Source organism: Alcanivorax sp. S6407 (assembly GCF_023016115.1).
Classification (GTDB): domain Bacteria; phylum Pseudomonadota; class Gammaproteobacteria; order Pseudomonadales; family Alcanivoracaceae; genus Alcanivorax.
Genome location: NZ_JALKBH010000001.1, coordinates 57,672 through 288,357, shown reverse-complemented (window position 1 = coordinate 288,357; position 230,686 = coordinate 57,672). Strand labels below are relative to the sequence as shown.

At 58.3% G+C, this 230,686-nt stretch carries 203 protein-coding genes and 4 tRNA genes (2 of these 207 only partly in view); 78 read left to right on the top strand and 129 right to left on the bottom strand.

Annotation, left to right across the window (positions count from 1 at the left end; translation table 11 throughout):
* The 21 genes from MWU49_RS01280 to leuC form a co-directional block, all read right to left on the bottom strand.
* Positions 1–55: the beginning of an iron-containing redox enzyme family protein gene (locus MWU49_RS01280; RefSeq protein ID WP_246967101.1), read on the bottom strand. Its footprint begins 680 nt before the window's first position; the window shows 55 of its 735 coding nt (coding positions 1–55); the start codon lies at positions 53–55; its stop codon lies beyond the left edge, outside the window.
* A gap of 42 nt (positions 56–97) precedes the next feature.
* The gene (locus MWU49_RS01275; protein ID WP_246967100.1) at positions 98–2,131 is read right to left on the bottom strand and encodes a DUF3488 and transglutaminase-like domain-containing protein; all 2,034 of its coding nucleotides are present in this window, start codon (positions 2,129–2,131) and stop codon (positions 98–100) included.
* Complete coding sequence (locus tag MWU49_RS01270) at positions 2,131–3,090, bottom strand: DUF58 domain-containing protein (protein WP_246967099.1); 960 nt, start codon at positions 3,088–3,090, stop codon at positions 2,131–2,133. The genes MWU49_RS01275 and MWU49_RS01270 overlap by 1 nt, the downstream gene beginning before the upstream one ends.
* A gap of 3 nt (positions 3,091–3,093) precedes the next feature.
* A complete protein-coding gene (locus MWU49_RS01265; protein ID WP_246967097.1) occupies positions 3,094–4,005 on the bottom strand; it encodes a MoxR family ATPase in 912 nt (303 codons plus the stop codon).
* Between the two features lie 60 nt (positions 4,006–4,065).
* A complete protein-coding gene (locus MWU49_RS01260; protein WP_246967095.1) occupies positions 4,066–5,277 on the bottom strand; it encodes an O-succinylhomoserine sulfhydrylase in 1,212 nt (403 codons plus the stop codon).
* 165 nt (positions 5,278–5,442) lie between these two features.
* Positions 5,443–6,966 carry an amidophosphoribosyltransferase gene (gene purF, locus MWU49_RS01255; RefSeq protein ID WP_246967093.1) on the bottom strand — a complete coding sequence of 508 codons (1,524 nt, stop codon included), beginning with the start codon at positions 6,964–6,966 and terminating at the stop codon, positions 5,443–5,445.
* Positions 6,967–6,977: 11 nt separating this feature from the next.
* Positions 6,978–7,472 carry a CvpA family protein gene (locus MWU49_RS01250; protein ID WP_246967092.1) on the bottom strand — a complete coding sequence of 165 codons (495 nt, stop codon included), beginning with the start codon at positions 7,470–7,472 and terminating at the stop codon, positions 6,978–6,980.
* Positions 7,473–7,609: 137 nt separating this feature from the next.
* Positions 7,610–8,203: an SPOR domain-containing protein gene (locus tag MWU49_RS01245; RefSeq protein ID WP_246967089.1), complete on the bottom strand. Its 594-nt coding sequence runs from the start codon at positions 8,201–8,203 to the stop codon at positions 7,610–7,612.
* On the bottom strand, positions 8,196–9,449 hold the full coding sequence (locus MWU49_RS01240; protein ID WP_246967087.1) for a folylpolyglutamate synthase/dihydrofolate synthase family protein: 1,254 nt from the start codon (positions 9,447–9,449) through the stop codon (positions 8,196–8,198). Before MWU49_RS01240 ends, MWU49_RS01245 begins: the two co-directional genes overlap by 8 nt.
* Positions 9,436–10,320: an acetyl-CoA carboxylase, carboxyltransferase subunit beta gene (gene accD / locus MWU49_RS01235; RefSeq protein WP_246967086.1), complete on the bottom strand. Its 885-nt coding sequence runs from the start codon at positions 10,318–10,320 to the stop codon at positions 9,436–9,438. The genes MWU49_RS01240 and accD overlap by 14 nt, the downstream gene beginning before the upstream one ends.
* 10 nt (positions 10,321–10,330) lie before the next feature.
* Positions 10,331–11,134: a tryptophan synthase subunit alpha gene (gene trpA / locus MWU49_RS01230; RefSeq protein ID WP_246967084.1), complete on the bottom strand. Its 804-nt coding sequence runs from the start codon at positions 11,132–11,134 to the stop codon at positions 10,331–10,333.
* A 13-nt stretch (positions 11,135–11,147) separates the two neighbouring features.
* Positions 11,148–12,359: a tryptophan synthase subunit beta gene (trpB, locus tag MWU49_RS01225; RefSeq protein WP_246967083.1), complete on the bottom strand. Its 1,212-nt coding sequence runs from the start codon at positions 12,357–12,359 to the stop codon at positions 11,148–11,150.
* Positions 12,352–13,026 (bottom strand): phosphoribosylanthranilate isomerase, encoded by a 675-nt coding sequence (locus MWU49_RS01220; protein WP_246967082.1) that lies wholly within the window; start codon positions 13,024–13,026, stop codon positions 12,352–12,354. The genes trpB and MWU49_RS01220 overlap by 8 nt, the downstream gene beginning before the upstream one ends.
* Positions 13,027–13,193: 167 nt before the next feature.
* Entirely contained in the window at positions 13,194–14,009 is an 816-nt protein-coding gene (gene truA, locus MWU49_RS01215; RefSeq protein ID WP_246967081.1) for a tRNA pseudouridine(38-40) synthase TruA, read from the bottom strand.
* Positions 14,010–14,351: 342 nt separating this feature from the next.
* Complete coding sequence (locus tag MWU49_RS01210) at positions 14,352–17,528, bottom strand: FimV/HubP family polar landmark protein (protein WP_246967080.1); 3,177 nt, start codon at positions 17,526–17,528, stop codon at positions 14,352–14,354.
* A gap of 164 nt (positions 17,529–17,692) precedes the next feature.
* On the bottom strand, positions 17,693–18,706 hold the full coding sequence (locus tag MWU49_RS01205; RefSeq protein WP_246967079.1) for an aspartate-semialdehyde dehydrogenase: 1,014 nt from the start codon (positions 18,704–18,706) through the stop codon (positions 17,693–17,695).
* Positions 18,707–18,871: 165 nt separating this feature from the next.
* Positions 18,872–19,984: an aspartate-semialdehyde dehydrogenase gene (gene asd / locus MWU49_RS01200; RefSeq protein WP_246967078.1), complete on the bottom strand. Its 1,113-nt coding sequence runs from the start codon at positions 19,982–19,984 to the stop codon at positions 18,872–18,874.
* Between the two features lie 71 nt (positions 19,985–20,055).
* Positions 20,056–21,132, bottom strand: coding sequence for a 3-isopropylmalate dehydrogenase (gene leuB, locus MWU49_RS01195; RefSeq protein ID WP_246967077.1), 1,077 nt, complete (start codon positions 21,130–21,132; stop codon positions 20,056–20,058).
* 37 nt (positions 21,133–21,169) lie between these two features.
* Complete coding sequence (locus tag MWU49_RS01190; RefSeq protein WP_246967076.1) at positions 21,170–21,610, bottom strand: hypothetical protein; 441 nt, start codon at positions 21,608–21,610, stop codon at positions 21,170–21,172.
* Positions 21,611–21,656: 46 nt separating this feature from the next.
* Complete coding sequence (leuD, locus tag MWU49_RS01185) at positions 21,657–22,295, bottom strand: 3-isopropylmalate dehydratase small subunit (protein WP_246967075.1); 639 nt, start codon at positions 22,293–22,295, stop codon at positions 21,657–21,659.
* 21 nt (positions 22,296–22,316) lie between these two features.
* Positions 22,317–23,735 carry a 3-isopropylmalate dehydratase large subunit gene (leuC, locus tag MWU49_RS01180; protein ID WP_246967074.1) on the bottom strand — a complete coding sequence of 473 codons (1,419 nt, stop codon included), beginning with the start codon at positions 23,733–23,735 and terminating at the stop codon, positions 22,317–22,319.
* 171 nt (positions 23,736–23,906) lie between these two features.
* On the opposite strand from leuC, the gene MWU49_RS01175 reads away from it, so the two are divergent.
* Positions 23,907–24,776, top strand: coding sequence for a LysR family transcriptional regulator (locus MWU49_RS01175; protein ID WP_246967073.1), 870 nt, complete (start codon positions 23,907–23,909; stop codon positions 24,774–24,776).
* A gap of 140 nt (positions 24,777–24,916) precedes the next feature.
* On the opposite strand, the gene MWU49_RS01170 is transcribed toward MWU49_RS01175, so the two are convergent.
* The 4 genes from MWU49_RS01170 to prmB all read right to left on the bottom strand — a co-directional run bounded on the left by MWU49_RS01170 (position 24,917) and on the right by prmB (position 29,593).
* A complete protein-coding gene (locus tag MWU49_RS01170; RefSeq protein ID WP_246967071.1) occupies positions 24,917–26,179 on the bottom strand; it encodes an MHYT domain-containing protein in 1,263 nt (420 codons plus the stop codon).
* 174 nt (positions 26,180–26,353) lie between these two features.
* Positions 26,354–27,532, bottom strand: a complete 1,179-nt coding sequence (locus tag MWU49_RS01165) for an MFS transporter (protein ID WP_246967069.1) — start codon at positions 27,530–27,532, stop codon at positions 26,354–26,356.
* On the bottom strand, positions 27,529–28,626 hold the full coding sequence (aroC, locus tag MWU49_RS01160; RefSeq protein WP_246967068.1) for a chorismate synthase: 1,098 nt from the start codon (positions 28,624–28,626) through the stop codon (positions 27,529–27,531). The genes MWU49_RS01165 and aroC overlap by 4 nt, the downstream gene beginning before the upstream one ends.
* A 40-nt stretch (positions 28,627–28,666) precedes the next feature.
* A complete protein-coding gene (gene prmB / locus MWU49_RS01155; protein ID WP_246967067.1) occupies positions 28,667–29,593 on the bottom strand; it encodes a 50S ribosomal protein L3 N(5)-glutamine methyltransferase in 927 nt (308 codons plus the stop codon).
* 81 nt (positions 29,594–29,674) lie between these two features.
* Here prmB and MWU49_RS01150 point away from each other — a divergent pair, with 81 nt between their 5' ends.
* The 5 genes from MWU49_RS01150 (at position 29,675) to MWU49_RS01130 (ending at position 34,094) form a co-directional block, all read left to right on the top strand.
* Positions 29,675–30,058, top strand: a complete 384-nt coding sequence (locus MWU49_RS01150) for a hypothetical protein (RefSeq protein ID WP_246967066.1) — start codon at positions 29,675–29,677, stop codon at positions 30,056–30,058.
* The gene (locus MWU49_RS01145; protein WP_246967064.1) at positions 30,055–30,537 is read left to right on the top strand and encodes an EVE domain-containing protein; all 483 of its coding nucleotides are present in this window, start codon (positions 30,055–30,057) and stop codon (positions 30,535–30,537) included. Before MWU49_RS01150 ends, MWU49_RS01145 begins: the two co-directional genes overlap by 4 nt.
* 154 nt (positions 30,538–30,691) lie before the next feature.
* On the top strand, positions 30,692–31,987 hold the full coding sequence (locus tag MWU49_RS01140) for an ammonium transporter (protein ID WP_246967062.1): 1,296 nt from the start codon (positions 30,692–30,694) through the stop codon (positions 31,985–31,987).
* Positions 31,984–32,601, top strand: coding sequence for a hypothetical protein (locus MWU49_RS01135; protein ID WP_246967060.1), 618 nt, complete (start codon positions 31,984–31,986; stop codon positions 32,599–32,601). The genes MWU49_RS01140 and MWU49_RS01135 overlap by 4 nt, the downstream gene beginning before the upstream one ends.
* Before the next feature lie 170 nt (positions 32,602–32,771).
* Positions 32,772–34,094 (top strand): dicarboxylate/amino acid:cation symporter, encoded by a 1,323-nt coding sequence (locus MWU49_RS01130; protein WP_246967058.1) that lies wholly within the window; start codon positions 32,772–32,774, stop codon positions 34,092–34,094.
* On the opposite strand, the gene MWU49_RS01125 is transcribed toward MWU49_RS01130, so the two are convergent.
* Entirely contained in the window at positions 34,079–34,279 is a 201-nt protein-coding gene (locus tag MWU49_RS01125; protein WP_246967056.1) for a hypothetical protein, read from the bottom strand. The genes MWU49_RS01130 and MWU49_RS01125 overlap by 16 nt on opposite strands.
* Before the next feature lie 112 nt (positions 34,280–34,391).
* Here MWU49_RS01125 and MWU49_RS01120 point away from each other — a divergent pair, with 112 nt between their 5' ends.
* Positions 34,392–35,192, top strand: a complete 801-nt coding sequence (locus MWU49_RS01120; protein WP_246967054.1) for an SDR family NAD(P)-dependent oxidoreductase — start codon at positions 34,392–34,394, stop codon at positions 35,190–35,192.
* Here the strand turns inward: MWU49_RS01120 and MWU49_RS01115 are convergent.
* From MWU49_RS01115 to MWU49_RS01090, 6 genes are all read right to left on the bottom strand, one after another.
* Positions 35,189–35,698 carry a DUF2505 domain-containing protein gene (locus MWU49_RS01115; protein ID WP_246967052.1) on the bottom strand — a complete coding sequence of 170 codons (510 nt, stop codon included), beginning with the start codon at positions 35,696–35,698 and terminating at the stop codon, positions 35,189–35,191. The genes MWU49_RS01120 and MWU49_RS01115 overlap by 4 nt on opposite strands.
* The gene (locus MWU49_RS01110) at positions 35,695–36,777 is read right to left on the bottom strand and encodes a diguanylate cyclase (RefSeq protein ID WP_246967049.1); all 1,083 of its coding nucleotides are present in this window, start codon (positions 36,775–36,777) and stop codon (positions 35,695–35,697) included. Before MWU49_RS01110 ends, MWU49_RS01115 begins: the two co-directional genes overlap by 4 nt.
* Positions 36,770–37,723: a hypothetical protein gene (locus tag MWU49_RS01105; RefSeq protein ID WP_246967047.1), complete on the bottom strand. Its 954-nt coding sequence runs from the start codon at positions 37,721–37,723 to the stop codon at positions 36,770–36,772. The genes MWU49_RS01110 and MWU49_RS01105 overlap by 8 nt, the downstream gene beginning before the upstream one ends.
* A 334-nt stretch (positions 37,724–38,057) precedes the next feature.
* Positions 38,058–38,519 (bottom strand): MaoC family dehydratase, encoded by a 462-nt coding sequence (locus tag MWU49_RS01100; protein WP_246967045.1) that lies wholly within the window; start codon positions 38,517–38,519, stop codon positions 38,058–38,060.
* 136 nt (positions 38,520–38,655) lie between these two features.
* A complete protein-coding gene (locus MWU49_RS01095; protein WP_246968046.1) occupies positions 38,656–39,507 on the bottom strand; it encodes an alpha/beta hydrolase in 852 nt (283 codons plus the stop codon).
* Positions 39,507–40,319, bottom strand: coding sequence for an alpha/beta hydrolase (locus MWU49_RS01090; RefSeq protein ID WP_246967043.1), 813 nt, complete (start codon positions 40,317–40,319; stop codon positions 39,507–39,509). The genes MWU49_RS01095 and MWU49_RS01090 overlap by 1 nt, the downstream gene beginning before the upstream one ends.
* 159 nt (positions 40,320–40,478) lie before the next feature.
* On the opposite strand from MWU49_RS01090, the gene xthA reads away from it, so the two are divergent.
* The 4 genes from xthA to MWU49_RS01070 all read left to right on the top strand — a co-directional run bounded on the left by xthA (position 40,479) and on the right by MWU49_RS01070 (position 44,168).
* A complete protein-coding gene (gene xthA / locus MWU49_RS01085) occupies positions 40,479–41,294 on the top strand; it encodes an exodeoxyribonuclease III (protein ID WP_246967041.1) in 816 nt (271 codons plus the stop codon).
* The gene (locus MWU49_RS01080; protein WP_246967039.1) at positions 41,291–42,322 is read left to right on the top strand and encodes an ion transporter; all 1,032 of its coding nucleotides are present in this window, start codon (positions 41,291–41,293) and stop codon (positions 42,320–42,322) included. Before xthA ends, MWU49_RS01080 begins: the two co-directional genes overlap by 4 nt.
* 75 nt (positions 42,323–42,397) lie before the next feature.
* Positions 42,398–42,892, top strand: a complete 495-nt coding sequence (locus tag MWU49_RS01075; RefSeq protein WP_246967038.1) for a response regulator — start codon at positions 42,398–42,400, stop codon at positions 42,890–42,892.
* Positions 42,893–42,938: 46 nt separating this feature from the next.
* Positions 42,939–44,168 carry a serine/threonine-protein kinase gene (locus tag MWU49_RS01070; protein ID WP_281501986.1) on the top strand — a complete coding sequence of 410 codons (1,230 nt, stop codon included), beginning with the start codon at positions 42,939–42,941 and terminating at the stop codon, positions 44,166–44,168.
* Between the two features lie 268 nt (positions 44,169–44,436).
* Here MWU49_RS01070 and sixA read toward each other — a convergent pair whose 3' ends face one another.
* The 5 genes from sixA to MWU49_RS01045 form a co-directional block, all read right to left on the bottom strand.
* Complete coding sequence (gene sixA / locus MWU49_RS01065; protein WP_246967036.1) at positions 44,437–44,913, bottom strand: phosphohistidine phosphatase SixA; 477 nt, start codon at positions 44,911–44,913, stop codon at positions 44,437–44,439.
* Positions 44,910–45,938, bottom strand: coding sequence for an NAD(P)H-dependent glycerol-3-phosphate dehydrogenase (locus MWU49_RS01060; protein ID WP_246967035.1), 1,029 nt, complete (start codon positions 45,936–45,938; stop codon positions 44,910–44,912). Before MWU49_RS01060 ends, sixA begins: the two co-directional genes overlap by 4 nt.
* Before the next feature lie 182 nt (positions 45,939–46,120).
* Positions 46,121–47,968, bottom strand: a complete 1,848-nt coding sequence (gene htpG, locus MWU49_RS01055; RefSeq protein ID WP_246967034.1) for a molecular chaperone HtpG — start codon at positions 47,966–47,968, stop codon at positions 46,121–46,123.
* A 106-nt stretch (positions 47,969–48,074) separates the two neighbouring features.
* Entirely contained in the window at positions 48,075–48,974 is a 900-nt protein-coding gene (locus tag MWU49_RS01050; RefSeq protein WP_246967033.1) for a TIGR01777 family oxidoreductase, read from the bottom strand.
* Positions 48,971–50,596 carry a hypothetical protein gene (locus MWU49_RS01045; RefSeq protein WP_246967031.1) on the bottom strand — a complete coding sequence of 542 codons (1,626 nt, stop codon included), beginning with the start codon at positions 50,594–50,596 and terminating at the stop codon, positions 48,971–48,973. The genes MWU49_RS01050 and MWU49_RS01045 overlap by 4 nt, the downstream gene beginning before the upstream one ends.
* A gap of 497 nt (positions 50,597–51,093) precedes the next feature.
* Between MWU49_RS01045 and MWU49_RS01040 the strand changes: the two genes are divergently transcribed.
* Positions 51,094–51,330, top strand: coding sequence for a hypothetical protein (locus MWU49_RS01040; protein ID WP_246967029.1), 237 nt, complete (start codon positions 51,094–51,096; stop codon positions 51,328–51,330).
* A gap of 151 nt (positions 51,331–51,481) precedes the next feature.
* Here the strand turns inward: MWU49_RS01040 and sucD are convergent, their stop codons facing one another.
* The 9 genes from sucD to sdhC form a co-directional block, all read right to left on the bottom strand.
* Positions 51,482–52,357, bottom strand: coding sequence for a succinate--CoA ligase subunit alpha (sucD, locus tag MWU49_RS01035; protein ID WP_035229130.1), 876 nt, complete (start codon positions 52,355–52,357; stop codon positions 51,482–51,484).
* Positions 52,354–53,523: an ADP-forming succinate--CoA ligase subunit beta gene (gene sucC / locus MWU49_RS01030; protein ID WP_246967027.1), complete on the bottom strand. Its 1,170-nt coding sequence runs from the start codon at positions 53,521–53,523 to the stop codon at positions 52,354–52,356. The genes sucD and sucC overlap by 4 nt, the downstream gene beginning before the upstream one ends.
* A 69-nt stretch (positions 53,524–53,592) precedes the next feature.
* Complete coding sequence (gene lpdA / locus MWU49_RS01025; protein ID WP_246967025.1) at positions 53,593–55,035, bottom strand: dihydrolipoyl dehydrogenase; 1,443 nt, start codon at positions 55,033–55,035, stop codon at positions 53,593–53,595.
* A gap of 66 nt (positions 55,036–55,101) precedes the next feature.
* A complete protein-coding gene (gene odhB, locus MWU49_RS01020; RefSeq protein WP_246967023.1) occupies positions 55,102–56,340 on the bottom strand; it encodes a 2-oxoglutarate dehydrogenase complex dihydrolipoyllysine-residue succinyltransferase in 1,239 nt (412 codons plus the stop codon).
* 13 nt (positions 56,341–56,353) lie between these two features.
* A complete protein-coding gene (locus MWU49_RS01015) occupies positions 56,354–59,188 on the bottom strand; it encodes a 2-oxoglutarate dehydrogenase E1 component (protein ID WP_246967021.1) in 2,835 nt (944 codons plus the stop codon).
* 386 nt (positions 59,189–59,574) lie between these two features.
* The gene (locus MWU49_RS01010; protein ID WP_022986642.1) at positions 59,575–60,291 is read right to left on the bottom strand and encodes a succinate dehydrogenase iron-sulfur subunit; all 717 of its coding nucleotides are present in this window, start codon (positions 60,289–60,291) and stop codon (positions 59,575–59,577) included.
* Positions 60,292–60,305: 14 nt separating this feature from the next.
* A complete protein-coding gene (gene sdhA / locus MWU49_RS01005; RefSeq protein WP_102791017.1) occupies positions 60,306–62,081 on the bottom strand; it encodes a succinate dehydrogenase flavoprotein subunit in 1,776 nt (591 codons plus the stop codon).
* Positions 62,082–62,084: 3 nt separating this feature from the next.
* Positions 62,085–62,456 carry a succinate dehydrogenase, hydrophobic membrane anchor protein gene (gene sdhD, locus MWU49_RS01000; protein WP_246967019.1) on the bottom strand — a complete coding sequence of 124 codons (372 nt, stop codon included), beginning with the start codon at positions 62,454–62,456 and terminating at the stop codon, positions 62,085–62,087.
* Positions 62,450–62,824, bottom strand: a complete 375-nt coding sequence (gene sdhC, locus MWU49_RS00995) for a succinate dehydrogenase, cytochrome b556 subunit (protein ID WP_035229153.1) — start codon at positions 62,822–62,824, stop codon at positions 62,450–62,452. The genes sdhD and sdhC overlap by 7 nt, the downstream gene beginning before the upstream one ends.
* A gap of 477 nt (positions 62,825–63,301) precedes the next feature.
* Between sdhC and gltA the strand changes: the two genes are divergently transcribed.
* From gltA to MWU49_RS00965, 6 genes are all read left to right on the top strand, one after another.
* Positions 63,302–64,585 (top strand): citrate synthase, encoded by a 1,284-nt coding sequence (gene gltA / locus MWU49_RS00990; RefSeq protein ID WP_246967017.1) that lies wholly within the window; start codon positions 63,302–63,304, stop codon positions 64,583–64,585.
* A gap of 526 nt (positions 64,586–65,111) precedes the next feature.
* Positions 65,112–66,200 (top strand): SMP-30/gluconolactonase/LRE family protein, encoded by a 1,089-nt coding sequence (locus MWU49_RS00985; RefSeq protein WP_246967015.1) that lies wholly within the window; start codon positions 65,112–65,114, stop codon positions 66,198–66,200.
* Complete coding sequence (locus MWU49_RS00980; protein WP_246967013.1) at positions 66,197–67,078, top strand: NAD(P)-dependent oxidoreductase; 882 nt, start codon at positions 66,197–66,199, stop codon at positions 67,076–67,078. Before MWU49_RS00985 ends, MWU49_RS00980 begins: the two co-directional genes overlap by 4 nt.
* A 266-nt stretch (positions 67,079–67,344) precedes the next feature.
* Complete coding sequence (locus MWU49_RS00975) at positions 67,345–67,752, top strand: MbcA/ParS/Xre antitoxin family protein (protein ID WP_246967011.1); 408 nt, start codon at positions 67,345–67,347, stop codon at positions 67,750–67,752.
* Positions 67,743–68,447, top strand: coding sequence for an RES family NAD+ phosphorylase (locus MWU49_RS00970; protein ID WP_246967009.1), 705 nt, complete (start codon positions 67,743–67,745; stop codon positions 68,445–68,447). Before MWU49_RS00975 ends, MWU49_RS00970 begins: the two co-directional genes overlap by 10 nt.
* A 43-nt stretch (positions 68,448–68,490) precedes the next feature.
* Positions 68,491–69,264 (top strand): TIGR01458 family HAD-type hydrolase, encoded by a 774-nt coding sequence (locus tag MWU49_RS00965; protein ID WP_246967007.1) that lies wholly within the window; start codon positions 68,491–68,493, stop codon positions 69,262–69,264.
* Between the two features lie 408 nt (positions 69,265–69,672).
* Here MWU49_RS00965 and MWU49_RS00960 read toward each other — a convergent pair.
* From MWU49_RS00960 to gltX, 3 genes are all read right to left on the bottom strand, one after another.
* Positions 69,673–69,748, bottom strand: a tRNA-Glu gene (locus MWU49_RS00960).
* 5 nt (positions 69,749–69,753) lie between these two features.
* A tRNA-Ala gene (locus MWU49_RS00955) sits at positions 69,754–69,829 on the bottom strand.
* 263 nt (positions 69,830–70,092) lie between these two features.
* The gene (gltX, locus tag MWU49_RS00950; protein WP_246967006.1) at positions 70,093–71,577 is read right to left on the bottom strand and encodes a glutamate--tRNA ligase; all 1,485 of its coding nucleotides are present in this window, start codon (positions 71,575–71,577) and stop codon (positions 70,093–70,095) included.
* 169 nt (positions 71,578–71,746) lie between these two features.
* Here gltX and MWU49_RS00945 point away from each other — a divergent pair, with 169 nt between their 5' ends.
* Positions 71,747–72,295, top strand: a complete 549-nt coding sequence (locus MWU49_RS00945) for a DUF4399 domain-containing protein (RefSeq protein ID WP_246967005.1) — start codon at positions 71,747–71,749, stop codon at positions 72,293–72,295.
* Positions 72,296–72,402: 107 nt separating this feature from the next.
* On the opposite strand, the gene MWU49_RS00940 is transcribed toward MWU49_RS00945, so the two are convergent.
* The 3 genes from MWU49_RS00940 to MWU49_RS00930 form a co-directional block, all read right to left on the bottom strand.
* Positions 72,403–73,788 (bottom strand): GGDEF domain-containing protein, encoded by a 1,386-nt coding sequence (locus MWU49_RS00940; protein WP_246967004.1) that lies wholly within the window; start codon positions 73,786–73,788, stop codon positions 72,403–72,405.
* A 257-nt stretch (positions 73,789–74,045) separates the two neighbouring features.
* Positions 74,046–74,885, bottom strand: coding sequence for a universal stress protein (locus MWU49_RS00935; protein ID WP_246967003.1), 840 nt, complete (start codon positions 74,883–74,885; stop codon positions 74,046–74,048).
* Positions 74,886–74,901: 16 nt separating this feature from the next.
* Positions 74,902–76,383: a SulP family inorganic anion transporter gene (locus MWU49_RS00930; protein ID WP_246967002.1), complete on the bottom strand. Its 1,482-nt coding sequence runs from the start codon at positions 76,381–76,383 to the stop codon at positions 74,902–74,904.
* 164 nt (positions 76,384–76,547) lie between these two features.
* Between MWU49_RS00930 and dusA the strand changes: the two genes are divergently transcribed.
* The 3 genes from dusA (at position 76,548) to MWU49_RS00915 (ending at position 79,227) form a co-directional block, all read left to right on the top strand.
* Positions 76,548–77,540, top strand: coding sequence for a tRNA dihydrouridine(20/20a) synthase DusA (gene dusA, locus MWU49_RS00925; RefSeq protein WP_246967001.1), 993 nt, complete (start codon positions 76,548–76,550; stop codon positions 77,538–77,540).
* 274 nt (positions 77,541–77,814) lie between these two features.
* A complete protein-coding gene (locus tag MWU49_RS00920; protein ID WP_246967000.1) occupies positions 77,815–78,774 on the top strand; it encodes a transaldolase in 960 nt (319 codons plus the stop codon).
* A gap of 9 nt (positions 78,775–78,783) precedes the next feature.
* Complete coding sequence (locus MWU49_RS00915) at positions 78,784–79,227, top strand: TerB family tellurite resistance protein (protein WP_246966998.1); 444 nt, start codon at positions 78,784–78,786, stop codon at positions 79,225–79,227.
* Positions 79,228–79,372: 145 nt separating this feature from the next.
* On the opposite strand, the gene MWU49_RS00910 is transcribed toward MWU49_RS00915, so the two are convergent.
* The 8 genes from MWU49_RS00910 to MWU49_RS00875 form a co-directional block, all read right to left on the bottom strand.
* A complete protein-coding gene (locus MWU49_RS00910) occupies positions 79,373–80,146 on the bottom strand; it encodes a VacJ family lipoprotein (protein ID WP_246966996.1) in 774 nt (257 codons plus the stop codon).
* Positions 80,147–80,293: 147 nt separating this feature from the next.
* Entirely contained in the window at positions 80,294–81,061 is a 768-nt protein-coding gene (locus MWU49_RS00905; RefSeq protein WP_246966993.1) for a putative DNA-binding domain-containing protein, read from the bottom strand.
* On the bottom strand, positions 81,058–81,903 hold the full coding sequence (locus MWU49_RS00900; RefSeq protein WP_246966991.1) for a DUF692 domain-containing protein: 846 nt from the start codon (positions 81,901–81,903) through the stop codon (positions 81,058–81,060). Before MWU49_RS00900 ends, MWU49_RS00905 begins: the two co-directional genes overlap by 4 nt.
* Positions 81,904–81,915: 12 nt before the next feature.
* The gene (locus MWU49_RS00895; RefSeq protein WP_246966989.1) at positions 81,916–82,203 is read right to left on the bottom strand and encodes a hypothetical protein; all 288 of its coding nucleotides are present in this window, start codon (positions 82,201–82,203) and stop codon (positions 81,916–81,918) included.
* 229 nt (positions 82,204–82,432) lie between these two features.
* The gene (locus tag MWU49_RS00890) at positions 82,433–83,563 is read right to left on the bottom strand and encodes a beta-ketoacyl-ACP synthase III (protein ID WP_246966987.1); all 1,131 of its coding nucleotides are present in this window, start codon (positions 83,561–83,563) and stop codon (positions 82,433–82,435) included.
* 123 nt (positions 83,564–83,686) lie between these two features.
* Positions 83,687–87,571, bottom strand: coding sequence for an ATP-dependent RNA helicase HrpA (hrpA, locus tag MWU49_RS00885; RefSeq protein WP_246966985.1), 3,885 nt, complete (start codon positions 87,569–87,571; stop codon positions 83,687–83,689).
* Positions 87,572–87,691: 120 nt separating this feature from the next.
* On the bottom strand, positions 87,692–89,488 hold the full coding sequence (locus MWU49_RS00880) for a PDZ domain-containing protein (RefSeq protein WP_246966983.1): 1,797 nt from the start codon (positions 89,486–89,488) through the stop codon (positions 87,692–87,694).
* 81 nt (positions 89,489–89,569) lie between these two features.
* The gene (locus MWU49_RS00875; protein ID WP_246966981.1) at positions 89,570–90,208 is read right to left on the bottom strand and encodes a hypothetical protein; all 639 of its coding nucleotides are present in this window, start codon (positions 90,206–90,208) and stop codon (positions 89,570–89,572) included.
* Positions 90,209–90,273: 65 nt separating this feature from the next.
* Here MWU49_RS00875 and MWU49_RS00870 point away from each other — a divergent pair, with 65 nt between their 5' ends.
* Entirely contained in the window at positions 90,274–91,200 is a 927-nt protein-coding gene (locus MWU49_RS00870; protein ID WP_246966979.1) for an alpha/beta fold hydrolase, read from the top strand.
* A 74-nt stretch (positions 91,201–91,274) separates the two neighbouring features.
* On the opposite strand, the gene MWU49_RS00865 is transcribed toward MWU49_RS00870, so the two are convergent.
* The 5 genes from MWU49_RS00865 to MWU49_RS00845 all read right to left on the bottom strand — a co-directional run bounded on the left by MWU49_RS00865 (position 91,275) and on the right by MWU49_RS00845 (position 100,359).
* Positions 91,275–91,562: a hypothetical protein gene (locus MWU49_RS00865; RefSeq protein ID WP_246966977.1), complete on the bottom strand. Its 288-nt coding sequence runs from the start codon at positions 91,560–91,562 to the stop codon at positions 91,275–91,277.
* A gap of 458 nt (positions 91,563–92,020) precedes the next feature.
* Positions 92,021–95,383 (bottom strand): thrombospondin type 3 repeat-containing protein, encoded by a 3,363-nt coding sequence (locus MWU49_RS00860; RefSeq protein ID WP_246966976.1) that lies wholly within the window; start codon positions 95,381–95,383, stop codon positions 92,021–92,023.
* A gap of 142 nt (positions 95,384–95,525) precedes the next feature.
* On the bottom strand, positions 95,526–97,619 hold the full coding sequence (locus tag MWU49_RS00855; protein WP_246966973.1) for a transporter substrate-binding domain-containing protein: 2,094 nt from the start codon (positions 97,617–97,619) through the stop codon (positions 95,526–95,528).
* 185 nt (positions 97,620–97,804) lie between these two features.
* On the bottom strand, positions 97,805–99,253 hold the full coding sequence (locus MWU49_RS00850) for a thrombospondin type 3 repeat-containing protein (protein ID WP_246966971.1): 1,449 nt from the start codon (positions 99,251–99,253) through the stop codon (positions 97,805–97,807).
* An 11-nt stretch (positions 99,254–99,264) separates the two neighbouring features.
* On the bottom strand, positions 99,265–100,359 hold the full coding sequence (locus tag MWU49_RS00845) for an OmpA family protein (RefSeq protein WP_246966969.1): 1,095 nt from the start codon (positions 100,357–100,359) through the stop codon (positions 99,265–99,267).
* Between the two features lie 335 nt (positions 100,360–100,694).
* Here MWU49_RS00845 and MWU49_RS00840 point away from each other — a divergent pair, with 335 nt between their 5' ends.
* The 6 genes from MWU49_RS00840 (at position 100,695) to MWU49_RS00815 (ending at position 106,065) form a co-directional block, all read left to right on the top strand.
* On the top strand, positions 100,695–101,300 hold the full coding sequence (locus tag MWU49_RS00840) for a hypothetical protein (protein ID WP_246966967.1): 606 nt from the start codon (positions 100,695–100,697) through the stop codon (positions 101,298–101,300).
* Between the two features lie 80 nt (positions 101,301–101,380).
* Positions 101,381–102,523: a CaiB/BaiF CoA-transferase family protein gene (locus MWU49_RS00835; protein WP_246966965.1), complete on the top strand. Its 1,143-nt coding sequence runs from the start codon at positions 101,381–101,383 to the stop codon at positions 102,521–102,523.
* 75 nt (positions 102,524–102,598) lie between these two features.
* On the top strand, positions 102,599–103,225 hold the full coding sequence (gene msrA, locus MWU49_RS00830) for a peptide-methionine (S)-S-oxide reductase MsrA (protein ID WP_246966963.1): 627 nt from the start codon (positions 102,599–102,601) through the stop codon (positions 103,223–103,225).
* Entirely contained in the window at positions 103,222–103,647 is a 426-nt protein-coding gene (gene msrB / locus MWU49_RS00825) for a peptide-methionine (R)-S-oxide reductase MsrB (protein ID WP_246966961.1), read from the top strand. Before msrA ends, msrB begins: the two co-directional genes overlap by 4 nt.
* Before the next feature lie 776 nt (positions 103,648–104,423).
* Positions 104,424–105,935, top strand: coding sequence for a 4-hydroxyphenylacetate 3-hydroxylase N-terminal domain-containing protein (locus tag MWU49_RS00820; protein ID WP_246966959.1), 1,512 nt, complete (start codon positions 104,424–104,426; stop codon positions 105,933–105,935).
* A 54-nt stretch (positions 105,936–105,989) separates the two neighbouring features.
* Positions 105,990–106,065, top strand: a tRNA-Thr gene (locus MWU49_RS00815).
* Between the two features lie 201 nt (positions 106,066–106,266).
* Here the strand turns inward: MWU49_RS00815 and MWU49_RS00810 are convergent.
* Both MWU49_RS00810 and MWU49_RS00805 read right to left on the bottom strand, forming a co-directional pair.
* On the bottom strand, positions 106,267–107,325 hold the full coding sequence (locus MWU49_RS00810) for a transporter (RefSeq protein WP_246966957.1): 1,059 nt from the start codon (positions 107,323–107,325) through the stop codon (positions 106,267–106,269).
* 338 nt (positions 107,326–107,663) lie between these two features.
* The gene (locus MWU49_RS00805) at positions 107,664–108,689 is read right to left on the bottom strand and encodes an AraC family transcriptional regulator (protein ID WP_246966955.1); all 1,026 of its coding nucleotides are present in this window, start codon (positions 108,687–108,689) and stop codon (positions 107,664–107,666) included.
* A gap of 138 nt (positions 108,690–108,827) precedes the next feature.
* On the opposite strand from MWU49_RS00805, the gene MWU49_RS00800 reads away from it, so the two are divergent.
* Complete coding sequence (locus tag MWU49_RS00800; RefSeq protein WP_246966953.1) at positions 108,828–109,262, top strand: SRPBCC domain-containing protein; 435 nt, start codon at positions 108,828–108,830, stop codon at positions 109,260–109,262.
* Positions 109,263–109,291: 29 nt separating this feature from the next.
* The gene (locus tag MWU49_RS00795; RefSeq protein ID WP_246966951.1) at positions 109,292–111,982 is read left to right on the top strand and encodes an MMPL family transporter; all 2,691 of its coding nucleotides are present in this window, start codon (positions 109,292–109,294) and stop codon (positions 111,980–111,982) included.
* 530 nt (positions 111,983–112,512) lie between these two features.
* On the opposite strand, the gene MWU49_RS00790 is transcribed toward MWU49_RS00795, so the two are convergent.
* From MWU49_RS00790 to MWU49_RS00735, 12 genes are all read right to left on the bottom strand, one after another.
* Positions 112,513–112,806, bottom strand: a complete 294-nt coding sequence (locus tag MWU49_RS00790; RefSeq protein WP_246966949.1) for a hypothetical protein — start codon at positions 112,804–112,806, stop codon at positions 112,513–112,515.
* A gap of 358 nt (positions 112,807–113,164) precedes the next feature.
* Entirely contained in the window at positions 113,165–113,644 is a 480-nt protein-coding gene (locus MWU49_RS00785) for a hypothetical protein (protein WP_246966947.1), read from the bottom strand.
* A 37-nt stretch (positions 113,645–113,681) separates the two neighbouring features.
* The gene (locus MWU49_RS00780; protein WP_246966945.1) at positions 113,682–113,927 is read right to left on the bottom strand and encodes a DUF2164 domain-containing protein; all 246 of its coding nucleotides are present in this window, start codon (positions 113,925–113,927) and stop codon (positions 113,682–113,684) included.
* Between the two features lie 84 nt (positions 113,928–114,011).
* Positions 114,012–114,413: a DUF6713 family protein gene (locus MWU49_RS00775; protein ID WP_246966944.1), complete on the bottom strand. Its 402-nt coding sequence runs from the start codon at positions 114,411–114,413 to the stop codon at positions 114,012–114,014.
* Between the two features lie 128 nt (positions 114,414–114,541).
* Positions 114,542–114,805 carry a hypothetical protein gene (locus MWU49_RS00770; protein WP_246966942.1) on the bottom strand — a complete coding sequence of 88 codons (264 nt, stop codon included), beginning with the start codon at positions 114,803–114,805 and terminating at the stop codon, positions 114,542–114,544.
* A 90-nt stretch (positions 114,806–114,895) separates the two neighbouring features.
* The gene (locus MWU49_RS00765; RefSeq protein WP_246966940.1) at positions 114,896–115,597 is read right to left on the bottom strand and encodes a hypothetical protein; all 702 of its coding nucleotides are present in this window, start codon (positions 115,595–115,597) and stop codon (positions 114,896–114,898) included.
* 60 nt (positions 115,598–115,657) lie between these two features.
* On the bottom strand, positions 115,658–115,882 hold the full coding sequence (locus MWU49_RS00760; RefSeq protein WP_246966939.1) for a hypothetical protein: 225 nt from the start codon (positions 115,880–115,882) through the stop codon (positions 115,658–115,660).
* 450 nt (positions 115,883–116,332) lie between these two features.
* Complete coding sequence (locus MWU49_RS00755; RefSeq protein ID WP_246966938.1) at positions 116,333–116,587, bottom strand: hypothetical protein; 255 nt, start codon at positions 116,585–116,587, stop codon at positions 116,333–116,335.
* A 757-nt stretch (positions 116,588–117,344) separates the two neighbouring features.
* A complete protein-coding gene (locus MWU49_RS00750; RefSeq protein ID WP_246966937.1) occupies positions 117,345–118,868 on the bottom strand; it encodes a fumarate hydratase in 1,524 nt (507 codons plus the stop codon).
* A gap of 283 nt (positions 118,869–119,151) precedes the next feature.
* Positions 119,152–120,036, bottom strand: a complete 885-nt coding sequence (locus tag MWU49_RS00745; protein ID WP_246966936.1) for an alpha/beta hydrolase — start codon at positions 120,034–120,036, stop codon at positions 119,152–119,154.
* Positions 120,033–120,302 carry an acylphosphatase gene (locus tag MWU49_RS00740; RefSeq protein WP_246966935.1) on the bottom strand — a complete coding sequence of 90 codons (270 nt, stop codon included), beginning with the start codon at positions 120,300–120,302 and terminating at the stop codon, positions 120,033–120,035. The genes MWU49_RS00745 and MWU49_RS00740 overlap by 4 nt, the downstream gene beginning before the upstream one ends.
* A complete protein-coding gene (locus tag MWU49_RS00735) occupies positions 120,292–121,587 on the bottom strand; it encodes a YihY family inner membrane protein (protein WP_246966934.1) in 1,296 nt (431 codons plus the stop codon). Before MWU49_RS00735 ends, MWU49_RS00740 begins: the two co-directional genes overlap by 11 nt.
* Positions 121,588–121,662: 75 nt before the next feature.
* Here MWU49_RS00735 and arsC point away from each other — a divergent pair, with 75 nt between their 5' ends.
* The 10 genes from arsC (at position 121,663) to betT (ending at position 132,398) form a co-directional block, all read left to right on the top strand.
* Positions 121,663–122,019, top strand: a complete 357-nt coding sequence (gene arsC, locus MWU49_RS00730; protein WP_246966932.1) for an arsenate reductase (glutaredoxin) — start codon at positions 121,663–121,665, stop codon at positions 122,017–122,019.
* Between the two features lie 52 nt (positions 122,020–122,071).
* On the top strand, positions 122,072–122,665 hold the full coding sequence (wrbA, locus tag MWU49_RS00725; RefSeq protein ID WP_246966930.1) for an NAD(P)H:quinone oxidoreductase: 594 nt from the start codon (positions 122,072–122,074) through the stop codon (positions 122,663–122,665).
* Positions 122,666–122,667: 2 nt separating this feature from the next.
* The gene (locus MWU49_RS00720) at positions 122,668–123,009 is read left to right on the top strand and encodes a DUF2069 domain-containing protein (RefSeq protein WP_246966928.1); all 342 of its coding nucleotides are present in this window, start codon (positions 122,668–122,670) and stop codon (positions 123,007–123,009) included.
* On the top strand, positions 122,999–123,679 hold the full coding sequence (locus tag MWU49_RS00715; RefSeq protein WP_246966926.1) for an RDD family protein: 681 nt from the start codon (positions 122,999–123,001) through the stop codon (positions 123,677–123,679). The genes MWU49_RS00720 and MWU49_RS00715 overlap by 11 nt, the downstream gene beginning before the upstream one ends.
* Entirely contained in the window at positions 123,676–124,665 is a 990-nt protein-coding gene (locus MWU49_RS00710) for a stage II sporulation protein M (protein ID WP_246966924.1), read from the top strand. Before MWU49_RS00715 ends, MWU49_RS00710 begins: the two co-directional genes overlap by 4 nt.
* Positions 124,646–126,157 (top strand): DUF4129 domain-containing protein, encoded by a 1,512-nt coding sequence (locus MWU49_RS00705; protein ID WP_246966922.1) that lies wholly within the window; start codon positions 124,646–124,648, stop codon positions 126,155–126,157. The genes MWU49_RS00710 and MWU49_RS00705 overlap by 20 nt, the downstream gene beginning before the upstream one ends.
* A complete protein-coding gene (locus MWU49_RS00700) occupies positions 126,150–127,469 on the top strand; it encodes a DUF4350 domain-containing protein (RefSeq protein ID WP_246966920.1) in 1,320 nt (439 codons plus the stop codon). The genes MWU49_RS00705 and MWU49_RS00700 overlap by 8 nt, the downstream gene beginning before the upstream one ends.
* Entirely contained in the window at positions 127,466–128,437 is a 972-nt protein-coding gene (locus MWU49_RS00695) for a MoxR family ATPase (RefSeq protein ID WP_246966918.1), read from the top strand. The genes MWU49_RS00700 and MWU49_RS00695 overlap by 4 nt, the downstream gene beginning before the upstream one ends.
* Positions 128,434–129,741 (top strand): DUF58 domain-containing protein, encoded by a 1,308-nt coding sequence (locus MWU49_RS00690; protein WP_246966916.1) that lies wholly within the window; start codon positions 128,434–128,436, stop codon positions 129,739–129,741. Before MWU49_RS00695 ends, MWU49_RS00690 begins: the two co-directional genes overlap by 4 nt.
* Before the next feature lie 617 nt (positions 129,742–130,358).
* Positions 130,359–132,398: a choline BCCT transporter BetT gene (gene betT, locus MWU49_RS00685; protein ID WP_246966914.1), complete on the top strand. Its 2,040-nt coding sequence runs from the start codon at positions 130,359–130,361 to the stop codon at positions 132,396–132,398.
* 686 nt (positions 132,399–133,084) lie between these two features.
* On the opposite strand, the gene MWU49_RS00680 is transcribed toward betT, so the two are convergent.
* Positions 133,085–133,615: an elongation factor P hydroxylase gene (locus MWU49_RS00680; protein WP_246966912.1), complete on the bottom strand. Its 531-nt coding sequence runs from the start codon at positions 133,613–133,615 to the stop codon at positions 133,085–133,087.
* Positions 133,616–133,688: 73 nt separating this feature from the next.
* On the opposite strand from MWU49_RS00680, the gene MWU49_RS00675 reads away from it, so the two are divergent.
* From MWU49_RS00675 to MWU49_RS00665, 3 genes are all read left to right on the top strand, one after another.
* Positions 133,689–135,077 carry an MATE family efflux transporter gene (locus MWU49_RS00675; protein WP_246966910.1) on the top strand — a complete coding sequence of 463 codons (1,389 nt, stop codon included), beginning with the start codon at positions 133,689–133,691 and terminating at the stop codon, positions 135,075–135,077.
* Between the two features lie 299 nt (positions 135,078–135,376).
* On the top strand, positions 135,377–136,069 hold the full coding sequence (locus MWU49_RS00670) for a hypothetical protein (RefSeq protein ID WP_246966908.1): 693 nt from the start codon (positions 135,377–135,379) through the stop codon (positions 136,067–136,069).
* Between the two features lie 260 nt (positions 136,070–136,329).
* Entirely contained in the window at positions 136,330–137,787 is a 1,458-nt protein-coding gene (locus MWU49_RS00665) for an NAD(P)/FAD-dependent oxidoreductase (protein WP_246966906.1), read from the top strand.
* Between the two features lie 168 nt (positions 137,788–137,955).
* On the opposite strand, the gene tusA is transcribed toward MWU49_RS00665, so the two are convergent.
* From tusA to rlmM, 3 genes are all read right to left on the bottom strand, one after another.
* Positions 137,956–138,186: a sulfurtransferase TusA gene (gene tusA, locus MWU49_RS00660; RefSeq protein WP_246966904.1), complete on the bottom strand. Its 231-nt coding sequence runs from the start codon at positions 138,184–138,186 to the stop codon at positions 137,956–137,958.
* 63 nt (positions 138,187–138,249) lie between these two features.
* Positions 138,250–139,476 carry an MFS transporter gene (locus MWU49_RS00655; protein WP_246966902.1) on the bottom strand — a complete coding sequence of 409 codons (1,227 nt, stop codon included), beginning with the start codon at positions 139,474–139,476 and terminating at the stop codon, positions 138,250–138,252.
* 2 nt (positions 139,477–139,478) lie between these two features.
* Positions 139,479–140,540 (bottom strand): 23S rRNA (cytidine(2498)-2'-O)-methyltransferase RlmM, encoded by a 1,062-nt coding sequence (gene rlmM / locus MWU49_RS00650; protein WP_246966900.1) that lies wholly within the window; start codon positions 140,538–140,540, stop codon positions 139,479–139,481.
* A gap of 66 nt (positions 140,541–140,606) precedes the next feature.
* On the opposite strand from rlmM, the gene MWU49_RS00645 reads away from it, so the two are divergent.
* A complete protein-coding gene (locus MWU49_RS00645; RefSeq protein WP_246966898.1) occupies positions 140,607–141,266 on the top strand; it encodes an outer membrane beta-barrel protein in 660 nt (219 codons plus the stop codon).
* Between the two features lie 81 nt (positions 141,267–141,347).
* Here the strand turns inward: MWU49_RS00645 and purU are convergent, their stop codons facing one another.
* Together purU and MWU49_RS00635 are read right to left on the bottom strand one after the other, a co-directional pair.
* Positions 141,348–142,220 (bottom strand): formyltetrahydrofolate deformylase, encoded by an 873-nt coding sequence (gene purU, locus MWU49_RS00640; RefSeq protein ID WP_246966896.1) that lies wholly within the window; start codon positions 142,218–142,220, stop codon positions 141,348–141,350.
* Between the two features lie 33 nt (positions 142,221–142,253).
* Complete coding sequence (locus tag MWU49_RS00635) at positions 142,254–143,270, bottom strand: AraC family transcriptional regulator (RefSeq protein WP_246966895.1); 1,017 nt, start codon at positions 143,268–143,270, stop codon at positions 142,254–142,256.
* A 265-nt stretch (positions 143,271–143,535) separates the two neighbouring features.
* Here MWU49_RS00635 and MWU49_RS00630 point away from each other — a divergent pair, with 265 nt between their 5' ends.
* Positions 143,536–143,904 carry a response regulator gene (locus tag MWU49_RS00630; RefSeq protein WP_246966894.1) on the top strand — a complete coding sequence of 123 codons (369 nt, stop codon included), beginning with the start codon at positions 143,536–143,538 and terminating at the stop codon, positions 143,902–143,904.
* A 45-nt stretch (positions 143,905–143,949) separates the two neighbouring features.
* Here the strand turns inward: MWU49_RS00630 and MWU49_RS00625 are convergent, their stop codons facing one another.
* Positions 143,950–144,768: a PPK2 family polyphosphate kinase gene (locus tag MWU49_RS00625; protein WP_246966893.1), complete on the bottom strand. Its 819-nt coding sequence runs from the start codon at positions 144,766–144,768 to the stop codon at positions 143,950–143,952.
* 68 nt (positions 144,769–144,836) lie between these two features.
* Between MWU49_RS00625 and MWU49_RS00620 the strand changes: the two genes are divergently transcribed.
* Positions 144,837–145,247 (top strand): VOC family protein, encoded by a 411-nt coding sequence (locus MWU49_RS00620; protein WP_246966892.1) that lies wholly within the window; start codon positions 144,837–144,839, stop codon positions 145,245–145,247.
* 284 nt (positions 145,248–145,531) lie between these two features.
* On the opposite strand, the gene MWU49_RS00615 is transcribed toward MWU49_RS00620, so the two are convergent.
* Both MWU49_RS00615 and MWU49_RS00610 read right to left on the bottom strand, forming a co-directional pair.
* Positions 145,532–147,694: a 3-hydroxyacyl-CoA dehydrogenase NAD-binding domain-containing protein gene (locus MWU49_RS00615; RefSeq protein ID WP_246966891.1), complete on the bottom strand. Its 2,163-nt coding sequence runs from the start codon at positions 147,692–147,694 to the stop codon at positions 145,532–145,534.
* Between the two features lie 27 nt (positions 147,695–147,721).
* Positions 147,722–148,933, bottom strand: coding sequence for an acetyl-CoA C-acetyltransferase (locus tag MWU49_RS00610; RefSeq protein ID WP_246966890.1), 1,212 nt, complete (start codon positions 148,931–148,933; stop codon positions 147,722–147,724).
* Between the two features lie 258 nt (positions 148,934–149,191).
* Here MWU49_RS00610 and MWU49_RS00605 point away from each other — a divergent pair, with 258 nt between their 5' ends.
* The gene (locus tag MWU49_RS00605) at positions 149,192–149,950 is read left to right on the top strand and encodes a glutathione S-transferase N-terminal domain-containing protein (RefSeq protein ID WP_246966887.1); all 759 of its coding nucleotides are present in this window, start codon (positions 149,192–149,194) and stop codon (positions 149,948–149,950) included.
* A 159-nt stretch (positions 149,951–150,109) separates the two neighbouring features.
* The gene (locus MWU49_RS00600) at positions 150,110–150,268 is read left to right on the top strand and encodes a hypothetical protein (protein ID WP_246966885.1); all 159 of its coding nucleotides are present in this window, start codon (positions 150,110–150,112) and stop codon (positions 150,266–150,268) included.
* An 86-nt stretch (positions 150,269–150,354) separates the two neighbouring features.
* On the opposite strand, the gene MWU49_RS00595 is transcribed toward MWU49_RS00600, so the two are convergent.
* Positions 150,355–150,678 carry a hypothetical protein gene (locus MWU49_RS00595; RefSeq protein ID WP_246966883.1) on the bottom strand — a complete coding sequence of 108 codons (324 nt, stop codon included), beginning with the start codon at positions 150,676–150,678 and terminating at the stop codon, positions 150,355–150,357.
* Positions 150,679–150,779: 101 nt separating this feature from the next.
* Here MWU49_RS00595 and smrA point away from each other — a divergent pair, with 101 nt between their 5' ends.
* Complete coding sequence (smrA, locus tag MWU49_RS00590; protein WP_246966881.1) at positions 150,780–151,376, top strand: DNA endonuclease SmrA; 597 nt, start codon at positions 150,780–150,782, stop codon at positions 151,374–151,376.
* A gap of 139 nt (positions 151,377–151,515) precedes the next feature.
* Here the strand turns inward: smrA and sthA are convergent, their stop codons facing one another.
* Positions 151,516–152,913, bottom strand: coding sequence for a Si-specific NAD(P)(+) transhydrogenase (gene sthA / locus MWU49_RS00585; protein WP_246966879.1), 1,398 nt, complete (start codon positions 152,911–152,913; stop codon positions 151,516–151,518).
* Positions 152,914–153,015: 102 nt separating this feature from the next.
* On the opposite strand from sthA, the gene MWU49_RS00580 reads away from it, so the two are divergent.
* On the top strand, positions 153,016–153,300 hold the full coding sequence (locus tag MWU49_RS00580; RefSeq protein WP_246966877.1) for a hypothetical protein: 285 nt from the start codon (positions 153,016–153,018) through the stop codon (positions 153,298–153,300).
* Here the strand turns inward: MWU49_RS00580 and MWU49_RS00575 are convergent.
* The 3 genes from MWU49_RS00575 to MWU49_RS00565 form a co-directional block, all read right to left on the bottom strand.
* Complete coding sequence (locus tag MWU49_RS00575; protein ID WP_246966875.1) at positions 153,277–157,779, bottom strand: choice-of-anchor Q domain-containing protein; 4,503 nt, start codon at positions 157,777–157,779, stop codon at positions 153,277–153,279. The genes MWU49_RS00580 and MWU49_RS00575 overlap by 24 nt on opposite strands.
* 153 nt (positions 157,780–157,932) lie before the next feature.
* Positions 157,933–158,622 (bottom strand): DnaA regulatory inactivator Hda, encoded by a 690-nt coding sequence (hda, locus tag MWU49_RS00570; protein ID WP_246966873.1) that lies wholly within the window; start codon positions 158,620–158,622, stop codon positions 157,933–157,935.
* A 3-nt stretch (positions 158,623–158,625) separates the two neighbouring features.
* Complete coding sequence (locus MWU49_RS00565; RefSeq protein ID WP_246966871.1) at positions 158,626–159,648, bottom strand: DUF2066 domain-containing protein; 1,023 nt, start codon at positions 159,646–159,648, stop codon at positions 158,626–158,628.
* Between the two features lie 178 nt (positions 159,649–159,826).
* Between MWU49_RS00565 and purM the strand changes: the two genes are divergently transcribed.
* The 4 genes from purM to MWU49_RS00545 all read left to right on the top strand — a co-directional run bounded on the left by purM (position 159,827) and on the right by MWU49_RS00545 (position 163,085).
* A complete protein-coding gene (gene purM, locus MWU49_RS00560; RefSeq protein WP_246966869.1) occupies positions 159,827–160,870 on the top strand; it encodes a phosphoribosylformylglycinamidine cyclo-ligase in 1,044 nt (347 codons plus the stop codon).
* A 64-nt stretch (positions 160,871–160,934) separates the two neighbouring features.
* Entirely contained in the window at positions 160,935–161,597 is a 663-nt protein-coding gene (gene purN, locus MWU49_RS00555) for a phosphoribosylglycinamide formyltransferase (RefSeq protein ID WP_246966867.1), read from the top strand.
* A 31-nt stretch (positions 161,598–161,628) separates the two neighbouring features.
* Positions 161,629–162,285 (top strand): DUF3108 domain-containing protein, encoded by a 657-nt coding sequence (locus tag MWU49_RS00550; protein WP_246966866.1) that lies wholly within the window; start codon positions 161,629–161,631, stop codon positions 162,283–162,285.
* A 2-nt stretch (positions 162,286–162,287) separates the two neighbouring features.
* A complete protein-coding gene (locus MWU49_RS00545) occupies positions 162,288–163,085 on the top strand; it encodes a DUF3108 domain-containing protein (RefSeq protein WP_246966865.1) in 798 nt (265 codons plus the stop codon).
* Here the strand turns inward: MWU49_RS00545 and dcd are convergent.
* Together dcd and apbC are read right to left on the bottom strand one after the other, a co-directional pair.
* On the bottom strand, positions 163,066–163,635 hold the full coding sequence (gene dcd / locus MWU49_RS00540; protein WP_246966864.1) for a dCTP deaminase: 570 nt from the start codon (positions 163,633–163,635) through the stop codon (positions 163,066–163,068). The two genes, MWU49_RS00545 and dcd, sit on opposite strands and share 20 nt — an antisense overlap.
* A gap of 236 nt (positions 163,636–163,871) precedes the next feature.
* Complete coding sequence (gene apbC, locus MWU49_RS00535; RefSeq protein WP_246966863.1) at positions 163,872–164,957, bottom strand: iron-sulfur cluster carrier protein ApbC; 1,086 nt, start codon at positions 164,955–164,957, stop codon at positions 163,872–163,874.
* Positions 164,958–165,158: 201 nt separating this feature from the next.
* On the opposite strand from apbC, the gene MWU49_RS00530 reads away from it, so the two are divergent.
* The 7 genes from MWU49_RS00530 to MWU49_RS00500 all read left to right on the top strand — a co-directional run bounded on the left by MWU49_RS00530 (position 165,159) and on the right by MWU49_RS00500 (position 171,181).
* Positions 165,159–165,851, top strand: a complete 693-nt coding sequence (locus MWU49_RS00530) for an SIMPL domain-containing protein (protein WP_246966862.1) — start codon at positions 165,159–165,161, stop codon at positions 165,849–165,851.
* Positions 165,852–165,858: 7 nt separating this feature from the next.
* Positions 165,859–166,884: an AraC family transcriptional regulator gene (locus MWU49_RS00525; protein ID WP_246966861.1), complete on the top strand. Its 1,026-nt coding sequence runs from the start codon at positions 165,859–165,861 to the stop codon at positions 166,882–166,884.
* 271 nt (positions 166,885–167,155) lie between these two features.
* Positions 167,156–168,124, top strand: a complete 969-nt coding sequence (locus tag MWU49_RS00520) for a hypothetical protein (RefSeq protein ID WP_246966860.1) — start codon at positions 167,156–167,158, stop codon at positions 168,122–168,124.
* 2 nt (positions 168,125–168,126) lie between these two features.
* Positions 168,127–168,684, top strand: coding sequence for an ATP-binding protein (locus MWU49_RS00515; protein ID WP_246966858.1), 558 nt, complete (start codon positions 168,127–168,129; stop codon positions 168,682–168,684).
* Positions 168,681–169,088, top strand: a complete 408-nt coding sequence (locus MWU49_RS00510; protein ID WP_246966856.1) for a roadblock/LC7 domain-containing protein — start codon at positions 168,681–168,683, stop codon at positions 169,086–169,088. Before MWU49_RS00515 ends, MWU49_RS00510 begins: the two co-directional genes overlap by 4 nt.
* A 54-nt stretch (positions 169,089–169,142) precedes the next feature.
* Complete coding sequence (locus MWU49_RS00505) at positions 169,143–169,502, top strand: hypothetical protein (protein WP_246966854.1); 360 nt, start codon at positions 169,143–169,145, stop codon at positions 169,500–169,502.
* A 221-nt stretch (positions 169,503–169,723) separates the two neighbouring features.
* Entirely contained in the window at positions 169,724–171,181 is a 1,458-nt protein-coding gene (locus MWU49_RS00500) for a DUF3336 domain-containing protein (protein WP_246966852.1), read from the top strand.
* A 516-nt stretch (positions 171,182–171,697) separates the two neighbouring features.
* Here MWU49_RS00500 and MWU49_RS00495 read toward each other — a convergent pair.
* Positions 171,698–172,960 carry a Y-family DNA polymerase gene (locus MWU49_RS00495; protein ID WP_246966851.1) on the bottom strand — a complete coding sequence of 421 codons (1,263 nt, stop codon included), beginning with the start codon at positions 172,958–172,960 and terminating at the stop codon, positions 171,698–171,700.
* A 1-nt stretch (position 172,961) separates the two neighbouring features.
* A complete protein-coding gene (gene umuD / locus MWU49_RS00490) occupies positions 172,962–173,360 on the bottom strand; it encodes a translesion error-prone DNA polymerase V autoproteolytic subunit (protein ID WP_246966850.1) in 399 nt (132 codons plus the stop codon).
* A gap of 219 nt (positions 173,361–173,579) precedes the next feature.
* Here umuD and MWU49_RS00485 point away from each other — a divergent pair, with 219 nt between their 5' ends.
* Positions 173,580–173,870, top strand: a complete 291-nt coding sequence (locus MWU49_RS00485; protein WP_246966849.1) for a hypothetical protein — start codon at positions 173,580–173,582, stop codon at positions 173,868–173,870.
* An 11-nt stretch (positions 173,871–173,881) separates the two neighbouring features.
* Here MWU49_RS00485 and MWU49_RS00480 read toward each other — a convergent pair whose 3' ends face one another.
* From MWU49_RS00480 to MWU49_RS00435, 10 genes are all read right to left on the bottom strand, one after another.
* Positions 173,882–174,490, bottom strand: coding sequence for a DNA-3-methyladenine glycosylase I (locus tag MWU49_RS00480; protein WP_246966848.1), 609 nt, complete (start codon positions 174,488–174,490; stop codon positions 173,882–173,884).
* Between the two features lie 17 nt (positions 174,491–174,507).
* Positions 174,508–175,698, bottom strand: a complete 1,191-nt coding sequence (locus tag MWU49_RS00475; RefSeq protein ID WP_246966847.1) for an NAD(P)/FAD-dependent oxidoreductase — start codon at positions 175,696–175,698, stop codon at positions 174,508–174,510.
* 323 nt (positions 175,699–176,021) lie between these two features.
* Positions 176,022–176,990 (bottom strand): cysteine synthase A, encoded by a 969-nt coding sequence (cysK, locus tag MWU49_RS00470; protein ID WP_246966846.1) that lies wholly within the window; start codon positions 176,988–176,990, stop codon positions 176,022–176,024.
* Between the two features lie 30 nt (positions 176,991–177,020).
* The gene (locus MWU49_RS00465) at positions 177,021–178,055 is read right to left on the bottom strand and encodes a CNNM domain-containing protein (protein ID WP_246966844.1); all 1,035 of its coding nucleotides are present in this window, start codon (positions 178,053–178,055) and stop codon (positions 177,021–177,023) included.
* Positions 178,056–178,106: 51 nt separating this feature from the next.
* Entirely contained in the window at positions 178,107–178,847 is a 741-nt protein-coding gene (locus MWU49_RS00460; protein ID WP_246966842.1) for an S-methyl-5'-thioinosine phosphorylase, read from the bottom strand.
* A gap of 1 nt (position 178,848) precedes the next feature.
* On the bottom strand, positions 178,849–179,436 hold the full coding sequence (locus MWU49_RS00455; protein ID WP_246966840.1) for a hypoxanthine-guanine phosphoribosyltransferase: 588 nt from the start codon (positions 179,434–179,436) through the stop codon (positions 178,849–178,851).
* Positions 179,423–180,580, bottom strand: coding sequence for a mechanosensitive ion channel family protein (locus MWU49_RS00450; RefSeq protein ID WP_246966838.1), 1,158 nt, complete (start codon positions 180,578–180,580; stop codon positions 179,423–179,425). Before MWU49_RS00450 ends, MWU49_RS00455 begins: the two co-directional genes overlap by 14 nt.
* A complete protein-coding gene (nagZ, locus tag MWU49_RS00445) occupies positions 180,577–181,596 on the bottom strand; it encodes a beta-N-acetylhexosaminidase (RefSeq protein ID WP_246966836.1) in 1,020 nt (339 codons plus the stop codon). The genes MWU49_RS00450 and nagZ overlap by 4 nt, the downstream gene beginning before the upstream one ends.
* A 19-nt stretch (positions 181,597–181,615) precedes the next feature.
* Positions 181,616–182,086, bottom strand: coding sequence for a L,D-transpeptidase (locus tag MWU49_RS00440; protein ID WP_246966834.1), 471 nt, complete (start codon positions 182,084–182,086; stop codon positions 181,616–181,618).
* Positions 182,087–182,192: 106 nt separating this feature from the next.
* Positions 182,193–182,266 (bottom strand) — tRNA-Gly (locus tag MWU49_RS00435).
* A gap of 128 nt (positions 182,267–182,394) precedes the next feature.
* On the opposite strand from MWU49_RS00435, the gene MWU49_RS00430 reads away from it, so the two are divergent.
* Positions 182,395–183,375, top strand: a complete 981-nt coding sequence (locus tag MWU49_RS00430) for an NAD-dependent epimerase/dehydratase family protein (protein ID WP_246966833.1) — start codon at positions 182,395–182,397, stop codon at positions 183,373–183,375.
* 76 nt (positions 183,376–183,451) lie between these two features.
* On the opposite strand, the gene MWU49_RS00425 is transcribed toward MWU49_RS00430, so the two are convergent.
* On the bottom strand, positions 183,452–184,426 hold the full coding sequence (locus MWU49_RS00425) for a class I SAM-dependent methyltransferase (RefSeq protein ID WP_246966832.1): 975 nt from the start codon (positions 184,424–184,426) through the stop codon (positions 183,452–183,454).
* Between the two features lie 208 nt (positions 184,427–184,634).
* Here MWU49_RS00425 and MWU49_RS00420 point away from each other — a divergent pair, with 208 nt between their 5' ends.
* The gene (locus tag MWU49_RS00420) at positions 184,635–186,554 is read left to right on the top strand and encodes a transglycosylase SLT domain-containing protein (protein WP_246966830.1); all 1,920 of its coding nucleotides are present in this window, start codon (positions 184,635–184,637) and stop codon (positions 186,552–186,554) included.
* 103 nt (positions 186,555–186,657) lie between these two features.
* On the opposite strand, the gene MWU49_RS00415 is transcribed toward MWU49_RS00420, so the two are convergent.
* The gene (locus MWU49_RS00415; protein ID WP_246966828.1) at positions 186,658–187,404 is read right to left on the bottom strand and encodes a hypothetical protein; all 747 of its coding nucleotides are present in this window, start codon (positions 187,402–187,404) and stop codon (positions 186,658–186,660) included.
* Position 187,405: 1 nt separating this feature from the next.
* Entirely contained in the window at positions 187,406–190,339 is a 2,934-nt protein-coding gene (locus MWU49_RS00410; RefSeq protein WP_246966826.1) for a DUF748 domain-containing protein, read from the bottom strand.
* A gap of 142 nt (positions 190,340–190,481) precedes the next feature.
* Between MWU49_RS00410 and MWU49_RS00405 the strand changes: the two genes are divergently transcribed.
* Entirely contained in the window at positions 190,482–190,949 is a 468-nt protein-coding gene (locus tag MWU49_RS00405; RefSeq protein WP_246966825.1) for a hotdog fold domain-containing protein, read from the top strand.
* An 86-nt stretch (positions 190,950–191,035) separates the two neighbouring features.
* On the opposite strand, the gene MWU49_RS00400 is transcribed toward MWU49_RS00405, so the two are convergent.
* The 7 genes from MWU49_RS00400 to MWU49_RS00370 all read right to left on the bottom strand — a co-directional run bounded on the left by MWU49_RS00400 (position 191,036) and on the right by MWU49_RS00370 (position 201,592).
* Entirely contained in the window at positions 191,036–191,683 is a 648-nt protein-coding gene (locus tag MWU49_RS00400; protein ID WP_246966824.1) for an alpha/beta family hydrolase, read from the bottom strand.
* Positions 191,683–192,297 carry a TetR family transcriptional regulator gene (locus MWU49_RS00395; RefSeq protein WP_246966822.1) on the bottom strand — a complete coding sequence of 205 codons (615 nt, stop codon included), beginning with the start codon at positions 192,295–192,297 and terminating at the stop codon, positions 191,683–191,685. Before MWU49_RS00395 ends, MWU49_RS00400 begins: the two co-directional genes overlap by 1 nt.
* The gene (locus tag MWU49_RS00390) at positions 192,294–193,067 is read right to left on the bottom strand and encodes an SDR family oxidoreductase (RefSeq protein WP_246966820.1); all 774 of its coding nucleotides are present in this window, start codon (positions 193,065–193,067) and stop codon (positions 192,294–192,296) included. The genes MWU49_RS00395 and MWU49_RS00390 overlap by 4 nt, the downstream gene beginning before the upstream one ends.
* Before the next feature lie 129 nt (positions 193,068–193,196).
* Entirely contained in the window at positions 193,197–194,237 is a 1,041-nt protein-coding gene (locus tag MWU49_RS00385) for a PA0069 family radical SAM protein (RefSeq protein ID WP_246966818.1), read from the bottom strand.
* A gap of 206 nt (positions 194,238–194,443) precedes the next feature.
* A complete protein-coding gene (locus tag MWU49_RS00380) occupies positions 194,444–199,243 on the bottom strand; it encodes an NAD-glutamate dehydrogenase (RefSeq protein ID WP_246966816.1) in 4,800 nt (1,599 codons plus the stop codon).
* Positions 199,244–199,542: 299 nt separating this feature from the next.
* Positions 199,543–199,857, bottom strand: a complete 315-nt coding sequence (locus MWU49_RS00375; RefSeq protein ID WP_246966814.1) for a DUF2288 domain-containing protein — start codon at positions 199,855–199,857, stop codon at positions 199,543–199,545.
* A 325-nt stretch (positions 199,858–200,182) separates the two neighbouring features.
* Positions 200,183–201,592 carry an alkaline phosphatase D family protein gene (locus MWU49_RS00370; protein WP_246966812.1) on the bottom strand — a complete coding sequence of 470 codons (1,410 nt, stop codon included), beginning with the start codon at positions 201,590–201,592 and terminating at the stop codon, positions 200,183–200,185.
* 102 nt (positions 201,593–201,694) lie between these two features.
* Between MWU49_RS00370 and MWU49_RS00365 the strand changes: the two genes are divergently transcribed.
* Positions 201,695–204,493: a hybrid sensor histidine kinase/response regulator gene (locus MWU49_RS00365; protein WP_246966810.1), complete on the top strand. Its 2,799-nt coding sequence runs from the start codon at positions 201,695–201,697 to the stop codon at positions 204,491–204,493.
* Here the strand turns inward: MWU49_RS00365 and MWU49_RS00360 are convergent.
* A complete protein-coding gene (locus MWU49_RS00360; RefSeq protein ID WP_246966808.1) occupies positions 204,460–206,544 on the bottom strand; it encodes an ATP-binding protein in 2,085 nt (694 codons plus the stop codon). The two genes, MWU49_RS00365 and MWU49_RS00360, sit on opposite strands and share 34 nt — an antisense overlap.
* A gap of 221 nt (positions 206,545–206,765) precedes the next feature.
* Here MWU49_RS00360 and metG point away from each other — a divergent pair, with 221 nt between their 5' ends.
* Positions 206,766–208,799, top strand: coding sequence for a methionine--tRNA ligase (metG, locus tag MWU49_RS00355; protein ID WP_246966805.1), 2,034 nt, complete (start codon positions 206,766–206,768; stop codon positions 208,797–208,799).
* Positions 208,800–209,044: 245 nt separating this feature from the next.
* Here the strand turns inward: metG and MWU49_RS00350 are convergent, their stop codons facing one another.
* From MWU49_RS00350 to MWU49_RS00340, 3 genes are all read right to left on the bottom strand, one after another.
* Positions 209,045–209,746, bottom strand: a complete 702-nt coding sequence (locus tag MWU49_RS00350; RefSeq protein ID WP_246966803.1) for a polysaccharide lyase family 7 protein — start codon at positions 209,744–209,746, stop codon at positions 209,045–209,047.
* A gap of 354 nt (positions 209,747–210,100) precedes the next feature.
* Complete coding sequence (locus MWU49_RS00345) at positions 210,101–210,979, bottom strand: polysaccharide lyase family 7 protein (protein WP_246966801.1); 879 nt, start codon at positions 210,977–210,979, stop codon at positions 210,101–210,103.
* A gap of 484 nt (positions 210,980–211,463) precedes the next feature.
* Positions 211,464–212,150, bottom strand: a complete 687-nt coding sequence (locus tag MWU49_RS00340) for a Crp/Fnr family transcriptional regulator (RefSeq protein ID WP_246966799.1) — start codon at positions 212,148–212,150, stop codon at positions 211,464–211,466.
* 116 nt (positions 212,151–212,266) lie between these two features.
* On the opposite strand from MWU49_RS00340, the gene MWU49_RS00335 reads away from it, so the two are divergent.
* The 4 genes from MWU49_RS00335 to MWU49_RS00320 all read left to right on the top strand — a co-directional run bounded on the left by MWU49_RS00335 (position 212,267) and on the right by MWU49_RS00320 (position 217,934).
* Positions 212,267–213,052 (top strand): class II aldolase/adducin family protein, encoded by a 786-nt coding sequence (locus MWU49_RS00335; protein ID WP_246966798.1) that lies wholly within the window; start codon positions 212,267–212,269, stop codon positions 213,050–213,052.
* Between the two features lie 34 nt (positions 213,053–213,086).
* On the top strand, positions 213,087–213,683 hold the full coding sequence (locus MWU49_RS00330) for an HD domain-containing protein (RefSeq protein WP_246966797.1): 597 nt from the start codon (positions 213,087–213,089) through the stop codon (positions 213,681–213,683).
* Between the two features lie 620 nt (positions 213,684–214,303).
* A complete protein-coding gene (locus MWU49_RS00325; protein WP_246966796.1) occupies positions 214,304–215,662 on the top strand; it encodes an oxygenase MpaB family protein in 1,359 nt (452 codons plus the stop codon).
* A gap of 544 nt (positions 215,663–216,206) precedes the next feature.
* Complete coding sequence (locus tag MWU49_RS00320; protein WP_246966795.1) at positions 216,207–217,934, top strand: GAF domain-containing protein; 1,728 nt, start codon at positions 216,207–216,209, stop codon at positions 217,932–217,934.
* A 33-nt stretch (positions 217,935–217,967) separates the two neighbouring features.
* Here the strand turns inward: MWU49_RS00320 and MWU49_RS00315 are convergent, their stop codons facing one another.
* The 3 genes from MWU49_RS00315 to MWU49_RS00305 all read right to left on the bottom strand — a co-directional run bounded on the left by MWU49_RS00315 (position 217,968) and on the right by MWU49_RS00305 (position 220,197).
* Positions 217,968–218,765, bottom strand: a complete 798-nt coding sequence (locus MWU49_RS00315) for a class III extradiol ring-cleavage dioxygenase (protein ID WP_246966794.1) — start codon at positions 218,763–218,765, stop codon at positions 217,968–217,970.
* A 93-nt stretch (positions 218,766–218,858) separates the two neighbouring features.
* Positions 218,859–219,083: a hypothetical protein gene (locus tag MWU49_RS00310; RefSeq protein ID WP_246966793.1), complete on the bottom strand. Its 225-nt coding sequence runs from the start codon at positions 219,081–219,083 to the stop codon at positions 218,859–218,861.
* A gap of 358 nt (positions 219,084–219,441) precedes the next feature.
* The gene (locus tag MWU49_RS00305; protein ID WP_246966792.1) at positions 219,442–220,197 is read right to left on the bottom strand and encodes an enhanced serine sensitivity protein SseB C-terminal domain-containing protein; all 756 of its coding nucleotides are present in this window, start codon (positions 220,195–220,197) and stop codon (positions 219,442–219,444) included.
* Positions 220,198–220,467: 270 nt separating this feature from the next.
* Between MWU49_RS00305 and MWU49_RS00300 the strand changes: the two genes are divergently transcribed.
* Entirely contained in the window at positions 220,468–221,226 is a 759-nt protein-coding gene (locus MWU49_RS00300) for a glucose 1-dehydrogenase (protein ID WP_246966791.1), read from the top strand.
* Between the two features lie 41 nt (positions 221,227–221,267).
* Here the strand turns inward: MWU49_RS00300 and MWU49_RS00295 are convergent, their stop codons facing one another.
* From MWU49_RS00295 to MWU49_RS00275, 5 genes are all read right to left on the bottom strand, one after another.
* Complete coding sequence (locus MWU49_RS00295) at positions 221,268–221,621, bottom strand: DUF2834 domain-containing protein (protein ID WP_246966789.1); 354 nt, start codon at positions 221,619–221,621, stop codon at positions 221,268–221,270.
* A 142-nt stretch (positions 221,622–221,763) separates the two neighbouring features.
* Entirely contained in the window at positions 221,764–222,129 is a 366-nt protein-coding gene (locus tag MWU49_RS00290) for a hypothetical protein (RefSeq protein ID WP_246966787.1), read from the bottom strand.
* 164 nt (positions 222,130–222,293) lie between these two features.
* Complete coding sequence (locus MWU49_RS00285; protein ID WP_246966786.1) at positions 222,294–222,881, bottom strand: hypothetical protein; 588 nt, start codon at positions 222,879–222,881, stop codon at positions 222,294–222,296.
* 68 nt (positions 222,882–222,949) lie between these two features.
* Positions 222,950–223,567: an alpha/beta hydrolase gene (locus MWU49_RS00280; protein ID WP_281501978.1), complete on the bottom strand. Its 618-nt coding sequence runs from the start codon at positions 223,565–223,567 to the stop codon at positions 222,950–222,952.
* A 74-nt stretch (positions 223,568–223,641) separates the two neighbouring features.
* Positions 223,642–224,766 (bottom strand): aminotransferase class V-fold PLP-dependent enzyme, encoded by a 1,125-nt coding sequence (locus MWU49_RS00275; RefSeq protein ID WP_246966782.1) that lies wholly within the window; start codon positions 224,764–224,766, stop codon positions 223,642–223,644.
* Between the two features lie 328 nt (positions 224,767–225,094).
* Here MWU49_RS00275 and rsxA point away from each other — a divergent pair, with 328 nt between their 5' ends.
* From rsxA to rsxG, 5 genes are all read left to right on the top strand, one after another.
* Positions 225,095–225,679 carry an electron transport complex subunit RsxA gene (gene rsxA, locus MWU49_RS00270; protein WP_246966780.1) on the top strand — a complete coding sequence of 195 codons (585 nt, stop codon included), beginning with the start codon at positions 225,095–225,097 and terminating at the stop codon, positions 225,677–225,679.
* Positions 225,680–225,821: 142 nt separating this feature from the next.
* Complete coding sequence (gene rsxB, locus MWU49_RS00265; protein WP_246966778.1) at positions 225,822–226,406, top strand: electron transport complex subunit RsxB; 585 nt, start codon at positions 225,822–225,824, stop codon at positions 226,404–226,406.
* A 163-nt stretch (positions 226,407–226,569) separates the two neighbouring features.
* On the top strand, positions 226,570–229,419 hold the full coding sequence (gene rsxC, locus MWU49_RS00260; protein WP_246966776.1) for an electron transport complex subunit RsxC: 2,850 nt from the start codon (positions 226,570–226,572) through the stop codon (positions 229,417–229,419).
* Positions 229,420–229,498: 79 nt separating this feature from the next.
* Positions 229,499–230,524, top strand: a complete 1,026-nt coding sequence (gene rsxD, locus MWU49_RS00255) for an electron transport complex subunit RsxD (RefSeq protein WP_246966774.1) — start codon at positions 229,499–229,501, stop codon at positions 230,522–230,524.
* Positions 230,521–230,686, top strand: partial view of an electron transport complex subunit RsxG gene (gene rsxG, locus MWU49_RS00250; protein ID WP_348646681.1) — the 5' portion only. Its footprint extends 485 nt past the window's final position; 166 of the gene's 651 nt are visible here — the first part of the coding sequence; its start codon is at positions 230,521–230,523; its stop codon lies beyond the right edge, outside the window. Before rsxD ends, rsxG begins: the two co-directional genes overlap by 4 nt.

Sequence of the window (230,686 nt, the reverse complement as noted above, 5' to 3'; positions counted from 1 at the left end):
CCCAAGGGGAATGTTCCGTTATTTCCAGCGCTTTCTTGTAGTTAGCGGCGCGCATCGTTGTTCTCCATCACAACAAAAACAAACAGCGCCATCGGCGCTAGTCCAATAATTTGTATAATCGATTTCTCAGGCGACGTAAATGGCGCAGCCTGACACGATCCGTGGTCACCGACGGGTTATACAGCGCCTGCTGATACTGCAACGCCCACTGGCTGGCCGCCTGCGAGGCCCTGGGCCAGCGCTCGCTGATCCGCTCAGCCAGTTGTCCGGGGGTAACCCCGGCATCCAGCGGCTGGCCCTGCAAGCGGCTAACACGCTGATGAAGCCGCCAGAACTCACGTTCCATGGGATTCTGCCGGTAACCACGATCCTGCCGAAGCAGCACCAGCATATAGAGCCCCAATAACAGGGTAATCCCTGCCAGCAGGGCCAGCGCAATGCGTAAGGGACTGGCGGAGCCCAGCATCTGACGAAGCAACTGCATCTGCGACTGACTGTTGTAGCCCAGCACCCAGTTTTGCCACTGAAAATCCACGTAATCGCCCCATTGGCGCAGGCGGCCCATCAACCCCGAATTGGCGAAGCTCTGCAGGGCGGCCAGGCTCTCCAGGTCGTACTCACTGCCCGACAGCGCTGCTCGCAGGCCATCCTCGATACGGTCAGGGGCCACTGCGGCAGTGGGATCCACTCGTACCCAGCCCTGCCCGTCCAGCCACACCTCGCTCCAGGCATGGGCATCGTACTGGCGAATCAGCAAATGCGAACCCAGCGCATTGGGCTCCCCGCCCTGGTAGCCCACCACCACACGGGCGGGAATCCCCGCCGCACGCATCATGAAGGTAAAGCTGGAGGCATAGTGCTCGCAGAAACCCCGTCGGCTGACAAACAGAAACTCATCGATGGGATCCACTGGCAACGGCGGCGGCCGCAGAGTGTAATAAAACGGTTGTTGGCGGAAATAACGCAGTGCCTGATTGACCACCTGCCCCGGGTTATCCGCATCCAGACGCCACTGCTGGGCCAGCCCCCTGGCGCGCCGCCCCACATCCCTGTCTGGCAAAGACAACATCAGGGATCTTTCTTCCTCGCTGAGCGGCACGGCTCTGACCAGATCCGGATAGCTGGTTACTGTGTAACCGATGCTGTCAGCCACCGGGTCATTTGCCACTAAACGCATATCCCTGGCCAATCCCGCGTCGCCCTGCTCCAGTACCGGAACTTTCATGGCAAATAGCCATTGCCGCTGGGTGGGCTCCATGATCACCTGATAGCGGTAGCCCTCCCCCCGCTCGGCCGTCATCAATGCCCGGTACCAGTCAGGCTCTTTATCGCCGGCCTGGTAAAGGTAATCCTTCCTGTCCATACCGCGCGGCATGGCCTGTTGCCAGGTGCGGCCATCAAAGTGACTGAGCGTCAGGCCGCGCCAGTAACGCTCCGCTCCAGGCGGCGCAGGACCATCAAACGACACCCGGAAAGCCAGCTCGGAGGAACGTGACAATTCGCTGATCTCCCCGGGCGCCATGCTGTCAGACATGCCGGTACGCGCCTGACCGGAATCAATGCGCATATTCCATAGCGGTGCCACCCGGGGCACCAGTACAAACAGCACCAGCATCACCGGAATCGCCTGCAACGACATCACCGCTCCGCGGCGCAAATGCCCCCAGGAGCGTGCGCCGGTATCACTATGATTAATCCCCACCAGACAGGTGGTGAGCAGCATCATGCAGAGCAGTACATAGGCAAACAGGCCTGGCCCGCGGTCAAACAGCAAGGCGGTTGCACAGACGAAATAACCCAGCACGATGACCACATAGGCATCACGCTGGCGAACCACTTCCAGATACTTGAGCGAAAACAGGCTGACCAGCAGGGCGACACCCGCTTCCGGCCCGTAGATGCGGCCAAAGGAAAACCATGTCAGCGCCACCACACTGACCATCATCAGGCCACGCAGCCAACGCCCCGGCATCCGCATGCGCTGTCGGTCGCCCAGCGCCCGAATCAGCAACACCAGCCCCAGCAATCCGGCCTGCCATGCCGGGCCACGGACAAGCTGGGGAAGCGAGCAGGCAATGATGGTAATCACCAGCCACAAACGGGTATGGGTAGGCACCTGATAGACGCGCATCAGCCAAACTCCGGATAAGCCGCCAGGGCATCAAGGGCACGCAGGCGGTGGCTGTCACCTGTATCCGGTGCCAGGGTCATACCCGGCAATTTCAGGCCGTAGGGTTGCTGCTGCTGATCCAGCATCAGCACCCAGTAGCAGAGTATCGACAGGCGCTGCTCGGTACCCACCCCTTCCAGGGCGTCCCAGTTGAGCCAAAGGCGGCCACCGGCTGGCTCTTCGAACAGCTTGGTATTCAGCCCGATACCACGGGCATAGCCTTTCCAATCGATCCGGCGCAGTGAGTCCCCGGCCACATAGGCACGCAATCCCCGAAACTCCTCATTCCCGGGCTTGCCACTGGACACCAGCTGGACCGTTTCGGCACCGCCCTCTGCTGGGCAATCACGGCTTGCCTGGGGTGAAGGCCAGGCGAGACAGAAATGCTCCAGGCTGACATAAGACCAGGTCCTGAGCAGCCCCAGCGGAAACATGCTCTCCACCTTAAGCCGCGGCGCCAGCACACGCCCCCTTCGGGGCAACGCCAGATTCAGCCAGAGCGTGCTTTCCGTTCCTGTCAGAACACTGATCTGCTGACCCGACTGGCCTTCCCACTTCAGCCAGATACAGTGGTGGTCTCGGTGTTCGCTGAACAGGGTGACCCCCAGCGAACCGCTTTCTCCAGCATAACCGGATTCGCTGTCACCGTTACGCAATCCCAACCCGGACAGGTTGCGATAGGTATGCAGGATGGCAACCAGGAACAGGCTGGCGAGGAGAAAACTCAGGGACAGGATCAGGTTGTTTTCGTAGTTGATGCCTCCCACGAAAAGCAGGCAAGCCACGCCAAGATAGAAGAAACCGTAGCCGGTAGGGAAGATGAAGATACGGCGCTGGTTGAGCACCACTACGGGCGCACGGGGAAGGCGTCGCGCCAGCCAGCGCTGATAACGCTTCTGGATGGGGGCCGGCAGGCGCATGCCCTAGCGCCGTACCACCGCTACGGATTGCAGCAGCGACTGGGTCATAGCCGATACACTGCCGCCCTGGCGGGCACTCAGGCGATGTTCGGCCACCGCTGCCCATACCGCCTGGATATCCTCCGGTACCACATAATCGCGGCCACTGATCAGGGCCCAGGCACGAGCCGCCTTGAGAAGCCCCAGCCCAGCCCGGGGTGACAGGCCAGCCACGAAGCGATCATCAGTCCGGGTTGCCTCCAGCAAGCGCTGCACATAGTCGAGCAGCTCATGACTGGCTCTCACCTTGTCCACCATGGCGCTGAGCTTGACCAGGCCTTCACTGCTGATCACAGGTTTAAGCTGACGGGCCTGTTCGCGCAGATCGCCTCCGGCGAGCAGAGCCAGCTCCACTTCCGGGGCCGGATAGCCCAGGGAAATGCGCATCAGGAAACGATCAAGCTGAGACTCCGGCAACACGAAAGTGCCAGCCTGATCCGAAGGGTTCTGGGTGGCGACTACGAAGAACGGTTTCGGCAGTGGCCGGGTTACCCCATCAAGGGTGACTTGACGTTCTTCCATGGCCTCCAGCAGTGCGCCCTGGGTCTTGGGAGTCGCACGGTTGATCTCGTCGGCCAGCAGTAGCTGGGTGAACACCGGCCCCTCGCGGAGGGTGAAATCCTGGCTGTTGGGGTCAAAAACCGACACCCCGAGAATATCCGCCGGCAGCATGTCACTGGTGAACTGCACACGGCGGTATTCGAGCTGGAAGACACGGGCCAATGCATGCGCCAGAGTGGTCTTGCCCATCCCCGGCAGATCTTCAATCAGCAGGTGGCCGTTGGCCATCAGACAGGTCAGGGCCAGTTTTAGCTGGTCTTCCTTGCCCAGTACCACCTTGGCGACTTCGCCAAGCGCTTTAGTCAGTGCCTGCATGGGATCCCTTCAAGGTTCTTGTTATATGTGAAGCGTAGCAGCACGTCAGTGAAGACGCGGTCAGGCGCTGGCTAACGCCTTCAGTCCCCGCTCCAGATCCGCCTTGAGATCCTTCACGGACTCCAGACCGATGGCCAGACGAATCAGGTTTTCGGTGACCCCGGCACGACGCTTCTCTTCCTCGGCCACACGGCCGTGGGTAGTCGATGCCGGATGAGTCACCGTGGTCTTCACATCTCCCAGATTCGCGGTGATGGAAATCAGGCGGGTGGCGTCAATAAAGCGCCATGCAGCCTGACGATCACGGTTACCCGCCGCGTCTTCCACTTCGATTGACATGACCGCACCGTAGGCAGACTGTTGCTTACCGGCCAGCTCGTGCTGCGGATGAGAGCTGAGCCCTGCGTAGTGCACCTTGACGATACCCGGCTGGGATTCCAGCCACTGGGCCAGCTCCAGGGTCCGGGCACTTTGTGCCTCCATACGCAGGCTCAGTGTCTCCAGCCCTTTCAGGAAAACCCAGGCATTGAAGGGGCTCATGCAGGCACCCGCAGAGCGGACAAAGCCGAGCACATCATCCATCTGCGGTTTGGGACCAACCACCGCGCCGCCCAGACAGCGGCCCTGCCCGTCCAGGTACTTGGTGGCACTGTGAATGATGATGTCCGCCCCCATCTCGATGGGCTTTTGCAATGCCGGCGTACAGAAACAGTTATCCACCACCAACAAGGCGTCATTGTCATGGGCCAGCTTGGCCAATGCAGCAATGTCACCAATTTCGGAAAGCGGATTGGAAGGTGTTTCCAGGAAAAGGATCTTTGTCTCCGGACGAATCGCCGCTTCCCACGCAGACAGATCCTTGAGATCCACCATGGTGGTTTCGATGCCGAATTTCTTCAGGTAACGGTCAAAGATCACGTTGGTGGTACCAAACACACTGCGAGAGCTGACCACGTGATCACCGGGGGCCAACAGTGAAAAGAAAGTACCACTGATGGCGGCCATGCCGGAGGCAAACGCCACGCAGGCTTCACCACCCTCCAGTGCCGCCAGACGCTGCTCAAAGGCCCGTACGGTGGGGTTGGTAAAACGGGAGTAGATATTCCCTGGCTCTTCCCCCCCGAAGCGGGCTGCCGCCTGGGCGGCACTTTCATAAACGAAACTGGATGTCAGGAAAATTGGATCCGAATGGGCCATCTCATCCGTACGCAATTGCGCAGTACGAATGGCCAGGGTTTCCACATCAAACTCGTTCGGATCCAGTTCCGTCATTAGTACGCCTCATGCTTCACGCAACACGCCACAACGCGTCAAAACGCCTGTAATGGTAGCACCGCACTGCCCGCTAACCTCACCTCTCCGCTGAATCGCGGCGAGAACACAACAACCAGATTAAAGCCCTGTCGCGTTGTTGCGTGAAGCGTGGTGCCTGTTGCGTTAGTTAGTATTATGCAGATCAATAATTTCGTTATCGGCCAGGGCCTGCTTTTTCTCGCTGGATCCCTTGGCGTCATCGTTGCGACGGGCTTCCAGTTCGGCCAGATAATCCACCGTGATATTGCCTGCCAGATACTCCCCATTGAACACGGAACAATCGAAAGACTCCACCTCCGGGTTTCCTTCACGGCAGGTGTCCACCAGATCTTCAAGATCCTGGTAGATCAGGCGATCGGCGCCAATCAACTGACAGATTTCATCGGTAGTGCGATCGTGGGCGATCAGCTCCTTGGCCGCCGGCATATCGATGCCGTAGACGTTGGGGTATTTCACCGCCGGTGCGGCAGAAGCAAAGTACACGTTACGTGCCCCGGCTTCGCGGGCCATCTGGATAATCTCGTTACAGGTGGTACCACGGACGATGGAATCATCCACCAGCAGCACATTCTTGCCCTGGAATTCCAGCTCAATGGGGTTCAGTTTCTGGCGCACGGATTTCTTGCGCTGCTGCTGGCCCGGCATGATAAAGGTCCGGCCGATATAGCGGTTCTTGATGAAACCCTCGCGGAATTTAACACCCAGATGATTGGCCATCTGCAGTGCAGAGGTGCGGCTGGTGTCCGGGATCGGGATGACCACATCAATATCGTGATCTGGCCACTCACGCTCCACTTTTTCCGCCAGCTTTTCACCCATGCGCAGGCGAGCCTTGTAAACGGAAATGCCATCGATGATGGAGTCCGGACGAGCCAGATAAACCTGCTCGAAAATACATGGATGCAGGCTTGGGGTTTCCGCACACTGTCGAGTGCACATTTCCCCTTCGGCAGTGATATAGATGGCCTCCCCCGGTTCCAGATCACGAACCAGATGAAAACCCAGCGAAGACAGTGCAACGGACTCCGAGGACACCATGTACTCAGGACCCTGCGGGGTATCCTTGCGGCCGAAACAGATCGGACGAATGCCATGGGGATCGCGGAAAGCCAGGATCCCATAACCGGTAATCATGGCGACCACTGCATAAGCCCCTTCCACACGTTTGTGGACGGCCGCTACCGCGTCAAAAATATCCGCAGGCTCCGGTTGCAGCTTGCCACGGCGCTGCAGTTCATGGGCAAACACGTTCAACAGCACTTCGGAATCGGAATTGGTATTGATGTGGCGCAGGTCAGCCCGGAAGATGTGCTCGGCCAGCTCCTCAGCGTTGGTCAGATTACCGTTGTGGGCAAGGGTAATCCCGTACGGGGAGTTCACGTAAAATGGCTGGGCTTCCGCGGAGCTTGAGCTGCCTGCGGTGGGATAACGCACATGGCCAATACCCATGTTCCCTACCAGGCGGCGCATATGACGAGTGCGGAAAACATCACGCACCATGCCATTGTCCTTGCGCAGATACAGTCGGTCTCCATCACAGGTCACGATACCTGCTGCGTCCTGTCCGCGATGCTGCAGAACGGTCAGTGCATCGTAGATGCCCTGATTCACATAGCTATGGCCGACAATGCCCACAATGCCGCACATGGTTTTTTCCTCTAGCTGCCGCTTACATTCATAACGAGGGCGAGAAGACTCTCGCCCATTTCCCGGGTCCAGGTTTCCAGCATCACCAGATGTGGAACCAGGGTGGATTCCTGCCACCACTGGTCGTCAGCAAAGACCTGACGACCAAGGGCAACCAGCACTACCATAAGCAAGATACCGCGCAGGGCACCAAACACCATTCCCAACAGACGATCGGTACTGCTGAGTCCCGTCACCCGGATCAGTTCACCCAACAAATGACTGATCAGCGCCCCTACTACCAGGGTCAGGGCAAACAGGGAACCAAAGGCAACAATAAAGCGCAGACTCGGGGTGGATATCTGGTTTTCCAGCAGCAACTCAAAGGCCGGACTGAACAGGCGCGCGATGATAAAGGCCGCCACCCAGGTGAGCAATGAAAAGGCTTCGCGGGTGAAGCCCCGGCGCACGCTCAACAGTGCTGAAATTGCAATTACGACCAGAATGATGCCGTCAGCCAGATTCATCAAAAACGTGCTCTTGCGGGCAAAGTGCGCTTGAGTGGATGGCAACGGCCTGGTGTGATGCCCACATCAGGACCGTGTGAATTCAGAACGGCGGAGTTTAACAGAGGCGGACCGGCTATGCATGCCGAAACCGCCATTCAGGGTGCGTAGATTCGGACCAGGCCATCCAGATTGAAACGGGAATCGTTCGCGAGCCGCTGGCGGGTCTGCTCGGCATCTTCCTTGCGGATTTCCGGGCCTACCATGACCCGGTGGTAGAGGTTGCCGTCACGGGAATCCGTCTCCATATAGGCCCGGAACCCCGCCTCCTTGAGGCGAACAAGCAACGCGTTGGCACTGTCCTGCTGAGTGAAGCTGCCAACCTGTACCACAAAACCGGCCAGCACCGGATCATCCCCGGCCGACAACGCCGGAGGGGGCGGCGTGGTGAGGGTTTCCAGCACCTGCTCCTTGCCATCGGCAGGAGGAGCTGCGGGGGGATTACCGGGTTGCCCGGCAGCAGCCACGATCTCGTTACGGTCGCTCTGCATGCGCTCTGCAGCAGCCGCTTCCACCTCTTCAGAGACCACCGGCTCCACCACCACCGGCTGGTAGTCCGGCGCCGGAGGAATCTCCATATTGAGGGCGGTACGAATCTGCGCCGGGGTACGGAACACCAATGGCGATAGAATCGCTGCCAGTATCAGCAACAGAACGGCGCCAATCAGGCGCTGTCGAATCTGCTTATTCACTCTGCCCTTCCTTCGTCACCTGCCAGGCTTCAGCAACCGTATAGAACGACCCGAAGACTACCACCTGATCGCCGGGATTGGCAGCGGCCAGTGCACAGGACAAGGCTTCAGCCACAGAGTCACAAACCTGTTGTGACTCACCTGCCGGCAACACGGCTGTCAGTTGTGCCACCGTAGCCGCACGAGGCATGGCCGGCGCGCACAGGAACCACCGGCTTTGCTCCCCGCAAAAACAGGCTGCCACCTCCGCCAGAGGCTTGTCAGCCATCATCCCGAACACCAGATGGCGCTGCCCCCGACATTCAGGCAACAAGGTGCGAAACCGGGACACCGCCGGCAGGTTGTGGCCCACATCAAACCAGCAATCCACTCCCTGCAGGAGACGGTACTCACAGCGCCCCATCAGAGACAATGAGCCGGCCGCGTCAACGGCCGCCTGGGTCACACTCACACCGGCCAGTTTCAACGCCTGACAGGCGGTGGCAAGGTTATCCGCGCCCAGCACCACGTGTTCGGGGCAGCGCAGTTGCTCACCGTCGGCAAATGCCAGTACCCCCTCCCCGGCCTGCACCGCGAATTCCCGCCCGGCAAGGAAGCCGTTTGCCTGATAGTCCCTGACCAGCTCACTCAGGTTTTCCGGCCAATCCTGCTCTCCGTAGACCAGAGGACGCCCGGGGCGGGCAATACCGCACTTTTCAGCACAGATGGCTTCCCGGGTATCCCCCAGCCAGTCCTGATGATCCAGCCCTACGGACGTCACCACCGCCACATCCGGATCCACCACATTGACCGCATCAAGACGCCCTCCCAGTCCGACTTCCAGTAGTACCAGGTCGGCATCACTGCCAGCAAACAACCACAGCGCCGCCAGAGTGGTGAACTCGAAATAGGTCAGCGCCACCTCACCGCGGGCCTGTTCTACCTGCTCGAAGGCGGCACAAAGCTGTGCATCGCTGGCCAGGCCGTCCGGCAGCATCACGCGCTCATTGAAATCAATCAGATGGGGAGAGGTATACAGACAGACCCGGTGGCCCGCGTCACGAGCCAGGGCTGTCATCAGGCGAAGGGTAGAACCTTTACCATTGGTGCCAGCCACAGTAATGACCGGCACTGACAGCGTTTCCACGGCGAGACGCCCGGCAACGGCACGCAGACGGTCGAGACCCAATTCGATCTCGGCCGGATGCATGCCTTCAATGCGGGCGAGCCAGTCGGCAAGAGATGCCGGTGTATCAGTCGGCCTCATTCACTTCCAGTGGCCAGGCCAGCATGTTGGCGAGCACCCGGTGCAGGGTATCGCGCATGTCATGGCGGCTGACGATCATATCGATGGCACCGTGCTCCAGCAGGAACTCACTGCGCTGGAAACCTTCCGGCAGCTTCTGACGCACGGTCTGCTCAATCACACGCGGACCGGCAAAGCCGATCAGGGCATTGGGCTCAGCCACGTTCACATCACCCAGCATGGCCAGGGAGGCAGAAACACCACCATAGACCGGATCGGTGAGCACAGAAATGAACGGCAGCCCCGCCTGGCGCATCTTTTCCAGCGCTGCGGAGGTTTTGGCCATCTGCATCAGGGAGAACAGGGCTTCCTGCATCCGCGCACCACCACTGGCAGCGAAACAGATCAGTGGCAGCTTGTGCTCCAGACAGACGTTGACGGCACGCACGAAACGCTCGCCCACCACGGAGCCCATGGAGCCACCCATGAAGTTGAATTCAAAGGCAACAGCGACAACGCCCTCGCCCTTGAGCTTGCCCTTCATGGCGATCAGCGCATCGCTTTCCTCGGTGCTCTTCTGGGCCGCCACAAGGCGATCCTTGTACTTCTTGGAATCCTTGAACTTGAGACGATCCACTGGTGCCAGCTGGCTGCCGATCTCGGTCAGGGAGCCTTCATCAAGGAACATCTTGAGGCGCTTGCGCGCGCCGATGCGCATGTGATGATCGCATTTCGGACAGACGTCCAGGTTGCGATCCAGCTCCGGCTTGTACATGACCCCGTCGCAACGCGGACACTTGCGCCACAGACCCTCAGGAATATTGGTCTTGCGGGTTTCCTGGGGGCGCCTTACGGCGGGTAGGATTTTCTCCAGCCAGTTGCTGCTGCTCATGCAAAGGTCCTTACGTGTCCATGGCGTTGCGCATGGCGGACAGAATGTCGCTGATGGCCTGATTGATGGCGGCAGGGTCGTCCTGATGCTCCTTTACCTGGTTCACCAGAGCACTACCAACCACGACGCCATCTGCCACTCGACTGACCGCCTGTGCAGATTCAGCGTCTTTGATACCAAAGCCAACGCCAATGGGCAATTTGGCAAGTTTGCGAATTGTTTCAACGCGCCCTGCCACCTCGTCCACATTGAGGGTCGCCGAGCCGGTTACCCCCTTCAGGGAAACGTAGTAGAGGTACCCGGAACCGGCTTCACCAATCAGCTTGATACGCTCATCGGAGGTGGTCGGAGCAACGAGGAAGATCAGATCCAGACCAGCCTCATCCATCACCGGTTTCACCTCCAGCGCTTCTTCCGGGGGTAGATCCACCAGCAGCACCCCGTCCACGCCCGCCTCGGCAGCCGACTTGGCAAAGGTCTCGTAGCCCATCACCTCAACCGGGTTGAGGTAACCCATCAAAACCACCGGCGTGTCGTTGTTGGTTGTGCGGAACTCGCGGACCATGGCCAGCACATCCCGGGTGGACGTGCCGTGGGCCAGGGCACGCTCGCAAGCCAGCTGGATCACCGGGCCATCGGCCATGGGATCGGAAAACGGCACCCCCAGCTCGATAATATCAGCCCCGGCCTCAACCATGGCGTGCATCAGCGGCACGGTGACTTCCTTGCTGGAATCCCCGGCCGTGACATAGGGAATCAGCGCCTTGCGATTTTTTTCTGACAGGCTGGCAAAACAGCTTTCGATACGGCTCATTAACGATAACTCCTTAAAACTCGATACCGTCAATGGCGGCAACAGTCAGAATGTCCTTGTCACCACGACCGGACAGGTTCACCACGATGTTCTGTTCCGGGCTCATGGTCTGCGCCAGCTTGCGGGCGTAGGCCAGCGCATGGGAAGACTCCAGTGCAGGCATGATCCCTTCTACCTGGGTCAGTTCCCGGAAGGCCGCCAGGGCTTCGGTGTCATCCGCAGCTACGTACTGCACGCGACCCACATCCTTCAACCAGGCATGTTCAGGGCCAACACCCGGGTAATCCAGACCCGCTGACACCGAATGGGTCTCGATGATCTGGCCATTGTCATCTTCCATCAGGTAGGTGCGGTTACCGTGCAGCACACCCGGGCGCCCGGCAGAGAGCGGCGCCGCGTGTCGACCGGTCTCAATGCCATCGCCCGCCGCTTCCACACCGTACATGGCCACGGACTCGTCGTTCAGGAACGGGTGGAACAGGCCGATGGCGTTGGAACCGCCGCCGACACAGGCCACCAGCGCATCCGGCAACTGGCCGGCCTGCTTGAGGCTCTGTTCGCGGGCTTCACGGCCAATGATGCACTGGAAGTCGCGCACAAGCAGCGGATAAGGATGCGGCCCTGCCACGGTACCAATGATGTAGAAGGTATCATCCACGTTGGTCACCCAATCGCGCATGGCTTCGTTCATGGCATCTTTCAGGGTTTTTGACCCGGAGGTGACCGGAATCACTTCGGCACCCAGCAGCTTCATGCGATACACGTTGAGCTTCTGGCGCTCCACATCCTCCGCACCCATGTAGACCTGGCACTTCAGGCCAAGACGTGCAGCCACCGTGGCGGTAGCCACACCGTGCTGTCCTGCCCCGGTTTCTGCAATTACTCGAGGCTTGCCCATGTGCTTGGCCAGCAACGCCTGACCAATGGTGTTGTTCACCTTGTGGGCACCGGTATGGTTGAGATCTTCTCGCTTGAGCCAGATCTTTGCGCCGCCGAGCTGCTTCGACCATCGTTCCGCCAGATACAGGGGGGACGGGCGACCCACATAATGCGCCAGGTCGTAATCGAAATCCGCACGAAACTGCGGATCATCCTTGAGACGCTCATACATGGCCTTGAGATCGTCCAGAGCCCCCATCAGGGTCTCCGAAACAAAACAGCCACCGAACTGGCCAAAATGGCCGCGTGCGTCAGGAAAAGCAGAAAAATCAGGGCGTTCAGACACCAGCTACTCCTCGTTTTTTGACACTGTTGATAAAGGCGCGGACTTTGGAGGCATCCTTGATCCCCCCCTGGCGACCCTGAACCGTATCCAGTTCAACACCACCACTCACATCCACTGCCCAGGGCCGCACCTGTGTCACGGCATCGGCCACATTGCCCGGGTGCAGGCCACCTGCCAGCACCAGCGGCAAGGACAGGTCATCAGGCAACCTGTCCCAGTTAAAGGTTTCCCCGGTACCACCAGGAACACCGGGAACATAGCTATCCACCAGCAACCCGGCGGCTTCATGGTAGTCACGGGCACATTGATGCAGATCCACATCTGCCTTCATGCGCACCGCCTTCATCCAGGGGCGGCCGTGCCCCATACACTGCTCCGGGGTCTCGTCACCATGGAACTGGAGAAGATCCAGCGGCACGCTGTCCAGCACGCCGGCGATCTCATTGCGATCTGCATTGACGAACAATCCCACCGTGGTCACGAAAGGCGGCAGACTGCGACAGATTTCAGCAGCCTGTCGAACGCTGACCGCGCGCGGGCTGGGAGGATAAAAGACAAGTCCGATAGCGTCGGCGCCGGCTCGTGCAGCAGCAAGCGCATCCTCAACCCGGGTAATACCACAAATTTTGACCCGAGGAATCGTCTTGAGGGTCTGCTGACGGTGCATTGTTGCCTCTGAAACTGTCGATAAGATACTGACTGAAAGCGGTTTACGGTATGGGGTCGTGCCAGTTACCTGCTTCGCCTCAAGCCGCTACCCATCGGGCACCTTGAAACCCGCAGGCTCCGAAACAGGCGCTGTAGTGTAGCAAATCCCAGCCGCTAGCGGGCTAATTATGCTGAACCGAATGTATCCAGTTGATCCGGGAGCCACAATGGGCCCAGCGGCTCTTTCGGCAAGGCGAATTCTTCCGGGTATTCAATCTCTACCAGATAGAGACCGTAGGGATGCGCCGTCGCCGCGGCTTGACGGCGATCTCTTGCCGCAAGCACCTCACCCGCCCACTGCGGCGGTTTCTTGCCAGCCCCCACCGCCATCAGCACACCAGCCATATTACGCACCATATGCATCAAGAAGGCGTTAGCATGGGCCTCGAGCACAATGACCTTGCCATGTTCGTACAGCCTGAGACTGTGCAGGGTCTTGTGAGGCGACTTCGCCTGACAATGCACACTGCGGTAAGAGGTAAAGTCATGGCTGCCCTCCAGATACGTCGCGGCAGCACGCATGGCCTCGATGTCGAGAGGGCGATGATTCCAGGTCACCTGGTTTCGATACAGGGCCGGTGGCCGGGAATGGTTATAAATCACGTAACGGTATCGTCGGCTGACCGCCGAAAAGCGGGCGTGAAAATCCTCACTCACCGGGGTCGCCCAGCGAATGGTGATGTCATAGGGAAGATTGGTATTGCCTCCCATGATCCAGCTCTTCATCTCCCGTGGAGCATCGGAATCAAAATGCACCACCTGACCGGTACCATGGACTCCCGCATCCGTGCGCCCGGCACAGACAACCGCAACCGGATGATTGGCCACTTTGGAGAGAGCCTCTTCCAGGCATTCCTGCACCGTTCGAACCCCGGGCTGCTGGGTCTGCCAGCCGCGAAAATCCGTGCCATCGTACTCGATACCCAGCGCAATTCTTGCCATCTCAACCTCATCGCTACAGACAGTTGCCAGCCCTGTTGACCCCGGCAGCGGTGTCTTCAGCCGCGCAATGTAGCCTTGTCAGAATAAAAACGAAAGGTCACAGCGCCCGGGTACCCTGCCCCGCTAAGGCCAATGCCCTGTGAAAACATCCTCGCCAGCGAGTTCAGCCGGCAACCGCCGCCTCTCGCTTGCAGGCAAGCTCCCACAGTTCGCTCCCGGTTTTGCCTTTCGCGTGTTGCATGCTGCGTGAAGCCTGTTGCCGCCAGGCGGTGGCCACAAAAAAAAGGGCGTTACCGAGGTAACGCCCTTTTTTGTGGCCACTCTGCGGCCGGGAAGGCGGTGTTAGCCCACCTGCCCCATCAGCTCGCGGGCTTCTGCCTGCTGCTGGTCGTTACCTTCGGAGATCACTTCGTTGAGGATATCCTTGGCGCCCTCTGCGTCACCCATGTCGATGTAGGCCTTGGCCAGATCGAGCTTGGTGGCGTTTTCATCGGTCTCGCCCAGGAAATCGAAGTCGTCTTCGTCGGACAGCAGGTCGGCGCCGGCCGATGCAGGAGCTGCAGCGGTTTCCGGTTCAGCCGGCACTTCCGCTGCTTGCGCTGGCGCAGCATCAAGATCCAGTGAGAGACCGTCATCAGTGGCGGCATCGTCACCCATCAGAGAATCCAGATCCAGGGTGTCGTCGTTGCTCTCTTCCAGATCTGCAGTCTCGGCAGTGGCAGTACCGGCATCGTCAAGCTCAAGCTCGAGATCCAGGTCGTCATCTCCTACCAGATCTTCAAGCGAAGCTTCTTCGCTGGCCGGGGCTGCCTTTTCTTCTTCCGGTTCTTCCAGATTGAACGAGGTAATGTCATCGAGAGAATCACTGGTTGAAGAGGCTTCCAGGGACTTCTCTGCTTCGTCCAGCTCAAGATCCAGATCAGTAAAGGTGTCGTCACTGGCAGACTCTGCAGGGGCGGCAGCGTCACTGTCGGTATCCAGATCCAGATCATCCAGGGACAAATCCAGCTCATCATCGGAAGCGGCAGCGCTGCTGCTGTCCTCACCCACGCCACTGAACTCATCGCTCATGTCACTGAGGTCAAGATCACCGTAGCTGGTGTCGCTGTCATCCAGGGTGGCACTGCTCACATCGTCCAGATTGAGAACCGGAGAGGCCCCCAGGGACTGGCGATCAGCATCAGACATTTCATTGTCTTCTGCCGGCGTGTCATCCAGGGAAAGATCGGCACTGCCATCCTCTTCGTCTTCGTCCAGGATCAGGGTCTCATCCCCGCTCAGCTCATCGCTGCCATCCAGATCAAAGTCGAAGTCACCCAATTCATCAGCCACAGAACCGCGGCTTTCTTCCTGTGCAGACTCTTCATCTGCACCGCTATCCAGTTCCATGGTCGGAACTTCAGGCTCTTCCATTTCAGAAGACAGACCCATTTCCAGATCATCCAGGGACAGCTCGTCGTCATCGGATGAAGCAGCCACCTCCGGCACATCCCCACCCAGGCGGGCAATCGCTTCATCAACTGCCGGAGACACGCCGGCAAAGGCCGTTACCTGCTGATCGAAACCATCTTCATCGTTGGTTTCCTTGAGCAGTTCAAGCAGACGAACCTTCAGGTCATCACGCTCGGGATGCTTGTTGATTTCATTACGGAGAAAGTCTACCGCCTGCGGATAACGACCATAGGCCACATAGACTTCCACATCTTCCATGGGATCCAGGTTGCTGTCCTGTGGAGTATGACCGTCATCATCACTCTCCCCAGCTTCAGCCGCTACCGCACCGGCATCATCGTCTTCCAGATGCAGGCCGAAGTCGTCCTGATTCTCTTCATCGAATTCGTCGAACAGGGAACCATCATCCTCGGGCTCCTCATCCTGCTTCTTGCGTCGCAGCAGCAGGAATACCAGCAACAGGATCGCCAGTGCACCCAAAGCGATGTAAAGCAGGTTTTCCATCAACAGCTCGACAATGCCGGCCTGAGGCTGAGGAGCAGGCTGGGCCGGAGCCGGCTGGGGCTTGGCCACTTCCGGCGCCTTGGTCACGGCAGCCGCTTCCGGCTTGGCAGCCACAGGCTCTTCCGCGTCGGCAACAACGTCGTCACCGGTCACTTCACCGGCACCATCCACAATAGCGTCTTCAGCAACAGGCTCATCGCCTTCTACGGCAGCCTCTTCCGCCGGTTGCTCGCCATCGACAACCTCTTCCGCTGCACTGTCGGCAACATCCCCTGCTGCGTCTTCCGCCGGCGCCTCAGTGGCAGCCACTTCTTCCACCGGCTGGGTCAGCGGATCATCCGCCGGGGCCTCAACGCCCTGGGCTTCACGCAGCTTGCGCAGCTCTTCCTGCAGTTGGCTGATCTGGTCGTTACGCAGCTGCAGCAGCTGTTCGCTGGTCTCGCTCTGGGATTCCAGGTCCTGCAGGCGAGATTTCAGTTCCGCATTCTCGCGATCAAGCCGATCGAGATTTTCATCACGAATGGCCAGCTCGTTTTCCAGTACTGCAGTATTGGCTGAACCCTGCTCTGCAGAGCCGGTGCTATCGCCATCAGCAACACTGTCAGTGGATTCTGGTGAAACCAGTTTCACCTGACCGGTTTCCGGCCCCATATCCTCGTCACCGGCATCAGCTACTTCACGGGAACCGTCCAGCTGGGCACGCTGCTGAGGCGCAATCTGAATGCCACGCTCTTCGAGCATGTCACGCCACTTGCGATTCTGGTCCGCCACTTCTACCAGGGCGTTACGGGTGGAAACGGAGCGCACTTCCTGCTCGTTGGGAATGCGCAACACCGTACCTTCACGCACCAGATTCACGTTGTTGTCGATGAAGGCATCCGGGTTCATGTCCTGAATCGCCACCAGCATCTGCTGGACAGACACACTGTCAGCGGGGCGGGTATTCAGGGCAACACGCCACATGGTGTCGGAAGCCTTGACGGTGTAAGTCTCGCGGGCACCGCCAGTGCTCATGGGTGAGCTGGTTGCGACGCTCTCAGCCGGGGCAGCTTCCACCGGAGCCGGGGCGGGAGCCGGGGCCGGTTCGGGAGCGACAGAGGGCTGAGTGCGGGTTACCGGCGCTGGGGCACGGGTAATGGCAGGCACAGAGGTGGTTGCGCTGTCGGAGAAGCTGGGCGGGTCCAGCAGTACCGTGTACTCGCGCATCAGGCGGCCGGTGGGCCACAGAAATTCAACCAGAAAGTTCAGGTAGGGTTCGCGAACCGGCTGGTCGGTGGTGACATACAAGACAGCATTGTCACCCCCGGTCAATTCGACGGAGAACTCCAGACGATTGAGAAAATAGCTGCGCTCTACACCCGCAGCATCAAATTCTGACTGCGGAGCCAGATTGACCAGAATTTCCTCGGCAGACAGGTCACCCACTTCGTGCAGGGACACCTCCATCTCCAGAGGCTGGTTCAGGTAGGAGTTAAGTTCGTAATCCCCAACCCCAAGCGCCACCGCCATGGCAGGCGTCATCATCGCCAGTGCGGTAAAGCCAAACCCAAGTTTTCGCAGCATGGTCGAACCCTTTATTTATTATGTTTCCCGCGCTCTGCCCCTTCCTCCGGGAGCTTCCGGACAGCCCCCAGGCGGCAAGCAGTTCCATGACACTATTCCCTAATTCTGCCCCCGGTTGGAAGCAAAACCTAGAAACCGCGTCACATAATGTCAGTAAGTATCCATTACAGATAGTCTTTTAGCAACTTCTCAACAATCATGACCGCGTTCAGGGCAGCTCCCCATCGGACATTGTCAGCGACGCTAAAATAGCTTAATGCGCCAGTGCCTTCCATATCTTCACGGATTCTTGATACCCGGACTGTGGGCTCGCCTTCCACCATCGCTACCGGCGACATGGCCTGGGGGTCTTCATTTTCCTGCATATCCAGGTCTGGCTGCCCCTCCAGCACCGTTATCGCCTGGCCGGCAGACAGGGGCTGAACTGCCCTCACGGTGACACTCTGGCCATGACCGTAGAACACCGGCACCCGCACCATGGTGGCCAGAACCGAGAGGGGCTGGCCGGCCAGAACCCGGCGGGACTCCAGCACCAGCTTGAGCTCTTCACTGGTATAGCCATTTTCCTGAATCTGACCACTGACCGGCAGAGCATTGAAGGCGATCTGGGCGCGAGCATCCTCGCTTGGCGTCATGCCATTGAGCAATCTCACGCTCTGTTGAGCCAACTGGTCTACCCCGCTGCGCCCAGTAGCCGACGCAGCCTGAAGCTGGGTCACCACCACTTCCTGGACCGGCGCCAGATCATTGAGTGGCTTGAGCACCCTTAACAACTGCACGGTGCTGGCATCGGCACAGGCCACCATATTGGTTTCCCGGGCCTGAGCAAGCAGCTCGTCATTTACCCCTGCCACAATCAGCGGTACGGCATCGTCGTACCGGTAGGCCGGTGACAGATCCACCACCAGGGCACCGGCTTCCGCTGCCAGCGGCGCCAACGCCTGACTGGTGGGCGCACCGGCTGCAAATATCGCCACTTCCACACGGGAGAAATCAAACTGATCCGCTTCTCCCACAGTCAGTGAGCGGCCGCCAAAGGTCACCCGGGAACCAGCGCTATTGGCAGACGCCAACACATGGAGCTCTCCCACCGGAACCTCTCGCTCGGCCAGTAGCTTGATAATGGCTTCGCCCACCAGGCCAGTGGCGCCCACGACGGCCAGATTGATTGTACGCATCTCTTACCTCTTCCCGGCCGACACACTCTGCCTGTCACCACTGATACGGGATGACGGGCTGGCGCCCTGCCCCTGATTGTTACTCGTCCAGAAACACAAACGCGGGTAAGGCCGTGCAAAGACAAGGCCAAACCCGCGCTTTCGGCTTCTTTCAACCGCTGAGTGTTAACGCTCCAGCAGGATTCGCAGCATCCGACGCAGCGGCTCAGCGGCACCCCACAGCAGCTGATCACCTACGGTGAAGGCATTGAGGAAATCATTGCCCATGTTGAGCTTGCGCAGACGCCCTACCGGAATCCCCAGGGTGCCAGTCACCGCCGTGGGGGTGAGGTCACGCAGGGTGTCTTCCTTGTTGTTGGGCACCACTTTCACCCAGTCGTTGGAGCGGGCAATGATGTCGTTGACCTCGTCCATGGGCACGTCTTTGGTCAGCTTCACGGTCAGCGCCTGGGCGTGACAACGCATCGCACCGATACGCACGCAGGTGCCATCCAGAGCGATCGGGTTGGCGGAACGCCCCAGGATCTTGTTGGTTTCGGCCTGGGCTTTCCACTCTTCCTTGCTCTGCCCGTTCTCCATTTCCTTGTCGATCCAGGGCAACAGGGAACCGGCCAGGGAGTGGCCGAAATTGGCGGTGGGCAGCTCACTGCTGCGCATGGTCGCCGCTACCTGACGATCAATATCCAGGATAGCACTGGCCGGGTCCGCCAGTTTGTCAGCCACATCACCATGAATCTTGCCCATTTGCGCAATCAGCTCACGCATGTTCTGGGCACCGGCACCGGAAGCCGCCTGATAGGTCTGAGAGCTGGCCCACTCCACCAGACCTTCGTTAAACAGGCCACCCAGCGCCATCAGCATCAGGCTGACGGTGCAGTTACCGCCCACATAATCCTTCACGCCGCTGTCGAGGGCCTGATCGATCACCTGACGGTTGACCGGATCCAGCACGATGACGCTATTGTCAGCCATACGCAGCGCAGAGGCGGCATCAATCCAGTAGCCATCCCAGCCCGCTTCGCGCAGCTTGGGGTACACTTCATTGGTGTAGTCGCCACCCTGACAGGTCACGATCACATCCAGACCTTTCAGTTCATTAATACTCTTGGCATCACCCAGGGCAGGAATATCCTTGCCCACATCCGGGCCAGCCTGACCGACCTGGGAGGTCGAGAAAAAGACCGGTTCGATATCTGCGAAATCATTTTCGGCAGTCATCCGCTCCATCAGAACAGAACCCACCATGCCACGCCAGCCGACAAAACCGACTTTCTTCATTGGAAACTTGTCTCCTGAAAGGATTGCCCTTTCTATATCAGTGAATAAACGGGAAAACCTGTGCGGTTTGGTTACGCGTTGGCCAGAGCCTCGGCCACGGCGCTACCCATTTCTTCGGTGCTCACTTTGCGAGTGCCCTCGGTATGGATATCCGCTGTACGCAGCCCCTTGTCCAGCACGGATTCCACCGCTGCCTCAATGGCATTAGCCACATCGCCCCGCTCCAGGCTGTATCGCATCAGCATGGCCAGAGACATGATGGTGGCGAGCGGATTGGCAATCCCCTGCCCGGCAATATCCGGGGCGGAGCCGTGACAAGGCTCGTACAGACCCTTGCGGTTCTCATCCAGAGACGCAGAGGGCAGCATTCCGATGGAGCCGGTGAGCATGGCGGCTTCATCGGAGAGAATGTCACCAAACAGGTTGCCGGTGACAATCACATCAAACTGTTTCGGCGCACGCACCAGCTGCATGGCCGCGTTGTCCACATACATGTGCGACAACTCGATTTCCGGGTAATTCTTTGCTTCTTCGGTGACCACTTCCTTCCACAGTTCGGTCACTTCCAGCACGTTGGCCTTGTCCACGGACAGGACGCGTTTGTCACGCTTCATGGCCAGTTCAAAAGCCACCTTGGCGATTCGGCGCATTTCCGACTCGGAATACACATAGGTATTGAAGCCGACCCGCTCGCCATTCTCTTCCTTGATGCCGCGAGGCTGACCAAAATAGATGCCTCCGGTCAGCTCACGCACGATCAGAATATCCAGTCCGGAGACCACTTCCGGCTTGAGACTGGAGGCATCTGCCAACTGCGGGAAGAGGATGGCCGGACGCAGGTTGGCGAACAGACCAAGAGAAGAACGCAGTCGCAGAAGGCCACGCTCGGGACGCTTGTCCCGTTCAATGGTGTCCCACTTGGGACCACCAATAGAGCCGAACAGAATGGCATCTGCGGCACGGGCCTTCTCAAGAGTACTTTCAGGCAGCGGATCATTTTCTGCATCCACCGCCGCGCCGCCCACCAGGGCCTCATCCAGCTCTACATCGAGGCCAAACTTCTCTTTGGCGACGTTCAGCACCTTTACCGCTTCATTGACGATTTCCGGGCCGATACCATCACCGGGCAACACAAGTACCTTGCTCATTGACTGCTTCCTGTTCTACTGCCTGCCCTGACGGGCATTAAAAGTTCTTGGTTTTCAGTACCGCGTCCGGTGCGCTGGTTTCGATCAGCTCGAGGGTATAGTCCTCTGCGCCATCAGCCGCCTTGATACGCAATTCATAGGTACCGTTTTCTACAAAGTTGTAGCGGAATTTGCCAAAGCGAAGAATACCGCCCTGATCTGCAAACACTTCGATGGAGTGCTTGCCCGCTTCCAGCTCGACCGATTCCGCACCGGCCTGCTCGGAGATCCGCTCACCATCCACCTTGAACAGGGAAGCCTTGGCTTCACTGCTGGTGGGCATCTGCCAGCCTGAATCTGCTGCATCATCAGCCGGAACAGACAACTGGTTATCGATACTCAGGGCCGCCAGGCCATCACCGCTGGGCGCATCATACATCCCGGTGGATGCACAACCGGTCAGCACCAGTACCGAACACAACGACAAAACTCTCAACATAACGCCTCCAGGGAGTTTTCTTCTTTTAATAATCCTGGTTTCCGGTTTACTGGAAAATCCAGGGCTCCTGCTCAGCGCGGCGTTCTTCATAGGCGCGAATGCTATCGGCTTCGTTCAACGTCAGACCGATTTCATCCAGACCATTAAGCAAACAATGCTTACGGAACTCATCAATCTCGAATGCCAGCGGCTCACCCGCTTCCGGAATCACCTGCTGGCTATCCAGATCGATGGTAATCCGGAAACCTTCCTTGCCTTCCACCGCCTTGAACAGGCTTTCCACGTTATCTTCCGACAACACAATGGGCAATAACCCATTCTTGAAGCAGTTGTTGTAGAAAATGTCGGCAAAGCTTGGCGCGATGATCGCCCGGAAGCCGAAATCCATCAGCGCCCACGGCGCATGTTCACGGCTGGAGCCGCAACCAAAATTGCGACGCGCCAACAGGATGCTGGCCCCCTGGTAACGGGGTTGATTGAGCACAAACCCTTCATTCAGAGGGCGTTGGCTGTTGTCCTGGCCAGGAAAACCTTCGTCCAGATAGCGCCATTCATCAAACAGATTCGGGCCGAAGCCGGTACGTTTGATGGATTTCAAAAACTGCTTGGGGATGATCTGATCGGTGTCCACATTGGCACGATCAAGCGGCGCAACCAGACCATCGTGACGAACAAACTTTTCCATGATGACTACCTCGTTGCGGCCTCAGGCCGGTTCCAGTTCGCGGATATCGACGAAATGACCCGCTACTGCAGCGGCAGCAGCCATGGCCGGGCTCACCAGGTGAGTACGCCCACCATTCCCCTGACGCCCCTCAAAATTACGGTTGGAAGTAGAGGCACAGTGCTCGCCGGGCTCAAGCCGATCCGGGTTCATGGCCAGACACATGGAACAGCCTGGCTCACGCCATTCGAATCCGGCAGCGACAAAAATCTTGTCCAGACCTTCCTGCTCCGCCTGCTGCTTGACCAGACCGGAACCCGGCACCACCAGTACCTGCTTGACGGAATCTGACTTCTTGCGGCCTTTGGCCACTTCCGCCGCGGCCCGCAGATCTTCGATACGGGAGTTGGTGCAGGAACCGATGAACACGCGATCCACCTTGATATCGGTGACCGGCATGCCCGGCTTCAGGCCCATGTATTCATAGGCACGCTGCATGCCTGAGCGCTTCACTTCATCGCTCTCGGCGGCAGGGTCCGGCAAATTGGCATCCACGGAAATCACCATTTCCGGGCTGGTGCCCCAGGACACCTGCGGACGAATGTCGGCCGCATCAATGGTGATATCTTCATCGAACACCGCATCGTCGTCGGACACCAGACTGCGCCAGTATTCCACCGCCTTGTCCCAGTCAGCGCCCTTGGGAGCGAACGGGCGACCTTTGACGTAGTCGATAGTGACATCATCCACCGCTACCATACCGGCACGGGCGCCCGCCTCGATGGACATGTTGCAGACGGTCATACGGCCTTCCATGGACAGGCTGCGAATGGCAGAACCGGCGAACTCCAGCGCAAAACCGGTGCCACCGGCAGTACCGATGACGCCAATGATATGCAACACCACATCCTTGGCGGTCACGCCGGCACCCAGTTCGCCTTCCACGCTGACACGCATGTTCTTCATCTTCTTGGCCACCAGAGTCTGGGTCGCCAACACATGCTCCACCTCACTGGTACCAATACCGTGAGCCAGACACGCCAGCGCACCATTGGTGGAGGTATGGGAATCACCACACACCACAGTCATACCAGGCACCACGGCGCCCTGTTCCGGCGCCATCACGTGCACGATCCCCTGACGCACATCACCAATGCCGAACTCGGTGATACCAAACTCTTTGGTGTTGTCCTGCAGGGTCTGCACCTGGATGCGGGACGTTTCGTCCTTGATCTCGGCAGCGGATTTGAACGGCGTGGTGGGCACGTTGTGATCAATGGTCGCGACGCTGGCACTGGTGCGCCAAGGCTGCCGCCCCGCCAGACGCAGGCCTTCAAATGCCTGTGGCGATGTCACTTCATGAATGATCTGGCGATCGATGTAGATCAGGGCGGAACCATCCTCACGCTCGGCTACGAGGTGGGCATTCCACAACTTGTCATAGAGAGTTTTGCCGGCCATCTCTTTCTCCCTGGGCCCCATTTGGAGCGCTACTGGCTGAGACCACAAAATGCGCTGGTCTATCACTGGTGAATAATGTAGGGTTCAGCCATCAATAAATCCAATTCATATTTTTCATTTTTAAGATAACCAATTATTATCCCCACCAGAGACGAATCAGGATCACTGGGAATGATAGACACGCCGACTCTCACCGCCTTCATGGCCGTCGCCGAAACCGGCTCCTTCTCTGCCGCAGCCGAGCGCCTTTACATCACCCAGCCGGCCATCAGCAAGCGCATTGCCCTTCTGGAGCAGCAGCTCGACGCTCGCCTGTTTGACCGCGTGGGACGGCAGATCAAGCTTACCGAAGCCGGTAATGCACTGATGCCGCGAGCTCGCCAGGTATTGATGGATGTGGAAGACATGGCCCGGGCGATCCATGATCTGTCGGGAGAGGTGTCCGGCAAGTTGAGAATCGGCACCAGCCACCACATCGGCCTGCACCGCCTGCCACCGGTATTGCGGCAGTTTTCCCGGGACTACCCCAAGGTCACCCTGGATATCCATTTCATCGATTCAGAGGAAGCCTGGGAAGGGGTACTGCATGGGGAGCTGGAGATGGGCGTGGTAACTCTTCCCCCCCAGCCTGACGAACGTCTGCATAGCGAAGTGATCTGGCAGGATCCTCTGGTGTTTATGTGTGCACCGGAACACCCCCTTGCCCGTCAGGAAAACCTGACCCTGGAAGCCCTCACCGGGCACAGCGCCATCCTGCCCTCCCCGGTCACCTTCACCCGTGGGATCGTGGAGCGACTGTTTGATGAACATAACCTGAAGCTGGACATCGCCATGTCCACCAACTATCTGGAAACCATCCACATGATGGTGTCCATCGGCCTGGGCTGGAGCGTACTCCCTGCCACCATGGTGGACCAGGGTGTGGTGCAGTTACCGGTAGATGCCCCCCTGCCCGAGCGCCAGCTGGGGGTCGTTACTCACCCGGCCCGCAGCCAGTCCAATGCCGCCCAGGCATTTCTGCGCGCACTACGCAGCCAGTAACGCCAACCTGAGTGCTGGCTCGCTCGCGAACACCTCGCGGCCTCAGCTCTGTTCAGTCCCGTCAGGACTTGCCCTGAAGTCCTGACGGTTTACGTGTCTCGAGATGCGTCACACACCACCGGATAAACCAGCCTGCGTAGTCAGGACATCATCAGTTTCGGCTCAACCTCTGTCAGGCTGGCGTGGCTGCGTACCTCAATGCGTGGCTTCCGTGCCATGTTGATCAACATTCGGGTACTGTTGGCGGAGCCCGGAAAACTACTGAATCCCATAATCCAGCTACCGAATTCACGGGCATGTTCACTACTGGCAATGGCCGGACGAATGGCCTGTGCCATCAATTCCACCTCATCCGCTGACACCGGCGGCATCATGGCGATGAAACCGTGCCGTGAAAATCTGGCCACCAGACTGTCACCCGAAAATGCTGCAGAGAACGCCGCCGCCGCCGCCTGCACCAGCTGGTTGGCCTGTACCTCCCCCTGCTGACTAAGCAATGTCTGATAATCCTTCAATTCCATGTACACCAGCGAGAAGGGGTCTCCGGAACCCGCCAGCCGCTGCAGCAGGCGTTGGTCAAAGTGATGCCGTGTGGCCAGACCAGACACCTGATCGGCATTGGCTCGCTTTTCCACCCACGCGGCGCGCTGTTCGCGCACGGCTTTCTCACGCTCAATCTCACGAAAATCCTGCAATGCAACGATCAACGCGATGAGCAGGAACACAGCGGAAATCACCGCCATGGGGATACCCATCCAGTCACCGCGCAGCAGATTGGACTGCGGAATGGCAGACTCCGGACTGTAGATGGCTGCCGCCATGCCAGTGTAATGCATGCCGCAGATAGCAGCCCCCATTACCAGGGCAGCCACCGTCTTGGTCATGAACACGTATTGTTCCGGCACCTGGCGCACCGCCCGGCAGATCACCATGGCCGCGCCGGAGGCTCCCACCGCAATAAGAACAGACAACCAGAACAACAGTGGGTCATAGCTGATCTGCGGATGCATCTGCATCGCGTACATGCCACCGTAATGCATGGCACAGATGCCGGCCCCCATGATCAGGGAACTGGCCACGATGCTGCGCGCCTTCACTTCCGGTCGGGTAATGACATAAAGCGCCAGGGTAGACGCCAGCACCGCCGGCACCCAGGACAACAGGGTCAGCCCGGCATTAAAGCTCATCTCCATTTCCATGGGCATGGTGTAGGCACTCATCCCCACAAAGTGCATGGACCAGATGCCGGAGCCGAGACACACCCCACCCATGGCCAGCCAGAATTTTCGTGCCGGTCCCTGAATGACAAACAGACGAGTACCAAAATAGAGCGCAATATAGGAGGCAATTACCGCCACGAAATAAGAAGCAAGAACCAGAACCGGATCGTAACTACCCTGCACGACAAACCCCTCATTGACGTGAAGTCGCGCAAGCTACATTGCCATTACAAATAATAACAATAGGCCTTTGCTATCATGGTGATAGCAAAATGAAGCCCGTTCATTTCACACAAAAATCACGCATATCCTGATTTATCTTGGCAAAAATACTCCCTCACCCGGAAAAGCTCCCGTTCAGGGCAGCCTTGCCACCCGCCCGGCCACCATCAACATGGCCGCACACAGTGACACAAGTGCCGCAGCATAAAACAACTGAATCCCCCACACCGGCCAGAACAGGCCTGACAATCCGGCCCCCGCCGCCCAACCAGCGCCAAAACCCAGACTGGAATAGAGTGCCTGGCCCTGCCCTGCCAGAGCATCACCAAACTGACGATGCACCCAGGCAATGCTGGCAGCATGAAAACTGCCAAAGCTGGCGGCATGCAGACACTGTGCGATCAACAACCAGAACATGTTGCCATCACAGCTGCCAATGATCAGCCAGCGCACCGTGGCAAGCAGAAGGCTGCCGGTGAGGATCCACGGGATCGAGAAACGTCGCATCAACTGGTGCATGACCAGAAACAGACCCACTTCTGCCAGCACCCCCAGTGCCCACAGGGCACCGATGGTCATCTTGCTGAATTCCAGATTTTCAAGATGAATACTGAAGAAGGTGTAATACGGCCCGTGGGACATCTGCATCAGGAACGACGCCACCAGAAACAGATAGACTTCGCGCCGGGCCAACACTGTCCAAATGGAATGATTCTCCCCACGGGGGCTTTCCACACTGGCAGATCCCGATGGCAAGGTCAGGGTGCCCAGCCACAAAAGCCACAGGAAACCACTTAACACCCAGGGCAGCAGTTCCGTGCCCATCTGATCCAGCAGCTCTCCGAGCACCAGCACCGAGACAATGAATCCCACCGACCCCCACAGCCGCACATGACTGTAGCGATGGGACCGATCCCCCAATGACTGCAGTGTCAGCACCTCGAACTGGGCCAGCACCGCATTCCAGAAAAAGCTGAATGCAATCAGCAGGAACGCCATGTTCCAGAAAGTATCGATCCAGAACACCGGCATGAACGCCAGCGCTGCCAGCAGATTGCCGGCACGAATGATGCGCAGCCGCTGACCACTGCGATCAGCCAGCCAACCCCATAAATTGGGGGCACCAATCTTGGTCAGCTGGGGGATGGCCATCAGCGCGCCAATGCCGGCGGCGCTGAAGCCGAGATCTTTCAGATACAGGGACCAGTAAGGCACCAGGGCGCCCAGCAGCCCGAAGTAGAAGAAGTAAAACCCGGAGAGACGCCAGTAATAAGGGAGTGGCGACGCCCTCTCTGTGAGAGGGCGCTCGGTCATGCCTGCCCCGGAATCGGCGGGAAAGGTACATCCACGTCGGCATTCTGGCCGCGATGGCGCAGATAGTGATCCATCAGCACCAGTGCCAGCATGGCTTCGGCGATCGGCGTCGCGCGCACCCCCACACAGGGATCATGACGGCCTTTGGTCACCACCTCGGAGGCTTCGCCCTCAAGGTTGATGCTCTTGCCGGGAATCAGAATGCTGGAGGTGGGCTTGAGCGCCATGGCCACACGAATCGGCTGGCCGGAACTGATGCCGCCGAGTACGCCACCAGAGTGATTGCTGAGGAAGCCCTGCGGGGTCATTTCATCGCGGTGCTGCTCACCACGCTGATTGACGACGTCGAAGCCATCACCGACTTCCACGCCTTTCACGGCATTGATGGACATCATCGCCTTGGCCAGATCCGCATCGATACGGTCAAACACCGGCTCGCCCCACCCCGCCGGTACGCCTTCGGCGAACACCTCCACCCGGGCGCCAATGGAGGAACCGTCCTTGCGCAGGGCGTTGATCAGGCTTTCCAGCTCCGGCACCTTGGCCGCATCCGGAAAAAAGAACGGATTACTATTCACCACGGACCAGTCGAACTGCTCCGCCTTCACTGCGCCAATCTGGGTACAGCCGCCATAGATATGAATGCCGAGTCGGCTTTCCAGGAACTTACGGGCAATGGCACCGGCGGCCACGCGCATGGCCGTTTCGCGGGCAGAGGAACGACCGCCGCCACGGTAATCGCGGAAACCGTATTTCTGGGTGTAGGTGTAATCCGCATGGCCGGGACGGAAGGTACCGGCAATGTTGGAGTAATCCTTGGACTTCTGGTCGGTATTCTCGATCAACAGACCGATGGAGGTGCCAGTGGTCTTGCCCTCAAACACACCGGACAGGATCTTCACCTGATCCGGTTCTCGGCGCTGGGTGGTGTATTTGCTGGTGCCTGGCTTGCGGCGATCCAGTTCCACCTGAAGATCTTCTTCACTGATCTCCAGACCCGGGGGGCAACCATCGACAATGGCACCCAGGGCCAGACCATGACTTTCACCAAAGGTGGTAATGCGAAAACGCTCACCAAAACTGTTGCCGGACATGCGACTCCTCAACCGGTCAGGCTGACCGTATCTACTTTATTCAGACGTCAAACGCGCTGCGATATTCTAGCAGCTGTTGGCGGTTGAGCATGAATACACCATGCCCACCACGCTCGAATTCAAACCAGAAGAATGGCACCTCGGGCCACTCCGCCATCATGGCCTCCATGCTGTTGCCCACTTCCACGATCAGCACCCCGTGCTCGGAGAGGTGGTCCGGCGCATCCCGCAGCAGCCTGCGGGTAAAGTCCAGGCCATCATCACCAGAGGCCAGGGCCAGTTCCGGCTCATGGCGGTATTCTTCTGGCAGGGAAGCCATATCCATGGCATCCACATAGGGAGGATTGGAGACAATCAGGTCATAGGGTCCATTCACAGAATCCAGACCATCAGACTTGAGCGCCTGAACCTGATCTTCCACCCCATGCCGGACAATATTGTCGGCAAACACCGCCAACGCATCATCACTGATGTCACTACCGTCCACCCGCGCATGCTCAAAAGCGTAGGCACAGGCAATAGCAATACAGCCACTGCCGGCACACAGATCCAGCACCGCATGCACCTGGTCGGGATCCACCCAAGGGGTGAAAGACTGCTCAATCAGCTCCGCCAGTGGCGAGCGAGGAATCAGTACGCGCTCATCTACCGTGAACGGCAGGCCGCAGAACCAGGCCTCACCGGTCAAATACGGCACCGGCACACGATCGTTGATGCGACGAATGAGCAGATCCACGTAGGCGCCAGTCTCGCTGGGCAGCAACCGGGCATCGAGAATTCGGGGATCACTGTTCACCGGAAGCGTCAGCACATGCATCAATAACGCCACAGCTTCATCCCAGGGATCATCACTGCCATGGCCGAAAAACACGCCACCGGCACGCAGCCGGGACTCACCAAAACGCAGGCAATCACGCACTGTTTGCAAGGACGCTACCGCTTCATTCTTGATTGCCGATGTGATCAAGGCCACTCTCCAGTCAACAGGCGCTGAAGGTTAGCACAAATTGCTGTATAAAAGCCTGTCCAATGCATGTCAGAGGACCTCATGAGCGCAGCAATCCGGATTTATCAGGAAGACGGCTTTACCATGGTGGACATCAAGGATGGCACCATCGTGGACATGGCTCAGGAGCTGTCAATCTATCGACAGCGGCAGGCCCTTTTCAACCAGCACCCGCAGCACAAGCAGCTGGCCATCTATGTGGGCCGGATTGACGGGCTGGATTTCTCCGCATCCCGCTACGCTTGTGGTGATGATTTTGCTGCCATCACCGAAGCCAAGGCCATGGTGCTGGACAATACGCTGAACCGGACCTTTGCCAACATCATGTTGAAGATGAACCGCCCGGCATTTCCGGTTTACATCTGCGCCAGCCTGCAGCAGGCTCGTCAGCGCCTTAGCCAACACCATAATGCGGAGCATGCTTGAACAACGCCATCTGGTTACTCAAAACCGAGCCTGACGCCTTCAGTCTCCAGGACCTGGAAAACGCCGCAGAACAAACCGCTGGCTGGGACGGAGTACGAAACTACCAGGCCCGCAACCGCCTCCGTGACGACATCCGGCAAGGCGACAGGGTACTGTTTTACCATTCCAGCTGCGCCACTCCCGCCATCGTCGGCGAAGCCCTGGTAACACGCGCAGCCTATCCGGACCCAACCCAGTTTCTTCCCGAGCATCCTGCCTACGACGCTCGCAGCAGCCGGGAAGCGCCCCGCTGGTACCAGGTGGATGTAAGGTTTGTTCGTCATTACCCGAACCCGGTCACACTGAAGCAACTCAAACAGGACCCGGAATTTGCCGACATGGAGCTCATTGTCCGCCCACGCCTGTCGGTACAGAAAGTGACTGACCGGCAATATCAGCTGATCCAGACCCTGTGCCAGCCTATGGATGTTTCTGCATAGTGCACAGGGCGCACCAACACTGAATTTCGCACCAAAAAAGAACAAATCCTCCTACGAAAGAACTATCAAGGCCCACAAAAGCGGGCCTTTTGTTTTTGGCACAAGCGTTGCAATCCCCCAACTCGTCCCTCACCAAACGAATTGGATTCACTCCATGAAACTGCATCGCTTACATACCGTTGCATTGCTCGCCCTGCCTGGCTTTGCCCACGCAGACACCCTCACCGCCACCGATACCGTCTGGATTGCCATAGCAGCCGCTCTGGTGTTCTTCATGCAAGCGGGGTTCGCCTTGCTGGAGAGCGGCCTTAGCCGCGCCAAGAATGCCCTGAATGTGGTCATGAAAAATTACATGGACCTCTGCGTCGGTACCCTGGTGTTCTGGGCTGTAGGGTTCGGTCTGATGTTTGGTACCAGCCCATCCGGCTGGTTTGGTGAAGACCAGTTCCTGCTCAGCCAGGCGGACCACAGCACCTGGGCCATGCTCATGTTCCAGATCATGTTTGCCGCTACCGCCGCCACTATTGCATCAGGCGCCATGGCTGAACGGACCCGCTATGCCGGCTACCTGTGTGGCGCCATTGTCATTACCGGGGTGATCTACCCGCTCTACGGGAACTGGGCCTGGAACAGTAACGGCTGGCTGGCGCAGCTGGGCTTTATCGATTTTGCCGGTTCTACCGTGGTTCACAGCATTGGCGGCTGGTGTGCCCTTGCCGGCATCATGGTGGTCGGCCCCCGTCTTGGCCGCTTCGACAAACAGGGCAAACCGCGCCCGATTCCCGGCCACAACCTCTCGTATGTGGCACTGGGGGGCTTCATTCTCTGGTTCGGATGGTTTGGCTTCAATGGCGGTTCCACCCTGTCTGCCAGCGTGGATATTGCCAAGGTGAACCTGAACACCCAACTTGCCGCCGCTGCCGGCGCTGTGGGCAGCACCCTGTTGCGTTTGAGCACCCGCCGTCCGGTTCTGCTCAGTGAAACGGTCAACGGCAGCCTTGCCGGTCTGGTTGCAGTCACGGCGGGTTGTGCCGTGATGTCACCGGCCTTTGCCGTACTGACCGGGCTGATCGCCGGCGCCCTCGCGGCCGTGGGCGCACGACTGCTGCTGGCTCTGCGCCTTGATGACGTGGTAGGCGCTGTTCCTGTACACGCCTTTGCAGGCGCCTGGGGCACCCTGGCCGCAGGGATGTTCTTTGAGGGGGACCTGTTCAACCCGGAACGTATCACCGTGCAGCTGCTGGGTATCGTAGTGGCATTCTGCTGGGCCTTCTTCGCAGCACTGATCATGTACCTCGCCGTTGCCACCCTGTTTGGCCTTCGCGCGCCCGCTCTACATGAGCAACGGGGTCTGGATCTGAGTGAACACGACGAAACCGGTTACCCGGAATTCCCCCAGAACAGCCTTTATAACGCGGAAATGACCAGCCAGGCGGAGGGCCGTCAATGAGCCAGGAATTGCAACGACGACGACGCGCCATCGTCACCGGCCTGACTCCGTACATGAACGAAGCCGTGCTGATGGAAGCCATCAGCCACTGGCAACAGCATTACTCGGAACGTCCGAGATACTCACTGCAGGGCTATGTGAGTGATCTGTGCAAGCTGTTCGACCTTGGCGAACGTCGTCACCACATTCACATGAGCCTGGTCCAGGCCATGTCCATGTCGGAACAGGAACTGGCCCATGATCCCATGGCGGCTCAGACGACCTCCCGCCAGCACAGCCATCCCTGCACAGCGGCGTTCCAGGCGCTGATGGAGGCCCTGTGGGAAGCATTGCCCGCATCGGTGGCATCGCAGCTAAGACTGGACATGATCGGCATGCTGCGCGGCCGCAGTGTCAGCCCGGAAACCCGCCTGACCATGGAGCACTGGCTGCATTCTCCAGGCCGCACACTGGGCGGCCTGCCACTGGAAGTGCTGCGCAAACAACTCAACAACGCCTACGTGCTGCTCTGTGAAAGACTTGGCCCGGTGGAGGCGGACACCCATCTCAAATCCGCCTATACGCGCACTCGACAGCACCGAGATCTGGAGCCCTCACTGAAAAAACTGATGTGATTCAGGCGGTAAAAACAAAATCAGTCCCTGCCCCCGCTGCATAGATAAGGTACGCTGTAACGCGATCACGCCAACCCGACTGCGATAACACACCACGGGCGGGGCCCTGCCATGCAACGTAGTCGCAACCGGCGTGAGCATCGCAAACATTGCCTGGGACAGGGGTTACCATGAAGCTTCATCACCAGATTTTCATTGCCATGCTGGCGGGGGCCGGCATCGGGGCGATTACTGGAGAATCCAGCACTCTGTTCGGGGTGTCCGTGCTGTCGGGTTTCGACCTGGTCGGCAGCCTGTTCATCAATGCACTGAAAATGCTGGTGGTGCCGCTGATCGTGACCGCCATCATCTCCGGCATGGTTGGCGTTGGCGGTGGTGACAACCTGGGGCGGATGGGCGCCAAGACCGTGTTCTTTTACATGGCCACCTCGCTGGTGGCCATTCTTATCGGCCTGCTGCTGGTCAACCTGCTCACCCCCGGTATCATTGATGGCGAGCCGGCCAGAGGTTTGTTGGGGCTGTCAGCGGAAACCGATAATGTACTGGCCAAAATCGAAGGCCGCGGCGCCGGCGATTTCACCGAAATCCTGCGCCAGATGCTGCCCCCCAACCTGATTGCCGCGGCGGCCAACGGGCAGATGCTGGGCCTTATCGTGTTTGCGCTGTTGTTCGGCTTTTACCTGAGAATTGAAAAAAGCCCCGGCGGCGAAACCGTTCGCCAGATGATCGACGGCATCTACCAGGTCATGATCAGCATCACCATGCTGATCATTCGCTTTACCCCCATCGGGGTATTCGCACTGATCGCCGCCACCGTCACCCGCACTGGCATGGACGCCATCGAGCCGCTGGCCTGGTTCTTCCTCACTGTGGTTCTGGCGCTGTTTGTGCATGCCTTCGTGTTTATGCCGGCGCTGATTCTGCTGATCGCCAAGCGCTCTCCGATTCGGCATATTCAGGCCATGATGCCAGCCCTGCTCACCGCCTTTTCCTCGGCGAGCTCCGCTGCCACCCTGCCGTTGACCATGGAGTGTGTTCAGGATCGCGCCGGAGTATCGCGCAAGACCAGTAGTTTCGTACTGCCTCTGGGCGCCACGGTAAACATGGACGGTACAGCACTGTATGAATGCGTTGCAGCCATCTTCATTGCCCAGGCCTACGGCATGGATCTGTCCTTCGGCATGCAGTTCATGATTGTGGTCACCGCCCTGCTGACCTCCATCGGGGTGGCCAGTATTCCCGCAGCTTCACTGGTGGCGATTACGGTGATTCTGGCGGCCATCGGCCTCCCGGCGGAAGCGATTGGCCTGATTCTGGTCACCGATCGCATCCTCGATATGTGCCGCACGGCGGTGAACATCTGGGGAGATAGCGTGGTCACCGTGCTGCTGGCTCGCAGCGAAGGCGAACACCAGGTATTGGGGCTGCCGGTGAACGAAATGGAAGCACGGGCAGCCGAGGCTGCCCGTGAACATCATCAAGCGGTAAACTGACCGCTGAGATCGTTTTTAAGGCTGACTGCACTGCTACCGATCACCGGCACCATGAGGGCAAAAGCCAGCAGTGCAGCAAACAGGGTTTCGCTGCTTTCGGAAAGGCCTGCCACCAGGACAATGGCACAGACGACCGCTGCGATCAGGGCAACAACATCTTTGAAAATCTGCTTGTAGTACGCCATTGGAATGACTCCTTTATTCAGGTTGTGAACACATGTTAACTTACCAGCCAATCATGTCAACACTTGTTCACATAAATATTTTGCCATCCCCTGCCGGGGTTTCGGAGTCCGTTTGAAACACGCCCCCGTCCTGCTGATTCATCATGGAGATACGCCACTGGGAGAAGCCGTGGCACAGCTGGCCTGTGAGCATTATCGGGTGGCGATCAGTGGCGATGATGCCTTCGCGGGCAACCAGCTATGTGCACAACTCCACGCCCAGGGCAGAGAAGCCATGTTTCTGGAGACTCGCCGCGGACAGAGTCAGGATCACCGCCGCAATGTGGACCGGATTCTGCGCCGCTGGCAGCAATTGGACGTGGTAATTAATCTGCCACGGCATATCAGCGTGGGGCCATTCGAAGCCACGTCTGCGGGACAATGGGAAAGCCATATCCAGTCACAACTGATGGATACGGTGCATCTGTGTCAGAGCAGCCTTACCGCCCTGCGTCATCAGCACGGCGGGCGTATTCTCAACGTGTTCGTTGAGTATGGTTTACTACCCGCTCCCATGACCGCGTGTCAGAGCGCCATGGGCGCCGCCATCAAGGCGCTGAGCAACAGCCTGTATGCGGAGCTTCATGACAGCGGTATCAAGGTGTCAGCAGTGGCCATCCCGCTGCTGGCCGAGTGCAGTGATCATATCGAGGCCAGCGACCCGTTAAGCGCCGCACGCTTCCGGCGGCGAGCAAGCCACACAGCAGCCAGACTGGATGAAGTCTCCAGGGCCATCGTGGCTGCCATTCAATGCGATGGCAGCCTGCAGATCACTACCCCGGAGATCCGTAATCAGTGGCGGCAGAAGCGCTGGTTCCGTCGTCGATGGGAAGACGCCATCCGGCGCCTGGGTACGCGCTACCGAGCTCGCTAGCGACATTCCTCCACATAGCGCAGGGTCTGGCGATAGTCGCCTGCCAGGGCGTCGTCCACCTTGTCAGCCAAAAGCGCGACCAGTTTCTTGCCCACGATTGGCACGGAAGAGGACACCTCCACTTCAGTGCACTGCAGTGAATGAGCCTCTCCATCACTGCAAAGCACCATTTTGCCGGCCACATTCACCGGTACATTGCCGAGCTGAAAACGATAATCCGCCTGGTATCCGGCCCCGTCAGCCATTGGTGTCCAGAGAAATTCCGTCAACAGATCTGCCTGTTCGGGCAAAAAACGGCGAGCGAACCCCGGAATTTTGTCCGAGCGAATTTTTACTGGCTGATGGATCTTGAGCAGAAGCCCCTCTGCGGTCTGCTCAAAACCCTCAAACCGATAACCTTGCACCCTGCCCCATTCAAACCGCTGCTCGAAAAACGCCTTGCTGGTCATGATCTGGTATAGCTGTTCGACATTGACCGGGTACTCCCGGTCCACTTTTACTTTCATGCGGTCTCCTGACCCGATGACGCCTGCTGCATCAACTTGAGCAGCGGCATCAACTGACGTTTCAAATCCGGTAATGCATTGATCACAACGCGATGCTTGCCGGCCTGAATCAGCGCCAGCGCTTGTTCTACACTCATCACAGGCGCCACCTTGGCAGCAGACACCTGATCCTCATCGCCAACCACAGTGCCGACACCACCCGATTTTGCTCGTTCCATGTAGTCATCAAGGACTTTCTGGATGCTTTCCGGAGTGCTGTTGCTGTTCGCTCCAGGGCAATGCAATACCACGTTGACAGGTAGTCTCTGTGGCTTGCCACGATGCTGGAATGCCAGCTTCTCACACACCTTGAGAGCACGCTCGACAAAACGGCGGGCACCTTCGATATCCGCCGAGGGCAACAGCACGGTAAACTGATCCACCCTGCTACGCGCCAGGGAATCCTCCTTACGCACCACTCCCTGCAGCAGCTGGGCAAGTTTCATCAGTACCATGTCAGCACGGCGCTTGCCGAGCTGTATGAACAGCTGTTTGAACTCATGGATTTCCAGCTGCACCACAGACAACACCGTCTGCTGACGAGCAGACAGTGCCAGCTCCTGCCCCAGCCGATGCGCCAGGTAGCGATGGTTACCCAACCGCGTAAGGGGGTCGACCAGGGCCTGACGAGCCAGTGCCTTGCGCTCTTCCTGATAATTGGCATGGGCCCGTGCCCGCGCCAGCAAGTCGGTGGAATTGAACGGCTTGCTGATAAAATCCGTGCCACCCAGGGTCAACGCCCGGGTGCGGGCTTCGTCATCATTTTCCGCCCCGGTGACAATGATCACCGGTAGCCGGGCGATGCCTTCATCGGGACTGTTGCGAATTTTTTCCAGTAACGCGTAGCCATCCATCTCCGGCATGGCCAGATCGGAAAACACCACACTGTAATCCGGGTTATCCGAGATCTTGCGCCAGCCTTGCGCGCCATCTTCAGCCACATCAACCAGGAATTCGCGGCCCAGCATCTTTTCAGCGGCCATTCGCATGACCCTGGAATCATCAACGAACAGCAACAGAGGTTTCTTTTCGTTATCCATGTTGCCCCATTTGTCTGGCGGCCACAGAGAGCGCCCCTTTCGGCCCCGGCACCCTGCCCCTGGCATAGCGGTAAAGTCGGGAACTACGCTGACAGAAATCCCCGCGCACAATCGCCGGCAGATAGTGCTGGTTCAGCAAGTGACCGGAACGGTCAGAAAGGCAATAGACAGTGCCCGCTGTGCTGTCCAGGTGAGCCAGAATCCCCACTTCGGCAAGGTAATCCCGGCCGTTGGCAAAGTGCTCTACATAAGGTACCGGATGACCTGCCGCCAGGGTCAGCTGCGGGTCGATCTCCAGACTGTCAGCCACTCCGCCGATGCAATAGATTTCCAGCTTGCGTACCAGGTGACGCACTGCAGGGTTTCTCAGCAACTTGCGAACGATATAACTGGCCACAATGGTGCCCTGGGAGTGGCAGACCAGGACTACCTGATCCTGTTTTTCCAGCGCATCAATCAAGACGTTTAACGCCGGGCGAGACAGTTTGCCGTCTTTACGCAACGTGCGTGCAGTAATCGATTCTGCCACATCACGCACCAGTCCCCAGGTAGGGGTATGAATCAGTGTCACCGGGCGCTGGAAATGACGGGCAATCTCACTGGCATTGAGCAGCGCCACCGCTGGTGCCGTGCCCATGCCGTTGATAAAAAACCAGCGGGTATTTTCTACTGGACCAGCCGCCCGGGGAGGAAGACAAACCAGTGAGCCCTGGCTGATAGATTCACGGGTCGCCGGTACTACCAGCTGCAGCAACGACACAAAGGCATCGCTGGCACTGGAGTAGGACGATAACGACAACTCCGAGCGCGCTCCGGGTTCCTGTCCCAGTGGCAGGAACAATCGAGGCAGATCGGCAACATGCGAAAGCCCCAGCCGCAGGTCACGACGAATCGCGGAGCGGTTATCCACCACTCGCCGCAGCCATTGTCGGGTACGGTGCCACATGATCTTTCCTGAAAGCTGATGACCGGTCACCCCATGCAACCGGCCTACGACATTAGACTTACATTACGATTATCGCCGGAATTTTACCAGCCTCAACAACCGGCAGGATAAGCCAATAATTGCTTTTAAATCAGATCGTTGGGATCAACAGGTGATAAAGCGGCTAAACTTTGATCGTGAGCGGCTGGTGTCATCCATAGCTTCGGCCAGAACCTTCTGGCATAGCCGCGGACAGAGGAAGGGCCCGAAATAGTCAACGTTGCGTCGTGGCAGAAACGAATCAGGCCCGCCATGCAAGCATGGCGGGCCTGAAAGTATCCAGCGGGATCAAGGCTTAGATGAAGTACATTAGCAGCCATTCAGCGGCCAGAGCCGGCTTCTCTTCGCCTTCGATTTCCACATTGAAGGCGAACTTCAGCAGCCACTGCCCTTCGCGTTTTTCGGTGGCTTCCATCAGAGTGGCCACGGCGCGAACACGCTTGCCCACTTTCACCGGCGCCATGAAACGCAGTTTGTCGAAACCATAGTTCATGGCCATCTTCATGCCTTTGGGCATCAGAAAGCCGTCAATGGTGCTCTGCAGATAGGGCAGCAGGGACAGAGTCAGGTAGCCGTGGGCGATGGTGGAACCAAACGGGGTGTTTTTCGCCTGCTCCGGATCCACATGAATGAACTGATGATCCAGAGTGGCATCGGCAAATGCATTGATTCGGTCCTGATCAATTTCGAACCATTCGGATGCACCCAGTTCCTTGCCAACGTATTCGGCCAGTGATGCCGCCTCTACCACTTTCATCGTTGAAACTCCTCGAATTCATTTCGAATCAGCTTAGCGAGGAGCGGCATGGCTATTCCATGACACTTTTCCACTTTGCCCTGCCCGGCGCTGATGGTTTTGGTCAGTGTCAGAGCAACGCCCGGGACCAGTGGCATCACTGACCAGAATGAACGGTCAGGAAGGAGTTGATGGCATTGGCAACCGCTTCAGGTGTCTCCATATGCAAATGGTGACGGCCGGGCAGCCGAACCACCTGTACCGACTTTAACCACTCCACGCGATGATCGAACATGCCGCCGCCGCCCATACCCTTTTCTCCGAGTATCAGGCATACCGGCGCCTCAATAGCGCGAATGAAACCCTCCACCTGGTCTTCGGTAAGGCGCAGCGAGGACGTCAGCCGCAAACGGCTGTCAGCACGCCAGGTCCACCCTCCGTCCACCGGCATAAGTCCGCGCTCCACCAATAATGCCGAGGCCTCGTGGCTCAGCCCGCCAAAGCCACGGGTACGTGCCTCAATAGCGTCATTGATGTCGGTATAAACCGGCTTTCTCTTGTTCGCGAGGGCGGCCATGTCATCCATCGCCTTGCGCAAGGTCACAGCCACTTCATCCGCCTTGGTGGTGGGAGGCCCGAGACCTTCAATCAGGATCAGCCGGGAAACGCGCTCCGGACAGGCCGCAGTAAACAGACAGGCAATACCGGCGCCCATGGAGTGCCCCATCAGGGTAAAACGCCCCCAACCAAGCTGATCCACCACCGCTTTCACATCTCGCACATGATCCACCAGATGCGTCGCCACCTCATTTGGGCGATGCCCGGAATGACCGTGCCCGGAAAAATCCAGCGCCACCAGGGGCCGTCCTAGATGTTGCGCCAACGGCACAAAGGACGCGGCATTATCCAGCCAGCCATGCAACGCCAGTATCGGTTCACCCTCCCCTGGCCATTGCAGGGCAGTGAGAGTTTGTCCGTACACCTGGAATCGCATCTCGCTTGGTGGCATCACGCGCCCCCCTTGGCCTGCAACTGCGCCAGCAATTCTTCACACAGCGCCAGCGTCTCTTCGGGTTTTTCCAGCGGATACATATGACTGCCCTCGGCGATGCGGTGAATCATATGATGCCGGCGGGCAATACGCCGGGCACTGTGCAGGAAAGGCGACGGTGAATGGCGCCCGGTAACAATAGCCGCCGGCACTTTCAGCCGCGGCATACGCGTCGCCGCAGTCGGCGCTTCACGGAAAATGGCCACCTCTACTTCTGGCCGGAAGTGCAACCGCCATCCATTCTCCCAGGGCTCCACACCCGCCCTCATATAATCCTGCAGACACCGAGGATCAAAGGCCCGAAACATTCCCCGCGACCCGAAATAACTCTCCACCGACGCCCAGTCCGGCCAAAAGTCCAGTCGCCCCTTGCTCTTGCCCGCAGGCGTTGCCTTATCCATCTGACCGGTCCATCGGGCCAGATTCATCATTACCCCATGCAAGCCATTCATCATCGGCGGATCCAGCATCAGCAAAGCCGAAAACCACTCGGGATGGCGCTGGGCTACCAGGTACATGAGAACAGAACCCAGTGAATGCCCCATCCCAACGATGGGCTTGCCCAACGGCGCCAGTTGCGCCTCCAGTTCCAGGCTCAGACTGTGCCATTGGGCATCCACCGGATAGTCAGGATCATGGCCCACCCTGTCCACTACATGCAGCTGATAGCGCGATTCCAGCGGAGCCAGAAAGGTGTCGTAACTGTGGCCGGGTATGCCATTGGCATGGGCAAAAGCCAGAACCGGTTTTTCACTGGGTACTGCTGACATGGTGTCTCCCGAATAACACAGCAAGGGAGCGTTCAGTGACTCCCAGGCAAAAGCAACATGATAGCCAACACCGTTCACCGCGATCCATGTCTGATAACGCCAGATACGGGCCTGCCATAGACACGGGTTGGTGTACAATGCGGCCACAAAGGAGGCCTCATGACCCTGATTTCATTCAATATCAACGGAATTCGCGCACGTCTGCACCAGCTGCAGGCCGTGATCGACAAGTATCAGCCGGCCTTGATCGGCCTGCAGGAAACCAAGGTCCACGACCCGGAGTTCCCGGAGCAGGCCGTTCGCGATATGGGCTACCACCCTTACTATCATGGTCAGAAAGGCCACTATGGCGTAGCGCTGATCACTCGCGAGCCCCTCGAAGACGTGCAATACGGTTTCCCCAATGATGGCGAAGAAGCCCAGCGGCGGATGATTATCGGCACCCTGCGCAACAAGGACGGCTCCACCACCACTGTTCTCAACGGCTACTTTCCCCAGGGGGAAAACCGCGAGCACCCCACCAAGTTCCCGGCCAAGAAGAAGTTCTACGAAGATCTGCAGGATTATCTCGAGCAATCCCAGCAGGCGGACCAGCAGGTAGTTGTGATGGGGGACTTCAATATTTCCTCCACCGATCTTGATATCGGCATTGGCGAAGCCAACCGCAAGCGTTGGCTGCGCGAAGGCAAGACCAGCTTCCTGCCGGAAGAACGTGAATGGTGGGAGCGGCTGCTGGGCTGGGGGCTGACCGACACCTTCCGTCATCAGAACCCGGAAACCGATGATGTATTTTCCTGGTTTGACTATCGCTCCAAGGGCTTCGAACGGGAACCCCGTCGCGGGCTGCGCATCGATACCCTGCTGGCCACCGCGCCGTTGATGGAAAAGCTGGACCAGACCGGCGTGGACTATGAACTGCGCGGTATGGAAAAGCCTTCCGATCACTGCCCGGTATGGGCAAGATTCAAGGTATGAAAATCAAGCTGCACCCGGAAAAGCTGAAGGCCAACCTGGATACCCTCGGGTTCCTGATCGACCTGCTGATGATCACCCTGGTCATCGCCAACCTGACGCTGATCCTGTTCGACTGGTTTTTCCAGGTGTCGGCTTTCCAGCAACTGCTGGCCCATTATTTACCCGCGTTTCATGGTTTCTATCGCGATACCATCCACGACGACTTCCTGTTTTACGACCTGTGCTTTGTGGCGGTTTATCTTACGGAGTTCAGCGTTCGCTGGGTTGTCGCCATCGCCCGGGGCACCTACCACCGCTGGTTCTTCTACCCGTTCGCCCACTGGTACGATCTGCTTGGTTGTATCCCGGTGGGCAGCTTCCGCTGGCTGCGGATATTGCGGGTAGTCAACCTGCTGTTCAGGTTGCAGCGGATGGGCATCGTCGATTTGTCGCAAACCTGGCTCGGCCAGACCCTGCTCAAGTACTACAACATTGTTGTCGAAGAGGTCTCCGACCGGGTTGTCATGCAGGTACTGAGCGGAGCCCAGCGTGAGGTTGGCGGGGGCAGCCCATTACTGCACCGTATCGAGCGCGAAGTACTGGCCCCCCGTCAGGAAAAGCTGGTGGGCTTTGTTGCCGAGCGGATCGCGGTGGCGACACGCAAGACACACAGTGAGTACCGCGACGAATTGGCCGGCTACTTCGCCCATCTCACCGACGAGGCGATCACTCGGACCCAGGCGGGACGCCGGCTGGCGGCCATTCCGGTGGCCGGGCCCCGGGCGATTGCCCTGCTCGGCGAGGCGGTGCGGGAAACCGGCAGTGCCTTCGTGGACCAGCTGGTTGACGATTTGTCCTCCGAGGCGCACCGGGAGTCACTTGAGCAGTTGCTGCACGACGTAGTTGATGCCGCCCGCGGTGACGGAGAGAAACTGGATGACCTGCTGCGCGACACCCTTCTTGATATTCTTGAACAAATCAAGCGACAGGTTGCCGTTCAGCAGTGGAAGCTGGAAGAACAGGTCCAAGACCTTCAGAATAAAGGCTGATATTATCGGTATTCATGGTCAGGCTTGCCCCGGCCCTGAAACCAACAGAAAACCCAAGATCACCGGATTAACATCATGTCGCCCAGCGAACATCTTGAAAACGAGCCATCCATCCCCCCGTCCCGGGTCCTGATGGTGGACGACACTCCCCAAAACCTGGTGGCACTGGAAGTGGTACTGGAAGACCTGGATTGCGAACTGGAAAGCGTTTCCAGTGGCCAGGCGGCGCTGGGCAAACTGCTCAAGCATGACTATGCCCTGGTGCTGCTGGATGTGCAGATGCCGGAGATGGACGGCTTTGAAGTGGCCAAGCTGATGCGCTCCAACAAGCGCACCGAGAATGTACCCATTATCTTTGTTACCGCCATCTCAAAGGAAACCCGTTTTGTCCAGGAAGGCTATCGCACCGGTGCGGTGGATTACCTGTTCAAACCCATTGACCCCATGCTGCTACAGAGCAAGGTGAACTTCTTCCTCGGCCTTGATCAACAGAAGAAGCGCTTGGAAGCCAAGCTGGCCCAGGCCAGACAATCAGAAGCCGAGATGAAAGCGCTGTACGGGAAAGAGTGAACCCTGTAAAACTGCGTTGATAGTCAGCACAACGCATACCAACAAAATGGCACTTAGACTTCCTGGTTACCGCATTACAGAACGCCTTGGCAAAGGCGGCATGGCACACGTCTTTCTGGCCACACAGAACTCCTTCGAGCGCCTGGTCGCCATCAAGATCCTCAGCCCGGCCCTCTCCATGGAGCCCCGCTTCGCAGAGCAGTTCATGCGAGAGGCCCGCACCGTGGCCAGCCTCAATCACCCACATATCGTGCCGGTGTACGATGTGGGTGAATATGAGGGCTATCACTACCTGAGCATGGAATACGTGACCGGGGGCAGCCTCAAGAGCCGAATCCAGAACGGCATGAGTGATGCCGAAGCGGAAACGGTGTTACGCCAGCTGGCCAGTGCCCTGCACTATGCCGGCGAGCATCATTTCATCCATCGCGATGTGAAACCGGACAATATCCTGTTCCGTGCCGATGGCTCCGCCCTGTTGATGGACTTCGGCATTGCCTCCAGCATGCTCACCGACAGCACTCTTGGCAAAGGCAAGGCCATGGGCACTCCCAAGTACATGAGCCCGGAGCAACATCGCAACCAGCCGCTCACGCCGCAATCTGATCTCTACTCGCTGGGTTGTGTCTTCTACGAGATGCTCACCGGGCAGGCGCCGTTTCAGGGCGACGACCCTGGCAGCATGGCCCTGGCGCATTTGCGCGAACCGATCCCCCTGTTACCGGTACGCCAGCGCCATTATCAGCCACTACTGCGTGCCCTGCTGGCCAAGGACCCGGCCGATCGTCCCGAAGACGGTAATGCCGTGATCGCCATGCTCGATTCGCTGCAATCCCCTGAGCACTACCAGAAGGAGCGTTCCAGCTACCGCCCACAGCAACAGGGCAACAGCGCGCCTCTGGCGCCTCGCCTGCGGCTCAAGGAAAGCCCTCTGGGAATGAGCTGGCGCGGCAAGTTATACCAGTATGACGTGTATCTGGTCGCCGATGACTTCGAGCAGTTTCAGGGGCATTTACCAGTGCTCCGCTCTGCCCTGCTGGACTGGCAGGCTCAACGGGGCAAACGATGCAAGGCAGTCACCATCAAGGCGACCCTGCACCCCTGGATAGCAGGTCGCGTTAAAGAGTCTCTGCGTGACTTGAAACGTACTGACGGCCTGGAGTTTCTGGCCCGTATTCCCATCTCCGTGAACCTGGTCGCTGCCGACGGCGAACCCATCGAGCAATTGGTGATGGAACCGGAAAAGCAGACCAAGGCAGAAACGCCAGACGACTAGGTTTTTTCGCGTGTTGCGTGAAGCGTGAAGCGTGTTGCAGCCGCAGAGCGGCCAAAAAAAAAGCACCAACCGGGATTGGTGCTTTCAATCTGCCTGAATCACGATGCAAGGAGTCATCGTATCCCCCCTCAGGGAGCTTGTTGACGCTGTCAGGAGTCTGCCATGCGTTCAAGCGCCAACAAGGTCAAGATACGACGGCCGCGAGCCGCTGCCCAGCGGCAATCGGCAAACGGTATGGTTATGATTCCAGGGGGTAGATTTTAACCGATTAGCGGCCTGCGACACTCTCACCCGGGCTACACATCCACAGCAGTCTGGCCCCAGCAGCGGCCGCCACATCAACATCAAGACACGCCACCGTGCCCACCGTGTAGCCGATGCGATCCGTCGATCCCGTCCAGACCCCGGTAAGCTGCGCCACCAGCGGCATATGGCTGACCAGCACCGTATTGTCCTGGACCGGATTGGCCAGCAACCAGTTCAGCAGCAACAGCGGCGACGCCTCCGGGATCAGTTCATCACAATCCTGGCGCTTGAGGCCGCCGTACACCTGGGCAATACAGTCCGCCGTCTGCTGGGCTCGCAGATAAGGGCTGACCACCAGGTTGGAAATGCTGACCCCACTGTCCTTGAGCTGCTGCCAGTGCGCCAGTAACGCTTCACGCCCCCGCTCGGTGAGCGGCCGGAGTGCATCAGTGGCGGCTGTACCGACCGCCTCTCCGTGGCGACTGATGAACAGCTTCATCCAGTGACTCCCAGCTGGAATTCCACATCATGCTTGTACTCGCCACTCATCAGCTGCTGAATCACGATTTGCAACGGCTGCTGGTGATAAACCACCTGGTAAAGCGCGGTTGCCAGGGGCATGTAGACATCCAGTTCTGCGGCCTTGTCAGCCACCAGTTTGATGGTGTTGATCCCCTCGGCAGTCTGGCCCAGGGTTTCCACCGCCTCCTCCAGGGATTTGCCCTGCCCCAGCTGGAAACCCACCTGGTAGTTGCGGGACAGACTGGAAGTACAGGTGGCGATCAGATCCCCCACCCCAGACAAGCCAAGGAATGTCATCGGGTTGGCGCCCAGCTCCACCGCAAAGCGGCTCATTTCGGCCAGCGCCCGGGTAATCAGAAAACTGCGGCTGTTCTCACCCACACCAATGGCCGCGGCCATGCCGGAAGCCACCGCATAGATATTCTTCAGAGCACCGCCCAATTCCACGCCGTAAATATCCGGGTTGTCATAAACCCGGAAATATTCACAACTAAGCGCAGTCTGTACCGTCTGGCACAGCTCATCATCGGCGCTGGCAATGACGGTGCCGGTAAACTTCTGCTCAACAATTTCCTTGGCCAGATTGGGCCCGCTGAGAACACCGATACGGGTGTGCGGCCAGTACTGATGCAACAACTCACTCATCAGCAGGAAGCCATCGGAATAGATCCCCTTGGTACAGCTGATTACCAGCGTACCCTCTGGCACCCACTGGCGCGCCTGTTCCAGCACTTCGGCAAACGCCTTGCTGGGAATAGCCACAAACACCATGGAGGCATCGGCAAGGGCTTCTTCCAGACTGTCGGTGGCATTCACCCCTTCCGGCAATTCCTTGCCCGGCAGGTAGCGGCTGTTTTCCCGATCCAGATTGATCGCCGCGGCGGTCTCAGGATCCCGCACCCACAGATTCACCCCGTGCCCATTAGCCGCCAGAATACTGGCCATGGCCGTTCCGAAACTACCGCCACCCAGAATCGCGGCATTATATTTCTGCTGCGTCATAAGAACGCCTTTTTTACTGCTTTTGGGCATCATAAAGCAGTTAACAGTGAATAGTGAACAGTTAACTGGTTCCTGTATTTTTTCCTTTCGAATAACGAATGAGGCCGCACCCAAGCCCGGGCGCGGCCTCAAATCGCGACTCAGATACAAGTCTGATTCGCGCAGCTATTAACTATTAACTGTTAATTATTCACTGCATTTACAAGCATCTGATGCATACGCCGAGCCGTTGCAGCAGGATCTTTCGGTAGCTGCCCTTCGGCCAGCATGGCCTGATCCAGTAACAGCGCGGCCAGATCATTGAACTTGTCTCCCTCTTCCACGCTATCCAGCGCACGGAGCAGATCATGCTCCAGGTTCACTTCCAGCACGGGTTTGTTTTCAGGTACCGGCTGGCCGGCGGCTTCCAGCATACGACGCATCTGCGGGCCAAGCTGGTCCTCGGCCAGCACCAGACAACTGGGAGAGTCCACCAGGCGCCCAGTGGCACGAACTGTCTCCACCTCTTCTGCCAGGCTGGCCTTCAGCCGTGCCACCAGGGGGTTGTCCTGGTCGGCCTCATTCTGTTCATCCAGATCCAGCTCGCCACGCGCCGCATTGACAAGCTTCACATCCTTGTAGGTGTCCAGGTAACTGATCATCCACTCATCCACCGGGTCACTGAGCAGCAGGACTTCGATCCCCTTCTTGCGAAAGACTTCCAGATGCGGGCTCTGGCGAGCGGCTGAAGCCGTGTCTGCCAGAAGGTAGTAAATCTTGTCCTGTTCGGCGGGTTTGCGTTCCAGATAGGCATCCAGACTGGTCAGGCCCTGATCCTGGCTGCTACTGGCAAATCGCAGCAGAGCGGCAATGGCTTCGCGGTTGTCTGGGTCTTCGCCAATCCCTTCCTTCAGCACCTGGCCAAATTGCGCCCAGAATGCAGCATATTGCTCCTCATCGTTGCCGAGTTTCTTCAACATCTGCAGCACACGCTTGCTCAGGGCAGCGCGGATTTTTTTCACCGGACCGTAGTCCTGCAGGAGTTCACGACTCACGTTGAGAGGCAGGTTAGGCGCATCCACCACACCCTTGATGAAACGCAGGTACTGAGGCAAGAACTGTTCTGCATCATCCATGATGAAGACGCGCTGCACATACAATTTGAGACCACGGTTGGCGTCGCGATGATAAAGATCAAAGGGCGCATGAGCAGGAATATAAAGCAGGCTGGTGTACTCCAGCGTGCCTTCAACCTTGTTGTGGCTCCAGCTCATCGCATCCTGAAAATCATGACTGATGTGCTTGTAGAAACTCTGATATTCCTCGTCGGAAATCTCGCCTTTGGAACGCTGCCACAGTGCAGTCGCAGAATTAAGGGTTTCTTCGCTGGCTTCCTCATCACCTTCAGCCGGTGTCAGCAGGCGAATGGGAAACGCCACATGATCCGAGTATTGATTAACCACCTGACGCAGCTTGAAAGGATCAATAAATTCCTGCGCATCATCACGCAAATGCAGAATCACCGAGGTCCCCGGCTGTTCCCGCTCCATGGATTCAACGGTAAATTCGCCCTGCCCGTCACTTTCCCAGCGCACACCGGAAATCGTGTCGCTGCCCGCCTTGCGGCTTTCTACCGTTACCCTGTCAGCAACGATAAAGGCAGAGTAGAAACCCACACCAAACTGGCCGATCAGCTGGGAATCCTTCTTTTGATCGCCACTCAGGGAGGCGAGAAATTTTTCTGTACCAGAGCGGGCAATGGTACCCAGGTTCTCGATCACCTCGGCTTCATCCATGCCAATGCCGTTATCACTGACCGTCAGGGTTCCCGCTTCCTTGTCCAGCGTCAGGGTAATAGCCGGCTCACCCGCTTCCTGTGTCAATGCATCATTATCCAGCGCCTTGAAGCGCAACTTGTCACAGGCATCCGAGGCGTTGGAAATCAGCTCACGGAGGAAAATTTCCCGGTTGCTGTAGAGGGAGTGAATCATCAGGTTGAGCAGACGGGACACTTCCGCCTGGAACCCATGGGTTTGTTTTTCGGTAGACACAACACGCTCCTGCTTCAGTCATTGCTGCATCTTAAGTAGGGATGATTGGAAGCTTTTCAAGGCACCGGGCACAGCCAAAAAATGGATCAGCAGTGCCCGGTTCAGGTCAGGCTGAGAGATGCGCCAGAGCAGTCTGTAAATCCGGATAGCGGAACACGAAACCCTGCTGCTCGAGACGACGGGGAAAGACCCGCTGCCCGCCAAGCAAAATCCCGGACATTTCTCCCAATCCGGCTTTAAGGGCAAGCGCTGGTACCTTCAGGAAGGCAGGACGTCGCAGTTGACGAGCCAGGCTATGATGGAACTCCCGTTGGGTTACCGGTGCCGGTGCCGTTGCGTTGAACACCCCCTCGATCCCGGGAGTTTCCAACCCTCGCACCAGAATAGCGACCATGTCGTCGATATGGATCCAGCTGAGCCACTGATTACCATCACCCACCATGGCACCGAGCCCGGCACGGTAGAGCGGCCACAGCCGGGACAACATGCCGCCATCTCGGCCCAGCACAATGCCGGTGCGGATCAGACACAGACGAACCCCTTGCCGGGAAACCGGCCGAGCGGCCTGTTCCCAGGCCTCGCAGAGCAGGTATCCGAAATCCCGCTTTCGAGCAGGACTCTCTTCGGTCAGTTCTGCATTGCCTGCATCACCATAGAAACCCACCGCCGATCCGGAAACCAGCACCGCGGGCTTGCGGTCAAGCCGGGCAATCAGCCCTACAAGCGCCTGAGTCACACCAATACGGGAATCGAACAGCACCTTCTTGCGCTTGTCAGTCCAGCGACCGGCGAACAGGCTCTCACCTGCCAGGTTGATAACCCCGTCAATCTGCTCGTCATCCGCAATCGCATCAAGCGAATCAATAATGCGGGTATCTTCCGGCAACAGTTTTGCCACCTTTTTCGGGCGACGGCTGAGTACAGTCAGACTGTGACCATGAGCCGCCAGGCGCCGGCAAAGATGCTGACCGATAAATCCTGTACCACCAGTAACAAGAACCTTCAACGTGATGCCTCAATGCTGCGGATACTGTTCAGATCGTAGAAATATTCCATATTGCCCGCCCCCATGGGAACACTCAGCGTGATGTGATCCGATTCCACACTCTGCAACAAGCCACTGCGGGCAGGACCTTCATCCGCGGTCACGGTGACCGGCTGGCCCACCAGTTTGCGAAACTCTTCCACTCTGGGATCCGTGCTGCCGGCATATCCTGCCGAGCTTCCTGTGGCAGGCGCAGTCTGCTCTTCGCCCTGCAATGCAGGCTGGATGGTAACGGATTCAGTACTACTTTCAGCACTCTTTTCAGCACTCTGCACTATCACCTTCTGACCACTGGACAGAGTCAGAGACTGCAGTTCGTTTTCCGGGAAGCTGCGCTCCACCACGCCGCTGCCCACATTGATCTCAAGCCACAAACGGTTTACCGAAACTTTGCGCAAGATACCGTCAATTTTGCGACCACTGGTCATTTCCAGCACCACAGAACGATCCACATAAGCTACCAGTTCCGGGAAGGTGGTGCTGATCGGCTGCAGATCTCTGGCCTCTTCCACCGCTTGCGATTGCCCGGGGTTGATCAGGGTCATGCTGCCCTCGACGGGTTCCTTGATCACCCGCGTTGCCATGGAACCCGGCTCCACTGACCAGCCCACATCACTCTTTTCAAGGCGCACAGAACGCTCTTCCTCAGCCCCATTGGTCAACAGCACCTGTGCCGAGACCTGACCGCTGGATTCCGCCCGGCGCATGACCACCTGACGGGGGGTAACGGATTTGAGCGCGCCCTCCGGGAACTGCGTAACCAAATACTGTCGGGCCACATAAGCCAGGGTGTCTTCATGATCAAAATGCAGATCCACATCGCCGCCACGGTAACGCAGATGATTGGTGTAGGCGGTGAAGTCACCGGTGAGATAACTCTTGAAGCTGTCCGGTACGACCAGCACCAGCGAGCCGGAAAGCGAACCGGCATCCAGTGGCGCCAGTGCCAGCTCCATCCGGTAGCCGCCCTTGAAAATGCGGGTTTCCGGGTAGTCCTTTCCCTCCGGCTTCCAGGAAACATGCACCACCGGCGGGTTGGCATCAGAGGGGGTCACGTGCAGGTTGGTACGCTCAACAATATCTTGCGGTTTCCAGCCGATCAGGACGCGGACCTCCAGATCGGGCAAGAAACCTTCACCCTGGCTGGCAGTCAGTACGCCATCAATCAGTGCGACCCGGTCATAGTGAAACTCACGACCATGAATCCGGCCTGACAGGGGCTGCCCCTGCCCTTTCACCACCGCCAGGGCAGCCTCCTCAGAGGTCACGAAAGTGGTCGTGGTCGCCATGTTATCGCCACGCTGCACCTGGCCACTCTGGCCAGACAGCGCTGCTGAAGATGACGAGCCAGCACCATGCGCCATGACAAACAGGGCTACGCCCACTGCTCCGCTTAGAACGCCGGCCACCCGTGCCAGAGCCCACCAGCGGTAATGCTCCCAGCCCTCTTGAACCTGCCCGAGGCTGGCCAGGGGAATCATGAAAAACAGTGCACTGTGGCCGCGATGGCCGGCCTCGTTCATGAGCCCCAGCGTTGTCACGATAATGGTGCTTATCCCGATAATGATCAGCAGTTCAGCCATCTTTTTATTCTCTCCGCGTGCCAGCGGTTATCCCCTGGGAAGCCCCTGGCCGTGATTCGTGGCCCATCTCGACAGGCCTAACCCTACCGGCTCACTTTACAAAGCCAGCGTCAGGCATTCCAGCACTTAAGTGACTGATTTTTCTCATTCAGCGGTCATCATGACCTGCTTCACAGAATCGTCACTGAATTGCGTTGCGCAGACGCGCCAAACCACACCGAATCAGGCCGCTTTTCCCGACCACGACACCGCCCGTCCATGGTCATCAAAAAAAAACTTGTACGAACGAAAATCAGGCGATATATAGGCGTAGTGATCTGTTGTCACTCCCATGGCGCCGATCCGATGACGAGTTTAACCCCTGTTTTATGGCCGGGATTTTGCAGACTGACTGTCGACACCATGGGAGTGGCAACAAATCCAACTGGCGTGCCGCGCCCGCAAGGCTCCGGCAACCGAACACAGGTTGTTTGAGGAGGTCAACACAGGAGGCCACCATGAGTAACCGTCGTAATGAGCAAGACCTTGATTCGGAAGATCTGCTGATGAACGAAGATTTCGATATCCTGGATGACGACATGGATGAAGATGAGCAGCAATCGGGCAATTCCCGTAGCCGTTCATTCAACATGGACATGCGCCATCGCATCGAAGATCGTCTGGAGGAACGCCGCCTGCGCAAGGAACTCAATGAATACGAGTTCTTTGAACTGGACGACGATACCCTTCATTGAGGCTTGTGACTGACGATAGGGACACGCACGCATCCAGCCGCTGACAGGGCTCCCTTGTCATCGGTACGGCCCGTACCGTTACCCTGTTCGTCATCATCCGCCCATAAAAAAGGCCGGCATATTGCCGGCCTTTTTTATGCTCACCACACTGTTACCAGCCGGTGAGTTCCTTCAGCGCCTGGCCGATGCCGGCCGGGTTACGGGTCGTCTTCACGCCCGCCGCTTCCAGGGCTGCAAATTTCTCATCTGCAGTACCCTTACCGCCGGCAATGATGGCGCCAGCATGGCCCATACGCTTGCCTGGAGGCGCAGTAACACCAGCAATGTAGCTGACTACCGGCTTGGTCACGTTTGCCTTGATGTAGGCAGCAGCCTCATCTTCCGCAGTACCGCCGATCTCACCCACCATGATGATGGCTTCGGTCTGCGGATCATTCTGGAACAGTTCCAGCGCGTCGATGAAGGTCATGCCCGGAATCGGGTCACCACCGATACCGATACAGGTAGACTGACCAAAGCCCAGCTTGGTGGTCTGGTTTACCGCTTCATAGGTCAGGGTACCGGAGCGGGACACGATGCCCACCTTGCCTGGCTGGTGAATGTGACCCGGCATGATGCCGATCTTGCACTGGCCAGGAGTGATCACACCCGGGCAGTTCGGACCGATCAGGCGCACACCGCCCTTGCGGGTGATGTATTCCTTCACGTACAGCATATCCAGAGCAGGAATGCCTTCAGTGATACATACGATCAGCTCGATGCCTGCATCGGCAGCTTCCAGAATGGAATCCTTGCAGAATGCGGCCGGCACATAGATCACGCTGGCAGTCGCACCGGTTTCGGCAACGGCTTCGGCTACGGTGTTGAATACCGGCAGGCCCAGGTGAGTCTGGCCACCCTTGCCCGGAGTCACACCACCTACCATCTGCGTGCCATACTCGATGGCCTGTTCGGAGTGGAAGGTGCCCTGGCTACCAGTGAAACCCTGGCAGATAACCTTGGTGTTCTTGTCGATCAGTACGCTCATGCGGCACCTCCAACAGCTTTCACTACCTGCTCGGCAGCGTCTTCAAAACTTTGTGCAGCGATGATGTTCATGCCGCTCTCGGCCAGCTTCTGAGCGCCCAGCTCGGCGTTGTTACCTTCCAGTCGAACTACAACCGGTACAGTCACACCCACTTCCTGAACGGCACCGATAATACCGTCAGCAATCAGGTCACAGCGCACGATACCGCCGAAGATGTTGACCAGAACACCTTTTACCTTGTCGTCGGACAGGATGATCTTGAAGGCTTCAGTCACACGCTCTTTGGTGGCGCCGCCGCCCACGTCCAGGAAGTTGGCCGGAGAGCCGCCCTTCAGCTGGACCAGATCCATGGTGCCCATGGCCAGACCGGCACCGTTCACCATGCAACCGATGTTGCCGTCCAGCGCCACGTAGTTCAGTTCCCACTCGGCCGCACGACGCTCACGGGCGTCTTCCTGGGTCGGATCTTCCAGAGCCTTGATGTCAGGGTGGCGATACAGGGCGGAGCCATCCACGTTGATCTTGGCATCCAGGCAGTGCAGGTCGCCCGCTTCGGTGATCACCAGCGGGTTCACTTCGATCAGGGCCAGGTCCTTGTCGATGAACAGCTGAGCCAGACCGACAAAAATCTTCGCGAACTGGTTTACCTGCTTGCCTTCCAGGCCCAGCTTGAATGCGATCTCGCGAGCCTGGTAAGGCTGCGCACCCACCAGCGGATCGATCTCGGCACGGAGAATTTTTTCCGGGGTTTCTTCAGCCACGGTCTCAATGTCCATACCACCTTCGGTGGAGGCCATGAAAACGACACGACGGCTGGCACGGTCCAGTACCGCACTCAGGTACAGTTCCTTGGCGATATCGGTGCAGGTTTCTACCAGAATCTTGGTAACCGGCTGACCTTTCTCATCGGTCTGGAAAGTCACCAGGTTCTTGCCCAGCCACTGCTCGGCAAAGGCGGCGGCTTCTTCAGCGCTGTCCACCAGCTTCACACCACCCGCCTTACCACGGCCGCCAGCGTGTACCTGGGCTTTTACCACCCACTTGTCACCACCGATCTCTTTGGTTTTGGCTGCGACCTCTTCTGGAGTGTCGCAAGCGAAACCTGTTGAGACTGGCAGACCATAGTCAGCAAAAAGCTGCTTTGACTGATACTCATGGAGATTCATGCCAATACTTCCATCTGTTGAATGATTTGGCGCCTTGTGAGCGCCCTTCTTCGTTTCCGTTCTGCGCCGTTACTTTTTGCGACGACGCTGGGCCACATGGATAGCTTTGTAATCCACAGCCAATGCAGCTTCATGAACGGTTTCTGACAGGCTCGGGTGACCGAACACCATCAACTGCAGGTCTTCGGCGGTCGCGCCGAATTCCATGGCAATAGCACCCTGCTGGATCAGCTCGGAAGCCTGCGGGCCAACGATGTGCATGCCGAGGATACGATCCGTTTTTTCGTCAGCGACGAACTTGACCATACCGCCGGTCTCGCCGGCCGCCATAGCCCGGCCATTGGCAGCAAACGGCACCACCCCGGTCTTGTAGGCTTCGCCGGATTCCTTGACCTCTTCTTCGCTCTTGCCGACCCACGCCACTTCCGGATGGGTGTAGATCACGCCCGGAATCACGTCGTAGTTCACCTGGGTGGCTTCTTCCATGATGACTTCCGCCACCATGACACCTTCCTCGATGGCCTTGTGCGCCAGCGCCGGGCCACGCACCAGATCACCAATGGCATAAACGCCCGGGACGTCAGTGCGGCACTGGCTGTCCACATAGATGAAGTTGCGCTCATCCAGACTCACACCGGCGTCAGCGCTGAGCAGGCCTTCGGTGTAGGGACGACGGCCCACGGCCACGATCAGCTTGTCAAAGCTCTCGGTGTGCTCACCTTCGCCATCGCTGTAGGTCACCTTGACCTTGGTCTTGGTGGTTTCAGAACCGGTAACACGAGCGCCCAGACGGATATCCAGACCCTGCTTCTGCATCTGCTTCTGGGTTTCCTTGGCGATCTGCTTGTCGAGCATGGGCAGGAAGGTATCCACTGCTTCCAGCACCACCACTTCACTGCCCAGACGGTTCCAGACACTGCCCAGTTCCAGGCCGATCACGCCGGCGCCGATAACACCAAGACGCTTGGGCACCTTGGGGAATTCCAGTGCACCGGTGGAGTCCACAATCAGGTTCTGGTCAACCGGGGCCACCGGGATATCCACCGGCACGGAACCGGCAGCCAGGATCACGCTTTCCGCTTGCAAGGTCTGTGCGTCACCGCCGTCCAGCGGCTGGAATTCCACCTGCTTGCCGGCTTTCAGCTGGCCGCTACCCTGCAGCCAGGTCACCTTGTTGGCCTTGAACAGCTGGGCGATGCCGCCAGTCAGGTTCTTGACGATGGTGTCCTTGCGTTGAAGCATGGTGTCCAGATCCAGGTCTGCACCCTTGATCTTCACACCGTGTTCGGCCAGAGCGGATTCGGTCTCGTGATACTTCCAGGAAGAATCTAGCAGCGCCTTGGACGGGATACAGCCCACATTCAGGCAGGTACCACCCAGGGCAGGCTCATCCTGCTTGTTGATACGCTTTTCGATACAGGCCGTGTTCAGGCCAAGCTGCGCGCAGCGAATCGCGGCCACATAGCCGCCGGGTCCACCACCGATGACGATAACGTCGAATTTATCAGACATGTTCTTTCCTCTCGGGAGCGCCCCACACTGCCCGTGCAGCGTGAGGCGTGTTGCGTGCGGCGTTAATCAGATGTCCAGCAGCAGACGAGCCGGATCTTCGATGAAGTTCTTCACGGCAACCAGGAACTGTACCGCTTCCTTGCCGTCGATGAGACGGTGGTCGTAGGACAGGGCCAGGTACATCATCGGCAGGATTTCCACCTTGCCATCTACCGCCATGGGACGTTCCTGGATCTTGTGCATACCCAGAATAGCCGTTTGCGGCGGGTTCAGGATCGGGGTGGAGATCAGGGAGCCAAACACACCACCATTGGAAATGGTGAAGGTGCCGCCAGTCATCTCTTCGATGGACAGTTTGCCCTTCTGGGCCTTCTGACCGAAATCGATGATCTGGGATTCCACTTCGGCCAGACCTTTCTGGTCTGCATCACGGATCACCGGGACTACCAGGCCGCGATCGGTGGATACCGCCACGCCCACATCGTAGTAACCGTGGTAAACGATATCGTCAGCGTCGATGGAGGCATTCACTGCCGGGAAACGCTTCAGCGCTTCCACACAGGCACGGGTGAAGAAACCCATGAAGCCAAGACGTACGCCGTGCGCCTTTTCGAACTCCGGCTGGTAGTTCTTGCGCATTTCCATGATCGGCTTCATGTTGACCTCGTTGAAGGTGGTCAACATGGCGGCGTCCTGCTGAGCGGATACCAGACGCTCGGCAATGCGCTTGCGCAGACGGGTCATCGGCACACGACGCTCTTCACGCTCGCCCGGCGCGGCCGGTACATCCAGAGTGGCAGGCTGCTGCGGAGCCGGCTGGCTGGCGCGCTGCTCGACCTTGTTGCTGATGGCCTGTTCCACGTCCTGCTTGGTGATACGACCACCCTTGCCGGTGCCAGTCACCTGGCTGGCAGCCAGACCGTGCTCGCTCATCAGCTTGCGGGCGGCAGGGCCGGCCTGATCGGAAGCACTGCTGTCGTCGCTTGCCGGGGCAGCTTCGCTGGCGGCCGGTGCAGACTCGGCAGCGGGCTCAGCGCTGGCCGCCGGGGCAGGAGCAGAACCGGAAGCGCCGGCTTCGAAGTTGGCCAGCACCTGCTGGCTCTCAACAGTGTCACCTTCCGGGCACAGAATCTTGCTGATCACGCCGTCAGCCGGCGCCACTACTTCCAGTACTACCTTGTCGGTTTCAATATCTACCAGCAGTTCGTCACGTTTTACCGCTTCACCTTCCTGCTTGTGCCAGGTGGCCACGGTGCCATCGGCTACGGATTCGGGAAACTGCGGGGCTTTGATGTCAGTCGCCATGACTAATCCTTATTTACTTGATCTCGAAGGCGTCCTGAACCAGACGCTGCTGTTGTTCGATATGCAGGGCCATGGAGCCGGCAGCCGGAGCGGCAGCCATTTCACGGCCTGCGTAATGGACCTGCGCGGCACCTACCTTGTAGGCCACCCGGTACATGTGATGCTGGGAGCAGTACCAGGCACCCTGGTTCATCGGCTCTTCCTGACACCACACCAGATGCTTCAGGTTCGGGTAACCGGACAGCACTTCAGCCAGTCGCTGCTCAGGGAACGGATAGAGCTGTTCGATCCGCACCAGCGCAGTATCGGTACGCCCTTCGGCTTCCTGTTTTTCCAGCAGGTCGTAATAGACCTTGCCGGAACACATCACTACCCGATCCACCTTCTTGGCATCCAGACCGGCGGGATCGTCCAGCACGGTTTCGAACTTGCCGTTGGCAAGATCGTCCAGCGTGGAGATCGCTTTCTTGTGGCGCAGCAGGCTCTTCGGGCTCATCACCACCAGCGGCTTGCGCAGCGGGCGAATCGCCTGACGACGCAGCAGATGGAAGATCTGCGCCGGCGTGCTGGGCACACACACCTGCATGTTGTGCTCGGCGCACAGCTGCAGGAAGCGCTCCAGACGGGCGGAGGAATGTTCCGGCCCCTGCCCTTCATAACCGTGCGGCAACAGCATGGTCAGACCACACAGACGCGCCCACTTGGATTCCCCGGAGGAGATGAACTGGTCGATCACCACCTGGGCACCGTTGGCGAAATCACCGAACTGTGCTTCCCAGATCACCAGCGACTTGGGCGTAGTAGTGGCGTAGCCATATTCGAAGCCCAGCACCGCCTCTTCGGACAACAGCGAATCATAGAGATCGAAACGCGGCTGGTTGGCGTCCAGGTGTTGCAAGGCGATATGACGCTCACCGTCCTTCTGGTTATGCAGCACCGCATGACGGTGGGAGAAGGTGCCACGGCCACAATCCTGACCGGTCAGACGGACATTGAAGCCCTGATCCAGCAAGGTGGCATAGGCCATGGTTTCACCATAGCCCCAGTTCAGCGGCATGGCGCCGGCCGTCATCTTGTGACGGTCTTCGAGGATCTTCTTCACCTGACGCTGGGCCACAAAGCCTTCCGGCAGGGACTCCATGCGCGTGGCCAGGGTCTGGATCTTCTTCAGCGGATAACCGGTATCCCAGTCATCTTCCACCTGATGCCCCAGGTAGGGAGACCAGTCCACGAACAGGGCCTTGTTGGGCTCACGCACCAGTGATTTCACCACATGATTACCGGCGTCCAGCATGTCGCGGTAATCATCGGCGGTCTTCTGGGCTTCCTGCTCACTGACCACGCCTTCATTGATCAGACGCTCGGCATACAGAGTGCGGGTGGTCGGATGACTCTTGATCTTCTTGTACATCAGCGGCTGGGTACCAGACGGTTCATCCGCCTCGTTATGGCCCAGTCGGCGATAACAGATCAGATCGATCACCACATCCTTCTTGAACTGCATGCGGTAATCCACTGCCAGCTGTGTCACGAAGTACACCGCTTCAGGGTCATCCGCATTCACGTGGAAGATCGGTGCCTGGACCATCTTCGCCACGTCAGTACAGTATTCAGTGGAGCGGGCATCCTCACGCTTGGACGTGGTAAAGCCCACCTGGTTATTGATCACAATGTGCAGGCTGCCACCGGTATAGAAGCCGCGGGTCTGGGACATCTGGAATGTCTCCATGACCACGCCCTGTCCGGCAAAGGCCGCATCACCGTGAATCAGGATGGGAACTACCTGCTCGCCAGCAACATCGTCGCGGCGATCCTGGCGGGCACGGACCGAACCTTCCACCACCGGAGAGACGATCTCCAGATGGGACGGGTTGAAGGCCATGGCCAGATGCACCTCACCACCGGAGGTGAGCACATTGGAAGAGAAGCCCTGGTGGTATTTCACATCACCGGAGCCGGATTCGATGAAGCTCTTGCCATCGAATTCTTCAAACAGGTCTTTGGGGCTCTTGCCCAGGGTGTTCACCAGCACATTCAGACGGCCCCGGTGGGCCATGCCGATGACCATTTCCTTGGCACCATAGCTACCCACCCGCTGGATCATTTCGTCCATCAGCGGAATCAGTGACTCACCACCTTCCAGACCAAATCGCTTGGTTCCCGGATATTTACTGCCCAGATATTTTTCCAGGCCTTCGGCGGCGGAGAGACGCTCGAGAATATGGGTCTTGATGTCCTGGCCGTATTCGGGATGGCTGCGCACCCCTTCCATGCGCTGCTGCAGCCAGCGCTTTTCGGCCGTGTTGACGATATGCATGTACTCAGCACCAACACTGGAGCAGTACGTCTTCTGCAGACAGTCAACAATTTCACGGAGAGTGGCTTCCGGCTTGCCAATAAAGAGGTTGCCGGTCTGAAAAACGGTATCCAGGTCTGCCGGGCTCAAGCCGTGATGAGCCAGCTCCAGATCAGGAACGGCTTCCCGTTCCATCAAACCCAGCGGATCCAGCTTGGCCACCTGATGGCCCCGGTTACGGTAGGCCGCGATCAGATGCAGCACACGTACCTGGCGACGCTCGTGCTCAGTGCTGACAGCACTGGCACCAAACTTCTGTACGCGGGATCGATTCTTGGCCTGAAGCAGGAAGTATTCACGAACAGCCGCATGGGGGACGTCGGATTCGACGGCGGCGTCAACGCTGGGGAGCTTTTCGAAATAAACGCGCCAGTCTTCCGGCACGGAATTGGGATCGGTCAGATAGGATTCGTACAGTTCATCGACATAGGCAGCATTGGCTCCTCCAATGTGCGAGGACTGCCATTGTCGCTGCATGGAACTGTCTTGCATTTTAGCTCGTTCCTTTCGCGGGAATTTGTCACACAACTGTGGTTGGTGCACTGCGACCACAGGGGTGCTGACCCTGTTCCCATACGCTTCTGATTGTCAGGAGCAACGCCTTTTAAGCCCTGCCCCACCCGTGAGTACAGCAAAGGCCGATAACCCTGATGTGGGTTTCGGCCTCGGCGCTGTCTCGTCCCGAGGGATTACCTCGAACGGCGTCTAGTGTAGCCCTTTTAATACGCTAATGTTAGACGCCAAAATCATAAAACACGTTATCCGCCAGTTTCCGACTGACCACAATTGGCAAAACGTCGAATAGACAGAAAAAAAGGGACAATTTGCTGCTATTTACAAACAAAAAAGGCGGCCACTTGGCCGCCTTTCCTGATGGGTCAGATGCCCCGCTCCAGAAGCATGGAGCGGATATGACCGATAGCCCGGGTCGGGTTCAAACCCTTCGGGCAGACGCTGACGCAGTTCATGATGCCGTGGCAACGGAACAGGCTGAAGGGGTCGTCCAGTTTGGACAGACGCTCTTCAGTGGCGTTGTCGCGGCTGTCCGCCAGGAAGCGGTAGCTCTGCAGCAGCGCCGCCGGGCCCAGGAACTTGTCCGGGTTCCACCAGAAGCTCGGGCAGCTGGTTGAACAGCAGGCACACAGGATACATTCGTACAGACCGTCGATCTTGGCACGCTCTTCCGGAGACTGCAGACGCTCGATGGCCGGAGCCGGCGTGTTGTTCTGCAGGTACGGCTGCACCTTCTCGTACTGGTTGTAGAACATGCCCATGTCCACCACCAGGTCACGAATGACCGGCAGGCCCGGCAGCGGGCGCAGGATCAGGGGCTTCTTGCCTTCCAGAACACCCGGCGCCACCTGGGACAGCGGAGTGATACAGGCCAGGCCGTTCTTGCCGTTCATGTTCATGCCGTCAGAGCCACAAACACCCTCACGACAGGAGCGACGATAGGCCAGGGACTGATCCTGCTCTTTTACCAGAGCGAGGATGTCCAGAACCATGAGGTCTTTACCCTGGGTATCGACCTCATACTCCTTCATGCTCGGCTCGCGGTCCGTTTCCGGATTGTAGCGATAGATACTAACTTTCATCGTATTACTCTCCGTTAGTAGGTCCGAGCCTTGGGCTGGAAGGTGTCGACAGTCTTCGGCTTGAAGTTCACGTCACGCTTGCCCAGCTTCTTGGCTTTCGGGTCGAAGATGGAGTGGCACAGCCAGTTCTCATCGTCACGATCAGGGTAGTCGTAACGGGAATGGGCACCACGGCTCTCGGTACGACCTTCAGCAGCAATCGCAGTCGCTTCAGCCACTTCCAGCAGGTTGTCCAGCTCCAGCGCTTCGATACGCGCAGTGTTGAACGGCCCGCTCTTGTCTTCCAGGTGAGCGTTGGCGATACGCTTGCGCAGGTCAGCCAGCTTGGCCACACCTTCCGCCATCAGGTCACCCTTGCGGAATACACCGAAGTGGTTCTGCATTACGCTTTGCAGCTCCTTGCGCAGGGCAGGAACGGATTCGCCACCGGTGGAGGACTCCCAGCGGTTCAGACGCGCCATGGCTTCGTCGATGTTGGCATCGGTCGGCTCATACTGGGTCATGCCCTGACGAAGCTGATCTTCGATGAACAGACCGGCCGCACGACCGAATACCACCAGATCCAGCAGCGAGTTACCGCCCAGGCGGTTCGCACCGTGTACAGATACACAGGCTACTTCACCCACCGCGAAGAGACCGTTAACGAACTGGTCTTCACCCTCGTGACCGCCAGACAGCTTGATCGCCTGACCGTGAACGTTGGTGGGGATACCACCCATCATGTAGTGACAGGTCGGCACAACCGGGATCGGCTCTTTCACCGGATCGGTCTGTGCGAAGGTAATGGCCAGTTCACAGATGCCCGGCAGGCGGCTGTGCAGCACTTCTTCACCCAGATGATCCAGCTTCAGGAATACGTGATCGCCATCCGGACCGGCACCACGACCATCCAGAATTTCCATCATCATGGAACGGGCAACAACGTCACGGGAGGCCAGATCTTTGGCGTTCGGAGCGTAACGCTCCATGAAGCGCTCGCCGTCCTTGTTGATCAGGTAGCCACCCTCGCCCCGGCAACCTTCGGTTACCAGAACACCGGCGCCGGCGATGCCGGTCGGGTGGAACTGCCACATTTCGATGTCCTGAACCGGCAGACCGGCACGCAGGGCCATGCCCACGCCGTCACCAGTGTTGATCAGGGCGTTGGTGGTGGAAGCGTAGATACGGCCGGAACCACCGGTGGCAAATACGGTTGCCTTGGCCTTGAAGAACACGGTTTCGCCGGACTCGATGTCGATGGCGATCACGCCACAGACATTACCTTCGTCGTCCTTCACCAGTTCAGCGGCATACCACTCGTTGTAGAACTGGGTGCCGTTCTTCAGGTTCTGCTGGTACAGGGTGTGCAGCAGCGCGTGACCGGTACGGTCAGCAGCAGCACAGGTACGGGCCGCCTGGCCGCCCTCACCGAAGTTCTTGGACTGGCCACCAAACGGACGCTGGTAGATACGGCCTTCTTCGGTACGGGAAAACGGCAGACCCATGTGGTCCAGCTCGAACACCGCTTCCGGGCCCACATTACACATGTATTCGATAGCGTCCTGGTCACCGATGTAATCGGAGCCTTTAACAGTATCGTACATGTGCCAGCGCCAATCATCGTTGGGATCGGCAGACGCGATCGCACAGGTGATACCGCCCTGGGCGGATACGGTGTGCGAACGGGTCGGGAATACTTTGGAAATCAGCGCAGTCTTGAAGCCGGACTGGGCCATCTGCAGTGAGGCGCGCATACCGGCACCACCACCACCTACGACGATAGCGTCAAATGTAATAGTGCGAATGGACATGGATTACGCCCCTCCCCAGATCAGAACCAGACCCCACAACAGGTAAACCACCAGTGCCAGAGCGATAGCCACCTGGGCAATCAGTCGCACGCCGGTAGCGGCTTTACCAAAGGTCAGACTGGTCAGGTAGTCAGTGGTTACGCCCCACAGGCCTACCCAGGTATGTGCGGCAACAGCAATTACCAACAGGGTGTTGGCAATCTGCATGCAGATGGAGCCCATGAAGGCCTTCCAGCTAGCGAAGTCCAGATCACCAGCGGTCATCAGATAGCCCAGCATGAAGATCAGGTATACGCCAATAATGACAGCGGAAACACGCTGAATGAGCCAGTCGTACAGACCGTTCCGGCCCAGACTCGTTACAGGGGTTACCATATCCAACCTCCTACCAGCAGAATCAGTACCGCAGAGATGATGAAGACCAGTTTGGCGCCACGACGGCCGCCTTCCAGGGTTTCACCAACGCCGGTGTCCATAATAAGGTGGCGGATGCCTGCCACCAGGTGATACAGCAATACAGCCAGAATGGCCCATACCACCAGCTTCACCAGCGGGGAGGTCATCAGTTCTTTCAGGTCCGCAAAGCTCTCGGGAGACGCCAGGGAGCGATCCAGCATCCACAGCAGAATCGGCAGGGCCAGGAAAATGGCAACGCCGGTTACACGGTGGGTGATAGATGCTATAGCCGTGACCGGGAACTTGATCGTGCTCAGATCGAGGTTAACGGGTCGCTTGTCGTTCACGGTAGCCTACTTATAGCCGGGCCCCATATTAAACAGGGCGGTTGTCGGGAACTTGGCAGGATCGCTGAGATCAAAAACGCAGACTCTGATCTCAACAAGCTGCCTGGGCCGGGGTGGGCCCTTCCATCAGAATGCCACCAGGCGTTCTGACGGGCGGCAGTATATCGCCGCAACTTGCGCAAAACAAACGGTGCGCACCATTTATGTACGCAACCGTTTACCTAACGCCTTGTTTTATAATGCTGCACATCAAAGGAGCGTTAATATTTCCTGCGCACCAAGCTGGCGCAACATTGTCTCATGTGTGTAACACGCTGTTTACCCTACAAAAGTCTGACTCGTCAGTTCCCGCCTGCGCGTTGACAAAGGTGTGTCAAAACTTTACCTTCCACCGCGCTTTGGAGGACCTTCCTGCCCTACGGAGTCGCGCTGAGACTTCCAGAGGAACGTTCCCTGTCCGCCAATGGAGAGATTCCCATGACCGAGAAGAAAGCCACTCTTAATGTAGACGGCAAGGATCTAGACCTTCCCATCTATACCCCGACCCTGGGCCGCGACGTAATCGACGTGTCCAAACTGGTAGCCAACGGCGTCTTTACCTTCGACCCCGGCTTTACCTCCACCGCTTCCTGCGAATCCAAGATCACCTTTATCGACGGTGAAGTGGGCAAGCTGCTGCATCGGGGCTACTCCATCGAGGAGCTGGCAGGCAAATCCGATTATCTGGAAGTGTGTTACGCCCTGCTCTACGGCGAACTGCCTACCGCCGAGCAAAAAGATCACTTCGTGAGCACCGTGAAGAATCACACCATGGTTCACGAGCAGATCCGTAATTTCTTCAACGGTTTCCGTCGCGATGCGCACCCGATGGCCATCATGTGTGGTGTGGTTGGCGCCCTGTCTGCCTTCTACCACGACTCCCTGGACATCAATAACCCGCAGCACCGCGAAATCACCGCGTACCGCCTGATCGCCAAGATGCCCACCATCGCGGCCATGTGCTACAAGTACGCCCTGGGCCAGCCCTTCATGTACCCGCGCAACGACCTGGGTTACGCAGAAAACTTCCTGCACATGATGTTCGGCAACCCCTGTGAAGAGTCCAAGATCAGCCCGACCCTGGCCAAGGCCATGGATCGCATCTTCATCCTGCACGCGGACCACGAGCAGAACGCTTCCACTTCTACCGTGCGTCTGGCTGGCTCCTCCGGTGCCAACCCGTTCGCCTGTATCGCTGCTGGCATCTCCGCCCTGTGGGGCCCGGCTCACGGCGGCGCCAACGAAGCCGTACTGAACATGCTGGACGAGATCGGCTCCCTGGATAACATCGATGCCTACATCGCCAAGGCCAAGGACAAGAACGATCCGTTCAAACTGATGGGCTTCGGTCACCGCGTTTACAAGAACTACGATCCGCGCGCCACCGTGATGCGCGAGTCCTGCCACGAAGTACTGGCAGAGCTGGGTGTAAACGATCCGCAGCTGGAACTGGCCATGAAGCTGGAAGAGATCGCCCTGAGCGACCCCTACTTCAAAGAGAAGAAGCTGTTCCCGAACGTGGATTTCTACTCCGGCATTATCCTGAAAGCGATCGGGATCCCGACTTCCATGTTCACCGTAATCTTTGCCCTGTCCCGCACCGTGGGCTGGATTGCGCACTGGAACGAAATGATCTCCAACCCGTACAAGATTGGCCGTCCGCGCCAGCTGTACACCGGCGAAGCCGAGCGTCCGTTCGTTCCGGTCAACGAGCGCAAGTAAGCGTTTCGTTATCGCCAGTAAAAAAACCGCCTTCGGGCGGTTTTTTTTGGGGCCGCTCTGCGGCTGCAACACGCTTCACGCACCACGCTTCACGCAAAAGCCAGAGAACCGCACTCCGTGCGCCACTTCGCTACGCTACGTTCCCACATCAAGATCGAAAATCAGCTTCGGCCAATCCTGGTCTGCACCTGTTTCCCACCATTTTGCGATGAACCTTTTTGGCGGCTGCCCTGCAGGTGAATGTCTCCCTCCCACAGCTCAAACAGCGTTTCTGGAATCCATACCTCGCTTAGGCTCGGATCGCTTGCAGGCAAGCTCCTACAGCAGCTAAAGAAATCTGTTAGGCCTTATCTTCAGCTTTTAGCTTTTAGCTTTTAGCTTTTAGCTTTTAGCTTTTAGCTTTTAGCTTTTAGCTTGTAGCTCGTAGCTCGTAGCTCGTAGCTCGTAGCTCGTAGCTCGCCAGAGTTTGCCAACGCCTCCCCCTCATGCAAGCATCCCCCTTTCGCTTGTAAAGGACCCGGATGTCATGAAAAAAATCATCGCGCTGCTTATTCTGGCTGCCATTGTCGGCTACCTGCTGTTCTGGCCGGTGCCAATTGAGCCGGTGGCCTGGAATGCACCCAAGGCCCCGGCCCTTGAAGGCCGCTATGCCATCAATGAAGCACTGGGTAGCGCCGAGCGCCTGGGCGTGGATGAAGGTTTCGGGCCGGAAGATGTGGCCATCGACAGCAACGGCAATCTCTATGTGGGCTACGTGGATGGCCGCATCGTGCGCTTCAACCCGGACGGTGCCGAACCCGATCTGATCGCCAACACCGAAGGCCGTCCGCTGGGCCTGGATTTTGATCCTGCTGGCAACCTGATCGTGGCAGACGGCTACAAGGGACTGCTTAGCATTGCCCCCAGCGGCGCCATCACCACGCTCAGTACTTCACTGGACGGTATTGATTACGGCTTTACCGATGACGTGGATGCGGACAGTAATGGCGTACTGTATTTCACCGATGCCTCCAGCAAATATGGTCCCGCCATGATGGCCCGGGATGATGTCATGGAGCACGGCGGTCATGGCCGCCTGATTCGCTACGATCCCGCCAAAGGTCAGGCGGAACTGCTACTGGACGGCTTGCAGTTCGCCAATGGCGTCGCCCTGTCCCAAAAAGAGGACTTTGTGCTGGTCAATGAAACCGGCAGCTATCGCATTCTTCGTTACTGGCTCAAGGGCGACAAGGCAGGCAGCCACGATGTGTTCTTTGATAACCTGCCGGGCATTCCCGACGGCGTTTCCGCCAATGGTGACGGCACCTTCTGGGTGGCCATGTTCACCCGTCGCAATGCCATGCTCGATGCCATGTCCGACAAGCCCCTGCTACGCAAGGTCGCGTTTCGCCTGCCGGGCTTCCTGCAGCCCCAGCCCGAGCACCATGCCTTTGTCATGGGCCTCAACGAACAGGGTGAGGTGACCCACAATCTGCAGGCCACCTCGAAGGACAGTTTCGCCCCCATCACCAGTGTTGAGCAGCATGGCAACACCCTGTACCTGGGCAGCCTGATTCTGCCCTACTTCGCCGCCTACTCTCTGGATGACCACAGCGAAGGAGCCAGCAGCCCATGAGCAGCCCATCCGTCGCATTTGTTGGCCTGGGCACCATGGGCTATCCCATGGCCGGCCATCTGGTCAGAGCCGGTCTGACCGTGACCGCCTACAACCGAAGTCCGGAAAGAGCCAAATCATGGCAGCAGGAATACGGCAGCGCCATTGCAGCCACCCCGGCGGAGGCCGCCCGTGGCGCTGACATTGTCTGCCTCTGCGTGGGCAATGACGACGATCTGCGCCAGGTGACCCTGGGACCGGAAGGCGTTATCCAGAGCCTTGCTCCCGGCGCCATTCTGATCGACCACACCACCGCCAGTGCGGCCATGGCCCGCGAGCTGGATCAGGTCTGCCGGGAACGCCAGGCACATTTCATTGATGCCCCCGTCTCCGGCGGCCAGCAAGGCGCAGAAAACGGCCAACTGTCCATCATGTGCGGTGGCGAACCCGCCATATTCGAGCAGGCAAGCCCGATCCTTGATCACTACGCCAAAGCCTGCAATCTCATGGGCCCGGTCGGCAGCGGCCAGCTCACCAAGATGGTCAACCAGATCTGCGTGGCCGGGCTGGTGGAGGCCCTGGCCGAGGGCGTCGCCTTCGCCCAGAACGCTGGCCTTGAAGCAGAAAAGGTGTTCGAGACCATTAGCCAGGGGGCGGCATCCTCCTGGCAGATGATTCACCGCCACCAGACCATGCTGGCCGACCAGTTCGAGCATGGCTTTGCCGTGGACTGGATGCGCAAGGACCTGGATATCTGCCTCGAAGAGGCACAACGTAACGGCACCCCTCTACCCGTAACCGAGCAAGTGAACGAATTCTATAAGGAGATTCAGGCCATGGAAGGTGGCCGCTGGGACACCTCCTCGCTATTACGCCGCCTCAAGAATAACACCCGCTAACCACTGGAAAGAGTCGCGTTTCGACGGTCACACCGACTGGCCAATTCTGACTGTCGCAACGCGCATCCTGTCACCCACCAACCGCAAAACCCGCCCCAATCCCGGGCAGCCACCTTTCCTGCACGTCTTTGGTCAGACACGAACGCCTCCTTTTTGTGCACGACTCCACAGCCAGTCTGGTCGCGGCCCTTATCTGCCCACATGTCTATATGTGGACATTTACACATAAATCGCCCAAAATAATGGAAAGCCAAATGGGAAGCCCCATGCATAACGTCGACAGGAACACCCCAGCTGCAGTGAATGACGAAGCCCGTCATGCGGCCCTGCGTGCGGTGCTCAATCTACTGACCCACTGGAATTGCAGTGAAAAGGAAAAGATGTCGCTTCTCGGTGTCGGCCGCTCCACCCTGCACAAATACCAGGCTCAACCAGACAGCGCCCGGGTCAGTCAGGATTTGCTGGAACGCCTCAGCTACCTGCTCAATATTCACCAGGCCCTGCGCACCCTGTTTGGCAACCGTGAAAACGTCTATGGCTTTGTGCGGATGGCCAACCACAACCCCTTCTTCAATGGCGCCACTCCGATGGACGTGATGACTGGCGGCACCGTGGCAGGACTCTACGAAGTCCATCGACAGCTGGACACCCTGCGGGGCGGGCAATGGGGCTAAAACACCACATCGATACCCTGCCCCGTCTTGAGTTCCACGAGCAAACGGCCTACCGGCTGGTCAACAGCAAATATCCCCCCATCCATATCTTCGACGATGTGGCAGACCAGGCCGACTTTGACGCCCTGTTTGCCGTACAGGCCCTCACCAACCCGCGCCTGCAGCAGGAGGTCGGCCAGTTGAACCGGGTCGCAAAGGAAGAACGCCCCTGGGGGATTCCCGGTTGCAACTATGCCCTTGGGCCCTTTGTGCACGTCAATCCCGCAGGGTCGCGATTTTCCAATGGTGATTTTGGGGTTTATTACTGCGCCGATCACATCAGCACCGCCATTGCAGAGACCCGTTACCATCAGCAGCGATACTTTCAGAGCGTGGAAGGCCTCAAATACGACCGCATTGTGATGTGCGGATTGCAGACCCTGTTCAGCGCAGAACTGGTCGACATCACCCCTGCGTCAGAACATCCCCACTGGCACGATGGCAACGATTACAGCTATGCCCGCGAACTGGGCGTCCAACTTCAGCAGCAAAAGCCAAGCGGGCTGCACTATGAATCCGTGCGCGCCCCCGGTCAGCACTGTTATGCCCTGTTCAGTCCCGCTGTCATTCACTCGGTGATCCCCACCCGCCATTATGAATACGTCTGGGATGGTGAACGCATCGCCCACACCCTGACCATCCGCCGCTTGAGCTGATCCCGACAACAGGCCTATTCTGGATATCTCCATGGAGGCCAACATGTCTGCATCACGGACGGTCAGCGCCCTCTGTCTGGATCTGGCCGGAGTACTCTATCAAGGGCCCCAGGCCCTGCCCGGCGCCCGGCAGGCATTAGCCATGCTGCGCGCTACCGGGCTGCCATTGCGCTTTGCCACCAACACCTCGCAACGCAATCGCCATCAGATTCTCAAGGATCTCGAGAGTCTTGAGCTGGATATCGAGCCCGCAGAACTGTTTACCGCGCCCCGGGCCGCACACGACTATCTGTCTCAACAGCAACTGCAGCCCTATTGCCTGATACACCCCAATCTCAAACAGGAATTTGCCGACCTGGAGGGACGGCATGCCAATGCGGTACTGGTCGGCGATGCTGGCAGGAAATTCGATTACCAGCACCTGGACAAAGCCTTCAGGCTACTCCACGTCGGCGCCCCCCTGATCGCTATTGGCCTGAATCGCTATTACCAGCTGGATGACGGCCTGCATCTGGACGCCGGTCCCTTCGTCAAAGCCCTGGAATATGCCAGCGGTCAGACCGCCATTATCACCGGCAAACCCTCAAGGACCTTCTTCGCACAGGTGCTGGACAGCCTCGGCAGCCAGGCAGAGCAAACACTGATGGTGGGTGACGATATTCACGGCGACGTGGAAGGCGCCCTCAACGCCGGCATGCAGGCCTGCCTGGTACAGACCGGTAAATATCGGGAGGGAGATGAAGACAGTATTGAAGGCGATTTCAGCATGGAGACTGACATCCTCGCACTGGCAAAAAAGCTCTCGGACACCCTGTAGGGACGGGGGCTGGATGCGGCCGCCCCTTGTGGGAGGCCTGGAAGCGAATGCCCCAACCCCTTCGTCCGCAAGCAGACTACCACATCAAACCCCGAAACCAAAAGACGGGTTTACCACAGAGGTCACGGAGTTCACTGAGGAAATTCCAGCAAGCCCCTGCCCCACTGTGGGAGCTTGCTTGCAAGCGAATGCCAACCCCTTCGTCTGCAAGCAGACTCCCACATCAAACCCCGCAACCCAAAAGACGGGTTTACCACAAAGGTCACAGAGCTCAGTGAGCGGAAGATCTCCTTCTCGGTGCGCCCTATGGTAAAACCGCTTTTGATCTTGGCCTGTTGCGTGAAGCGTGCTGCAGCCGCCGAGCGGCCAATAAAAAAGCCCCACTCTTTCGAGTGAGGCTTCTTTATGTGGCGTCCCCTAGGGGAGTCGAACCCCTGTTACCGCCGTGAAAGGGCGGTGTCCTGGGCCACTAGACGAAGGGGACGTGTTTGGTGGAGCTAAGCGGGATCGAACCGCTGACCTCAACACTGCCAGTGTTGCGCTCTCCCAGCTGAGCTATAGCCCCAGAGTCACCAGTGAGACAATGTCCGTCTCAGTTGGTGCGGCGTATTCTACCGGCCACCCCCAACCTGTCAAGCGCCAACTGACGGTTTTTTTCAGAATGAAGTCTGTTTGCCTACATTCTGGGCAAGTTGCTGAAAAACTGGACAAAAGCAGTGGCGAGTGACGAGTTTCGAGTTACGAAAACCTTTGGTCTTGCTCGGGTTTTCTGTTTTGCCCTTCGAAACTCGCTTCTCGCAACTCGGAACTCCGTCATCGAGGCGCCACTCAGCCCACCGGCAGATCCCGGTAGGCTTTTTCCAGCTTCTTCATCTGCTTCTTGGACACCCCGCCCAGCACCTCGATGGCATGGCGGATACGGGCGCGGCTGACGTCGGAGCCGATGATTTCCATGGAATCCACCACCGAGAAGCTGGCACTGGTGCCGGCAATGGCGATGAACACCGGCAGCAGGAAATCCTTGATCTTCACTTCCAGAGCGTCAGCAATCGCCTTGGCGTCCGCAAACAGGCCATCCCGGTTCCAGTCGCTGCGGGCTTCATAGGTCCACAGCAGATACTGCAACCAGACCACCATATCCTCGTTGCCGTATTGCTTGTGCTCAAAGCTGGCCGGGGTGATTGCCGGCATGCCGTTGAAACAGAACGCGGCCTTGTCCGCCACTTCCGACAGGGTCTCCACCCGCTGACGCAGATGGGGAATGATCTTCATGGCGTAATCGCGGTTGTAGGCCCAGTTGAGCAGGGAATCCAGGAACTGTTCGTCGCTCTGTTCGCGCAGCCACTGGCCGTTCAGCCAGCTGAGTTTTTCCACGTCGAACACCGGTCCACCAAGTGACACACGCTGGATATCGAAAGCGGCCTGCATCTGCTCCAGGCTGAACTTCTCGCTTTCATCCGGCATGGACCAACCCATACGGCCCAGGTAATTCACCAGCGCTTCCGGCAGATAGCCCATGCGTTGATAGAACAGGATGCTGGTGGGGTTCTTGCGCTTGCTCAGCTTGGATTTGTCCGGGTTGCGTAGCAGCGGCATGTGGCACAGCACCGGCATGTCCCAGCCGAAGTATTCATACAACAGCTTGTGCTTGGGCGCGGAATTCAACCATTCCTCACCGCGAATTACGTGAGTGATCTCCATCAGGTGATCATCAACGATGTTGGCCAGATGGTAGGTGGGCATACCGTCGGATTTGAGCAGGATCTGCGCATCTACCAGCGCCCAGTCCAGTTCTACCGTGCCCCGCAGCATGTCCTGGATTTCGCATCGGCCATCAAACGGTACCCGCATGCGGATCACGTAGGGGGCGCCATCGGCTTGCCGTTGTGCCTGCTCGTCTGCCGGCAGCTCCAGATCCTGCGGCTTGAGCGCGCGATTCTCGCCGTTCTCTTTCAGCTCGGCGCGCAACACATCCAGCTCTTCGCTGGTACGGTAGCACTTGAAGGCGTGCCCCTTCTCGATCAGCGCTTCAGCGTACTCCCGGTACATGTGCTTGCGTTCGCTCTGACGATACGGACCATGGGGACCACCTACGTCCGGACCTTCATCCCAGCTCAGCCCCAGCCACTTGAGGGAGTCCAGAATCATCTGCTCGGACTCGCTGGTGGAGCGGGTCTGGTCGGTGTCTTCGATACGCAGAATGAACTGGCCACCATGCTGGTGGGCAAAGCAGCGATTGAACAGGGCAATGTAGGCGGTGCCTACATGGGGATCACCAGTGGGGGACGGTGCGACGCGGGTGCGAACAGTCATGCTGACTCCATAAGTGCAAACTGGCGCGGATTATACCTGTCAAAACGTGCGCCATGTAGACGCCGGGCCCGTCTGTTCTGCTATTGTTGGGCTGTTTCAGGATTATTACGTTGTGGCTGCACGGTTGCAGCCGCGCTTTATCGGCAATAACCAAGCAAAGGAAACAAGCATGCGCATTCCATTTCAGCGTTCCCTCCTCGTCGCCCTGGTCGCCAGCACTACCCTGCTGCAGGCCTGCTCCGACAACCAGGAGCCCATGGCCAGTGAAGCAGAAACCGCCGCTCCGGCAGCAGAAGAAGCCAGCCATGACATGGCGAGCATGGATACCAGCGGGGAAGAAACCGCTGCGGTAGAGATTCCTCGCTCCCCGGCTCCGGAAGGTGCCAAGGTATTCTTCGTCAGCCCGGCAGATGGAGCGACCGTTAGCGGCCCTGTGACAGTAGAGTTCGGTCTGGAAGGCATGGACGTGGTGCCGGCGGGCACTGAGCAGGAAAACAGTGGTCACCACCACATCCTGATTGATCTGGCGGAAGCACCCGATATGAGCATGCCGCTGCCGGCTAACGATAACGTGGTCCACTTTGGCAAAGGCCAGACCTCAACCACACTGGAACTGGAGCCTGGCGAGCACACCCTGCAACTGATTCTGGGTGACTACCGCCACATCCCCCACGAGCCGCCGGTGATGTCCGAGACCATCACCATCACCGTGGAATAAACACTCAGCCGCCTTGCGTCTGACCGGTGCTAACCAAGGCGGAGTGGCCCAGACCGCTCCGCCTTTTTAGGTCCATCCCGGGTTAACGTCAGGCGTTCGGCCTCCATTCAGCCAATCACCACCCGGTTTTTGCCGTGTCCCTTTGCCTCATAGAGCAACTTGTCCGCAGCCTTGATGGCCCAATCCAGCGAGCCCAGTTCGTTGACCTCACAGCCCCCGATGGACACCGTGATAGGTCCGTGCAAATCCGTCCAGCCAGGCACCCCGGTGGACGCGACCTTTTCACGGATCTTTTCCGCTACACGACTTGCACCTTCACGAGTGGAATCGACCAGTAATACGGCAAACTCCTCGCCCCCAAGACGACAGGCAAGGTCAACGGATCGAACAGAATCTTCCATGGCATGGGCTACTGCAGAAAGCACCTTGTCTCCCATATCATGACCCGCGGTATCGTTCACCTTCTTGAACGAATCCAGATCGAGCATCAATAACCACAGCGCCTTGCCGGTGCGCTCACCCCTGGCAATTTCGTATTCACCAAACTGAAAGAAGCGCCGCCGGTTGGGCAAACCGGTCAGTTGATCGTGCATGGCAGCCTGCACCAGAAGCCGCTCACTCTCTCGCCTTGAACGCTCGGATATATCCAGATATACCGCCGAGATGCTCACCATGATGAAACTGAACCAGGTAATGGCGATCACGAAGGCGCCGACAGCCACCGCATTTTCCGCATGCCAGAACAGAATCATTGCATAGCCCAGCAAGCCAGGCAGCAGAGAGGCAAACAGCATCTGGATACGAGATATCCTGCCCCCGTAATAGGGACTGAGGATCGCTCTCACTGGCCCACGTTGCGCAGTCAGGGCAAGCACAGCCACACACAACAACAACCCTCCAAGGGCCGTGTAGATCGACATTTCACCGTAAAAGTCATCCAGACCATAGGCATAACCGGTAATGGCCGTAGTGGGGATCGCCGTTGCAATGAAGGCCACGATCTGCGCGGCATTCCATTTCTGACATCGGCGCAGCAAGACCGCAATCACACCCAGCAACAACATCAGGGTTGAGTTCCAGCCCATACTGTTCGACTTGTGCAGCCGCACCTCCTCCACAACGATGTCATGAAAAGGAGTAATAAAGGGGGAGAAAGAGGTGCTGGCCACTTGATCCGACACATAGCCAACAAGCAGCGCCGCAGCCGCCAACAAAAAAAGGAAAGAGAGCCTGATACCCGTCGGTTTTATCCTGAGCGCGATGATGCCTGAGGCGATCAGCAAGAGTGTGGAGGCCGTCAGGGGATGAGTGGCAGCACCGCCCCCTGGCCGGTACATGAGCTCGTGGCCAAGGGCATACCCGGCAAGTACATAAAGCGCTATCGCCGCGGCACCGAAAGCCAACGGAACGGCCAAAGACTGCACCAGGTCAGGCAAGATCCAGGGTTTCTCGGCGGCTTCTTCTTCCGCTTTTTTTAACTGTTCACTGTCCATGTGAAGTCACAGAGTCAAGCCGATCGGTAAGGTAATCACAGTTACTGGGCGGCTTACTGAATCAAGCCGGAATGCAGGCCACCCATAACAAAGTCATTAGAACCCTGTTTTGTGATGCATGTCACACAATTGCGACACGTTCCACTCATCCGCTGATGAAAGGTCGGACCGAACCGGCCGATGTACCTGGCAAGGAGTATGGGCTTTGAGGCTCAGTGACGCGGGGGCGTCACCAAGCGAGAGGGGAAAAATACCAATCAGCGCAGAAGCAGATGCGGCACACGTGCCTCACGGATCATCTTGTTGGTGGTGCTGCCCACAAAGAATTCCCGGATACGGGAGTGGCCATAGGCGCCCATGACGACCATATCCACATTCTCGGATTGCTGATACTTGTGCAGTGCAGGCTCGACCTCACCATCGAGAACAGCTGTTTGTACCTGATGCCCGGCCGCTTTCAGCTTGTCGGCTGCCCATCCCAGATCCACTTCACGGGTGCCCACTGAGACCAGGTGACAATCCAGCCCCTTGAACAGCGGGCTGTCGGCCAACATGCTGACCCCCTTTCGAGTGGTGTCACTGCCGTCATAGGCCAGCATGATGGTCTCAGGCGCCTTGAACTCACCCACCGCCACCAGAATCGGGCGATGCACGGCACGAATCACCCGCTCCACATTGTCACCCAGCTGGGCACCAATGCCGTCGTGTTCCTCGCCCTGCTTGCCGATCACCAGCAGCCGCATTTCGTCTTCAAGGCCGGTGAGCGAATCCACCAGATCGCCATGACGTTGCCGTTCCTTCGGATCCGCGATGCCATCGGCGATGACTCGCTCACGGGCCGCTTCCAGCATCAGCTTGCCCTGCTCCAGCGCCACCCGGTTGCGCTGCGAGTCCAGTTCCGCCAGTTCCTCCATCAGATGCTCACGGCCACCCATGGAAAGGTGACCACTGAAATCGGCAGCCACCGGATAGCGGGAATGATCCAGCACATGCAGCAGGGTCAGCGGTGCATCCAGCCGCTGGGCAGACCAGGCTGCATAGTCACAGATGGAGGTGGTCGCCGCAGAACCATCAATACAGGCGATAACGTTGGTCATTGCTGCTCTCCCTGGCTCAGTGGCCACCCATCAGTTTTTCGACTTCGGCAGGCTTGTCATGCACGCCGAATTTGTCCACCAGTGTGGCGCTGGCTTCATTCAAGCCAATGATATCCACCTCGGTGCCTTCACGACGGAACTTGATCACTACCTTGTCCAGCGCGCCGATGGCGGTGATATCCCAGAAATGGGCGCGGTGCACATCAATGCTGACCTTATCAATGGCTTCCTTGAAATCAAAGGAAGAGACGAACTGCTCGGCGGAGGTAAAGAACACCTGGCCCACCACTTCATAGACCCGGTGACCATCCTGTTCACTCTCGGTGGCTTTCACATAGAAGATCCGGCCCACCTTGTTGGCATAGAACAAGGCGCTGAGGATCACACCGATGCCCACACCGATCGCCAGGTTATGGGTCGCCACCGTGGCGGTGACGGTGGCCAGCATCACCACAGTACTGCTGGCCGGATGTTTGGCCATATTGGTAATGGATTCCCAGCTGAAAGTCCCGATGGACACCATGATCATGACGGCTACCAGTGCCGCCATGGGAATCTGCGACACCCACTTGCCCAGGAACACCACCAGTACCAGCAGGAAACAGCCGGCAAACAGGGTAGAAAGGCGCTTGCGACCGCCGGATTTCACGTTGATCACCGACTGGCCAATCATGGCACAGCCCGCCATGCCACCAAAGAAGCCGGAGAAGATGTTGGCAAGGCCCTGCCCCTTGCACTCACGGTTCTTGTCGCTCTCGGTATCGGTCATGTCATCGACAATGGTGGCGGTCATCATGGATTCCAGCAGACCCACCACTGCCAGAGCCAGGGAGTACGGCAGGATAATCTGCAGGGTTTCCATATTCAGCGGGATATCCGGCAACAGGAATACCGGCAGGCTGTCAGGCAGTTCGCCCTTGTCCCCGACAGTGGGCACATCAAGCCCCAGGAACATGGCCACGCCGGTGATCACAATGATGCAGATCAGCGGCGACGGTACCGCCGTCGTCAGCAGCGGGAGCAGATAGATGATCGCCAGTCCGGCGGCCACCATGGCGTAAACGTGCCAGGTCACGCCGTACAGTTCCGGCAACTGGGCCATGAAAATCAGTATCGCCAGGGCATTCACGAAACCGGTCACCACCGACCGGGACACGAAACGCATCAGCCCGCCGAGCTTGAGAAAGCCCGCGATGATCTGGAAACAGCCGGTCAGCACCGTGGCGGCCAGCAGATACTGCAAGCCGTGATCCTTCACCAGCGTCACCATGACCAGCGCCATGGCACCGGTAGCGGCGGAAATCATGCCCGGTCGACCACCCGCAAAAGCGGATACCGCAGCAATACAGAAAGAGGCGTACAGCCCGACTTTCGGATCTACCCCGGCGATGATGGAGAACGCAATCGCTTCAGGAATCAGTGCCAACGCCACCACGGTGCCGGCCAGCAGATCACCACGAAGATTGCTGAACCATTCCTGCTGAATAGTACGAAGCATGGTCAAACCCTGTAATACTGGTGATGTCGGCCCTTGGCGGGCCGGGAAAGGGCGCGGAGTCTAGCAGATTCGCCCCCTCTGAGACAGGCAAGTGGTCGGAGGGGCTACGCCCCGCGGGCACAACATGCGACAATGCGGCCCCGTTTTCAGCCCGTCAAAGCCCCATGTCAGCCAGCCAGACCGTCTCTGCCCCGCCCCTCGACCGACGCCTCAGCGTCGCGCCGATGATGGACTGGACCACCCGGGATTACCGCTTTCTGGCACGCCTGATCACCCGCCATACCCTGCTCTACACCGAAATGGTGGTGGCCCAGGCCATTGTTCATGGCGATAGGGACCGATTTCTCTCTTTCAATGATGAAGAACACCCGGTGGCCCTGCAGCTGGGCGGCAGCGATCCACAGCAACTGGCAGAAGCGGCCCGCATCAGCGAGCAGTATGGTTATGACGAGATCAATCTGAACGTGGGTTGCCCGTCTGACCGGGTTCAGCAGGGCAAGATCGGCGCCATTCTCATGGCAGAACCCGAGCTGGTGGGGAGCTGTGTGGAAGCCATGCAGGCAGCGGTATCAGTGCCTGTCACCGTGAAGACCCGTATCGGCATTGATGACCAGGACGACTACGATTTTCTGCTCCGCTTTGTCGAGCGCATGGAACAGGCCGGCTGCACCAGCCTGACCATTCATGCCCGCAAGGCCATCCTGTCCGGTCTGTCGCCCAAGGAAAACCGGGAAATCCCGCCGCTGATCTACCAGCGTGCCTATGCCATCAAGCAGGCTTTCCCGCACCTGGAAATCATCCTCAACGGCGGCGTAAAGACCCTTCAGGAAGTTCACGACCACATGGGCGAAGTGGACGGCGTAATGATCGGTCGCGAGGCCTATCAGAACCCCTATTTCCTCGCCGATGCCGACCGGGTGGTGTTCGGCGATGACCGCCCTGTCCCCAACCGCAGAGCGATCGCCGAGCAGTTCCTGCCTTACGTGGAACACCGCTACGCCCTGGGCCATGCCCCGAAACATGCCCTTCGCCACATTCTTAACCTGTTCCAGGGTGAACCCGGCGCCCGCAAGTTCCGCCGCCATCTCAGCGAGAACATGCACAAGCCAGACACGACACCACAAGTGCTGATGGACGCTCTGGCGCAACTGCCTTAGCCTGTAGGCATCGACTACCGCGCTGTACAGATCGTCATGCGCGGGAATCAGTTGAAAGTTTAAAGTTCAAAGTTGAAACGCGAGGCCAAGGCCTGGCTGGATATCGGCGCTCCACCTCCGCGCTGCCCGGCCCCTGAAGCGCAGCACCGTCGGTTCAAATCTTGCATTGATCTATACCGCGCTTTTCAACTTTGAACTTTAAACTTTGAACTCAGCGCCTTTCGTGGCACTACGAGTCAGCATTCTGTCATGCCGAGCCAGTAACGTGCGCTCCATGACAACACAAGGAACGGAAACCGTGAACAAACGCGAACAGCTTGCCCAATGGACATCCCTTGTCGCCGATACTGGCGATCTCGACATGATCGCCGCGTTGGCCCCGGAAGATGCCACCACCAACCCCTCCCTGCTGCTGGCCGCGGCGCGGGATGAACGTTACCGGGAGCTGCTGGACAAGGCCGTGGAGTTGAGCGCAGCACTGGGGCACGCCGGTGAATTGGACTGGCTCACCGATACCAGTGCCTGCCTGGCTGGCCAGGCCATTCTGGAGCGGGTACCCGGGCTGGTTTCTACCGAAGTCGATGCGCGGCTGTCTTTTGATACCCGCGCCACGGTGGAAAAGGCACGCCGACTGATCAGCATCTACCGCGAGCTGGAAGTCGACCCGTCACGTATCCTGATCAAGATTGCCGCCACCTGGGAAGGCATCCGTGCCGCCCAGATTCTGGAAGAAGAAGGCACCCGCTGTAATGTCACCCTGGTATTCAACCAGGCCCAGGCACTGGCAGCGGCAGAAGCCGGGGCTACGCTGATCTCCCCGTTTGTCGGCCGCATTTACGACTGGCACCGCAAGAATGGCATGGAGATCAACCATCCGGATGACGACCCGGGGGTACTCTCCGTGCGCGACATCTTTAACACCTTCAAGGCTCGCGGGCTCGACACCATCGTCATGGGCGCCAGCTTCCGCAACGCCGACCAGATCGAAGCCCTGGCTGGCTGTGACAAGCTCACCATCAGCCCAGCCCTGCTGGAGGAACTTGCCGGCCGGGATGGCAGTCTTACCCGAATACTGGATCCGGAACTGGTCACCCCGGATGATAACTGGCAACCGGTAACTGAGGCCCTGTTCCGCTGGGAAATGAATGACGACCCCATGGCCTGCGATCTTTTGGCAGACGGCATTCGCCGCTTTGCACAGGATCAGTTGGCCCTGGAATCACTGTTGAAATAAGGATCTGATTTGCGCTGGCTGACAAAACTGTTCGGAACTGACAACCACACCCCCGAAACCTCGCAGCACGATCTGCATCGCGCCGCTGCAGCACTGCTGCTGGAAGTGGCGCGCACGGACGGAGAAGTGGACAAGGAGGAATCCCGACATCTGATCGACACCGTACAGAACCGCTGGCACCTGGACCCGGCTGAGATGCAGGATATCCTCGGCGAGCTGGAAAGCCGGGTCCACCGGGCCACCGACCTGTTCGAGTTCACCGCCCCATTACGCGAACACTGGGACCCGGAAACCCGCGTCAAACTGATCGAAGACATGTGGACCATGGCCGCCGCCGACGGCCACGCCGACCACCACGAAGAACACCTGATCCGCCGCGTCAGCGACCTGCTTTATGTCTCGCATGGGGACTATATAAGGGCAAAGATGAAAGCAGTTAACAGTGAACAGTGAATAGTTAACAGTGCGCTGTTAGCGCATTCAGGCTTTTAAACGTATGAGGCCGCGTCCAAGAGTTGGGCGCGGCCTCATTGCTTACAAATCAAGAAAAGCGCTGCTCGCGCAGCTGTTCACTATTCACTGTTAACTGTTAACTGCCTCACCAGTCCTCATACTCCTGCTCCAACTCACTGTCCCGCGACTCGATATCCGGGAAGCGCAGGGACGGCATGTCGCCGGTTTCGAAGCGGCGGCGTTGCAGGTAGGCGTTGCGCAGGAAGGTGTAGCGGTCGCCGACGATGTTTCGCTCGAGATCCAGCAGGTCTGCCCGCAGATCCACAATATAGGTTGCAGTGAAGCTGTGCCGGGTCAGGTCATGCTCTATATAGTGACGCAGACGCATGTAGTCCTCGGGCAGAATCGCCGCGGCGTCACGCCCTGTGGAAGGCCCCCAGAACGGCAACACCATGTACGGGCCTTCCGGAATACCCCAGCGGGCGAAGGTGAGTCCCAGGTCGGTATTGTGCTTGCGCAGGTTCACCTTTGTGGCCACATCAAACAGGCCGCCAATGCCAAGGGTGCTGTTGACTGCGAAACGCCCCCAGTTCTGCCCCACATGATTCCAGCGCCATTGCAGGATACTGTTCAGGCCGCTGCGGAAATCACGCAGGTTCTCATAGAAGCGGGTGACGGTGTCATCCATCCATTGCGGGGTAACCTTGCGATAGCCCTGCGCCACGGGCTTGAGACCGTACTTGTCCAATGTTTCGTTGAAGGCAAAGACCTTGCGGTTGATCCCTTCCCAGGGATCCGCGTACTGGTCTTCTCCGGCTGGAGCATCAAAGGCCGTGGTCGCCTCACCCCAGTCGTCCTCTTCTTCCGCAAGGATCGGCAGCGGCAAGCTCAGCAGCAATGTCAGAAACAGGTAGCGCACAAACACCCCGGTGACCGGAGGCCTACCCTCCGGCGTAGATTTGAACGACGCATTATAGCCATGCCGCCCGCGTCGGGAACAGGGCAGCCGCCACCGGGTTACGCAACTGCGACAGGTTATACACATTCCCCGAAACACACTTCCGGCTTAACAACTTTTCAGCGTTGTCCCGATAAGAATATCCCGCTCGCGCAGTTGCTGCAGAATGCCACGGGAAAATTCGGCCAGCTTTTCTTCGTCAAACTGCATTTCACCGGCCAGCAGGCTCACAACCTCTGCACCAGTCAGCAACGGATTATTGTCAATCAGTTGCAGCAACCTTGCCGTGGGCGCATTGATCTCCATAAAGCGCACCTGGTCTTCACGGTTACGATAGACCAGCAGCCAGACCGGCTGCGGCAACGGGGCATCAGGCTGGAAATCCGCACAGATCTCATGCACGGGATAGTGATAGGACAGTACCGTATGCAACGGGCTGAGTTGCGGGATGGCACGCAGCAAGTCGCCTTCAGGATGGAAACCCGCTTCCGGAAAGCACTCGGTGGAGGCATCCAGCACCAATTCCATCCACTCATAATGAGCAAGCTCCAGCAGGAAAGGTGGATCCCCCTCTTCCGTGCCCTGCCCCGTGGCCAGATAACTGACAAACTCCTGGGGAATTTCCAGAAAATAGGGGCTCTGGCAGGCATGATGCTCGAAGAATCCCCGTACCAATCGCTGCCAGCGCTCGGCGTCCAACAGCGAAAAAAGAACCGGAAAACCCTGCTCGATAAAGCCGTTTACGTTGTTGAAAAACAGATTGCGATAAATTTCCAGCCGCCGCTCTTCAATACCCTCAGGGGCAGAATGGGTAGCGGGGTTTCGCAGATGACCGGCAAAAGCACGTTGCAGGCGCTGGAAGTCGGCGTCACTCATCCCAGTTGGCGCTCCCGGGACGTCTGCAGTTGCTGGTAACGGCCAATCTCTCTGAGCTCTGCAAAGAGTTCATCTTCACCCGGAAAGTTGAAGTCCCGTTCCAGCAAGGTAGGCAAAACGCCAAACTCACTGTAGGCATGCTGCAACAACTCCCAGACAGGATCGATAACCGCCGCACCATGGGTGTCAACTTTCAGATCCTCCGCTTCATCGAAGTGCCCGGCGATGTGCACATAGCAAATGCGCTCACCCGGCAGGCCGCTGATGAATGCCTTGGGGTCATAACCGTGATTGATACTGTTTACGTAGGCGTTGTTCACATCCAGCAACAGCTCGCAATCGGCCTCTTCCAGCACCGCATTGACGAACTGGAGTTCGGACATTTCAGATCCCGGCGCGGCATAGTAGCTCACATGCTCAATGCCAATGGGCTGCTCAAGAAAGTCCTGCACCTGGCGCACCCGGTCTGCCACGTAGTGCACCGCCTCTTCCGTGAAAGGAATCGGCATCAGGTCATAGAGATGGCCATGATCACTACAGTAACTGAGGTGCTCAGTGTATCGACGAATATCGTGCTCACGGAGAAAGGTCTTGATGGACGCCAGCAGCTCGAAGTCCAGAGGTTCCGGACCGCCAAGAGACAGGCTCAATCCATGGGTCACAAAAGGAAATCGCTCAGTGAACTTCCTGAATTCCTTGCCCAGGCGTCCGCCCATGGGAATCCAGTTTTCCGGAGCCACTTCCATGAAATCAAAGGGGGGTGATTTGGCGTGGGAAAGCGGACCCATGAGGGCCCGCCGCAGACCCAGGCCCACACCGGACACTGGTGTCTTGTGATTCATGACAAGCTGGCCTTATGCGCTACCACACTTGCCTTCGCCACATTTTCCTTCACCGCCTTTGTCTTCACCACACTTGCCCTCGCCGCCTTTCTCGCCGCAGCTACCTTCGCCTTTCTTGTCACCACATTTACCTTCGCCACACTTGCCTTCAGCGTGGTCGCCAGCCAGCTGGTAGCCGGCTTTCAGGTCAGAAACAGCAAACGGGTTTTCAGCAGCAGTAACCGGTGCAGCCATGGCAGTGGCAACAACGGCAGCACCTACGGTAGCAGCCAGGGGGTTGAGTTTGGTCAGCTTAGCCATGTTGAGTCTCCATACGTCATTATTTGGGTGTCCAGACCACCGGCCACGCAGGCAACGGCGGCACAGGCTACCGCGTTTTTACGAAGTACCTGTCATAGACAATATAGAGATGCAGCTGTGAGGTAAACGTTACGAGAAGGGGGGAGAAAAAAATGGTGCCTGACGTCGGATGTGACGATACCTGTGGGGTACAGGCCGTCAAGCATCCGGTGTCAGGCGTCCAGCGTTGTTACTTGACGCGGTTAACGATCACGCTGCCAATGGAATAACCGGCCCCGAAGGAGCAAATCACCCCGTTACTGCCGGCAGGCAGGTCACTGTTGTGCTTGTGGAAGGCAATGATGGAACCGGCAGAGCTGGTGTTGGCGTAGTCGTCCAGAATCACCGGGGCCTCTTCACGGGTGGCCGGGCGGCCCAGCACGCGCTTGGAAATCAGCTCGTTCATGCTCAGATTGGCCTGGTGCAGCCACATGCGGCTGAGATCTCCTACCGCAATCTCGGTGTCGGCCAGATGGGAGCCGATCTGCTCGGCCACCATGGGGCAGACTTCCTTGAATACCTTGCGCCCTTCCTGACGGAACAGCTTGTCACGGGCACCCACACCGCTCTCGTCACAGCGGTTCAGGAAACCGAAGTTGTTGCGGATGTTGTTGGAGAATTTGGTCTGCAGACGGGTACCCAGCACTTCCCACTGGTTGTCTGAGGTTGCGTCTTCCTTGCGCTCCAGAATCACGGCGGTGGCCACATCACCGAAGATGAAATGGCAATCACGATCCTGCCAGGCCAGATGCGCAGAGCAGATTTCCGGATTCACCATCAGCACCCGGCGGGCGCTACCGTTGCGGATGGCATCCACACCGGCCTGAATACCGAAGGTGGCGCTGGAACAGGCCACGTTCATGTCATAACCCCAGCCATGCTCCATACCCAGTGCGGCCTGCACTTCCACGGCCATGGCCGGGTAAGCGCGCTGCATGTTGGAACAGGCTACCAGTACCGCGTCCAGATCGTTGGCGGTCAGATTGGCATTTCCCAATGCCTGTTTGGCAGCGTTGACGGCAATCTCGGCCTGAATGGACAGTTCGTCATCACCGCGCTCCGGGATGGAAGGCGCCAGGCGGGCCGGATCCAGCACACCGGATTTGTTGATCACATAGCGCTGCTTGATGCCGGAAGCCTTCTCGATAAAGGCAGAGTTGGATGCCTCCAGGGCAGTCACTTCTCCGGCAGCGATGGCCTCGGCGTTGTCGGCATTGAATTGCTCGACATACTGGTTAAAGGCAGCCACCAGCTCATCATTGGTAATGGTCTGCTCCGGGGTCCACAGCCCGGTGCCGGAAATCACGACAGAATAGCTCACAAGCGAGTCCTCGCACTCGAAATGGCAGGCAATGCCTGCCCATAAAAAGGTCAATGGAGCGATTATCCGGATTCAGGGCCGTGGGCGCAAAGGGCGTATCCGCCTTTTCCCTTCCCAATCAGGTCAACAACACTCCCATTGTTTGTTTAGCCGCTTGGCGGAAACCGGCACCCTGGTACCCAATTGCTGGGCAAACAGGCTCACCCGGTACTCCTGCAGCATCCAGAAGAAGGTCTGCAGTGCCTCTGGCTGCTGCCACAGCGGCAGCCCTGCTGCCCGTGTCGCATACTGTTTGTCGTAGGCTTCCAGCTCGGCGGTGAGGGTGCGGTCCTTGCCGATCTGTCCGCCCAGCTTGTCCAGCCGGTTGTCGATGGCTGACAGATAGCGGGGATACTCCTGCAACCACACCCAGGGCATCTGCAGCAGGAAATCTTCACAAAAAAGAACAGAAAACTGCTGCTTGAGGTCCCGATGGGCATGGGCCCAAGCCAGCGGGAAGTTCTTTTCCAGCTTGCCCATCAGCTGGCGGTAGTGGTTGAACCAGTCCGCCACCTGTTTCAGTTCCGCGCTGGCCCAGGGCACAAAATCACCCCGATGGGCGTCCAGCCGCGCCTTGAAAGACTCTGCATCCCGAACCGGTTCAGCCAACTGAAAGTGCTCGGCCAGCAGCCGCAACAGGGTGTAGTCCAGGGCATGCCGGGCCATGGCGCCCTTTTCACTCTTCAGCTTCTGGAAACCGGCCATCTGCGAGGCCTGTTTGCGCAGGTCCCGCAGCTGTACCGACAGCTTGAAGGCCAGCAACCGCGCCGTACCCCAGCGGTGCAGCCAGGCCGCTTCCCCGGCTTCATCCTTGTAGACCAGAGTGACCCGGTCACCATTATCCTGCAGGGCCGGATAGCGCCGCAGGCGCATGCCACCGATATCCTGCTCATCGGTTTCCGGCAGGGAGCCAAACACCCATTCCTGCCCCTCAAGTATCTCCGCTGGCGCTTCAGGCTCCGGCATCTCTGCCTGCACGCCGGCCAGCCGTTCTTTCACCTCAGCCAGGCTGCGCGCCTGGGCAAGCACCTTCGGTTTGCCATCCAGCCGGTCCACCACACGGATATTCATGCGCAGGTGATCCGGCAGTTCACCGTCCAGCCATTCCTCTCGCTCGATCCGCACGCCGGTCATGCGCTGCAGCTCCCGGGTCATGGCTGGCAGCAAGGGCTCATCCGCAGAGAGGGTATCGAGCAAGGCCGCCACGTAGTCCGGTACCGGCACGAAGTGGCGGCGGCGAGCCTTGGGCAAGGCGCGGATCAGCGCTTCCAGTTTTTCCTTGAGCAGCCCCGGTACCAGCCAGTCCAGACGCGGCTCCGGCACCTGGTTCAACACTGCCAGAGGCACCAGTAATGACACCCCGTCCCGATCCCCGGTGGGATCAAAGCTGTATTCCAGCGGCAGGGTCAGATCCCCCAGCCGCAGGCTGTCCGGAAACTGGCCGCCGGCCAGCTCCGGGCTGCGGGAAAGCAGAAAGTCCTTGTCCATGAACAGAGACTTCTGCTGTTCCTTGCCGGCTTTCTTGCTGTACCAGCTCATCAGCCCGGCCACCGTGTTCAGGTGCTCTGGCAGTCGCTCATCGTAAAACGCAAACCGGACTTCTTCGTCCACCAGAATGTCACGACGGCGCAGCTTGTGTTCCATGGCCTCCAGCGACTGATAAAGCTCGCGGTTGGCCTTCACGAATGGTGGCTCACGGTTCAGCTGGCCCATCACCAGCCCTTCGCGAATCATCAACTCACGGGACTCCTGAGGATTGATCGGCCCGTAATTGACTCGCCGCCCACTGGCGAGAATCAGGCCGAACAGGTTCACCTGCTCTCTGGCCATGGCGCAGCCGCGCTTCTTCGACCAGTGCGGTTCAAAGTATTGCCGCTTGATCAGATGCCCCGCTGCGGCCTCTACCCATTCCGGCTCGATTTTCGCCACGGTACGGGCAAACAGCCGACTGGTTTCCACCTGCTCAGCGGCCATCAGCCAGCGAGCCTTGGTTTTCGAGAGGCTCGACCCAGGCCACACCAGAGGCTTGCGATTACGGGTTGAGAGCCACTCGCCCTCTTCCGTGCGCTGCATGACATTGGTCACCAGACCGGTCAGCAGGCATTGATGCAATGCCGTGAACTGCCCTTCGGCCACCCCCTCTTCATTGACCGCAGGCTTGTTAATGCTCCAGCCCTGCTCCCTGGCCAGTAACAACAGCTGACGATGGGTATCCCGCCACTCCCGCATCCGGGTGGGCGACAGAAAGGTTTTCTTGAGCAGCTTTTCATACTGGTTACGGCTAAGTGCCTCGCGCTGCTGTTCCGCCCACTGCCACAATTTCACAAAGAACAGAAAGTCGGATTGCTTGTCCGTAAACGGCTGGTGGGCCTGATCCGCTTGCTGCTGCTTGTCATGGGGACGCTCACGGGGATCCTGGGCCGCCAGGGCAGACACCACGATCAGGGTTTCATGAAGGACATCGCGATCCGCTGCCGCCACCAGCATCCGCCCCAGCGTGGGGTCCAGCGGAAAACGCGCGAGCTGGCGCCCCATGGCCGTCAGCGTCTGCTTCTCGGTGAGCGCCCCCAGTTCATCCAGCAATCGGTAACCATCCCGGATCAACCTGCCATCGGGCGGCTCGATAAAGGGAAAGTCTTCCACCTTGCCGAGACGCAGATCCGCCATCTGCAGAATCACCGCGGCCAGATTGGTGCGCTGAATCTCGGGATCGGTGAATTCGGGGCGGGCAATGAAATCCTCTTCGTCGTACAGGCGATAGCAGATCCCCGGCATGATCCGCCCACTGCGCCCGGCTCGCTGGTTGGCACTAGCCTGACTGACCGGCTCCACGGGCAATCGCTGCACCTTGGAATGCACACTGTAGCGACTGATGCGCGCAGTCCCCGCGTCAATCACGTAGCGGATGCCCGGCACCGTCAGCGAGGTTTCCGCCACATTGGTACTCAATACCACCCGGCGGCCTCGATGGGGAGAAAAGATACGATGCTGCTCCGCCTGACTCAGTCGCGCGTAAAGAGGAAGAATTTCCGTGTCTCTCAGATCACAATGCTTGAGATGATGATGGACATCGCGAATGTCGCGTTCGCCGGCTAGAAATACCAGAACATCCCGTGCCGGTGGCAGCCCCTGCTGCCTTTCCTCACGCTGGATATCCTGCAGTACTTCTTCGATCTGCCGAGACAATTCCTGCCCTTCAACAGGCGGCCGATAACGCATTTCCACCGGATAGGTGCGCCCGGACACTTCCAGTACCGGAGCACCATTGAAATGCTCGGCAAAACGCTCATGGTCGATGGTGGCCGAGGTGATGATCACCTTCAGGTCCGGCCGACGTGGCAACAACTGCTTCAGGTAACCCAGCAGGAAGTCGATATTGAGGCTGCGTTCATGGGCCTCATCGATGATCAGGGTGTCGTACTGATTGAGGAAGCGATCCTGCTGGATTTCATTGAGCAACATGCCATCGGTAAGCACCTTGACCAAAGAGGTGTCGCTCACCTGTTCAGCGAAACGCACCTTGAAGCCGACGGTGCTGCCCAGTGGGCTGTTCAGCTCTTCAGCCACCCTGCTGGCCACCGCACGGGCAGCCAGTCGCCGCGGCTGGGTGTGCCCAATCGTCCCTTCAACGCCACGGCCCAGCTCCAGACAGATCTTGGGCAACTGGGTGGTCTTGCCGGAACCGGTCTCACCGGCAATCACCACCACCTGATGGTCGCGAATCGCCGCCTTGATCGCATCCCGGCTGGCCACCACCGGCAGGTCCGGCCACTCCAGCGTCGGCATGGATGCAATCCGCTGCTCACGATTGGCGATGGAGGCGGCCATGGCAGTAACCACCTTGTTCACCGCCCCCTGGCTACGCTTTTCCTCAGGCAACCGCGCCAGACCGTCGACGCGTTTCTTCAAACGGAAACGGTCGGCGTGGCGAACGTTTTTCAACTGGTTGTACAACGACTTCAGAGGCATAAGTGAACAGTGAATAGTTAACAGTTAACAGCGCGCGAGCACACCAGGTTGAAGAAAACGCAAGGCAGTGCCCGCGAATTTAGCTTTTGATTTTTCTTTTCACTATTCACTGTTAACTGTTCACTTTTCACTGGCATGCAGCCACGCCTTCCCTTTCTCCGTCAGCCCGCCCTTGGCGATAGTCAGGTAGGCGGTGCTGGGTTCGCTGGGGGCGACTTTTACCTTGAAGGTCATCAGTTCGTCGCGGCGGAAGGCATGCAGTTCCACGGTCTCACCGGGCAGGAAATTGGCCAGCAGGTTGTCCAGGTTGGCAGTGGTCGCCTGCAGCCCATCCACGGCAATAATGATATCGCCAGCAGACAGGCCTGCGGCCATGGCCGGGCCCTGTTCAAATGCCACCGCGATCTTGGCGCCCAGGGGATCGGCCACGACACGTACACCGAGATTGGGAATACCGTCCTTGCCGGGTTTGCCACCGTTGTCACCATGACCGGCAGCACTGCGCCAGTTCAGCTCCACACCGCGTTCAGCCAGTAGTTCTGCCAGGGGCAAATCCTCAGTGCTGTACAACGCCTGATTGAAGAAGTCTGAAAGATCACACCCGGCGATTTCTTCCGCAATAGGCTGGATGCCCTGCTCCGGCACCCCTTCCCCTGTTTCACCGTAACGGGCCCAAAGCACGCGCATCAGATCATCCAGGGACTTTTTCTCGCCGGTGAGATTGCGCAAGGTCAGATCCAGCGCCAGTGCCACCAGGGAACCCTTGGTGTAGTAGCTGACAATGGCATTGGGGGCATTCTCGTCCTGCTGGTAGAAACGGGTCCAGGCATCGAAGCTGGATTCCGTGACGGTCTGTTTGTGGCGGCCCTGGCCACGGTAAACCCGGGTCAGAACCTGGCCCAGCAGCTCCAGATAGCTTTGCGGATTGATCAATCCGGTGCGCGTCAGGGACAGGTCATCGTAGTAGCTGGTGATGCCCTCGAAAGCCCACAACAATTCGGTGTGAACTTCCTGGCTGAGATCAAACGGTGTAAAGGCCGCCGGCTTGATGCGCTTCACGTTCCAGGTATGGAAATATTCATGGCTACACAGACCCAGGTAAGTCCGATAACCATCACGCACTTTTTGCGGATCATCGGTGCGTTTGGGCAGATCATCCCGGGCGCACATCAGGCTGGTGGAATTACGATGTTCCAGCCCGCCGTAACCATTGCCGGTGACCAGGGTCATGAACACGTAGCGATCCATGGGCGCCGGCTCGCCGAACATACGGATGTGGTGTTCGCAAATGGGTTTCAGGTCCCGGCACAGGCGCGCCATATCGGTGTGATGACGACCGGCCAGCACCACCCAGTGAGGTACCCCGCAGGCTTCGAACTGGGCGTAGTCGAACGGCCCCATTTCTACCGGGTGATCAATCAGCGCGTCATAATTGTCGGCACGAAAACGCCCGAATGCCAGATCAGAGCCAGACAGCCGTGTCAGGCCCGTTGCTACCCGCCAGTTCTCATAGGCGCGGCCTTCCGGTGCTTCGATTTCCACCTCACAGGGCAGGTCTTCGTGACCCATGGGAGCGAGAAATACACAGGTGCCGTTGAAATAGCCATGGGTGGTATCCAGATGCGCCCCACGCACGGAAAGGTCCCACGCATACACTTGATACTGGATATGCACTGGCCCGTCACAGGGCGGCAGCTGCCAGGTCTGCTTGTCGATCTTGGCTACCGGCAGGGTTTGCCCCTGACAGTCCGCTTCGATGTGCACCAGATGACGGGCAAAATCCCGAATCATATAGCTGCCAGGAATCCAGGCCGGCATGGAAAACGCCTGCCCCTCCGGAGTCGGATTCGCCACGGTCAGACTGACTTCGAACAGGTGTGCTTCGGGGCGTAAGGGGCGAATCCGGTATTCAATCATGGGGGCTCCAGACAGCATGTGAAAAATAACTAAACCAAAAGCGGGGGCCAGAGCCCCCGCAGCAACATCGCAAACCAGGAATCAGATCATGTCATCCTTGGCCATGCGCCCCACCACTGCGTCGGCGACACCCGCCGTGCCGGCTTCGATGTCCGCCGGGTTCACCGTGGTGGACTTGGCCGACCATAGTAGCGTCTCGGGTTGCAGCCGGTACAGGTTGGATTCCAGGAAGTACTTCTTGTCGTTACTGAAATAGCCGGGCTCATAAACGGCATTCTGCCGCACGTAATAGGTCTGGCCCATGGCCCCTTGCACGGCGATGTCCGGGGCATAATTCATGCCCCCCTGGGTGTAGTGCATCTCTTCCTTCACATCCACCAGGGTGATAACCAATGCAGATTCGTAACCACGGCTGGCGATATCCGCAGCCATCTCACTGCGCGCCTTGCCCTCACCATAATTTTCTCCGAGCACCGGAAGCGACGGAGAAGCCTCGATCTTGCGTTCCTGCAATGCACTCACCACACGACTCTCCAGTGCCGTGCGAATGGTCTTGTCATCGACCAGCGCGATGACCATCACCTTGTTGACATGATCTCCGGCCTCATGGCCCTTGACCCGTGCAGAGCTGGTAACATCCGTATTCTGATTGCTGGTGCAGGCGCCAAGTACAATCAGTGCAGCCAGGGTCGTCAGGATTACCTTTATTCTTGCTATCATTGTCCATCCTCTTGAACACAGCTTGCTTCGGCAGCCGCAGGACGCGTCGCCGCCGGGAGACCATTATGACCGAAGAACGCCTCCATCTCACCACCGATGACCAGCACCGCATCGGCATCCACTACTGGGCCGCGGCCGAAACAGACTGCCGCGGCGTGCTGGTATGGCTGCACGGCATGGCGGAGCATGGTGGCCGCTACGGTGCGCTGGCCGAGCATCTCAACGCGCAGGGCTGGCACCTCTACTGCCCGGATCATCGGGGCCATGGTCTGAGCATCAATGAACAAACCCCCAAGGGACACTTTGCCGACAGTGATGGCTGGGCCCGCGTCATCGGCGATGCCAGTGCCGTGATCGACTGGGTTCAGGAGCGCCATCCTCAAGTGCCCTGCGTACTGGGCGGCCACAGCATGGGTTCCTTTATCGCCCTTGGCACCTCACAACAGCATGGTGAGCGTCTTGCCGGCCTTATCCTGTGTGGCAGTGATTATCATCCGGGTACCTACTACCGACTGATGCAACTCCCGGTCGGCATGGTGCGAATGAAAAACGGCAAGCGCGGCACCAGTGGGCTGCTACGCAAGATGACCTTCGGCACCTGGGCCAAACAGGTACCGGACCCGGCCACCGACTTTGACTGGCTCAGCGCTGACCCGGACCAGGTGCAACAGTATATCGACGATGACCTGTGCGGCTTTGATTGCACCACAGAAACCTGGTTTCAGCTGATTCAGGGCCTCCGCCAGGTTCATAGTGTGGCGCAGCTATCCGATCTTCCTGAAACATTGCCCGTGTTACTGGTAGGCGGCGAAGCGGACCCCATGAGCAGCATGGGCAAAGGCATGATGGCACTGGAAAACGTGCTCCATGCCATGGAGCAACCGGTGGAAGCGCACTTCTGGCCGGCGGGGCGTCATGAAATTCTCAATGACCTTTGCCGGGACGAAGTACAGGGTGTCATTTCGCAGTGGCTGGAAAAGCGGCTAGCCTGAGTGAACAGCCTGACCAGACACCCTTACCGGGTGTCTGATCTTGTGCTCCACTACCGGTCGAGCCGTGAGCCGTACTATTTGAAGAGGTTGTCGCGGATTTCCTTCAAGCTCTCCCTGGTGCTTTCCCAGGTCTTCTCCGCGTTAGCCTTCACTTCTTCCCAATGGGCATTGCCTTCATTTCGCAGACTTTCCATTTGGGATTTCAGTTCAACCTGACGCTCCTTGAGCTCCAGTTTACGGCGTTCCCATTCATGGCGAACCCGCTGCCCAGCCTGCTCGGCCTTGATCTGATACTGGTCGAAGTCATTATCCAGCTCATCCAGCATGGCCTTGAGACGCTCAATCAACTGTTTGCGATCCATCACATCCTCCTTGTTTGATTCAGTCACCATAACACTGTGGGCAAAAAACCGGATTTCCACCACCGAAATGTAAAAGCTGAATGACACGGATCAAATCCAACCCCCGAAACAAGCTTTGCCAGAGAGGTCATGAGGGAAAAACAGAAAACCTCACATCCCACACCCACTGTGGGAGCGTGCTTGCACGCGAATAATTCCAACCCTTCGTCTGCAAGCAGACTCCCACAACAAACCCAAACCACGAAAGCTTGCCTGCCACAGAGGTCACAGAGTTCACTGAGTAAAAACAGTTTTGCTCAGTGAACTCTGTGACCTCTGTGGTTAAAACGGTTTTGATTTCGACTTTTAACGTCAGGCGTCAGGCGTCGGGCATCCAGCGTCTGGCGTCTTGCTGCCGCAGAGCGGCACCAAATAAAAGGCCGGCGCAAGGCCGGCCAAAGGGTTACACAAGGGGAAACTCAGGGTGTGGGCCCTACACAGCTCTGATGCACGTTAAGGCTGGTCAGCAGGCCCAGCGTGGAACTGAGCTGTACACGTATGGCATCGAACTCTTCATCAGTGTCGACAAACAGCACCTGCTGATCTGCGCCGGCTGGTGACAACAGGTTCAGCGTCAACAAGCCACCACCCGCAGAGCTGTCTACCACACTGCCGTTATTGATCAGACTGATGCTAAGCTGATCCAGCAGTGACACACTCAGCAGCCCCAGCGGCAGGGACACCGAGAACAGTGCACGGTTGCTGCCGGTAAAGCTGGTACCGGAATCCACATCCAGGCGAGCGCCACCACCAATCACACCCAGAATCACGGACATCTGCGCAGCGGTATCCACGCTGTTATCAATCACGTTTTCCTCATCAGAGACACCACAGCCGATACAAAGGAAGCCGAAACCTTCACCTGACGCAGTGGCAGTTGGCGCCAGCAGCGGGTCATACCCGTTCCCCCCGGTGCCACTGCAGGTGAACTCGGCATCACAGACGTCGCCGGCACCATCCAGATCCACGTCTGCCTGATTCGAGTTGGCCGTGTTCGGGCAGTTATCCACGCCGTCATCCACGCCGTCGTTATCGGCATCGGTATCGCAGGCATCACCGATATCATCATTGTCGGCATCTTCCTGGCCCGGATTGGCATCCGCCGGACAGTTGTCTTCGCTATCCTGGATACCGTCACTGTCGCTGTCGGTGTTGGTATCACAGGCATCACCAATCCCATCCAGGTCGGCGTCAAACTGCAGGGTGTTGGCCGTCAGCGGACAGTTATCCAGAACGTCCGCGACCAGATCATTATCATCATCCGGATCACAGGCATCCCCGAGCAGATCACCGTCGTTATTGCTCTGGTTAGCATTGGCGGTCAACGGACAGTTATCACCCAGATCTGCCACCCCATCACCATCCAGATCCGAGTCACAGAGGTTGCCCAGGCCATCACCGTCAGCATCGGCCTGATCCGGATTGGGAATGGTCGGACAGTTGTCGATCTGGTTGTCCACGTTGTCGCCGTCACGGTCGCTGTCGCAGATATCGCCAACGCCATCCAGATCCTGGTCGGTCTGCAGCGGGTTGGCATTGAGCGGACAGTTGTCCAGGGCATCGGCAATCAGATCGCCATCGGTATCCGTTAGCGGATCACAGGCATCGCCAATACCATCACCATCCGCATCGGCCTGGGAAGCATTGGTGATCAGCGCACAATTATCGCTGCCGTCCTCGACACCATCATTATCGTCATCCGTGTCGCAGGCATCGCCGGCACCATCCAGATCGGTATCCAGTTGCAGCGGATTCGCCACAGCCGGGCAGTTATCAGCGCCGTCCTCAATGAGGTCGCCATCGGAATCGGTATTGGTGTCACACACGTCGCCGGTCCCGTCAAAATCACTATCGGCCTGATCGGTATTGGCGGTCAGCGGACAGTTGTCGAGCAGATCGAACACGGTGTCGTTATCATCGTCCAGGTCACAGACATCGCCGTCACCATCAGCATCGTTGTCGCCCTGCTCCGCATTGGCCATGATGGGGCAATTATCCGTGGCGTTCGCCACGCCATCGCCATCGCGGTCGTCATCGCAGGCATCACCAATGCCATCAAGATCCTGATCGGTCTGCAGGGTGTTGCTGACAAACGGGCAGTTATCAATCTCATCAATGACCAGATCGCCATCTGCGTCGCCATCACAGGCGTCACCGATACCATCCGTATCGCTATCGAGCTGATCCGCATTGGCGTTGTTGGGGCAGTTATCAGCTCCGTTCAGCACGCCATCGTTGTCGATGTCCTCGTCACAGGCATCACCGATACCGTCCAGGTCGCGGTCTTCCTGTAGCGGGTTGGCATTGAACGGGCAGTTATCCAGAGCATCCGCAATCAGGTCATCATCACTGTCGGTGAGCAGGTCACAGGCATCGCCGATGCCATCGCCGTCCGTATCGGCCTGGTCGGTGTTGCTGATCAGCGGGCAGTTATCGCTACCGTCATCTACCCCGTCGCCGTCGTTGTCCGGGTCGCAGGCATTGCCGAGGCCATCAAGATCGGTGTCCAGCTGCAGGGGATTCGCATCAGCCGGGCAATTGTCGACACCATCATCAATGCCATCACCGTCGGTATCGAGATCGGTATCGCAGGCATCACCAATAAAATCGTTATCGGTATCTTCCTGTCCAGGGTTCGCGTCAGCCGGGCAGTTATCCACCAGGTCCGGAATACCGTCTGCATCATCATCCAGGTCGCACTGATCCCCTTGTCCATCATTATCGGTATCAGTCTGATTCGGGTTGGGAATCAGCGGGCAGTTGTCCACGTCATTGGCTACGTCATCACCATCGGTATCGGTGAAAGTGTCACAGGCGTCCCCTTCCCCATCCAGATCACTATCCAGCTGCAGCGGATTGGCCACCAGCGGACAGTTATCCAGTGGATCCAGAATCAGGTCGTTATCGTCATCCGGGTCACAATTGTCGCCAAGGCCATCGCCGTCCACGTCTTCCTGCCCCGGGTTGGGCAGCAGCGGGCAGTTATCGGTCACATCAACAATGCCGTCGCCGTCCAGATCGAAATCACAGAGGTCACCGTTGCCGTCACCATCGGTATCCAGCTGCAGCGGATTGAACGTCAACGGGCAGTTATCGGAACCATCCTCGATGGTGTCGCCATCATCATCGTTGTCACAGGCATCACCAAGGCCGTCGGTATCGGTATCGGTCTGGGCGGGATTCGGCACCGCAGGACAGTTATCGACGCCGTCATCAACGCCATCTCCATCAGCATCCGCCCCCGAATCACAGGCATCCCCGGCACCGTCACCGTCGGTATCGATCTGATCGGGGTTGGCAGTCAGCGGGCAGTTATCTGAGGTATTGAGGACACCATCGCCATCGGTGTCGTTATCACAGGCATCCCCGAGGCTGTCGCCATCCTGGTTCTCCTGCCCCGGGTTGGCGTTGGAAGGACAGTTATCCACGTCGTCGTTGACGCCGTCGCCATCGCGGTCGTCATCACAGGCATCGCCGTCGCCGTCACCGTCGAGATCACTCTGGGAAGGGTTATTGGCCAGCGGGCAGTTGTCGCTTTGATTGGGAATGCCGTCCCCATCCGGATCCGGGTCACAGGCATCACCAATACCATCGTTGTCCGCATCGTTGGTTTCTCCCGGCAAGCCCGGGCACAACGTGGCCAGGTTGGGAGTGACACCTGCGGTGCTGCCAGGAGGAGAACCGTCGCCATCCGCCTTACAGGCAGCAAGCGCGGCTACCAGCAGAGAAAGCAACAGCAGTCTGGAACCCGATGTTTTATGCATATATGCAGGAAATGACATATCCATGTCCTTTGGATAAAAATACTAAGCCGATTTCCTTATATACACTCCGGTTTTGGGGGAATGGCAGCCCTGTATCATGACCAGGCGGTCAGAAGGGCATTTTGCCAGCATTAACGGTATGCATACGCAGAGGAGGCCCTCAGGAGCTCTCCCCAAGCGCCTCCACATATCCCAGATAGCGGTTCTTGATCTCCCGAACATACTTCACAGGCTCTGATCCACGCACGTAGCCATAGCGGGCCTGACGGGCATACTGTGGCTTGGAAAGCAGCAACATGGCCTGCTCCACATTGCCGAACCACTTGTCCGGGTCCTTGCCGATACGCTCGGCCAGACGCCGCGCATCTTCCACATGGCCATGGCCGGCATTGTAGGCAGCCAGGGTGAAATAGAGCTTTTCAGCCAGATCCAGTCGTGCCGGGAAGCGCTGCTCAAGCCAATCCATATACGCCAGGCCGGCCTCCACCCCATTTTGCGGGTTGGTCAGGTTGCTGTAGCCGAACTGACGCCCGGTCCGTGGCATCACCTGCAACAACCCCTGGGCCCCGGCGAAGGAGCGGGCCTTGGGATTGAAGCGACTCTCCTGGTACATCTGCGAGGTAATCAGCCGCCAGTCGAGCCCATACTTCAGGGATTCGTCTTTGACCAGATCGTCGAACGGCGAAATTTCCTTGCCCGCCGTTATCCGGTATTCCACGTGATTGGCGATGGTTTTCTTTTCCTTGAAATAACGATTGAAGGTCACGTTATAGAACAAGCCGCGATAATTGCGGGAAATGTATTTGTCCAACTGCGCCTTGAGGGTTTGCTGCTCAGGGCGCAATCCCCAGGCGATGTCCTTGGCTGGCTCGAACTGATACAGCACGGCAATATCATCGCGGTAGGTGGCTTCCATGGCCGCCAAATGACTGTCAGCCATGGTCAGGTCGTACACCCCATGGGCAACGGCATCAATCAGTTGCTCCGTGGTCACACCCTCCACGGTGATAATGTCGAAAGCCAGTCCGTCCTGCTTCAAGGCGGTCAAGGTCTCCAGGAAAGCACTGTCAGGGCTCACCGCCACAGCCCGCCCTGCCAGATTTTCAAGGCTCTCCAGCGGAGTGTCATCCGCGCGGCCGATCAGTTGCTCATTGATTTCCAGATAACGCTTGCTGAACATCCAGCCCTGTTGCTCACGCTCCTGCGTATGGGTCATGGACGCCGCAATCACATCGCCCTCGCCGGCTTGCAAGGCCTCGAACATGGCAGAAGGCGATTCCTTCACTTTCACACTGACACGCAGACGATGCTGCTTGGCAAAGTGCCGAATGAGTTCGTAATCAAACCCCATCAACTCCCCGCGCCACATAAAGTAACTGGCCGGGTTGTTGGAGGTAATCACTCGCAATACCCCCTTCTTCTGTATCGCCTCCCAGTCTCTCAACTCCGGCTGATCCACGGAGGTAATGACACGCTCGCTGGTGATGTACTGGTTTATCTTGTCCAGCAACTCAGCGCTATCCTTGCGCACCGCCCACGCAATACGACGCTTTCGGTTGACTACCGGACCCGCTACAGCGGCATTGGAAACGTCCTGGTTGTCCAGCAAGATATCCAGCATATTGCTATCGACAATGGTAGCCGCCAATTCGCCACTGGCCACTGCAGCGACCAGTTCTTCATCGGAAAGGTTGCTGTCCATCACTTCCACCGAAACATGCTCATGGCGACGAGCCAGTTTCTCCGCGGTTTCCTGATAGGCCGTCCCGGCGGGTACCGAAATGACCAGTGTCTCCATTTCAGACACGGGCGTATCTGCCAGGGCTGCCGGAATCACCAGTTTCTCCTGGACCGAATTGACCGGCGTTGAAAACGCCAGGGTTTTCTTTCTGGTGTCCGTAACCGAATAATTGGTCACGATGATGTCGGCGCTGCCGGCATTGAGCAGTTCATCCAGCTGATCAAAATCATCGGCATATACCCAGCGCGGCTCCATGTTCAGGGAACGCACGAAGGCTTCCGCCTGCAGCTGATAGTCCTCGCTGGGAATGCCGTCGCGGGGCAGACCGGAAGGCTCGTCAAAACGTGGGGCAAGAAGACGGATATAGCCTCTCTCACGCAGGTCAGACAGGTCTCCGGTGTCCTGATAGTTTTCGAAGGTGGAGACCGCTTCCCCGACTTCGGGTTCAGGAGAGTCGCAACCGGCCAGCAGTGCTAACCACAGGCTAAAAATCAACATCAGACCTAGTCGCATGGATACCCCCGTTATGTCCTCATCCTGATACAAGAGTACCTGTTCAGATTGGGCGGGCCAATCCACATCCGAGGAGTGGTGCTATGAAGATATGGACGTGCCAGTTAACTCGGGACTGCCGCGAAGCGGCACAAAAAAAGGGAGCCCAAGGGCTCCCTTCTCTTTTGCTGTTTCCGTGATGCAGTTTACGGTATCGCCACAGGGGCACTCACGCAAACATCGTGGACACGGAAGGTCTTGTTGGCATTCACGAAGCCGGCATAGTCCAGCTGTACCGAGTCAAATGCCACACCCGGGTTCGGTGCTACCAGGAAGCGCTGGTCGGTATTGGCGCCAATACCCAGCAGATCCAGGTCAAGCAGACCACCACCGACCACAGCACTGTCAACTTCCACGCCATCATTATAGAAACGGATCGTGGTGAAGTTACCCAGAAGCTCCGCGTTCAGCAGCTGGGAACTCGGATCGCTGACCACAAAACCGATTTCCGCTTCAGTGATGTCGTTGCTGGTGTTGATGGCATCGACAGACAGCGCCGCACCACCGTAAACCAGCGCCGCACCGATATTCAGCTGGGCGAAAGTAACGTTGGTTGCATCAATGCTCAGCTCCGGATCATCGACGCTGCAACCCAGACACACACCCAGCACATCACCGCTGGCGGTATAACTGGCATCCGTCAAAGGAACGTAGTTGTCAGTACAATCGAAGGTCGCGTCACACACATCACCGGTACCATCGCCATCAGAGTCCAGCTGGTCTGCGTTGGGGATCATCGGGCAGTTGTCTGATGCATCCGGAATACCGTCACCGTCAGTGTCGGTCGGATCGCCGCCGGGGCCATCCGGATCACATACGTCACCGATACCATCGTTGTCAGCATCGTCCTGATCAGCATTGGCAGCCAGCGGGCAGTTATCGGTGCCATTCGGTACGCCATCGCCGTCACGATCGTCATCACAGACATCACCTATACCGTCCAGATCGGCATCCGCCTGGTCCGTATTCGGAGTGTTCAGACAGTTATCCTGATCATCCGGAATGGTGTCACCATCCACATCACCTTCACAGACATCGCCGATGCCATTGCTGTCACTATCCAGCTGATCCGCGTTGGCAGTGAAGACGCAGTTGTCGGTGTCGTTGGGTACACCGTCATTGTCTGCATCGTCATCACAGACATCGCCGATACCGTCGCTGTCTACATCACCCTGCTCAGGGTTGAAGATCGCGGGACAATTATCGATGCCGTCGTCAATGCCGTCGTTGTCCTGGTCATTGTTCATGTCACAGGCATCACCAATACCGTCCATATCGGTATCTTCCTGCCCCGGATTGGCCACCAGAGGACAGTTGTCGGTATCGTTAGGGGTGCCGTCACCATCACGGTCATCGTCACACACATCACCGATACCATCGCCATCCTGATCTTCCTGCATGGCATTGGCATTCAGGGGGCAGTTGTCCACATTGTCAGGAATGCCATCGCCATCCTGGTCCAGGGAGCGGCTGTTGGGGTTGATACCCACATTGCCACTACTGCTGCCATCGCCATCGGCTTCACACCCTGCCAGGCCCATGCCCATCAGGGCGCCCAGCAGAACAACACAGATGATTTTCACGGAACTGTTCATCTTTTGTCTCCTTATTCGCTGACGCGGAATTCAACACGGCGGTTCATGGCGCGGCCGGATGCCGTTTCGTTGCTGGCCACCGGATCCACTTCACCGTATCCACGGGACGTCAGACGTTCAGCCGCCACACCCTGCTCGATCAGATATTCACGAACGGCGTTGGCACGCTGGTCAGAAAGGTTTTCGTTGTATTCAGCGGAACCGCTGCTGTCGGTGTGGCCGGCAATCTCGACACTGAAATCGGTCTGCGACTTCAGGGATTCGGCCAGCTTGTCCAGGGTCGGACGGGAGACGGCGGTAATCTTCGCGGAGTTCAACTCAAAGCCAATATTGTTGAAGGAGATGGTCTGGTTCTTGAGCAGACAGCCCTGGCCGTCCACTTTGCCGCCGGCAAGGGTGTTGGGACACATATCACGGCTGTCGGAAATGCCGTCGTTATCGCTATCGGCTTCAGCAACCACCTTCTCGACTACTTTCTCCACTTCGCGAGTCTCGTAGACGATTTTTTCCACTTCCACGGTGCGAGTTACACCCAGCGGAATTTCCAGACCCAGAGAAAGGCGCCAGTCATTGAAACCACCTTCATCCTCGGAAAGCGTGCCGACCACGCCATCAAAGTCGTCATACATGTAACGGCCTTCAAAGCGTAGTTTGAGACCGTTATCAAAAATCGGCCCAGTCACTGCGCCCAACCCCACGTTGGCCATCAGGTTGATTCCATCGTCATCGTCCGGCACCACATCGTTGTAATTGGCACCAATCTGGGCGAGAACGAACGGCGTAAAACCTTCTCGATCGCCAAAAGCGTAAGCCAGGCCTGTGCCCAGGCTGTACTGGAAGAAGTCGGTAACGTCATCGACTCCGGTATCCAGGCCATAGCCGGCACCTTCCGTCTCCCACCAAACGTGCTCTGATAGCTGGCGACCGTAGATCAAGCCGCCACCCAGTCCTTTGCTGGAGATATCCCGGTCATCATCGAGAATCAGGTAATGCATCATCGGCGCCAGGTATTGGCGGGTTGGTTCGGCATTATCGTCAGCGGCCATGGCTTGTGTTGCCAGCATCACGCCGGCTGCCAATGCGCTGATGCGCATGCATCCTTTCATGACTACCCCCTTGGGTATGAATGAACAGTGCAATCATTAGAATAGGAGGGGCAGCCAAAAAAAATTGAGTTACCGTGGCTTTGCGTTATGGAAATGTTGTGCCGGCGTGCTACTTAACTCTTTAGGTTAAAGGTGTGTGAACTTCTGTTACCTGCCAATGGCATCGCCCACACTTGGGCAACGCCTTATGAAAAAAGGCATGAACCAATTTCAGACAGCGACGCCGATACCGCCTCGTCGCACTGTGTTTCAGCCAAAGCAAAACTGTCGTGAATTTACTGTGACGCTCAACATGCACTGCTACACTGTGCAAAGAATCAAACCGGAGATCCGCCATGCGTTCCCTTTTCGCGGCACTGCTGCCAGCCCTGCTCTTGGCCGGGTGCGCACGCACCACTGATGTCACCACCCGCTATACCAGTGAGGAAGCCTTTCCGGCACAGAACCGGCTTTTGCTGGTTGCCCACACTCCCGAAGGCAGCGTGCGGGAAACCTGGGAGCTGACCTGCAGGGATATATTTTCCGATAATTCGTTGACCGTTTTGCTCAGCCATCAGGAATTACCGCTATGGTATGAAGGCGGAAAACAACGCATTCTGGACTGGGCGCAGGAAACCGGCGTAGACCGGATTCTGGTAGTGGAACTGACACACCTGCTGATTGATGCCGCCGAGCCACCGCAACCGGTGAACCAGCTCAATGCCATGAATCAGCCTCCAGGCAGCCTTCCCCCCACCTGGGAGGTAGGCATTGGTGGCGACCTGAAAAAGGCCGACATCCCTGAAGCGCTTCGCCAGCACGGTGCCGAACTGATCAATTCACAAGGCAGCCCGATCTGGACCGGGGTAGCAACCACCCACGAAGCCAATAACATGGCGGTGATTGCCAAGAGTCAGTGCACTGCCCTGCGCAACACACTACGAGAACAGGGATACCTGTAACCCAGGCATCATTGGCCCCCTCATTGGGTGCGAGCCCGTTGCCGGTATCCGATCTGACACCAGACAACGGAAAACTCTCTATGACAGGCCCTCTTCACGGACTGACTTTCATCGAGCTGGCCGGCATCGGTCCCGGCCCCTTCTGCGGCATGATGCTGGCTGACATGGGCGCCACCGTAATCCGCGTGGATCGCCCCGGCGGCAACCCCCATTCAGCCATTGGCCACAGCGTATTGTTCCGCAACCGCCAGAACCTGGCACTGGATCTGAAAAAACCGGAAGGTATCGAAACCGTACTCAAGCTGTGTGAAACCGCCGACGGTATCTTCGAAGGATTCCGCCCCGGTGTCACCGAGCGACTGGGTATCGGCCCCGAGCAATGTATGGCCCGCAATCCCAAGCTGGTGTATGGCCGCATGACCGGCTGGGGCCAGACCGGCCCGTTGGCTCAGGCCGCCGGCCACGACATGAACTACATTTCCCTCTCAGGTGCCCTGCACGCCATGGGCCGTGCCGGTGAAAAACCTGCCATCCCCCTCAATCTGGTGGGTGATTTCGGTGGCGGCGGCATGATGCTGGCCTTCGGGCTGGTCTGTGCTGCCCTGGAAGCCCAGCGCTCCGGAGAAGGCCAGGTTGTAGATACCTCCATGGTGGAAGGCTCTGCCGCACTGATGGCCATGTTCTATGGCCTCAAGTCCCAGGGGCTGTTCACTGACCAGCGCGGCACCCATATGCTGGATTCCGGTGCCCACTTCTACGAAGTGTATGAAACCGCTGACAACAAATACGTTTCCATCGGCAGTATCGAGCCACAGTTCTATGCCGAGCTGTGCCGTATTGCCGAACTGCCGGCAGAAGACTTTGGCCACCAGATGAACCCGCCGAAGTGGCCAGAAATGAAGGAAAAACTGGCGGCCGTCATCAAGCAGAAAACCCGGGATGAGTGGTGTGAACTCATGGAAGGTACCGATGTCTGTTTTGCACCGGTGCTGAGCATTGAAGAAGCCCCTTCACACCCGCATAACGTGGCACGGGGTTCCTTTGTGGAAGTGAACGGCAGCGTTCAACCCGCCCCGACTCCGCGCTTCTCTCGCAGTGGTGCCGGTGAGGTCAAGGCTGCTGCCACGGCCGGTGCCGACAGCCTGAACGTGCTGCGCAACGCCGGCTTTGACGACAGTGCAATTGAAACCCTGATTGCCAGTGGCGCCGTGAAGCAGGATTGATCTCTGCAACACTGGCCAGCCCCGGTTACCAGGGGACAACGGGAGCCCTTCGTGGCTCCCTGACTGGAGGTAACAATGAACCCGGTGATACCCGGCACCACCCTGGCCATTCACCCCGAACAATTTCCCGATGCGGCTGTCGATCTGCCCGCAACAGGCATATCCCATGCTGTGCTCGCCGGCGGTTGCTTCTGGTGTGTGGAAGCGGTGTATCTGAACCTTGAGGGAGTGCTCGCGGTGACCTCAGGCTATGCCGGCGGCGAACCGGCAACCGCCAATTATGAAGCCGTTTGCACCGGCACCACTGGCCACGCAGAAGTGGTGGATATCGAGTACGACAGCAATGTGATCAGCTACGGCGATCTGCTCAAGGTATTTTTCTCGGTGGCCCATGACCCCACCCAGAAAGACCGCCAGGGTAACGACCGCGGCACCCAGTACCGCTCGGCCATCTTTTTCCAGAGTGAAGATGAGAAAGCCGTGGCTGAGGCCTATATGGCACAGCTGGAAAGTGCCGGTGCCTTTACCGCGCCCATCGTCACCACTCTGGAGCGGCTGCAACAGTTCTTCCCCGGCGAGGCTTATCACCAGAATTTTGCCCGCCGAAACCCCCACCAGGGTTATATTCGGGCCATTGCCATGCCCAAGGTGGAAAAACTGATCCATGCCTTCCCTGACAAACTGAAAGGAGACGCCGGATGAGCCAGGCGACATCCGCCAGCGGGTATGATCTGACCCCGCTGAGCGAGGCTGACAAACAACAAAAAGCGGCCAACCTGACTGAGGAGGAGCGCCGTATTCTGCTTAATCAGGGTACCGAGCCGCCTTTCTGTGGCGGCCTGCTGGACAACAAGGATAGCGGTGTCTATCACTGCAAACTCTGCGACTTGCCGCTGTTCAGTTCCGACAGCAAGTTTGAATCCGGCACCGGGTGGCCAAGCTTCTATGCCCCCTTCGACAGCGAGCATATCCGCGAACTGCGCGACACCAGCCACGGCATGGTAAGAGTGGAAATTCGCTGCGCCCGTTGCGATGGCCATCTGGGTCACGTGTTCCCCGACGGCCCCGCCCCCACCGGCCTGCGCTACTGCCTGAATTCCGCGTCCATGGTGTTCAAGGCCTAACCCCTGCTTGCCTGCAAACGATCCGAGCCTGGGCAAGGAAACAGAACAGTTTCGAGTTACGAGAAGCGAGTTTCGAAAGGCAAAACCTGGATGCTTGGGGTGTTTGGTTTTCGCAACTCGAAACTCGTTACTCCGCTGCGCTATGTTCCTACAGCAACCTGATGCGTTTACGCGAAAGAAGAACACCAATACCAACAGCACGGCATCTTCCCCGTTAGAGTGACTCGAGGAACGCAGCCCTGTGACGGCGTAGAGCAAAAAACCTGTCTGAGCGGAGCGAGTCTTTTTTGCGTCCGTCACAGGGCGAGCACCGGAGTGTGCCCGCGGAGCGGGTCGAACGGAGTCGGGGCAAGGGGGGCGTAAGCGGGGGTTTGCAAAACATGTTTTGCCCGCTGGAGCGCCATTCCCATACCGGGGAATGGCCGGAATGCCAGAGGGGTGTCGCGTTACACCCCTTTGGGCCCGTCCGGCGAGGACAAACACGTATAATGGTGCGATGGCATCTCAGCAGATGCTGAGTCACCCAGGTGCGGACCACTATCACCGCAGGCTCGCTCCTCCACAGGCGCAAAGTCGCGCCACTGAAATCGGCTTCCCCCGGCATCGCTCATACCAGAGTCCCTTCCGCCTCCCTGACTTGACCGTAGAGAACAGCGTCCGATTCTGTCATTGTTTACCGTAACACTGTGTATACCATCAGAGTCATTCCCAAGTTGCATATGGCTCCGTACCACCCGGATCCAGCCCGATAGTCTGCCAAGATCACAGGAGACACCATGAACGCAGCCACCCCTGCTCCGTCACGCGAAGAATCCGCCCAGGACCGCTGGGACCGTATCCCCGTCCTCAAGACCGGCGACGATTACCTGGCCAGCCTGCGCAATCGCGGCACTCGCCTGTTCCTGTTCGGCGAACTCATTGACGAGCCGGCCGATCACCCGATCATCAAGCCCAGCATCAATGCCCTGCGTGCCAGCTACGATCTGGCTATCGAGGATCCGGAGCTGGCCACCGCCTGGTCACCGTTGATTGAGCAACAGGTAAACCGCTTCCTGCACATCGTGGAATCCCCTGCCGATCTGGTAATGAAGAACAAGATGCAGCGCCGCATGGGCCAGATCACCGGCACCTGTTTCCAGCGCTGTACCGGCCTGGACACCATCAGCGTACTGCACTCTGTCACCTACGAGATCGACGAAAAGCACGGCACCAACTATCACCAGCGCTATCTGGAGTTCCTAAAGGAAGCCCAGCGCAAGAACATCCTGATTGCCGCCGGCATGACCGACCCGAAAGGTGACCGTAGCAAGCGCCCGTCCGAACAGGCCGACCCGGACATGTTCATGCGCGTAACCCGCCGCACCGACAAGGGCATCTACGTGAAAGGCGTGAAAGCCCACATGACCGGGGGCTGGAACCAGCACTGGATCTGCGTACTGCCCACCATGAACCTGGGCGAAGCGGACAAGGATTACGCCGTGGTCGGCATGATTCCCGGCGACGCGGAAGGCATTACCTACATCTACGGCCGACAGAGCTGCGACACCCGCGCCATGGAGGGTGGTGACATTGATCAGGGCAACGCGCAGTACGGTGGCCAGGAAGTCCTGGTTTACTTCGATGACGTCTTTATTCCCAACGAGCATGTGTTCATGGACGGCGAGTACGAGTTCGCCCAGGAACTGGTAACCCGTTTCACCGCTTACCACCGCGCCAGCTACGTGTGCAAAACCGGGCTCGGTGATGTGATGGTGGGTGCCGCGGCTTCCATCGTCGAATACAACGGCCTGGAAAAAGTCAGCCACATCCGCGACAAGCTGGTGGAGATGACCCACCTCAACGAGACCATCTACTCCTCCGGCATTGCCAGCTCCCATGAAGCAAAGAAGATGCCCAGCGGCATCTACATGAACGACACGATGCTGGCCAACGTGTGCAAGCACAACGTGACCCGCTTCCCCTACGAGATCTCTCGTCTCGCCCAGGATCTGGCCGGCGGCATCATGGTCACCATGCCCAGCGAACAGGATCTGGACAACGAGGAAGCCGGCGACATCATCCGCCGCTTCCTGAAAGGCCGCGAGGACATCCCCACGGAAGACCGCATGCGCATCCTGCGACTCATCGAGAACATGACCCTGGGCCGCAATGCAGTGGGCTACCTCACCGAGTCCATGCATGGCGCCGGCAGCCCGCAGGCCCAGCGTATCCAGATTCTGCGTGGCATGGATGTGGAGAAGAAGAAGTGGCATGCCCGCAAACTGGCTGGCATCAAGCAGGAAGGCTGATTCCTGCTTGCCTGCACGGGGCGTCCTGCTAGAATAGCGCCGCCCCCGAGGCATGCCGGTTTAGCTCAGTTGGTAGAGCAGCGCATTCGTAATGCGAAGGTCGTAGGTTCGACTCCTATATCCGGCACCACTTCAACAAAAAAGCCGCCCCTTTCCAGGAGCGGCTTTTTTGTTGGCCGCTGCGCGGCTGCTACACGCAACACGGCGGAGATGGGCATTCGCCCATTTCCGCCGTACGAGTTCACACCCGTCATGGCATCAGGCCTGCGTAGGGCGGAAATTGGCGAGAGCCAATCTCCGCCATTGGCCCTGGCCCTCATCAGGCGGAGCCTTAACCGCCGAACGCCTTCTGCCAGCCGACCACGAATACATAATCGTTTTCCAGCTGCAGGCCATTCAGGGATTGCTGTACCGGCGCCTTGTATTCAAACGCCAGACGGTGGCCTTTTACCGCGCCCTGCTTGCCCAGCAGGTTCACCCCCACGCCCAGATCCAGACGACGGCCGCCCTTGCTTTCCGGGTCCGCAGCGGGATTCACCAGCGGGTTGATGGTCAGGTCTTCGGCAGAACCATGAATGTCTGACCACCAGCTCTGGTAGGCTGCCACGGAAACCGATGCCCACGGGGCTACCGGCTTGGCAGCCCAGGCGGTCAGGTTCTTGCGCGAACCCAGTTTGTAGCCCTGGTCGTTTTCATCCAACGCCACCCGGCCACTCAGCTGTGCACCCCAGCTCCAGCTGGCATATTGCTTGTTCAGGGTCACCCCCGGGCGCAGCTCATAGCTGCCGGAGCCAAGCTGCATACCATAAGGCAGCTGGGCATCCTGCTGCTGCATGGGAATGTAATCTTCCTCTTCGATGGAGCCGGTGGGCAGGCCGAGTACCAGATTGAAATGCAGGCGGTAACCGTCCTCATCCAGCACCTTGTACAAACCACCGATACCGGCATCACCGATGCCGGAGGTTTCCGCCTCGGTTTCTCCTTCCATGGTATTGCCCATCATGGTCATGCGGGTCTTGGCGGTCATTTCCTTGGTGGCGTACGGCAGCATGGCCACCAGCGTCAGGTTATCGGTAGGCGCATACATCCCGCCGATCATGTGCATTTCCATCTGCATTTCGTAGGGCAGCACCTTCATGCCCATGGCCCCCGGGATCTCGGCAAACGCCTCCTCGGTACTCAGGGAATCCGTGCCGGAACGGGCACCGCTCATGCGCATGCCCATGTAGCGGTAAGCCAGCATCCACTCCTTGGCACCATGAGTATGATCGCCGGTAACGGAAATCGGGGCGTGGCTATCGGCACGACCACCATCGTAATGCGCGGCAGACAGGGCAGGCAGACAGGCAGAACTTACGGCAAGAGCGACAGGCAGAAAACGCAGAGACATGGCAAAAATCCGGTAGTAGACAGATGGTGCGCAAGCCTACCGTCCAGCCCGGAAAAGCCAATGCGGCAAAGTGCCACACCTCAGCCCAAAACCTGAAAGCAGCTTTACCACAGAGGTCACAGAGTTCACTGAGGTAAAAACAGGAAACCACACATCCCACACCCACTGTGGGAGCGTGCCTGCAAGCGATTACCCCAACCCTTCACCTGCAAGCAAACTCCCACATAAAACCCAACCCCCTGAAAGCGGGTTTACCACAGAGATCACGGAGATAATCACGGGTTTTATCTCTGTGTGCTCTGTGCCCTCTGTGGTAAATAACGCCTTTGATTAACCGGCTAGCCTCCGCCGTTACGTCGCCGGTACTCCCCCGGCGCACAGCCCTGCCAGCGCTTGAAGGCATGGTAGAAGTTGGCCGTGTCGGAGAAGCCCAACCGTTGGGCCAGCACCCCCATGTCGCAATCACTCCCGGCCAGCATCTCGCAGGCATGGCGATGCTTGACCTGGTCACGCAGGGTGGCAAACCGGGTGCCCTCTTCCTTCAGCCGACGCTGCAGGGTCCTCGGGCTCATGGCCAGGGATGCCGCCACCACATCAATGGTGATTTCCCCCTGCCCCAACTGGCTTTGCATCCTCAGCAAGACCTTACCGGCAACCCCTTCCGCCCGGGACAACCCGGACATGACCTGATCCGCTGATCGCTTGAGTCGCTCGTGGTACTTGGGAAACGCCCGCGGAAGGGGTGTTTCAAGCAACGATTGGGGAAAGACAACGGCATTGGCAGGAGCAGAAAATCGCACCGGGCACTGGAAAAAGCGCTGGTAACTGGCCAGATCATCCTCATCCGGGCGAGCATGAGCCAACAGGACCTCCTCCAATGGCATTGCGCTGGCCAGCATGGAACGGCCGATAGCAACCATGGTGGCGACCACCAGATCATTGTGCACACGGGTACCGGTGAAACGCAGTGCCTTGCCGTCGCTCTCCACCGCCAGCGTTGCCAGACCGTTGTCCAGCGTCAACTGAAAATGCAGATACGGCACCAGCAGATCCTTGTACCGGAACAACATGGCCAGGCCGGCTTCCAGCGTTTCCGCCGTCGCCATCAGGTTGCCAAGCAGATCCAGGTTGCCGTAATGGTTATCCGCACCGATGCGCAATCCAAACAAGGGATCGTCGCTTTCCATGAACGCGGAAAAAAGCAGTTCGTCGAGCTGGGCAAGGCTGATAAAGCGGTCACTGCGCCCGACAATATCCACATCGATCCCCAGCCGCTCGAACAGCGCCGGGATGTCCTGCTGGCTGCGCAGTGACACCTCCAGCAAACCGGGAAGAATGGACGCGGGAAGCAGTGTTGTTGTCATGGGTTATCCTCGCAATCCCTCCACGCTAGAAAAAGGCTCTGCTGCGGTCAACTGGCTGATCATAATTGGCCTGTTATGCCGCCTGCCGGCCCGGTAAGCTATGCCATTCGTACAGGACGACAACCACAGGGATTCTCCATGCTGAAACGCTATCTGGTCGACGAGGTCACCGACACCCTTGCCCCACGCAAGCAGGCCTTTAATCTGTTTGCTGACGCCAGTAACTGGCAAAGCTGGTGCTCTATCGTTCGCCATGCCCGCCTCCTTAACGGCGAATGGCGTCCCGGTGCCCTGCTGTTGTTTGTGGTCGACCTGCCCGGCATGCCTCCGGCACCGGTGGTGGTAAAGGTCTACGAGTACAAGGAAAACGAGCGTATTACCTGGGGACTGGATACGCCCTTTGGCCGCATCCTCCACCGTTTCACCTTCATGGATGACGACAACGGCAACTGCCGCGTCCACCAGGAAGAGTGGACCGAAGGCCTGCTGACCCCGCTGGTGGGCTGGCCGCTGGGCAAGGTCATTCACCGCTTCGACACCCGCTTTGCCGCAGAATATGCGGCCATGTTCTGATTGCCGCCATAACAACAACGGATTGATTCATGACTCATCGGCTGTTTAACGCCTACTGCCGGGCGGTGCTCGCCCATCCTGTGTTCTGGCTGGTGCTGCTGGTCCTGCTGTGTGGCTTTGCCGGCTGGCAGGCCCGCCATTTCAAGATCGACGCCTCCACCGATTCGCTGGTGCTGGAGAACGACAAGGATCTGGATTATTACCGCAAGGTCTCCAAGCAGTATGGCGGCAGCGATTTTCTGGTCATCACCTATACGCCCACTGAGGCACCGCTGTTCCAGCGCGACAGTCTGGATCACCTGCAGGCCCTGCAGCAGGACCTGAAAGGTATCGACCGGGTGAAATCGGTCTACAGCATGATGGACGTGCCGCTGCTGTTCAGCCCCAAGGTGGAATTCAGCGAACTGGCGAATAACTACCGCACCCTGGCCGATCCCGATGTGGATCTGCAGCTCGCCCGGGATGAGTTCACCGACGTCAATCCGTTATACGAAGACCTGCTGGTCAGCGACGATGGCGGCACCACCGCCCTGCTGGTCAATTTTGAGCGCGACGAAAAGTACTTCGAACTGCTCTATCGCCGCAACGACCTGCGCGACCAGCACCGCAGTGGCGAACTGGATGCGCAGGGCGAGGCCGAACTGGCCGATGCCAACCTGGCCTTCAGCGAGTACAACAGCCAGATTCAGGCCCGCACCGCCGGTGAAATCCAGCAGGTGCGCGACATCATGGATCGCTACCGCGACCAGGCCGATCTGTTCCTGGGCGGCGTGCCCATGATCACCACCGATGTGGTCAGCTTTATCCGCGCCGACCTGAAAATCTTCGGCGTGGGTGTGCTGCTGTTTCTCATCCTCGCCCTGTTCATTATCTTCCGCCGGCCGCGTTGGGTGGTCATTCCGCTGGCCTGCTGTGCCGTCACCGTGCTGGCCGTCACCGGCTGGCTGGGGCTGATGGACTGGAAAGTGTCGGTGATCAGCAGCAACTACATCTCGTTGCTGCTGATTATCACCATGTCCATCACCATCCACCTCACCGTGCGCTTCCGGGAACTGCATCAGGAAAACCCGGATGCCAGCCAGAGCTGGCTGATCAAGGAAACCGCCGCGCACATGATGCGGCCCAGCATCTACATGATCCTCACCACCATGGTGGGCTTCTCCTCCCTGGTGATCAGTGGCATACGCCCGGTGATCGACTTCGGCTGGATGATGACCCTGGGCCTGGGCGTAGCGCTACTTGTCTGCTTCCTGGTATTCCCCGCCCTGCTGGCGCCGCTTTCCCCCGGCAAACCTCGCCAGGGCAAGGACATCAGCCGACAGCTGACCCTGGCCTTCGCCGGCTTCACCGAACGCCACCGCCCCACCCTGTTAGTGATGGCACTGGTCATGGTCTGCGGTTCCCTGTGGGGCATCAGCAAACTCACGGTGGAAAACCGCTTTATCGATTACTTCCAGGAAGACACCGAGATCTACAAGGGCATGGTGCAGATCGACCGCAAACTGGGCGGCACCACCCCGCTGGATATCGTCATCGATGCGCCGAAGCAGCAACCCGATACCGTGGCAGATACGGATCAGCCCGGAGAAGGCTGGGACGGCGAAGCCCTTAACGACACCAGTGCCGACCCGTTTGCGGATGAGGGCGGCGATCCTTTCGCCGCGGATAACAACGCCGCCGATCCGTTCGCGGATGATGATGGCTTTGCTGACCAAGACCCGTTCGCCGACAGTGATCCATTCGCCTCAGACGCGCCGATGGATGATCCCTTTGCCGATGAAGGCAGCAGTGATCCCTTCGCCGAGCCGGCTACTCAGGGCCTGAATCTGAAGGATGCCTACTGGTTTACCCCGGCGCGGCTCGCCAAGCTGGTGGAAATCCAGAACTACGTGGAAAGCCTGCCGGAAACCGGCAAGGTACTGTCCCTGGCCACCACCTATGAAGTGGCAGAAAAGCTGAACAATGGCCCGCTGTCGTATGTACAGCTCATGCTGCTGGCCAAGTTCATCCCCGCAGATCTGCAGAAGCAGCTGGTGACCCCCTATCTGTCCGATGACGGCAACCAGATCCGCATCAGCGTACGGGTGATCGATTCCGACAAGAACCTGAACCGTAACGACCTGCTGGCCAAGATCCGCCACGACCTGGAGAACAACTTTGATCTGGAGCCCGGTCAGGTACATCTCACCGGCGCCATGGTGCTCTACAACAACATGCTGCAGAGCCTGTTCGATTCCCAGATCAAGACCCTGGGCTACGTGTTCGCGGCCATCCTGTTCATGCTGCTGATCCTGTTCCGCAGCCTGCCGGTAGCACTGATCAGCATGGTCCCCAGCCTGGTCTCCGCCGGCCTGGTACTGGGCCTTATGGGCTGGATCGGCCTGCCACTGGACCTGATGACTATCACCATCACCGCTATCAGTATCGGCATTGCCGTGGATGACACCATCCACTACATCCACCGCTTCCATGAAGAGCTGCCCAACGACAACGATTACGTGGCCACCATGAAGCGTTGCCACGGCTCCATTGGTAAAGCGATGTACTACACCTCGCTCACCATCATCGCCGGCTTCTCCATCCTGGCCCTGTCCAGCTTCAACCCCACGGTGTACTTCGGCCTGCTCACCGGTCTCGCCATGCTGGTCGCCCTGCTCAGCAACCTGACCCTGCTGCCAGCCCTGCTGATCACCGTCAAACCGAAACTGAAAGCCGGCTGACCCTCCCCGTAGGGCGGAAATGGGCGAAAGCCCATCTCCGCCATTACCACCACCGCCAATGGCGGAGATCGTCCACGCCGATTTCCGCCCTACCGCCACCTCGCCGTAGGAGCTTGCCTGCAAGTGATCCTGCGGTCGGCGGCGGCAAAGGCAAGCTTCAAAGATCAAAACCGGAAGGCACCCTACGGGCAACAGGGTTTGTGGTGTGAGGTTATGCCTTTCGCAACTCGACACTCGAAACTCGCAACTGCCTTCATTTGACCACTGACCAAATGAACAGTATATTGATCGTCCGGGTAGCCCACAGGCCTTCATTACTGTGACCCCAGGAAAGCCTGACGATTGATCTCCGCGCCCCAGGGACGGGGCCGGGCTCCCCGGACTTATTTACCGCTTCGCCGCCACGGGCGCCAACAAGGCCAATGGGGCGCAAAACCGAGGTTGCTGAGGCAATTTATCAGAGAGCGCTCTGCCCGGCTGGTGCTACTAAACCACAGCAGCCAGCCCACACAGGAACGATCGGTTTGTCATCACGACAGTGCACTGGCCAGGCCAACATTCAGAACAATCACAAACATCCTGCTCACCAGTACCATCAGCACCAGATTGGGAAACGCCGCCAGGCTGAAATGGTAGAGCACGTAAAACAGGGCAATCAGCGACAACAGCCAGCCCACTACCGGAATCATGGCCAGACCAGCGGCTACCACAGCGGCAATCACCGTCTCCTTGAAAGTGAGATCCACCCGCACCACAGTGGCCGCAGCGTAAAGCACCGCACCACCCACCAGAATATCGATGATCAAACCCAGTAATAACGCCACGTTAGTCCCTTATTCGCTGGCAACCGGCTCCAGCCGCAGCCGAAGATGAGCGAGGAATTGTAGGTGGGTCAGGAAAGCCTGGCTGTAAGCCATCGCTTAATTTAGGTTCATCGCGGGTTAGCGGGAACGGGAGACAAGATGAATGTCTCCGTCCTAATCATGCTAAGAGGCCGCTAGATGCCTGATGCCTGATGCCTGATGCCTGACGATAAAACAACAACGCGGGGTTACATCGTACGATTGTGCTACATCCTCCCGTGATTCGTGCCACCGAATCGGAACGCACATCCTCCTACATAAATAGTGTTCCTGTGTAGGACAGGCACTCGAGCCGAGAACCACTGACATCGCCAGCAGGCTAGCTCCCACTGCGACATTGTCTCAAGCAATTCATAACAGCCGGCTTCCCTTCAAAGGGGCATACAGGCAGCCCAGGCAGATCACCCCCCCCGTCAGACTCTCTTTTCAATCGCTGCCGATCCCGAATTGCCTGTACTTTTTTCTCAAAGCTTTCCTCTCCTCCCGCTTTCTCAAACTCGGGAACACCATCATCAGAGCCATGCTGCCCCATCGCATCCAGTAGAACAGAGGGCAGCAAGAAGGCCCCTGCTGAAAAGCTCAGAACTGAGCTAATTGCCGTAACAAGCAACAAGCCTTCGTTGCCTATATCAGGAATAAGCGAAAGGAAGAAAGGGATAATCACCAATAGCGACAACGCCGCATTCATTCTTGATTGATATCGCCCACCAAGAAGGCGCCCAACCTTTCGCATCCGAATATAAAATGAAATAGCTGCCAACAAGCTTAGACCTAACACGGCCCAAAACAGATACGTCACGACACGTCCTTTTTATTGTCAAGAAATGAATGAGGGCTTACCCCTCAGGCTTTTCCAGCTCAGCCATCACATAACCCACTTCTTCCATCTTTTCGGTGAGCACCTGCAGGGCATCAAACAGACCGCGGTTATAAAAATGCGGCCCGATTTCTTTGGCGAAGAAACCAATCAGAAACTCCGCCTCAAAGCCGCCGATCTCCTGCTGCAGCTCGTCTTCAAAGTAGCTTTTGATCTTGCTGACCATGCGGGCCTTCTGATCCGCGGTGAAAGTAATATCAGTCATCGTCTTCTCTTCTTGATGCTCCCCGACCGTGAAATGCCGGTTCCGCAAGAGCGGTGGTTCCACCGCGATCTGGGCGTTGAAAAGTCAGCCCCGTCCCAGCCAATAATTTCCCGCCAGATACCCCGCCCCAAACACCGCCGCACCAAAGATCAGCGTATTGGAAAGCATACCCTCAAACGTATAGTGCGACTGCCCGCTAAAGGCCAGATGCAACCCGGCATGAACGATCAGGAATACTGATACCCAGAACTGCCCCTGCAGCGCACGCTGCGGCAGCTGGCTGGTCAACCAGCCCAACACCAGCGCGAATACAGGCACATGCAGAACCACAAACACGAAGCGCCCCATTTCGGGCTCGAGCCAGCTGGTCAGCGGCAACACCCGCCACTCACTATGAGTCATGGCATCCAGTTCGTGGGTGAAAAGCAGGCTGACACCGATAAAGAACAGGGCTCTAAGCCAAAGGGGTTGGGGAACTGTGGACATAGCGGCATCCCTGAGGTTGTGTTTCCCTGTTCTACCGTAGGTTCAGTGTTAAGAGAACACTAGGGGGGCTTGTTTTTTGCCGTCTACATCTAAGGAACGGAGCAAGACCTTCCCCCCGGACCCTCTTTCTACTTGCGTACAAAGAATCCTAATAACCCGGAGAAAAGCCAAACCAAATAGAAAACTCCAACCCAAAGTACGACTATATTCAAGGCAGTGTTTTCTAATATTTCCTCCTTTAAGGCTATGTAGGGCAACAACATAGCCATACCCATCATCAAAATTACTATCACCAACCCCCCGGTCGGAATAACAATCGGCGCCTTTCTATAAAGCAAAGTTTCGATGCCTGTTAATCCAAGGAGGTATAAAACCAATAAAATTGTATCCATTTTTCTCTATGACGAATCACATAACGCCTGGCGCAGCAGACAAATTGGAGCGACGGAGGAGCGGAGATTTGGTCTGCCTGCCGCCACTTATTATGATTCTGGTCTGCAATAGCACTCACCCTTGCTTAATTTGAACCAAACCGCGCCGCTTTCTTTGTCTGATATTTTTATATGAGGATTCTTCTGAAGCAGGTCCCCAAATCCATTCTCGTATTTCAATTTCAACGGCTCTGTCGAGGTATGCTTACACTGACCAAGACCGAATCTATATTCCCTTTGGTATGCATAAGCTTCTGCTTTACACCCCACAGACCAATTTTCACGATTTTGGGAATACAAAACGCGACCACGTTCGAACGGCCCATCCTGAAGAGATCGCACCCTATCGGTAAACTCGCCGAGGTGGACTCCGGGGAGAAATGCAAAGTTCTCACCAAATTCGGATCTCACTCTCTTCAAATCTTCGGTTAATGCCAACAATTGCTCGTCATTTTCTGGAAAATCCAGCGCAAACCAGCAATGAAGCCACATGTCTTTTAGCTTATTTATGTGGGTTGTTAGAGCAGTGACGCCCTCAATCTCTTTCCCATCAATTTTGAGGACTACTGGCTTATCTCCCCGGTCTGCTCGGTATGAATGCATACATGATTCATTGAGATCACCAATACCTTCCGACCCGTCCAAGCGGTATGTCTCTGGAGCATTACAGTAAAATACGCCATCAATCAGCAAATCCAAGAAGGACTCATCTCTGAAGAATTTGGCCAATCCGATAAACTTCGGCTTACTCATAAGAACTCATAACGCCCGCCTCAGCCGCCGAAGGTCGGCGTGGGGGCCCTTGTTAACTGCTTAATTGACCCGAACATACTTCGACAATTTAACGCCTTTGCTCACTTCAGTTGCATAAGAATCATTAATCCCAGCCTCTGCAACAATAGCTTTGGCCGACACTCCAGAATCAATTATTTCTTGAGCACTCTCGATAGCAAACAGGTGGATCATTGTCACCTTCTCTCCCTTTGGAGCATGAAGGTATTTTTCTCTTAATTTTGCACCCAGACTTTTAATAGTCATACACCCCCCAATTCCCGAAACAGTTAACGCTTGGCGCAGCGGACCAGTGTAGCGAGGAACGAGCGTAACTGGGTCCGGCTGCCGCCACTTGTTAGGTTCGTGACACTCCACGGCCAACTACTGGCACGTTGTGAGCTTGCGAACCCAACCTGAATTTATGGCACCTGCAAGAACACCAGCTTCGCAGCCACCCCCAACCTCAACTGTGGCAACCCGAAACGAACGGAAGCAACTTGCCACAACCTCAAACCTAAACAATGGCACCAGGATCGAAACTGCCAGATATGCCAAACGGCACGAAACCTGATGCTGGACCGCCTACTACTGGCAGTGAATTTCAAATTGCTGCAGCCTCAATAAACAGGGAAAGGCAGAGCAACCTAACGCTTGGCGCAGCGGGCAAATTGAAGTGAGGCACGAACGGAAATTTGATCCGCCTGCCGCCACTTGTTATGTGACTGCATACAACCCACCAAGAGCCGCCAATGAAAATGCCACAATCACTATAACCACCACCCAGATTGGAACATGTGTAAATGACCCACCTTCAAGCCACATTTTTCGGTAGTGATAATTAACTGTGGCTTTAAACTCGTCACGCTCCTTTTGGGAAAGCGTTTTAATCCGCTCATGCTCTGACCGAGATTTCCTCACAACATAAATCAGAAAAACACCAGCAGCCAATACAGAAATAATCTCAATCATGGATCACACATAACGCCGCGAGCAGCAGCGCGTGTTTTTGCGTCTGCTGCCTTGCCTGGTTAAGTGGTGACACACCAGCCCACCCAAGGACCAAGATGTGATCCTGCGAACCAGACTACATTTATGGCACCCGCAAGAACTCAAGCCCTGAAGATGCCCCCAACCTGAAATGTGGCCGCTCACAACGAACGGGAAAGCCGAGCCACAAACTCATATTCTTCTAACGGCAATCAAAAGTATGGCTATGGCACCGACTTGAAATCTTGCTATGCCATAAAAAAGCAGAGCCATTTAACAGTTTATTCAATCGCACATGCGATATAAAACTTTGATGTATATCCCCGATAAACCCGGACCCAAAAATCACATCAAACCATCATCCAATCAGTGACTTACCCCTCATCCAGGAATCACTCTCAACAGACTTTTCTTGCACTTGCGTGTTGAACGGGAAATTTTACTCGGACTTTTCTTGCATCCTTTTTTTTGAAAAACCACCTTATCTCAACCACTTACAAAAATATGTAAGCCATATCCTACAAATTCAACTTGCGTGCGGGTGAAAAGGGGTAAGTTTTGAATGCGAGTTGGGGGTGAAATCGCACCTCGCTTTGGCTCAGATCGCCTGCAGGCAGGCTCCCACAGCGGGGTTGATCTTGCATGTTGCTTGTTGCGTGAAGCGTGCTGCCACCTCTTTCAGCCCATAAAAAAAGCCGCACTGTTGTGCGGCTTTTTTTATGGGCTGAAAGAGGCTCTACTACGCGCTCTTTTCGGCAATCTTCTGTTTCCAGATCACCGGGCCGGTCTTGTGTACGGATTCGCCTTCGGAGTCCACGGCCACGGTGACAGGCATGTCTTCCACTTCGAATTCGTAGATGGCTTCCATGCCCAGGTCTTCAAAGGCCGCCACGCGAGATTTGCGGATGGCTTTGGATACCAGGTAGGCGGCGCCGCCTACTGCCATCAGATAGACAGCTTTGTTGTCCTTGATGGCTTCGATGGCGGCATCGCCACGCTCGGCTTTACCGACCATGCCGATCAGACCGGTTTCTTCCAGCATGGTGCGGGTGAACTTGTCCATACGGGTGGCGGTGGTCGGGCCAGCAGGACCGACGACTTCGTCGCCGACCGGATCTACCGGGCCTACGTAGTAGATAAAGCGGTTGGTGAAGTCCACGGGCAGCTTTTCGCCTTTGGAAATCATGTCCACCATGCGCTTGTGGGCGGCGTCACGGCCGGTGAGCAGCTTGCCGGACAGCAGCAGGGTGTCGCCGGGCTGCCAGGTCTGCACTTCTTCCGGGGTGATGGTGTCCAGGTTAACGCGCTTGGCGCCTTCGTCGTTGCCCCAGGCAATGTCAGGCCACTCTTCCAGATCCGGTGCTTTCAGATCCGCAGGGCCGGTGCCATCGAGGATAAAGTGGGCGTGACGGGTGGCCGCGCAGTTGGGAATCAGGGCTACCGGCTTGTTGGCGGCGTGGGTGGGGTAATCCACCACTTTCACATCCAGCACGGTGGTCAGGCCACCCAGACCCTGTGCGCCTACACCCAGGGCGTTCACTTTCTCGAACAGCTCCAGACGCAGTTCCTCGGAACGGGTCTGGGCACCACGGGCCTGCAGCTCATGGATATCGATGGGGTCCATGAGGGCTTCTTTGGCGATCAGCATGGCCTTTTCGGCGGTACCACCGATGCCGATGCCGAGCATGCCCGGCGGACACCAGCCGGCGCCCATTTTCGGAATCTGTTCCAGCACCCAGTCCACCACGGAATCGGAGGGGTTGAGCATGGCAAACTTGGATTTGGCTTCAGAGCCGCCGCCTTTCGCTGCCACGTCGATTTCCAGGGTATCGCCAGGCACGATGGAGTAGTTGATCACCGCAGGGGTGTTGTCCTTGGTGTTGGCGCGCTTGCCGTCCGGATCCGCCAGCACCGACGCACGCAGGACATTGTCCGGGTGGTTGTAGGCGCGACGCACACCTTCGTTGATCATGTCGTCCAGGCTCATACTTTCGCCTTCAGGGGACGCTTCAAAAGTCACGTTCATGCCTACCTTGGCAAACACGGTGACGATGCCAGTGTCCTGACAGATCGGGCGGTGGCCCATGGCGGCCATGCGGGAGTTGATCAGGATCTGCGCCATGGCGTCCTTGGCGGCCTTGCTTTCTTCCTTCTCATAGGCCTCTTTCACCGCGCGGATGAAATCGACCGGGTGGTAGTAGGAAATGTACTGCAAGGCATCTGCCACGCTCTGAATCAGGTCATCCTGGCGAATCACCGTCATGGGGAACTCCTGCTGGGACTGAATTTGGGGGCGCTAGTATAGCGTAGCGCTCGCCAAACTTGCATCTGCCGGGCACGACTCTGCCTCAAGCGGTTTGGTCAGGGAGAATGGCGGACGCAGGCTGCCGTGGATGTGTTGGCACGGTGGTCTGACGCCTGACGCCCAAGATTTGGACATCCCCCCTCAAGATCCGGGCGGATTTAGCGTAAGAGGTCCGAACTCAGACGTCCGACCATAGCCTTTTCGCGTGCAGGCAGCTCCCACAGGGTGAGTGGACTCCCTGTCAGAGGGAGCACTCGCATTCGGTGGCCTTGAGGTGGCGGATCAGGTGAGCGTTGACCTCGTCCGGTTTCTCCAGATGCAGGAAATGTCCGGCGTTCTGGATACGCAGCAATTCCATGCCGGCGCTGAAATCACTCTCCACCAAGGTGTGCTGGAGCAGCTTGGGGCTCATGCAACCATCATTCTCACCGATCAGGATCTGGGTGGGAGTGGCGATGTCACGGCTCAGCCAGGGCAAGGTCTTGCGGTTCTCCCGGGTCCACAGGCGGAACAGGGAGCGATACCAGGACAATGCCGCCGTGATCACACCCGGTTCCGAAAGCGTGTACTTGGCATTGTCCAGGTACATTTCCGGCTCCCAGTTGGGGGACCAGCGACGCCACAGGGTTTCCACACCACTCAGATCGCCCTTGCTGAGCCAGGCCTCCGGGGCCAGCGGCAGCTGGAAGAATTGCATGTAGCCACTGAGCAGCACCTGTTCCGGTACTTTCAGAAGAGCCTGGGGAATACGGCGCACCGGCGGGATGGCCAGGGCACTAAAAGAGCAAAAGGTGTCCGGAGCCTGGGCACAGGCCAGATAGCCCACTACCGCCCCCCAGTCGTGACCGATCAGATGCACCCGGCCACCCAGCTGGGAGGCAAACACCATCAGGTCGTCTACCGCCGCATACAGCGAGTAGTCACCATTGCCTGGCTGACAACCCGGGGCGTAACCGCGCAGCGCCGGCGCGATGGCGGTATAACCGGCCTGGGCAATGGCGTTGATCTGCACCGCCCAGTTCTCGTAGGTATCAGGAAAGCCGTGCAGCAGAATGACCGGTTCGCCCTCCCCTGCCATCAGGGCAGGAAAACGCAGATCCCCATTCACCAGCTCAACCTGTTTCATCCCGTCACCTCAAAATGATTGCTCGCCTGTGCTTCTTCGGCACGGCTTTGAAGATCATACACCTGGGCCATGACCGGCCCCTGACGCATGGCATCGAGCATATCGAGCACGTCGTCATCGTCGCCCTGCAGGACCGCTTCCACCCTGCCATCGGACAGATTGCGGACCCAGCCCACCAGGTTGCGCTGTAAAGCGGCCTGTCGGGTCCAGGCGCGATAGCCTACTCCCTGAACCAGCCCGGTTACCAGTACGTGCCTAGTCAGCATTGGTCTCTTCCTCCTCTTGCGCCATGGGCGTCTGGCCGCGAAACAGGTCATCAATGGGCACCTTGAGGGTATCCATCAATTCGCCACGGGCTTCATCCATGTGTCCTTTCAGACGATCTTCCCAGGGCTGCATGTCCTGCTGGGCTCGAATGCGCAGCTGGGTATGCAGCGGCCACGGCAGCGCCGCCAGCAACTGGGCCAGTGTCAGGTTACGCAAATCCCGGGAAAGGATATAACCCCCCTCATCGGTTCGCTGGATCAGGCGTGCATCCAGCAGCATGTTGCGAAATTCATCCCACTGGGAAATACCGGACTGGCGCATCACCTGGCGTACTTCCTTGCTGCGCAGCGGCTTGCCATGTTGCTGGCGCTCCCAGAACACATGCAGCAGACGCAACAGGGCATGCATGCGCGGCACCTTGCTACGGTGCTCCTGGAATACCACCAGTGCCCTCACCAGCTCGGCCCCACCCAGCACAATGGTCCAGGAGATATACAGCCACAGCAGGAATACCGGCACCGCTGCAAAGGCACCGTAGACCACCTGATAGCTGGGCGCCTGCTTGATAAAGAAGGTAAAGCCGCCCTTGGCCAGTTCGAACAGCAGCGCAGCAAAGGCCGCCCCCAGGACCCCTTGCCGGAACGGTACACTGGTATTGGGGACCACTGTGTAGAGCAGAGTCAGCATCAGGGTGGTAAAGATAAACGGCAGCACCGTCAGCCACATGCGCGCGCCGCCCAGAAAGCTCACCGTTTCATTGAACACACTCATGGAGGTGAGGTAGGAACTGATCGCCAACCCTGCACCGAGAAAAATCGGCCCCAATGACAACAGCGCCCAGTACATCAACAGACTGGTTAGCCCCTTGCGGGCAGTCTGCACTTTCCACATCCGGTTGAGGGTCTGTTCGATAGTGCGCAGCATCAATACCGAGGTGATAACCAGAAACACAATCCCCAGCCCGGTCAGGTTACTGGCCTGTTTGGCAAAGGACTGCAGGTGATCAAGCAACATGTTACCCGCAGAGGGCACGAAGTAATTGAAGGCCCACTGCTGAAACTGCATGCCCTTGTCCTTGAGCGCCGGCACCGATGCCAGTACGGCAAAACTCACCGTCATGATCGGCACAATGGCAAACAAGGTGGTATAGGTCAGTGCAGCGGCACTCTGCCGGCAACCATCTTCATTGAACTGGCGAATCAACAGGCCCAGAAAGGCACGCACGGAGTCGTATCGCGGGCGCACCGGAATCAGGGCATCATCCGTATCCATGGTGTCCTTCATAGAAAAGGCATCCTCTCCTTGCCTCAAGTCGCGGGCAGCTTACAATGTCGGCGAACTCACAGAATATGCAAAGCAATGACCGACTACACTATTTTCCATAATCCGCGCTGTTCCAAATCTCGCCAGACTCTGGCCCTGCTGGAAGAAAATGGCGTCACGCCGACTATTGTAAAGTATCTGGAAGACACCCCGGATGCGACGGCCCTGAAAGCCCTGATCGACAAACTCGGCCTCGAACAGGCCCACGATCTGGTGCGCAACAAGGAAGACGATTACAAGACTGCCGGCCTCAGCAAGGACAGCAGTGATGCCGATGTGATCAATGCCATGGTGCAATACCCGAAGCTGATCGAGCGTCCGATTGTCGTCAAAGGTGACAAGGCGGTGCTGGGTCGCCCCCCGGAAAACGTATTGGCATTGCTGGACAAGTAAGCGTCCGGCATCTGGCGTCCTGCGTCGAACCCACCAACAAGGCCAAATACAAATGACGGATTATGTGCTGGTCCTGTTCTACAGCCGCAACGGCAGCGTTGCCAATCTGGCCACCCAGGTGGCCCGCGGTGTAGAGAGCACTGGAATGGAAGCCCGATTACGCACGGTACCTCCGGTATCTGCGGATCATGAGGCCACCGGCAAACCGGTACCAGGCAGTGGTGCGCCCTACGCCACGCTGGATGACCTGCGCCAGTGCGCAGGCCTCGCGCTTGGCTCCCCCACCCGCTTTGGCAACATGGCTGCGCCGATGAAGTTTTTCATCGACCAGACCAGTGAGCTGTGGATGCAGGGCACCCTGATCGGTAAACCCGCCGGAGTATTCTCCGCCAGCAGCAGCATGCATGGTGGCCAGGAAAGCACCCTGCTCTCCATGATGACGCCGCTGTTGCATCACGGCATGGTCATCGCCGGTGTTCCCTATGCGGAACAGGCACTGATTGATACACAGAGCGGTGGAACCCCCTACGGGCCCACCCATGTGTCTGGCACCCGCGGTGATGCCACCCTCACCGAACACGAAATCTCTCTGGCCAGAGCCCTGGGCAAACGCCTTGGTCAACTGGCCCGACAACTCAAGGCGTGATGATGATTCTTAACTTGTTGCGGGTGAGCTATGCCCTGCTGTTACTGGTGGGCGTCACCGGTCTGTTCAGTCTGGCACCGCCGGATACCCATTCGATCTCTACCCTGATCATCGCGCTGGTGCTTTATGTGCCGTTGCTGATAATGGCGCCAGCGGTGATCAGTGGAAACAAGCGCCAGAACACCTGGCTGTGCTTCCTGCTGCTGTTTTATTTCTGTGGCTATGCGGTGCAATTGCTGGATCCACCGCCGGTACGCACCCTGGCCATTGCCAAGATCACTCTCACCATCGTGGTGTTTGTGCTGGCCGCGGTACAGATTCGTCAGGGCCAGCATGCTGATTGATGAGCGGCTGGAAATTGAAACACCGGAAGGGACACTGCTGACGCTGTCCCTGGCCGGGCCGGTGCCGCGGGCCATGGCCTATGGCATTGATCTGCTCATCCGGCTGGTCATCTTTGCCCTGATAGCCTTTCTGGTTGGCGCCTTCGGCAATGTGGGCACCGGTGTCATCCTGATTTCCCTGTTCCTGCTGGAATGGTTTTATCCCACCCTGTTTGAAGCCTTCCGCAACGGCCAGACGCCGGGCAAGAAATTCATGGGTATTGCCGTGGTACACAGCAACGGCACGCCGCTCAGTTTCAATGGCAGCCTGATCCGTAATCTGCTGCGCACCGCCGATGCATTCCCGCTGTTTTATTTACTGGGTTTCGTGACCACCCTGATCAGCCCGCGCTTTCAGCGGCTGGGCGACATGGCCGCCAACTCGGTGGTGATTCATGTAGAGAATACCGCCACGGCGGTAAAAGCCGACCAGGGCACTACCACCCCCCCGGACTGGCCACTGGGTCGTGATGACCAACTGGCGCTGCTGGCTTTTCAGGAACGCCACAGCCAGTTCTCCGAGCCCCGCCAGCAGGAGCTGGCCCAACTGGCCTACCCGGAACTTTCCCCGCCGCTGGCGCTGCAACGACTCCGCTCAGTGACCCGTTATCTACTCGAGGGGGCGAAGTGAAGCAGATCCAGTTTGAACAGCGCTACCGTCCCGTGTGGGAATCGCTGGAAGACCAGCTCAAGCAGCTGGAGGCGATCCGGGTCACCCGCCGCAAGGCCCTGCCTCTGGATCACTTTGTCACCGACTACCGCCAGCTCTGTCATCAGCTGGCACTGGCCCGCGAGCGCGGCTACAGCCTGGAGCTGCAGCAATATCTGAACAACCTTGTATTGCGCGCCCACCGCCAGCTGTATCGCTATAACCCACCGCTGGGTGACCGCATCGGCGAGTTTCTGGCCCGGGGTTTTCCCCAGGCGGTGCGTCGCCAGTGGCGCTGGCACATGATCAGCGCCCTGAGCTTTGTGCTGTCCATTGCCCTGGTCTGGATCCTGGTGCATCAGCAACCGGACATGGTCTATACGGTGCTGGACGAAAACTCGCTGACCGACATCGAGATGATGTACCAGCCCGGGGAAGACGGCGGTGGAGATATTCATGAAGGCCGTGGCGGCGATGATGACGTGATGATGTTCGGCTTCTATATCAAGAACAACATCGGCATCGCCTTCCGCACTTTTGCCGGCGGCCTGCTACTGGGTGTCGGGGCCATTATCGTGATGCTGTTCAACGGCAGTTTCTTTGGCGCCGTTGCCGCTCACCTGATCAATGTGGGTGGCGACCAGCCTTTCTTCACCTTTGTGATTGCCCATGGTGCGCCGGAACTCACCGCCATCGTGCTGGCCGGGGGGGCTGGCCTGCGCCTCGGCTGGGCGATCATCGCACCGGGGCCCTACACCCGCCTCAATGCATTGCGACTGGCTGCAAAAGACAGCCTGCCAACCATGTACGGAGTGTTCGCCCTGCTGCTGCTGGCCGCGTTTATCGAGGCGTTCTGGTCACCACGGGACTTCGAGCCGGTGATCAAGTACAGCGTGGGGGCCGCCTGCTGGGGCCTGCTCTATCTTTATCTGTTGTTCGGGGGACGCCATGGAACTGGAAAAGGCTAGCGCCCGACTGGCTCCACGCAGCCCCTGGCAGGCCGTGGACATGGGCACCCAGATGTTCCGCCGCTGGGCCTGGCCCACGGTGCGTATCTGGCTGGCCTTTACCTTGCTGCCGTTTGCCCTGTTGCTGGGGTTGGCCAGCTATCAGGAGTCCTGGTGGCCGCTGGTGCTGTTCTGGTGGCTCAAGCCCGCCTGGGAACGCCCCCTCCTGGCCTGGTACAGCCATGCCCTGTTTGCCGAAGAACTCAGCCTGAGCCAACTGTTCAAACGCTGGAAGCAATATGCCCTGCCCGGCCTGATTGCCCAGCTCACCTGGCGACGGTTGAGCCCCTCTCGCAGTTTCAATACCGCCATCTGGCAACTGGAAGGGGCCCAGGGCGATCAGGTAGGCCAACGCCACCAGGTTCTGCATCGCGCCCCCTCGACTCGGGCCGGGATGCTCACCCTGGTCATGTTCCATCTCGAACAGTTCATGGGCTATGGGCTGCTGGCGCTGGTCTATACGCTGGTTCCGTGGCAGTTCAATCTGGAAATGAGCGACTGGTTCTTCGAGCAAAGTGTCCTGCAAACCGCCATTGCCAGTAGCTGTCTTTATCTGGTGCTGTGCATCACTGAACCGCTCTACGTTGCCTGCGGCTTCGCCCTGTACCTGAACAAACGCACCTGGCTGGAAGGCTGGGATTTGCAGCTTGGCCTGACCCGTATCGGCAAGCGGCGCAAGCCCGCCGGGGTGGCACTGGTCCTGTTGTTGGGGCTGCTTGCCCTGCCCGCTGTTGAACCGGCACAAGCCGGCAACAGCAACCACGAAGACCTGCATGTGGAGCAACAGCAAGTCATCGAACTGCTCGCCAGCGACGACTACATGCCCTTCGAGACCCGTACCAGCCGGGAATGGAAAGATCGCGATCAGGACGCGCAGGACAGCAGCTGGTGGCAAAAACTCTGGGAATGGTTTTTCGACGACCTGGAAGACCAGATGGATTCAGCCCCGAACAAGCCTTTTCAGATTCCCGACAACCTGATTTGGGCGGTGTTCTGGGCCCTGTTCGCCGGCATCGTCCTGTGGCTTCTGTTGAAGGTATCCTCGCAGCTTGGTTTCTCCGGCACCCGTCGCAAGGCCGGTCACGCCATCCCCACCCATGTGGCCGGCCTCGACATACGCCATCACAGCCTGCCCGACGATATCGCCAATGCGGTGGACAGCGCCCTGCAACAGCAGGATATCCGTACCGCCATGTCCCTGTTGCTGCGCGTGAGTCTGGCCACCCTGCTGCGCGAATACCCGGTACCACTGGCCGCCGGCAGCACCGAACAGCATTGTCTGCGTACCCTGCAGCGCGAACACGGCAATGCCGCTGGCATCGAGGTACTCAAGCCCATCGTCAATGCCTGGGTACGGACCGCCTGGGCGCACCGGCCGGTGGGCGAGGACGAAGTCCGTGGGCTGTTGAACCAGTGGCAAGCCTTACGTTTTGTGGAGGTGGCCCATGGCTAGCCTGCGCAAATGGCTACCCGCCCTGCTGGCCCTGTTGGTGCTGGGCGGCAGCGCCGCCTACTACGCGCTCACCGAACCGGTCACCACGGTGCACCGGGTGGCACCGGATGGCAGCGTGTTGCGCGATCCCTTCCATGCCGCCCAGGCCTGGCTGAACCAGCGCGAACAACCGACCCGGCGGATTCTCAGTGCCGCTGCCCTGTTTCCGTTACCGGACACTGACACCACCCTGATTTTCGACAAGCAGCGCGGTCTGATGACCCGCGATCAGGTGGAAACCCTGCTCAACTGGGTCATGGCCGGTGGCGATCTGATCGTGGCAGCCCGCCCCCTGCCCGCGTCCCGGGATGAAGACACCGCCACCGAAGAGCAGTGGCGCGACAACGACCCATTGCTTTACCCGCTGGGCATTACCGTCTGGGAGATTGCCGACGAGGATGAATTTCAGGAGCTTGAAGAAGATCCCCTGATCGCCCTGCTGGCCATGATGCCCATGTTTGCCGGTGATCCGCTGCAGTACTGCATGGCCAGCGATAATGAGGAACTGCGCGCCAGCTGTGAGTCGCTGTTATGTGATGCTCCCGAACAACCCGAAACCCTGCAGCTGCATACCGATGATGATGCGCTGGCGCGACATATCCAGCTGTATAGCGACCACGAACTGTGGCACGACAGCTGGGATGAGGAAGACGGTTTCGAACCCCATCGCGAATGGGACACCGAAGTGATCGCCTATGCCGATAACGAATTCGGCAGCCAGCTGGTACAGCTTTCCCTCGGCGAAGGCCAGATCACCGTGCTCACCGACCTGAGCCTGTGGGACAACGACCATATCCTCTACTACGACCATGCCTGGCTGCTGGGCTGGCTGAGTGGGCATGACAGCGTCTGGTTTATCCGCTCTGTGGCCATGCCACCCTTGCTGCAGTGGCTGTGGCAACGGGCAGCGGAACTGATTCTGGCACTGTTGCTGTTACTCGGACTGTGGCTGTGGCTGCGCATCCCCAGACAAGGCCCACTGCAACCGCCCCGGGACGATGAACACCGGGATTATCTGCAGCATCTTCATGCCAGCGGTTATTTCCAGTGGCGGACAGAACAGCAGGACGCCTTGCTGGGCGCCCTTCGCCAGCAGGCCAATGCCCGCCTGCGCAGTTACCACAACAACGATGAAAAGGCGCTGGCCATGGCCGCCCGGGATCTGAACTGTCCCAGCCGGGTACTGCACAGCGCCCTCAATGACACCCCGCACAGTCGTGAACAGCTGATTGAACAGGTACGGCTGCTACAAGCGTTAAGGAGCAACACATGAGCCATCCCAACACCCTGCAGGAAGCGGCCGCCCTGGCCGGCGAGATCGAACAGCGTCTCAATCAGGTGCTGATTGGCCAGCAGCAGGTGGTCCGAGAAGTGCTGATTGCCTTGATCGCCGGGGGACATGTCCTGATCGAAGGGGTGCCCGGCCTCGGCAAGACCCTGCTGGTACGCAGCCTGGGCAAGGTCCTGGAACTGGATTTCAACCGTATCCAGTTCACCCCGGATCTGATGCCCACCGATGTGACCGGCCATGCCATGTACGACCAGAAGACGGAACAATTCCGCATTCGCCGTGGCCCCGCCTTTACCCAATTGCTGCTGGCCGACGAAATCAACCGCGCCCCGGCCAAGACCCAGGCGGCCCTGCTGGAGGTCATGCAGGAACGGCAAATCACCATCGAAGGCAAGGCGTTCTCCCTGAACGAACCCTACATGGTGCTCGCCACCCAGAACCCGCTGGATCAGGAAGGCACCTACCCGCTGCCGGAGGCCGAACTGGATCGCTTCCTTTTCAAGGTGATGATCGACTACCCGGATCACGGTGACGAGACGCGGCTGGTGAACATGGTGCTGGACGGCACCATCCGCTCCAGCCTGGATGTGGAGAGTCTGACACCGGCCACCGACGGGGCCGGTGTGATGGCTATCCGCAGCCTCAGCGACAGCGTGCTGATCGACCCGGAAGTGCTGGATTACGCCCTGCGCATTGTCCGCACCACCCGCGATTTCAGTGGCCTGAGCCACGGCGCCAGCCCCCGTGCCAGCATTGCCCTGGCCCGTGCTGGCCGGGTTCAGGCCCTGGTGGAAGGCCGAGACTTCGTGACCCCCGATGATATTCAGCAAGTGGCTCGCCCGGTACTGCGCCACCGCATTCAGCTCAGCGCCGATGCGGAAATTGAAGGCCAGACCCCGGAAACCGTGCTCGGCCGTCTGCTCGACCAGGTGGAAGCGCCGCGCCAATGAAACCGGCTCGCCGACTGCTGCAACTGGTCGCCCTCTGGGCCGCTCTGGCCCTGCCGCTGATCTGGCTGGAATCTGCCGGGCTGGTCGCCCTGTGGTGGGCGCTGGGCTGCCTGTTGTTGCTGGTCAGTCTGCTGGATGCCTGGCAGCTGCGGCGTCTGCCCGCCCCGGCCGCACAACGGATACTGCCCAGCGCACTGTCTGTGCAGCAACCCCATCCGGTGCGCATCCGAATTCGCTCGAACAGCCTGCCGACGGGCAGCCTGCTGGCGGACCGCCACCCCGGCGATGATCCACTCACCGGCCTGCCCCGCCCACTCGACCCCAGCAAGGATGAACTGACCGAACTCACCTATCAATATCGCCCCAGTCGCCGTGGCCCGGTGCGATTCGGGGATCTGGAATTCTGGGTACCTGGCCGGCTGGGCCTGTGGCAGGCGCGCAAGCTGGTGGCGGCGGAATGCAGCGTACCGGTGTATCCGGATTTCTCCCGGCTCAACACCAGCGGCCTGGATGCCAGCCATACCTATTTGTTCAGTGGCACGCGCCTGCAACCGCGCCGCGGCGAAGGCATGGAGTTTCATCAGCTGCGTGAGTACCACGCTGGTGACAGCCTGCGCCAGATCGACTGGAAAGCCACCGCTCGCCGCCAGACATTGATCAGCCGTGAATATCAGGACGAACAGAACCAGCAGATCCTGCTGATGCTGGATGGTGGTCGCCGTCTGGCCATGCCGGTGGGCAGCCTCACCGGCTTCGATCATGCGCTCAATGCTGCCCTGCTGTTGGCCTGGAGTGCACTCAAGCAGAAGGACAAGGCCGGCGCCATGCTGTTCTCTGGTGACCAGCCCCGTTGGCTGCCTCCGGTGCAGGGACAGCACGGCATCAATCACCTGCTCAACGGGCTCTATGATCTGCACCCCAGCGAACATGCCAGTGATTTCAGCCTGGCCGCTCGCCAGCTGCTCAAACACAGCCGTCGCCGAGCACTGGTGGTGCTGGTGACCCGGTTGCAGCAGGAAGACCGTGATGACCTGATGAGTGCCGTGACCCTGTTGCGCAAACATCACCTGGTGCTGGTGGCCGACATGCTGCTGCCGGAACAACAGCAGCTGGCCCGTCAGACGGTGGACGATTTTGATGGTGCCCTGCAGGTCTGTGCCGATGCCCAGGAACAACAGGAACGCCAGCAACTGCACACCCGCCTGCGCCACGCCGGCGCCCTGGTCACCGCCACCACGCCACAAAACATGGCGGCGCAATTGAATCATCTTTATCTGATGCTCAAGCGCAGTGGGCGGCTATGAAGACCGTTTCGAGGTTCGAGTAACGAGTTGCGAAAATCAAAAACCGCTAACCGGCATGGTTTGCGCCTTTGCCTTTCGTAACTCGTAACTCGAACCTCGTCACTCGCTGTCGCTCGGTTCGCACCTCAAGTGGTGCTCCTACACAAAGCCTCTTCCGCAAGAGACCTCTTCACCCTTCAGGATAACTCTTGCCCGCGCAGACGGTTGACGACGCTGTAGGATGTTCCCTTCCAGGGGACGAATCGCGCGAAGCGCGGTTTTTGGTTTTGCCGCCTGGAACTGCCACGCAGCTTCCCTGAAATCTCCTCGCTATCGCTCGGTTCGCACCTCAAGTGGTGCTCCTACAGCACCGAACGCCCCTTCCCCTTGATCCGGTCGACCTTCGCTTACGCAACAATAACCGTGCGGGGGGTGATAAAAAGGGGCCATATGTTAAGGTGGTCCGACAAGGGAACCACTGAATACAGTTTTGTAGTACTCCGCGGTGCAGGGCAACAGGCGTCATCTGTTTGTCATTGCGCCCCTTGTATTTCAAGGCCTGGCCTTGCCAGTCAGTGCGCAGCGCAGAAGCTACGGTTCCCGGAAACGGCACCCTCAATCCGGACAAGGAGCTTCCAATGTCAGAGTCTGCCGAGCAGGAAATTTCGTCCAAGCCGGGCATACACGACAAGATCAATCCCCCTGTTTTTTACGGTTCTCTCGCTATCATTGTGGGCCTGGTACTGTTTTCGGTGGCCGCCCCTGAAACCGCAGGTTCATTCTTCAACGGGTTGAAACTGGCCGTCATCGAAGAAGCCAGCTGGTTCTACGTGCTCACCGTTGCCATCATCATTTCTTTCGTGGCCTTCCTGGGTATCAGTCGCTACGGCGAGATCAAGCTGGGCCCGGATCACTCCGAACCGGATTACAGTTACGGCTCCTGGTTCGCCATGCTGTTCTCTGCCGGCATGGGTATCGGCCTGATGTTCTTCGGTGTGGCCGAGCCGGTGATGCATTTCACCAGCCCGCCCATGGCAGAACCCGGCGGCATTGCCGCCGCCAAGGAAGCCATGCGCGTCACCTTCTTTCACTGGGGCCTGCATGCCTGGTCCATCTACGCCATTGTCGGGCTGATTCTGGCGTACTTCAGTTTCCGTCGCGGTCTGCCGTTGACCCTGCGCTCTGCTCTGTACCCAATCATCGGTAACAAGATCTACGGCCCCATCGGCCATGCGGTGGATATCTTTGCGGTGGTGGGCACGGTACTGGGTGTGGCCACCTCGCTGGGCTTTGGTGTGCAACAGGTGAATGCCGGCCTGAATTATCTGTTCGGGTTACCGGTCAGCCCGACCATGCAGGTCACCCTGATCGTGGTCATTACTGGCCTGGCCACCATCTCCGTGGTCACTGGCCTGGATGCCGGCATCCGTCGCCTCTCCGAACTCAATCTGGGCCTGGCCTTCCTGCTGCTTGCCTTCGTGCTGCTGCTCGGCCCGACCATCTTCCTGCTGAAAACCTATATGCAGAATGTGGGCTCGTATCTGTCCGAGCTGGTCAGCATGACGTTCAATCTTTACGCCTACCAGCCCAAGGTGGATGGCGGACCTCAGGCCTGGGTCGGCGGCTGGACCATTTTCTACTGGGGCTGGTGGATTGCCTGGTCCCCCTTCGTGGGCCTGTTCATCGCCCGTATCTCCCGCGGCCGCACCATTCGTGAATTCGCCATGGGTGTGATGTTCGTTCCCGCCGGTTTCACCCTGTTCTGGATGACCGTCTTCGGTGATTCCGGCATCCACATGATCATGACCGAATCCTATGCGGATCTCGGGCGTCTGGTAGGCGAAGACATGTCCGTGGCCCTGTTCCACTTCCTGGAGCAGTTCCCGTTCTCCGGGTTCATTTCCGGTGTGGCAACGCTGATGGTGGTGGTGTTCTTCGTCACCTCTTCTGACTCCGGTTCCATGGTGGTGGACATGCTTGCCTCCGGTGGTCACGACGATACTCCGGTATGGCAGCGGGTATTCTGGGCCAGCTCCGAAGGCATCGTGGCCATTGCCTTGATGCTGGCCGGTGGTCTCGGCGCCCTGCAATCCGCCACCATTGCGGCCGCGTTGCCATTCTCCGCCGTGTTGCTGATTTCCGCCTACGGCCTGCTGCGCTCCCTCAAGGTGGAAAACATTCGTCAACGCAGTCTTGCTGCGGCGCTGGCCCCGCCACCCGAAGTGCATGTGGGCCATCAACGCCCGCAGGGGGGCAGCAGCTGGAAATCCCGCTTGAAAAACATGGTCAACTTCCCCTTGAGGGTCAAGGTGCTGGAATTCCTGGAAGTCACGGTGAAACCTGCACTGGAAACCGTCGCCAAGGAACTGGAAGGCTATGGGCTCAAGGTGGAAATTCGCCATGAAGACGACCGCGCCTATCTGGAAGTCAGCCATGGCGCGGAAACCGACTTCGTCTATGGTGTTCGAGTGCGCGGCTATACCCGCCCCACCCTCACCGTCCGCCAGCTGGATCACGCCAGGAAGCACGCCGACAAGGATACCTACTACCGTGCAGAGGTATTCCTGCAGGAAGGCGGCCAGGACTATGACCTGATGGGCTACACCAAGGAACAGGTCATCGTGGACGTGCTGGACCAGTACGAGAAGCACATGCACTTCCTGCATATGCTGCGTTGAGGGACGCGACACGCAGCACGCTTCACGCAACAACGCGGTTTCGGGTTGTTGCTGGCTGAAGACAAGGAGGCCGCGCCTGTGATGGGTGCGGCCTTTTCTTTGTGGCCGCTCTGCGGCTGCAACACGCTGCATGCATCACGCAACACGCAAAGATCAAAAGCGGATTTACCACAGAGGTCACAGAGTTCACTGAGCGCGAATTGCTGAGTGCCGCTGTTCTTCCTGTAGGAGCCCCACTGGAGGGGCGAACAAAACCCAGGATCAAAACCCCCTTCGTTCCGCAAGCTGCCCCCATGGCATCAAACTCACTCAGGGCGGAGTAAAGTACTGGAGCAGCAGATTCCCGCAAACCCGCGATGAACCTTTTTTTAGCTACGAGCTGCGAGCTTTAAGCTGCGAGGAAAATCAAAGGCCAGACCCAGAGTGTCGCCCAGGGGTAAATCTTCTTGTGGGAGTCTGCCTGCAGACGATAGGTTGGCCATTCGCTTGCAAGCAAGTTCCCACAATGGGAACCCCCCGGTATTTGTGGGGGCGGTGGTTCCAGCTTGATTTTTTGGCCGCTCTTCGGCTGCAACACGCTGCACGCGTCACGCAAAACCGGGAGAACCGCCCTGTGGGAGCGGTGGTTCCACCGCGAAATCGCACCAATCGCGGTGGCACCCGGAGGGCATAGCAAACCACCGCTCCTACATCGGTAACTGGAAGGTTTGTTGCAGGGCTTCAGAAAGAGGAAGGCTCTGGCGGTCGTAGTTGTCCGCCAGAGCATCGCACCAGCGTGCGACCCGGTCAGGCAGCCCCTGCTCCAACAAGGCCTCTGCCCGCGCCCGAACCATCTCGGCAAAGGGACGCTCATCCCCGCCATCGCCATTCAGGTTATCCAGGGATACCCGAAAGTCGTGGCCACAGGCCGCGCAGAACAGCGCCTCGTAGGCCTGGGGGAGCACTTCCACGCTGGCAAACTGTGCCTGTTGCTCGGCATTACGACCATCCGGGGCATACCAATAGCCATAATCCTCGATCTCTCGCCGCTCAGCCCCTGCAACGCACCAGTGAGCAATCTCATGGAGCGCACTGCGGAAGTAGTCATGGGTATAGCAGATTCGATGGGGATTGCCGGGCAGATATACCGGTTCCGCAGCCCCACCCTCCAGGACGGTGGTGAAGTCGGCAAAAAAAGTGGCCCGAAATAGCGATTCCAGGTCGGCACTACGGTGCACCTGCCCCTCGCTTTGCGGTATGGTAGCGGCCTTTCTCCGCTCCCGGTTCTCACCCATAAGATTCGTCGCGCCTATGTCTTCCCGCCGTCAGGAATTTGTTGCCCAGCTTACGCTTGCCCTGCCGATTCTCGGTGGCCAGCTGGCGCAAACCGCCAACGGCTTTGTGGATACCCTGATGGCGGGCCGGGTCAGCGCCAATGATCTGGCGGCCGTGGCGGTGGGCGCCAGCATCTGGGTGCCCCTGTACCTGTTCATGACCGGGGTGCTGATGAGCGCCACCCCGATCCTGTCCCGTCATCTTGGCGGCGAAGCTTACCATCGTATCAACCCGCTGGCCCAGCAGGGTATCTGGCTGGCCATGGGGCTTGGGGTGCTTAGCGCCCTGATTTTGCGCAGCGTAGCGCCCATACTGGTGTGGATGGACGTGGATCCGGCCATTCGCCCCATGGTGTCCGGTTATCTGGACGCGCTCAGCTGGGGCATGCCCGGTGCCGCCCTGATGCTGGCCATGCGCAGTTATACCGAAGCCATGAACCATACCCGGCCGGTACTGCTGTTCAGTGTCATCGGTCTGCTCATCAATATCCCCAGTAACTATGTGCTGATCTACGGCAAACTGGGCTTCCCGGCCATGGGCGGGGTGGGCTGTGGCTGGGCCACCTCGCTGGTGATGTGGTCCATGGCCCTGATGATGCTGGTTTATACCCACCGCCACCCGGTGTATCAGCATGCCCCGCTGAACCTTCGCCAGCGCCATTTCGAGGTGCCCAGCCTGGGCTACATGCTACGCCTCGGCTTGCCGGTAGGGCTGACCATCTTCTTCGAAGTGAGCATTTTCGCCATCATCGCCCTGCTGATCGGCAGCCTGGGCGCACAGATTGTGGCCAGCCACCAGATCGCCCTCAACTTCACCTCGCTGATCTTCATGATACCGCTCAGCTTTGCCATTGCCGCCACCGTGCGCGTGGGCCATGCCCGTGGCCGCCATGATCAGACCAGCCTGCGCCATGCGGTGCAGGTGGCGCACATGATTACCCTGGTGGTCGGGGTAGTGGCGTCACTGGCACTGGTGCTGGCCCGCCACTGGATTCCGCATATCTACACCGATAACCGGGAGGTTATCGAACTGGCCAGCTACCTGCTGCTGTTTGCTGCCCTGTACCAGATTTCCGATGCCCTGCAGGTGTGTGCCAACGGCTGCCTGCGTGGCTTCGAGGATACCGGCTGGCCGATGATCATGACCCTGTTCGCCTACTGGGGCGTGGGCCTGCCTCTGGGATACGTACTGGGCCTGACCTCTCTGTTGGGTGACCCCATGGGCCCCGCCGGCTTCTGGATCGGCCTGGTGGCCGGCCTCACCACCGCCGCCATCCTGCTCGGCTGGCGCCTGTACTGGCGCATGCAGCAACCCTTGCCAGCGCCAACGGAAAACGCCTCCCCCGAACCGCAACAGGCAGCTTGAGGGAAGAACAAGTAACAAGAAGCGAGTTTCGAGTTTCGAAAGGCAAAAACCGTCCATTCTTCATGGGGTTTGGAGTTTCGAAACTCGTTACTCGTCACTCGCGACTCATCCCCTCACCGTGGACATCAGCCACCTATCCCCCCATCCGACCTTTCTTCATGACGCTTTCACGACGACTTGCATGGATTTGCCTGACAGGCTAAGTTGAATTAACGGTCGCCATGGCATGTGATCGTGCCAGCACCCTGCCGGGTGTAACAACATTGGCGATCCTCTAGGACACGTACCGGGAGGTGCCCATGACTTCGGCTCACCGGCAACACCCTGGCGGGAACAGCAACGTTGTTCCTTTCTCTCCACGTCGCAAAGCGGCCCAGACCCCTATACTTCGCTTGTCACCGGAATACGATGGCATTGAGCTGCTGTACGCCAATGATCAGCATCCGGACACCCTCTTCTCCCTGAAAATTCTGGCCTGGGCACGACTCGCCAATGGTGACACCGTGGCCATGGTTCCTTGGCTGAAAAACCCGGTTACCGCCATGGCGCTGGCCGATCCCCTTAACGGACGCTGGGAAGGCTACCGGCTACCTGGCAGTGACTATCTCTTTGTGGATGCACCCGAACACAAGGTGCAGGAGCTGGATGCGGCGATCCGCTTCTTTGGAAAGCCCCAACCCGGCAAACAATCCATTCAGGAAATCCCGGACACCATTGGCACTCATGCGGTGTTCTCCGCCGATGAGTTCCACACCATCAGCCTGATGGAGGTGGTCAGCTGGCGCCTGCACGCCGACGGCACTCTGACGGCCATGGTGGCGGAAGAATCCGACCCGGTGGAAACCCCGGTGCTGCCCGGCGCCAAGTGCCTGGTGCCGGCACAGGAAAAGGAGGACTTTTGCTACTTCTTCCAGCACGGCATCGCCAACAAACTGAAGGAAAAGGACCCGGAGGCCCTGGCGGCGGTAGCGATGCTGGCCATTGAAAGCTAGATGGCAGTGAACAGTTAACAGTGAATAGTGAACAGTTGCGCGAGCAACGCGTTCTTCATTTAGAGGCTTGAGGCCGCGCCCGGATTCCGGACGCGGCCTCTAACGTTTCAAACCCAAGCCCCGTCACTCGCGACGCTATTCACTGTTAACTGTTCACTATTCACTATCTTTTTGTCACTTCCAGACATCGCCATAACCGACACATTTCTCTAGGTTTGTCTCAATAACAATGAAAATATCAGCCATATGGAGTCAGGCGCATGGAGAAGCAGACCCGAAATCCCTCCGTTCTGGTGATTGGCGCCGGTATGAGCGGCATCCTGATGGGGATCAAGTTGCGTGAGGCGGGCATTACCGACATCACCATCGTGGAAAAAGGCGATGGCGTGGGCGGCACCTGGCGGGAAAATACCTATCCCGGGGTCAGCTGTGATGTGCCCGCCCACATGTATGCGTACAGCTTCGAGCCCTCGGTGGGCTGGGATGACCGCTTTGCCGAAGGCGCCCAGATTCGTCAGTACTTCCAGCAGGCCGCCGACAAATACGGCATCACCGGGCTGGTACGCTTCAATGAGGAAGTCACTGCCGCCCGATACCGGGAGGGTCGCTGGCGGGTCACCACCAGCAAGGGTGCGCAGCTCACGGTAGACTTTATCGTGGCCGCCACCGGCATCCTCCACCACCCTGCCGTACCGGATATTCCCGGTCTGTCCGACTTTACCGGGCCCAGTTTCCATACTGCCCGCTGGGATCATTCACTGGACCTGAAGGATAAACGGGTTGGCGTGATCGGGACTGGTTCCACCGCCGCCCAGGTGATACCTGCGCTGGTCAACCAGGGCGTGCCGGTGTCGATCTTTCAGCGCACCCCGCAGTGGATGTTCCCGCGCCCGGATGCCCACTACTCTCCCCTGTACAAGAAGACCCTTGCCCGCTTTCCGTTCCTGGCCACCCTGATCGGCAGGCTGTGGGCGTGGTACTACGCCCAGATGTTCGCCAAGATGGTGATCGGCAAGCCAGTACAGTTCTGGATTACCGATCGCATTGTGCGCAAGAACCTGGAAAAAGCGGTGCCCGATCCGGCACTGCGTGCAAAGCTGACCCCGGATTACCGGGTGGGATGCAAACGCCTGGTGCTGGCCTCGGACTTTTTTGAAGCGGTGCAGCAACCCAACTGTGAGTTGATCACCGATGACATCTACCATGTGGAAGCCGACGGCATCGTGACCCGCGATGGCCACAAGCATCCGCTGGACGTGCTGATACTGGCCACCGGTTTCCACCACCTGAACTTCATGCGCCCCATGGACCTGACTGGTCGCGATGGCATGCATATCGAGGATGCCTGGCAACAGCAGTGCCTTAATTACCGCTCGGTCACCATCCCCGGCTTCCCAAACTTCTTCCTGATGACCGGCCCCAACAGTCCGGTAGGCAACTTCTCCGTCACCCGGGTAGCTGAAGTGCAGGCCAACTACATGATGAAACTGATCCGCCGCTGGCAAAAGGGCCAGTTCGACGCCATCGATCCCAAACCCGCCGCCGCGGAAAGCTTCCTGGCCCGCATCAAGGCCAACATGGCCGGCACCGTCTGGACCGGTGGCTGCCAGAGCTGGTACCTGGACCCCACCGGCACCCCGGCCCTGTGGCCGTTCACCTTCGGGCAGTGGGTGGAGGAGATGAAGGAACCGAATCTCGCCGACTTTGACGTTTACTGAACGGCCATCGTTTCAGTGAACAGTTAACAGTGAATAGTTAACAGCGCGCGATTTTGCCTTATCTGTTCCCCAACCTATGAGGCCGCGCCCGAAGTTCGGGCGCGGCCTCACAGGTTCCAAAACAGGGAGCGTTGCTCGCGCAACTGTTAACTGTTCCCTATTAACTGTTCACCGCTTTTTCCGTATCCAATAAACATAAATCTCCCCCTCAATCTCCTGCCCTTCCAGGGTATGGCCGAGGAACTGGCAGAACTTGGGGATATCGCGCTCGGTGGAGGGATCGGTGGCGCGCACTTCGAGGATGTCGCCGGGGGCCATGTCGCGGACCTTGTTGTGCAGCATCATCACCGGTTCCGGACACAGCAGACCGGTGGCATCAAGGTGGTGTTGGGCTTCCATGGGTATCTCCGGCTAATTCCGCGGGGCGGCCATTATAACGATTACAGATCGATTCGCAGCCGTTCAGTGATGCACTGTCATGCTCGGGGGCTGCCAGCGCCAGGCTACCGGTATCACCACCGCCACCAGGGCCGCCGCCAGCAGGAAGTGGCCATCGTAGCCCAACCCGGCGGCACTGAAACCGCTACCCAGGGTGAAGATCCCTACCGCAAACAAGCGCACCGAAGCCTGCATGGAATAATCACTGCCTTCATGGCCGTCGCGGCAATAGTCCATGATCAGGGTAAAGAACGCCACGGTGGAAAGCCCATCGGTAAACTGCTCGAACAGGGCCACCGGCCATACCCAGGCCATGGCGTCGTAGTGGGCCAGTGCCGCCCAGCCGGCAAAGGCCAGGGTCTGCAGCACGGCAAAGGCAAACAGGGCGGTGCGATGGGCCATGCGGATCATCAACAGGCCGGCCATGGCGGCGCCAGCCAGCCCGGCGAAGGAGATCACCAGATCCAGGGTACCGATTTCCACCAGACTCCAGCCCTGATCCACCAGGAACGGATTGATCATGCGAGTGCCGAAACCATCCCCGACCTTGTAGAACAGCAGCAGGAATAACCACATTGCCATGCCTGGGCGCCGCCAGAAACGCAGCAACTCCTGCCGCCACCAGCGAAAACTGACCCGCTCACGCTCGCGCACAGGCTCTGCCGGTTCACTGAACCGGGTCACCTGGACCAGCACCAGCATCATGCTGACAATCACCAGTCCCAGGGTCGTCTCCCAGCCCCACCAGCCCACCATGATCAGCAAGGCACTGCTGCCCACCATCATGCCGATCTTGTAGCCGTTGACCTGAATACTGTTGCCCAGCCCGCGCAGTTCCGGTGGCAGCATACGGGTGGCCAGCCCGTCAGTGGCAATATCCTGGGTGGCACAGAACAGATTGAGGAGGAATAACAGCCCCAGCAGCACCACAAAGCCGGGCCCCAGCAGCCATTTCTGCGGAAACAGCGACACCACGAAGATCACCGCCATGACGGCAATTAGACAGGCCTGTATCCAGCGTTTGCGATGATTGGGCCGCCCTGCCCCCCAACGATCCACCCAGGGGGCCCAGATAAACTTGAGCGCCCAGGGAATGGCCGGCAGCGCCAGAAAACCAATCCACTCGGTAGGCAGGCCGGCATCCCTGGCCAGCGCCGGCATGGCCTTGACGAGCATGCTCACAGGCAGTGCCTGAGCGAAGTAAAGCGCGCCCAGTGTCGCGTAGAGGGTCAACCCCGGCCGCGCGCTCATGCTCAATAGTCCCGGTGGTAGCTGGCCCAGACCGTGATTTCTTCACGGTCATAGTAAAGGTGCGCGGCCTTGATGATGATTTCGCCACGCTCCGGGTGGCGCTCCATGGTTGTGGCCAGTCTGTCGAGCAATTGCCAGACCTCCTGAAAACGCCGTTTCATGGGCAATTTGAGATTGAACAGTGCGGCCTTGCTCCAACCCTGTTCCAACCACTTTTCCATCTGTTGCAGAGTACGGGCGGGCTTGTCCACCACATCACAGACCACAAGATCGACGCTGGTTTTGGGGCGCCAGGTAAAGGCATCGCCGTAGATATGCTGTACCGGATACTCATCCAGCAGGCGCGCATCCAGTTTGCCGTGATCCACCGCCTGCACCTTGATGCCACGACGAGCCAGCTGCCAGCTCCAGCCACCGGGCGCGGCCCCCAGGTCCACGGCCGTTTTTGCGGTCAGCGCTTCGGTGGTACCGAAGAATCGCAGTAGCGCCTCTTCGACTTTCAGCGCCGAACGGCTGGGCGCCTCGGCGGGCAACTTCAGCCGGCGCACTCCGCCCTCTGCCAGTGGCACCTGTGACGGGCTGATAGTGGCCCAGCCGTTGTGGGAATCACTGAAGAACAGATGAAGTCGATTGGCGGCCTTGCGGCGCAACAGGCCCGCTTTTTTGAGCCGTGGCTCCAGCGCCTTGCGAAAGCCTTTGAGAAAACGCTGCAGCTCACGGCCCTCGTTGGTATCCGGATGATCCAGATACACCTCGCTGAAGGGCGCAGCCTCTTCCAGCAACGGCCACAAGGCACTGATGCGATCATCACCAATGTCGGTGAATTCACCAACCCCGAGGCTCAGACTGCGGGCAAAAATCAGACCACTCTGTACTAGCGACGCCATGCTGCCCTGCTGACTGTGCCACAGCACATAACCGCTGTTGGCGCTGGTGCGCGGGTACCCCGCTACCATCTGCTCGGCAGCATGAAAGTTCAGTTCGGCGGCAAGATCCGCTTCAAAACCCGGTCGGCAGAGGGCCAGAAGGGTTTCGGTGCCGGTGTTCAAATAGTCACTGGGCATGTCGGTCTCACGCTGGTTACAATACAAGGCTGCTACATTGTCCTTATCACAACGGCTGGATCAATAATGAAAACAACACTGCCGCTGACTTTGGCGCTGGCTGGCGCCCTGATGTCTCCCCTGCACGCCGAAGAAGACCTGGCGCCACCGGATGTGGATTTCTTCGTTCAGGCACAAGTCACCCAGGCTGACATGGACCCGTACGGCTATGACAGCGCCGACGGGCTCACCATCAATGTGGGCATGTGGCTGAACAGCGTCAATCTGGGCGAGAAATCCCGCTTTGGTCTGGAAGGTGGCTTTGTCACCCAGGGGGATGTGGATGAACGCAGCGACTTTACCCGTGATCCCACCGTTTCCGAAACCGGTGCCGGTGCGGATTCGGTTCGCGTTCAACAGGAAAGCTCTCTGGAACTCAGTGGCTTCACTGCCGGCGTGGTCTGGCAAAGCCCCTTCTGGCTGTACCTGAAAGCCGGTGGCTACCTGTACAACCTCAAGCAGGAAGACCGTCAGTATCGCTACCTGCTGGACACCAACGGGGACACCCTGACCACGATCACTGACGCCCCGCAGAGCGACAGCCTGTCCGGCGTTGCCCCCTACGCCACCGCAGGCATCGCCATCCCGGTGCTGGACAACCTCTCTCTCACCGCCCAGTACCAGGTCACCAACCTGGAATCAGAGAACTTCAACACCTTGGGTTTCGGGCTACGCTTTACGAATTAAAGGCAACAGGCTGCACGCCACACGCTTCACGCCAGCCTGGGCGTGATGCGTGATGCGTGATGCGTGATGCGTCAATCAGCGTTACTTAACAAACACCACCGTCTTGTTACCGTCCACGATCACCCGGTCCTCCAGGTGCCAGCGCACCGCGCGCAGCATGACCTGACGTTCCACGTCCTGCCCCAGCGCCTTCAACTCGTCTGCAGAATGGCGGTGGCTTACCCGCTGTACGTTCTGCTCGATGATGGGCCCCTGATCCAGATCAGCGGTGACATAGTGACTGGTGGCACCGATCAGCTTTACGCCCTTCTCGTGAGCCTGCTTGTAGGGGTTGGCCCCAACAAACGCCGGCAGGAAGGAGTGGTGGATGTTGATCACCCGGTGCGGGTAATGGGAAACGAATTCCGGGCTGAGAATCTGCATGTAGCGCGCCAGCACAATCACATCGACCCGCCCCTCCAGCAACTTCAGTGCCTGGGCTTCAGCCTCTGCCTTGTTCTCCGCAGTCACCGGGATGTGGTGGTATTCGATACCGAACCGCTCCACTTCGTCACGCAGGTCATCATGGTTGCTGATCACCAGCGGAATGGTGGCGGGCATATCGCCGCGGGACGTCCGCCACAGCAGATCCATCAGCACATGGTCATGTTTGGACACCAGCACCGCCATGCGCTTTTTCTCGCTGGCGTAGCTGATCTGCCACTGCATACCGTAGGGTTCAGCAACGCGGCTGGCAAAGTTGTTTCTCAGGGCATCCCGGGAGCAATCCAGGTCCGGGGTCTGGAACTCCAGCCGCAGGAAGAAGGTGCCGCCCTGGGCATCACTGGAGTGCTGATCGAAATCGGTGATGTTGGCACCGTGGTTGAACAGAAAGGTACTGACTGCACTGATGATGCCCGGCTTGTCCGGGCAGGTTACCAGCAGTCGCGCCGTAGTGGCGTCGGTCATGGTCATCTCAGATCCTGATACGGGTGTCAGCCAGGATCACTAGCTGACACCAAAGTGTTCCTTGCGATAGCTGGACGGGGTTTTCCCGGTCCATTTCTTGAAAGCACGGTGGAAGGAGCTAGCTTCGCTGAAACCCATCAACAAGGCAATCTCATCGATGCTCAGTTCCGGCTTGGAAAGGTAGTAGACCGAGGCATCCTTGCGGATGGAGTCCTTGATTTCCTGGTAGCTGGTGTTGGCTTCCTTGAGACGGCGGCGCAGGGTCTGCGGGGTCATGTTGAGCTTGCCGCAGATCTCGGTGAAATCCGGGAAGCTGTTGCCGTATTCGTTGGAGATGATCGCCCGGATCTGTGCCGGCAGCCCCACATTATGGATATTGCCGTCGAACAGTTGCGCCAGGGAGTCCTTGAGGAACTTGGACAGGGACAGTTCGTTCTGTACCAGTGGCAGTTCCAGGAATTCGGACTTGAAGGTCACCGAGTTCTCGTCAGTACCGTATTCAATCAGGCAATCGAACAGGAAACGGTGCTCTTCGTCATTCTGGGTATCGGAGTAATCCAGACGCACTTCCTGGGGCTCAATGGCCTTGCCCACCAGCCAGCTCATGAAGCGCAGCCAGATAAACAGCGACGCCTCGATGATCACCTCACGGAAATCCAGGCGCGGGTCAGCATTGACGGTCAGGCGAGCCGTGTCACCGTCACGCTGGACCCCGGTGCGGGTGCTGAGCTCGAACAGATCGTAAAAACGGATACCCCGCTCGATAGCGGCTCCCAGATTGGGGCAGTTGATCACCGCATGGGCCATCATGGAAAAGGTGCCCGGCTTGGACTTGCGGCCCTGGCCGAAACCGAGGAATTCATCCTGGGTCTGCTCCATGATCAGGAGCATCATCTTGATAAAGGTATCCCGCTCGATCGTGCCGTCCGGATCTTCCAGCAACTGGCGCGGGATACCGCATTTGTCGAGTAATTCAGGAATACTGGCCCCGGATCGAGCGGCCCCCTGCAACAACTTGACCACGCGATTGATATTGATCGTTCTACGATGGTACATCGATCAGTCTGTCCTCTACCGTCTGATCCGCCCGTTCAGCATTATTGTCAGCCGGGCTGCTGGACCCCAGTGGGGCGCTTGGAACGCCAATAATAAAGAAAATGCCGCTAATTGACATAGTCTTGCAGAAATCGCCCCCTGAGAGAGCAATTATATCAATTTTGTCCCCGGTTTCGCCCCCCGTTGTCGCAACTTGTCACACTAATTAGAACGACGATCGTTATGCGCTCTTGTGCTCAACCCCGGCTTCAGATAAAAACGAGTCATGCGAATTCTCGTAGTCGAAGACAACAAGGCGGTCAGCCTGATCATCTGCCGTATCATCGAGGAGCTGGAGCACGAATATGTGCTGGCAGCGGACGGTGAGGCGGCATTACGCCTGTTTCGCCAGCGGGAAGTGGATCTGCTGATTCTTGACGTGGAGCTGCCGGCACTGGACGGCTTCAGCGTGGCCCGTGAAGTGCGCAACGAGGACCAGAGCATCCCCATCCTTTTCATCTCCGGTAACAGCAGCGAAGCCTACCAGCAACAAAGCCTGGATGCCGGGGGCGACGCCCTGATGGCCAAACCAATACGGCCCAGCGAGCTGCGTCGCTGGCTGGAGGGTTACCTGGCCAAAGCCAGTCAAGCCTGAACGACGGGCCCCTTCACCCGGGCAATCCCACTACCAGCCGACACCTTACTGGCCACTTTCTCCGGTCAACAACGTTCGGTACTCCTCGATACAGCAGTGGTCTTCCTGCGGATACTCCGGGGCCAGCTCTTTCAGGGTGTCTGCCAACAGTTGCGCCACCACCGCCCGGGCAGCCCCCTTGTTGTCATTGGGAATCACATGCCAGGGAGCCCAGGGGGTATGGGTAGCCGGCAGCACTTCATTAACGAAGCGCAGGTAGTCGCCGCGAGCCTGCCAGCCATGTACATCCGACTGATCAAACTTCCAGCGCTTGCGTGGCGTATCCAGGCGCTTGATCAGGCGCTTGCGCTGCTCTTCCCCGGACGTATTCAGCCATACCTTGATAATACGGGTACCTTCACGGTCAAGATGTTGCTCGAAGCTGTTGATGGTCTCGTACTTTCGCGGCCAGTCATCACTGCAATGGTCGCTCACCGGCCATAGCCGCTCCGCCCACACCGCCTCGTAGTGGCTGCGATTGAACGCCACCACTTCACCACGGGCCGGCAGGTGTCGCGAGACCCGCCAGAGGAAGTCATGTCGCACCTCGTCACCAACCGGGCGGCCAAAGTTGTGAGCCCGGAAAGCGGCGGGATCCATGGCCTGGGCCACAGTACGAATCAGGCTGTCCTTGCCGGAAGCATCCAGGCCCTGCATCACCAACAGCACACTGTGCTTGCGGTTGGCAAACAGGCGGCGCTGGTATTCGTTGATGTCGTGCAGCGCCTTGCCCAGATCCGGCTGTTGTTCGCGGGGCAACACTGTATCCAGTGCTTCCACATCCAATCCGGTCTTCACCACATCGGTAAATAACCCACTTTCCATGCTCTCTCCCCTCCTTCGCTCCTGTTGAGCATAATGGCAAGTCCACACAGGAAAAACCGGAGATTGCCATGCAGCCGCGCATCAGCATGATCACCCTCGGCGTTCGCGATCTGGCCGCCGCCACCGCCTTTTACGAGCAGGGCCTGGGCCTGCCCCGCCGTCCCATGCCGGATGATTCGCCGGTGGCCTTTTTCGAGCTTAACGGCACCTGGCTAGGGCTGTTCGGCCACGATGATCTTGCCCGCGATGCCGGCGTGCCTGCCGATGGCAACGGCTTTCGCGGTGTCGCCCTGGCTCACAATCTGGATTCCCCTGCCGAGGTGGATACGCTGTTACAGCAAGCTGTCGCCGCCGGTGCCACCCTGATGAAAGCGGCACATGCCACCGACTGGGGCGGGTATTCCGGTTATTTCGCGGATCCGGACGGGCATTTGTGGGAAGTGGCATGCAACCCGCATTTCTGGGTTGGGCCGAGGTGAGGAAAGTTGAAAGTTGAAAGTTGAAAGTTGAAAAGGATTTGGGGTTTGGCTTGTGACGTCAAGGGGGTGTGCAGCGGCGCTGTAGAAAAGCAGCAATTCGGGAACTATTTTGGGTTTTCCTTTCCAATCAAGCGTAGCTTGTAGCTTGTAGCTTGTAGCTTGTAGCTTGTAGCTTGTAGCTTGTAGCTTGCCGCGAGATGCGTGATGCGTGATGCGGCCGCAGAGCGGCCACAAAAAAACCCGGCTTTTGGCCGGGCTTTTTTGTGTTGCGGGAAACGCGAATCTTATTTGAAGATTTCGCCTTTCTCGGCTTTCTCTACCAGCAGTGCCGGCGGGTTGAAGCGGTCACCGTACTTGGCAGCCAGTTCCTGGGCGCGGGCCACGAAGCCTTTCAGACCACCCTCGTACTGGTTGACGTACTGGATCACACCACCGGTCCAGCCCGGGAAGCCGATACCGAAGATGGAACCGATGTTGGCATCAGCCACAGACTCGATAACGCCTTCTTCAAAGCACTTCACCGCTTCGATGGCTTCAACGAAGAGCATACGCTCTTTCATGTCTTCCATCGGGATCTCGGTGGAGTCACCGAAGGCATCTTTCAGACCCGGCCACAGTTTGGCCTTGCCACCTTCCGGATAATCGTAGAAGCCCTTGCCCTGCAGCTTGCCGGGGCGATCCAGCTCTTCGACCATCTTCTTCATCACATCCAGGGCCGGGTGATGCGGCGGCGGCGCAGTGCCATCACGCTTGGCATCGTCTTCGGCTGCCTTGGAAATCTTCAGGGCGGTGCCCATGTTGATTTCGTCGATCAGTTTCAGGGTACCTACCGGGTAGCCAGCCTGCTGTGCGGCCTGCTCTACGGACGCGGCGGATACGCCTTCGCCCAGCATGGCGATACCTTCGTTGGCGAAGGTGCCGATCACGCGGGTGGTGAAGAAGCCACGAGAATCGTTAACCACGATGGGGGTCTTGCGAATCTGCAGACAGTAATCGTAGGTCTTGGCCAGCACTTCCGGAGAGGTGTCCTTACCGCAGATGATTTCCACCAGCGGCATCTTGTCGACCGGGCTGAAGAAGTGGATACCGATAAAGTTGTCCTGCTTCTTCACGCCTTCTGCCAGACCAGTGATCGGCAGGGAGGAAGTGTTGGAGCCCAGTACCGCATCGGGCAGTACCACGTCTTCGATTTCCTGGAATACCTTGTGTTTCAGCTCGGTGTTCTCGAACACGGCTTCGATGACGAAGTCCACGCCTTCCAGGTCCTTGGCATCCGCAGTGGCGGTGATTAGGGACAGTACCTGCTCTTTCTTCTCTTCGGTCATCTTGCCGCGAGAGATGGCCTTGTCCAGCAGCTTGCGGGAGTAGTCCTTGCCCTTCTCGGCATTCTCCTGGGAGATGTCCTTGAGTACCACTTCGGAACCGGTCATGGCGGTAACGTAGGCAATACCTGCGCCCATCATGCCAGCGCCCAGTACACCGACCTTCTTGGCGGTGAACTTCGGCACATCTTTCGGACGGCTTGCACCACCGTTGATGGCCTGCAGGTTGAAGAAGAAGGCGTTGATCATGTTCTTGGCGGTCTGGCCGGTCACCAGATCAATGAAGTAACGCTCTTCGATCAGGAAGGCGTTATCCACGTCCACCTGGGTGGATTCCACGGCGGCAGCCATGATGTTCTTCGGTGCCGGGTAGTTGGCGCCTTTCAGCTGCTTGCGCAGGTTAGCCGGGAACGCCGGCAGGTTGGCGGCAAACTTGGGAGTAGACGGCGTACCACCCGGGATCTTGTAGCCTTTGGCTTCCCAGGGCTGGATGGACTTCGGGTTGGCGAGGATGAACTCCTTGGCCTTGGCAATCATCTCTTCTTCGGTATCCACCACTTCGTCGATCAGGCCAACTTTCTGGGCCTTGCCGACTTTCATGCGCTGACCCTGCATCAGCACGTTCATCAGTGCGTCCTGGATACCCAGCATACGCACGGTACGCACGATACCACCGGCACCCGGCAGCAGGCCCAAGGACACTTCCGGCAGACCAAACTGGGCTTTCGGGTTGTTCAGGGCAATACGACGATGACAGGCCAGAGCGATTTCCAGACCACCACCCAGGGCAGTGCCGTTCAGGGCACAGACAACCGGAATACCGAGGGTTTCCAGCTTGCGCAGGTCACCTTTCAGGAGCTTGCCGTTGTCGGCCATTTCCTGGGCATTTTCCGGCTTCACCTGAATCAGGTCACGCAGGTCACCACCGGCGAAGAAAGTCTTCTTGGCAGAGGTAACGATGACACCGGCGATGTCAGCTTTTTCCTTCTCGAGACGCTCCACCGTGTCGTGCATGGACTTGGTGTAACGCTCGTTCATGGTATTCGCAGACTGCTGCGGATCGTCCAGGGTCAGGGTAACAATGTTATCCGCGCCCTTTTCCCAGCGAATAGTAGATTCTGTCATTTCAATATCTCCAATTCCGGTGGCCGCTTACAGGCGCTCAACAATGGTAGCGATACCCATACCTGCACCTACACACAGGGTACAGAGGCCGAATTTCTGGTCGCGACGCTCCAGTTCGTCGAGCACGGTGCCGACGATCATGGCACCGGTAGCACCCAGCGGGTGCCCCATGGCGATGGCACCACCGTTCACGTTGGTGATGTCATAGCTGATGCCCATGTCTTTCATGAAGCGCATGGCCACGGAAGCGAAAGCTTCGTTGATTTCCCACAGATCGATCTGGTCAACGGTCATGCCAGCTTTGGCCAGCGCCTTGCGGGCAGCCGGTGCCGGACCGGTCAGCATGATGGTGGGATCTGCACCACTCACGGCGGTAGCGACGATACGGCCGCGGGCCTTGGCACCGATCTTGTCACCGGCTTCCTTGGAACCCATCAGCATCAGGGTGGCGCCGTCGACGATACCGGAGGAGTTACCCGGGGTATGAACGTGGTTGATCTCTTCCAGCCAGTGGTACTTCTGCAGCGCCACAGCATCGAAGCCACCCATTTCGCCCATCATGGCGAAGGACGGGTTCAGGCCACCCAGAGACTCGGCAGTGGTGCCCTTGCGGATGTGCTCGTCACGATCCAGTACCACCAGACCGTTCATGTCTTTCACCGGTACCACGGACTTGGCGAAGTAGCCCTGGTCCCAGGCGTTGGCAGCACGAGCCTGGGAGTTGGCAGCGTACTCGTCCACGTCATGACGGGTGAAGCCTTCCACGGTGGCAATCAGGTCAGCACCGATGCCCTGCGGAATGAAACCAGTGTTGTAGTTGGTTTCCGGATCCAGCGCCCAGGGAGTACCGTCGGAGCCCATGGGAACACGGCTCATCATTTCACAACCACCGGCCAGAACCAGATCTTCAAAACCGGAGCGGATTTTCATGGCGCCCAGGTTGACGGCTTCCAGACCGGAAGCACAGAAACGGTTGACCTGAACACCAGATACGGTTTCCGGCAGGCCAGCGGCCAGAGCGGCAACCTTGGGCAGAACACCACCCTGGTCACCCACGGGGGAAACGATACCCATGACGACGTCGTCGATCATCGCCGGGTCCATGTTCGGGAAGCGCGCCTTGATTTCATCAATCAGGCCAACTACCAGGGAAACCGGCTTCACGGTATGCAGCGAGCCGTCCTTCTTGCCCCGGCCACGGGGCGTACGAATCGCGTCGTAGATATAGGCTTCGGTCATGGAACCTTCCTCTTGCCTCAGGCAGATGTCAGCGTCTTGCTGACGGATTATGGAGGGCAGTGCAATAACAGGCAGTCTGCCCACGTTGGAAAGACGGTAAGAGTGCCTGCCGGGGCAGTTTCACTCAATGACAGGAGTTAACAGGGGGGTTGAGCGGAAAGGGCAAACACTTTCGCGCTGTCTGTACAGTCATTGCGCAACCATTGATAGCTGTTATGGTTCTGCCATTCTTAACCGGCTGTTAAAAGGAGATCCCTGATGGCACACACTCTGGATGTTTTGCAGTCACTGGCCTCATCGGCGCTGCAGCAAGGGCGCGGTATTGGTACCGCCGGTCATGCCCGCCAGCCTGAAGAGCCGCTGGAGCTGTATGACATGGAAGGCTGCCCTTATTGCCGGCTGGTGCGCGAAGCCCTCACTGACCTGGATCTGGATGCCCTGATTCTGCCCTGCCCCAAGGACGGCGACCGTTACCGGCCGCTGGCTGAAAGACTGGGCGGCAAGCAGCAGTTTCCCTACCTGATGGACCCCAATACCGGCGCCGAACTGTACGAATCTGCGGACATCATCGAATACCTGTACCGCGAATACGGCGGTCGCCCGGCACCGAAACGCTGGCTGGTGCGCAGCCTGCGCACAGCCGCCTCTGTGGCGGCTTCCCTGCCCCGCGTCCGTCGCGGCATTTACAGCGACAACTCGGTGGCGCCAGAGCATCCCCTGGAGCTCTATTCGTTTGAAGCCAGCCCCTTTGCCCGGCTGGTCCGTGAGCGGCTTACCGAGCTGCAGATTCCCTACCTGCTGCGCCAGTGTGGTCGTGATCAGTGGCAGGACTGGGTGCTGCCGCCGCTGCGCAAGCAGCTGGTGCCAGACTACACCCCCAGCCAGCGTAACCGCGCCGAGCTGCTGACCCGGTCTGGCAGCATGGCGGTACCTTACCTGGTAGACCCCAACACCGGCGTGGAAATGTTCGAGTCCGCCGCCATCCTGAATTATCTGGAACAGACCTACGCCAGATAAGCCCCATCAGCAGCCAATTGTCAGGAACGGCAATAAATGCCGTTCCGGGCACTTCTCCCGCTTTCGCTTTAGTGCTATATATCGCTTCAGAGGCTGCCTGAACGGTATTGAGCCGTTTTTCAGTCTCCCTTCTATCAACAGCGGAAAGTGAGCAACACCATGGGTCGTCGACACTTTGATGACTATGAACCGGAAGAGTGGGAAGAAGAACACAAGCGCGCAGACCGGGATCGTCGCAAACGCGATGCAAAACGGCAGCGACATCATGGCGATGAGAACAACGAGAACCGGGAAAACCGGGACTCACGTTTTTCCTGAGCCCTGAAAGCATTACCAGCTCTCACCCTCTCCGAAAGCCTGAGGCACTGGCTTTCGGAGCCTCTCCCGTTTTTGCTTTTTGCTGATCAGCTATCGCCGTATCGACCCGCCAGGGTGGTCAGAATGGACACGGCATTGTCATCCACATCGAGATGAAAACCGCCACGCCAGTGGCCGTTGGGCAAGTAGTCATGCCAGCAAGGCGTTGCCATCACTGCCACTTCACGCTGTCCGTACAAGGGTATGGGAAGATCCAGGCGCAGGGCTTGCATCTGGCTGGGGGGAACTCCTCGACCGGTCAGGCAGACACCTTCATCGGTGAGGTTAAGAACATGACCAATAGGCTGGCTACCGATGCTGGCCTTCACGTTCAGGCGTAACCGGGGCCTTCGAAAACGACGACGTTCCATAACGAGTCCTCTTTCATGCCGGTTCTTCTGCCAGTTTCCTCCCGCTTTCGGTACCATGCAAGTAACGAAAGTTACGGTATGTAGTTTTGTGGAGCAGTTCCATGGCCAGCAATGACGACGACCTGTTTCGCCGCGAAATGGCGGATGTCACCCCCATCAAACAGGATGGTCGGGCAGATACAGGCCGCCCCCCTCGCAAGGACAGTATTCGCGAGCAATTGCGCCGCGCGGCCGCCGTGGATGACAAGCGCGACAGCAACCCGCTGACCGTCCCTGAACAGGTAGAGCCTATTGGTCCCCTCGATATCATAGGCGTAAAGAAAAACGGCGTGCAGGAAGGGGTGTACCGTAAACTCCGGCTGGGCAAATACGATGCCCAAGACGTGCTGGATCTGCATCGCGTGCGCCTCATGGACGCCCGCAATCTGGTGCACCAGTTCCTCACCCGCGCCCACGAGAACAGCCTGCGCGCGGTGATCATCAGCCACGGTAAGGGCCTGCACAGCGAACGCCCCGGTTTCCTGAAAAGCTACGTGATGCACTGGCTACACGAGAGCGATCTGGTCCTCGCCTACCACACCGCCCCCACCAACCGCGGCGGCACCGGCGCCACCTACGTCCTGATCCGCAAGAACAGCCAGGCCAGGCAGCGGAATCGGGAGTTTTTTATGGAGGCCGGCAAAAATAACCGACAATGAACAGTGCGCGTAAGCGCCTTGTTTTGATCTTAAACGTATGAGGCCGCGCCCAAACCATGAGCGCGGCCTCATACGTTTCAGAAAAGACAAACAACGACCGCGTCGCTGTTAACTATTCACTGTTAACTGTTAACTAAAATCACCGCTGTATCCGATTAATCCCATTAATTGCCGCCACCCGATACGCCTCCGCCATGGTCGGATAATTGAAGGTGGTGTCGATGAAGTATTCCAGGGTGTTGTGTTCGCCGGGCTGGCGCATGATGGCCTGGCCCACGTGGACGATTTCCATGGCCTGGTAGCCGAAGCAGTGAATGCCGAGGATGGCCAGGGTGTCGCGGTGGAACAGGATTTTCAGCATCCCGACCCGCTCACCGGTGATCTGCGCCCGGGCCAGGTTGCGGAAGAAGGCCTGACCCACTTCGTAGGGGATTTTCGCTTCGGTCAGTTCCTGTTCAGTCTGACCCACACTACTGATGCCGGGAATGGTGTAGATGCCGGTGGGCACATCTTTCACTTGCTTGATCTCATCACCGGCAATGGCCGCCGCGCAGAAGCGGCCCTGATCGTAGGAGGCGCTGGCCAGTGATGGCCAACCCACCACATCGCCCACGGCGTAGATGTTTTCTACTTCGGTCTGGTAGCGTTCATTGACGGCAAGCTGGCCCCGGCCATTGGGCTCCAGCCCGACCATTTCCAGTCCCATGTTGCCGGTATTGCCGGAGCGACCGTTACACCACAACAGCGCGTCCGCGCGCAGCTTCTTGCCAGACTTGAGCTCGAGGGTGACACCATCATCGTCCGCCACGACACTGCTGTACTCTTCTCCCTGACGGATGGTGCAGCCCTGATCGCGCAGGTGATAACTGAGTGCATCGGAAATTTCCGTATCCAGAAAATCCATCAGATGATCACGGGAGTTGACCAGATCCACACGAATGCCAAGGCCGGTAAAGATACAGGCGTATTCAGAACCAATCACACCAGCGCCGTAGATGATGATATGGCGTGGGGTGTGGTCCATGGTCAGGATGGTGTCAGAGTCATAGACGCGGGGGTGATCGAAGTCCACATCGGCCGGATGATAGGGACGCGAACCAGTGGCAATCAGAATGTTTTTCGTTTCCAGCAAGTGGGTGCGCCCTTCGCTGTCATCCACCTGCACTTCATGGGGGTTGGCGATACGGCCGCGGCCGGCAAAGATAGTCACGCGATTGCGAATATAGAAATCCGTGCGCACCTGCACCTGGGAGTCGATGACTTCCTGGGTTCGGGTAATCAGATCCTGCCAACGCACATCCCTGGGGTTGATGATTCCGCGCAATAAAGGGTTACGCTGGGTACGAATCACCTGCCGTACCTGATGACGCAGTGCCTTGGAAGGAATGGTGCCCCAGTGGGTGCAGTTGCCCCCCATGGCTTTCTGGTCTTCGACAATGGCCACCCGCAGGTCTTTCTTGGCCGCCTGCATGGCTGCCGCCTCCCCTGCCGGGCCACTCCCAATCACCACAAGATCCCAACCGGCACTGATGTCCATTCACACCTCCCTCTCATTTGTTTCCACAGTATAGAGGGCTGGCAGTACGACGACGAGTTAGACTAAGGTGAGAAGGCTGCAATGCCGATGAGGGAGAGTGAAATGGAAACGGAAACCAGCCAAAAGAAATCGTCCGCCCTGGCACGGGGCAGCAAGAAATCCGGCCAGTGGCTGATCAGCCATCCGATCGGCGCACTACAGCTTCTCGGATTGATCTTGCTGATCATTATCGTGGCTCAGAATCTGGAGCCCACCAGCATCGACATCCTGTTCTGGACCCTGGTGGACATCCCCAAACTGCTGTTACTGGTGATCAGCATGGTGGCCGGCGCCTTGGTCTGGGAACTGGCCAAGCGCACCCTGTTACGCCGCAAGCCTGCGGCGTAATAGCAGCAATACGCTACCCAGCATCATCCAGCCCATGCTGCCGGAACCGGCAGAGGTTTCTTCGTTGAAATAGCTCACCGTGTAGCGCACCTGCTGGGAGGTGGTGCCACACAAGGTGTCTTCCACCTTAAGAGTGAAAGAATCCTTGAAGGTGTTGTAATTGCTCTTCGGCACATAGGTCACGGTGCCGGCGTTGTCATCATCAATGATGATGCCGGTCCCCAGCACATCGCCATTGCTGTTCTGCTTGGCGAAGCTGGGTTCGGAAGCGATGGTCACATCGTAGCGGCCACTGGTCCAGTCGATCACCGCATCCGGCTCATCCGGATCACTCACCACCAGCTTGAACACCACCTTGCTGCCGGCCTGGTTGAGTACCGACTTGCCTTCCAGCTTGGGCGCCTTGTCCTTGAGGGTCATCACCACGGTAGCCGGAGCCGAGGTAGCACCATTGCTGTCGGTAAAGGTGTAGAGGAAAGCCACTTCCACCGGACTCTCGCTGGTGCTGGAACACATACGATCATCAAACTCCGGCGCTTCAGGCGGAGTGAACAACACCACGCACTCGTCAGCGATATCCCCGTCCTCAAACAGACTCGGGTTATCGTCAATCACGTGTTGCGGGATCGGGTCACCACATTTCAGGTCGTACCCATCACGATCTTCATTGTAGTAGAGCCAGACGAAGCGAAGCGTCGCGCCGTCCATGGAGAGCTCATCCTGCGTTGCGGTTTGCGGATCTGCATCATAATCGATCTGCATATCGAGGGTGAACACCGTAGGGTCACCCGTCGGAGCAATATCCTGGAGATAGTTGTGACCTGTGCCCACGTACTTTTCCGGATCCTGGCTGGAATCCCACCTGGCATGCTCAAAGGTAAAGTTACCCAGCGCAAACACACCCGGATTCATGTCATCCAGCAGCACGAACTCTCCCCCATCGCTGGGCAGATCGTTATCGAGAATATCCACCGGCACCTGGCGGGCAGGGGTATTCTGGTTACTGCCTTCGTCATCTTCGGCGGTGATCTGCTGGTATTCGAAGGCGCCCACATCACAGACTCCGCCGGAAGTCCGGTCGACCCCGCGCAGGTCCGTGGCACGGCACGCCAGGGGAGCAGTGGTGCCACTGGCCAGCGAGGCATCGTCGTTGCCCATGTTCACCAGCACCATATCGGTTTCGGCATTGTTGATGGCCAGATAGGGCGGCACATAGTCATCACTGCTGCCCTCACCTTCCGCATCACTCAAGGTTGTCAGTAATGAAGCGGCGCCCGTAGAAGCCTGATCGGTGGTGCTGACGTTGGTCGCCACACAGGCCAGGCCGGAATAGGCGTTGTAGGCACTTTCGTGTAGCAACGTTGCACCCGTGCTGCAGGCATCACCACTGTTGAAATAGGCCGTGTTGCTCATCCGGGTTTCAGTATCCGCATCGCCAAGATCAATGCCCAACCCTCCGCTATTGTTGAGGAAGGTGGCGTTCATGATATTGGCGTTTACGGCCATGCCGCTCAGGTCCAGCGCCGAGCCTTTCGATGCCGTGTTGTCCACAAAGGTACTGTTGGCAATCTGCAGCTCACCGGCACGGACGTTGGCATCCAGCACCCCGCCTTCCACCGCGGCGGTATTGCCCTGGAACGTACTGTCGATAATGGCAATCTTGAAGGTTTCCCCCACCTGTGCGGTGCTGGACATGACCCCGCCGGAGATGCCCGCCTCATTGTTGCTGACAAAGCTGCGGTTGAAGGTGAGCAGCTTTTCATTGCCGGCATTGGAACGAATGAAAGCTACGCCACCATTGGCTTCAGCGTAATTATTGAGAATCCGCACGCGGTCGAAAATGACCGAACCGCCGGAAATGATCACCGCGCCGGAACCGGTACCATCGGTACCGTTCCCGCTGACAAAGCCCTCCTCCAGGGTCAGGTACTGAAAACGTACGGACGGATAGGCAGAGCTGGAATTGGGCGGCTGCACTTCGAACAGACGGAAACTGCCATCGCCCAGAATCCGGGTCAGGGTCTCGTCATCATCTGCCGGGTCTTCATCGCGCGCGCCCTTGCCAATGATCTCGACACCACCACCTTCGATGATCAATGTGCCTTGCAACTGGATATCCCCGGCCGGCAGCAGAATCGTATCGGTGGAATTGCCCCCGTAGGTACAATCCGTGCTGGCGGCAGCCCCGGCATTCAGCAACGCTTCGCGCAGGGTACACAGGCCGTCGTTGTTGATCGGCGGGATGTTATCGGCCAGTGAGTTCACCTCGATATCCACCGCCATGGCCTGGCCGCTGCTGACCAAAACCAACAATGCCAGCCATCCCTTGAGGATAGCCTTGTAACGACGAACCAGCCCCATGACTGCAACCATCAACAGCATCCAGCCCCCCTGAGCACCGGCACTTTCATCAAAAATACTTTTCGATTCCTTCAGGCCTGAGGCCGGTTCAGCGAAGAAATTGGCAATCTCGTCCTGGTTCTGGCCCAGATCGGTTCCACCGAAGAAGGCATCCTTGTCGACCACATAACGGATCTGATCGACACCGTGGAACGCAGAAAACGGGGTATAGCGAATTCTCGGGTAGCCGTTGGCATCAATCACCGGCACAGCACTGCCCCGCTCCGGAAATTCAATCACTGTCAGGCAGCGATCCAGCACGCCCTGATCGATACAAGTCTGATCACCCATGCAGCTGTTTTCGGCATCCACAATGGGCTCCAGCCGGCGGCAATCAAGGTTTGTGTCATTGAGGTCATTTGCCGCCACATCACCCAGCACACTTCTGCCGCTGATCATGTCAATTTCAATGGGCTGAGCCTGGGCGCGCAGGAACTCAATAGCGCCCACATCACAGCGACCACCCGGGCCACCGCGAGACTTGCCCCGGTTGTCGGTATTTTCACAGGGATCGGTCACGGCATTCTCGGGATTGCCGCGATCGAACAGGCTGGCCGCCATGGGATCCAGCTCAACGGCAGCAGGCAAAGGATTGGGCAGATAGCCCGGATAGGTGCCATCAATCTCTTCCGCGCTCATGGGACGACACAGATCAGGAGCGAAGCTGGCATCCCCACAGGGAACACGCCCCTCTCCCAATAGCACATCAAGGCCGGCACCGTTGGGGTTGTTGGTCACCGGTGTTCCAAGCGTCTGTTCTTCCGGCAACGGACAGTTGCCATCATCGGTAATGGTGAACAGCAACCGGGCCGCCGCATCGGCATTGACGGCAGTGCCATCCAGAGCTGCTCCGGCGCAAGCGCCGCCAGAGTTGCCCACCAGTACCGTGTGCAGAATATGGTCGGTGGTCTCTGCCTCAGCCGGGTCATTGAACACGGTTTCCGCCATGGTCAGTGCTACGCCGTCATTGTAGGCAACCGTCATATTCACCAATACGGAGGCATAGTTTTCTGACACCACATTGATAGCGCCGCCGGTGTTTCCAGTGATGGTGCCATTCGCCAGCTCCATCCCTACCCGTACCGCAGGCACAGCGGGAACCGCCGGGATCGGAGGAACCACGGAGTTATCCTCGGGGATGGCGTCAGCACCTGGGTCGCCGCCAGCCAGATAGATAACGCCAGCATCCACACCTCCACCGGCCTGGTTACTGGCCATGTAGAAGTCATAACCGATGATGGAGCCATTGAAGGTGTCGGAGGTGGCAATCACCGAGCCCATCTGGTTGGCCACGTTATCTTCGAACAGTCCCCCTGAGCGAAAAGCCATACCGCTGCCTTCGGTCATATAGACGGCACCACCATTGTCGGCCGTGCCGCCCGCCAGGCGCACATTGCTGTTGACGATCACCGTGCCCATGGCACGAATCAGGCCACCATTATTATCGACAGAGCTGTCCGCTCCCGCCCCAGATGCGTCACCATCAATCAGCTCCACATTGGCCAAAGACAGAGCGCCGCCATCATCGATCCAGAACACTCGGGAGTTGTTGTCGGCAGAGATTACCGGACGGATCTTGTCCTCCGGTTCTTCGAAGGCGTCCAGCTGGAGGTTGATGGCAATCTGACTGGACTGCGGCTCAAAGGTGATGGTGTATTCGGTCGTCGTAGCATTCGGATCAGTTTCAGTGGGAGCCGGCACTTCCTCAGACGTCACCACTATTCTTTCGCCATTACCAACAGGTAGATTTCCCTGAGTAAGAAAGTAAGTGGTGTCTTCTTTCAGCTTGATGGTGTCAGTGCCGGTTCCAGCTTCACAGCCATCAACGGGGATACGGTAGTTACTGGCATATACCGCTTCACGAATCGAGCAAAGGCCATCCGCTACGGACGTAGTCACTTGCCACTCTGTGTTTTCATCCCAGATTGGCGGATTCGGAGACTCATCAACGGAATCCACAGCCACCACCGTGACTTCAGGATCCGAAGTACTGTTGATCTCGTAAATGGTGGCATGGGACGAGGCTGCAAATAGCAGGGTACAGCCAGCAAGGCACTGCCAAAGCCCGGGGTGGCGCATTGTGTTCTCCTGCAGGCGTGTGTCCGCCTGGCATTATTGTTCTAATAAGTCGTTCGGAGCCCAAAGACCAGGGAAATGTAACCCTGTGTAATTCCAGACAATAGTACCGCCGATCTCGGTATCAGACTGTTGTTCGTGTGTAATCGGCTCTTTTTACCACCCCAGCGCATCCTTGACAAAGGGAATAGTGACAGAGCGCTGTTGCGCTAGTGCCAGTTGATCCAGGCGATTGAGCAGGGCCACCAGGCCCGCCGGACTGCGCTCGCTGCGCAGCACGATGAAGTGCGCCACCTCCGGCTCCAGCCGCAAACCGCGGGCTCGCGCCCGCTCCACCAGCAGGGTTTCCATGGCCGCGTCATCCAGCGGCTGCAGACGGTACACTGGTCCGGCGGCCAGCCGGGTGGCCAGATCCGGCAGCATCAACCCCATCGCCGTGGGTGAAGCGTTGGCGGTAACCAACAAGCGCCCTCCCCGCGCCATCAGGCGGTTATAAAGATGGAAAAGGGCCTCTTCCCAGCGGGGATCGCCGGCAAAATGCTGACAATCGTCCAGGGCCAGCAGATCGAACTGCTCCATGGATTCCAGCACTTCCGGACTCAGCGGCAGCAACTCTTCCGCCGGCAGCAGGCAGGCACTCAGACCATGTTGCTGGGCCAGACGCACGGCCCCTTCCAGCAGATGACTCTTGCCCTGACCGTCGGGCCCCCAGATAAAGGCCTGCCGATCCGCGCCCACTACGGTTTCGCGGATTCCCTGAAACAGGGCACCGTTTTCACCGGCGACAAAATTGGACAGGTCGTTGCCCTCGCGCAGTTGGAGGGCAAGCGGTAATTGCGACACCATCGATCAGCGACGCCAGCAGTAACGCCACTGCGGACCGGCCACCGCCTGATCGGGACAGGGGGTCAGCGAAGAAGACAGCGACAACAGATCACGCAACTGGGCATCGCTGCCACTGAAATCCAGGCCGTAGATCAGGGAATCACCGGAAACCTGCACCAGAGAGACGCTTTGCATACCGCCCAGGCCGGAAAGAAAGTCGCGCAGCGACTTCCAGGCGCCCAGCGCCCCCACGGATTCCACCGTCAGCAGGGTGCGCTGGTCGGTGGCGCCTCCGGTGACAGCGAAACGGTCAGCCAGCTGATCCGTCACCGCATCCACCAGATCGGTGATGGCCTGCGCAGTGGAATCCGCCTTCAGGCGACCATCCGTCAAGGCCTTGCGCCCCTGCAGCACCCGCCAGCTCACCGTGGCCGGGCTGCCACTGTAGAGCACCGCAGCCAACACCATTTCATGGGGATAGCGGGCGGAAGCACTGAGAATCTGGTTGTCAAAACGGCCACGGATATCCGCTACCGCCAGCACATCACGGTCTGCCGCATCCCACTCGGGCAGGACCACATCCAGACCGCGCCGCTCGGCTTCCTCCTTGAGCATGGCAAAATCCGGGTGCCCGGGATTGACCATGCTGCCCTTGCCTGTGCCCTGATCCACCAGCCAGACCAGTACCCGCGGGCGGGGCACACCCCACACCGGGGCGCGTCGGGAAGACAGCAGATCCATCAGTCCGGCCGTATCAAACCGGGCCACCAGAGCGCCATCGCGATAATCCTGACGCACCACCCAGCGCTGCAGCTGTTCAGCTGCTTCCTGCGCCACCGGCAATTCCAGCACCGACTCCTTGCCGCTCAGGCGCACCAGCACCTGATTGAGCGCCTCAGCCAGAGCCCGCTGCTGCTCTTCCGGGGTGCGGTTTTCCACCTCCACCGTGACGGTATCCAGTGTGCCCGCCTGAGCTACCGGCACCGCCGACAACATCACAAGCCCCATGAACAGTGCTGCTACAACCTGCTTTCCATATCCACGCATGAGCACCAAATCCAACCGAGTCCTTCAAAGCGCGCTATTATCACCTATTAAGGAGCCGCGACAAAACCTCTTCTCTGCACCGCCGCCCCGGATCTTCCACTGCATCTCTGCCACACAGCGGTGGAAAGATATTCCCCGGACTCTTAAAATACGCGCCTTCATCAATCCGGAGCCCCCCATGACCGAACAGAAACGGCCACTGACCTACCGTGACGCTGGCGTCGACATCGATGCCGGAAACGAGCTGGTAAAGCGTATCGCCCCTGTGGCCAAGCGTACCCGTCGCCCCGAGGTCCTGGGTGGCCTGGGCGGTTTCGGCGCCCTCTGTGAGCTGCCCAGCCGTTACAAGAATCCGGTGCTGGTGGCGGGCACCGATGGGGTTGGCACCAAGTTGCGGCTGGCCATCGACACCGGTCGCCATGACAAGGTCGGTATCGATCTGGTGGCCATGTGTGTCAACGATCTGATTGTGGGCGGTGCCGAGCCTCTGTTCTTCCTCGATTACTACGCCACCGGCAAGCTGGACGTGGAAACCGCCACCAGCGTGGTCACCGGCATCGGTGAAGGCTGCGAGATGGCAGGCTGTGCCCTGATCGGTGGGGAAACCGCCGAGATGCCCGGTATGTATGAAGGCGAAGACTATGATCTGGCCGGCTTCTGTGTCGGCGTAGTCGAAAAGGACGGCGTTCTCGATGGTAGCAAGGTCCAGGCCGGCGACAAGCTGATCGGTCTGGCCTCCAGTGGTCCGCATTCGAACGGTTACTCTCTGGTACGTCGCATCATGGCCCAGGCAGAGACCAACATCGAGCTGGAGGGCAAGCCCCTCATGGAGCACCTGCTGGCTCCCACCCGCATTTACGTGAAGCCACTGCTCAAGCTGATCGAGCAGGTTGAGGTGCACGCCCTGGCACATATCACCGGTGGCGGTCTGCCGGAAAACCTGCCCCGGGTACTGCCGGACAACACCCGTGCCGTGATTGACACCAGTAGCTGGGAGTTCCCGGCGGTATTCCAGTGGCTGCAGCAGGAAGGCCAGGTACCGGCCTTCGAAATGTATCGCACCTTCAACTGCGGCGTCGGCATGGTCATCGCCGTACCGGCCGACCAGGTAGATGCCACCCTGGCACTGATGGAAGCCGAAGGTGAGCACGCTTTCCTGATGGGCGAAATCACCGCCGGCGAAGGTGAGCCCGAAGTCATTCTTGACGGTTTGAAAGACTGATCGGCCAGGGGCTGCTGGCAACCGGCAGCCCCTCCCCCATGCCAAGGACCCGGAAACACCCTCGATGACCGACAACTCCTCTGCCACGCCACATCGCCTGGCCGTCCTGATCAGTGGCTCCGGCACCAACCTGCAGGCCATTCTTGATGCCATTACCGACGGCACCCTGAATGCCAGTGTTGCGGTGGTGTTGTCCAACAAGGCCGATGCCGGGGGGCTTGAGCGGGCCCATCAGGCGGGTATTCCCACCGTGGTACTGGATCACCGCCAATTCGACAGCCGCGAGGCCTTCGATCAGGCCATGATCGACGCCCTCAACCCCTACCAGCCGGAAACCGTGGTGCTGGCCGGTTTCATGCGTATTCTCTCGCCCCTGTTTGTGCGTGAATACACCGGCCGACTGGTCAATATCCACCCCTCCCTGCTACCCAAGTACCGCGGCCTGCATACCCATGCTCGCGCCCTGGAGGCCGGCGACAGCGAACATGGCTGCTCCATCCACTTTGTCACCGAAGAACTGGATGGTGGGCCACTGATCGCCCAGGCCCGCGTAGAAATAGTTGCGAACGATAATCCGGATTCCCTGTCCAAACGTGTACAGGTTTGCGAACACCAGCTTTATCCGCTGGTATTGCAATGGCGCGCAGAGCAGCGTCTGTCACTGGACGAGCACGGAGTATCACTGGATGGGAAGCCTCTACCGACACAGGGTTACCAGGTCTCTTAGGACCCTTCTGCTACTGCTGGTCCCGCTGGCTGTGGCCCCCGTTGCCGCGGCCCAGCCGCCGGTCACACCTTTTACGCTTGATTATCGCCTGAAAAGCGAAGGTATTCCCTTTACCATCACCGCCACCCGCACCTTGCGACAGGTTCAGGGTGGTCTGTGGAAGATGGAAGTCAGTGCCAAGAACTGGCTCGGAGAAATTCGTGAAACGGCCCTGTTCAACTGGCAGTCCTGCACCCCGCAAAGCAGTTACTACGGTTATTTGCGCAAGGGTCTGGGCCGGGTCAAGGAAGCCACCCTGCACCTCAATCGCGAAACCGGCGTGGCAGCCAGCGAGCGAAGTGGCAAGGCCCGTCTGAACTACCCTATCTCTGACACCGCAACCGACGAACTGTCCGTAAGCCTGGCCTTGCAGTGTGCTCTTGAGCGCGGAGACAAGGATATCGAACTGGATGTGGCCGATGAAAAATCCGTCGAAAAACAGCGTTTCCAGGTGGTTGGCGAAGACATCCTGAAAATTGATGGCGAGCGTTTGAAAACCGTCAAGGTACAGCGGGTTCGTGAGGCCAACAGCCCTCGACAAACTTTCATGTGGTTTGCACCGAATCATCAATTTCTTCTGGTACAGTTGCAGCAAAAGAACAAAGACGGAGAGCATGTCATGACGCTGCAATCCCTGGAGGGGCAATAACCGTGCGCCAAGTGTTTTTCTTGCTGTCAGTGCTGCTGTGCAATCAGGCCCTGGCCGACACCCTTGCCCCATTCGCGGCCGAATTCCGCATCTACGTCAACAAGCTGCCGACCCCGGTAAAAGCAGACCTGGTACTGGAGCCGGCGGAGGGGGAAGACAGCTATCACATGCTGCTAAAGGCCAAATCGTTTCTGCTCACCAATACCGAGGAAAGCTTTTTCGAATGGCGCGACTGCCAGCCACGCACCAGCCGCTACCTGCATGAGTTTGAAGGTTTTGGCCAGCACCGTTATCACCGGATGAATTTCCAGTGGGCGCCGCCGCGAGTGCACAACGTCTCCGAGGATGACAAGGAAAGCATCGATATCCCTGACAACACCCTCGATGAACTGACCATCCTGTTACGCGGGCGTTGCGTGTTCTCGCAAGGGTCAGACAATTACTCCGTGACCAGCGTCTACGGCGACCGCATCCGGACCCATCATTTTGCAGTGATTGATCGGGAAACCATCAAGACGCCGCTGGGCAAGCTGGACACCCTGCTGGTGGAAAAGAAGCGCGACGGTGACAGCAAGAAAAAACGGCGCACCCTGTTCTGGGTAGCGCCGTCTCTGGATTATATGGTGGTGAAGGCCAAACACATCGAGAGCACCTTCCTGAAGGCTGATCTGATCATGACCGATTACAAGGGCCCGGATCCCGACACCTCTGACACCGTCGACAGCAAGGCCATCACTCAGCAAAACGAGGCTGACAGCAGTCAGCCCGCTCCAGAAGCGGTTACGCCCGAGGCAGGGTAACCCCTTTCTGGCCCTGGTATTTGCCGCCACGATCCCCGTAGGAGGTTTCACACACCTCATCGGATTCGAAGAACAGCATCTGCGCCACCCCTTCGTTGGCATAGATCTTCGCCGGCAAGGTGGTGGTGTTGGAAAATTCCAGGGTCACATGCCCTTCCCACTCCGGTTCCAGCGGAGTCACGTTCACGATGATGCCGCAACGGGCATAGGTTGATTTGCCCAGGCACACGGTGAGCACATTACGCGGAATGCGGAAATACTCCACGGTGCGGGCCAACGCGAAGGAATTGGGCGGGATAATGCAGTACTCACCCTTGATATCCACGAAGCTGCGCTCGTCGAAGTGCTTTGGATCCACCGTGGCAGAGTGAATATTGGTGAACACCTTGAATTCATCTGCACAACGCACGTCATAGCCGTAGCTGGACACCCCGTAGGAAATCAGCTTGTTGCCCTCGGCATCCGCACGCACCTGCTCGGCCTGAAAAGGCTCGATCATGCCGTGCTCTTTCGACATGCGGGTAATCCAGCGATCCGATTTAATTGTCATTCCTGCCTCTCGGTTCCGAAATGGGGTGAGCCGTAATTTCAAGCGCTTAATGGTATAGACGCGGGACGCCGGATGCCAGACGTAACACCAGCTACAAGCCTCAAGCTGCAAGCTACAACGCGCAGCCAGGCAATACCGGGTTCCTGGTCTGCCGCCGCGCCCGGGGCTCCTGCGCGGGCACAACCTCTGACACCCCTCCCCTGTTCCGCGTTGCAGCTTGGGGCTTGAAGCTTCTTTTAATGCTGCGTCACCTTCGGGAAGGCGCGCTTGCCCTGTTCGGTCAAAGATAGTCGGGCCGCCAGGCGTCGTGCCGCCTTGCGGTACAGGGCCGCTTCCTCGCTGTCCGGGCAGGCCGCCACGACCGGCTTGCCGCTGTCTGCCTGCTCACGGATCTTCAGGGACAACGGCAGCGCCGCCAGCACCTCGGTGTCGTATTCCTGCGCCATACGCTCACCGCCGCCCTGGCCGAAGACATGCTCCTGGTGGCCACAGTTACTGCAGATATGTACCGCCATGTTTTCCACGATGCCCAATACCTTGATGTCCACCTTGCGGAACATCTCCACCCCCTTGATAGCATCCAGCAGGGCAATATCCTGGGGCGTGGTAATCACCACGGCACCGGCCACCGGTATCTTCTGGGCCAGGGTAAGCTGGATATCCCCAGTACCCGGGGGCAGATCCACCAGCAGGTAATCCAGCCCCTGCCAGCGGGTCTGCTCCATCATCTGCACCAGAGCGCCACTGGCTTTGGGACCACGCCACACCACCGGGGTCTGCTGAGTGGTCAGATAGCCCATGGACATGGTCTGCAGACCGTAGGCATCCACCGGCACGAAGGTCTTGCCGTCCAGCACCTCCGGGCGAGTCCCGTCAGGTTTTCCCAACATCAATGGCTGACTGGGACCAAACACATCCGCATCCAGCAGCCCCACCCGGGCGCCTTCCGCCTGCAGCGCCAACGCCAGATTCACCGCCGTGGTGGACTTGCCCACGCCGCCCTTGCCGGAAGCTACCGCAATCACGTTGGCCACCTGATCCAGCGCCGGCATATCAGACTGGGTCCGGTGCGGCATCACCTGTTTCTTCAGAGAAAGCGAAAACGCCCGACCGTCGAGCAGGTCGGCAAGATGATCCTGCATCCTGGATTGCAGTTCCGGCTCCATCCCGGCACAGGGATACCCCAGCGTCACCGTTGCGGCCACAGCGGCATCGCCGACAACGATGTCGATAGCGGCATTGGCCTGGGCCAGTGAGACACCCAGATCCTCTGGCACAAAACGCCCCAGTTGTTCCCGTATCGCCTGCTCTGCTGCACTCATGATTCAACCTCTTTTTCCGGACGCTGCGATGATAGGGGCTTACGCATCATCAACCAAGGCCCAGTCTGTTTTTGCTTTTCCTTGTAGCTTGCAGCTTGTAGCTTGAACCCAACCGACACAAAACCCGCTTTCTGCTCTGGCTATCCCCGGAGAAATTCGCACAATAGGTTCTACAAGGTATACATATAACAAGGAGACCTCATGAAAGGCTTTTCCGTCCTTTGCCTGACCAGCCTCTCGCTTCTGTTTCTCTCTGCCTGCGGCCATCCTCCCCAGCCCCAGGAACGTGACAGCATTACCGTCTCCGGCCAGGGCGAAGTCACCGCCACTCCGGATGTCTTTTCCGTGAATGCCACCGCGCAGGCGGATGGCAATGATATTGATGCGATGAAATCCCGTGTCGATGAGGAAATCGAAGCCATGCTGGAGCTGGCCGACGATCTGGATATTCCGCAAGCGCAAACCCGGGCCACCGAATTCCGCGTTAGCCCACAGTGGCAGTACCAGCCCGAGCGCAAGCTGATCGGACACCAGGTTTCCCGCTCTGTGCATTTTCGTGTAAACGGGCTGGACACCTATGCCGAATTACTGGATGGCCTGGCCAAACTTGACGTTCGCGACATCCAGCCAGCCGGCAGCGAGGTCAGCAACGCGGACACACTCAGCCACACTGCCCTGAAAAATGCCGTACAGGATGCCCGTGACAAGGCCGAGGTCCTCGCCGCTGCCGCCGGCCGCGACGTGGGTGAAGCCATCCGCATCGAATCCCACTCGGTAAACAGTCCACGGCCGATGATGATGGCTACCCGCATGAAAGACGGTGCCGCTGAGAGTTTCCGTCCCGGCGAAACCGACATCAGCGCCCAGGTGCAGATCACCTTTGAACTGGACTAGGCCGACCATGACGGACCTGGGAGAAATCAGCAGCGCCGCCTTGCAGCAATACCTGGCCCATGCCGACAAGCTCGGGCTGGACACGGCCGCGCTGCTTACCGCGGCCGGACTGCAGGCAGATCAGGCCCTGCGGCCTGACGCCAGGGTGGACGGCCGGGACTTCCAACGCCTGCTGGAAGCGCTAGCCGACCAGTCCGGGGATCCCTTGTTCGGCCTGCACACCTCCGCCTTCATCCAGCCCGGCTCCTACCATGTGATGGGCTACATCGCCATGAGTGTGCATACGCTCCACGAGGCGCTGCTCAAGGTCACCCTGTATGAACGTCTGGTGGGCGACATGGGCACCACGGATATCGACATGGCCCATGAACAGGCGCAGATCCGCTGGCACTGCCGTTACCCGGATCAGCCGGTACGGCGCCATCTGATCGACAATGTGCTCAGTTCCTGGCTGTGCTACGCCCGCTGGCTCACCGGCAACGACACCCTGTCCCCGGCAGAAGTGCTGCTTGAGCACACTGCGCCTCCGCCGGAACAGATTGCCGAATACGAACGCATCTTTCACTGCCCCGTGCGCTTCGGTCAGCCCCACTCTGCCCTTGTCGGGGCTCCTGACCTGCTGATGCTGCCCATTCGCCAGCCGGATCCGTTGCTGCTGTCCACCCTGGAAGCACACGCCACTGCGCAGCTGGCACAGCTGGGCATCGAAACCAGCCTCAGCCAGCGGGTGCGCCAGTGCATCAAGGATGCCATCGGCCACACCCTGCCCCGCAAGGAGGCTGTGGCTGAAAAACTGGGCATGAATATCCGCACCCTGCACCGTCATCTGGCAGAGGAAGGGCAGAGCTGGCAGAAACTGCTGGACGAAATTCGCCTGGAACAGGCCAAACAGTTACTACGCAACACCGACCAGGCACAGACCTGCATCGCCGACGCCCTCGGTTACTCCGACATCCGCTCATTCCAGCGCAGTTTCAAGCGCCACACCGGCCAGACACCGGGCCAGTTCCGCAAGGCTAGCCAGGCGTTGTAAGCCATCTCTTACATTCCCTCAAGCCCTTGTCTTACGGGATATGCAGCCATTTGGCCATGAATGTGCCGCGATCTGTTCACTGGTGATTTTTCAGCCACTGTTATAGGCCGTTCATCGCCATCCCTTTGCCAACAGGATCACTTCATCCCTAAAAAGGAGGAAAGGCCACTGCACAGCACCGGGTCAGTATCCATGACCGGTATCCGTGCAGTCGCCCGGGCACCTGAACGCGTATTCCACCCCGGAAGCGCAGACCGCACGGAGAGCGGCAATGGAAAACAGAACGCTAGCCTTTATTGGACTTGAGGCAGATACCACCAGCGCCTGCCTGTCCATGCTCAAGATCATGAACGGTCGCTCCAGCGTCGAATGGATGCAGGCAGCGCCGGAAGAGGCGGATGTGCTGATGCTGGCCAATGATGACGGCAATCGTCAGTGGCAGGACGGCAACAAGCCCTGCATCGTCATTTACCACAATAACGAAAGCAAACCCGCCGCCCCCTATACGCTTTCTCACCCGTTCCGTGTGATGCAGCTGATCTCCGTACTGGAAGACGTTTCCCGGACGCTCACCGAAAGCAGCAGCACCGTCGACACCAAGGCCAACACCCCGGCCCCGCAGCCCGCGTCCCGGGCTGCAACGGCAACCAGCGGGCAAACCGATTTCAGCGAATCTCTGTACCAGGCGGTAACCAGCCAGGACAAGCAGGCCCTGTACCAGTCAGAGAGCCCTCAGGGCACCCTGTATGTGTCTCCTTCTGCCGGTGCCTACTTCATTCAGGAACCGCTATACAACGAGGTGCGCCACAAGACGGCGTCATTGTCGGCACTCAAGCCCGCCAACGAGACCGACCTCAGTGCCTACATTCGCCGCCCGATTGCAGAACTGGCCTGGATGACCGCCCAGCTGGCAAGCAGCCTGCCCAGCTGGCTGCCCAAGGATGGCAGCTTCCGGCTCAAACGCTGGCCCAATGTGCGCTCGGCAAAGAGTGATCGCGCCTATCTGTCCATGAGTGCATTGATGACCAAGCAACCTTGCCGCCGGGAACAACTGGCAGCCCATGCCGGTTGCGCCCAGCAACAGGTGGACCGTTTCCTGTCCGCCTGCGCCATGAGCAACCTGCTGGTCTGCGAAGCCGGAGCTGCCGCACCGGTCACCCGCACAGCCACGCCTGATGAACCACGCCGTCGCGTTTCGTTCATTCAGGGTCTGCGACACCGCCTTGGACTGAGTAGCTAACCATGAATGCCGTCGCCAGCAACGAATTCAAGATTCTCTTTACCGGCCCCATGGGAGCCGGCAAGACCACCGCCATCACCGCCATCAGTGATCACGAAGCGGTCTCAACCGATGTGGTCAACACCGACCTGGCACAGTGCAACAAGGAGCTGACCACCGCCGCCCTGGATTACGGTCAGATTGTGCTGCCGGACAACAGCTGCGTCCGTCTGTATGGCACCCCTGGCCAGGAGCGTTTCCGCTTCATGTGGCCGATCCTTCTCAACAACGCCGCCGGCGTGATCGTGCTGCTCAATGGGGAGCACCCCGAATTACTGGAGCATCTGGAGCACTACGTGGATGCCTTCGGGGCCGGCAAGGTGCCCATGGTGATCGGTGTAGGCCGGCTGCCCGCCGAAGATCTGGGCCGCCTGGAAACCCTCGCCATGCGTCTGGAAGAGCGCGGTATTGCCCTTCCCATTTTTGATGCAGATGTGCGCCAGCAGGACGATGTACTGCTGCTGGTGGACGCCCTGCTTTGCCAGATTGAAGCCGATGATTGCAGGAGCATGGAAGCATGACAGCACAATCCCCACTGGGAAAGGTAGGCACCAGCATTGCCACCAAACAGCTGGAAAAATTCGGGCAGGAAACCAAGGGCGTGACTTCCGCGGTTCTGCTCACCAATGACGGCTTTCAGGTGGCTTCGCTGCACCTGAATGATGAAAGTGCCAGCAAGCTGGCCGCCATGGGCAGCTCCCTGGCAGCCATCGGCCAGGCCATTGCCAAGGAGGCCAGCCTCAAGGAATGCAGCCGCATGATTGTGGAATCGGAATCCGGTGTGGTCACCGTCATGGAAGTACGTGGCGTTTCGCCGCCCATGTCACTGGCGGTTATCGCCAATGACGCATCCGTCCTCGGACAGCTGTTGTGGGCCTCGAAAGAGTGCTGTCGCAGCCTGGCCGAGCAACTCAGCAAGAAATAATGCAAGCAAGCATAACAATCACACCCTCAAGGAAGTAAAAGCAAGGAGAACACCATGGCTAGTGTAAAAGAAAGTCTTTCCGCTCTGTTGCAGCCCGATGGCGCCATGTGCACGGCTATCGTCGATGCCAACAGCGGCATGGTCCTTGGCCAGGAAGGCACCGGTCTGGATCTGGAATTGGCTGCTGCGGGTAACACCGAAGTAGTTCGCGCCAAGATGAAGACCATGAAATCCCTCGGGCTGAACGACGCCATCGAGGATATCCTGATCACCCTGGGTACCCAGTACCATATCATTCGCCCCGTGGCCGCCCATGAAGGCCTGTTCATCTACCTGGTACTGGATAAATCCAAATCCAACCTGGCTCTGGCCCGCCGTGCCTGCCAGGAAGTGGAATCCAACCTCGCCGTATAGCGTCAACCGGGGTAGTGGCTTAAAGCCGCTACCCCCTCCCCCTGTTACATCCTCGATGAACCTTCCTTTTCCTTCGCCCCCTCTGTCCGTCATGCCGATATATCCTGTTACTGTCAGCAGGAACTCTTTACCTTTTGTCTGACAATTGCTTCTTTATTCATGGCTCATATGGCTATACTGACATCAACCAATGACAATAATGAATCTGACGGAGACACGTCATGAAAGGCACGCTCAAGCAACTGGAACGCGCCATTGACCACGCCCAGACTTACGGCGAGTGGTATGAAGCCAGCCAGGAACACGACCGCCTGTCCGGCGCCGATGAGTGGAAGGAAATCGATCGCTCCCCCCATTACGATTACGAACTGATCCGCAACCGCCTGTGGCAGATCCGCCAGGCCCGTGAACGCGGTGACGTGAACAAGCTGGTCTTCCACCTGCATGAAGGCCTGCATGGCAATCTGGGCAATATCTCCAACCCGCACCTGTATCAGCACAGCCGGGTCGGCACCAAGCACCTGATTGAAAACTACCTCACCGAAGTCACCACTGCCCTGAACTACCTGTGCGACACCAACTTCAAGGAGTTCGGGCTAAAGGAAAAACTGGATTTCTTCGAGACCACCGGTCAGGCCTTTGGCCAGAGCTGCCTGATGCTCTCCGGCGGCGCAGCCCTTGGCCTGTTCCATATCGGCGTCGCCCGCTGTCTGTGGGAGCAGGACCTGCTGCCTTCGGTGATCTCCGGCTCCAGCGCTGGCAGCATCATTGCCGGCGTGGTCGGCACCCACAACGATGAAGAGCTCAAGGTCAAGCTGGAACCGGAAAACATCTATCTGGAAGCCTTCAAGGTACTGGGCTGGAAAGGCCTGATCCGTGGCACTCCGGTACTCGACGGTGATCACCTGGAAGCCTGTCTGGAAGAAAACATCTTCGACATGACCTTCGAAGAGGCGTACCGGCATACCGGGCGGGAAATCAACATCACCGTCAGCCCCTACGACCGCAACCAGCACGCCCGCCTGCTCAACTGGCGCACCTCACCCAACGTGCTGATCCGCAAAGCGTCACTGGCCTCCTGCGCGATTCCCGGCATCTACCCGCCGGTCTCCCTGTGGGCCAAGAACATTGACGGCGAACGGGTGCCCTATATCCCCGGCCGCAAATTCGTAGATGGTTCTATCGTCGACGACCTGCCGATTCGCCGGCTGTCCCGTCTGTATGGTGTGAACCACTCCATCGTCAGCCAGACCAATCCCCACGTGGTGCCCTTCCTGTCGCGAAGAGACACCGCCAGCTCCCTTAGCGTCATGGGCGACTGGGCTCTGCGCAACGCCTCCATGAACATTCGTTACGCCCTGACGCTGGTACAGAAGCGGGTAGAGTCCAACGATGTGGGCCTGATGATCGACAAGGCCAAGAGCATGGTCACCCAGAAGTACATTGGCGACATCAACATGATCCCGCCGCGCCAGCCCATGAATGCCCTGCGGGTACTCAGCAACCCCACCCTGCAGGACGTGCGCAACTACATCCGCAAGGGCGAGCAGGCCACCTGGCCCAAGATTGAAATGGTGGCCAACACCACCATGATCAGCCGCACCTTCCGCGACTGCCGCGCCCGCCTGGACCGCATCGAGGAACGCATGCTCGATCAGGTGCCCATGTCGGTGGTTTAACGCCCGATGCCGGACGCCTGATGCCTGACGCCAGAGGTTCAGGCACCACCCCGTAGGGCGGAAATTGGCGAAAGCCAATCTCCGCCTGGGGCCGCTCCGCGGCTGCAACATGCTTCACGCGGCACGCAAAGCCCGGAGAACCGCACTGTGGGAGTCTGCCTGCAGACGATGGTGCGGCGGAGATGCCCTATCGCTTGCAGGCAAGCTCCCACAATAAACCAGAACCACTCCATCCCCGCTTTTGCCTTTCCTTGTAGCTTGTAGCTTGTAGCTTGAGGCTTGCCGCTGCTTTCCCCATCACGGTGGAAGCACTGCTGATCCGGTTGCCCCCTTTGTGGGAGTCTGCCTGCAGACGATGGTGCGGTTGGAGATGCCTTATCGCTTGCAGGCAAGCTCCCACAACACACCAGAAACAAACCACCCCCGGCTTTGTCTTTCCTTGTAGCTTGAGGTTGTAGCCTGCCCCTGCTTTCCGCCTTTCCTCACAGCTGATAGCTCATAGCTCGCAGCTGCATTTCAGGACACCCTCGGCAAATCCCCCAGCCGCGTGGTATAGGCCGGTGACAGATACGCCCGGCGCATGCTCCAGATGCAGGCTTCGCCGCTTTTCATGCCCCTGCCCGCCAGCCAGACACGGCCTTTGCCGCTGCGGTTGATGCCGTCCATCACCGCCATCAAGGCCTCTCCCTTTTGTGTCTGTTGCGCCTCGAATAACCCCCCCTGGGCCTGCCCAGCCGGGCATAGTTCCGTGAGCATCACTGCAACCTTGCCGTAGCGCAGCCCCGGCTTCCACAACCTCTCCAGCAGCTGCAACGCCAGCCGTGCCAGCTCGCGGGTGTCGGCACTGGCCTGGGGTAAGCCGGTGGTGAAGGAATCCGGCCACAGCTGCTGCGGCTTGCCCATGGGCGCGGTGCGCAGCCACACGCTGATACGCCCGGCCAGCATGCCCTCTGCACGCATCTTCTCGGCCGCCCGGGCGGTATAATCGTTGACCGCCTGGCGCAGCGGCGGCAGGGACACCACCGCCTGGCCAAAGGAACGGGAGTAGATAATCTGTTGGCGCGGTGGAGGTTGCAGCTCCAGACTCAGGCACGGCTCGCCATTCAGTTCCCGGACCATTCGCGCCTGCACCACGGAAAAGTGCTGCCGCACCCAGCCCGGATCCAGCGCGGCAAGCTCCGCGGCATTACCCAGCCCCATGGCCGACAGCCGGGCCGACAGCCGCCGCCCGACGCCCCAGATGTCATCCAGTGGTGTCTCCTGCAGAGGGCCTTGCCAGTCATCGGCAGTGGCCCAGACCTCCACCCCGGTGCCGAGCCGTTTGGCGCGATGGTTGGCCAGCTTGGCCAGCGTCTTGGTGGGTGCGATACCCACACAGACCGGCACTCCCACCCAGCGCCCCACCCGCTCACGCAACTGTTCTCCCAACGCCAGCAGGCCGTCTTCCGGCACCATGGACAGATCCAGAAAAGCCTCATCAATGGAATACACCTCCACCGTCGGCACCAGCGTTTGCAGCGTGCTCATGACACGGCGGGAAAGATCCCCGTACAGGGTGTAATTGGAAGAGAACACGGCCACGCCATGCTTGCGCACCAGCTCGCGGACCTGAAACAGCGGCACCCCGGTACGGATACCCAGCGCCTTGGCCTCTGCCGAACCTGCCACCACACAACCATCGTTGTTGGACAGCACCACCACCGGCCGCCCGCACAGATCCGGACGGAACACCCGCTCACAGGACGCGTAGAAACTGTTGCAGTCCACCAGCGCGAACATCTCAGGCTCCCGCGGTACCGCGCAGGGTATGCAGCGCGAAGGTCACCACCCCAAACAGCTCCCAACCGCCCTCTTCCAGCACAATGGGCGCATAGTCAGGATTACGGGGCAATAACCGGGGAGAAGGCTTCAGGGATAATTCCTTGACGGTGAATTCCCCGCCCACGGCAGCCACCACGATATCGCCATGCACGGCTTGCAGAGAGCGATCCACCACCAGAATATCACCAGCGTAAATGCCAGCCTCGATCATGGAATCCCCCTCCACCCGCAACAGAAAGGTGGCCGCTTCCTGTCGAATGCACAGCTTGTTCAGATCCAGCGGTTCTTCCATGTAGCCCTGGGCCGGAGAAGGAAATCCGGCCCGCACGGCTTCGGTAAACAACGGTAATGCAGCCATGACACACCTGACTCATTGATGGGAAATCAGGTTACCCAAATGCTGTCCATATGTACAGCATTAGAGTCAGCACTATCGTACGGATACGAAACCCGAACAAGGCTCACAAACACTCACAAAAGCGCGTAATAAACGCTATCCGTTCAATGCAACTTATCGCTTAAGGTAGGCCCATAACATCAAGAAGTGGCCACAGGAAAAAAACGGCCGAGGAGTGGTATGAACGTGGAATCCAACCCCAACTGGTTCTCTGACTTTGTGGAAGAACTTGGACTTCCCGCCAATGCGGTGTTCCAGGGCTATGTCCTCTACAGTGAGGATCACGATGGCTTTCTGGCGTTCAACCAGCACAGCGGCGAGCAACGCCTCCATTTTGTGAGACCCAGCGCCTGGGGCCATCGCTACCCCTATATCCAGCTGGCCTGTGATGCCGTCCAGTGCCTGATCGAACCCACAGAGATCCAGGCCCTGTTCCTGATCGGCAAGCGCTTCATGGCATTTCCGGTATAAGACCTCCCTCCTCAAGCCGGTCGCACGAACTGCGACCGCGCCTGCTCTACCCTGTTCCGAATAACACACTCATGATGATGATCATTGATCAACCCCATGGCCTGCATAAAGGCATAGCAGGTGGTCGGGCCAACAAAGCTCCAGCCGCGTTTTTTCAATGCCTTTGAGAGTGCTACAGACTCTGGAGAGGTGGTGATGGACTGTGGCGCGGGCAGGCAGGCTGCATCAGGCTCATAGGCCCAGAAGAAAGCCCCCAGCGAGCCCGCCTCTGCCACCATCTCCCGAGCCCGCCGGGCATTATTGATGACCGAGGCAATCTTGCGGCGGTTGCGGACGATGGCTGAGTTCTCCATCAGGACATCAATCTGGCGATCGCCAAATCCCGCCAACACATTGAAGTCGAAGCCGGCAAAGGCATCACGAAAGGCCTCGCGTTTTTCCAGAATGGTGCGCCAGCTCAGTCCCGCCTGAAACCCTTCCAGGCACACCTTCTCGAATAGACGAATATCATCGCCCACTGGGAAGCCCCACTCTTCATCGTGATAGCGCGGATAATCCGGTGCCGCCTGACTCCAGGCACAGCGACACAGTCCATCTTCTGTAATGATGACGTCTTCCATGACCTGCTCCCCGACGGTTACAGCGCCATTCCGGTACACCAGCCGCTGGCCCAGGCCCACTGGAAGTTGAAGCCACCCAGTTGGCCGGTCACATCCAGCACCTCACCGATGAAGTGCAGGCCCGGTACCGATTTCACTTCAAAGTTCTTTGAGGAAATGGCATCGGTATCCACACCACCGAGCGTCACTTCAGCGGTGCGGTAGCCCTCGGTACCGGAAGGCTTGAAGGACCAGCCTTTGAGAATCGCCGCTACCGACGCCAGACGATCGTTACTGAATTGTTGAAGGTTGCCCTGCCAGCCGAACTGCTCAGTGAGCGCCGCCGCCAGGCGCTGGGAAAAATACTGACGCAACCAGCGCTCCAGACTGCGGTTCGGGTGTTGCTGACGCTCGGCAGCCAGTTCGGCTACCGGGTCTGACACCTGGGGCAACCAGTCCACGGTTACCGCCTGCCCCGGCGTCCAGAAGCTGGACACCTGCAGCATGGCCGGGCCGGACAGGCCGCGGTGGGTAATCAGCATGGGCTCGGCAAAACGGGCATTGGCAGTACTGGCCACCACCTCGGCACTAATGCCGGAAAGCTCTGCCAGCCAGGCCTTGTCGTCCGGCTGCAGGGTAAAGGGCACCAGCCCGGCACGGGTGGGCAGCACCGTCAGGCCGAACTGCTCGGCCAGTTGATAGCCGAAACCGGTAGCGCCCATGGTAGGGATGGAAAGCCCGCCACAGGCCACCACCAGTTTCTGGCAGGTGATCGTTCCTGCACTGGTGGCCAGGCCGAAACCGTTGCCGGTTTTGCTGACTCGCTTGATCGAGGTATTCAGGGCAATCTCAGCGCCAGCCCATTCGCACTCGGTGAGCAAGACGCCAAGGATCTCCTTGGAAGAGTCTGCGCAGAACAGCTGCCCCGGCGCCTTTTCTACATGCTCGATGCCATGACGTTCCACCAGCTCGACAAAGTGCCAGGGGGTATAGCGCTTGAGGGCGGACTTACAGAAATGGGGGTTGGCAGAAACGAAATGTTGCGGAGTGGTATTCAGGTTGGTGAAATTACAACGGCCACCGCCGGACATGAGGATCTTCTTGCCCGCCTTGTTGGCGTGGTCCAGCACCAGAACCCGATGCCCCTGATACGCCGCCGTGGCCGCACACATCAGCCCGGCCGCACCCGCGCCGATCACAACAATGTCTGTCTCTGTGGTGGCAGCCATGGCCCCTCCTGATTGGGGAGCAAGGATACCAAAAAAGACCGCTGCAAGCTGGCAACAAAGGACAGAAGCCACGCCGCAGGAGAGCCAACTTGTTGGCCGAATGGAGAGTCAGAAGCGAGGGACGAGTTTCGAGTCGCGAAAACCAACCCTCAGGAATCGTCAGGTTTTGCTTTTCGAAACTCGCTTCTCGTTACTCGAAACTCCGGAATTCGGCCAACAAGTTGGCTCTCCTACAAAAAGCACGCCCCCTACGCAAGGAGGGCCTTACCTACCGGCAAGGCCCTCCCCGCGTGTTGCATGTTGCGTGAAGCGTGCTGCGTTACTTACTGACTCAACTCCTGCTCGCTGAACATGTCCGCGAACAGTGGTGAACTCAGGTAGCGTTCGCCGGAATCCGGCAGTACCACAACGATGGTTTTGCCGGCGAACTCGGTCTGCTGGCTGATACGGTCTGCCACGCACATGGCTGCGCCACAGGAGATGCCGGCAAGGATGCCCTCTTCTTGCATCAGCTTGTGGGCCCAGGCCATGGCCTCTTCATTGCTCACCTGCTCGGCACGATCCACCACGGACAGGTCCAGGTTCTTCGGCACAAAGCCCGCACCGATGCCCTGGATCTTGTGCGGACCATGGGTAGGTTCATCACCACTCAGACCCGCGGTGATCATGGTGGAGGAATCCGGTTCTACCGCCACGGTGGTAATCGCCTTGCCCTTGGCATTCTTGATGTAACGGGACACCCCGGTGATGGTACCGCCGGTACCGACACCGGCTACCAGCACGTCAATTTCGCCATCGGTGGCATCCCAGATTTCCGGGCCGGTGGTTTTCTCATGAATGGCCGGGTTGGCCGGGTTTTCGAACTGCTGCAGCATCAGGTGAGTGGACGGATTTTCTTCCACCAGCTCTGCGGCTTTGGCAATGGCACCGGGCATGCCCTTGGCACCCGGGGTCAGCACCAGCTTGGCGCCCAGCGCCTTGAGGATCTTGCGACGCTCCAGGCTCATGGAGTCAGGCATGGTCAGGACCAGATCATAGCCACGGGCCGCCGCCACATAGGCCAGCGCAATACCGGTGTTGCCACTGGTGGGCTCCACCAGGGTCATGCCGGGCTTGAGCTTGCCGCTCTGCTCCGCATCCCAGATCATCGATGCACCGATACGGCACTTCACGCTGCCCGCCGGGTTACGGGACTCCAGCTTGGCGAGAATGTTGCCCTGGCTGATGCGGTTGATTTTCACCAGCGGCGTGTTGCCAATGGTCTCGCTATTGTCCTTGTAAATCTGTGCCATGATTTGCCTCCTTGTTATCAGCAAACGCGTTCAGGAATCCTGGTCAGGTTCCGCGTGCTTTTTGAGTTTTCGGCTCCAGCGCTGGCGAGCATAGAGTCGTAAATCGGCCACGTTGTCGGTTTCATCCATGATTTCGCGGCCCAGAATGGTTTCCAGAATATCTTCCAGGGTGATCAGGCCCACCCAGGTTCCGTGCTCGTCGTAGACCACCGCCATATGCTGGCGCTGGTTAAGCATGGCGTGGAAAAGGTCTTCGATGCTCAGGCGGGTGCTGATCATGGACACTTCCAGCGCCAGTGCCTTCATGGTCTGCTCTGCAGACACGCCCAGCAAGTCAGACTTGTGGATATAGCCGCTGCATTCCCCCTTGTCATTCATGACCGGAAAACGGGAAAACGGCTGGCCTTTTTCCTGTTCCAGAAAGTCCGCCACGGTCATCTCCGGGCGCACCGTACGACACACCGTGCGTGGCGTCATGATGGCGCCCACCTTGACGTCATGCAGACGCAGGATGTTCTGAATCACCTTGTGCTCATCGTCTTCCAGCGCCTGCTGGTCCTTGCCCATATCCGCCAGAGCGGCAATCTCGCCACGCACATCCACGTCGTGCTCATTGCCGCCAATCCGGCTGGTAATCAGCTTGGACAGCCACACAAAAGGGGCCAGCGACACCATGATCACCTTCAGCACCGGCGGCAGCATGGGAGCCAGAGAACGCCAGTATTTTGCACCGATGGTCTTGGGAATGATCTCGGACAGGATCAGGATAACCAGCGTCATCACAATCGAGGCTGCCGCCAGCCAGGCTTCACCAAACACCACTGCCACCTGCGCACCAACACCGGTGGCCCCCACCGTATGCGCCACGGTATTCAGGGTCAAAATCGCCGACAACGGCTTGTCGATATCATCCTTGTAGGCGCGCAGAGCTTTATACAATGCCGGACGGGTATCACGCAGTCCGGCAATAAAGCTTGGCGTGATGGACAACAAGGCCGCTTCCAGCACAGAACAAAGAAAAGAAAAACCAATGGAAACAGCAGCAAAAATGATCAGCAAGGTCAAGGCAGCAGACTCCGTCTAATGGCCACCGCAAGCGCGGCGGCCCTGTCAGCGTCAGGCAGAATAACGGCGGGCAAAATCCGCCAACAGCTGGCACACACTGGCCATGCCGTCGTGAATCACCGCTTCGATTTCCGCCATGGTGATTTCGTGGGTGGACTTGCCTGCCGCCGGGTTCACCACCAGCGACAACATGGCATAGGGCAGCTCCAGCTCACGGGCCAGCACCGCTTCCGGCATACCGGTCATACCAACAATGTCACAGCCATCCCGTTCAAGACGCTGAATCTCTGCCGCCGTTTCCAGCCGCGGCCCCTGGGTAGCCGCATAGCAACCACCGTCGGTCCAGTTCAGTTCGGTGCCGGCCAGCTGATCCTTGAGAGCGCTGCGCAAGGCGGTATCGAAAGGCCAACTGAAATCCACATGCACCAGCGGCTCGGCGGGGTCATCGAACAGGGTCATCTCGCGACCCCAGGTGTAATCAATGATCTGATCCGGCAGCACCAGTGCGCCAGTAGGCGCATCATCGGTAATGCCGCCCACTGCATTAGCAGCCACAACAGCCGTGGCCCCCGCTTCTTTCAGGGCCACCATATTGGCACGGTAGTTGACCTGATGAGGCAGCATCACGTGGGGATCACCATGACGGGCCAGAAACAGTACCCGTTGACCGTCCAGCTCACCCTCCAGCACCGGCGCGGACGGCTTGCCGAACCGGGTGGTGATGTCGTGGCGCTGGAGGATCTCCAGGTTGTCCATCCGGGTCAGGCCGGTACCGCCAATAAACGCCAGCATGCTATTGGTTATCCTCTTTTACCGCGTCTTCTCTCACGGCATAGATGCCCGGCGCATTACGCCAGAAGCCCTTGTAATCCATGCCCATGCCGAACAGGAAATAATCCGCCGCTTCCAGCGCGGTGAAGTCAGCTTTCAGGCCGGGCTCCGCCTTGCGGTCATGCTGCTTGTCCACCAGCACACAAGTCTTCACCGACGCTGCCCCCTGGGCTTCACAGGCGCGGATAATGGACAGCAGAGTGGTGCCCACATCGAGAATGTCATCCACGATCAGCACATGACGGCCAGCCAGACTGGCGTTGGGCGTCACCAGCCACTCCACGTCGCCACCGGTGGTTTCACCCAGGTAGCGGCTGGCATGCAGGTAATCCATCTCAAGAGGGAAATCCAGCCGTTTGACCAGCTCCGCCGCAAAGATCATGCCGCCATTCATGATGGTCACAAACACCGGCACCTTGCCGCTGTATTGTTCAGTCACCGCGAAGGCCAGCTTGGCGATAGCTTCCTGAACCTGATCGGAAGAATGCAGTTCAATGGCCTCACGGCGGACCTGCATCAATTCCTTTTGCACATCATCAGCGATGGACATGTTGCGGTTCCTCTACGTTGTCATCCTCAAGACCGGTTGAGGGATGATCGTTATTGTTACTGACCAGATGCAGGGTACGGGTGGGGAAGGCAAACTCGGCGCCGTGCTCATCCACAATCTTCATGATCTTCATGAGAACATCCTGCTTGATCTCATGGTAACGCACCCAGTCGGTGGTTTTGGTGAAGGTATAGATAAAGAATTCCAGGTGAGAGGCTCCGTAACTGTCGAAGTTGACGATCAGGGTCTTTCCTTCGGTTTCCAGTTCTTCATGAGCCACCAGCATGGCTTTCACCGCCCCCACAATAGCCGGCATCTTTTGCCAGTCATCGTAGCGAATGCCGATCTTTTCATTGATACGGCGATTGAACATCCGCGACGGGTTCTCCAGCACGATGGAGGTAAACATGGCATTGGGAATATACAGCGGGCGCTGGTCGAAGGTGCGGATGCGAGTCAGGCGCCAACCAATGTTTTCCACTGTGCCCTCAATGGAGCGGTCCGGTGAGCGTACCCAGTCCCCTACCCGGAACGGCTTGTCCAGATACACCATCATGCCGCCAAAAAAGTTCGCCAGCAGATCCTTGGCCGCGAACGCCACCGCCATGCCGCCGATACCACCAAAGGCCAACACACCGGAGATGCTGTAGCCCAGGGTCTGTAGAATGATCAGCAATGCAGTGATAATCACCGAGACCCGCAGCAGCTTGGCAATGGCCGCCGCAGTGGAATGATCCATGGGCTTGCGCATACGTGACGGATCAATCAGGTTCTTTTCCGTGTAGGAGATGAACCTGTTGAGGAACATGGCGATGATCACAATGAAGCCAATACGGCGCGCCTGGGGCACCAGGTCAAAGACCAGGTTCTGCTCTTCACTGACGGCCTGCAGTAGCTCAACGCAAATCGACAGGCCGACCACCCAGAACACCAGGCGCAGCGGAATTCTGGCCGCCTCAAGCAGCGCATCGTCCCACAGGGTATCCGTCTTGGTGATCAGCCTCTCTGCTACATCGATCAACCGCATCATGGTGAAGTTAACGGCAACCGTGCACACCACCAACAAGAACAGCTGGGTCCACCAGATATCCGAAGGGGTTTCCTGTGTTGGCCAGGCCAGCAGCTGGCTCCAGTCCCAATTCATGCGTAATCCTCAATCAAGGTTTTTGCCAGGGTCTCGGCCTCACGCCGACGACCCGCATCCATGGCACAGCGGGGCCGCGCACGCAGACCTCCCGCCGCTACCTGTCCACTGAAACGCTGACCTTCCAGCCAGGCCAGCATCTGTTCTGCCCCATCCCGGTTATTGCATGCCAGTACCATATCGCAACCCGCCGTCAGGGCCGCTTCGGCCCGCTCCGGATAGCCGCCAGCACACTGCGCCCCTGCCATGGACATGTCATCGGAAAAGATCACGCCACGGAAACCCAGCTTCTGGCGAAGCTGATCCTGCAACCAGTAACGGGAAAAACCAGCGGTCTGGTTCTCAACCGCACTGTAGATCACATGAGCCGGCATGATGCCATCCAGCCGCGATGCCAGTGCCACGAAGGGGCGCATGTCCGCCGCTTCGATGTCGGCCAGCGGGCGCGGGTCCACCGGCAGTTCCAGATGAGAATCTGCCACCACATGGCCATGGCCCGGGAAGTGCTTGCCGGTGGCCGCCATGCCGGCGGCATGCATGCCATCAATAAAGCTACCGGCCAGGGCAATCATGGCATCCGCATCACCGTGGAAACTGCGGTCACCAATCACCGTGCTGTTGCCGTAATCCAGATCCAGTACCGGGGCGAAACTGATATCGATATCCAGCTCGGTCAGCTCCGATGCCATCAACTCACCCAGCAGGCGCGACTCACGCACCCCGGCCTCCGGGTCTTCATCATAACGACGCCCCAGTGCCGCCATGGGCGGCAGGCGCACGAACTGTTCGCGAAAGCGCTGCACGCGCCCGCCCTCCTGATCCACCGCGATCAGCAATTCCGGACGCACCGCCCGCACCTGGCGAACCAGCTCAGTGAGCTGCTCGCGGCTTTCATAATTACGGGCAAACAGGATCAGACCTCCGGCGCCGGGATGGCGCAGCAGATCCTTTTCGGAATCCGTGACGGTGAGCCCTTCCAGGTCCAGCATCAGCAGCGGGGAAATTGTGTCAGACATGACTACCCTGAGAAGACAGTTATTCGATGATGGTTACCAGTGTGCCCACCGGCACCTGGTCGAAAAGACGGATGAGATCAGCATTGCGCATGCGGATACAGCCATGGGAAGCCGGGCTGCCCATGGGTTCACTGTCCGGTGTGCCGTGAATATAGATAAAGCGGCGAAAACTATCCACGTTACCGCCCTGGTTACGGCCCGATTCCAGCCCCCCCAGCCACAGGATACGGGTCAGCACCCAGTCTCGCTCAGGGTGCTGTTCGGCAAGCGCGGTAGAATACACCTCACCAGAGAACTTGCGTCCGCTCAGCACGGCACCCTCCGGCAGGCCAGCGCCAAAACGGGCACGCACCACATGGCGCCCCCGGGGAGTCGCTTCCGAGCCCATGGCCTCCCCTGCACCGTTGCGGGCCGAAGAGATAGCGAAGCGCTCCGTCCGGGAACCCCGTAATTCGAGACATTGTTCGGACAATTTGATGATCAATTCCATGGAGGAAGTGTCCGGGGGTTGGGGAAAAGATGCAACGGACTTTGCCACAGTTCTTGCGATAGCCGCAGAACGCACAAGGCCGCCCTGCGGCGGCCTTGTTGGTGTCTGGAGCGGGTGAAGAGAATCGAACTCTCGTATGCAGCTTGGGAAGCTGCCGTTCTACCATTGAACTACACCCGCGTCAGGAAACGGCAATATAGACAAAACCCTGCACCTTGGCCAGCCCCGCAGCCTCCTCATCCGGTTCTTTATTTACCTGCCGGCGCTTCAGGGTACACTGCCGTGACCGATTCAATAAGGAGATCGCCATGCCGGTGGCATTTGTCAGTGGAGCCCGGGGTTTTCTGGGTGGCCATATCGTGGATCAGCTGCTGGACAGGGGCTGGGATGTGACCGCCGTGATCCGCCCGCGCAGTGATGCAACGGCCCTGCAGGCCAAAGATGTCACGGTGGTACAGGCACCACTGGACAACGCCACCGAGCTGGCACTGGTGATGCCTCCGGCCCCGGATGCAGTGTTCCATGTGGCCGGCAATACCAGCATGTGGCGCCGCGGCAACGCCCAGCAATACAAGGACAATGTGCTCGGCACCCGCGCCATGATCAGTGCCGCACAGAAGAATGTGGCCGGGCGCTTTATCCATACCTCCTCCATTTCCGCCTGGGGCATTCAGGATGAGCCGATCAACGAACTCACCCCCTCCAACGCCGCCAACGACTGGATCAGCTATAACCGCACCAAGTACCTGGCCGAGCAGGAAGTGGAGAACGGTATCCGCCAGGGACTGGATGCGGTAATTCTCAATCCCTGCGGCATCATCGGTGCCGGCGATACCCATAACTGGTCCCAGATGATCAAGCTGATCAACGATGGCAAGTTACCGGGGGTACCCCCCGGTGGAGGGAATTTCTGTGCTGTGGAGGAAGTGGCCCGTGCCCATATCAGCGCCTTCGAGAAAGGCGTCTGCGGCGAGCGCTACATACTCGCCGGTATCGAAGCCAGCTTTCTGGAACTGGTGCAAACCATCGCCAGGCAGCTTGGTCGCAAGGTACCGACAAAGACAGTGCCCCCCTTCGTACTGCGTCTTGCCGGGCAGATCTCACCGATCGGCAGCCTGTTTACCGGCAATGAGCCACGCCTGACACCGGAGAAGGTGGCGCTGATTACCCACCGGGTGCATGCCGACAGCAGCAAGGCGGTGGAGAAACTCGGCTTCAACGACCAGATCCCGCTGGCCACCATGATCGAGAATTGCATTACCTGGATGGCCCGGGAGAACCTGTTGTAGCGACGATGGCGTCAGACGTCCGGTAGCGGACTTCTGACGCTATCAACAAGCAACCGTCACCAGCTTCCTTGCGTCGCTACACTACCGCCCGATAGACCCGGAAGCGATTGGTTTCCGCCGCCACCTGCACATGGGAAAAGGCATCGTCCAGCCACTGCGCGTAAGGCAGCTCGCGGTTGGCCACCAGCCACATCTCACCGCCCTCTTTCAGATGCGACGGCGCCTCCTCAATCAGGCGACGGGTAATGTCGGTGGTGCGCAGACGGCGATCATGAAACGGCGGATTGGTGACAACCATGTTTACCCGACCTGACACCGGCGAGAACAGATCACCGCCACAGACCTGACCCTGAAGACCATTACGTTCCAGGCTGGCCTTGCAGGCTGCCACCGCCGTCGCACTCACATCCATGGCTTGTACCTGCCAGCCCTGTCGCGCCAACAGGATACTCAACACTCCGGCGCCGCAACCCACATCGACCACCTTGCCGGGTCTCGGCAGATTGTGCTCGGCCATGGCGTCGAGTAACAACCGGGATCCTTCATCCAGCCGACCATGGCTGAATACTCCCGGGTAACTCACCGCCTCAAGCTCATCAACGCTTATCACCTCACCCCAGGCCTTCAGTTGCTGGGCAGCCCCCGGCTGCAACATGCCCCGATAGAGTTTGCAATGGCGTGCGCTGTCCACCAGTTCACTATGGTCCACATGAGAATCAAAGTGCTTGAGAGCCCCCTTGATACCGCCCTTGGCGGGCCCCACCAGCCAGATTTCCATGGGTTGCACAATCTGTCCTGCCAGCCCGTTAAGCAGAAAACGCAGTCGATCGCCGGACTTCGGTAACGGCAGGATCAGCAGATCCACCGCCTCGGGAATGGAAGGCAGCGGCGCCCACTGCTGCGCGCCAATGGTGAAGTCATCTGCATGAATATGCATCCGGGCATCCACATCCAGGGACGTGAGCGCCCCGTCATTGGCGTCCACCACCAGCACTTCGCGGCCGCTCATGGCATCGCTTTGGCGCAGTAATAATTGCGTAGTATTTTCCATGCTTTCCCGTGCAATAAAGACCGAAGGGTAACTCAATGGTGCGCAAGTATAACGCAGTCAGGGGCTCGTCAGTGCCATCCGTCGGCTGGCTGTCCCATTCCCGTCACATTCCGGAAAGTTTTACATAATCCACACTCGCCCAAACGGCTCCTGCCGGTAGAATCAGAGAGATAATGATTCATTAGTGGTAACTGACATGGAGGCTCAGATGGTTCGCGCCGCAGTACTGATTGCCTGTAGTTTGATGACGGCCCAGAGTGTCGCCGGGAACAGCAATAGCACTTTCCATCAGGCACTGGATGCCGCCCGCAATGATGACTGGGAAACGTTAACCCGGCTGGAAGCCGAGCTGGATGACAATCACCCGCTGGAAGCCTATCTGGAATTCCATCGCGTGCGAGCCGGTCTGCCGGAACTATCCCCCGAAAAAGTACAGGCTTATGCGGAGCGCTACAGTGACTCCCCCCTGCCCGGTGATATTCGTGATATCGCCATTGTTGCCTACGGCCAGGCAAAACGCTGGGATGCCCTGCTTGAAGTGAGCGAAAAGCCACCCGGTGCTGTCGCGCTGCAGTGCTATTTCTATCAGGCAAAACTGGCCAACGGGGATGACTCCGCCCTGCAGGAAGCCGCCCGCCTGTGGGCCCACGGTAGCTCACGGCCCACTGCCTGCGACCCGCTATTCGAGGCAGCCCGTGAGGCCGGTATCATTGACGCCGAAGCTATCTGGGAACGTCAGCGACTTGCCTTTGAAGCCGGCAACTACAGTTTGATGCGTTATCTCAACCGCTCCCTGGAAGGCAGCAAGTTCGAGACCGCAGGCAACTGGCTGAAAAAAGTCTACCGCTCCCCCGAGGAACTGGATGATCTGCCCCGGCAGCTGAGTGAGGAACATCAGGAAGCCCTGCGTGAAGCAGGCCTGTACCGCTGGATCTACACTGACACCATTGCTGCCAGAAAATGGTTTGAAGAACACGAGACGACAATCACCAAGGAAGAAGCCCGGCAGTCTCTTGGTCGCCGTCTTGCCTGGTATTCCACCATCCGCGGTATCGAGGAAAATCGCGAATGGCTGGACAGCTGGCTGGAGAGCCACAGCGATCTGGAACTATTGAGCCAGCGCGCCCGCCGGGCTGTGATTGAACAAAACTGGCAAGCGGCCGCTCACTGGATTGCCAAGCTGCCGGAGCAGGAACAATCCGATTCTCGCTGGCAGTATTGGCAGGCACGCGCACTGGAAGCCACCGGTAAAGAAGACACCGCCAGGGAGCTGCTTCAGCAAGCCGCCCAGGGAAGAAACTTCTTTGCCTTCCTGGCCGCCGACCGCCTTGGCGAACCCTATCGCTTTTCTGACGAGCCCTATTCCGCACCGGCAGCGTTTGAAGCCCCCGCGGCTGTGGCACGGGTGAAACTGCTGCAGGAAATGGAAGAAGACAGTGCTGCACACCGTGAATGGTTGTGGTTGCTCTGGCACAGTGATGAGGATCAACAACGGGCCCTGGCCGACTATGCGCTGAAACAGCAGTGGTACAGTCTGGCGGTAGAGGCGTCGATTCAGTCCAAGTCCTGGAATACCCTGGCGTGGCGCTTTCCGCCCGCATACCGCTCCCAGTTCGAGAAGGAAGGGCTGGAAAATGAACTGGATCCCTGGCTGGCCATGGCCGTCTCACGTCGAGAGAGCGCCTTCAACCCACGCGCCCGGTCCGGGGTGGGAGCCAGTGGCCTGATGCAGCTGATGCCCGCTACCGCCCGCAATGTGGCGCGCGCCGCCGATCAGCAGCGGCCCACCCAGGCCATGCTGTTCGACCAGAACGTGAACATCGGTCTCGGCACCCGTTACCTTGCGGAATTACTGGAACAGTTCAACGGTAACCGCCTGCTGGCACTGGCAGCCTACAATGCCGGACCACACAGGATCGATAACTGGCTGGCAGAAGAAGAGGATAAGGGGGTACCGGCCGACGTGTGGGTGGAGTCGATTCCCTTCCGGGAAACCCGCGACTACGTACAGGCAGTCCTGACCTACCGTGTACTGTTTATCGGCCTGCACGATGACCAGCCCCGTACCGCCCAGCTGATCAATGACAAGGAAAGCGGCAGCCTCTACTCGCTGTCCATGCTGGAGTAAGAAACCAGTACCGAGTTTCGAGTTTCGAGTTTCGAGTTTCGAAGAGCAGAACAGGGTTTACGCTTTTCGCAACTCGTGACTCAAAACTCGCTACTGTTCTACCTTAATCCAGCTGGCGGATGTGATAGTCGAGGCGACCGCGGGCATCGCGGGTGTTCAGTTCCGGTATCTCTGCCAGTTGCCGGCGTAGCCTGACGCTGCGTGTCGGAGTACGACTGAAGGCGATGATCGCGTTGTGGCAATCGCTGCAGGAAAGACGAAAACGACTGGCAAACCCCGCCATCGCCTCTTCTCCGGACAAGGCACTGTCCCGATATTCAGCCCAGTCTCCGAAATTCATCACCAGCACGCCCTCTTCTGACAGGTTCGCCGACAGAAGGCGTTGCCATTCCAGGGCAGCGGGCACGGCTCGGGTCACCTGCTCGTTATTGGGGGCAAACAGGTCTTCGATGATCAGATCGAACGGCGGGCCCTGATACTCCGAAATCCATTGGCAGGCATCGGCAAGATGGGTCTCCACTCCCATGGCAGCCACCCCGAAGACATCCCTGGCCACCTCCAGGTGAGGCGCATCCAGCTCCACGGCAATCAGGGTTTCGGGATTCAGCAGGGTGCGGATGGGTGGAATCAGTGAGCCGCCGCCCAGCCCCAGCACCAGTACCCGCCGGTAACGTTGTGGAGCATGCAGTAGCGCCGGCAACCACAACAAATCCCAGACACTGCCGGTGAGCAGACGCTTGGGGTGAAATTCGGAATGCTGCACTCCGTTGGCGTACAGCTCCAGCTTCTTCCCCTTGCGGTGGACTTCATAGCGCACACCATTGTGGTCTGCGCTCCACACGACAGTCATATTATTTACCCAGCGTCAGGGTCAGGCCCGACACCTCACCATCTACCTTTGATTCGTTCAGGTAAACACGGGACTGGGCCACACCCAGTTGCTGCACCAGCACCGCCTTGGCATTTTCAGATCGCAGACGTGCCAGTTCGACCAGCTGTTCGCCGGAAATTGCAGCCGCTTCCCGAGGCACCATCGAATCCCAGGCCGCCCTTGCCAGCAGACGATCCGCTTCCTCATCGTCTTCCGGCAGCGGATCAGTGATCAGGCTCTCCACATCCTGATCAGTCATTTTTTCATAGCGACGTTTGAGCTTGCGGCGTTGCGAGGAAGATTCCAGCGCCACCTCGATGCCCTCCCAGTCCTCACCGTCCATGTCCATACCGATCAGTTGTTCTGCCAGAGCCGTGCGATCGGCAGCACTGGTGGTACCGATCAGACCGATTTGCAAATCGGGCTTTTCACTGAGTACTTTTGCCAGGGCCGACAGGGAACTGCTGGTACCCTGGCCTACCTCTGCACTGCCCGGATCGAACTGGATCTGCTCCAGGTTTTCGCCACCCGCCAGGCCCGCCAGTACCGAGAACGGCGCGGTTGCTGCCTTGACCACAATATTGGTCAGCACCTTGAGAATCATGCCGGTGACACTGAAACTGGGATCATCCAGATCCCCGGACATGGTCACTGGCAAGCGAATCTCCCCACCGGGTGAGCGCAGTACGGACAGGCCCAACTTGATCGGCACCTTCACCGCTTCGTCGCTTTGGACTTTTTCACCGAGATAAAACTGGTCGGCAAGAATGTCGGACTTACTCTCGAGATGGTTGTCCTCGATACTCACTCCGCTTTGTACACCCAGCTGTCCTTTCTCTACCTGATAACCAAGGTAGAGTCCGGTGTACGGGGTCAGGCTGGTCATTTCGTAGTTTTCCAGAGCCACCGTCATGTCCGAGTACAGCGGCTCGGGAGAAATTACCCCTTTGATGCTGAACGGGGCATAACGGTCGATCTGGGCTTTCAGATCCAGATTGGCCCGGCTCCCGGGGCGGGTATTGAGGTTGGTGATCATGCCGGATAGCTGGTAAAGACCAATACGAAAGTTGGGGCTCGATGTCAGGTCCTCATGGCGCACCTGACTGCCGACCAGTCTTACCCGCTTGATAGCCACCTGCCACGGCTTTTCATCCCCGCTACTGGCTGCGCCACCGGCGGAAGAGGACGAGCTGGTACCCGACTCGATTCGGGTGGCGGTATCACGGCCCTGGGAATCGATTTGATGCAACACATCCAGCCCGGTGAGGCCGATCTCCTCAATCTGTACCTGCTGTGTCGCGGTGGAAAGCGTCAACCCTTTCAAGGCGGTGCTGTTGGCTTTCAACAGGGGGCGGCCCTGTTCGAGTACATTCAGCCCCTCAACCGTGGCACTGGCATTGAGCGTCACATCCGGCGCATCACCAGCAACCTGGGCATCCACGTCCAAACCCAGCTTGCCGGAAGCCACCGACAACGGCATGTCACGTTCCAGCCAGGGAGAGAAGGTCGCCAATGGCAAATCACTCAGGCTGGCCTTGCTGGTGATTGACAGCGGCGCCAACTTGCCTTCACCGGAATGCGTCAGCACTCCTTCGCCTGCAAGTTTACCGCTACCCTGCCACTGGAAAGGCGCATCTTCACCCACGACCAGGTTGGTCAACTTGTAGTCGCCCTCGGTCAACATCACGGTACGCGCGGGCGACAACGTGCGGTCGATAAAACGCAGCGTACTGCCATCCACCGCCAGGGTGTCCAGGGTCACTTTCCAGAACGTTTCCGCTTCGACAATCCGCTCTGCGGCCTCCTGGGCCTTCTCCTTGACCTGCTCCTTGAACTGGTCTGCCCGCTCCTCATCCGGCGGCAGGAACAGGGTTGCCAGATCCACACCAGCGTCTTCCAGAACGGCTGTAATTTCCGGCCTGGTCACATTCACTTCCGGCACCAACACGGTCTGCGCCAGGGTGTCCAAAGCAATACCGGAAACATCAATCCCCGGTAGCAGGATGCTGGGGGTGTCTTCGCCAGGCTTCTGCAATGCCACATTACGCAGTCCCACGCGGCCGCCGGTAATCATTAACTTGGCTTCCGGGGCCTTGGTGAAAGCATATTCTGCTTCCAGATCCAGCTCCCCGGAAGGCACAGTAAACCGCACCTGCTCCTGCCCAAGCTTGGCCAGGGACACCAGATCCACCTTTTCTACCTGCAGGCGACCATTGGCGATGAATGGGCTGAATTCGAAATGCCCGGCCCAGTCAAACACCCCGCCGTCCGGCCCTTCCAGGCGGATGGCATAGTCGTTGGACTCACTATCCTTGGCCACCGTGGAAAAATTATTGATATCAAAGGCAATAGGCAGGATCAGTTCATGGGGCGCCTTGCCTGCCGCTTCGGTGAAACGCAGGTCGCCATTGGTCAGCACCAGTTCACCCACCGCAATGCTGGGCAATGCCGCGTCGCCATCGGCGACAGGCGCCGGCTCTTCTTCCGGCTCCGCTTCGGCCCGGGCTTCGATATGCGCCAGGATGTCATCGAAGTTGAATGCTGAGCCCGGGTTACGTCGGGCACGCAGGGTCAGCCCATCCATGGCAATCTGGTCAAAATACCAGCTCCAGCGGAACAGGGATGACAGCTGAAAATTCACATAAAGGGAATCAAACCCGGCCAGCACCTCGGTCTGCTCATCCTTGATGGCAAAACCATTGATGGTGGCACTCAACGCCAACGGATTGATCTTCACCTCATCAATCACCACCTCGCGACCGGTCAGATCCGCCAGGATCTCTCTGGCATTGCTTTGCACCAGCCCCGGAGCAACCAGAAAGCCCAACAGGGCGTACAGCAGATAAAGGCCCCCAACTATCACCAGCGTTTTCAGTTTCCAGCTGGCCTGCTTCCATGTTTGTAACACCGTCACACCCTGATCCTTCTTGCTGATTCAATCCTGACGCCATGGTAGCACCTGCGCGTCACAGTGGCGCCCCAAACCCATTGCGCCATGCAGACAGCCATGGAAAATGACTGCATTCTCATCGGGAGAGCCACCTGGAGACACACTCATGAGCGACAACTACCTGATCAACCTCTACGAAAAAGCCCTTAAGCTGCCCGCTGGCAGAAAGCTGTTCTCCATGATGTTCAGCCGCAAGGCCCCCTACTTCGCCACTATCACCCCAGTGATCACCGAACTGCGACCGAATTTCTGTGAAGTTAAGTTCAAAAAGCGTAAAGGCGTGGAGAATCACATCCAGACCGTACATGTGATTGCCATCTGCAACGCGCTGGAATGTGCCATGGGTGCCATGGCCGAATCCTCCATTCCCAAACACCTACGGTGGATTCCCAAGGGCATGAATGTGAATTACACCGCCAAAGCCTCCAGCGACATTACCGCGATTGCAGAAGTGAATCCGGAGGACTGGAAGCCCGGGGATTTGCCGGTAACCGTCAAGGCGATGCGTGATGACGGCACTGTGGTGGTCGAAGGCACCATCAACTTGTGGGTCAGTGAGAAACCGAAAAAATAAGGATTCACTCGGGATGTCGGGAGCATTAAGTGCTGAAGGGCTGGTGCTCCCGCAAGCCCTGGCCCAAACAACCCGGGCCATGAGTCTCAGGAAATGAAACGCCCCACCTGTTCCGCCGCTTCGGCGATCAGCTCTGCCTGAGTACAGCCACTACGCTTGAGTGGCTTGAAGTCATGGTCTCCCCCTTCCAGCCAGTGCAGCTGAATCGTTGCAGGCAAACCATAGCGGGCCACTTCATCCGGCTTGCCAAACGGATCCCGGGTACCCTGACAAATCAGCATGGGCACCTTCAGCATTCCAAAGTGTTCGGTGCGGATTTTCTCCGGCTTCCCCGGGGGATGAAACGGATAGCCCAGCGCAATCACCCCCTGCACAGAACCCGCTCGTTCGGCGGATTCTGCGGCCAGCATGGAAGCCATCCGCCCCCCCATGGACTTGCCTGCCAACCAGATTGGCAGCCCCAAAGCCTCTGCCTGAAGAATGACTTGCTCAAAATGAGCCAGTAACTTCGGGGCCCGGTCCGGAGGAAACTTGCGTTGCTCCTCCCGGCGGCGGTTCATGTAAGGAAATTCGAAACGCGCCACAGTAACGCCTTGACCCGCAATCGCCTCCGCCATGGCATGCATGAAATCGCTGTCCATGGGGGCACCGGCGCCGTGTGCCAGCAGCACCAGTGCTCTGGGCTCTTTCGCCCGATTTAACAACAGCTCCGGCAGATGCTCATCGGTGCTCATCACAGCGCCGCCTCCAATGCCTTGAGTTGCGCTCCCAGCGCCTCTGAAAATTCCACGCTGAACACATCCAGGGGCGGCGCATCGATTACCGCCGCTACGACCGGTGCAGGATGACTCATGACCCAGCAGCCAATAATGCTTTGCTGCAGCTGAAGCAGATATCGCACTACACTCTTCTCAGGCAGGGCGTAATGCTGTTGCAGCCGCTGGCTCAACATGGAGAAGTGCCGGAACAATTCCTCCTTGAACGCTCGGGCCTGCTCCACATCAAGATTCTGTTCAAGCACGGAGTGCAAAATCGCCGTGAGCCGGCAAAACAGCTGACGTCGACTCAAAATCTCCGTCATCTGTTCCCACAGGGGCTTTTCTTCCAGCAACTCTTCTCTGGAAAGTCGTTCCAGTTCACTAAGGTAAAGCGCCAGAAACAGCGCTTCCTTGGAAGGAAAGTATCGATACAAGGCGGCTTTGCTGACCCCTGCCTGCCGGCCGATATCCGCTAGTGCAATCGCCTGAAAGGGCTCTTTCTCGAGCGCTTGCGCGGCAGCCTGCAGAATCTGCGCCCGTCGCTCCGCTTTTTGCTCCGGTGAACGGGCGCGCTGGAAACAACAGGTCATTTCTGCAACCAACCCGCCAGCCGGCGCGTGACCAGACGCGGGGAAAACTTGCCCATCCAGATCATCAGCAGGTTCTTCAACCCCGGGATCACGATGGCACGACGTCGGGCATCCAGCGCCTTGCGCACCACCGCTTCTGCCGACATGGTACCGGCCTTGAATAACACCGTGTCGGTCATGTTGGCCTCACTGGCGAATTCAGAATCCGTGGCGCCGGGGCAAAGGGCACTGACCGCGACCCCATCCGCTTTCACTTCTTCATGCAGGGCTTCGGAGAAGGACAGAACAAACGCCTTGCTGGCATAGTACACCGCCATATTCGGCCCCGCCTGGAAGGCCGCCGTGGAAGCGACATTGATGATAAAACTGTTGGGTACTGATTTCAGCCCGGGGAGCAGACGCCAGGTAAGATCCACCAGAGAGGCGACATTAACCTGGATCATGTCCAGCTGGCGCTGCAGCGGCAGACCTTGAACAGAACCGCGGTCACCGAATCCGGCATTGTTAATCAGCCCTGTCACCTGCACCTTTCTGGCTTCCAGTTCCGCCACCAACTGTTCCGCCGCATTGGCTTTCGCAAGGTCAGAGGCGATACACTCCACCTGGATGTTGTGGCGGCCCTTCAGTTCGCTGGCCAGGGTTTCCAGCCGGTCCAGCCGTCGCGCCACCAGCACCAGGTGGTGTCCTGCCACGGCAAGCTGCCGGGCAAACTCTTCACCGATACCCGCACTGGCACCGGTGACCAGAACCGCACGCAATGACGCTTCCATTTCTCTCTCCCAGTAAATAAACAACACATAAGTGACCAAGGGTCACTAAACTAGCAGAGAGAAAAGCGGGAAACCATACTACTGACGGCTGATTCAACCGCCTGAACCAGCGAATGACATCACTCCAGGTCAGGCCTCCCACAGGGCCAGCTGGCCATGGGGCCCCGGGGGACTAAAGCCACTGGTATCCAGCGACAAAGATTCCTCGCTGGACAAACCTGAAGCCCGGCAGGCGTTGTCGAAACGCTGCCGCAGCAGATGCGACCAGGCACCTTGCCCGCTTTGCCGGTGGTGCCAGCGGCTGTCATAAATGGCACCGCCATGCAGATCCCTCATCACCGACATCACTTTCTCAGCCCGGTCCGGATAATGCTCATCCAGCCATTCCTGCCACAGCGGCCCCACCTCATGGGGCAGTCTCAGCACCACATAGCCGGCATGCTCCGCCCCTGCCTGTGCCACCTGGGCCACAATCTCTTCCAGCTCATGATCATTGATAAAGGGAATCACTGGCGCCACCAGCACCGACACCGGCACCCCGGCTCGACTGAGCTCACGGATTGCACGCAGTCGCTCCTTGCCTCCACTGGCACGTGGCTCGAGCTGCCCCTTGAGCCGGTTATCCAGAGTTGTGACCGATACAGTCACCGATGCTCGCCCTGCCCGAGCCATGGGCGCTATCAGATCGAGATCACGCAGCACCAGGGTACTCTTGGTAATCAGGCTGAACGGGTGCTGACAATCCGCCATCACCTGCAGTAATTCACGGGTCAAGCGCCGCTCACGTTCGGCCGGCTGGTAAGGGTCGGTGGCGGTGCCCAGCACTATCGGCTGACAGCGATAACCCGGCTTGCGCAGACTGTCGCGTAACACCTCTGCGGCGTTGTCCTTGCAGAAGATTTCGGATTCAAAATCCTGCCCCGGGGACAGATCCACATAGGCATGATTGGGGCGGGCGTAACAGTAGATACAACCATGCTCACAGCCCCGGTAGGGGTTGATGCTCTGCGCAAAGGGCAAGTCCGGGCTGCGATTAGTGACGATAATGCTTTTTGCCCGTTCGCGATGATAACGGGTGGGACGATTCACCGGCGCATCATCCATGTCGCTGTGCGACACGGCAAAACGGCCCGGCATCTGGCTAAGCGTTCCCCGATTGACGGCAGGCATACCGACTCCTGTTGATATACTGTCTTTTTGTACAGTATATCAACAGGGGACCGGACTCAATGGTTTTCAGCGTTGCAAGGTGAACCATGAGACGGTTCATTTGAGACTTGTATGGCCCGAAAATGCCTGCAGCGGCTTCGTAGCCCCCCGTTGTCCCGCGAACCTTTCCGTCTGTATTAATCCATTCGGGCTGGTAACCTGCCCAGCTACAGGAACCGCAACTTGCGCAGCTCACGTACACCCACCGCCAGCGTCATGAAATCGTGGTGGCTGTCGGCCTGCAGGCTGTGCAGGCGGCGGATACTGAACTGGATCTTGGCGGCTGACTTTTCCATCCAGGCGTCGAAGCGCTGCTCCGCGGACTCTCCTTCCTGCTCCAGCACCCGTGCCGCCACCTGGCGATGCAGACGGTAGCAGTCTTCACGGAGGTTGGCCCGTGCAAGCGCCTGCCATTTTCCGTTCACATTGAGATCCACAATGGTCGACAACAGCCAGAGAAGATTGAGCCGGTCTCCCACAGTGAAATAGACCTCGGCAGCCAGCTGCAAGGGGACCTGGGCCTGGGACGCCAACTCGGCGATATCCGGGCCGCTACCCAACACCATGGTGTTGGCCAGCACCCGGGCTTCTTTCTCCGGCACCCCGTCTTCGCCCATGCCCGTCACCGCCTGCTGCCAGTCTTCACGGTAACCACCGGGCAGAATGTCCGGCAGCATTTGCTCCAGGTCCATGATCGATTCCTGAAAACGCCCCATGGCTTCCGCCACCGGCCGCCGCCCCCACTTGTAGAACAGCAGCCAGGTTGTCATGTGCTTGAGCAAGCCAATAACGCGGCCATAGACACGCAGCTGGACCTGGCTGTCGACGATGCCATCCAACTGATCCACCGCTCGCCAGTACACATCCGCATTGAACACGGCGTGCGCCATGGCATAGGCCTTCACCAGCCGGTGCAGGGACAGGCCATGCTCATCGGCAAAGCGATGTACGAAGGCGAACCCCATGCGGTTGACCACCGCATTGGCCAGCACGGTAGCAATCAGTTCACGGCGCAAGCCGTGATTGAGCAGCGCCTCGCGATAATGTTCCACCAGCAGCGGCGGAAAGTAGCTCAACACGTCCCGGTCGAAGAACGGATCATCTGGCACATTGGAGGCCAGCAAGGCATCAAACAACGCGTTCTTGGTATAGGACAACAGCACAGAAAGCTCTGGCCGGGTCAGCCCCTTGCCGCGGGAGCGGCGCTCAGTGAGGCTTTCATCATCAGGCAGAAATTCCACGGTGCGGGTGAGTATTCCCTGGCGCTCAAGCATGCGCAGATGACTGGCATGCTCTTCCAGCCGGCTCGCCGCATCGTATTCCAGCAGGCTCAGCGCCAGGCTCTGCACATAGTTATCCCGCAGCACCGCTTGAGCCACATCATCGGTCATGGCTTCAAGCATCGGGTCGCGCTGCGGATGGGTGAGCGTTCCTGCCTTGAGCATCTGGTTGAGCGGGATCTTGATGTTCACTTCCCGGTCAGAACTGTGCACCCCACCGGAATTGTCGATGGCGTCGGTGTTGATGCGTCCACCATGGAGGGCAAACTCCACCCGCCCAAGCTGGGTCAGGCCCAGGTTGCCCCCCTCGCCTACCACCTTGCAGCGCAGCTCCCGTCCATTGATACGAATGGCATCATTGGCGCGGTCCCCCACCTGGGCATGACTCTCATGACTGCCCTTCACGTAGGTCCCGATGCCACCGTTCCACAGCAGCTCCACCGGGGCCCGGAGGATGGCCTGAATCAATTCAGCCGGTGTCAGGCTGTCATGTTCGATACCCAGCGCCTCACAGGCCTGAGGGCTTAGACGGATATGCTTGGCGGATCGGGAGTAGATTTCTGCCCCCTCGGAAAGAAATTCGCGATCGAAGTCATCCCAGGTAGCCCCGCGGGTGGTGAACAGCCGCTGGCGTTCCTTGTAGGTCAGCTCCGGATCCGGGTCCGGATCGATAAAGATGTGCATGTGGTTGAAGGCCGCCACCAGGCGGATCTGCGGTGACAGCAACATGCCATTGCCGAACACATCGCCCCCCATGTCACCGATACCGGCCACCGTGAAGGGCTGTTGCTGGATATCCTTGCCCATCTCCCGGAAGTGTCGTTTCACACTTTCCCAGGCCCCGCGGGCGGTGATGCCCATTTTCTTGTGGTCATAGCCCACGCTGCCCCCGGACGCGAAGGCATCGCCCAGCCAGAAGCCGTATTCATCCGCCAGCCCGTTGGCGATATCGGAAAACGTGGCCGTGCCCTTGTCCGCCGCCACTACCAGATAGGGATCATCGCTGTCATGACGGACCACTGACGCGGGGGCAACCACGGCATCACCTTCGCGGTTATCCGTGATGTCGAGGAGGCCGCGAATGAATTGCTGGTAGCAAGCCACGCCTTGCTGCTGCCACTCTTCCCGGTGCGCCGGGTTGCCCTGTTTCACCACAAAGCCGCCCTTGGCCCCCACCGGTACGATGATGGCGTTCTTGACCATTTGCGCCTTCACCAACCCCAGCACTTCGGTGCGGAAATCTTCGCGCCGGTCAGACCAGCGCAAGCCGCCGCGGGCCACCGGGCCGCCGCGCAGATGAATACCTTCCATTTGCGGGGAATAGACAAAGGTTTCGTACATCGGCAATGGTGGCGGCAATTCCGCCACCCGGGTCGGGTCCAGCTTCAGGCTCACGTAGGTTTTTTCCTTACCCTCCGCATCACGCTGATAAAAGTTGGTTCTCAGCCCGGCTCGCACCACACTGAGGAAAGCACGTAACACACGATCACCATCCAGTGACGCCACCTGATCCAACTCGTGGTCCAGTGCCTGAGCCAAAGCGACACCGTCACTTTGCCGGCGCGTATCATCCACGGAAGGATCAAAGCGATTCTCGAACAACTGCACCAGCAACCGGGCGATCACCGCATGGTCCGCCAGCAGCTGCTCCATATAGCTCTGCGAAAACGGCAGCCCGGTTTGCACCAGGTAACGTGTCAGGGTGCGCAGGCAGACAATCTGCCGGGCATTGAGCCCGGCCAGCAGCACCAGACGGTGCAGACCATCATTCTCGGTGCGCCCCTGCCAGCAGGCCAGAAAAGCATCTTCAAAGAAGCGTTTCTGCTGCACCGGCCCCAGGGCACAGTCGCCCCCTACACGGACGGAAAACGATTGCACCCACTGATCCTGGCCATCGCGCAGACACAGCCGTGTGGGCTCCTGGCTCACCACCCTTAAACCAAAGTTTTCCAGCAACGGCAGAATTTCAGATAACCCCAGCGGCTTACCGAGACTGAACAAGCGCAGACAGGTAGGACAGGCCGCCGTATCCTCCTCAGTGACCGACAAGCTGGGCAGCACAGGTTGATGCGGGGACAACTGGGCCAGGTAATGGATGTCGGCAGCAGCGGCCAGCGGCGTGCTGTTATCCTGGTACCCCACCGGGAAAGCATCGCCATAACGCATGGCCAGCGCAGCGCCCTCCTCGCCCTCCTCTCGCAGGATCGCCCGTAGCTGATCAGACCAGGAACGGGTGACGGCCAGCAGACGTTCCTCCACCTGGCCTTCTGTCATGCCGAGCTGGGTGCCCTGGGGAATACGGATGATGCAATGAATCCGGGCCAGTCCCTCGCGCAGAAAGTCGACAGTACGTTCCACCGACAGGCCGTTGCACAGGCGCATTAATTCATCGGTAACCCGGTCTCGCAGCTCGCGGGAAAACTGCTCACGGCTCAGGTACACCATGCAGGAATAGAAGCGTCCATAACGATCCCGACGCAGGAACAGTCGCAGATGATCACGATCACGCAGGGCGCGGATGCCCATGCACATATGGAACAGTTCGTCTTCGCTGCACTGGAACAATTCATCACGGGGCAGCTGATAGATGATGTCTCGCAGATGTTTGCCGGAGTGGGAACGCTCCGGCAACCGGGAACGCTCCAGCACATGATTCACCTTCAGCCGGATCAGCGGAATATCACGGGGCCGATTGATGTAGGCGTCCAGGGAAAACAGACCGATGTAACGATCCGTGCCCTCCACGCTGCCATCCGCCGCCAGGCGCTTGATGGAAATCACATCCATGTAATGGGGATGATGAATGGAAGAGCGCATGTTGGCCTTGGTCACCACCACCAGCCGGCCATGAGCAATGTGCTTGGCCATTTCTTCATGAGGGGCAATGAACTGGTCGGCATCCGCATGACGACTGCCCTCCCGTGCCAACCCGAGTCCGGCCGCATTATCCAGCTGCAGTTGGGTTACCTCAGCCACCGTGTGGACATGGGAACGGGCGTAGCCCAGAAAGGTAAAGTGCTCTTCCAGTAACCAGTCGATAAAGGCCCGGGCTTCAGCCAGTTCCTCCTGATCCCGGTCAGGATAATCCCGGGACAGGTTTTGCTGGGTGGCATGAAGGTTGTCTAGCATGCCATGGAAGTCACTGACCACAACACGCAGTTCTCCCAGCACCAGCTCCAGCTGTTCACGGAGCTGCTGATAATCCTGTTCACTGGCCAGCGGCTCAAACTCCATATAGATGAGTGACTCTGCTGGATGCTCTCCATCTCCCACGCCATCGATATGGGAAATCTGACCCTGATCGTTGCGGCGAATACGAAGTACCGGATGAATGGTCCAGTCGATAGCGGTGCCCGCATCACGCACGGCCATGGAAACCGAGTCCACCAGAAAAGGAATATCCGTGGTGACCGTACGCAGGCTGGCCAGCTCACCGCTACGTGCGGGAGGGCAGACCTCGATCAGCAATTCCTGATCACGCTGAGCGGCAAAGCGCCAGTGATCCCGGGCCAGCCGGAAGAGATGTTCGGGGGTGCGGGCATTCAGGGCGGCGTGGCTTGCCATTTCAAAATAGCCCGCCAGAAAACTGCGAAACAGTGGCTGCTCCTCAGTATCGATCTGCTCGGCCAGCATGCGTTCAAGCTGAGCCAGCATTAGCGTCTGGCGTTGGGCGATGTCGTCCTGCATCCTTTTCTCCGGCGTCAGTGCCCATCCTGCCGAATGACCTGTCGGCAGGTCCGGGAGGAGCCTGCAATGGCTCCATAAAACTCACTGTATACCGTAGCCATGCGCCAGTACCACCCTGCGCATTTTGCACACAGCATTACTGGTCGATTTGCAGGAACGAGAGTGGTTTGAGAACGCGAAACACGGGGAAGAGCAGGTACCGGGGCGACTGAAAAAAAACACCAGCAACCCCGGTAATGAAGGCGCAAGTCAGGCGGAGGATTGACTCCCGCAAGCCCGGGCACCGGCGGGCATCACCGCTACTGAACCTGTTCGGGTTGCACCAGCACCCAGGGCATCACCACCACACTCCACAGGGTCTGGTCAGCCTCATACCACTGCCCAGCCTGCTCATCGGCCACCTTGTCCACCTGGCCCTTTTCACGCCACAGGGAAATCTGCGCGGCATTGTCTTCGGAAAAGGCCAGCGCCACCTCCACCAGATCCAGGCCCGGGGCCACATAGATGGTCTGCCCCCGCGCAAAGAAGGGCTGCAGTTCTGCCCAGCTGGCCTTGGCAGTTTCCTGGTTGAGCTTGGCTTTGAGGACGTCGCGATCTTCGCTGTGTTCAGACATGGTGTGCTCCGGTTTGAATCCGGCGCATTATCGCGACTAAGGCCCGAAGAGGCAAAGATGAGGATGAGAAGGGGGCGTATGTTGCGTGTTGAGTGTTGCGTCAAGCCTGCTGCGATCGAGGAGCCCCCAAAAAGAAACGCCCGCCAGTTTGGGGTCTGGCGGGCGGGCTGTACCGGGCCGAAATCGAACATCCGTGTTCCATTGCGTCCTTGCGAGATCTACTTTAGGGAATTCCCTCCCCTGCCATAAGAAGCCATTCGCCCCAGAACGTGTAGGACATTCGCTATAGTTGAGCGACGCCCTCGCCTACTCTGCAAGTCTATGACTACCAGTGAATCTCCCGGCTGGCCCCTTCCACCGGGCGCTGACGCCGGTCGTAGAGGGCAAAACGGGCTCCCTTTTCATCGAAGCTGACCATGGAAAAGGCGTTATCACTGAACACTTCCCCCGGCACACTCACCTGGCCCAGCGGTTTGCCCCAGCCGCCATACAACAACCCGGGCACCCGGAGCATGGGCCGATACCAGCGAAACGCCATCAGGGCGGTGGGCCAGAACAGGCCGGAACAGGTCCAGCTGTGCACCTGCTTGCCCCCATTGAGCGTCAGGCGGGCATAGAGGGAGGCGTGCACGTCACCACTGAGCACCACCAGTTTCTCGCACTGGCTGTCTGCCATGGCCTGCAGCAGGCGCTGGCGCTGATGACGAAAGCCTTCCCAGGCATCCCGGCCACGGAATGGACGACGCTGCTCAGGAAACAGCACCACCGAGCTGACCAGCACCTTGATTCGCCCGGGTTCATGTTTCAGCCACTGGATGAAAGCTGCCTCCTGGGCGTCACTGATCATTTTTCGCTGCCATGGCCAGCGGCTGAGTACCCGCTCAGTACGCACATCCATGACAAAGAAATCGGCAGGACCGCGAGAGAAGGTGTACCAGAACCGGTCCGGATCCCGGTCCAGCCAGGTCCCGGCCTGATTCAGCGGCGCCGCCGGAGAATGCGAAGCCTGATAGATCTGGTAAGCCTTGATCGCCGCCGGGTACTTGCTGGTCCAGCGGGCAGCATCCGCCCGGGCTGGCCAGTTATTCTCGATTTCGTGGTCATCCAGAATCATGTAGCTGCTGTTGTCACGGAGCAGACTGGCAAGATGAGGCTGGGAAAAGCTCTCCCGGTAGAGGCTGAAAAAATCTTCCCGACTTTCCGCCGCGCCCAGGCTGTGCATGGAGTCTGCATAGACCTGATCCCCGCCAAACAGCACAAAATCCGGCTTGCCTGTGGCCGATAGTGCACTCATTTCGGCAAAGATCTTGTCCGCACGGTCATCCTGAATCTTTCCATCCAGGCCAACAAAGCGGTAACAACAGGAACCAAACAGGAAGCGGGTTTGCTGTGCCAGCGGTTGGTTAGTGGAAAAACGCCCCTCTTCAATCTGCTGCCAGTCCAGCGCCACATCAGCCTCATCGCTGATCCAGCCCGCCTGATAACGGTAACCGCAGCCGGGCTGCAGATCGTTAAGAATCACTACCCCACTGCCATCAAAATTGCCGTTGATACGAAACGTGCGTGGCGCAGACCACTGCGCCTCCCCATCGCGCTTCCAGCGCACTCTTCCCCACTGGTATTTCTGCCCTGCGCTGAGCAAATTTTCCGGCACAGCGCCAAACAAACGGACATGGGTTGTCCCGGCTTCGCCCACAATCGGCCCCACCGTAAAGCGGTTTACCCTTCGAGACATCCTTCCCCCTAATTGAGCCCCCGGTCCCACACTGCTAGCATTCCAGCAAGGGGATCATTCAATAACACCCGAAGGCGCCCCACCTTTATCAGGAAGCCAACTGTGTCCAAGGACGTGCGATTCGGTTTTGTTCTGCTTGTAGCGTTTTGTCTGCAGTTTCTGGTGCCCGTTGGCCATGCCCACACCAGCGACACGCAGATTATTGGCGAACAGCAGCAGATTCTCCAACTTCGGGAAGGAATAAAGTACTTCTGCACACCCGCCGACCAGACCCCGGACATCAACGCGGTCAGGAAAATGCCACTGGATGACTGGAACAGTGCCCCGGAAGGCACGCCCAATCTGGGCTTTACCGGGGAGCGCTGCTGGTTTCATGTCACCGTACGCAATCTCAACCCGCTTTTCAGTGAATGGTTCCTCGCCATTGACTACGCCATGCTCGGTACCCTGGATGTGTTCCAGATGGATGCCGGCGGCAATATCGCCAGCCACTATCAAGCGGGTATGGACCGTGATTTCAGCGTGCGCAGCGGAGAGTATCCGGTACCGTCATTTCCGGTAAATCTGGCTACCGGCATCGATAACGATTTCTATATCTGTGTTAGCTCGGTGCACAGTATCCAGCTCCCTCTCGCCCTGAAGACCCGAGACGAGTTCCAGTCGGATTTCTTTACCCACACCCTGGTACAAGGCCTGTTTTTTGGCGGCATGCTGGTGATGATTCTTTATAACCTGTCACTGTTCTTTACGGTGCGGGAAAAGGTCTACCTGCTGTATGTATGCTGGTCCGTCGCCATCACCCTCTATCTGGCCATCCACCAGGGCTATGCCCATCACTATTTCTGGCCACACTCTCCACTGATCAGTAGCCATATCCTGCACTTCCTGCTGCCTTTGCTGGTCGTGCTGCCATCGCTGTTTACACTGAATTTCCTGTCACTGCGGGAGAAAGCCCCGCGGCTGGCCCTGTGGATGAAAGGGCTGGTGGTCACCGGCAGCATCCTGTTCCTGGCCGCCCCCTTTACCAGCCGGGAATTTCTCATCCCGGTTTCCGTGGTGGCCATTCTGGTGATGGATTTCAGTATTCTGCTGGTAGGCCTGATCCGCTCCCGGCCCGGAGATCCCGATGCCCGCATCTTCACCGTGGCGTGGGTGTGTTTCATCATCGGCGCGGCCTCCATGGCTCTGAACAAATACGGTATCGTGCCGCGCAATGGTGTTACCGAAAACTTGCTGCAAGTCGGCGTCTTTGTGGAGGTGGTATTGCTGTCGCTGGCACTGGCGCGGCGGATCAATCGCCTCAAGGAAGCACACTCCGACTCCATCCGTGATCGTGCCATTGCGGAAATGGAGGCGTTCAAGGCCGGCGCCCGTAATCATGCCAAGAGCGAATTTCTGGCCACCATGAGCCATGAAATTCGCACCCCGATGAATGGTGTCATGGGCATGACCGATCTGTTGCGTCGTACTCCCCTGACCCAACAGCAAGCGCAGTACGTCAGCACCATTTACCAGTCCACCCAGTCGCTGCTGACAGTGATCAACGACATTCTCGATTATTCCCGGATTGAGTCCGGCAAACTGGAGCTGGATATCCAGGACACCGCGCTGGAAAGCATCGTTGATGACTGTGTGCGACTGTTTGCCCTGCGCTCCAGCGAAAAACAGGTACCGCTGTACATTCATATCGACAGCCGGGTGCCGGACATCATTCGTACCGACCCGATCCGCCTCAAGCAGATTCTCACCAACCTGCTCAGCAATGCCTTCAAGTTTACCGAGCGCGGCAGCGTGTCGTTACATGTCACCCTCAAGCAGCCGGTGAACAGCAACAATCAGTGCGTCCTGATGATAGAGGTAGTGGATACCGGTACCGGACTGGATGAAAGTCAGCAGGCCACCCTGTTCAACGCTGTCAGTGAGGTACGCCACAAGGGTGACCGCAAGGGCGCCGGTCTGGGACTGGTCATCTGCAAACGACTCAGTGATCTGCTCGGTGGAGACATCGGGGTCAGCAGTTCGCTCGGCCGTGGCGCCACCTTCTGGCTGTCGCTACCGGTAAAAGTGGCCAAAAGCAGTCCCAAGCCGGTACTCAAGGATCGTACCGCGGTGGTCATTTCCGGCACCCCGGCCCAGCTGCTCAGTCTGTCACAGCTGCTCAGTCGCTGGGGCGCCAAGACCCGTGAATACCGCGATGCGGAATCTGCGCTCGATCCTGCCATTGCCGAACAGCCGGTAGATTTCGTGATTGCCGAGCATAACGTGATGGCCTCAAGTACCCTTGTCGAACGACTCCGCGAACGGTTCCAGAACCCAACCCTGGTGCTGCTGCACCCTACTGGCACACCACTCAGCGACCAGCTCCCGGAAGACCTGCTGCTGATCGAGACCCCGCTGTCCTGCCAGTCACTGAAACGCAGCCTGGTCACCGGCAAGGATGAATCTGCCTACGACAACGCACTGGCCGAGCAGACCGTTATTCTCGACAGTGCCAGTCGTCTGAATGTAATCGTGGCGGAAGACAACGCCGTCAACCAGCTGGTGATCGAAAGCATCCTCAAGTCCCTCGGGGTGCAGCCCACGCTCGTCACCAACGGCAAGGAAGCACTGGAACTGATCACGGAGCAGCCCACCTACTGGGATATCTGCTTTATGGATTGCGAAATGCCGGTGATGGACGGCTACCAGGCCACCACCGCCATCCGCGAGATGGAAGGCGGGCAGACCAGCCAGCCCCATTGCTGGATTATCGGGCTGTCAGCCCATGCCACCGGGGATTACGTGCAGAAAGCCCGCGATGCGGGCATGGATGACTACCTGAGCAAACCGGTATCCCAGCAGCAGGTCAGTGAAGCGATCAAGCGGGCTCAGCTTTCCAGACCCAGCGATGCTTCTGCCTGAGACAGCAGGCGGGAGCAGACCTGGATCAGCTCACGGATGCGCACTGGTTTGCCCAGGAATTCATCACATCCGGCATCCAGACAACGCTGGCGATCCATTGCCAGCACATTGGCAGTCAGCGCGAGTACCGGCCCGGTAAAGCCCCGGTCACGCAACTCGGCCACCGCCTGGTAGCCATCCATTTCCGGCATCTGCATATCCAGCACAATCAGGTCGAAATCCGGATTGTCCGCATACTCACGACAGGCTTCCCTGCCGTTCTCTGCCTCGATCACAGTCAGACCAGCATTCTCCAGCACCTTCTGCACAAACAGGCGATTCACCTGATTGTCCTCTGCCAGCAGCACCCGTCCGGCCAGGGGGCCCTCGAGTACAGTCACGCCGGGCTGGGAGTCATGGCGGCTGGGCATGGCGCTGGCGACCACCAGCGGCAACACCAGTTCGAAACAGCTGCCCCGGCCTTCACGGCTGGAAACCGTGATATCGCCACCATGGGCACGTGCCAGCTCTCGGGCAATACTCAGACCCAGCCCGGTGCCCGCGTAGCGGCGTGAATGGGAGGCATCGACCTGGGAGAACGGCTGGAAGATGCTTTTCAGCTGGGCCTCGCTGATACCAATGCCAGTATCATCCACCCGCACTTTCAGGCACTGCCCCTCATCATCCCAGCTAGCCTGCACCCGCACATGACCATGCTCGGTGAACTTGACCGCATTACCGGCCAGGTTCATCAGAATCTGGCGCAACCGGAAGACATCTCCGGACACCGTCGCGGGTAACGCCGTACTCGCACTGAGGGCCAGTTGCAGGCCTTTTTCACGGGCACGCAACTGCAGGCTGTCGACCACCTCGTCAAGCAATTCTTGGGGAGAGAACACCCGCTGCTCACCGCTAACCTGACCCGCTTCGATTCGCGACAGATCCAGCACATCATTAATCAGTGCCAGCAACGCATCACCATTGTGCTGGATGATGGTTAGATATCGCTTCTGCTCTTCCTGGGTCAGGGAGCCACCGCGTAATAACTCGGTGTAACCAAGAATGGCAGTCATCGGGGTGCGAATCTCATGGCTCATGTTGGCCAGAAACTGGCTCTTGGTCTTGCTCGCGCTTTCCGCCTGGAGACGCGCCTCTGCCAGCTGGTTCTGGGCATTCTCGATGCTGTCGACCATGCTGTTGAAATCCATCGCCAGCTCGCCGATCTCATCGTCGCTGAGCACCGGCAGGCGCTGGTCCAGCGCGCCCCCCCGGGCAATCGAGCGCACCGCGTTATGAACCAGCCGCAGCCTTCCGAACAACATGGTGTGGATGCGCATATTCACCACGATCACCGTCAGCCCGGTGAGCACGAACATAATCACAATCATGGCGATCACTGCCGTGGCCATGGAGCCCATGCCATCGCGGGGCAAGTCCACCACCACTTCCAGAGGCGCCCCCCCCAGATAATCCGGCAACGGGAAACGTCCCTCCAGGGCATGACTGCTCTCCCCGGCCAGGCCACGCACCGGCTCGGCACCGGATGACACATCCTGAACGTAGAGGGCATGGCCGACTCGATCAGACAGGTAACTCATCCACGCACTATCCAGCCATACCCCCAGCAGATAGGCCTCGCAGTGGTTTTCGACAGCGGTAATGAACAACAAGGCACGGTCATCCGCCCGTACCACCCCCCAGATGGGGGAACAGCTTTGCGCAAAACGGCCCGCCAGACGCTGGGCCACGCCATCAGCCAGCAATGCCTCAGCATCCTGCTGCCAGACGATCCGGTCATTCTCCAGCGCCATCAGCAGGTCCAGATGGCCGACACCGTCCAGCTTCAACGGGGGCTTGTCCGGCTGCTGGGTCCAATCTTCCGCACGCACCCGCAGCACCGACAGCTGATCCAGAAAAGCCGCCTCTACCTTTTGCAGTTCGCGACCTGCCGTCTGCTCGTTTAGCCGATCCAGGAATGTCCGGTTGACCTGGTAAAGGGCGATGGAGATCAGTGATACACAACTGACCGCCGCCACTACCAGTAACCAGCGAATTCGTGATCGAAGTGTCATTCCCCTTTTCCCCTGCAACTTGGAAGCGGATTGTTTGAATTTATTGTTCCGGCCAGGATCAGCCGATCCGCCAGCGGGATAGATACCAGCCTGGCGGCCAAATGTGGCCCTGTGGCCTACCGGTGGCGGCCTTTACCGGATGACCGTGCGGACAGGATGAAAAAGCCCCGCTGTCCCCGTATCATAGGCGACCCTTTTACCGGATAAACGACCCCGTTCTCATGAGTGACACGCCACGCAAGATTCTGGTGACCAGCGCCCTGCCTTACGCCAATGGTCCCATCCATCTGGGCCACCTGCTTGAATACATCCAGACGGACATCTGGGTTCGCTTTCAGAAGCTCCGCGGCCAGCAATGTACCTATGTCTGTGCCGATGATGCCCATGGCACGGCCATTATGCTCAAAGCCGAGGAGAATGGCGTTACTCCGGAAGAACAGATTGCCCAGGTCAAGGCCGACCATGAGCGCGATTTTGCCGATTTCCAGATCCGCTTTGACAACTACTACAGCACCCACAGCCCGGAAAACCGGGCCCTGTCCGAAATGGTGTTCCAGCGTAACAAGGATGCGGGCTACATTGTCGAGAAGCAGATCACTCAGCTATATGATCCACAAAAAGGCATGTTTCTGGCAGACCGCTTCGTCAAGGGCACCTGTCCCAAGTGCAAAGCGGAAGACCAGTATGGCGATAACTGTGAAGTCTGTGGGGCAACCTACTCCCCCGCAGAGCTGATCGACCCCTATTCCGCCGTCAGCGGTGCCACCCCGGTGGAGAAGGAAACCACCCAGCTGTTCTTCGATCTGCCCAAATTCGAGCCCCTGCTGCGTGAGTGGACCCGTTCCGGCGCACTGCAGGAACAGGTGGCCAACAAGTTGCAGGAATGGATCGAAGACCTGCAGCCCTGGGACATCTCCCGCGAAGCCCCCTATTTCGGCTTCGAGATCCCCGGCTATCCGGGCAAGTATTTCTACGTGTGGCTAGATGCTCCTATCGGCTACATGGCCAGCTTCCAGAACTACTGCGACCGTGAAGGCCTCAGCTTCGACGATTACTGGGGCAAGGATTCCAATGCCGAGCTGTACCACTTCATCGGCAAGGACATCATCAACTTCCATGGCCTGTTCTGGCCTGCCATGCTGGATGGCGCCGGTCTGCGCAAGCCCACCGCCATCTACAGCCATGGTTTTGTCACCGTCAACGGCGCCAAGATGTCCAAATCCCGTGGCACCTTCATCAAGGCCCGCACCTATCTGGATCACATGAGCCCGGAGTACCTGCGCTACTACTTCGCTGCCAAGCTCTCCAGCCGGGTGGACGACTTTGACCTGAACCTTGAAGACTTTGCCCAGCGGGTGAATTCCGATCTGGTCGGCAAGCTGGTGAACATTGCCAGCCGCACCGGTAACTTCGTGAAAAAGTTTGGCGGCGCATTGAGCACCGAGCTGGACAACCCGCTGCTGGTTCGCGAGGTCCAGGAAGCCGCCCCGCGCATCGCCGAATTCTACGAGCAACGGGAATTCGGCAAGGCCATGCGCGAGATTATGGCTCTCGCCGATCATGCTAACGGCTACATTGCCGAAAAGGCCCCCTGGGCCCTGGCCAAGGAAGAAGGCAAGGAACAGGAAGTGCTGGCGATCTGCAGCACCGCCATCAATGTGTTCCGCCTGCTGGTGATCTATCTGAAGCCGGTACTGCCAGCACTGGCAGAGCGGGCCGAAGGCTTCCTGCAGGTACCCCCGCTTAGCTGGGCAGATGCCGACAACCTGCTGCTCGGCCATGAAATCGCCAAGTTCAAGCCGCTGCTGGGACGTGTCGACATGAAGCAGATCAAGGCCATGCTGGAAGACTCCAAATCCCGCGAAGCCCCTGCCGCGGCAGAGAAGGCCCCCGATCCTGCCGCCAGCAGCGCTGCTGCCGGGGACGACACCATCAGCATCGATGACTTCCTCAAGGTCAAATTGCGGGTTGCCCGGGTGGCCAAAGCCGCCCACGTGGAAGGTGCCGACAAACTGCTGCAGCTCACCCTGGATGTGGGCGAGCTGGGAGAGCGCAATGTGTTTGCCGGCATCAAGGCCAAGTACCAGCCGCAAGATCTCGAAGGCAAGCTGGTGGTGCTGGTGGCCAATCTGGCCCCGCGCAAGATGAAGTTCGGTGTGTCCGAAGGCATGGTACTGGCCGCCGGCCCCGGCGGTGAAGACATCTACGTACTGTCGCCGGATTCCGGTGCCGAGCCGGGCATGGAAGTGCGATAACCGGGTCGTTTTACCCGCTATGAGCAAGAAAAAGCCGCCCTCACCGGGGCGGCTTTTTTTTCGCTCTGCGGCTGTAACAGGTAACAGGCGCAAGGCTAAACAGGGAGAGCGGAACGGTGGGAGCGGGCTTTTCTCCGAAGCGGTTTTGGTGAGGAGGGGAAAGGCGTTGTTTGCTCGCCAACGCCCGCTTCAAGACCATACATTGCCTTCCGGCCTGGCCATTTCCCGCCCATCCACAATGAGCCCTATTTACTCTCGAAGGTCAGCTCCCTGACCCCCATCTTGGCCTCGCCATAATCCGCATCACCACCCGAGGCGTACAAACCGACCTTGAAATAGCAGTGGTAATCGGCCCAATCCGCTACATTTTCCACGTGAACCAGGGTCCCATCGATGCCGATCTGGACCTGGTAATTGTTGACCCGAATGGTGGCCTGAAAATCCTCATCCGGGCGCGGCCCCAGCGGTACCCGCTTGTAACCGCTACTCTTGTGATGGATAACCGCGAACAGATAATCCTTATAGACTCCGCCCTTGTGCTCACGGCGGCGCTCCAGGGTCAACCGTAGGGGCGGCGTCACCGAACTCGAAGACTTGCGATGCAGTTGCATCCAGGTCACTTCGTCCAGATCCGTTTCCAGAAGGCGCACCTGAGCCTGCATCTGACGCCAGCCAGATACTGACCATTCCGGAAACTGACGCAGTTCTGAGCGCACCTTGTCTTTACCACTGCGCTCCACATCAAAAACCTGATAGTCAGAATAGCGATAGTAGTAATGGCTTTGTGGGTCGTCATGCAGGGTGTTTGAGGAAGTCACCTTCCAGATCTTTTCATCACCCACTTCATACTGCAGCTCGCTGTAGGAAAGCGCATCGCCCAGAAAACTGGCCGACACAGGGCTGATAAAAAACAATATTGCCAACGCTGGCGTATTCAGGAAGTTCATCGAATATCTCGTCGTAATTCTCACATCTTAAGGATGGCGGCGATTGTGCATTTGCCAGCCCATTCTTCATCCCGGGAATTCACAACGTGATGACAGACAGTGAAAAAGCAGTCTTGGGGAATAAAAAAAAGATGCATTGGTCACCGACATCTATAACCAACCATAAGCAAATTTATACCCATCAGAAGACAAAGCCCGGCCAGCCTGACGCATTCCCCCTGCTTTTTCCTCTGCTTTTGACTTTCCTCGTAGCTCGTAATTAAAAACATTTCGCTCCGCCACCGGCCAAAAAGAAAAGGCGCATGCCCCCATGCGCCTTTTCCCTGTGTTGCCAAGCTGGCCAGCGATGCCCTTTCAGCCCTCGATATTGAATTCGAGGCTGGACATCCCTACCCGCGCCTGACCTTCCGCCGCGGTACTGCCTGACAGGTACAGCCCCGCCTTGAAGTAGCAGTTATAATCGCCCCAGTCGGACACATTTTCCACATGCAGCAGGGTGTCATTGATGGTGATGAACACCTGGTGATTGTAGGCACGCAGCTCCGCCACCATGTCCCCATCCGGACGCGGCATCAGCGGCACTTTCTTGTATCCGCCATCTTCATGGTAAAAAACCGCCACCAGATAGTCCGTATATACCTTGCCGCCAATGGATTGTGACTTTGCCCACGTCAACCGCAGTGGCGGCTTGACGGAGTAGTATTCCTTGCGATGCAGCTGCATCCAGGTGTATTCGTTGAGGGGCGAAGATTCCAGTCGCAGGGTGCCCTTCATGCTGTTTTCGTTGGCCACACTCCATTCCGGGTACTGGCGCAATTCAGAACGTTTCTTGGGTTTTCCTTCCCGCGTCAGATCATAGACCAGGTACTGATCCTTGAAGTAGAAATAGTCGGTTTCGGGAAACTTCAGCAGCTCATCAGTGCCAGTGGTTTCCTTGCCGATCACGCCATCAGTAACTTCATACTGAAGCACACTGGCAGAGAAGCTGGGAATGAAGGATTCCTTGAAGCTTTTCAGGTCGAACACCGGGGCTTCTGTCTCGCTGGTGCTACCGGTCTCGCTCCCGGTATCCAGACTGTCGCCGCCGCTGTCGGTTTCCTTGCTGATCTCAGTAGAAGTGTCGTAGCTGCTACCGGTGTCTTTTTCAGTTATGGCCGAAGGGGTATCTGATCCACCACAACCAATAACATTAAGGGTAAAAATAAAAACCAGAGTTTTATATAAAGAACACATCTTTTATTCCTGATTATTCTCCTTATGCCAATTGAGACAGCACCTCCCTGATGACTGCCCGTGGACGTTAAGAATTTATTCGTAGTCCTCAACGGTTGAAGAAAATGCTAACGGCCAGAAAAATCAGGATCTACGGGGTTTTCGTTAAAATGTGACGCAAACCGTCTAATGAATTCAACTTAAAACCTGTCAACGGTTTTTCAGTACGGTTTCGCTATATGAGGGAAAGAAAAGAAAATTTTAGCTGATTAAAAATAGCCAAAGGTATTAATTGATAGCGTATAAAAATGTTTTTAGGGATTATTTTTGTTAGCCGCAGGTATTAGTTATAGAAGGGTATTGGACGCCTCAGGTGGGATACAGAGGTTGACGCCCGTCATCATTGTCAGGCTTGGCGGCTAGGCATGGAGAAAAATCATTATAGCTTCTCGGCTAACTGCGTGCCGCTCACTTGAAGGCATTCAGCTACCTTGCGCAGCGTATCTCAATCCGGCGCGGTGGCCAGGAACGCTGCCAGTGCCGCTTCATCCGTCACCGTAATACAGCCATAACCGAGTTCCACCAGTCCCTCATCTGCAAACCGTTTGAGGGTCTTGTGAACGCCTTGCCGGGTCATACCCATCATGTTGGCAATATGCTCCCGGGTCAGCGCGATGGTCACCGGCCCATGACCGGCAGCCCCTCCCCCCCGTTGCATATCACACAGAAACAACAGGCGTCGACCGATGCGGGCGAGCGTGCCACGCAAGGCATCTTCTTCGATCAGTGTCATGGCGGACCACAGCCGCCTGCTGATGCAATCCAGCACCACCGGGTAACTTTGCGGATAGCGCGCCATCAGATCGCGAAAGTAATCCCCCGGCAATTCCACGATCTCCGCCTTGGTATGGGCCGTGGCGCCATATACACGGTCCGCCCCCGGGGCAAAAACCGCATCCCCCACCCAGGCGCCCTGATCCAGCACGATCAGCATGGCCTCCCGCCCCTCGGCATTGACCGAGTGGATACGCACCATGCCACTGGCAATCACACACAACCAGACCTGCGGCTCCCCCTTTTCATACACCGCTTCATCCCGCTGAAACCGGCGCAGCCGGGCGTGAGAGGCAGCCTCCGAAATGGCCTCCTCGGGAAAACCCGCAAACAGCGGGCAGTCTTTTAACACTTTCACCACGTCATTCATTGCTCAATTGTAAACCTGTTGACAGTGTTGCCAAGCATCACGGGCCTACACTCAGAAAACAGGACCCCAATACCAATAAAGATAACGACAACGGAGAGCGAACCATGAACAGCACAGTGCAATTGGATCCGCGCAGCATCCCATCCCGCCAGAGCCAGGTCAGCGCGGAAGAGTGGCAACTACGCGTCGATCTGGCCGCGGCCTACCGCCTGGTAGCCCTGTACGGCTGGGACGAACTCATCTTCACCCATCTCTCAGCGCGTATTCCGGGTGAGGAGCACCACTTCCTGATCAATCCTTTCGGCATGATGTTTGATGAAATCACCGCTTCCAGCCTGGTGCGCGTCGATCAGGAGGGCAACAAGCTCGACCCGAATGATTTCGATATCAACCCGGCTGGCTTCACCATCCACAGCGCCGTCCATGCTGTTCGTGAAGATGCTCACTGCGTGATGCACACCCACACCACCGAAGGGGTTGCCGTCTCTGCACAACAGGATGGTCTGCTGGCGCTGTCCCAGCAAAGTCTGTTCCCGCTGTCCAACCTGTCCTACCACGACTATGAGGGCGTCGCCCTGCGTGAGGATGAAAAGGCACGTCTGCAAGCAGATCTCGGTACAACCAACTTCATGATCCTGCGCAACCATGGCCTGCTGACCGTGGGCAGCACCGTGGCAGACACTTTCCTGAACATGTTCATCCTGCAACGCGCCTGCGAAATCCAGGTGGCAACGCTGGCGGGTAACCGTGCATTGACGCCGATCCCTGATGGCATTGTGGACACCATCAAGCAACAGGCTGATCAGGTCACAAAAGGCATGGGTGGCAAGCTGGCATGGCCGGGACTGCTGCGCAAACTGGACCGCGTGAACCCGGGCTACGCCGACTGATCGTTACCTGGAACATTATTTCGGGAGAGCAATAATGAATGACATGAGCCAACCCCGTGCTGACTTTCAGCACATGAAAGATGGCACTGCCGAAGACTGGAAAATCATTGCCGACAGCTTTGGTGAATTCCGCCATGGCCTCGCCGACCGCATCATGGATCACCTGCGCCTGCTGCAGGGCGATTTCGGTGGCTTCCAGATCGACCGTTTCCAGCACTGCCTGCAGACCGCTACCCTGGCCCACCGTGATGGCAAGGATGACGAATACGTGGTCTGCGCCCTGCTCCACGATATCGGTGACACCCTGGGTACCTACAACCATGCAGACGTTGCCGCGGTGCTGCTGGAGCCCTTCGTGAGCGAAGCCAACCACTGGATGGTCAAGCATCACGCCATTTTCCAGGGCTATTACTTCTTCCACTACCTGGGCATGGATCGCAACCTGCGCGACAACTACAAGGATCACCCGCACTTCAAGCAGACCGTGGAATTCGTCAGCAAGTACGATGCCCCCGCGTTTCAGCCGGAAGGCGAGATACTGCCACTTGAGTACTTCGAGCCCATGCTGCGCAAGGTGTTTTCTGAACCGCGCAAGTCGCTTTACAAGGCGGCGATGGAAGCTCAGGAATAGAAGCGAGTTTCGAGTTTCGAGTTTCGAGTTTCGAGTTTCGAAAATCAAAAACGGCCTGGGCCTTACGGTCCAGGCATTTTTCTTGGGCGCTCTGCGCTGCATCACGCTTCACGTTTCACGCAACATGCGAAAGGCAAGCGGGGAAGGGAGACATTGTGGGAGCGTGCTTGCACGCGAAGCGGTTTTGGTCGAGCCAGGGGAATGCTTCGTTTGCAAGCCAACTCACGATTCGAACAGCGTCTCTGGAATCCATACCTCGCTTAGGCTCGGATCGCGAGCAGGCTCGTTATTCGCTCCGCTCACCCTGCGGGCCGCACTACGTGCGTTACTCCGCTACGCTACGTTCCTACAGCTGCTACGTAGAAAGGCTGAAAACCCGGGAACTTTTCGGGTTTCTTTATCCAAGCAAGCGTAGCTTGTAGCTTGTAGCTTGTAGCTTGTAGCTTGTAGCTCGTAGCTCGTAGCTCGCCTCTCAACATTCCCCTTCCCCGTGTTTCCTTTTCTGAGTCATTCCGCGCCAAAAACCCACCCGTTCCCAAGGCGTCAGTTTCGGCTCTTGCCCGGCAGCAGGGTAAACGCTATGTATTACCTTAAATGACCGTATTCACTACGAGGTCCACATGGCTACATCACTGGATGCACTCTGGGAAAAAGTGCGCGCCCAGAAAACCCTGATTCCATCCCTTTACGGTGACATCGATTTTGATGCCACCCCAGAGCGATTTACCGACGACATGGCAGTTCGTAGCAGCCTGCCGAGCAAGTTTGCCGGCAAGTACCGCCCCGGTATTCTGGAAGACAAGGAAAAGGTGGAACGTGCCCGTGCTTACACCCTTTTGGGTGACACGGTAGCCGACGCCTATGCTGCCCTGATGCCGCAATACGGTTTCAGGAACCTGATCACCATGCTCAAGAAGGCCTGCGATGAAGGGCTGGATGCGGTGGAAGGTGCCCCGCAGGAACTGAAGGACTTTATTCATGCCATGGAAGACACCCCGGACTGGGTAGACATGGATCTGGTCCGTGAAGGCGCCCGTCTGAGCCGCAACCAGATGGCCAACCTGGCGCCATGGATTATCCGTGGCGCCTTTGTCGCCACGTTCATGAACAAGTACTCCGGCCTGCCCATGGCCATCACCGGCACCCTGGGCAACGAGTCCGTCAACCAGCGCATCAATGAAACTTCCAGCTTCTTCACCACCGCCACCTTGCCCGGTGCGCTGGAGCGTTTTGGGCCCGGCTTCAAGGCGGCGGCCATGGTGCGGCTGATGCACTCCATGGTGCGCTTCAACATTCTCAAGCGCTCCACTCCTGATAAGGGCGGTCCCTGGGATCCCGCCGTCTATGGCATTCCGATTCCCCAGGTGGACCAGATGCCCGCCGGCACGATGCCTGCCTACCTGACGGCCTTCAAGGCCATGCGCAAGGGGCGCAGCAAATTTACCGCCAATGAAAGGGCCATCGTCGAGCTGTCCCGCTATCAGTGCTTCCTGCTCGGTCTACCGGAAGACCTGTTGCCGGCCAACGCACAGGACATCATCGATACCATGCTGACCTACTCCGGCACCCTGCGCGAAGGCTACGATAACGACACCTGCGGGGGCCTGACCCGCGCCACCATGTCCGTGTACCGGCCCAAGGACAAGACCCTGCTCAGCAAGGTGCACAACATGGTGGAGCGTAGCTACTCCAAAGTGTTCTTTACCGAAGCCTTTCTCGGCCGCAAGGACAAGTCCAAGGCAAGGGAAATGGGCGTCGAGCCGCATCTGTTCGATTATGCCCTGTTCACCGTGGGTAACTTCTTCGTATTACCTCGCCTCACGGCGTTCCGGATTCTTCAGGACATCCCCATCGCCAACAAGATCGCTGACCGGATTCTGGTCAAGCGCATCAAGGAGCTGCTGGTAGAATACGGCCACGCCGAATACACCACCGACGCCAGCGAATACGCCCCCCCCGGAGAGAAAAGCGCCGCCTGATCTTTTACCGGAAGCAAAGGTGATTTCACCACAGAGGTCACAGCGTTCACTGAGAATAACCATTTCCAATCCTGGTGAGCGCTGTGGTTTCTTTGGTGAATCTCGTGGTGTTTTTTTTGGCGTTATTGAAATGTCAGCGGAGATGCTAACAGCGTCTCTGGAATCCATACCTCGCTTAGGCTCGGATCGCCATGCAAGCATGGGTTATTCGCTTCGCTCACCCTTCGGGCCGCACTACGTGCGTTACTCCGCTACGCTACGTTCCTACATGGTGCACAGGTTATCTGCTTGCGCCGAAATCAACGATCTGGAAGTCTTTTCCATTCTTCGTAAAAGCCGGGAACTTTTCGGCCTTTCTTATTCCAATCAAGCGTAGCTTGTAGCTTGTAGCTTGTAGCTTGTAGCTTGTAGCTTGTAGCTTGTAGCTTGTAGCTTGTAGCTCGTAGCTGTCAGCTCACAGCTCCCCTCCTCGTTCCACGAACCGTAATCCAACTGTCACACAAGCTTCTTAAAATGCAGTTTTTTACTCATGAGAAGCGCCACCATGCACCGCACTTTCCGCTTTCGCTTGTCCATCAAGCAGGGATTGTGGCTGCTGGCAGCCGGAATCGCTGCCGCGCTGGCAATGATCTGGCTACTGGATCAGCACTACCAGCGACGCATCACGGAAGACACAGCCCTGCAATCCCTGACCGTGGATCTGAGCCGCCAGCTCCAGACCCTGCGCCAGCAGATGGATGACTTCGCCAGCTCGCGACAAATGCGCCATGCAGACAGCTTTCGCAGGGATTTTTCGCAACTGGCACAGCAGCACCAGCAACTGATCCAGCACCTCAGCCAGGCAGGCTTTGATGCCACCGACATGATCGCAGCCGGCCAGCAGTTCCAGCAGGTAAAAGCCGATTTTGAGGCAGTGGTAGCCAAGCAGACCGAGATCGGACTTGATCGCCATCAAGGGCATTCCGGTGAGCTCAACGCCGCAGCAGAACGCGTTCTTGATGTGGTCAAATCGCACCCGGAACTAGCTGTTGCGCTGCTGCAATTACGCCAGCACGAAAAGGACTTCTTGCTCTATCGAGACGAGCGCGCCATTAACCAGTTCATGGTTGCCCTCTCACATTTCCGCGGCAAGATCTTCATGTCGGACCTGAGTAATCAGGTGCAGGCTGCCACCCAGCAATCCCTGCGTGCCTACACTGCCAGCTTCAACACCATGGCCCAACTGCAACGGGAAATCGGGCTGACCGCCGACACCGGGCTGACCGGAAAATTGAACGACGCCGCCAGTCAGGCAGAGCAACATTTCCTGGCAGTGGCCAGGCAACTCAACATCCACCTGCAAGAACGTCTTGGTGACGCGCGCATCCAGAGCACGGCCTCCATCATCGCCATCATGTTGCTGGTGCTGGTTTCGCTGGCACTATTCATCCGCCAGCTTAACCGTCACTTCAGCCATGCCCAGGCGACGGCACAGCAACTTCGCGAAGGTAATCTGGATACCGCCATTGGTGATGTGCCGGGTAACGAGATCGGCGACCTGCTCTACGCTCTGGAAGACATGCGCATAAACCTGCTGGAAAAAGGTGAAGCCATGGCCCGTGAGCATCATACCCAGGCGCTCATGTCGGAACTGGGGAGCGTGCTGCAGGGCGTCAAGAATACCGATGCACTGTGCGAGCAGGTGATTCGCTTTTTATGCAACACCTTCAAGGCCCATATCGGCACGCTCCATATCCATCGCAATGGGCAGTTGCAGTGCCGTGCCAGCTACGGCATCGCCGATCTGAGTCAGCGTGATAACACGCTGGCCATGGGCGAAGGAATCGTGGGGCAGTGCGCCAGGGACAGAAAGCAGCGTACGCTGCATAACCTGCCCACGGATTATCTGCTGATTACCACCGGCAGCGTCAGCGCCCGTCCTGGCAGCCTGCTGGTGACCCCGCTGATCTGGAACGAGCAGGTTTATGGTGTCGTCGAAATGGCCGCCGCCGGAGCCTTGCCTGACAACACAGCCCCCTTCTTGCAACACGCCAGCGAAGCCATCGCCATCGCGTTGAACACCGCACTGGTGAATGCCGATCTGGCCACCATGCTTCGCGAAAGCCAGCAGCAGGCCGAACGTCTCCGGGCATCCGAGGAAGAGCTGCAATCTCAGCAGGAAGAGTTGCGGGTGATGAATGAAGAACTGGAGAACCAGACCGAGCTGCTGCACCGCCGTACCCGGGAACTGGAAAATGAACAGCGGGACAGCCGCTATGCGGTCAGCCACTGAAGTGGACGACCGCATCTCGCTAGCCGTGCGTACCTAGCGCCACAAATACATGCTGGCGTGACGCTCAACGATCTCCAGCCTGAAGGACTGTGTACAGGCTTTACCGGCCAGGCCATAACACACATGTAGCGGCATCAGGTGCTCTTCTCTCGGGTGGCAAAAACCCGCACCCGGAGCCAGGGCCCAGTCTGCCAGGCGCTGACGCCGCTCGCTTTCCGGCATGTCAGCCGTACAGGTTTCCTGCAGCCAGTCCTCGAATTGACGGTTGAGGCTCTCCGCCTCCGCCGTACGCATGCCAAAGAACGCGCGCATATTGTGGAAAGAAAAGCCGGAGCCAATCACCAGAACATTCTTGTCAGCCAGGGGCTTGAGTGCTTCCCCCAGGCGCAGATGGGATTCCGGATCCAGGGAATTGAGCAACGACAGCTGGATACAGGGAATATCTGCCTGCGGATACATCAGTTTTAACGGCACAAACAGGCCGTGGTCCAGCCCGCGGGTGTCATCGGCCCTTGCCTCGATGCCCTGCTGTTGCAATGCCGCCAGCACCTCGGCCGCCAGCGTCGGCTCACCGGGGCAAGGATAGGTCACACTGTAGGCTGCGTCAGGGAAACCGTAATAGTCATAGATCAGGTCTGGTTTGGCCGACGTAGTGACACTGGCCACAGCCTCTTCCCAGTGGGCACTCACCACGACAATGGCCTCAGGCCGGGGAAGTTGCCCGGCAATCTCCTGCAGACAAGCCACCATCTCGGTATGGCCGGGATCCCCCAGCAAGGGCATCGGCCCACCACCATGGGAAAGAAACAGCACACTGGCTCCCTGCGTCACGACGACCTCCTGAGTGGATTGCTTTGAGAGAAGGCTATGCCGGAAACGTCATCAAACGCCAGCGCTAACCTCTGTCAATTCGATGTTTTGCTATCAGCGATTGCCGGGAATCAGGATCACCGTGCCGCAAAGCCGGCACCGACAGGCCTGATGCCAAATACCGTTACCCAGAATTCGTTCCTTGCCGGCACAGGGGGACGCCGCGCGGAAATACAAATGGCTCAGTCGCCTTCGCCACGGCATTAACAGTGACCACAGGGAAAGTGGCGCCGCCACGGTCCCCGGTGTCATGGGTTCTTCACAGCTGGGGCACTGCATAAGCAACTCCTTTGCGTATCTGCAGGCGTCAAAAAATGTGGTTCATTGCGGCATTACGTCAACACAACGCCCTTTGGGTTTTCCTGCCCGGTGATAACGTCCTCTCTCTACGCCAGACGCTCGACGCCTGATGCCGGGAAGAACATTCTCCACAACGTAGAGTGTTCTGCCTGACTGCTATCCCGATAACGGGTAAAGGAAGCGCAGCCGCAGGCTATGACCCTGTGTTGTGACTTTATCGTCAGGCGTCTGGCTTCTGGCATCCCGCGACCTCTGAGCTGGATCAGGACGGGGCATTCACTCATCACCCCTTCCCGCTAATCCGCGATAAACCATAACTTACGCCGTCAATCCATCATCAGTGAGGCGTCACCTTGTCGGCAACCCGGTAAAACGCCTGATTTTCCAGCATATAACCTGCCACACCGGCGGCCCCCTGCTCCACAATCACGAAATCCACTGGCTGACCTTCCGGTGCGGTATCTACCACAACGGAACCTGCCTCACGCATGGGCTGTTGCAGGTCTTCGCCTTGAAAACCGACCACCAGCGTCGGAATCTCGCTCTCTTCGGGGTTATGCATCAGACACATGTAAGCGGCGCTGACAGAGGGATGCTCAGGCAATAGCTTGCACAGGGCATCCACCATGGCCTGGGGATACTCCGCAGGCTGACCCAGCATCACCCGGGTCTCCTTTTCCACCACCCGGCGCTGTGGCTGTTGATTCATGCCGGTTTCCAGCAGGGCTTCCACCTCATGGGGGGTGAACTCCTTGCCATAATCGGATTTCGGGTTCAGAAACAGCGTGGCACCCCGGGTCATTTCGAACAGGCTTTGCGCTGGCAGGCACAGATAACCGGTCTCGCTGTCGATGGCCATTTGCAGGGCTTCCAGATGGGTAAAGAACGGAATCACGGCTGTCCCATCTGCCTTTTCCCAGTTAGCCAGGGACACATTATCCCCTGGCGCAAGTGACTGCCTTCCGCTGGCCCCGGATGCGGCCCCGGTGTGACCAATGACAAACACCTCCGAATCCATCAGCGCCTTGTAAAAAGCGGGGCGTTTGGCGGCTTCATGGGCGGCATCGATCAGGGCAGCATGGAGAGAGTTCATTCATGTCTCTTCTGGGCAGGTTTAGCGGATTCACGGGCAAACAGGCCAGCGGATCTCGAACGGTGTTCATTTTGTTCAAAAGCCCTGCCCCTGTCTGTAAGCCATTGCCTACAGATCAGCACTGACCGACTAAATTTCAGCCTTTATCCATTACTTTTCACTCAGCGGGTGCCAATCTCTTGCCGCACATCAAGTTTTTTGGGGTGAAGCGGCGTAGAGTCGAAGGTATCGCTTGAGAGTACACACTTGATAGGACACATGGAGGTTGTCATGTTCAGTGAATCTGCCGTTGCCCTGGTCAGCGGTTCCGCCACCGGCATTGGCTATGCCGTTGCCGAAGCCTTCGCCCGTGCGGGCTGCAATCTGATTCTGACCGACAAGGATGCTGCCCGAGGCGAAAACAGCGCCGATGCCCTGCGTGAAATCACCGGGCGGGACATTCTGTTTGTCAGTGCTGATGTGAGTGACCCGGAGGATGTGACGGAATTGCACCGCCGCGGCTTCGCTCACTTCGGCCGACTCGATGCCGCCTGTAACAATGCCGGCATTGAAGGCGCCCAGGCCCCTACCGCGGACTGCCCGCTGGACAACTTTGACCGCACCCTGGCCACCAATCTGCGCGGTGTCTTCCTGTGTATGCAGACTCAATTGGGCCTGATGGCAGAACAGGGCCACGGCGCCATCGTCAACATGGCCTCCGTGGCGGGCCTGGTGGGCTTTCCCGGGTTGCCGGCTTACTGCGCCTCAAAAGGTGGCGTGGTGCAGCTCACCCGCACCGCCGCACTGGAATATGCCGAACAGAATATTCGCGTCAATGCCGTCTGCCCCGGTGCCATCAAGACCGAAATGATTGATCGTATTACCGGTGAAACGCCCGACATGGAGGCCCAGTTCGCGGCCCTGCATCCCATGAACCGCATGGGCAAACCGGAGGAGATTGCCAACGCAGTAGTGTGGCTGGCCTCACCGCTGGCCAGCTTTGTCACCGGACAGGCGCTGGCCGTGGATGGCGGGATGACGGCACGGTAGACGCTGGATGCCGGACGTCTGACGCGCAAATGCCCGATAAATCAGGCGTCTCGCCCCCGGCGTGCCGCGATGGCTTTTTGCCTGGCAATCAGGAACACCGGAAACATGACCGCAATGGCGATCATCCCGGACAGCAGGATATAGACCCACACATGGCGTACCCCGACCCGTCGGGCTTCATGCACCATGAAGATAAAGGCCGAAACACACAACAGCAGGATATCGTTGGCGATGGACGCCGCCGCATGGTTCACATACAGCGCTTCGACAAAGGGAATCAGTGACAAGCTGCCGGTCTCCATCGCGAAGGCAATGTTGTTGCTCCAGGTCGCCACCAGCGCGATCATTGCAATAGCGCCATAGCCCCAGCACAGCATCCTTTCATTCTTGTTCATCGGATCTCCCACAGTGAGCAATACGAGTCAAAAGCGTAAACACCCGGCAGCGGAAGCTCCAAGCCCGGAATAAAAAGAGAATTGACGATTTCAGACAGGATGAAAAACGGCTTCACCTGGTCCCGCAAGGGTGGAAAACCTGCTACAGCCCCAGGTATGCCGCAATCAGAAACGCATCCCCCTGCCCTTCCTGCTTGCCAAAATAACTCACCGGGTCCCGCTCGCCATCTTCAATGGAACCGGCCTCGCAATCGAAACCATATTGCTTCGCGAGATCATTGAACAACGTCACCAGGGGCTTGAGATCGGCCTTTTTCTTGATCGGCTGACTGATTCCCAGCTGCCAATCTTCCAGTTCGTCGGACTCACAGTCGTTGATCAGCGAGGCGGCCTCATTCTCGTCCACAAACGCCTGCAGCGCCGCCTGTACATCAGGCATATTGCGCTTGAGCTTCTTTTCCTGTTTTTCATCCAGGCCGTCGCAGGCCACGAGGAGGTATACGAGCATGGGGGCATCCGGGGTTAAGACTGAGCCGCTACTTTACCACACCAGCGCCTGACACTTTCATTGCAAGGCGGCGAATCACAGTACTGTGGACGGTCGTGGAGGCGACACGGCAGACGGGCAGGACAAACGGAAGAGTGCAGCTGCTGTCAGCCAGATAGCCGCCGTCACATCCCCAACACCTGCGCTTCCAGCACCTGGATATTCTCTGTCATCACCGCGATCAGCATCAGCTGGTCGGAAGGAGTGAACTCTTCGAAGTGCTCCCCCAGCTGCGCAAAGTAGACGAACTCCAGCAGATGCTCCGCGTAAATCACGCAGATGTCGTTATGTTTCATGTCGCAGAAGTCGATCATCTCTGCCACCGTGTTGAATCCCTCCACGTGGCGCCAGAACAGGGTTTTCTTGTCTTCACGACGGGCACCGGTGATCAGATCCTGGGTCAAGGCCCACTGGCTTAGCCTGTCACTCTCGGCCTTGTTGCCACGTTTCTTTTCCAGCCATGCCAGCAACAGCATCGCCTTGCAGGCCGCCTCCGCCCGCTCCCGGCGGGATCGCTCCAGCGGGATTTTTTCCGCATAGCCACGCAGGATGTCACAGGCTTCATCGGTACGCCCGGTGACCGCCAGCCAGGTGCAAAGCAGATTTGCTTCTTCAATGGTGGCGGATTGGGTCGGTTTGAATTTGTTCCTGACCGACATCTTTTTACGGCGAAGAAAGGCGTTATCCGCCTCTTTATCGACAATACTCAGCATCAGTTCCCCTCCTATTCCCCAATAAGATGATGCGGTATAGCTGTTATTCTGTGCTTTTTTTCTCTGCGCTAAACAAAGGCTCCGCTGGCCAGAAAGGCTTTCACCTGCTCAATCACCACCTTGTTCTGCATCATGAACGGATGCGTCACCGGCAGTACCCGATGATCAGCCATGCCTTCTACTTTGGTTCGCTCCACCGTGACCTTGCCATCATTGGGCCCCGGCAACAGGGTGGAAAGCAGGAAGTTGATGGTCTGGTCGCCTGCAATGATACCGAGCGGAAAATCCACTGCACCAAGCTGAATCGGCAGGCTGCTGGCGCTGGTGCCCATCTGGCTGCCGGCTGGGCCGTTGACCCAGCGGAACGGCGCCCAACTGCCCAGCCGGTCCACCACTTCACTGCCCTGGTTGGGTGGGCCCAGCATGACGGTGCGGCCAAGGCGAGGCAGCGCATTCTCACGGAGGTACTGGCGCAACAAAATCCCGCCCATGGAATGGGTCACAAAATGAATGCTGCCCTGATCCGGGCAACGGGCCAGCGCTTTCGGCAAAGTCTGTGCAGCCAGCTCGGGAATGGAATAACGGGTGGACGGATAACCCTGATTGATCACGATATAACCGCTCTCGCTCAGCGCCCTCTCCATCTTCTTCATGGCCCGCGCAGTTCGCGCGAGGCCATGAAGCAAGACAACAGCGTCACCGTTTCTTGTTGATTTATTGCCTTTCGCTGTCAAGGATCAACTGTCCACTATCAACGGATTCACAACTGGTCCAGCGCCTGTCTCAATCGCGCTACTGCCGCATCCACATCGCCCAGCTTGTCGAGCCCGAACAGCCCAACCCGGAAGGTCTTGAAATCGGCCGGTTCGTCACACATGAGAGGCACACCGCCTGCCGTCTGCATGCCCAGCTTCACGAAGGCCGCGCCACTCTTGATGGCATCGTCAGAGGTATAGGACACCACCACCCCGGGTGCCTCGAAACCCGGCGCAGCCACGCTGGCAAAACCACGCTCGGCCAGCAGATCACGCACCGCCATGCCCAGCTTCCACTGCCGTTCCTTCACTGCCGTCAGGCCTTCGCTGATCGTTTCCATCATGGTGTCACGGAAGCCGCGCAGGGCATCGGTGGGCATGGTGGCATGGTAGGCATGACCGCCATTTTCGTAGGCGACCATGATGTCACGCCATTTGCGCAGATCCGCCGCAAAGCTGGTAGAGATGGTCTCCTGAAGCCGCTGATCCGCCGCCTCACTCATCATCACGAGAGCACTACAGGGAGATGAACTCCAGCCCTTTTGCGGCGCACTGATCAGCACATCCACGCCAATGGCCTTCATGTCTACCCAGATGGTGCCGGAGGCAATGCAGTCCAGCACGAACAAGCCACCAACGCTATGTACAGCCTCGGCCACCTGCTTCAGGTAAGCATCGGGGAGAATAATGCCGGAAGCGGTTTCCACATGGGGGGCAAAGACCACACCGGGTTTTTCCGCCTTGATGGCAGCCACTACCTCATCAATGGGGGCCGGAGCAAAGGGTGCATTGGGGCTATCGTCAACAGGGCGAGCCTTGAGCACCGTCTCGGATGCCGGAATCTTGCCCATCTCGAATATCTGGCTCCAGCGGAAGCTGAAGAAGCCGTTGCGAATCACCAGGCAATGCTGGCCCGTGGCGAACTGGCGAGCCACCGCTTCCATACCGAAACTGCCGCCACCCGGCACCACGGTCACCGTCGCGGCGTTGTACACCTTTTTCAGGTTGTCAGAGATATCCCGCATCACCTGCTGGAATTGCTGGGACATATGGTTCAGCGAACGGTCCGTGAATACCACGGAATATTCCAGCAATCCGTCTCGGTCAAAATCGCGGGGCAAGTCTGTCACGGGTGTGCTCTCCTGGCTGCGCGCCAACAAAAAAGCCGGCGCTTTCTGATCTTGACCTCTCTGGATACTGGATTGCTACAGCAAGCGCAAGCACGGGCAAGCCGCCTGGTGGTAAAATGCACAGCCTGCGGGTGTCTGGGGTCAATGTGGCACCCATGGTCAAAACGCTAAGCTTATGCATTATCATTCTTGAGCCTGATTGGGGGCTCGCGCATACTATGCGGCCCTGAAAATCCGTTAAGCTATTGTTTGCGCTTGAGTTTCGTGTTGGCGCCCGGCTTGTTACGGACATTTTCGTCACCGCGTTTATCCCGCGAGCAAAGGTGAAATGACCGAATACGTCCTGATATTGATCAGCGCAGTGCTGGTTAACAACTTTGTTCTGGTGCAGTTCCTGGGGCTGTGTCCGTTCATGGGGGTTTCGAACAAGATCGAAACGGCCATGGGCATGTCACTGGCCACCACCTTTGTTCTGACCCTGTCTTCCGTGCTCTCCTACCTGACCTGGGCCTACATTCTGGTGCCCTTCGAGCTGGAGTATCTGCGCACCATCAGCTTTATTCTGGTGATCGCGGTGTCGGTGCAATTCACCGAAATGTTCGTCAAGAAAGCCAGCCCGCTGCTGTACCGGGTACTGGGCGTATTTCTGCCCCTGATTACTTCCAACTGCGCCGTGCTCGGTGTGGCTCTGCTCAATGTCCGCCAGGAAGATGCCACCTTCATGTCATCGCTGACCTACGGCTTCGGTGCGGCCCTGGGCTTCTCACTGGTACTGGTGCTCTTCGCCGCCATGCGCGAGCGCATCGCCGTGGCCGATGTACCGGAAGCCTTCCGCGGCCCCAGCATCGGCCTGATCACCGCCGGCCTGATGTCACTGGCCTTTATGGGATTCTCGGGGCTGATCAAGCTATGAAAGTTGTACGCCAGACGCTGGATGCCAGACGCCTGATGCTGGCTCGGAGCCTTCTGCCAACCCTCGTGCCTCAGCTGACACGCACTGATGCTTTGCGTCAGGCGTCAGGCGTCAGGCATCCGGCTGCATGCGGAGCATGCCAATGACTGCCGTATTGATTGCTGTTGCTGCCCTGCTGGGACTGGCCGCTGTATTCGGCGCGATTCTTGGTTTCGCTTCCGAAAAGTTCAAGGTGGAAGGCGATCCCATCGTTGAACAGATCGACAGCCTGCTGCCACAAACCCAGTGCGGCCAGTGCGGCCATCCGGGCTGTCGCCCCTACGCCGAAGCCATTGCCGAAGGTGAAGAGCACAACCGCTGTCCGCCCGGTGGCCAGGACACGGTGGATGCGCTCACCGACTTGCTCGGTCGGGATGAATTGACTCTGGATGACGACGGTGCCGAAGACGCCGACGTGGCCAAGGTGGCCTACATCCGTGAAGACGAGTGTATCGGCTGTACAAAATGCATTCAGGCCTGTCCGGTGGATGCCATTGTCGGCGCCGCCAAGCTGATGCACACCGTGATCGTGGATGAATGCACCGGTTGCGATCTTTGCGTGGAACCCTGCCCCGTGGACTGTATCGACATCGTGCCCGTGAAACCGACCCTGCAGACCTGGGGCTGGAACCGCCCGGCAGGTATTGGCCAACGCCCGGACAGCCGCATCGAGGTGGTGAATTTATGAGACGCTGCACGCAACACGCATCATGCAACACGCCCAGCCCGTGCAGCCTGCCAGCCGTGAACCACATCACCGGGGGCTGGAAATGACTCAGATGGAAGGCGCAAAAACTTCAAAACCGAAGTCGATTTTTGCGCGTCTGGCGTTTGGCGTCCGGCGTCCAGCGATGATTAATGATTTCCATGGCGGGATTCATCCGCCGGAAATGAAGCATCTGTCCAACGGTACCGAGATTGCCGCGGGTCCCCTGCCCACCCAGCTGGTGTTGCCGCTGAACATGCATATTGGCGCGCCGGCCAAGCCGCTGGTAGAACCCGGTGACCGGGTGCTCAAGGGGCAGATGATTGCCGAACCGGCGGGTGCCGTCAGCGCGGCCATTCATGCGCCGACTTCCGGCACCGTTAGCGCCATTGGCCCCCGCCCCATTCAGCACCCCTCAGGAATGGACGCCATCTGTATCGTCATCGACACCGACGGCAAGGATGAGTGGGTCGCCCACAGCGGCATCAGCGACTATACCGAACACAGCCCCGGCGAGCTGGTGGATATCATCCGTCATGCCGGTATTGCGGGCATGGGCGGCGCCGGCTTCCCGACCAGCATCAAGGTCAATCTGGGTGACCACCAACGGGTGGAAGAACTGGTCATCAACGCAGTGGAGTGCGAGCCCTATATCACCGCCGATGATCGCCTCATGCGCGAGCGTGCTGCCGAGATCATCACCGGTATCCACATCCTCCAGTATCTGCTCAACCCGCGCCGCACCCTGCTCGGCATCGAGGATAACAAGCCCGAAGCCATCAAGGCCCTGAAGCAAGCCTGCAAGGGCTGTGATATCGAAATCCGGGTGGTACCCACCAAATACCCCTCCGGCGGTGAGAAACAGTTGATTCAGCTGGTCACCGGCAAGGAAGTAAAGAGCGGCCAGCTGCCCGCCCAGGTGGGTGTGGTATGCCAGAACGTAGGCACCGCCTACGCGATCAAGCGCGCGGTAATGCATGGCGAACCGCTGATTCAGCGCATCACCACCCTCACCGGCGAAAGTGTCGCCAACCCCGGCAATTATGAAGTGCTGATTGGCACCCCGGTCAGTGACCTGCTGCATCACGGCGGTGTGGACGCGCAAAACCTGGGTCGGCTGGTCATGGGCGGGCCGATGATGGGCTTCACCCTGCACAACCCGGGTGTGCCGCTGGTAAAAACTACCAACTGCATTATTGCCGCCACCGCGGAAGAGTTACCCGAGCCCCCGCCGGAACAGCCCTGTATCCGCTGTGGTTCATGCGCCGAAGTGTGCCCCGCCAACCTGCTGCCCCAGCAGCTCTACTGGCATGCCAAGAATGACGATCTGGAAAAGGCCCAGCACCACAACCTGATGGACTGCATCGAATGTGGCGCCTGTGCCTATGTTTGCCCCAGTCATATCCCGCTGGTGCAGTACTACCGCTACGCCAAGGGCGCGGTGCGCCAGCAAGCCGCCGACCAGCTGAAAGCCGACAAGGCCCGTCTGCGTTTCGAGGCTCGCCAAGCCCGCATCGAGGCCGAAAAGGCGGAGAAAGAAGCCCGTCGCCAGGCCCGCCTGGAAGCCAACCGCAAGAAGAAGGAAGCGGCTGCGGCTCCATCGGTGGATACCGCGGCGCTCAAGCAGGCTTCCCTGGAAGCCTCCAAGGCCTACAAGGCGGCAGTGAAGGCTGCCAAGGCCGCCGATGCGGACGGCGCAGCCAATGCCAGCGAATTGAAGGCCGAAGCCGATCGCCTCAAGGAAATCGCCGACAAGGCCAAGGCCGCCGTGCGAGAGGCCGGCAGTGCCGCCCCTGCCGCGGCCCCGGCAGAAGACATTGTTGGCAAGCTGAAGAAACAGGTGGGGGATGCCTCCTCGGCCTACAAGACAGCGGTCAAAGCGGCCAAGGAAGCGGAAGCCAATGGCGACGACAATGCTGCCGAGTTACGCAGCAAGGCTGATGAACTGAAAGCCAACGCCGACAACCTCAAGGCAGAATTGCGCGATGCCAAGGCCAATGCGCCTGCAGCCGCACCAGCTGCCCCACAGGTTGATCCGGTGGCCGAACTGAAGAAACAGGTCGGCGACGCCTCTTCCGCCTACAAGGCAGCGGTCAAAGCGGCCAAGGAAGCGGAAGCCAACGGCGACGATAACGCGGCCGAGCTGCGTAGCCAGGCCGACGCACTGAAAGCGACGGCGGACCAGCTCAAGGCCGAGCTGCGCGACGCCAAGGCCAATGCGCCCGCCACCCCGCCGCCCGCACCTGCGGCTGCTCCCGTCGATCCAATGGCCGAGCTGAAGAAGAAAGTCGGAGAGGTGTCTTCGGCCTACAAGGCCGCTGTGAAGGCCGCCAAAGAAGCAGAAGAAAGCGATGCCGACAACGCCACTGAATTGCGCGCAGAGGCGGATCGCTTGAAAGCTGAGGCAGATCACTGGAAAGCCGAACTCCGTGAAGCCAAGGCGTCGGCCCCTGCCACGCCGAAAGCACCACCAGTGCCCACCGATTCGCCCGCGGTGCCGGAAGCCACCGCGCCCCAGGCGCTGGCCGCCGTGGACCCGGCAGCAGCAGCCAAGCGGCAGAAACGTCTTAAAGGCCTGAAGACGGCCTATAACATGGCGCACAAGCAGTACAAGGAAGCCCATGCCGCCTTTGAGCGGGCGGAGCGCAAGGAAGAAGTGACCGCCGATGAGCTGAACGCCATGCAACTGAAAGTGGACAAGCTCAAACACAAGGCCGACATCGCCCGCGATGCCCTGGACGCCCTGATCGAAGAAGCCAAGGCCGATATCCGTGCCCACACCGGCAAGGATCTGAAGACCCTCAAGCTGGAAGCGGCCCGGGCAGAAAGTGCCCTGGCGGACAAGAAGATCGAACTGGAAAAACTGGGCAGCAGCAGCACAGAGGACACCCTCGAAGCCCTGCAGTCCGAACTGAAAGCACTGGAAGCGGAAGCCCAGATCGCCCGCAAGGCACTCAAGCAAGCCGTGGAAGAACAGGGGTTGGTGGAGGAATGAGTAAACACCTGATGCTGGACGCCGGACGCCTGACGCGCCCCTTTAGCCCCTTTGCGAATATTGCGCGCGGAGTGTGCCAATGAGCCTGATTACCTCCACTTCGCCCCACGCTTCGGTGAAGAACAACACCGGCGCCTTCATGCGTCAGGTGATATACGCCACATTGCCCGGGCTGGCGGTACTGACCTGGCAATTCGGCTGGGGCACCGTGATCAATGTACTCTGGGCCGTGGTCGTGGCGCTGGTCTGCGAAGGCCTGTTCCTGAAGGCCCGTGGCCGCAACGTGACCTTCTATCTGAAAGATTACAGTGCCGTCCTCACCGCCGTGCTGCTGGGCCTCGCCCTGCCGCCCACCGCCCCCTGGTGGCTGACGCTGGTAGGGGTGGGCTTTGCCATCATCGTTGCCAAGCAGCTGTATGGTGGTCTGGGCATGAACCCGTTCAATCCGGCCATGATCGGCTATGTGCTGCTGCTGATTTCCTTCCCGGTGGCCATGACCCAGTGGATCGCTCCCGGTGAAGCGCCCTCCTTCACGCAAAGCCTGCAGTTGTTTGCCGGCCAGTTGCCGGTGGACGGGCTCAGCGGCGCCACCCCGCTGGACACCTTCCGCACCTGGGCAGGCAATGAAAGCGAACTGGCCAGCCACGGCATCCTCCACGGCGACATCGCCGGGCAGGGCTGGGAATGGGTCAACCTGGCGTTCCTGCTGGGCGGCCTCTACCTGATCAGCCGCAAGATCATCACCTGGCATATCCCTGCCGGCTTCCTGGCAGGCCTTTCCCTGCCCGCCTTTATCGCCTGGCAGATTGACCCGGTGCGTTTTGCCGATCCGCTGTTCCACCTGCTCTCCGGTGGCGCCATGCTCGGGGCGTTTTTCATCGCCACCGATCCGGTCAGCGCAGCCACCAGCCGCATGGGCCGTCTGGTCTATGCATTGCTGATTGGGGTACTGATCTGGGTAATTCGCAGCTTCGGCGGCTATCCCGATGCGGTTGCGTTCTCGGTGCTGTTGTTGAACCTGTGCGCCCCCTTTATCGATTACTACACCCAGCCGCGAACCTACGGTCATAACAAGCCCAACCGCGGCGCAGGGGGTGCGAAATGATGATGCGCCAGGCCATTACCAAAAACGCGGTGATCCTCAGCCTGTTTGCCATTGGCACCGCCGCCACGCTGGCCATCACCAACGAGCTGACCATTGGCAAGGTGGAATGCAATCGTCAGCAGGCGCTGATGAATTCCCTCAACGAAGTGATGCCCCAGCACC

Bases quoted from the DNA above. Each gene is read 5' to 3' on its own strand.
- MWU49_RS00450 (WP_246966838.1), bottom strand. From the start codon at position 180,580: ATGAATTGGGACTGGAGCCAGCTGCTGGCCTGGCCAACACAGGAAACC.
- purU (WP_246966896.1), bottom strand. From the start codon at position 142,220: ATGACCATGACCGACGCCACTACGGCGCGACTGCTGGTAACCTGCCCG.
- MWU49_RS00880 (WP_246966983.1), bottom strand. From the start codon at position 89,488: ATGATTGAATACCGGATTCGCCCCTTACGCCCCGAAGCACACCTGTTC.
- MWU49_RS01115 (WP_246967052.1), bottom strand. From the start codon at position 35,698: ATGAAAGTAAAAGTGGACCGGGAGTACCCGGTCAATGTCGAACAGCTA.
- MWU49_RS00700 (WP_246966920.1), top strand. From the start codon at position 126,150: ATGGCTAGCCTGCGCAAATGGCTACCCGCCCTGCTGGCCCTGTTGGTG.
- MWU49_RS00720 (WP_246966928.1), top strand. From the start codon at position 122,668: ATGATTCTTAACTTGTTGCGGGTGAGCTATGCCCTGCTGTTACTGGTG.
- accD (WP_246967086.1), bottom strand. From the start codon at position 10,320: ATGAGCAGCAGCAACTGGCTGGAGAAAATCCTACCCGCCGTAAGGCGC.
- lpdA (WP_246967025.1), bottom strand. From the start codon at position 55,035: ATGTCTGATAAATTCGACGTTATCGTCATCGGTGGTGGACCCGGCGGC.
- MWU49_RS00645 (WP_246966898.1), top strand. From the start codon at position 140,607: ATGAAAACAACACTGCCGCTGACTTTGGCGCTGGCTGGCGCCCTGATG.
- MWU49_RS01080 (WP_246967039.1), top strand. From the start codon at position 41,291: ATGAAAATCAAGCTGCACCCGGAAAAGCTGAAGGCCAACCTGGATACC.
- MWU49_RS00765 (WP_246966940.1), bottom strand. From the start codon at position 115,597: ATGAGTAAGCCGAAGTTTATCGGATTGGCCAAATTCTTCAGAGATGAG.
- rsxD (WP_246966774.1), top strand. From the start codon at position 229,499: ATGAGCCTGATTACCTCCACTTCGCCCCACGCTTCGGTGAAGAACAAC.
- MWU49_RS00530 (WP_246966862.1), top strand. From the start codon at position 165,159: ATGAAAGGCTTTTCCGTCCTTTGCCTGACCAGCCTCTCGCTTCTGTTT.
- sthA (WP_246966879.1), bottom strand. From the start codon at position 152,913: ATGGACATCAGTGCCGGTTGGGATCTTGTGGTGATTGGGAGTGGCCCG.
- MWU49_RS01010 (WP_022986642.1), bottom strand. From the start codon at position 60,291: ATGAAAGTTAGTATCTATCGCTACAATCCGGAAACGGACCGCGAGCCG.
- purF (WP_246967093.1), bottom strand. From the start codon at position 6,966: ATGTGCGGCATTGTGGGCATTGTCGGCCATAGCTATGTGAATCAGGGC.
- rsxA (WP_246966780.1), top strand. From the start codon at position 225,095: ATGACCGAATACGTCCTGATATTGATCAGCGCAGTGCTGGTTAACAAC.
- trpA (WP_246967084.1), bottom strand. From the start codon at position 11,134: ATGAGCCGTATCGAAAGCTGTTTTGCCAGCCTGTCAGAAAAAAATCGC.
- MWU49_RS00475 (WP_246966847.1), bottom strand. From the start codon at position 175,698: ATGGCTGCCACCACAGAGACAGACATTGTTGTGATCGGCGCGGGTGCG.
- MWU49_RS00600 (WP_246966885.1), top strand. From the start codon at position 150,110: ATGGGTCGTCGACACTTTGATGACTATGAACCGGAAGAGTGGGAAGAA.
- MWU49_RS00440 (WP_246966834.1), bottom strand. From the start codon at position 182,086: ATGGAATTGATCATCAAATTGTCCGAACAATGTCTCGAATTACGGGGT.
- msrA (WP_246966963.1), top strand. From the start codon at position 102,599: ATGAACCCGGTGATACCCGGCACCACCCTGGCCATTCACCCCGAACAA.
- MWU49_RS00420 (WP_246966830.1), top strand. From the start codon at position 184,635: ATGGTTCGCGCCGCAGTACTGATTGCCTGTAGTTTGATGACGGCCCAG.
- sucC (WP_246967027.1), bottom strand. From the start codon at position 53,523: ATGAATCTCCATGAGTATCAGTCAAAGCAGCTTTTTGCTGACTATGGT.
- MWU49_RS00595 (WP_246966883.1), bottom strand. From the start codon at position 150,678: ATGGAACGTCGTCGTTTTCGAAGGCCCCGGTTACGCCTGAACGTGAAG.
- MWU49_RS00515 (WP_246966858.1), top strand. From the start codon at position 168,127: ATGAATGCCGTCGCCAGCAACGAATTCAAGATTCTCTTTACCGGCCCC.
- MWU49_RS00895 (WP_246966989.1), bottom strand. From the start codon at position 82,203: ATGGCTAAGCTGACCAAACTCAACCCCCTGGCTGCTACCGTAGGTGCT.
- MWU49_RS00295 (WP_246966789.1), bottom strand. From the start codon at position 221,621: ATGAACAAGAATGAAAGGATGCTGTGCTGGGGCTATGGCGCTATTGCA.
- MWU49_RS00835 (WP_246966965.1), top strand. From the start codon at position 101,381: ATGACAGGCCCTCTTCACGGACTGACTTTCATCGAGCTGGCCGGCATC.
- MWU49_RS00325 (WP_246966796.1), top strand. From the start codon at position 214,304: ATGGCTACATCACTGGATGCACTCTGGGAAAAAGTGCGCGCCCAGAAA.
- MWU49_RS00505 (WP_246966854.1), top strand. From the start codon at position 169,143: ATGGCTAGTGTAAAAGAAAGTCTTTCCGCTCTGTTGCAGCCCGATGGC.
- MWU49_RS01095 (WP_246968046.1), bottom strand. From the start codon at position 39,507: ATGCCACCAAGCGAGATGCGATTCCAGGTGTACGGACAAACTCTCACT.
- MWU49_RS00655 (WP_246966902.1), bottom strand. From the start codon at position 139,476: ATGAGCGCGCGGCCGGGGTTGACCCTCTACGCGACACTGGGCGCGCTT.
- MWU49_RS00690 (WP_246966916.1), top strand. From the start codon at position 128,434: ATGAAACCGGCTCGCCGACTGCTGCAACTGGTCGCCCTCTGGGCCGCT.
- MWU49_RS00675 (WP_246966910.1), top strand. From the start codon at position 133,689: ATGTCTTCCCGCCGTCAGGAATTTGTTGCCCAGCTTACGCTTGCCCTG.
- MWU49_RS00455 (WP_246966840.1), bottom strand. From the start codon at position 179,436: ATGTCCATCGCTGATGATGTGCAAAAGGAATTGATGCAGGTCCGCCGT.
- MWU49_RS00780 (WP_246966945.1), bottom strand. From the start codon at position 113,927: ATGACTGATATTACTTTCACCGCGGATCAGAAGGCCCGCATGGTCAGC.
- MWU49_RS00345 (WP_246966801.1), bottom strand. From the start codon at position 210,979: ATGTGTTCTTTATATAAAACTCTGGTTTTTATTTTTACCCTTAATGTT.
- dcd (WP_246966864.1), bottom strand. From the start codon at position 163,635: ATGACAATTAAATCGGATCGCTGGATTACCCGCATGTCGAAAGAGCAC.
- MWU49_RS01240 (WP_246967087.1), bottom strand. From the start codon at position 9,449: ATGAGGCCGACTGATACACCGGCATCTCTTGCCGACTGGCTCGCCCGC.
- leuD (WP_246967075.1), bottom strand. From the start codon at position 22,295: ATGGAAAAGTTTGTTCGTCACGATGGTCTGGTTGCGCCGCTTGATCGT.
- MWU49_RS00855 (WP_246966973.1), bottom strand. From the start codon at position 97,619: ATGCGACTAGGTCTGATGTTGATTTTTAGCCTGTGGTTAGCACTGCTG.
- MWU49_RS01130 (WP_246967058.1), top strand. From the start codon at position 32,772: ATGAAGCTTCATCACCAGATTTTCATTGCCATGCTGGCGGGGGCCGGC.
- MWU49_RS00330 (WP_246966797.1), top strand. From the start codon at position 213,087: ATGAATGACATGAGCCAACCCCGTGCTGACTTTCAGCACATGAAAGAT.
- MWU49_RS01190 (WP_246967076.1), bottom strand. From the start codon at position 21,610: ATGTTGAGAGTTTTGTCGTTGTGTTCGGTACTGGTGCTGACCGGTTGT.
- MWU49_RS00800 (WP_246966953.1), top strand. From the start codon at position 108,828: ATGCTGAAACGCTATCTGGTCGACGAGGTCACCGACACCCTTGCCCCA.
- purN (WP_246966867.1), top strand. From the start codon at position 160,935: ATGACCGACAACTCCTCTGCCACGCCACATCGCCTGGCCGTCCTGATC.
- MWU49_RS00965 (WP_246967007.1), top strand. From the start codon at position 68,491: ATGTCTGCATCACGGACGGTCAGCGCCCTCTGTCTGGATCTGGCCGGA.
- MWU49_RS01270 (WP_246967099.1), bottom strand. From the start codon at position 3,090: ATGCGCCTGCCGGCCCCCATCCAGAAGCGTTATCAGCGCTGGCTGGCG.
- MWU49_RS00985 (WP_246967015.1), top strand. From the start codon at position 65,112: ATGAAAAAAATCATCGCGCTGCTTATTCTGGCTGCCATTGTCGGCTAC.
- MWU49_RS00705 (WP_246966922.1), top strand. From the start codon at position 124,646: ATGGAACTGGAAAAGGCTAGCGCCCGACTGGCTCCACGCAGCCCCTGG.
- arsC (WP_246966932.1), top strand. From the start codon at position 121,663: ATGACCGACTACACTATTTTCCATAATCCGCGCTGTTCCAAATCTCGC.
- MWU49_RS01220 (WP_246967082.1), bottom strand. From the start codon at position 13,026: ATGCACCGTCAGCAGACCCTCAAGACGATTCCTCGGGTCAAAATTTGT.
- leuC (WP_246967074.1), bottom strand. From the start codon at position 23,735: ATGGCCGGCAAAACTCTCTATGACAAGTTGTGGAATGCCCACCTCGTA.
- gltX (WP_246967006.1), bottom strand. From the start codon at position 71,577: ATGACTGTTCGCACCCGCGTCGCACCGTCCCCCACTGGTGATCCCCAT.
- MWU49_RS00620 (WP_246966892.1), top strand. From the start codon at position 144,837: ATGCAGCCGCGCATCAGCATGATCACCCTCGGCGTTCGCGATCTGGCC.
- wrbA (WP_246966930.1), top strand. From the start codon at position 122,072: ATGACGGATTATGTGCTGGTCCTGTTCTACAGCCGCAACGGCAGCGTT.
- sdhD (WP_246967019.1), bottom strand. From the start codon at position 62,456: ATGGTAACCCCTGTAACGAGTCTGGGCCGGAACGGTCTGTACGACTGG.
- MWU49_RS00715 (WP_246966926.1), top strand. From the start codon at position 122,999: ATGCTGATTGATGAGCGGCTGGAAATTGAAACACCGGAAGGGACACTG.
- smrA (WP_246966881.1), top strand. From the start codon at position 150,780: ATGGCCAGCAATGACGACGACCTGTTTCGCCGCGAAATGGCGGATGTC.
- MWU49_RS00735 (WP_246966934.1), bottom strand. From the start codon at position 121,587: ATGAAGGACACCATGGATACGGATGATGCCCTGATTCCGGTGCGCCCG.
- MWU49_RS01265 (WP_246967097.1), bottom strand. From the start codon at position 4,005: ATGCAGGCACTGACTAAAGCGCTTGGCGAAGTCGCCAAGGTGGTACTG.
- rlmM (WP_246966900.1), bottom strand. From the start codon at position 140,540: ATGCCCAGTGACTATTTGAACACCGGCACCGAAACCCTTCTGGCCCTC.
- MWU49_RS00940 (WP_246967004.1), bottom strand. From the start codon at position 73,788: ATGGACAGTGAACAGTTAAAAAAAGCGGAAGAAGAAGCCGCCGAGAAA.
- MWU49_RS00635 (WP_246966895.1), bottom strand. From the start codon at position 143,270: ATGTACCATCGTAGAACGATCAATATCAATCGCGTGGTCAAGTTGTTG.
- asd (WP_246967078.1), bottom strand. From the start codon at position 19,984: ATGAAGAAAGTCGGTTTTGTCGGCTGGCGTGGCATGGTGGGTTCTGTT.
- MWU49_RS00860 (WP_246966976.1), bottom strand. From the start codon at position 95,383: ATGTCATTTCCTGCATATATGCATAAAACATCGGGTTCCAGACTGCTG.
- hrpA (WP_246966985.1), bottom strand. From the start codon at position 87,571: ATGCCTCTGAAGTCGTTGTACAACCAGTTGAAAAACGTTCGCCACGCC.
- MWU49_RS00480 (WP_246966848.1), bottom strand. From the start codon at position 174,490: ATGGAAGACGTCATCATTACAGAAGATGGACTGTGTCGCTGTGCCTGG.
- MWU49_RS01075 (WP_246967038.1), top strand. From the start codon at position 42,398: ATGTCGCCCAGCGAACATCTTGAAAACGAGCCATCCATCCCCCCGTCC.
- MWU49_RS00775 (WP_246966944.1), bottom strand. From the start codon at position 114,413: ATGTCCACAGTTCCCCAACCCCTTTGGCTTAGAGCCCTGTTCTTTATC.
- hda (WP_246966873.1), bottom strand. From the start codon at position 158,622: ATGGTGTCGCAATTACCGCTTGCCCTCCAACTGCGCGAGGGCAACGAC.
- MWU49_RS00975 (WP_246967011.1), top strand. From the start codon at position 67,345: ATGCATAACGTCGACAGGAACACCCCAGCTGCAGTGAATGACGAAGCC.
- MWU49_RS00615 (WP_246966891.1), bottom strand. From the start codon at position 147,694: ATGACAGAATCTACTATTCGCTGGGAAAAGGGCGCGGATAACATTGTT.
- MWU49_RS01275 (WP_246967100.1), bottom strand. From the start codon at position 2,131: ATGCGCGTCTATCAGGTGCCTACCCATACCCGTTTGTGGCTGGTGATT.
- leuB (WP_246967077.1), bottom strand. From the start codon at position 21,132: ATGAGCAAGGTACTTGTGTTGCCCGGTGATGGTATCGGCCCGGAAATC.
- MWU49_RS00290 (WP_246966787.1), bottom strand. From the start codon at position 222,129: ATGCTCGTATACCTCCTCGTGGCCTGCGACGGCCTGGATGAAAAACAG.
- tusA (WP_246966904.1), bottom strand. From the start codon at position 138,186: ATGGAAGCCCAACACCACCTTGATGCCACCGGTCTGCTGTGTCCGGAA.
- MWU49_RS01105 (WP_246967047.1), bottom strand. From the start codon at position 37,723: ATGTGGCACCGTACCCGACAATGGCTGCGGCGAGTGGTGGATAACCGC.
- umuD (WP_246966850.1), bottom strand. From the start codon at position 173,360: ATGGCTGCATTACCGTTGTTTACCGAAGCCGTGCGGGCCGGATTTCCT.
- MWU49_RS00840 (WP_246966967.1), top strand. From the start codon at position 100,695: ATGCGTTCCCTTTTCGCGGCACTGCTGCCAGCCCTGCTCTTGGCCGGG.
- MWU49_RS01210 (WP_246967080.1), bottom strand. From the start codon at position 17,528: ATGCTGCGAAAACTTGGGTTTGGCTTTACCGCACTGGCGATGATGACG.
- msrB (WP_246966961.1), top strand. From the start codon at position 103,222: ATGAGCCAGGCGACATCCGCCAGCGGGTATGATCTGACCCCGCTGAGC.
- MWU49_RS00395 (WP_246966822.1), bottom strand. From the start codon at position 192,297: ATGACCTGTTGTTTCCAGCGCGCCCGTTCACCGGAGCAAAAAGCGGAG.
- rsxB (WP_246966778.1), top strand. From the start codon at position 225,822: ATGACTGCCGTATTGATTGCTGTTGCTGCCCTGCTGGGACTGGCCGCT.
- MWU49_RS00805 (WP_246966955.1), bottom strand. From the start codon at position 108,689: ATGACAACAACACTGCTTCCCGCGTCCATTCTTCCCGGTTTGCTGGAG.
- MWU49_RS01165 (WP_246967069.1), bottom strand. From the start codon at position 27,532: ATGACCGAGCGCCCTCTCACAGAGAGGGCGTCGCCACTCCCTTATTAC.
- MWU49_RS00320 (WP_246966795.1), top strand. From the start codon at position 216,207: ATGCACCGCACTTTCCGCTTTCGCTTGTCCATCAAGCAGGGATTGTGG.
- MWU49_RS01250 (WP_246967092.1), bottom strand. From the start codon at position 7,472: ATGAATCTGGCTGACGGCATCATTCTGGTCGTAATTGCAATTTCAGCA.
- MWU49_RS01140 (WP_246967062.1), top strand. From the start codon at position 30,692: ATGAAACTGCATCGCTTACATACCGTTGCATTGCTCGCCCTGCCTGGC.
- MWU49_RS00385 (WP_246966818.1), bottom strand. From the start codon at position 194,237: ATGCCTGCCGTCAATCGGGGAACGCTTAGCCAGATGCCGGGCCGTTTT.
- sixA (WP_246967036.1), bottom strand. From the start codon at position 44,913: ATGAAGCTGTTCATCAGTCGCCACGGAGAGGCGGTCGGTACAGCCGCC.
- MWU49_RS00525 (WP_246966861.1), top strand. From the start codon at position 165,859: ATGACGGACCTGGGAGAAATCAGCAGCGCCGCCTTGCAGCAATACCTG.
- MWU49_RS00575 (WP_246966875.1), bottom strand. From the start codon at position 157,779: ATGCGCCACCCCGGGCTTTGGCAGTGCCTTGCTGGCTGTACCCTGCTA.
- MWU49_RS01175 (WP_246967073.1), top strand. From the start codon at position 23,907: ATGATAGACACGCCGACTCTCACCGCCTTCATGGCCGTCGCCGAAACC.
- MWU49_RS00415 (WP_246966828.1), bottom strand. From the start codon at position 187,404: ATGACTGTCGTGTGGAGCGCAGACCACAATGGTGTGCGCTATGAAGTC.
- MWU49_RS00460 (WP_246966842.1), bottom strand. From the start codon at position 178,847: ATGCTGGCGTTTATTGGCGGTACCGGCCTGACCCGGATGGACAACCTG.
- MWU49_RS00495 (WP_246966851.1), bottom strand. From the start codon at position 172,960: ATGTTCGCGCTGGTGGACTGCAACAGTTTCTACGCGTCCTGTGAGCGG.
- rsxC (WP_246966776.1), top strand. From the start codon at position 226,570: ATGATTAATGATTTCCATGGCGGGATTCATCCGCCGGAAATGAAGCAT.
- dusA (WP_246967001.1), top strand. From the start codon at position 76,548: ATGTCAGCCAGCCAGACCGTCTCTGCCCCGCCCCTCGACCGACGCCTC.
- MWU49_RS00820 (WP_246966959.1), top strand. From the start codon at position 104,424: ATGAACGCAGCCACCCCTGCTCCGTCACGCGAAGAATCCGCCCAGGAC.
- MWU49_RS00905 (WP_246966993.1), bottom strand. From the start codon at position 81,061: ATGAGTGACGCCGACTTCCAGCGCCTGCAACGTGCTTTTGCCGGTCAT.
- MWU49_RS00875 (WP_246966981.1), bottom strand. From the start codon at position 90,208: ATGATAGCAAGAATAAAGGTAATCCTGACGACCCTGGCTGCACTGATT.
- MWU49_RS00845 (WP_246966969.1), bottom strand. From the start codon at position 100,359: ATGAAAGGATGCATGCGCATCAGCGCATTGGCAGCCGGCGTGATGCTG.
- MWU49_RS00755 (WP_246966938.1), bottom strand. From the start codon at position 116,587: ATGATTGAGATTATTTCTGTATTGGCTGCTGGTGTTTTTCTGATTTAT.
- MWU49_RS01150 (WP_246967066.1), top strand. From the start codon at position 29,675: ATGAGCGCAGCAATCCGGATTTATCAGGAAGACGGCTTTACCATGGTG.
- MWU49_RS00300 (WP_246966791.1), top strand. From the start codon at position 220,468: ATGTTCAGTGAATCTGCCGTTGCCCTGGTCAGCGGTTCCGCCACCGGC.
- cysK (WP_246966846.1), bottom strand. From the start codon at position 176,990: ATGGCACAGATTTACAAGGACAATAGCGAGACCATTGGCAACACGCCG.
- MWU49_RS00665 (WP_246966906.1), top strand. From the start codon at position 136,330: ATGGAGAAGCAGACCCGAAATCCCTCCGTTCTGGTGATTGGCGCCGGT.
- MWU49_RS01260 (WP_246967095.1), bottom strand. From the start codon at position 5,277: ATGACGGAACTGGATCCGAACGAGTTTGATGTGGAAACCCTGGCCATT.
- MWU49_RS00770 (WP_246966942.1), bottom strand. From the start codon at position 114,805: ATGGATACAATTTTATTGGTTTTATACCTCCTTGGATTAACAGGCATC.
- MWU49_RS00580 (WP_246966877.1), top strand. From the start codon at position 153,016: ATGGAAACGGAAACCAGCCAAAAGAAATCGTCCGCCCTGGCACGGGGC.
- betT (WP_246966914.1), top strand. From the start codon at position 130,359: ATGTCAGAGTCTGCCGAGCAGGAAATTTCGTCCAAGCCGGGCATACAC.
- MWU49_RS00695 (WP_246966918.1), top strand. From the start codon at position 127,466: ATGAGCCATCCCAACACCCTGCAGGAAGCGGCCGCCCTGGCCGGCGAG.
- MWU49_RS00565 (WP_246966871.1), bottom strand. From the start codon at position 159,648: ATGCGTGGATATGGAAAGCAGGTTGTAGCAGCACTGTTCATGGGGCTT.
- MWU49_RS00370 (WP_246966812.1), bottom strand. From the start codon at position 201,592: ATGTCTCGAAGGGTAAACCGCTTTACGGTGGGGCCGATTGTGGGCGAA.
- MWU49_RS01205 (WP_246967079.1), bottom strand. From the start codon at position 18,706: ATGCGTACAATCAATCTGGCCGTCGTGGGCGCCACTGGCCTGGTGGGC.
- metG (WP_246966805.1), top strand. From the start codon at position 206,766: ATGAGTGACACGCCACGCAAGATTCTGGTGACCAGCGCCCTGCCTTAC.
- odhB (WP_246967023.1), bottom strand. From the start codon at position 56,340: ATGGCGACTGACATCAAAGCCCCGCAGTTTCCCGAATCCGTAGCCGAT.
- MWU49_RS00750 (WP_246966937.1), bottom strand. From the start codon at position 118,868: ATGACGGTGATTCGCCAGGATGACCTGATTCAGAGCGTGGCAGATGCC.
- nagZ (WP_246966836.1), bottom strand. From the start codon at position 181,596: ATGTCTGACACAATTTCCCCGCTGCTGATGCTGGACCTGGAAGGGCTC.
- MWU49_RS00380 (WP_246966816.1), bottom strand. From the start codon at position 199,243: ATGCAGGACGACATCGCCCAACGCCAGACGCTAATGCTGGCTCAGCTT.
- MWU49_RS01015 (WP_246967021.1), bottom strand. From the start codon at position 59,188: ATGCAAGACAGTTCCATGCAGCGACAATGGCAGTCCTCGCACATTGGA.
- sdhA (WP_102791017.1), bottom strand. From the start codon at position 62,081: ATGTCCATTCGCACTATTACATTTGACGCTATCGTCGTAGGTGGTGGT.
- MWU49_RS00870 (WP_246966979.1), top strand. From the start codon at position 90,274: ATGACCGAAGAACGCCTCCATCTCACCACCGATGACCAGCACCGCATC.
- MWU49_RS00390 (WP_246966820.1), bottom strand. From the start codon at position 193,067: ATGGAAGCGTCATTGCGTGCGGTTCTGGTCACCGGTGCCAGTGCGGGT.
- MWU49_RS00610 (WP_246966890.1), bottom strand. From the start codon at position 148,933: ATGACCGAAGCCTATATCTACGACGCGATTCGTACGCCCCGTGGCCGG.
- MWU49_RS01045 (WP_246967031.1), bottom strand. From the start codon at position 50,596: ATGGCTGAACTGCTGATCATTATCGGGATAAGCACCATTATCGTGACA.
- MWU49_RS00350 (WP_246966803.1), bottom strand. From the start codon at position 209,746: ATGAACTTCCTGAATACGCCAGCGTTGGCAATATTGTTTTTTATCAGC.
- MWU49_RS01060 (WP_246967035.1), bottom strand. From the start codon at position 45,938: ATGACGCAGCAGAAATATAATGCCGCGATTCTGGGTGGCGGTAGTTTC.
- MWU49_RS00510 (WP_246966856.1), top strand. From the start codon at position 168,681: ATGACAGCACAATCCCCACTGGGAAAGGTAGGCACCAGCATTGCCACC.
- MWU49_RS00850 (WP_246966971.1), bottom strand. From the start codon at position 99,253: ATGAACAGTTCCGTGAAAATCATCTGTGTTGTTCTGCTGGGCGCCCTG.
- MWU49_RS00400 (WP_246966824.1), bottom strand. From the start codon at position 191,683: ATGAGCACCGATGAGCATCTGCCGGAGCTGTTGTTAAATCGGGCGAAA.
- MWU49_RS00360 (WP_246966808.1), bottom strand. From the start codon at position 206,544: ATGACACTTCGATCACGAATTCGCTGGTTACTGGTAGTGGCGGCGGTC.
- MWU49_RS00760 (WP_246966939.1), bottom strand. From the start codon at position 115,882: ATGACTATTAAAAGTCTGGGTGCAAAATTAAGAGAAAAATACCTTCAT.
- MWU49_RS00305 (WP_246966792.1), bottom strand. From the start codon at position 220,197: ATGAACTCTCTCCATGCTGCCCTGATCGATGCCGCCCATGAAGCCGCC.
- MWU49_RS00335 (WP_246966798.1), top strand. From the start codon at position 212,267: ATGAACAGCACAGTGCAATTGGATCCGCGCAGCATCCCATCCCGCCAG.
- MWU49_RS01090 (WP_246967043.1), bottom strand. From the start codon at position 40,319: ATGTCAGCAGTACCCAGTGAAAAACCGGTTCTGGCTTTTGCCCATGCC.
- MWU49_RS00430 (WP_246966833.1), top strand. From the start codon at position 182,395: ATGCCGGTGGCATTTGTCAGTGGAGCCCGGGGTTTTCTGGGTGGCCAT.
- MWU49_RS00520 (WP_246966860.1), top strand. From the start codon at position 167,156: ATGGAAAACAGAACGCTAGCCTTTATTGGACTTGAGGCAGATACCACC.
- MWU49_RS00375 (WP_246966814.1), bottom strand. From the start codon at position 199,857: ATGTCTGAACACAGCGAAGATCGCGACGTCCTCAAAGCCAAGCTCAAC.
- MWU49_RS01100 (WP_246967045.1), bottom strand. From the start codon at position 38,519: ATGAAAGTGGTAGAGGCGGCATCACTGGCCGAATACGTTGGCAAGGAA.
- MWU49_RS01070 (WP_281501986.1), top strand. From the start codon at position 42,939: ATGGCACTTAGACTTCCTGGTTACCGCATTACAGAACGCCTTGGCAAA.
- truA (WP_246967081.1), bottom strand. From the start codon at position 14,009: ATGGCAAGAATTGCGCTGGGTATCGAGTACGATGGCACGGATTTTCGC.
- apbC (WP_246966863.1), bottom strand. From the start codon at position 164,957: ATGAGTGCAGCAGAGCAGGCGATACGGGAACAACTGGGGCGTTTTGTG.
- MWU49_RS00670 (WP_246966908.1), top strand. From the start codon at position 135,377: ATGACTTCGGCTCACCGGCAACACCCTGGCGGGAACAGCAACGTTGTT.
- MWU49_RS00285 (WP_246966786.1), bottom strand. From the start codon at position 222,881: ATGCTGAGTATTGTCGATAAAGAGGCGGATAACGCCTTTCTTCGCCGT.
- sucD (WP_035229130.1), bottom strand. From the start codon at position 52,357: ATGAGCGTACTGATCGACAAGAACACCAAGGTTATCTGCCAGGGTTTC.
- xthA (WP_246967041.1), top strand. From the start codon at position 40,479: ATGACCCTGATTTCATTCAATATCAACGGAATTCGCGCACGTCTGCAC.
- MWU49_RS00310 (WP_246966793.1), bottom strand. From the start codon at position 219,083: ATGCAGTGCCCCAGCTGTGAAGAACCCATGACACCGGGGACCGTGGCG.
- MWU49_RS01125 (WP_246967056.1), bottom strand. From the start codon at position 34,279: ATGGCGTACTACAAGCAGATTTTCAAAGATGTTGTTGCCCTGATCGCA.
- purM (WP_246966869.1), top strand. From the start codon at position 159,827: ATGACCGAACAGAAACGGCCACTGACCTACCGTGACGCTGGCGTCGAC.
- MWU49_RS00900 (WP_246966991.1), bottom strand. From the start codon at position 81,903: ATGAATCACAAGACACCAGTGTCCGGTGTGGGCCTGGGTCTGCGGCGG.
- MWU49_RS00740 (WP_246966935.1), bottom strand. From the start codon at position 120,302: ATGCTGACTAGGCACGTACTGGTAACCGGGCTGGTTCAGGGAGTAGGC.
- MWU49_RS00425 (WP_246966832.1), bottom strand. From the start codon at position 184,426: ATGGAAAATACTACGCAATTATTACTGCGCCAAAGCGATGCCATGAGC.
- MWU49_RS01135 (WP_246967060.1), top strand. From the start codon at position 31,984: ATGAGCCAGGAATTGCAACGACGACGACGCGCCATCGTCACCGGCCTG.
- MWU49_RS00865 (WP_246966977.1), bottom strand. From the start codon at position 91,562: ATGGATCGCAAACAGTTGATTGAGCGTCTCAAGGCCATGCTGGATGAG.
- MWU49_RS00625 (WP_246966893.1), bottom strand. From the start codon at position 144,768: ATGGAAAGTGGGTTATTTACCGATGTGGTGAAGACCGGATTGGATGTG.
- MWU49_RS00405 (WP_246966825.1), top strand. From the start codon at position 190,482: ATGAGCGACAACTACCTGATCAACCTCTACGAAAAAGCCCTTAAGCTG.
- MWU49_RS00500 (WP_246966852.1), top strand. From the start codon at position 169,724: ATGAAAGGCACGCTCAAGCAACTGGAACGCGCCATTGACCACGCCCAG.
- MWU49_RS00970 (WP_246967009.1), top strand. From the start codon at position 67,743: ATGGGGCTAAAACACCACATCGATACCCTGCCCCGTCTTGAGTTCCAC.
- MWU49_RS00630 (WP_246966894.1), top strand. From the start codon at position 143,536: ATGCGAATTCTCGTAGTCGAAGACAACAAGGCGGTCAGCCTGATCATC.
- MWU49_RS01110 (WP_246967049.1), bottom strand. From the start codon at position 36,777: ATGGATAACGAAAAGAAACCTCTGTTGCTGTTCGTTGATGATTCCAGG.
- MWU49_RS00935 (WP_246967003.1), bottom strand. From the start codon at position 74,885: ATGACCAACGTTATCGCCTGTATTGATGGTTCTGCGGCGACCACCTCC.
- MWU49_RS00930 (WP_246967002.1), bottom strand. From the start codon at position 76,383: ATGCTTCGTACTATTCAGCAGGAATGGTTCAGCAATCTTCGTGGTGAT.
- MWU49_RS00980 (WP_246967013.1), top strand. From the start codon at position 66,197: ATGAGCAGCCCATCCGTCGCATTTGTTGGCCTGGGCACCATGGGCTAT.
- MWU49_RS00945 (WP_246967005.1), top strand. From the start codon at position 71,747: ATGCGCATTCCATTTCAGCGTTCCCTCCTCGTCGCCCTGGTCGCCAGC.
- aroC (WP_246967068.1), bottom strand. From the start codon at position 28,626: ATGTCCGGCAACAGTTTTGGTGAGCGTTTTCGCATTACCACCTTTGGT.
- MWU49_RS00795 (WP_246966951.1), top strand. From the start codon at position 109,292: ATGACTCATCGGCTGTTTAACGCCTACTGCCGGGCGGTGCTCGCCCAT.
- MWU49_RS01040 (WP_246967029.1), top strand. From the start codon at position 51,094: ATGAGTAACCGTCGTAATGAGCAAGACCTTGATTCGGAAGATCTGCTG.
- MWU49_RS00485 (WP_246966849.1), top strand. From the start codon at position 173,580: ATGAACGTGGAATCCAACCCCAACTGGTTCTCTGACTTTGTGGAAGAA.
- MWU49_RS00745 (WP_246966936.1), bottom strand. From the start codon at position 120,036: ATGAAACAGGTTGAGCTGGTGAATGGGGATCTGCGTTTTCCTGCCCTG.
- gltA (WP_246967017.1), top strand. From the start codon at position 63,302: ATGACCGAGAAGAAAGCCACTCTTAATGTAGACGGCAAGGATCTAGAC.
- MWU49_RS00810 (WP_246966957.1), bottom strand. From the start codon at position 107,325: ATGTCTCTGCGTTTTCTGCCTGTCGCTCTTGCCGTAAGTTCTGCCTGT.
- MWU49_RS00605 (WP_246966887.1), top strand. From the start codon at position 149,192: ATGGCACACACTCTGGATGTTTTGCAGTCACTGGCCTCATCGGCGCTG.
- MWU49_RS00920 (WP_246967000.1), top strand. From the start codon at position 77,815: ATGACAACACAAGGAACGGAAACCGTGAACAAACGCGAACAGCTTGCC.